Source organism: Flavimobilis rhizosphaerae (assembly GCF_014852685.1).
Classification (GTDB): Bacteria; Actinomycetota; Actinomycetes; order Actinomycetales; family Cellulomonadaceae; genus Flavimobilis; species Flavimobilis rhizosphaerae.
On the sequence record NZ_JACZDF010000001.1, the window covers coordinates 400,683 to 631,368 of the forward strand.

General features: G+C 72.7%; 196 protein-coding genes, 3 tRNA genes and 2 pseudogenes (2 of these 201 only partly in view). 127 read left to right on the forward strand and 74 right to left on the reverse strand.

Annotated features, from left to right (window positions below):
• The 10 genes and pseudogenes from IGS67_RS01730 to IGS67_RS01775 all read left to right on the forward strand — a co-directional run.
• A protein-coding gene (locus tag IGS67_RS01730; protein ID WP_192277220.1) for a hypothetical protein crosses the window boundary here: on the forward strand, positions 1-1,107 show its 3' portion. It extends 249 nt beyond the left edge of the window; 1,107 of the gene's 1,356 nt are visible here — the last part of the coding sequence; its start codon lies beyond the left edge, outside the window; its stop codon occupies positions 1,105-1,107.
• A gap of 68 nt (positions 1,108-1,175) precedes the next feature.
• The gene (locus IGS67_RS01735; protein ID WP_192277222.1) at positions 1,176-1,643 is read left to right on the forward strand and encodes a hypothetical protein; all 468 of its coding nucleotides are present in this window, start codon (positions 1,176-1,178) and stop codon (positions 1,641-1,643) included.
• Positions 1,644-1,659: 16 nt separating this feature from the next.
• Complete coding sequence (locus tag IGS67_RS01740) at positions 1,660-2,862, forward strand: PQQ-dependent sugar dehydrogenase (protein WP_328741360.1); 1,203 nt, start codon at positions 1,660-1,662, stop codon at positions 2,860-2,862.
• 95 nt (positions 2,863-2,957) lie between these two features.
• Positions 2,958-4,565: a methionine--tRNA ligase gene (metG, locus tag IGS67_RS01745; protein WP_192277224.1), complete on the forward strand. Its 1,608-nt coding sequence runs from the start codon at positions 2,958-2,960 to the stop codon at positions 4,563-4,565.
• A 1-nt stretch (position 4,566) separates the two neighbouring features.
• Positions 4,567-5,475, forward strand: coding sequence for a TatD family hydrolase (locus IGS67_RS01750; RefSeq protein ID WP_192277226.1), 909 nt, complete (start codon positions 4,567-4,569; stop codon positions 5,473-5,475).
• A gap of 115 nt (positions 5,476-5,590) precedes the next feature.
• Positions 5,591-6,541 (forward strand): aggregation-promoting factor C-terminal-like domain-containing protein, encoded by a 951-nt coding sequence (locus IGS67_RS01755; RefSeq protein ID WP_328741361.1) that lies wholly within the window; start codon positions 5,591-5,593, stop codon positions 6,539-6,541.
• A 4-nt stretch (positions 6,542-6,545) separates the two neighbouring features.
• The gene (locus IGS67_RS01760; RefSeq protein WP_192277228.1) at positions 6,546-7,712 is read left to right on the forward strand and encodes an aggregation-promoting factor C-terminal-like domain-containing protein; all 1,167 of its coding nucleotides are present in this window, start codon (positions 6,546-6,548) and stop codon (positions 7,710-7,712) included.
• Positions 7,713-8,142: 430 nt separating this feature from the next.
• Positions 8,143-9,381, forward strand: coding sequence for a resuscitation-promoting factor (locus tag IGS67_RS01765; protein WP_192277230.1), 1,239 nt, complete (start codon positions 8,143-8,145; stop codon positions 9,379-9,381).
• A 93-nt stretch (positions 9,382-9,474) separates the two neighbouring features.
• Positions 9,475-10,326, forward strand: a pseudogene (gene rsmA, locus IGS67_RS01770) (16S rRNA (adenine(1518)-N(6)/adenine(1519)-N(6))-dimethyltransferase RsmA); the annotation flags it as partial.
• A 251-nt stretch (positions 10,327-10,577) separates the two neighbouring features.
• A complete protein-coding gene (locus IGS67_RS01775; protein WP_192277234.1) occupies positions 10,578-11,546 on the forward strand; it encodes a 4-(cytidine 5'-diphospho)-2-C-methyl-D-erythritol kinase in 969 nt (322 codons plus the stop codon).
• Between the two features lie 576 nt (positions 11,547-12,122).
• Here the strand turns inward: IGS67_RS01775 and IGS67_RS01780 are convergent.
• From IGS67_RS01780 to IGS67_RS01795, 4 genes are all read right to left on the reverse strand, one after another.
• Positions 12,123-13,925 carry an ABC-F family ATP-binding cassette domain-containing protein gene (locus IGS67_RS01780; protein WP_192277236.1) on the reverse strand — a complete coding sequence of 601 codons (1,803 nt, stop codon included), beginning with the start codon at positions 13,923-13,925 and terminating at the stop codon, positions 12,123-12,125.
• A 41-nt stretch (positions 13,926-13,966) separates the two neighbouring features.
• Entirely contained in the window at positions 13,967-14,494 is a 528-nt protein-coding gene (locus IGS67_RS01785; RefSeq protein WP_192277238.1) for a MarR family winged helix-turn-helix transcriptional regulator, read from the reverse strand.
• Between the two features lie 138 nt (positions 14,495-14,632).
• Positions 14,633-15,814 (reverse strand): ABC transporter permease, encoded by a 1,182-nt coding sequence (locus IGS67_RS01790; RefSeq protein WP_192277240.1) that lies wholly within the window; start codon positions 15,812-15,814, stop codon positions 14,633-14,635.
• On the reverse strand, positions 15,811-16,731 hold the full coding sequence (locus IGS67_RS01795; protein WP_192277242.1) for an ABC transporter ATP-binding protein: 921 nt from the start codon (positions 16,729-16,731) through the stop codon (positions 15,811-15,813). Before IGS67_RS01795 ends, IGS67_RS01790 begins: the two co-directional genes overlap by 4 nt.
• Positions 16,732-17,050: 319 nt before the next feature.
• Here IGS67_RS01795 and IGS67_RS01800 point away from each other — a divergent pair, with 319 nt between their 5' ends.
• Positions 17,051-18,949 (forward strand): DUF4914 family protein, encoded by a 1,899-nt coding sequence (locus IGS67_RS01800; protein WP_192277244.1) that lies wholly within the window; start codon positions 17,051-17,053, stop codon positions 18,947-18,949.
• 511 nt (positions 18,950-19,460) lie between these two features.
• On the opposite strand, the pseudogene IGS67_RS13720 reads toward IGS67_RS01800, so the two are convergent.
• Positions 19,461-20,045, reverse strand: a pseudogene (locus IGS67_RS13720) (TetR family transcriptional regulator); the annotation flags it as partial.
• A gap of 137 nt (positions 20,046-20,182) precedes the next feature.
• Between IGS67_RS13720 and IGS67_RS01810 the strand changes: the two are divergent.
• From IGS67_RS01810 to IGS67_RS01850, 9 genes are all read left to right on the forward strand, one after another.
• A tRNA-Gln gene (locus IGS67_RS01810) sits at positions 20,183-20,257 on the forward strand.
• A gap of 91 nt (positions 20,258-20,348) precedes the next feature.
• Positions 20,349-21,956: a bifunctional UDP-N-acetylglucosamine diphosphorylase/glucosamine-1-phosphate N-acetyltransferase GlmU gene (gene glmU / locus IGS67_RS01815; RefSeq protein WP_192277246.1), complete on the forward strand. Its 1,608-nt coding sequence runs from the start codon at positions 20,349-20,351 to the stop codon at positions 21,954-21,956.
• Complete coding sequence (locus IGS67_RS01820; RefSeq protein WP_102510240.1) at positions 21,953-22,936, forward strand: ribose-phosphate diphosphokinase; 984 nt, start codon at positions 21,953-21,955, stop codon at positions 22,934-22,936. The genes glmU and IGS67_RS01820 overlap by 4 nt, the downstream gene beginning before the upstream one ends.
• Before the next feature lies 1 nt (position 22,937).
• A complete protein-coding gene (locus IGS67_RS01825; protein ID WP_192277248.1) occupies positions 22,938-23,552 on the forward strand; it encodes an SIMPL domain-containing protein in 615 nt (204 codons plus the stop codon).
• 281 nt (positions 23,553-23,833) lie between these two features.
• Entirely contained in the window at positions 23,834-24,418 is a 585-nt protein-coding gene (locus IGS67_RS01830) for a 50S ribosomal protein L25/general stress protein Ctc (protein WP_192277249.1), read from the forward strand.
• Positions 24,419-24,533: 115 nt separating this feature from the next.
• Complete coding sequence (gene pth / locus IGS67_RS01835) at positions 24,534-25,133, forward strand: aminoacyl-tRNA hydrolase (RefSeq protein WP_192277251.1); 600 nt, start codon at positions 24,534-24,536, stop codon at positions 25,131-25,133.
• A 210-nt stretch (positions 25,134-25,343) separates the two neighbouring features.
• The gene (locus tag IGS67_RS01840) at positions 25,344-26,495 is read left to right on the forward strand and encodes a DUF1972 domain-containing protein (protein ID WP_192277253.1); all 1,152 of its coding nucleotides are present in this window, start codon (positions 25,344-25,346) and stop codon (positions 26,493-26,495) included.
• Entirely contained in the window at positions 26,492-27,280 is a 789-nt protein-coding gene (locus IGS67_RS01845) for a CDP-alcohol phosphatidyltransferase family protein (RefSeq protein ID WP_328741362.1), read from the forward strand. Before IGS67_RS01840 ends, IGS67_RS01845 begins: the two co-directional genes overlap by 4 nt.
• Before the next feature lie 496 nt (positions 27,281-27,776).
• Entirely contained in the window at positions 27,777-29,300 is a 1,524-nt protein-coding gene (locus IGS67_RS01850) for a hypothetical protein (RefSeq protein ID WP_192277256.1), read from the forward strand.
• Here IGS67_RS01850 and IGS67_RS01855 read toward each other — a convergent pair.
• A complete protein-coding gene (locus IGS67_RS01855) occupies positions 29,287-31,650 on the reverse strand; it encodes a glycosyltransferase (RefSeq protein ID WP_192277258.1) in 2,364 nt (787 codons plus the stop codon). The genes IGS67_RS01850 and IGS67_RS01855 overlap by 14 nt on opposite strands.
• A gap of 198 nt (positions 31,651-31,848) precedes the next feature.
• Here IGS67_RS01855 and IGS67_RS01860 point away from each other — a divergent pair, with 198 nt between their 5' ends.
• Positions 31,849-33,300: a lipopolysaccharide biosynthesis protein gene (locus tag IGS67_RS01860; protein ID WP_192277260.1), complete on the forward strand. Its 1,452-nt coding sequence runs from the start codon at positions 31,849-31,851 to the stop codon at positions 33,298-33,300.
• Positions 33,301-33,505: 205 nt separating this feature from the next.
• On the opposite strand, the gene IGS67_RS01865 is transcribed toward IGS67_RS01860, so the two are convergent.
• On the reverse strand, positions 33,506-35,044 hold the full coding sequence (locus tag IGS67_RS01865) for a polysaccharide biosynthesis tyrosine autokinase (protein WP_235977555.1): 1,539 nt from the start codon (positions 35,042-35,044) through the stop codon (positions 33,506-33,508).
• Positions 35,045-35,229: 185 nt separating this feature from the next.
• Positions 35,230-36,120: a glycosyltransferase family 2 protein gene (locus IGS67_RS01870; protein ID WP_192277264.1), complete on the reverse strand. Its 891-nt coding sequence runs from the start codon at positions 36,118-36,120 to the stop codon at positions 35,230-35,232.
• 206 nt (positions 36,121-36,326) lie between these two features.
• On the opposite strand from IGS67_RS01870, the gene IGS67_RS01875 reads away from it, so the two are divergent.
• From IGS67_RS01875 to IGS67_RS01890, 4 genes are all read left to right on the forward strand, one after another.
• Complete coding sequence (locus IGS67_RS01875; RefSeq protein ID WP_192277266.1) at positions 36,327-37,043, forward strand: hypothetical protein; 717 nt, start codon at positions 36,327-36,329, stop codon at positions 37,041-37,043.
• Positions 37,044-37,183: 140 nt separating this feature from the next.
• Complete coding sequence (locus IGS67_RS13725; protein WP_192277268.1) at positions 37,184-42,322, forward strand: PKD domain-containing protein; 5,139 nt, start codon at positions 37,184-37,186, stop codon at positions 42,320-42,322.
• Positions 42,319-43,239, forward strand: a complete 921-nt coding sequence (locus IGS67_RS01885) for a glycosyltransferase family 2 protein (RefSeq protein ID WP_192277270.1) — start codon at positions 42,319-42,321, stop codon at positions 43,237-43,239. Before IGS67_RS13725 ends, IGS67_RS01885 begins: the two co-directional genes overlap by 4 nt.
• A gap of 146 nt (positions 43,240-43,385) precedes the next feature.
• The gene (locus IGS67_RS01890) at positions 43,386-44,612 is read left to right on the forward strand and encodes a hypothetical protein (RefSeq protein WP_192277272.1); all 1,227 of its coding nucleotides are present in this window, start codon (positions 43,386-43,388) and stop codon (positions 44,610-44,612) included.
• A 129-nt stretch (positions 44,613-44,741) separates the two neighbouring features.
• Here IGS67_RS01890 and IGS67_RS01895 read toward each other — a convergent pair whose 3' ends face one another.
• Positions 44,742-44,975, reverse strand: a complete 234-nt coding sequence (locus IGS67_RS01895) for a hypothetical protein (protein WP_192277274.1) — start codon at positions 44,973-44,975, stop codon at positions 44,742-44,744.
• 198 nt (positions 44,976-45,173) lie between these two features.
• Here IGS67_RS01895 and mfd point away from each other — a divergent pair, with 198 nt between their 5' ends.
• From mfd to IGS67_RS01960, 13 genes are all read left to right on the forward strand, one after another.
• Entirely contained in the window at positions 45,174-48,815 is a 3,642-nt protein-coding gene (mfd, locus tag IGS67_RS01900) for a transcription-repair coupling factor (protein WP_192277275.1), read from the forward strand.
• A 217-nt stretch (positions 48,816-49,032) separates the two neighbouring features.
• Positions 49,033-49,518, forward strand: coding sequence for an adenylyltransferase/cytidyltransferase family protein (locus tag IGS67_RS01905; protein ID WP_192277277.1), 486 nt, complete (start codon positions 49,033-49,035; stop codon positions 49,516-49,518).
• A 13-nt stretch (positions 49,519-49,531) separates the two neighbouring features.
• Positions 49,532-51,151: a sugar transferase gene (locus tag IGS67_RS01910; protein WP_210767053.1), complete on the forward strand. Its 1,620-nt coding sequence runs from the start codon at positions 49,532-49,534 to the stop codon at positions 51,149-51,151.
• A 146-nt stretch (positions 51,152-51,297) separates the two neighbouring features.
• A complete protein-coding gene (locus tag IGS67_RS01915) occupies positions 51,298-51,984 on the forward strand; it encodes a MazG family protein (protein ID WP_192277279.1) in 687 nt (228 codons plus the stop codon).
• A gap of 478 nt (positions 51,985-52,462) precedes the next feature.
• Positions 52,463-54,577, forward strand: coding sequence for a carbohydrate-binding module family 20 domain-containing protein (locus tag IGS67_RS01920; RefSeq protein ID WP_192277281.1), 2,115 nt, complete (start codon positions 52,463-52,465; stop codon positions 54,575-54,577).
• Positions 54,578-54,750: 173 nt separating this feature from the next.
• Positions 54,751-55,065, forward strand: a complete 315-nt coding sequence (locus tag IGS67_RS01925; protein ID WP_192277283.1) for a hypothetical protein — start codon at positions 54,751-54,753, stop codon at positions 55,063-55,065.
• Positions 55,066-55,179: 114 nt separating this feature from the next.
• Positions 55,180-55,701, forward strand: a complete 522-nt coding sequence (locus tag IGS67_RS01930) for a glycerophosphodiester phosphodiesterase (protein ID WP_192277285.1) — start codon at positions 55,180-55,182, stop codon at positions 55,699-55,701.
• Between the two features lie 33 nt (positions 55,702-55,734).
• A complete protein-coding gene (locus tag IGS67_RS01935; RefSeq protein WP_192277287.1) occupies positions 55,735-55,872 on the forward strand; it encodes a hypothetical protein in 138 nt (45 codons plus the stop codon).
• A gap of 424 nt (positions 55,873-56,296) precedes the next feature.
• A complete protein-coding gene (gene eno / locus IGS67_RS01940; RefSeq protein ID WP_192277289.1) occupies positions 56,297-57,577 on the forward strand; it encodes a phosphopyruvate hydratase in 1,281 nt (426 codons plus the stop codon).
• 418 nt (positions 57,578-57,995) lie between these two features.
• The gene (locus IGS67_RS14255) at positions 57,996-58,727 is read left to right on the forward strand and encodes an FtsB family cell division protein (protein WP_328741363.1); all 732 of its coding nucleotides are present in this window, start codon (positions 57,996-57,998) and stop codon (positions 58,725-58,727) included.
• 139 nt (positions 58,728-58,866) lie between these two features.
• Positions 58,867-59,376 (forward strand): DUF501 domain-containing protein, encoded by a 510-nt coding sequence (locus tag IGS67_RS01950; protein ID WP_192277847.1) that lies wholly within the window; start codon positions 58,867-58,869, stop codon positions 59,374-59,376.
• A gap of 196 nt (positions 59,377-59,572) precedes the next feature.
• Positions 59,573-60,532 carry a Ppx/GppA phosphatase family protein gene (locus IGS67_RS01955; protein WP_210766954.1) on the forward strand — a complete coding sequence of 320 codons (960 nt, stop codon included), beginning with the start codon at positions 59,573-59,575 and terminating at the stop codon, positions 60,530-60,532.
• Between the two features lie 147 nt (positions 60,533-60,679).
• A complete protein-coding gene (locus IGS67_RS01960; protein ID WP_192277293.1) occupies positions 60,680-62,137 on the forward strand; it encodes an NAD(P)/FAD-dependent oxidoreductase in 1,458 nt (485 codons plus the stop codon).
• Positions 62,138-62,288: 151 nt separating this feature from the next.
• Here the strand turns inward: IGS67_RS01960 and IGS67_RS01965 are convergent, their stop codons facing one another.
• From IGS67_RS01965 to IGS67_RS01980, 4 genes are read right to left on the reverse strand one after another with little or no spacing between them, the layout of a single operon-like run.
• Positions 62,289-62,753: a PTS sugar transporter subunit IIA gene (locus IGS67_RS01965; protein ID WP_328741364.1), complete on the reverse strand. Its 465-nt coding sequence runs from the start codon at positions 62,751-62,753 to the stop codon at positions 62,289-62,291.
• Positions 62,750-63,079: a glucose PTS transporter subunit EIIB gene (locus tag IGS67_RS01970; RefSeq protein WP_328741391.1), complete on the reverse strand. Its 330-nt coding sequence runs from the start codon at positions 63,077-63,079 to the stop codon at positions 62,750-62,752. Before IGS67_RS01970 ends, IGS67_RS01965 begins: the two co-directional genes overlap by 4 nt.
• 17 nt (positions 63,080-63,096) lie before the next feature.
• Positions 63,097-63,342, reverse strand: coding sequence for a glucose PTS transporter subunit EIIB (locus IGS67_RS01975; protein WP_192277297.1), 246 nt, complete (start codon positions 63,340-63,342; stop codon positions 63,097-63,099).
• Complete coding sequence (locus tag IGS67_RS01980; protein ID WP_192277300.1) at positions 63,339-64,136, reverse strand: GntR family transcriptional regulator; 798 nt, start codon at positions 64,134-64,136, stop codon at positions 63,339-63,341. Before IGS67_RS01980 ends, IGS67_RS01975 begins: the two co-directional genes overlap by 4 nt.
• Positions 64,137-64,391: 255 nt before the next feature.
• Between IGS67_RS01980 and IGS67_RS01985 the strand changes: the two genes are divergently transcribed.
• Together IGS67_RS01985 and ptsP are read left to right on the forward strand one after the other, a co-directional pair.
• On the forward strand, positions 64,392-65,840 hold the full coding sequence (locus tag IGS67_RS01985; RefSeq protein ID WP_192277302.1) for a PTS transporter subunit EIIC: 1,449 nt from the start codon (positions 64,392-64,394) through the stop codon (positions 65,838-65,840).
• A complete protein-coding gene (gene ptsP, locus IGS67_RS01990; protein ID WP_192277303.1) occupies positions 65,837-67,510 on the forward strand; it encodes a phosphoenolpyruvate--protein phosphotransferase in 1,674 nt (557 codons plus the stop codon). Before IGS67_RS01985 ends, ptsP begins: the two co-directional genes overlap by 4 nt.
• Before the next feature lie 185 nt (positions 67,511-67,695).
• On the opposite strand, the gene IGS67_RS01995 is transcribed toward ptsP, so the two are convergent.
• Positions 67,696-67,962, reverse strand: coding sequence for an HPr family phosphocarrier protein (locus IGS67_RS01995; protein ID WP_192277305.1), 267 nt, complete (start codon positions 67,960-67,962; stop codon positions 67,696-67,698).
• A gap of 127 nt (positions 67,963-68,089) precedes the next feature.
• On the opposite strand from IGS67_RS01995, the gene IGS67_RS02000 reads away from it, so the two are divergent.
• The 3 genes from IGS67_RS02000 (at position 68,090) to IGS67_RS02010 (ending at position 70,029) form a co-directional block, all read left to right on the forward strand.
• A tRNA-Leu gene (locus IGS67_RS02000) sits at positions 68,090-68,163 on the forward strand.
• Positions 68,164-68,341: 178 nt separating this feature from the next.
• Positions 68,342-69,172, forward strand: a complete 831-nt coding sequence (locus IGS67_RS02005) for a Bax inhibitor-1/YccA family protein (RefSeq protein WP_192277307.1) — start codon at positions 68,342-68,344, stop codon at positions 69,170-69,172.
• 455 nt (positions 69,173-69,627) lie between these two features.
• Positions 69,628-70,029, forward strand: a complete 402-nt coding sequence (locus IGS67_RS02010) for an FKBP-type peptidyl-prolyl cis-trans isomerase (protein ID WP_192277308.1) — start codon at positions 69,628-69,630, stop codon at positions 70,027-70,029.
• Between the two features lie 252 nt (positions 70,030-70,281).
• On the opposite strand, the gene IGS67_RS02015 is transcribed toward IGS67_RS02010, so the two are convergent.
• Positions 70,282-72,252 carry an HNH endonuclease signature motif containing protein gene (locus IGS67_RS02015; RefSeq protein ID WP_192277310.1) on the reverse strand — a complete coding sequence of 657 codons (1,971 nt, stop codon included), beginning with the start codon at positions 72,250-72,252 and terminating at the stop codon, positions 70,282-70,284.
• A gap of 322 nt (positions 72,253-72,574) precedes the next feature.
• Between IGS67_RS02015 and IGS67_RS02020 the strand changes: the two genes are divergently transcribed.
• Positions 72,575-73,444 (forward strand): LLM class flavin-dependent oxidoreductase, encoded by an 870-nt coding sequence (locus tag IGS67_RS02020; RefSeq protein ID WP_192277312.1) that lies wholly within the window; start codon positions 72,575-72,577, stop codon positions 73,442-73,444.
• Positions 73,445-73,696: 252 nt separating this feature from the next.
• On the opposite strand, the gene IGS67_RS02025 is transcribed toward IGS67_RS02020, so the two are convergent.
• From IGS67_RS02025 to IGS67_RS13730, 4 genes are all read right to left on the reverse strand, one after another.
• On the reverse strand, positions 73,697-74,989 hold the full coding sequence (locus IGS67_RS02025; protein ID WP_192277313.1) for a class I SAM-dependent methyltransferase: 1,293 nt from the start codon (positions 74,987-74,989) through the stop codon (positions 73,697-73,699).
• Between the two features lie 118 nt (positions 74,990-75,107).
• A complete protein-coding gene (locus tag IGS67_RS02030; RefSeq protein ID WP_210767016.1) occupies positions 75,108-75,515 on the reverse strand; it encodes a DUF5997 family protein in 408 nt (135 codons plus the stop codon).
• Between the two features lie 179 nt (positions 75,516-75,694).
• A complete protein-coding gene (locus tag IGS67_RS02035) occupies positions 75,695-76,363 on the reverse strand; it encodes a response regulator (protein ID WP_192277315.1) in 669 nt (222 codons plus the stop codon).
• A gap of 29 nt (positions 76,364-76,392) precedes the next feature.
• Positions 76,393-77,661: a sensor histidine kinase gene (locus tag IGS67_RS13730; RefSeq protein ID WP_192277316.1), complete on the reverse strand. Its 1,269-nt coding sequence runs from the start codon at positions 77,659-77,661 to the stop codon at positions 76,393-76,395.
• Positions 77,662-77,865: 204 nt separating this feature from the next.
• Between IGS67_RS13730 and IGS67_RS02045 the strand changes: the two genes are divergently transcribed.
• The 3 genes from IGS67_RS02045 (at position 77,866) to IGS67_RS02055 (ending at position 80,411) form a co-directional block, all read left to right on the forward strand.
• Entirely contained in the window at positions 77,866-78,588 is a 723-nt protein-coding gene (locus IGS67_RS02045; RefSeq protein WP_192277317.1) for an ABC transporter ATP-binding protein, read from the forward strand.
• A gap of 52 nt (positions 78,589-78,640) precedes the next feature.
• Entirely contained in the window at positions 78,641-79,402 is a 762-nt protein-coding gene (locus IGS67_RS02050) for an ABC transporter permease (RefSeq protein WP_192277327.1), read from the forward strand.
• Positions 79,403-79,484: 82 nt separating this feature from the next.
• Complete coding sequence (locus IGS67_RS02055) at positions 79,485-80,411, forward strand: LysR substrate-binding domain-containing protein (RefSeq protein ID WP_328741365.1); 927 nt, start codon at positions 79,485-79,487, stop codon at positions 80,409-80,411.
• A 198-nt stretch (positions 80,412-80,609) separates the two neighbouring features.
• On the opposite strand, the gene IGS67_RS02060 is transcribed toward IGS67_RS02055, so the two are convergent.
• Together IGS67_RS02060 and msrA are read right to left on the reverse strand one after the other, a co-directional pair.
• Entirely contained in the window at positions 80,610-81,827 is a 1,218-nt protein-coding gene (locus tag IGS67_RS02060; RefSeq protein WP_192277329.1) for a pyridoxal phosphate-dependent aminotransferase, read from the reverse strand.
• A 90-nt stretch (positions 81,828-81,917) separates the two neighbouring features.
• Complete coding sequence (gene msrA / locus IGS67_RS02065; RefSeq protein WP_192277331.1) at positions 81,918-82,586, reverse strand: peptide-methionine (S)-S-oxide reductase MsrA; 669 nt, start codon at positions 82,584-82,586, stop codon at positions 81,918-81,920.
• Positions 82,587-82,784: 198 nt separating this feature from the next.
• On the opposite strand from msrA, the gene IGS67_RS02070 reads away from it, so the two are divergent.
• The gene (locus IGS67_RS02070) at positions 82,785-84,188 is read left to right on the forward strand and encodes an AI-2E family transporter (protein WP_192277333.1); all 1,404 of its coding nucleotides are present in this window, start codon (positions 82,785-82,787) and stop codon (positions 84,186-84,188) included.
• Positions 84,185-85,402, forward strand: coding sequence for a threonine ammonia-lyase (ilvA, locus tag IGS67_RS02075; protein WP_192277335.1), 1,218 nt, complete (start codon positions 84,185-84,187; stop codon positions 85,400-85,402). The genes IGS67_RS02070 and ilvA overlap by 4 nt, the downstream gene beginning before the upstream one ends.
• A 145-nt stretch (positions 85,403-85,547) precedes the next feature.
• Here ilvA and greA read toward each other — a convergent pair whose 3' ends face one another.
• Complete coding sequence (gene greA / locus IGS67_RS02080; protein ID WP_192277337.1) at positions 85,548-86,027, reverse strand: transcription elongation factor GreA; 480 nt, start codon at positions 86,025-86,027, stop codon at positions 85,548-85,550.
• Between the two features lie 277 nt (positions 86,028-86,304).
• Entirely contained in the window at positions 86,305-86,802 is a 498-nt protein-coding gene (locus IGS67_RS02085) for a DUF4307 domain-containing protein (RefSeq protein WP_192277339.1), read from the reverse strand.
• 186 nt (positions 86,803-86,988) lie between these two features.
• Between IGS67_RS02085 and mca the strand changes: the two genes are divergently transcribed.
• From mca to IGS67_RS02100, 3 genes are read left to right on the forward strand one after another with little or no spacing between them, the layout of a single operon-like run.
• Entirely contained in the window at positions 86,989-87,846 is an 858-nt protein-coding gene (mca, locus tag IGS67_RS02090) for a mycothiol conjugate amidase Mca (protein WP_192277853.1), read from the forward strand.
• A complete protein-coding gene (locus IGS67_RS02095) occupies positions 87,843-88,409 on the forward strand; it encodes a hypothetical protein (RefSeq protein WP_192277341.1) in 567 nt (188 codons plus the stop codon). The genes mca and IGS67_RS02095 overlap by 4 nt, the downstream gene beginning before the upstream one ends.
• Before the next feature lie 2 nt (positions 88,410-88,411).
• Complete coding sequence (locus IGS67_RS02100) at positions 88,412-89,203, forward strand: nitrilase-related carbon-nitrogen hydrolase (RefSeq protein WP_328741366.1); 792 nt, start codon at positions 88,412-88,414, stop codon at positions 89,201-89,203.
• Positions 89,204-89,227: 24 nt separating this feature from the next.
• Here IGS67_RS02100 and trhA read toward each other — a convergent pair whose 3' ends face one another.
• Positions 89,228-89,932, reverse strand: coding sequence for a PAQR family membrane homeostasis protein TrhA (gene trhA, locus IGS67_RS02105; protein WP_192277343.1), 705 nt, complete (start codon positions 89,930-89,932; stop codon positions 89,228-89,230).
• Positions 89,933-90,159: 227 nt separating this feature from the next.
• On the opposite strand from trhA, the gene IGS67_RS02110 reads away from it, so the two are divergent.
• Positions 90,160-90,921, forward strand: coding sequence for an isoprenyl transferase (locus tag IGS67_RS02110; protein WP_192277345.1), 762 nt, complete (start codon positions 90,160-90,162; stop codon positions 90,919-90,921).
• A gap of 182 nt (positions 90,922-91,103) precedes the next feature.
• On the opposite strand, the gene IGS67_RS02115 is transcribed toward IGS67_RS02110, so the two are convergent.
• Genes IGS67_RS02115 through IGS67_RS02125 form a run of 3 tightly spaced genes read right to left on the reverse strand, consistent with a single transcriptional unit; the run spans position 91,104 to position 95,745 of the window.
• A complete protein-coding gene (locus IGS67_RS02115) occupies positions 91,104-93,866 on the reverse strand; it encodes a multicopper oxidase domain-containing protein (RefSeq protein WP_192277355.1) in 2,763 nt (920 codons plus the stop codon).
• A complete protein-coding gene (locus tag IGS67_RS02120) occupies positions 93,863-95,044 on the reverse strand; it encodes a hypothetical protein (RefSeq protein ID WP_192277357.1) in 1,182 nt (393 codons plus the stop codon). The genes IGS67_RS02115 and IGS67_RS02120 overlap by 4 nt, the downstream gene beginning before the upstream one ends.
• Positions 95,045-95,046: 2 nt before the next feature.
• Complete coding sequence (locus IGS67_RS02125; protein ID WP_210766957.1) at positions 95,047-95,745, reverse strand: helix-turn-helix transcriptional regulator; 699 nt, start codon at positions 95,743-95,745, stop codon at positions 95,047-95,049.
• 69 nt (positions 95,746-95,814) lie between these two features.
• Here IGS67_RS02125 and IGS67_RS02130 point away from each other — a divergent pair, with 69 nt between their 5' ends.
• Together IGS67_RS02130 and IGS67_RS02135 are read left to right on the forward strand one after the other, a co-directional pair.
• Positions 95,815-96,684, forward strand: coding sequence for a DUF2249 domain-containing protein (locus IGS67_RS02130; RefSeq protein ID WP_192277359.1), 870 nt, complete (start codon positions 95,815-95,817; stop codon positions 96,682-96,684).
• A gap of 111 nt (positions 96,685-96,795) precedes the next feature.
• On the forward strand, positions 96,796-97,929 hold the full coding sequence (locus tag IGS67_RS02135; protein ID WP_192277361.1) for an AAA family ATPase: 1,134 nt from the start codon (positions 96,796-96,798) through the stop codon (positions 97,927-97,929).
• Between the two features lie 9 nt (positions 97,930-97,938).
• Here the strand turns inward: IGS67_RS02135 and IGS67_RS02140 are convergent, their stop codons facing one another.
• The 5 genes from IGS67_RS02140 to IGS67_RS02160 all read right to left on the reverse strand — a co-directional run bounded on the left by IGS67_RS02140 (position 97,939) and on the right by IGS67_RS02160 (position 103,408).
• Complete coding sequence (locus IGS67_RS02140; protein ID WP_192277363.1) at positions 97,939-98,976, reverse strand: LacI family DNA-binding transcriptional regulator; 1,038 nt, start codon at positions 98,974-98,976, stop codon at positions 97,939-97,941.
• 261 nt (positions 98,977-99,237) lie between these two features.
• Positions 99,238-100,155, reverse strand: a complete 918-nt coding sequence (locus IGS67_RS02145; RefSeq protein WP_192277364.1) for a carbohydrate ABC transporter permease — start codon at positions 100,153-100,155, stop codon at positions 99,238-99,240.
• A complete protein-coding gene (locus IGS67_RS02150) occupies positions 100,152-101,159 on the reverse strand; it encodes a carbohydrate ABC transporter permease (protein ID WP_192277365.1) in 1,008 nt (335 codons plus the stop codon). Before IGS67_RS02150 ends, IGS67_RS02145 begins: the two co-directional genes overlap by 4 nt.
• 108 nt (positions 101,160-101,267) lie before the next feature.
• Positions 101,268-102,578, reverse strand: a complete 1,311-nt coding sequence (locus IGS67_RS02155) for an ABC transporter substrate-binding protein (RefSeq protein ID WP_192277366.1) — start codon at positions 102,576-102,578, stop codon at positions 101,268-101,270.
• A 323-nt stretch (positions 102,579-102,901) separates the two neighbouring features.
• A complete protein-coding gene (locus tag IGS67_RS02160) occupies positions 102,902-103,408 on the reverse strand; it encodes a DUF2505 domain-containing protein (protein ID WP_192277367.1) in 507 nt (168 codons plus the stop codon).
• Positions 103,409-103,558: 150 nt separating this feature from the next.
• Between IGS67_RS02160 and IGS67_RS02165 the strand changes: the two genes are divergently transcribed.
• Entirely contained in the window at positions 103,559-105,031 is a 1,473-nt protein-coding gene (locus IGS67_RS02165) for a sensor histidine kinase (RefSeq protein WP_192277859.1), read from the forward strand.
• A gap of 97 nt (positions 105,032-105,128) precedes the next feature.
• Here the strand turns inward: IGS67_RS02165 and IGS67_RS02170 are convergent, their stop codons facing one another.
• The gene (locus tag IGS67_RS02170) at positions 105,129-105,377 is read right to left on the reverse strand and encodes a WhiB family transcriptional regulator (RefSeq protein ID WP_102510284.1); all 249 of its coding nucleotides are present in this window, start codon (positions 105,375-105,377) and stop codon (positions 105,129-105,131) included.
• 234 nt (positions 105,378-105,611) lie between these two features.
• On the opposite strand from IGS67_RS02170, the gene IGS67_RS02175 reads away from it, so the two are divergent.
• Positions 105,612-106,037: a hypothetical protein gene (locus IGS67_RS02175; protein WP_210766958.1), complete on the forward strand. Its 426-nt coding sequence runs from the start codon at positions 105,612-105,614 to the stop codon at positions 106,035-106,037.
• Between the two features lie 36 nt (positions 106,038-106,073).
• Here the strand turns inward: IGS67_RS02175 and IGS67_RS02180 are convergent, their stop codons facing one another.
• From IGS67_RS02180 to IGS67_RS02200, 5 genes are all read right to left on the reverse strand, one after another.
• A complete protein-coding gene (locus IGS67_RS02180; protein ID WP_192277368.1) occupies positions 106,074-110,072 on the reverse strand; it encodes an FtsK/SpoIIIE domain-containing protein in 3,999 nt (1,332 codons plus the stop codon).
• Positions 110,073-110,176: 104 nt separating this feature from the next.
• Positions 110,177-112,762, reverse strand: coding sequence for an ABC transporter permease (locus IGS67_RS02185; protein ID WP_192277369.1), 2,586 nt, complete (start codon positions 112,760-112,762; stop codon positions 110,177-110,179).
• Entirely contained in the window at positions 112,762-113,556 is a 795-nt protein-coding gene (locus tag IGS67_RS02190; RefSeq protein WP_192277370.1) for an ABC transporter ATP-binding protein, read from the reverse strand. Before IGS67_RS02190 ends, IGS67_RS02185 begins: the two co-directional genes overlap by 1 nt.
• A 143-nt stretch (positions 113,557-113,699) precedes the next feature.
• Entirely contained in the window at positions 113,700-114,413 is a 714-nt protein-coding gene (locus IGS67_RS02195; RefSeq protein WP_192277372.1) for a response regulator, read from the reverse strand.
• Complete coding sequence (locus tag IGS67_RS02200) at positions 114,410-115,729, reverse strand: sensor histidine kinase (protein WP_328741367.1); 1,320 nt, start codon at positions 115,727-115,729, stop codon at positions 114,410-114,412. The genes IGS67_RS02195 and IGS67_RS02200 overlap by 4 nt, the downstream gene beginning before the upstream one ends.
• A gap of 177 nt (positions 115,730-115,906) precedes the next feature.
• On the opposite strand from IGS67_RS02200, the gene IGS67_RS02205 reads away from it, so the two are divergent.
• From IGS67_RS02205 to IGS67_RS02245, 9 genes are all read left to right on the forward strand, one after another.
• A complete protein-coding gene (locus IGS67_RS02205; protein WP_192277376.1) occupies positions 115,907-116,590 on the forward strand; it encodes a response regulator transcription factor in 684 nt (227 codons plus the stop codon).
• Positions 116,591-116,630: 40 nt separating this feature from the next.
• Positions 116,631-117,962 (forward strand): sensor histidine kinase, encoded by a 1,332-nt coding sequence (locus IGS67_RS02210; RefSeq protein ID WP_192277378.1) that lies wholly within the window; start codon positions 116,631-116,633, stop codon positions 117,960-117,962.
• 64 nt (positions 117,963-118,026) lie between these two features.
• Complete coding sequence (locus IGS67_RS02215; protein ID WP_192277380.1) at positions 118,027-118,584, forward strand: GtrA family protein; 558 nt, start codon at positions 118,027-118,029, stop codon at positions 118,582-118,584.
• Positions 118,585-118,605: 21 nt separating this feature from the next.
• Complete coding sequence (locus IGS67_RS02220) at positions 118,606-119,796, forward strand: 5-(carboxyamino)imidazole ribonucleotide synthase (RefSeq protein ID WP_192277382.1); 1,191 nt, start codon at positions 118,606-118,608, stop codon at positions 119,794-119,796.
• A gap of 34 nt (positions 119,797-119,830) precedes the next feature.
• The gene (purE, locus tag IGS67_RS02225) at positions 119,831-120,358 is read left to right on the forward strand and encodes a 5-(carboxyamino)imidazole ribonucleotide mutase (RefSeq protein ID WP_192277384.1); all 528 of its coding nucleotides are present in this window, start codon (positions 119,831-119,833) and stop codon (positions 120,356-120,358) included.
• 614 nt (positions 120,359-120,972) lie between these two features.
• A complete protein-coding gene (locus tag IGS67_RS02230; protein WP_192277386.1) occupies positions 120,973-121,884 on the forward strand; it encodes a cysteine ABC transporter substrate-binding protein in 912 nt (303 codons plus the stop codon).
• A 76-nt stretch (positions 121,885-121,960) separates the two neighbouring features.
• Positions 121,961-122,620: an amino acid ABC transporter permease gene (locus IGS67_RS02235; RefSeq protein ID WP_192277388.1), complete on the forward strand. Its 660-nt coding sequence runs from the start codon at positions 121,961-121,963 to the stop codon at positions 122,618-122,620.
• Positions 122,601-123,281: an amino acid ABC transporter permease gene (locus IGS67_RS02240; protein ID WP_192277390.1), complete on the forward strand. Its 681-nt coding sequence runs from the start codon at positions 122,601-122,603 to the stop codon at positions 123,279-123,281. The genes IGS67_RS02235 and IGS67_RS02240 overlap by 20 nt, the downstream gene beginning before the upstream one ends.
• Entirely contained in the window at positions 123,278-124,087 is an 810-nt protein-coding gene (locus tag IGS67_RS02245) for an amino acid ABC transporter ATP-binding protein (protein WP_192277392.1), read from the forward strand. Before IGS67_RS02240 ends, IGS67_RS02245 begins: the two co-directional genes overlap by 4 nt.
• Before the next feature lie 66 nt (positions 124,088-124,153).
• On the opposite strand, the gene IGS67_RS02250 is transcribed toward IGS67_RS02245, so the two are convergent.
• The 3 genes from IGS67_RS02250 to IGS67_RS02260 all read right to left on the reverse strand — a co-directional run bounded on the left by IGS67_RS02250 (position 124,154) and on the right by IGS67_RS02260 (position 126,911).
• Positions 124,154-125,659: an LCP family protein gene (locus IGS67_RS02250; RefSeq protein ID WP_192277394.1), complete on the reverse strand. Its 1,506-nt coding sequence runs from the start codon at positions 125,657-125,659 to the stop codon at positions 124,154-124,156.
• 148 nt (positions 125,660-125,807) lie between these two features.
• Positions 125,808-126,224, reverse strand: a complete 417-nt coding sequence (locus IGS67_RS02255; protein ID WP_192277396.1) for a DUF2304 domain-containing protein — start codon at positions 126,222-126,224, stop codon at positions 125,808-125,810.
• Positions 126,225-126,233: 9 nt separating this feature from the next.
• Positions 126,234-126,911 (reverse strand): glycosyltransferase family 2 protein, encoded by a 678-nt coding sequence (locus IGS67_RS02260; protein ID WP_235977480.1) that lies wholly within the window; start codon positions 126,909-126,911, stop codon positions 126,234-126,236.
• A 140-nt stretch (positions 126,912-127,051) separates the two neighbouring features.
• Between IGS67_RS02260 and IGS67_RS02265 the strand changes: the two genes are divergently transcribed.
• The 14 genes from IGS67_RS02265 (at position 127,052) to IGS67_RS02330 (ending at position 142,930) form a co-directional block, all read left to right on the forward strand.
• Positions 127,052-127,648: an acyltransferase gene (locus tag IGS67_RS02265; protein ID WP_192277398.1), complete on the forward strand. Its 597-nt coding sequence runs from the start codon at positions 127,052-127,054 to the stop codon at positions 127,646-127,648.
• Positions 127,645-128,769: a DegT/DnrJ/EryC1/StrS family aminotransferase gene (locus IGS67_RS02270; RefSeq protein WP_192277400.1), complete on the forward strand. Its 1,125-nt coding sequence runs from the start codon at positions 127,645-127,647 to the stop codon at positions 128,767-128,769. The genes IGS67_RS02265 and IGS67_RS02270 overlap by 4 nt, the downstream gene beginning before the upstream one ends.
• On the forward strand, positions 128,769-129,755 hold the full coding sequence (locus IGS67_RS02275; RefSeq protein ID WP_192277402.1) for a Gfo/Idh/MocA family protein: 987 nt from the start codon (positions 128,769-128,771) through the stop codon (positions 129,753-129,755). Before IGS67_RS02270 ends, IGS67_RS02275 begins: the two co-directional genes overlap by 1 nt.
• Complete coding sequence (locus IGS67_RS14260) at positions 129,752-131,131, forward strand: glycosyltransferase (protein WP_328741368.1); 1,380 nt, start codon at positions 129,752-129,754, stop codon at positions 131,129-131,131. Before IGS67_RS02275 ends, IGS67_RS14260 begins: the two co-directional genes overlap by 4 nt.
• A complete protein-coding gene (locus IGS67_RS02285; RefSeq protein ID WP_192277404.1) occupies positions 131,128-133,080 on the forward strand; it encodes an ABC transporter ATP-binding protein in 1,953 nt (650 codons plus the stop codon). The genes IGS67_RS14260 and IGS67_RS02285 overlap by 4 nt, the downstream gene beginning before the upstream one ends.
• A gap of 1 nt (position 133,081) precedes the next feature.
• Positions 133,082-134,251 carry a glycosyltransferase gene (locus IGS67_RS02290; RefSeq protein WP_192277406.1) on the forward strand — a complete coding sequence of 390 codons (1,170 nt, stop codon included), beginning with the start codon at positions 133,082-133,084 and terminating at the stop codon, positions 134,249-134,251.
• Entirely contained in the window at positions 134,248-135,474 is a 1,227-nt protein-coding gene (locus IGS67_RS02295) for a glycosyltransferase family protein (protein WP_192277408.1), read from the forward strand. The genes IGS67_RS02290 and IGS67_RS02295 overlap by 4 nt, the downstream gene beginning before the upstream one ends.
• Before the next feature lie 93 nt (positions 135,475-135,567).
• Positions 135,568-136,743: a glycosyltransferase family protein gene (locus IGS67_RS02300; protein WP_192277410.1), complete on the forward strand. Its 1,176-nt coding sequence runs from the start codon at positions 135,568-135,570 to the stop codon at positions 136,741-136,743.
• The gene (locus IGS67_RS02305) at positions 136,740-137,885 is read left to right on the forward strand and encodes a glycosyltransferase (protein WP_192277412.1); all 1,146 of its coding nucleotides are present in this window, start codon (positions 136,740-136,742) and stop codon (positions 137,883-137,885) included. Before IGS67_RS02300 ends, IGS67_RS02305 begins: the two co-directional genes overlap by 4 nt.
• Positions 137,886-137,998: 113 nt before the next feature.
• Positions 137,999-139,261, forward strand: coding sequence for an OmpA family protein (locus IGS67_RS02310; RefSeq protein ID WP_235977482.1), 1,263 nt, complete (start codon positions 137,999-138,001; stop codon positions 139,259-139,261).
• Between the two features lie 50 nt (positions 139,262-139,311).
• Positions 139,312-139,944: a DUF3060 domain-containing protein gene (locus IGS67_RS02315; protein WP_192277414.1), complete on the forward strand. Its 633-nt coding sequence runs from the start codon at positions 139,312-139,314 to the stop codon at positions 139,942-139,944.
• Positions 139,945-139,946: 2 nt separating this feature from the next.
• Positions 139,947-140,654, forward strand: coding sequence for a response regulator transcription factor (locus IGS67_RS02320; protein ID WP_192277416.1), 708 nt, complete (start codon positions 139,947-139,949; stop codon positions 140,652-140,654).
• Complete coding sequence (locus IGS67_RS02325; protein WP_192277418.1) at positions 140,651-141,754, forward strand: sensor histidine kinase; 1,104 nt, start codon at positions 140,651-140,653, stop codon at positions 141,752-141,754. The genes IGS67_RS02320 and IGS67_RS02325 overlap by 4 nt, the downstream gene beginning before the upstream one ends.
• A 249-nt stretch (positions 141,755-142,003) precedes the next feature.
• Complete coding sequence (locus IGS67_RS02330) at positions 142,004-142,930, forward strand: NAD(P)-dependent oxidoreductase (RefSeq protein WP_192277420.1); 927 nt, start codon at positions 142,004-142,006, stop codon at positions 142,928-142,930.
• 104 nt (positions 142,931-143,034) lie between these two features.
• Here IGS67_RS02330 and IGS67_RS02335 read toward each other — a convergent pair whose 3' ends face one another.
• The 3 genes from IGS67_RS02335 to IGS67_RS02345 all read right to left on the reverse strand — a co-directional run bounded on the left by IGS67_RS02335 (position 143,035) and on the right by IGS67_RS02345 (position 146,041).
• Positions 143,035-144,165, reverse strand: a complete 1,131-nt coding sequence (locus IGS67_RS02335; RefSeq protein WP_192277422.1) for an Mrp/NBP35 family ATP-binding protein — start codon at positions 144,163-144,165, stop codon at positions 143,035-143,037.
• 72 nt (positions 144,166-144,237) lie between these two features.
• A complete protein-coding gene (locus IGS67_RS02340) occupies positions 144,238-144,765 on the reverse strand; it encodes a DUF1003 domain-containing protein (protein ID WP_192277424.1) in 528 nt (175 codons plus the stop codon).
• On the reverse strand, positions 144,758-146,041 hold the full coding sequence (locus IGS67_RS02345; RefSeq protein ID WP_192277426.1) for a magnesium transporter MgtE N-terminal domain-containing protein: 1,284 nt from the start codon (positions 146,039-146,041) through the stop codon (positions 144,758-144,760). Before IGS67_RS02345 ends, IGS67_RS02340 begins: the two co-directional genes overlap by 8 nt.
• A 70-nt stretch (positions 146,042-146,111) precedes the next feature.
• Here IGS67_RS02345 and IGS67_RS02350 point away from each other — a divergent pair, with 70 nt between their 5' ends.
• A complete protein-coding gene (locus IGS67_RS02350; RefSeq protein ID WP_235977483.1) occupies positions 146,112-147,005 on the forward strand; it encodes a general stress protein in 894 nt (297 codons plus the stop codon).
• A gap of 140 nt (positions 147,006-147,145) precedes the next feature.
• Here the strand turns inward: IGS67_RS02350 and IGS67_RS02355 are convergent, their stop codons facing one another.
• Positions 147,146-148,690 (reverse strand): aminopeptidase P family protein, encoded by a 1,545-nt coding sequence (locus IGS67_RS02355; protein WP_192277428.1) that lies wholly within the window; start codon positions 148,688-148,690, stop codon positions 147,146-147,148.
• 35 nt (positions 148,691-148,725) lie between these two features.
• On the opposite strand from IGS67_RS02355, the gene IGS67_RS02360 reads away from it, so the two are divergent.
• Together IGS67_RS02360 and IGS67_RS02365 are read left to right on the forward strand one after the other, a co-directional pair.
• Complete coding sequence (locus IGS67_RS02360; RefSeq protein ID WP_407925799.1) at positions 148,726-149,649, forward strand: PHP domain-containing protein; 924 nt, start codon at positions 148,726-148,728, stop codon at positions 149,647-149,649.
• A gap of 56 nt (positions 149,650-149,705) precedes the next feature.
• Positions 149,706-150,266: a MarC family protein gene (locus tag IGS67_RS02365; protein WP_210767024.1), complete on the forward strand. Its 561-nt coding sequence runs from the start codon at positions 149,706-149,708 to the stop codon at positions 150,264-150,266.
• 370 nt (positions 150,267-150,636) lie between these two features.
• On the opposite strand, the gene IGS67_RS02370 is transcribed toward IGS67_RS02365, so the two are convergent.
• Entirely contained in the window at positions 150,637-152,286 is a 1,650-nt protein-coding gene (locus tag IGS67_RS02370; RefSeq protein ID WP_328741369.1) for a DEAD/DEAH box helicase, read from the reverse strand.
• 318 nt (positions 152,287-152,604) lie between these two features.
• Between IGS67_RS02370 and IGS67_RS02375 the strand changes: the two genes are divergently transcribed.
• A complete protein-coding gene (locus IGS67_RS02375; RefSeq protein ID WP_192277432.1) occupies positions 152,605-153,333 on the forward strand; it encodes a ferritin-like fold-containing protein in 729 nt (242 codons plus the stop codon).
• 74 nt (positions 153,334-153,407) lie between these two features.
• On the opposite strand, the gene IGS67_RS02380 is transcribed toward IGS67_RS02375, so the two are convergent.
• The gene (locus IGS67_RS02380; RefSeq protein WP_102510697.1) at positions 153,408-153,632 is read right to left on the reverse strand and encodes a DUF3107 domain-containing protein; all 225 of its coding nucleotides are present in this window, start codon (positions 153,630-153,632) and stop codon (positions 153,408-153,410) included.
• 193 nt (positions 153,633-153,825) lie between these two features.
• On the opposite strand from IGS67_RS02380, the gene IGS67_RS02385 reads away from it, so the two are divergent.
• Both IGS67_RS02385 and IGS67_RS02390 read left to right on the forward strand, forming a co-directional pair.
• Positions 153,826-157,083 carry an ATP-dependent helicase gene (locus IGS67_RS02385; RefSeq protein WP_192277434.1) on the forward strand — a complete coding sequence of 1,086 codons (3,258 nt, stop codon included), beginning with the start codon at positions 153,826-153,828 and terminating at the stop codon, positions 157,081-157,083.
• Entirely contained in the window at positions 157,080-160,526 is a 3,447-nt protein-coding gene (locus IGS67_RS02390) for an ATP-dependent DNA helicase (protein WP_192277436.1), read from the forward strand. Before IGS67_RS02385 ends, IGS67_RS02390 begins: the two co-directional genes overlap by 4 nt.
• 10 nt (positions 160,527-160,536) lie before the next feature.
• On the opposite strand, the gene IGS67_RS13610 is transcribed toward IGS67_RS02390, so the two are convergent.
• Positions 160,537-162,039 carry a phosphotransferase gene (locus IGS67_RS13610; RefSeq protein WP_210766962.1) on the reverse strand — a complete coding sequence of 501 codons (1,503 nt, stop codon included), beginning with the start codon at positions 162,037-162,039 and terminating at the stop codon, positions 160,537-160,539.
• Positions 162,040-162,124: 85 nt separating this feature from the next.
• Here IGS67_RS13610 and nudC point away from each other — a divergent pair, with 85 nt between their 5' ends.
• The 7 genes from nudC to IGS67_RS02430 all read left to right on the forward strand — a co-directional run bounded on the left by nudC (position 162,125) and on the right by IGS67_RS02430 (position 169,348).
• Complete coding sequence (gene nudC / locus IGS67_RS02400; protein WP_192277871.1) at positions 162,125-163,093, forward strand: NAD(+) diphosphatase; 969 nt, start codon at positions 162,125-162,127, stop codon at positions 163,091-163,093.
• A gap of 354 nt (positions 163,094-163,447) precedes the next feature.
• Positions 163,448-165,622 carry a DEAD/DEAH box helicase gene (locus IGS67_RS02405; RefSeq protein ID WP_407925800.1) on the forward strand — a complete coding sequence of 725 codons (2,175 nt, stop codon included), beginning with the start codon at positions 163,448-163,450 and terminating at the stop codon, positions 165,620-165,622.
• A gap of 179 nt (positions 165,623-165,801) precedes the next feature.
• Positions 165,802-166,023: a mycoredoxin gene (locus tag IGS67_RS02410; protein WP_235977599.1), complete on the forward strand. Its 222-nt coding sequence runs from the start codon at positions 165,802-165,804 to the stop codon at positions 166,021-166,023.
• Between the two features lie 63 nt (positions 166,024-166,086).
• Positions 166,087-166,389: a hypothetical protein gene (locus IGS67_RS02415; protein ID WP_192277440.1), complete on the forward strand. Its 303-nt coding sequence runs from the start codon at positions 166,087-166,089 to the stop codon at positions 166,387-166,389.
• Between the two features lie 112 nt (positions 166,390-166,501).
• Positions 166,502-168,478 (forward strand): ATP-dependent DNA helicase UvrD2, encoded by a 1,977-nt coding sequence (locus tag IGS67_RS02420; protein WP_192277442.1) that lies wholly within the window; start codon positions 166,502-166,504, stop codon positions 168,476-168,478.
• Between the two features lie 141 nt (positions 168,479-168,619).
• Positions 168,620-168,775, forward strand: a complete 156-nt coding sequence (locus IGS67_RS02425) for a hypothetical protein (RefSeq protein WP_165375507.1) — start codon at positions 168,620-168,622, stop codon at positions 168,773-168,775.
• Between the two features lie 174 nt (positions 168,776-168,949).
• Positions 168,950-169,348 carry a WhiB family transcriptional regulator gene (locus IGS67_RS02430; RefSeq protein ID WP_192277444.1) on the forward strand — a complete coding sequence of 133 codons (399 nt, stop codon included), beginning with the start codon at positions 168,950-168,952 and terminating at the stop codon, positions 169,346-169,348.
• A gap of 134 nt (positions 169,349-169,482) precedes the next feature.
• Here the strand turns inward: IGS67_RS02430 and IGS67_RS02435 are convergent, their stop codons facing one another.
• Positions 169,483-170,151: a hypothetical protein gene (locus IGS67_RS02435; RefSeq protein WP_192277446.1), complete on the reverse strand. Its 669-nt coding sequence runs from the start codon at positions 170,149-170,151 to the stop codon at positions 169,483-169,485.
• Between the two features lie 162 nt (positions 170,152-170,313).
• Between IGS67_RS02435 and IGS67_RS02440 the strand changes: the two genes are divergently transcribed.
• Entirely contained in the window at positions 170,314-170,856 is a 543-nt protein-coding gene (locus IGS67_RS02440) for a M48 metallopeptidase family protein (RefSeq protein WP_192277448.1), read from the forward strand.
• A gap of 103 nt (positions 170,857-170,959) precedes the next feature.
• Here IGS67_RS02440 and IGS67_RS02445 read toward each other — a convergent pair whose 3' ends face one another.
• The gene (locus IGS67_RS02445; protein WP_192277450.1) at positions 170,960-172,384 is read right to left on the reverse strand and encodes a zinc-dependent metalloprotease; all 1,425 of its coding nucleotides are present in this window, start codon (positions 172,382-172,384) and stop codon (positions 170,960-170,962) included.
• A gap of 96 nt (positions 172,385-172,480) precedes the next feature.
• On the opposite strand from IGS67_RS02445, the gene IGS67_RS02450 reads away from it, so the two are divergent.
• Together IGS67_RS02450 and IGS67_RS14265 are read left to right on the forward strand one after the other, a co-directional pair.
• Entirely contained in the window at positions 172,481-173,452 is a 972-nt protein-coding gene (locus tag IGS67_RS02450) for an NAD-dependent epimerase/dehydratase family protein (protein ID WP_192277452.1), read from the forward strand.
• Positions 173,453-173,510: 58 nt separating this feature from the next.
• The gene (locus IGS67_RS14265) at positions 173,511-174,653 is read left to right on the forward strand and encodes a YlbL family protein (protein ID WP_192277454.1); all 1,143 of its coding nucleotides are present in this window, start codon (positions 173,511-173,513) and stop codon (positions 174,651-174,653) included.
• 57 nt (positions 174,654-174,710) lie between these two features.
• On the opposite strand, the gene IGS67_RS02460 is transcribed toward IGS67_RS14265, so the two are convergent.
• Positions 174,711-175,271: a PPA1309 family protein gene (locus IGS67_RS02460; protein ID WP_192277456.1), complete on the reverse strand. Its 561-nt coding sequence runs from the start codon at positions 175,269-175,271 to the stop codon at positions 174,711-174,713.
• A 109-nt stretch (positions 175,272-175,380) separates the two neighbouring features.
• Between IGS67_RS02460 and IGS67_RS02465 the strand changes: the two genes are divergently transcribed.
• The 9 genes from IGS67_RS02465 (at position 175,381) to IGS67_RS02505 (ending at position 185,354) form a co-directional block, all read left to right on the forward strand.
• Positions 175,381-178,383, forward strand: coding sequence for a UPF0182 family membrane protein (locus IGS67_RS02465; protein ID WP_328741370.1), 3,003 nt, complete (start codon positions 175,381-175,383; stop codon positions 178,381-178,383).
• Between the two features lie 121 nt (positions 178,384-178,504).
• Positions 178,505-179,587: a LacI family DNA-binding transcriptional regulator gene (locus IGS67_RS02470; protein ID WP_192277460.1), complete on the forward strand. Its 1,083-nt coding sequence runs from the start codon at positions 178,505-178,507 to the stop codon at positions 179,585-179,587.
• Complete coding sequence (locus IGS67_RS02475) at positions 179,587-180,444, forward strand: arylamine N-acetyltransferase family protein (RefSeq protein ID WP_192277462.1); 858 nt, start codon at positions 179,587-179,589, stop codon at positions 180,442-180,444. Before IGS67_RS02470 ends, IGS67_RS02475 begins: the two co-directional genes overlap by 1 nt.
• The gene (locus tag IGS67_RS02480; RefSeq protein ID WP_192277464.1) at positions 180,441-180,983 is read left to right on the forward strand and encodes an NADPH-dependent FMN reductase; all 543 of its coding nucleotides are present in this window, start codon (positions 180,441-180,443) and stop codon (positions 180,981-180,983) included. Before IGS67_RS02475 ends, IGS67_RS02480 begins: the two co-directional genes overlap by 4 nt.
• Positions 180,984-181,095: 112 nt before the next feature.
• A tRNA-Met gene (locus IGS67_RS02485) sits at positions 181,096-181,169 on the forward strand.
• Positions 181,170-181,466: 297 nt separating this feature from the next.
• A complete protein-coding gene (locus IGS67_RS02490) occupies positions 181,467-182,867 on the forward strand; it encodes an MATE family efflux transporter (RefSeq protein WP_192277466.1) in 1,401 nt (466 codons plus the stop codon).
• A gap of 101 nt (positions 182,868-182,968) precedes the next feature.
• Positions 182,969-183,862, forward strand: coding sequence for a TIGR01777 family oxidoreductase (locus IGS67_RS02495; RefSeq protein WP_192277468.1), 894 nt, complete (start codon positions 182,969-182,971; stop codon positions 183,860-183,862).
• A gap of 140 nt (positions 183,863-184,002) precedes the next feature.
• Positions 184,003-184,686, forward strand: coding sequence for a TetR/AcrR family transcriptional regulator (locus IGS67_RS02500; RefSeq protein ID WP_192277470.1), 684 nt, complete (start codon positions 184,003-184,005; stop codon positions 184,684-184,686).
• Between the two features lie 44 nt (positions 184,687-184,730).
• Positions 184,731-185,354 carry an L-threonylcarbamoyladenylate synthase gene (locus IGS67_RS02505; RefSeq protein WP_192277472.1) on the forward strand — a complete coding sequence of 208 codons (624 nt, stop codon included), beginning with the start codon at positions 184,731-184,733 and terminating at the stop codon, positions 185,352-185,354.
• 61 nt (positions 185,355-185,415) lie between these two features.
• Here the strand turns inward: IGS67_RS02505 and IGS67_RS02510 are convergent, their stop codons facing one another.
• Together IGS67_RS02510 and IGS67_RS02515 are read right to left on the reverse strand one after the other, a co-directional pair.
• Complete coding sequence (locus IGS67_RS02510; protein ID WP_235977484.1) at positions 185,416-186,420, reverse strand: NAD-dependent epimerase/dehydratase family protein; 1,005 nt, start codon at positions 186,418-186,420, stop codon at positions 185,416-185,418.
• Between the two features lie 187 nt (positions 186,421-186,607).
• Positions 186,608-187,000: a cupredoxin domain-containing protein gene (locus tag IGS67_RS02515; protein ID WP_192277474.1), complete on the reverse strand. Its 393-nt coding sequence runs from the start codon at positions 186,998-187,000 to the stop codon at positions 186,608-186,610.
• A 96-nt stretch (positions 187,001-187,096) separates the two neighbouring features.
• On the opposite strand from IGS67_RS02515, the gene IGS67_RS02520 reads away from it, so the two are divergent.
• Entirely contained in the window at positions 187,097-188,182 is a 1,086-nt protein-coding gene (locus tag IGS67_RS02520; RefSeq protein WP_192277476.1) for a Gfo/Idh/MocA family protein, read from the forward strand.
• Between the two features lie 15 nt (positions 188,183-188,197).
• Here IGS67_RS02520 and IGS67_RS02525 read toward each other — a convergent pair whose 3' ends face one another.
• The 3 genes from IGS67_RS02525 to IGS67_RS02535 form a co-directional block, all read right to left on the reverse strand.
• Positions 188,198-189,574: an MFS transporter gene (locus IGS67_RS02525; protein WP_192277478.1), complete on the reverse strand. Its 1,377-nt coding sequence runs from the start codon at positions 189,572-189,574 to the stop codon at positions 188,198-188,200.
• Positions 189,575-189,793: 219 nt separating this feature from the next.
• Positions 189,794-192,418 (reverse strand): phosphoenolpyruvate carboxylase, encoded by a 2,625-nt coding sequence (locus IGS67_RS02530; RefSeq protein ID WP_192277877.1) that lies wholly within the window; start codon positions 192,416-192,418, stop codon positions 189,794-189,796.
• Positions 192,419-192,559: 141 nt separating this feature from the next.
• Positions 192,560-193,003 carry an HIT family protein gene (locus IGS67_RS02535; RefSeq protein WP_192277480.1) on the reverse strand — a complete coding sequence of 148 codons (444 nt, stop codon included), beginning with the start codon at positions 193,001-193,003 and terminating at the stop codon, positions 192,560-192,562.
• A 73-nt stretch (positions 193,004-193,076) separates the two neighbouring features.
• Here IGS67_RS02535 and IGS67_RS02540 point away from each other — a divergent pair, with 73 nt between their 5' ends.
• The 3 genes from IGS67_RS02540 (at position 193,077) to IGS67_RS02550 (ending at position 196,207) form a co-directional block, all read left to right on the forward strand.
• Complete coding sequence (locus tag IGS67_RS02540) at positions 193,077-194,717, forward strand: AAA family ATPase (RefSeq protein ID WP_192277481.1); 1,641 nt, start codon at positions 193,077-193,079, stop codon at positions 194,715-194,717.
• Positions 194,717-195,502: a hypothetical protein gene (locus IGS67_RS02545; RefSeq protein ID WP_192277483.1), complete on the forward strand. Its 786-nt coding sequence runs from the start codon at positions 194,717-194,719 to the stop codon at positions 195,500-195,502. The genes IGS67_RS02540 and IGS67_RS02545 overlap by 1 nt, the downstream gene beginning before the upstream one ends.
• A 195-nt stretch (positions 195,503-195,697) precedes the next feature.
• The gene (locus IGS67_RS02550) at positions 195,698-196,207 is read left to right on the forward strand and encodes a flavodoxin domain-containing protein (protein WP_192277486.1); all 510 of its coding nucleotides are present in this window, start codon (positions 195,698-195,700) and stop codon (positions 196,205-196,207) included.
• 214 nt (positions 196,208-196,421) lie between these two features.
• Here the strand turns inward: IGS67_RS02550 and IGS67_RS02555 are convergent, their stop codons facing one another.
• Positions 196,422-197,855, reverse strand: coding sequence for an amidase (locus IGS67_RS02555; protein ID WP_192277488.1), 1,434 nt, complete (start codon positions 197,853-197,855; stop codon positions 196,422-196,424).
• Between the two features lie 168 nt (positions 197,856-198,023).
• On the opposite strand from IGS67_RS02555, the gene IGS67_RS02560 reads away from it, so the two are divergent.
• The 3 genes from IGS67_RS02560 (at position 198,024) to IGS67_RS02570 (ending at position 201,665) form a co-directional block, all read left to right on the forward strand.
• A complete protein-coding gene (locus tag IGS67_RS02560; protein WP_192277490.1) occupies positions 198,024-199,403 on the forward strand; it encodes a PhoH family protein in 1,380 nt (459 codons plus the stop codon).
• Positions 199,404-199,549: 146 nt separating this feature from the next.
• The gene (locus IGS67_RS13740) at positions 199,550-199,933 is read left to right on the forward strand and encodes a TM2 domain-containing protein (RefSeq protein ID WP_192277492.1); all 384 of its coding nucleotides are present in this window, start codon (positions 199,550-199,552) and stop codon (positions 199,931-199,933) included.
• Between the two features lie 106 nt (positions 199,934-200,039).
• Entirely contained in the window at positions 200,040-201,665 is a 1,626-nt protein-coding gene (locus IGS67_RS02570; RefSeq protein WP_192277494.1) for a DHA2 family efflux MFS transporter permease subunit, read from the forward strand.
• 133 nt (positions 201,666-201,798) lie between these two features.
• Here IGS67_RS02570 and IGS67_RS02575 read toward each other — a convergent pair whose 3' ends face one another.
• The 4 genes from IGS67_RS02575 to IGS67_RS02590 all read right to left on the reverse strand — a co-directional run bounded on the left by IGS67_RS02575 (position 201,799) and on the right by IGS67_RS02590 (position 205,312).
• On the reverse strand, positions 201,799-203,235 hold the full coding sequence (locus tag IGS67_RS02575) for a class II fumarate hydratase (RefSeq protein ID WP_192277496.1): 1,437 nt from the start codon (positions 203,233-203,235) through the stop codon (positions 201,799-201,801).
• An 88-nt stretch (positions 203,236-203,323) separates the two neighbouring features.
• On the reverse strand, positions 203,324-203,995 hold the full coding sequence (locus IGS67_RS02580) for a carbonic anhydrase (RefSeq protein ID WP_192277498.1): 672 nt from the start codon (positions 203,993-203,995) through the stop codon (positions 203,324-203,326).
• A gap of 100 nt (positions 203,996-204,095) precedes the next feature.
• The gene (locus IGS67_RS02585) at positions 204,096-205,079 is read right to left on the reverse strand and encodes a PfkB family carbohydrate kinase (protein ID WP_328741372.1); all 984 of its coding nucleotides are present in this window, start codon (positions 205,077-205,079) and stop codon (positions 204,096-204,098) included.
• Positions 205,076-205,312, reverse strand: a complete 237-nt coding sequence (locus IGS67_RS02590; protein ID WP_192277500.1) for an exodeoxyribonuclease VII small subunit — start codon at positions 205,310-205,312, stop codon at positions 205,076-205,078. Before IGS67_RS02590 ends, IGS67_RS02585 begins: the two co-directional genes overlap by 4 nt.
• Before the next feature lie 78 nt (positions 205,313-205,390).
• Here IGS67_RS02590 and IGS67_RS02595 point away from each other — a divergent pair, with 78 nt between their 5' ends.
• Positions 205,391-206,449, forward strand: a complete 1,059-nt coding sequence (locus IGS67_RS02595; protein ID WP_192277502.1) for a serine hydrolase domain-containing protein — start codon at positions 205,391-205,393, stop codon at positions 206,447-206,449.
• 80 nt (positions 206,450-206,529) lie between these two features.
• On the opposite strand, the gene xseA is transcribed toward IGS67_RS02595, so the two are convergent.
• Both xseA and IGS67_RS02605 read right to left on the reverse strand, forming a co-directional pair.
• Positions 206,530-207,783, reverse strand: coding sequence for an exodeoxyribonuclease VII large subunit (gene xseA, locus IGS67_RS02600; protein ID WP_192277504.1), 1,254 nt, complete (start codon positions 207,781-207,783; stop codon positions 206,530-206,532).
• Positions 207,780-207,944: a hypothetical protein gene (locus tag IGS67_RS02605; RefSeq protein WP_192277506.1), complete on the reverse strand. Its 165-nt coding sequence runs from the start codon at positions 207,942-207,944 to the stop codon at positions 207,780-207,782. The genes xseA and IGS67_RS02605 overlap by 4 nt, the downstream gene beginning before the upstream one ends.
• Before the next feature lie 126 nt (positions 207,945-208,070).
• Between IGS67_RS02605 and IGS67_RS02610 the strand changes: the two genes are divergently transcribed.
• Positions 208,071-209,123 carry a 4-hydroxy-3-methylbut-2-enyl diphosphate reductase gene (locus tag IGS67_RS02610; protein WP_192277508.1) on the forward strand — a complete coding sequence of 351 codons (1,053 nt, stop codon included), beginning with the start codon at positions 208,071-208,073 and terminating at the stop codon, positions 209,121-209,123.
• Between the two features lie 71 nt (positions 209,124-209,194).
• Here the strand turns inward: IGS67_RS02610 and cysM are convergent, their stop codons facing one another.
• Positions 209,195-210,100: a cysteine synthase CysM gene (gene cysM, locus IGS67_RS02615; protein WP_192277510.1), complete on the reverse strand. Its 906-nt coding sequence runs from the start codon at positions 210,098-210,100 to the stop codon at positions 209,195-209,197.
• A 23-nt stretch (positions 210,101-210,123) separates the two neighbouring features.
• Positions 210,124-211,425: a DNA recombination protein RmuC gene (locus tag IGS67_RS02620; protein WP_192277512.1), complete on the reverse strand. Its 1,302-nt coding sequence runs from the start codon at positions 211,423-211,425 to the stop codon at positions 210,124-210,126.
• Positions 211,426-211,479: 54 nt separating this feature from the next.
• On the opposite strand from IGS67_RS02620, the gene IGS67_RS02625 reads away from it, so the two are divergent.
• Together IGS67_RS02625 and IGS67_RS02630 are read left to right on the forward strand one after the other, a co-directional pair.
• Positions 211,480-212,253 carry an ABC transporter ATP-binding protein gene (locus tag IGS67_RS02625; RefSeq protein ID WP_192277515.1) on the forward strand — a complete coding sequence of 258 codons (774 nt, stop codon included), beginning with the start codon at positions 211,480-211,482 and terminating at the stop codon, positions 212,251-212,253.
• Positions 212,235-213,797 carry a hypothetical protein gene (locus IGS67_RS02630; RefSeq protein WP_192277517.1) on the forward strand — a complete coding sequence of 521 codons (1,563 nt, stop codon included), beginning with the start codon at positions 212,235-212,237 and terminating at the stop codon, positions 213,795-213,797. Before IGS67_RS02625 ends, IGS67_RS02630 begins: the two co-directional genes overlap by 19 nt.
• A gap of 60 nt (positions 213,798-213,857) precedes the next feature.
• Here the strand turns inward: IGS67_RS02630 and IGS67_RS02635 are convergent, their stop codons facing one another.
• Positions 213,858-215,234, reverse strand: a complete 1,377-nt coding sequence (locus IGS67_RS02635; protein WP_192277519.1) for an MFS transporter — start codon at positions 215,232-215,234, stop codon at positions 213,858-213,860.
• Positions 215,235-215,267: 33 nt separating this feature from the next.
• On the opposite strand from IGS67_RS02635, the gene ychF reads away from it, so the two are divergent.
• The 4 genes from ychF to IGS67_RS02655 all read left to right on the forward strand — a co-directional run bounded on the left by ychF (position 215,268) and on the right by IGS67_RS02655 (position 217,787).
• Entirely contained in the window at positions 215,268-216,353 is a 1,086-nt protein-coding gene (gene ychF, locus IGS67_RS02640; protein ID WP_192277521.1) for a redox-regulated ATPase YchF, read from the forward strand.
• A 227-nt stretch (positions 216,354-216,580) separates the two neighbouring features.
• Entirely contained in the window at positions 216,581-216,973 is a 393-nt protein-coding gene (locus IGS67_RS02645; RefSeq protein ID WP_192277523.1) for a DMP19 family protein, read from the forward strand.
• A 125-nt stretch (positions 216,974-217,098) separates the two neighbouring features.
• Positions 217,099-217,449: a zinc ribbon domain-containing protein YjdM gene (locus IGS67_RS02650; protein WP_192277525.1), complete on the forward strand. Its 351-nt coding sequence runs from the start codon at positions 217,099-217,101 to the stop codon at positions 217,447-217,449.
• A gap of 146 nt (positions 217,450-217,595) precedes the next feature.
• Positions 217,596-217,787: a VOC family protein gene (locus IGS67_RS02655; protein ID WP_192277913.1), complete on the forward strand. Its 192-nt coding sequence runs from the start codon at positions 217,596-217,598 to the stop codon at positions 217,785-217,787.
• A gap of 4 nt (positions 217,788-217,791) precedes the next feature.
• Here IGS67_RS02655 and IGS67_RS02660 read toward each other — a convergent pair whose 3' ends face one another.
• Complete coding sequence (locus IGS67_RS02660) at positions 217,792-218,262, reverse strand: FABP family protein (RefSeq protein ID WP_192277527.1); 471 nt, start codon at positions 218,260-218,262, stop codon at positions 217,792-217,794.
• Positions 218,263-218,406: 144 nt separating this feature from the next.
• Between IGS67_RS02660 and cmtR the strand changes: the two genes are divergently transcribed.
• Positions 218,407-218,766: a Cd(II)/Pb(II)-sensing metalloregulatory transcriptional regulator CmtR gene (cmtR, locus tag IGS67_RS02665; RefSeq protein ID WP_192277529.1), complete on the forward strand. Its 360-nt coding sequence runs from the start codon at positions 218,407-218,409 to the stop codon at positions 218,764-218,766.
• Positions 218,763-219,440 carry a cation transporter gene (locus IGS67_RS02670; RefSeq protein WP_192277531.1) on the forward strand — a complete coding sequence of 226 codons (678 nt, stop codon included), beginning with the start codon at positions 218,763-218,765 and terminating at the stop codon, positions 219,438-219,440. The genes cmtR and IGS67_RS02670 overlap by 4 nt, the downstream gene beginning before the upstream one ends.
• Before the next feature lie 355 nt (positions 219,441-219,795).
• Here the strand turns inward: IGS67_RS02670 and IGS67_RS02675 are convergent, their stop codons facing one another.
• The 3 genes from IGS67_RS02675 to IGS67_RS02685 all read right to left on the reverse strand — a co-directional run bounded on the left by IGS67_RS02675 (position 219,796) and on the right by IGS67_RS02685 (position 221,569).
• Entirely contained in the window at positions 219,796-220,032 is a 237-nt protein-coding gene (locus IGS67_RS02675; protein WP_192277533.1) for a DUF2249 domain-containing protein, read from the reverse strand.
• Positions 220,029-220,277 carry a hypothetical protein gene (locus tag IGS67_RS02680; RefSeq protein WP_192277535.1) on the reverse strand — a complete coding sequence of 83 codons (249 nt, stop codon included), beginning with the start codon at positions 220,275-220,277 and terminating at the stop codon, positions 220,029-220,031. Before IGS67_RS02680 ends, IGS67_RS02675 begins: the two co-directional genes overlap by 4 nt.
• 146 nt (positions 220,278-220,423) lie before the next feature.
• Positions 220,424-221,569 (reverse strand): cytochrome P450, encoded by a 1,146-nt coding sequence (locus tag IGS67_RS02685; RefSeq protein WP_192277537.1) that lies wholly within the window; start codon positions 221,567-221,569, stop codon positions 220,424-220,426.
• Between the two features lie 119 nt (positions 221,570-221,688).
• On the opposite strand from IGS67_RS02685, the gene IGS67_RS13745 reads away from it, so the two are divergent.
• The 3 genes from IGS67_RS13745 (at position 221,689) to IGS67_RS02695 (ending at position 222,834) form a co-directional block, all read left to right on the forward strand.
• Entirely contained in the window at positions 221,689-221,823 is a 135-nt protein-coding gene (locus IGS67_RS13745) for a Mab-21 family protein (RefSeq protein ID WP_235977486.1), read from the forward strand.
• 2 nt (positions 221,824-221,825) lie between these two features.
• A complete protein-coding gene (locus tag IGS67_RS02690) occupies positions 221,826-222,272 on the forward strand; it encodes a methyltransferase family protein (protein WP_210766963.1) in 447 nt (148 codons plus the stop codon).
• Positions 222,273-222,351: 79 nt separating this feature from the next.
• On the forward strand, positions 222,352-222,834 hold the full coding sequence (locus IGS67_RS02695; protein ID WP_192277541.1) for an HIT family protein: 483 nt from the start codon (positions 222,352-222,354) through the stop codon (positions 222,832-222,834).
• Positions 222,835-222,996: 162 nt separating this feature from the next.
• On the opposite strand, the gene arfB is transcribed toward IGS67_RS02695, so the two are convergent.
• From arfB to IGS67_RS02715, 4 genes are all read right to left on the reverse strand, one after another.
• Positions 222,997-223,437, reverse strand: a complete 441-nt coding sequence (gene arfB / locus IGS67_RS02700) for an alternative ribosome rescue aminoacyl-tRNA hydrolase ArfB (RefSeq protein ID WP_192277543.1) — start codon at positions 223,435-223,437, stop codon at positions 222,997-222,999.
• Between the two features lie 3 nt (positions 223,438-223,440).
• Entirely contained in the window at positions 223,441-223,911 is a 471-nt protein-coding gene (locus IGS67_RS02705; protein ID WP_192277545.1) for an HNH endonuclease, read from the reverse strand.
• Between the two features lie 76 nt (positions 223,912-223,987).
• On the reverse strand, positions 223,988-226,741 hold the full coding sequence (locus IGS67_RS14270) for a right-handed parallel beta-helix repeat-containing protein (protein ID WP_192277547.1): 2,754 nt from the start codon (positions 226,739-226,741) through the stop codon (positions 223,988-223,990).
• A gap of 182 nt (positions 226,742-226,923) precedes the next feature.
• The gene (locus tag IGS67_RS02715) at positions 226,924-227,559 is read right to left on the reverse strand and encodes a pyroglutamyl-peptidase I family protein (protein ID WP_192277549.1); all 636 of its coding nucleotides are present in this window, start codon (positions 227,557-227,559) and stop codon (positions 226,924-226,926) included.
• 466 nt (positions 227,560-228,025) lie between these two features.
• Here IGS67_RS02715 and IGS67_RS02720 point away from each other — a divergent pair, with 466 nt between their 5' ends.
• On the forward strand, positions 228,026-229,834 hold the full coding sequence (locus IGS67_RS02720; protein ID WP_192277551.1) for an ABC transporter family substrate-binding protein: 1,809 nt from the start codon (positions 228,026-228,028) through the stop codon (positions 229,832-229,834).
• Positions 229,835-230,041: 207 nt separating this feature from the next.
• On the forward strand, positions 230,042-230,686 hold the beginning of the coding sequence (locus IGS67_RS02725) for an ABC transporter permease (protein ID WP_192277553.1). It continues 873 nt past the right edge of the window; 645 of the gene's 1,518 nt are visible here — the first part of the coding sequence; it begins with the start codon at positions 230,042-230,044; its stop codon lies off the right edge, out of view.

Sequence of the window (230,686 nt, forward strand, 5' to 3'; positions counted from 1 at the left end):
CAGATCCTCGACGTCACGGGAGACCCGTGGCTCGTGCGGGTGGCTGACGACGACGGCCCGTCGACCTTCGTCGAGCTCGACGCCGCGACGGGCGCGGTCGTCGCCGAGCACCGGCTTGCGGAGGGTCTGCGGAGCGACGAGTGCGCGGCCGGACCGACGAGCTTCGTGTGCTTCGACCGCGAGGCGCGCGTGGTGCGCGCCTTCGACCGATCGTCGTACGAGGTCACCGGCACGGTCGAGGGCGTGGAGCGTGTCGACGCCATCGCCGACCGGCAGCGCCCCGGCATGCGCGCCCAGCCGGTCCAGCTCGCCGCGACGACGGCCGACGGCTGGCAGGCACTCGATGCCAGCGGCCAGGTGCTCGGCTCGTGGAAGGGCAGTGCCGAGGGCCTCGACGTCGTCCTGTGGAACGGGACGTGGTCGCGCGACGGCCGCTTCTACGAGGCGGGCCGCACGTCCGAGACGCCGCTCGACACGCTCGCCCCGCGCACGCTCCACTCGCCGACGCGCGCGACGACCCTCGGCAAGGACCGCGAGAGCTGGGACCTGCTCGACGAGAAGCTCGAGCGGCTGGGCAACGTGAAGAACGTCAACCTGCGCGTCGACGGGCCGGTCGACCCGGGCGAGGGCTGCCCGATGATCGGCTGGCGGCCCGTCACGAAGGGCAAGCTCGTGGGCGAGGCATTCCTCCTCGACCGTGACACGTTCGAGGTGACAGAGCTCTCGGAGCCGATCGTCCTCGGTCTCGAAGGTGCGGCGTGCATCGACGGGACGATCTACACGACGGGGAACCCCGTGACCGCTGGTCGCGACACGAAGCTCTGGTCGGTGACGTCCGACGGAACAGCCACCGCGCTCGAGGACGACTACCGGGACGTGCTCGGCAAGCTCTCGGAGCAGCACCTGCTGCTGCGCGCGTCCGAGACTGCCTGGGTGTTCGATGTGACGACCGGCGAGACCGTCGAGAAGCTGCCGGACCTCAGGCTCAACAACAACCTCGGGCCGCGCGTCGACATGCTTGAGGACGGTGGCTTCCTCTTCGCGCAGACGACCTCGTCGATGACCGTCCTCGACTACGACCCGACGGCGACGCCGCGCTCCGACTGACGACCCACCCTCGCGCGGGGCGCCGACCTGCGCGAGGATGGACGACAACGGACCGGGGGAGGGGCAGCATGGCGTCGACAGGTGCGTTCGCAGGTCCGGGGGGTGCACGCAGCCTCGGCTACTGGCTCGAGCTCGTCGACGGGCTCGCAGCCGACGCGCTTGCGCGCGTCTACGACGACGCGGGGCTCACGCGTCGTCACTGGCAGGTGCTCGCGGTCGTGCGTGACGGGGCGAGCAGCCCTGCGCAGGTCGACGCGCTCCTCGGCGCGTCGGGTGCCGCGACGACGGTGCCGCAGCTCGAGGATCTCCGGGCGCGGGGCTGGGTCGCCGGCCCCGCCTACCTCGAAGGTGCACCCGCGGACGTCGGCGGGCTCGCGGTGACGGTCGCGGGCGAGGAGGCGTACGCGGAGCTCCAGGCGGGGCTCGGCGAGGTGCGGACGTCGATGACGCGGGGCGTCGCGGCGCGCGACCACGAGGTCACGGTCCTCACTCTCCAGCAGGTCGCCCGCAACCTCGGCTGGGTGGGCGAGGCGTGAGCCGCGGGGCGGAGCGGTGACCGCTCGGGTGCGGCTCGCACGGCGTATGCGCGTCCTCGTCGCCGTGCTCGCGCTGCTCGCGGCGGCCGCGGTCATCGTCGTGGGGCTGGCGCTCGACCGTCGGCCCGGGCCCGGGCCGACACCCGTGACCCCGACGCCGTCGGCGGGCGCGACAACCTCGACGCCGACGCCCGAGCCGACGCCGACGGCGCCTCCCGAGCCGGTGACCGTGACCGTGACGGACCGGACCGTCGTCGCCCGCGACCTCGACGCGCCCTGGGGTCTTGCCCTCCTGCCGGGCGGTGACGTGCTCGTCACGCTGCGGGACACGGGCACGCTCGTGCGTGTCGCGGCCGACGGCACTGCGACGCCCGTGACGGGCCCGGGCGCCGACGAGCTTGCCCGCGACACCGTCCACGCGTCCGAGTCGGGCCTCCTCGGGGTCGCGCTCGTGCCCGGCACGTCGGACGTCGTCGTCCAGCGCACGGGCGCGGACGGCAACGCCGTCCTCCGCGGGACGCTCACCGGCACGACGCTCGGGGAGCTGACGACGCTGCTCGACGGCATCGCGTCGGCGCCGTTCCACGACGGCGGGGCCGTGGCCTTCGGGCCCGACGGCATGCTCTACGTCGCGACCGGCGACGCGACCCAGCCAGACGCCGCGCAGGACCCGGACTCCCTCGGCGGCAAGATCCTGCGGCTCACGCCCGAGGGCGAGCCCGCGCCGGGCAACCCCGTGCCCGGATCGCCCGTGTGGAGCCTCGGTCACCGCAACGTCCAGGGGATCGGCTGGGACGCCGCAGGCCGCATGTTCGCCTCAGAGCTCGGGCAGGACACGTTCGACGAGCTCAACCAGATCCTTCCCGGCCGCAACTACGGCTGGCCCCTCGTCGAGGGCCGCGGGGGCGAGTCCGACGGCTTTGAGGACCCGCTCGTCACGTGGACGACCGACGAGGCCTCGCCGTCGGGTCTTGCCGTCACTGACGAGGGTGTCTACGTCGCCGCGCTGCGCGGCGAACGCCTGTGGCGGGTCGACCTTGTCGAGCTCGCGCGCGGCACGGCGACGCCGAGTGTCGTCCTCGATGGCGTCGGCAGGCTGCGCGGCGTCGTCGCCGAGCCGGGCGGGAGCCTCCTCGTCTCCTCGAGCGCGACCGACGGGCGCGGCGAGCCGCGCGACGGCGACGACCGCGTGTGGCGCCTCACTCTCGCGCGGTCCTGAACGCCGTGCGCCCCTGAGCGGTGCGCGCCCCGTGCCGGTGACCGCGCGCGGGACGACGGCGCGGACGGTCCCCGTACCGCCCTAGGATTGTCCCCATGGCCCAGAACTCGTCCTTCTACATCACGACGCCGATCTACTACGTCAACGACGCCCCGCACATCGGGCACGCGTACACGACGGTCGCGGCGGACGTCCTCGCGCGCTGGCACCGCCAGCGCGGCGACGACACGTGGCTCCTCACCGGCACGGACGAGCACGGCCAGAAGGTCATGAACACCGCGGCGTCGCACGGCGTGTCCCCGCAGGAGTGGGCGGACCGCCTCGTCACCGAGGAGTGGCAGCCGGTCCTCGCGACGCTCGACGCGACGAACGACGACTTCATCCGGACGACGCAGCCCCGGCACACCGAGCGCGTCCAGCGGTTCCTCCAGGCGCTCTTCGACGCGGGCCACATCTACCAGGGCAAGTACGAGGGCTACTACTGCGTCGGCTGCGAGGAGTACAAGCTCGACGGCGACCTCGTCGACGGCACGGGCGAGCACGAGGGCGTCAAGGTGTGCCCCATCCACTCCCGCCCCGTCGACTGGCTCTCCGAGGACAACTACTTCTTCCGGCTCTCCGCCTACGCGGACCGGCTCGTCGAGCTCTACGAGTCCCACCCCGAGTTCGTGCAGCCCGCTTCGGCGCGCAACGAGGTCATGGCGTTCGTCAAGGGCGGCATGAAGGACCTCTCGATCTCCCGCAACACGTTCGACTGGGGCATCCCCCTGCCGTGGGACTCCTCGCACGTCCTCTACGTGTGGTTCGACGCGCTGCTCAACTACGCGACGGCCGTGGGCCTCGGCGACACCGAGGGTGCGGGCGCGGAGCAGTTCGCGCGCCGCTGGCCCGCCGCCGTGCACCTCGTCGGCAAGGACATCCTGCGGTTCCACGCGGTCATCTGGCCGGCCATGCTCATGGCCGCGGGCCTGCCACTGCCGGGCACGGTCTTCGCGCACGGCTGGCTGCTCGTCGGCGGCGAGAAGATGAGCAAGTCGAAGCTCACGGGCATCGCCCCGTCGCAGGTCGTCGACCACTTCGGCTCGGACGCGTTCCGCTACTACTTCATGCGCGCGATCTCGTTCGGCTCGGACGGCTCGTTCTCGTGGGAGGACATGTCGGCGCGCTACGCGGGGGACCTTGCCAACGGTCTCGGCAACCTCGCCTCGCGCGTCGCCGCGATGGTCGGCAAGTACTTCGGTGGCGTCCTGCCCGCGGCCGGGGAGGCCCAGGAGATCGACCTCGCGCTCGCGGCGGTCGCCGCGCGCGCGACGGCCGACGCGGAGGCCGCGATCGACCGCATCGCGCCGCACGACGCGCTCGCGGCGATCTGGACGCTCGTCGACGCCGCGAACCACTACGTCACCGACACGGAGCCGTGGAAGGTCGCGAAGGAGGCGAGCGCGCTCGGCGACGGCGGCCGTCTCGCGACGATCCTCGTGACGCTCGCCGAGTCGCTGCGGTCGCTTGCGGTGCTCCTCCACCCGGTCATGCCGAAGGCGACGTCGTCCCTGTGGGCGCAGCTCGGCGCGGAGGCCGCGCTCGGTGCGCTCGCGGAGCAGCCCCCCGCGAGCGCCGCGACGTTCGGCATCCTGCCCGCGGGCACCGTCGTCACGAAGGGGGACGCGCTCTTCCCGCGTCTCGAGGACCCGGCCGAGGCCTGACGTGGGACGTCGCCGCGAGCGGGGCTGGGCTCCTGACCCGAACCCGCTCGAGGTGCCGGCCGTCGACGGCCACACACACCTCGACTCGATCCACCACGTCCTCGGCCCCGAGGACCCGCACCCGACCGTCCGCGAGACGATCGACCGGGCCGTCGGCGTCGGCGTCACCCGCATGGTGCAGATCGGCTGCGACCTCGAGGCCGCGCGCACGACCGTCCGGCTCGTCGAGGAGCATCCGGAGCTGCTCGGCGGTGTCGCGATCCATCCCAACGAGGCGCCCTTGCACGCGGGGATCCGCGAGGTCGCGCCCGACGGGCTCGAGCCCGCCCCGCTGCCGCGGCACGACGTGAGCCTCGACGACGCCCTCGCGGAGATCGCGTCGCTTGCGCGGCACCCGCGCGTGCGGACGGTAGGGGAGACGGGGCTCGACTTCTTCCGCGGCGGCGAGCGCGCTCGCGAGGTGCAGCGTGAGTCGTTCCGTGCGCACCTCGCGCTCGCGCGCGAGACGGGCCTGCCCGTGCAGATCCACGACCGGGACGCGCACGCGGACGTCCTCGACGTCCTCGCGCGCGACGGCGCGCCGGACGCGGTCGTCTTCCACTGCTTCTCGGGCGATGCCGCGATGGCGTCGTTCTGCGCCTCGCAGGGCTGGTACCTCTCGTTCGCGGGCCCCGTGACGTACAAGGCCAACGAGGGCCTGCGGGCCGCGCTGCGGGTGACGCCGCCGGGCCGGCTGCTCGTCGAGACCGACGCGCCCTACCTCACGCCCGTGCCCGCACGGGGGCGCCCCAACGCGCCCTACCTCCTGCCGCACACGGTGCGGTTCGTCGCGGAGACGCTCGGCCGCACGGAGGCCGAGGTCGCGGCGCTGACGAGCGCGAACGCGGAGCGGCTCTACGGCCCATGGTGACGGCCCTCGCGCATGGTGAGAACTGTCACCGCGTGTTGCCACGGGCGGTCCGGACGGGGTTGAATCGGGGGCGTCCGTGACCATGGACGACGACCCACCCCAGGGAGACAGCACCGTGGAGACCCGCCGCGCGCGCCGAGAGCAGCGCTCTCGCCGCTCGCCGCTCCGGCTGTCCGCGCAGGTCGCTGTCCTCGCAGTCCTCCTCGGCGGCACCGCCGCCTACGCCGGGTCCGACGACGCGACGGACCCGATGGTCGTCGCCGCCGACACCGCCGAGCTCGACCTCGCCGAGAGGTCCCGCTCCGTCGCGTCCCGCGGCGACGTCCGTGCGACGGCGGTGACGCTCGTCGTCGACGGCGTCGAGCGGGCCGTGACGACGACGCACCCGACGGTGCGCGCGACCCTCCATGCGGAGGGCGTGACGCTCGACGACGCCTCGGTCGTCCTCACGGACCTCGACGCGCTCGTCACCGACGGCATGCGCATCGAGGTCGCCGCGGTCACCGAGACGACGACGACGGTGACGGAGAAGGTCGAGCACGGGTCGTCCGAGGTCGACGACGCGAACCTCGTCAAGGGCACGCGCATCGTCGAGACCCGCGGGATCGACGGCGAGTCGACGACCACCTACCTCGTGCGCTCCGCGAACGGTGAGGAGATCGAGCGGACGGCGCTCACGAGCGTCGTCGTCTCCGAGGTGCGCGACGAGGTCGTGCGCGTCGGCACGATGTCCGTCCCGGACTCGACCGCGAAGGTCCTCTCGCCCAACCAGGCGCGGGCGCTCGCGAAGTCCCTCGTTGCCGAGCGCGGCTGGGAGGCGAGCGAGTTCACGTGCCTCGACAAGCTGTGGACCCGCGAGTCGAACTGGCGCGTCACGGCGCACAACGCGAGCTCGGGCGCGTACGGCATCCCGCAGTCCCTCCCGGGCTCGAAGATGGGCTCGGTCGCGTCCGACTGGCGCACGAACGCCCGCACGCAGATCACGTGGGGTCTCGGTTACATCAAGAACCGTTACGGCACGCCGTGCGGTGCGCTCTCGCACTCCTACGCGCGGGGCTGGTACTGAGCCTGTGACGTCCCGCCGGACCGCGCGCGCCGCGGTCGCTTCCGCCGTCGTCCTCGTCGTCGCCGCGGCCACGACGCTCACGCTCACGGTCCTGGCGCCCACGGGCACGCCGTGGACGGGAGCGCCCGCGATCGGCGCGACGGCAGCCCCCACGGAGCGTCCGACGCCGGCGTCGCGCAGCACCGAGCGCGCCCACGCGCTCCCCGTCGCGCTCGTCGTCGACGGGGTCGAACGGGCCGTCGTCACGAGCGCGCAGGACGTCACGGCGCTTCTCGTCGAGCAGGACGTCATCGTCGGTGACCGCGCCGTCTCCCACGACCTCGACGCCCCGGTCGTCTCCGGCATGCGCGTCGAGATCGTCGACGTCACGTGGACGCACGAGACGCTTGAGGTCGACGTCGAGCCCGAGCTCGAGGAGATCGAGGATCCGACGCTCGCCGCGGGCACGACGCGTGTCGTCTCCGCCGGCACGGCAGGACGGTCCGTGACGACGTACCTTGTCGCCTCGGTCGACGGCGTCGAGTCGTCACGCTCCGAGGTCGTCTCCGTCGTTCTGCGCGAGCCCGTCGCGGGCCGCGTCCGTGTCGGCACGGACGACGCGCCGAGCGCGTCCCCGACGCCCTCGGCACGGCCGAGCGCGGGTCCGTCGGCCGAGCCGACGTCGCCGGTGACCTCGGCGCCCGCGCCCGACGACGGTGCCGGTCCCGACGACGACACCGCCGCACCCGAGCCGACGCCCACGGCGACTCCGTCCCCGAAGCCCTCCACGAAGCCTGAGCCGAAGCCCTCCACGAAGCCTGAGCCGAAGCCCGAGCCGACGACCGCGCCGCCCGGCACCGACGGCACGACACCCGCGTCCGCGAAGGCGATCGCCAAGCGGAAGGTCGCCGCACGCGGCTGGAGCTCGAGCGAGTACAGGTGCCTCGTGACGCTGTGGGAGCGCGAGAGCAACTGGAGCTACAAGGCCGCCAACCCGTCGTCGACCGCCCGGGGGATCCCGCAGGCGCTCATGAGCGTGCACTTCGGAGCCGACTGGCGCACGAGCGAGGCCGGTACGCGCTACCTCACGACGCCAAGCGTCCAGATCGACTGGGGTCTTCGGTACATCGCCGGCCGCTACGACGGCCCGTGCGGGGCGCTCGCACACTCCGACAAGCGCGGCTGGTACTAGGCGTCGCAGGCGCCTCGGGCCGTGCCACGACGGCCTGACCACAGGTGCGGCGGTTCGTGTCCTGGCTCCCAGGGCACGGCGTCGCGTGGGTGATCTGTCCCACGAAGACTTGGTGCGAAGGTCACGCCCCGGTTACGGTAAACCGTTCGTCCGCCGTCCCGGCGGCCCTGACGGCGGTCCCACAAGGACCTCCCGACCGGACCGTGGGACGTCGGCGGACGGCCGTCACGGTCGCCCCGCCCCGGTGAGGGGAGGAGCGCCACCCCTGCCGGGGGACGGTCTCTCAACCGGATCCGGTCTCGACCCCACGCCGCGTGCGCTGAGCGCACCACGGACCTCAGGCAGCGCCGCAGGGCGCGCACCAGGGCCGTGCCCCGCGGGCGCGTGGAACGTCGATCTCGGTGCCGGGAAGGTCGACGTCTGGACACTGATGCACAACCCCCTGAGCCGCGCCGCGCGTGCGGAGAGCACCGACTCCACCCTCGGGACGACGGAGGAGGTGCACGCACGCAGGCCGCTCAGGCGCCGACCGTGGATCGTCGGCACCACCGCCGTCGCGCTCGCGCTCGGCGGTGTGGGGATCGCGGTCGCCGCAGACGCCCACAAGACCGTGAGCCTCGACGTCGACGGCAAGATCGTCGAGGTCGACACGTGGGCCGGGTCGGTCGGCAACCTGCTCGACGAGCTGAGCATCGACACCGGTGAGCGCGACGTCGTCGCCCCCGGCACGGCGTCCTCCCTCGGTGACGGCGACACGATCGTCGTCCGCTACGGGCGCGAGGTGACGGTCTTCGACGGCGAGGAGAACGAGTCCGTGTGGACGACGGCCCTCGACGCCGCTGAGGTCCTCGACTCGCTCGAGCAGCGTGAGGCGGGCGTCCACCTCGTCGCGTCCCGCTCCTCGGCCCGCACCGAGATCGGCGTGCGCCTCCCGCTCGACGAGGCCGTCCAGGTGCTCGTCGAGGGTGAGGTCCACCCGGTGGCTGCAGGTGTCGCCGACGTCGACGCGGCGCTCGCCGCCGTGGACGTCGAGCTCGGCGAGCTCGACGAGGTGCTCGTCGCCGAGCGTTCCTCCGACGGCCACGAGGTCGCCGCGGGTGAGGCGGGCATCGTCACCGTCGTCGTGCGCCGGGTCGAGGTCACCGAGAAGACCTCGACGAAGAAGATCGCGCACGAGACCGAGACGCGCAAGGACTCCGCGCGCTACACGGATCAGCCGACGATCGTCCGCACCGCCGGCAAGGACGGTGTCCGCACGACCGTCCACCGCATCCGCACGGTCGACGGCGACGTCGTCGAGAAGGAGAAGATCTCCGAGAAGGTGACGACGAAGCCGGTCACCGAGATCAAGGTCGTCGGCACGAAGAAGCGGCCGGTGGAGACCCCCTCGCGTTCCACGTCGTCGAAGGACCAGGGCACGGCCCCGTCCGGCACCGTGTGGCAGCGGCTTGCGCAGTGCGAGTCAGGCGGGCGTGCGAACGCCGTCTCGGCGAGCGGCACCTACCACGGCCTCTACCAGTTCTCCGTCGCGACGTGGCGCTCGGTCGGCGGCAAGGGCCTGCCGTCGCAGGCGTCGGCCGCGGAGCAGACGAAGCGCGCGAAGATCCTCCAGGCGCGGTCGGGCTGGGGCCAGTGGCCGCACTGCTCGGCGAAGCTCGGTCTGCGCTGACCTCACCGTCCCCAAGAATCCGAGCATCTGGTCGCTGTCAGTGACCAGATGCTCGGATTCTTGCGTGAGGGGCGGGCCGCGTAGGCTCGGGGCATGACTTCTGCCGCCACCCTTCTCGGCCCCGTCCAGGTGCGGGAGCTCGCCGAGCGGCTCGGCGTCCGGCCGACGAAGACGCTCGGCCAGAACTTCGTCATCGACGCCGGCACGGTGCGCAAGATCGTCCGCACCGCAGGCGTCGAGGCGGGCGAGCACGTCGTCGAGATCGGCCCCGGGCTCGGCTCGCTCACGCTCGGGATCCTCGAGACGGGCGCGAGCGTCGTCGCAGTCGAGATCGACCCGGTCCTCGCGGCCGAGCTGCCGACGACCGTCGCCACCTTCCAGCCGGGCGCGGCGGAGCGTTTCTCGCTCATCGGTCAGGACGCACTCACCGTCACCGAGCTGCCCGGGCCGCCGCCCGTCGCGCTCGTCGCGAACCTGCCCTACAACGTCTCGGTGCCCGTGCTGCTCCACTTCCTCGAGCGCTTCGACTCGCTCGAGCGTGTGCTCGTCATGGTGCAGCTCGAGGTCGCCGACCGGCTCGCGGCGCCCCCCGGGTCGAAGACGTACGGCGTGCCGTCCGCGAAGGCCGCGTGGTACTGCCGGACGTCGCGCGCCGCGACGATCGGCCGCAACGTCTTCTGGCCCGCCCCCAACGTCGACTCGGCGCTCGTCGCGATGGAGCGGCGCGACCCGCCGTCGACCACGGCGTCGCGCGAGGACGTCTTCACGGTCGTCGACGCCGCGTTCGCGCAGCGCCGCAAGACGCTGCGCGCGACGCTTGCCGGGCTCGCGGGCTCGGGCGCGGCCGCCGCGGAGGCGCTCGAGGCCGCGGGCGTCGACCCGTCGGCGCGCGGCGAGGTGTGCGACATCGACACGTTCGCGCGCATCACCGAGGAGATCCTCGCCCGCGGCGAGTTCCACGCGCCGGCGCCGCGCGCGTCACGACGCGAGCGCGAACGTCGTGCAGGTGACGACGCTGCGGCTGCTGCACCTGGCGACGGGGCTGCTGCTCCCGCCGACGGCGCGGTCGCTCGCGCCAACGGTGCGGCTGCACCCACCGACGGCGCGGCCGGGCGGCCGGCGACGTTTGCCGACGGCCTGTCCGGACGGCACGCGGCGCCCGCCGACGAGACCTCGGCAACGGACGGACCCGCCGCATGACGGGCGCGACCCGCACGGGCGACCTGCCCGCCCGTGTCGTCGTCCGTGCTCCCGGCAAGGTCAACCTTGCGCTCCAGGTGAGCCCTGTCGGTGACGACGGCTATCACCGCGTCGTCTCCGTGTTCCAAGCGGTGTCGCTCTACGAGGACGTCACGGCGCACCGGTCCGACGGCCTGTCGATCACGGCGTCAGGCCCGCAGTCGGAGCTCGTGCCGCTCGACGCGTCGAACATCGCGTGGCGTGCGGCGGAGCTGCTCGCCGCCGAGGTGGGGATCGAGCCCGACGTCCACCTGCACCTCGCCAAGGGCGTGCCGGTCGCTGGCGGGATGGCTGGCGGGTCGGCGGACGGCGCCGCGGCGCTCCTCGCGTGCGACGCGCTCTGGGGGACGGGTGTGCCGCGTCCGCGCCTGCTCGAGCTTGCGGGCGAGCTCGGCGCGGACGTCGCGTTCCCGCTCGTCGGGCACACGGCCGTCGGCACGGGCCGGGGTGAGCTGCTCACGCCTGCGCTCGTGCGTGGTGAGCTGCACTGGGCGTTCGGCCTGCGGCACACGGGGATCTCGACCGCGGCGTCGTACGGGCGCTTCGACGAGCGGCTTGCGGCCGCGGCGGAGCGCGGCGAGGACGTGCCGACCGCGGAGCAGTGGGACGACGAGCCGGGGGTCGAGCTCATGGCAGCGTTGCGCGCTGGTGACGCCGAGGGCGTCGGCGCGCACCTGAGGAACGATCTCGAGGCGGCGTCGTGCGAGCTCGAGCCGGCACTCCTCGAGGTGCTCGACGTCGCGCGTGCGGCGGGCGCGCTCGGCGTCGTCGTCTCGGGCTCCGGGCCGACGGTCGCGGCGCTCGGCCGATCGCCGCGGCACGCTCTCGCGCTCGCGGCGGCGATGACGGCGGCGGGCGTCGTCGACGATGTGGTGACGGCGACGGGCAACGTCCCGGGCGCGCGCGTCCTCACGCTGCCTACCTGACTCCTCCATCGACGGATAGACGCGGGCCCCCGTTCGATGGGCGAGCGCCGTCAATCCGTCACAACCCCGAGCGCGAGGTGGCTCGATAGCCGATCGGACCACTGGACGCGTCCGGATCGGCTATCGACGGCTGTCGCGAGCGGGAGGGGCATGCTTGATAGCCGATCCGCACGCGGGACACGTACGGATCGCCTATCCGGCGCTTCTCTGCCCTGGTGGGCTGAGATCTTCCGCGCCGCGCCGACCCTCCCAGGTCCACCGGACGGCTCGACGGAGCTGCCCGTCGAACGGTCGGAACCCGTCAACCCGTCGATGGCCAGCGGATCGATAGCTGATCGAGGCATATGAGACGTACGGATCGGCTATCGACGGCTGTCGCCAGCAGGAGGGGCATGCTCGATAGCCGATCCTCACACCTCCAGGGTGTGGATCGGCTATCGGAACACTGTGGGTGGGCTCGTGGACGGATTGACGGACGACCCCCATTGAATGGTCGGAAGGCGTCGAGCCGTCGGGAAGAACGGGGGCGGGGGCGGGGGAGGGACGCGGGGGAGGGGGAGAGAGCGCGGTGCAGCGTCAGCCGAGGAGCTCCGTGAGCTCGAGCCAGCGCTCCTCCGCCTCGGCGAGCTCGGCCTCGGCCGCCGTGATCTTCGCTTGCAGCCCTGCCAGGCCGCTGAAGTCCGACTGGTCGTGCGCCGCCATGTCGGCGTGAACCTTGGCGACCTGGTTCTCGAGCTTCGTCATGCGCCGTTCGATCGCCCCGACCTCCTTCGTGAGCTCGCGACGCTCCGCGCCGGAGAGCCCGTCGGTCGCCGCCGAGGCGGCACCGCCGTCGCCCCTCGCTGCACCACGCGCCGCCGCGTCCTCAGCCCTGCGCTGCGCCGCGCGGATCGCAAGGTACTCGTCAACACCGCCGGGCAGGTGCCGCAGCGTCCCGTCGGTCACCGCGTACTGCTGGTCGGTGACCCGCTCGAGCAGGTACCGGTCGTGCGAGACGACGAGCAGGCAGCCCGGCCACGTGTCGAGGAGGTCCTCGATCGCGGCGAGCATGTCGGTGTCCATGTCGTTCGTCGGCTCGTCGAGGACGAGGACGTTGGGCTCGTCGAGGAGGATGAGCAGCAGCTGCAGCCGGCGACGCTGACCACCGGAGAGGTCCTTGACCTGCGTGGACAGGTGGGCGTTCGTGAAGCCGAGGCGCTCGAGCAGCTGGCCCGGCGTCATCTCCTTGCCGCCCGAGACGTACGTCGTCCGGTAGGACGCGACGACGTCGGAGACGCGGTCCTCCCAGACGTCGGCGAGCTCGGCGAGCTCCTGGGTGAGCGTCGCGACCTTGATGGTCTTGCCGTGCTTGACGCGCCCCGCGGTGGGCGTCAGCTCGCCTGTGACGAGCTTGAGGAGCGTTGACTTGCCCGCGCCGTTGACACCGAGCAGACCCGTGCGCTCGCCGGGCGCGATGCGCCACGTGACGTCGCGGAGCACGGGCATGTCGCCGTACGCGAAGCCCGCGCCCTCGAGGTCGACGACCTGCTTGCCGAGGCGGGCGGTCGCGACCCGTGCGAGCTCAACGGTGTCGCGCACGGGCGGGACGTCGGCGATGAGCTGGTTGGCAGCCTCGATGCGGAAGCGGGGCTTCGACGTGCGCGCCGGCGCGCCGCGGCGCAGCCACGCAAGCTCCTTGCGCATGAGGTTCTGTCGCTTCTGCTCGACGACGGCCGCCTGCCGGTCGCGCTCGACGCGCTGCAGGACGTAGGCCGCGTACCCGCCCTCGAAGGGCTCGACGATGCCGTCGTGCACCTCCCACGTCGCGGTGCAGACCTCGTCGAGGAACCAGCGGTCGTGCGTGACGACGAGGAGGGCGCCCGCATTCGCGGCCCAGCGCGTGCGCAGGTGCGTGGCGAGCCACGCGACGCCCTCGACGTCGAGGTGGTTGGTGGGCTCGTCGAGGAAGAGGACGTCGTGGTCCTGGGTGAGGAGCGCGGCGAGCGCGACGCGGCGCCGCTGGCCGCCCGAGAGGTCGCCGACGCGCGCGTCCCACGGCAGGTCGCGCACGAGTCCGTCGAGCACGTCGCGCACACGTGCGTCCCCAGCCCACTCGTGCTCGGGGCGGTCGCCGACGATCGCGAACCCGACGGTGAGGTCGGGGTCGAGCGTGTCGGTCTGGTCGAGCATCGCGACGGTGACGCCGCCGCGCACGGTGACGCGGCCGTCGTCGGGCGTCGCGCGGCCCGCGAGGAGGCGCATGAGGGTCGACTTGCCGTCGCCGTTGCGTCCGACGATGCCGACGCGGTCCCCCTCGTCGAGGCCGAGGCTCACGGAGTCGAGGACGATCTTGTGCGGGAAGGCGATACGGAGATTCTCCGCGCCGAGGAGATGGGCCACCGCGCGAGTTTATCGGTCTGGGCTCACGGGCCCGGCCGCGATCAGGCGTCGAACTGCCCGAGCACCGTGCGCAGGAGGCCCGCGAGCTCGTCGCGGTCGTCGGCGCCGAGGGCTCCGAGGATCGTGTGCTCCTCCGCGACGAGGTCGGCCATCGCGGCGTCGACCTTCGCGAGGCCTGCGGTCGTGAGGCGGACGATGACACCGCGTCGGTCGCCGGGGGAGGGGTGGCGCGAGACGAGGCCGTGGTCCTCGAGGCGGTCGATGCGGTTCGTCATGGTGCCGGACGTCACGAGCGTCTGAGTGAGGAGCGCACCGGGGGAGAGCTCGTACGGCACGCCTGCGCGGCGCAGGGCGGAGAGGACGTCGAACTCCCACGTCTCGAGGTCGTGGCGCGCGAATGCGCTACGCCGTGCGCGGTCGAGGTGCCGGGCGAGGCGGGTGACGCGGGAGAGGACCTCGAGAGGGCCGACGTCGAGGTCGGGGCGCTCACGGCGCCACGCGGCGACGATGCGGTCGACCTCGTCGGGGGTCGCGGCCGTGCCTGCGTGCGCTGTGCCGTCGAGGTCCATCGCACCAGATTACTTGACGTCGAGATACCTGCGGGAGCCCCGGCCCGCCGGGGCACCGCAGCGTGCCCGACACGCCCGACGGATCGACGCGTTCCCCCGTCGGACGGGGGAACGCGTCGATCCGTCGAGAAGGCGCGCTCAGCGAGCCCGCAGCACCTCTCGCAGCGGCACGCGCGCCCCCGTGAGGAGCACGGCGCGGCCGTAGATGCGACCCGCGACCCACACGAGGAGCGCGACGAGCGCGGCGCACACGACGATCATGAGGACGATCTCCCACGGCGCCGCGACGCCGAGCGCCGACCGCATCGGCATGATGAGCGGCGTGAAGAACGGCACGTACGACAGGACGGTGACGAGCGTGTTCGTCGGGTCCCACGGCGCGACGGAGATGCCGACGGCGTACGGGATCATGAGCATCATGAGGATCGGCGTCGTCACGGACGCGACGTCCTCCTGGCGGGAGACGAGCGCGCCCGCCGCGGCGAAGAGCAGCGCATAGATGGCGTAACCGAGCAGGAACCACACGAGGGTCGAGCCCGCGGCCGACCACAGGTCGACGTCGACGCCGTCGAGCAACCCGAAGGCGTTCGCCGAGCCTGCCCCGACCGCGACGTACGCCGCGACCTGCGCGAGGCCGAGGGCGCCGATGCCGAGGACCTTGCCCGCGATGAGCTCGGCGGGCCGGATCGTCGCGAGGAGGATCTCGACGACGCGGCTCGACTTCTCCTCGACGACGCCCTGCGCGACCATCTGCCCGGTCGTCATGATGGCGACGAAGATGAGGATGCCGACGACCTGCCCGAGGATCGACGCCCCGAGGTCGGGGCCCTTCGTCGGTTCCTCGAGCGTCGTGACGGCGGGCTGCGCGCTGAGGACGGCGGCGTCGACCGCTGCGGGGTCGCCTCCGAGCGAGGTGATCGCGGCGCCGAGGGCCTGCTGCTGCGCCATGACGGTGAGCGTGGGGCCGAGGTCGCTCGGAACTTCGGTGTTCACGGTGACGTGCACCGTGCCGTCCGGTGCGAGTCCGACGAGCACGTCGTCGTCGCTGAGGTTCGGGGCCCCGGCCAGGGGGCCGAGGACGTCGGTCTCGACGAGCGTTCCCGTGGCGGTGGCCGCGCGTTCGAGCGCGGTTGCGGTGATGTCGTCGGTGACGAGGACGTGCAGCGGCTCGGGCTCCTTGCCGCCGAGGAACCCGATGAGCGCGGAGCCCGCGACGATGAGGACGAGGACGACGGCGGTCGTCCACACGAAAGCCTTCGAGCGGGCGCGGGTCGAGATCTCGCGTGCGGCGACGAGCCGCACGGTCCGGGCGGGGCTCATGCCTGGGCCTCCTGGGTGTGCGGGGTGCCCGCGACGGCGTCGCGGAAGAGGTCGGTGAGGCTCGGGCGCACGCGTGCGAGCTCGTGGACGGGCCCGGTCGCGAGGGCGGCCGCGAGGACCTGCTGCTCGACGCCGTCGTGCGTGACCTCGACGACGGTGGCGTCGGGCCCCTCGGAGACGACGTGGGCGCCCGGGACGGCGGCAGCCCAGCCGGCAGGCGCCTGCGGCGCGACGACGCGCCATCGTGGCGCGCCGCCGGACCGCAGCGCCTCGACCGTGTCGAGCGCGACCATGCTGCCCGCGCGGATGATGCCGACGCGGTCGCACAGCCGCTCGACGAGGTCGAGCTGGTGGGACGAGAAGACGACGGGGACGCCCGCGGCGGCGCGCTCGCGGAGCACCGAGCTCATGACGTCGACGGCGACGGGGTCGAGGCCTGAGAACGGCTCGTCGAGGACGAGGATCTCGGGGGAGTGGACGAGCGCGGCGGCGAGCTGGACGCGCTGCTGGTTGCCGAGCGAGAGCTTCTGCACCTCGTCGCCGAGGCGCTCGGCGACGCCGAGCCGCTCAGTCCACTCGCGCGTCGCGGCGCGTGCGGCGGCTGCGTCGAGCCCGTGGAGACGCGCGAGGTAGTCGAGCTGCTCGCCGACCTTCATCTTCGGGTAGAGGCCGCGCTCCTCCGGCATGTAGCCGATGCTGCGGCGCTGCGCGGCGTCGAGGGGATGGCCGTCGCGGAGCACCTCGCCGCCGTCGGGGACGAGGACTCCGAGGACGATGCGCATCGTCGTCGTCTTGCCGGCGCCGTTGGCGCCGACGAATCCGAGGATCTCACCGCCGTCGACGGTGAACGAGACGTCGTCGAGGACTCGGCGTGAGCCGTAGGACTTCGTGAGGGAGCGGAGCTCGAGGCGTGTCACGTGGTCTCCGTGGTGGGGGCGGTGGAGCTCCACCTTCCCATCGCTGGGATGAGGTGCGCCACACGGCGACGTCCGGAGCCGACGGACCGCACGGGCCTCCCGGTGACGGGGCGCAGGTGCTCGGTGCCGCGGGCCGTCGTCGTGGGCCGTCCGAACCGTGGACACGAGGTGTGGTCCAAGGTCCCACGGTTGAGGCTTAGGGCCACGGCTAACGTGGAAGTCAACGGCAGGTCAAGACCCGTCCCGGGGCGACGACCGGCCGCGTCGCGACGTCGCCCCCCGGCGACTTCCGCGCGCTCGCACCCGTGAGGAGAAACCCGTGGAAGAACTGCTCGCCAAGGTCTCGCTGCCGCCGGCGGTCAAGGCCGCGATCGAGGCCGCGCCGTCCGTTGTCGTCCCCCGGACGCGCGCCGAACTCTTCGAGCTCTCGCTCGGTCCGGACGGCGGTGACACGTTCGACGTCGTCTACCCGCTGCCCGACGGCACGTCGATCGTCGAGGCCGAGATCGTCCGAGGCCGCAACGGCATCGCCGTCAACTACCCCGAGGACTACATGCGCCGTCGGGACCCCGACTGCATGCGCATCGCCGACGACCGTCCCACCGACAAGCCTCGGTACGAGGACGTGTACGGCGCCCCCTTCGCGCCCGTCAAGCAGGAGACGCTCGACTGGCTCGGGACCCAGGACCTCATCGTCGTCCCGTTCAAGGCCGGTGGCCTCACGTATGGGTCGCCGTCGCTCGCGATCGTCCCCGCGAACACGGCGTTCTTCGCGACGGCGCTCGTCGACCTCCAGGGCTTCGTGACGCTCGACGAGCTCGAGCCCTTCGCACCGCGCTCGATCCTCTACGCCGCACCGCCGTTCCGGCACACGCACTACAAGGGCCGTCAGGTCGTCGTCCACGACCGCACCGAGACGCTCCACGAGATCTACGCGTACAACCTCTACCCGGGGCCGTCCGCGAAGAAGGGCGTGTTCTCGGCGCTGCTCGACATCGGCGAGCAGGAGGGCTGGCTCACCGCCCACGCCTCGTCGGTGCGCGTGACGACGCCGTACGAGAACGAGACGATCATCATGCACGAGGGCGCCTCGGGCGGCGGTAAGTCGGAGATGTGCCAGGACATCCGCCGCCAGGACGACGGCCGCATCCTCCTCGGCACGAACGTCGTCACCGACGAGCCGTACTTCATCAACCTCTCCGAGGCCTCGCGGCTCGCGCCCGTCACGGACGACATGACGCTGTGCCACAAGGACATCCAGACGGTCGACGGTCAGCTCGTCGTCGCCGACGCCGAGGACGGCTGGTTCGTCCGTGTCGACGGCATGCAGCACTACGGCGACGACCCGCACTTCGAGCGTGCCTGCATCGAGCCGGACGCCCCGCTCGTGTTCTTCTCGATCCAGGGCACGCCCGGCGCGACGATCCTCCCGTGGGAGCACTCGCTCGACTCGAACGGCAAGCGCTGCCCCAACCCGCGCGTCGTCATCCCGCGTCGGATGATCAAGGACGTCGTCAACGAGCCCCAGGCGGTCGACGTGCGGACGTTCGGCGTGCGCATGCCGGCGTGCACGCGCGAGAAGCCGTCGTACGGCGTCATGGGCATGATGCACGTCGTGCCCGCGTCCCTCGCGTGGCTGTGGCGGCTTATCGCGCCGCGCGGCGACAAAAACCCGTCGATCGGCGAGTCGAAGGACGACGTGAAGAAGCTCAAGCACGGCGGGCTCGTCTCCGAGGGCGTCGGCTCCTACTGGCCGTTCTCGACGGGCACGAAGGTCGCTGCGGCCAACCTCCTGCTGCGCCAGCTCGTCGCGGCAGACCGCACGCGGTACGTCCTCACGCCCAACCAGCACATCGGGGCGTACAAGGTCGGCTTCGCGGCCGAGTGGCTCACCCGTGAGTACCTCGCCCGCCGTGGCGGAGGCAAGTTCCCCAAGGACCGCCTCACGCCGGCCCGTTGCGCCCTGTTCGGCTACACGCCGACCGAGGTGAAGCTCGACGGGCAGCTCGTGCGCCCGACGTTCCTCCAGCCGCAGAACCAGTCGCAGGTGGGCCTCGAGGCGTACGACGCCGGCGCGCAGACGCTCGTCGCGTTCTTCAAGGAGGAGCTGCAGCAGTACCTCACGGACGAGCTCGACCCGCTGGGCCGCGAGATCATCGAGACGTGCCTGCGTGACGGCACGGTCGAGGACTACGCGAAGCTCACGCCCATGCCGTGACGGCCTGAGCGCACGACGACGCCCGGCCTCTCCTGCGCGGAGAGGCCGGGCGCTGTCGTCGTGCGGAACGTTGCGTGAGGGCACCTCGTGGGGGCGCCTGGGCGCAACCGCGTGCGGGTCAGTCGGTCGCCGTCGCAGTGCCGGGCTCGTCGGCCGTGGCGCGCGTGCGGCCCGCGTCCTTCGCGAGACGTGCGGCTTCCTTGGCAGCGTCCTTCTCGGCCTTCTCGCGCTCACGGGCAGCGTCCTTCTCGGCGCGCTCCTGCTCCTTGGCGCGGCGCGCCGCCTCCCGCGCCGCGTCCTTCTCGGCGCGGGCGCGCTCCTTCGCGGCGTCGCGCTGCTGACGCTCGGCGTCCTTCGCCGCGCCGCCCGCAGTCCCGGACGCGCCTCCCGCCGTCCGGGACGCGCCGCCGGAAGCCCCAGGCTCGTCGGCGAGGCCGGTGCCGCCGCCCCCAGCCGTACCGTCCGGCGCCCCGCCGTCAGCGAGCGCGGTCGCCGCGGCCGTGCTCGTCGGCAGCACGGGCGAGCGTTCCATGCCTGCGAGCCCGTTCCAGGCAAGGTTGACGAGGTGCGCTGCGACCTCCTCCTTTGACGCGGTGCGCTGGTCGAGCCAGTGCTGCCCCGTGAGGGCGACCATGCCGACGAGCATCTGCGCGTAGATGGGGGAGTAGCGCGGGTCGAGGCCGCGGCGGGTGAACTGCGCGCCGAGGAGGTGCTCGACCTGCATCGCGACGTCGCCGATGAGGCTCGAGAACGTGCCCGACGACTGCGTGACGGGCGAGTCGCGCACGAGAACGCGGAAGCCGTCCTCGTTCGCCTCGATGTAGTCGAAGAGTGCCATCGCGGTGCGCTCGACGAGGATCTTCGGGTGCCCTCCCGCCTCGAGCGCGCGCGTGAGGGCGTGCGTGAGGGCCTCGACCTCGCGGTCGACGACGACCGCGTAGATGCCCTCCTTGCCGCCGAAGTGCTCGTAGACGACGGGCTTGGAGACCTGCGCGCGTGCGGCGATCTCCTCGATGCTCGTCCCGTCGAACCCCTTGGCGCCGAAGAGCTCGCGGCTCACCGCGAGCAGCTGCTCGCGGCGTTCCTTGGCAGACATGCGAGCGCGGGGGACCCTCTTGTTCTCGGCGGACACGCCCCCATCATGCCGTGCCTGCGCGGGCCGCGACAGGAGCGCGGGCCGTGGCACCCCGCGCGGGCTGGCAGAATCGGGGGTGGTGCGCCGAGGCGCACCGGTCCGCCCTGGTGTAATGGCAGCACGCCGGCCTTTGGAGCCGTGCAGTCTGGGTTCGAGTCCCGGGGGCGGAGCCAGACGTCCCGACCGGCGGCGCCGCGTGCGGCGGTAGACTGTCGGGCGGGCCTCCTGAGGCCAGTCCCGACCCCCCGAGCGACCGGAGTCCATGTGACCACCGCACGCCCCGCCGCCGTCGTCGTCCTCGCCGCAGGTCAGGGGACCCGCATGCGGTCTGCGACATCGAAGATGCTCCACGCGATCGGCGGGCGCACCGTCCTCGGTCACGTGCTCGCCGCGTCGCAGGGGCTCGACCCCGAGCGTCTCGTCGTGGTCGTGCGCCACGCCCGTGAGGAGGTCGCGGCGGAGGCCGTCGCGCGCGTCCCGTCGGTCGTCATCGCCGACCAGGACGACGTGCCGGGCACGGGCCGTGCCGTGCAGTGCGCGCTCGAGCGGCTCGACGCCGCCGCGCACGCGGTCGCGGCAGGTGCGGGCACGGTGAGCGCGGGCGACGAGGTCGGTCTCGAGGGCACGGTCGTCGTCGTCGCGGGCGACGTGCCGCTCATCGACCCGGAGACGCTCGCCGAGCTCCACACGCAGCACGTCGCAGGCGGGCACGCAGCGACGGTCCTCACGGCCGTCGTGCCGGACGCGACCGGCTACGGCCGTATCGTCCGCGACGAGCACGGGCGGGTCGCGGGCATCGTCGAGCACCGGGACGCGACGCACGAGCAGCTTGGCATCCGCGAGATCAACTCCTCGATCTACGTCTTCGACGCGGCCGTCCTCCGCGGCGCCCTCGGGCGCCTCGGGCAGGACAACGCGCAGGGCGAGGTGTACCTCACCGACGTCCTCGCGATCGCGCGCGCCGATGGCGGCGTCGTCGGCGCTGTCCAGGCGGCGTCCGCGCTCACGGTCGAGGGGGTCAACGACCGGGCTCAGCTCGCGCAGCTCGGCGCCGAGCTCAACCGCCGCACCCTCACGCGCCACATGCTCGCGGGCGTGACGATCGTCGACCCGGGCACGACGTGGATCGACGTCGACGTCGAGCTCGCACAGGACGTGACGATCCTCCCGGGCACGCAGCTCCACGGCGCGACGACGATCGGCACGGGCTCGACGATCGGTCCGGACACGACGCTCACGGACGTCGAGGTCGGCGAGGGCGTCACGGTCGTCCGGACGCACGGCTCGCTCGCTGTCCTCGACGACGGCGCGAGCGTCGGGCCCTTCGCCTACCTGCGGCCCGGCACGCACCTCGGGGCGCGCGGCAAGATCGGCACGTTCGTCGAGACGAAGAACGTCGAGATCGGCGAGGGCTCGAAGGTCCCGCACCTCACGTACGTGGGCGACGCGACGATCGGCGAGGGCACGAACATCGGCGCCGGCTCGATCTTCGTCAACTACGACGGTGTCCGCAAGCACCGCACGTCCGTCGGCTCGCACGCACGGACGGGCGCGAACAACAAGTTCGTCGCCCCCGTCTCCGTCGGGGACGGCGCCTACACGGGCGCTGGCGCTGTCATCCTCGAGGACGTCCCTGCGGGCGCCCTAGCCGTCTCGAACGCGCCGCAGCGGACGATCGACGGCTGGGTCGAGCGTCGCCGGCCCGGGACCGACTCGGCGCGAGCTGCGGCCCGCGCGGCCTCGACCGCCGTGCCGCAGGGCCTCGGCGCGCAGGCGCGCGCCGAGCGCGAGCGCGCGGAGAGCGCCACCCCCACGCTCCCGGGGCAGTCCGCCCCGGGTGACGCCGCACCCGAAGGAGACAGCGCACGATGACCGGGATCATCTCCCACGCCGACGAGAAGAGGCTCGTCCTCGTCTCGGGCCGAGCCCACCCCGAGCTCGCGCGCGAGGTCGCGGCGTCCCTCGGCATCGAGATGGTGCACACGACGGCGTACGACTTCGCGAACGGCGAGATCTACGTGCGCTACGCGGAGTCCGTGCGCGGCGCGGACGTCTTCGTCCTGCAGTCGCACACCGCTCCGATCAACCAGTGGATCATGGAGCACCTCATCATGGTCGACGCGCTCAAGCGCGCCTCGGCCAAGACGATCACCGTCGTCGTACCGTTCTACGGCTACGCGCGTCAGGACAAGAAGCACAAGGGGCGCGAGCCGATCTCGGCGCGCCTCATGGCGGACCTCTTCAAGACGGCCGGCGCCGACCGTCTCATGAGCGTGGACCTTCACACGTCGCAGATCCAGGGCTACTTCGACGGCCCTGTCGACCACCTGTGGGCGCAGCCGATTCTCATCGACTACGTGCGCACCCGCGTCGACATCTCGAACGTCACGGTCGTCTCCCCGGACGCGGGTCGCATCCGTGTCGCGGAGCAGTGGGCTGCGAAGCTCGGTGGCGGGCCGCTCGCGTTCGTCCACAAGACGCGTGACACGTCGCGCCCCAACCAGGCGGTCGCCAACCGTGTCGTCGGTGACGTCGAGGGCAAGAGCTGCATCCTCGTCGACGACCTCATCGACACGGGTGGCACGATCGCGGGGGCCGTCCGCGTCGTCCTCGAGGCGGGCGCGAAGGAGGTCATCGTCGCGGCGACCCACGGCGTGCTCTCCGACCCGGCCGCGCAGCGGCTCTCGGAGTCGGGCGCGCGGGAGGTCGTCGTCACCGACACCCTGCCGATCGCGGCGGACAAGCGCTTCCCGCAGCTGACGGTCCTCTCGATCGCGCCGCTGCTCGCACGTGCGATCCGCGAGGTCTTCGACGACGGGTCCGTCACCAACCTCTTCGACGGTAACGCCTGACGTGGCCCGTACCGGTGTGACGACCGCGGGGCGCGGCGTCGCCGTCGCGCGTCCGGATGTCACCCGGTGCGAGCTCGGCGTCGAGGCCTCGGCGCCGAGCGTCGGTGAGGCGCTCGCCGAGGCGCAGCGGGCTCTCGTCGCGCTGCGCTCGGCGCTGCTCGACGCAGGTGTGCTCGCTGACGACCTGCGGACGACGGCGACGTCGACGTGGACGTCGGGGGAAGGCGAGTCACGTGCTGAGGTCGCGCACGCCCAGCTCGGTCTGCGGGCGCTCGTCCGTTCGGTCGACGGCGCGGGCGACGTCGTCTCGGCGGCACTGGGTGCCGCGGGTGACCGTGCTCGGCTCCACGGCCTCCAGGTGCTCGTGAGCGACCCGCAGACCGCGGCGCGGGACGCTCGTGCGGCGGCGTTCGCCGACGCGCGTGACCGGGCTGAGCAGTTCGCGGCACTGGCGGGTCGCGGGCTGGGAGAGCTGCTCGAGCTCACGGAGACCTCCGGCCGGGGCACCCCTGTGGGCCGGGCGTTCAAGACCATGGCTGCGGAGGCCGCGATGCCTGTCGACGCTGGCACGGACGAGATCGAGGCGCACGTGACGACGACGTGGGCGTGGGCCTGAGCCCGCGGCGCGTCCCCGCACGGGCTCGCTGAGACCACGAGCACACCGGCCGAGCCCCCAGGGCGCGGCCGGTCTCGTGTATCCTGGGCAGGTTGCCTCGGCGAGGGATGTCTGACGGGCCGCGTAGTGCGTGCCCCGGAGGGCGGGAGAGCCGCCCCACCGACGATCCGTGATCGACTGGGCGGTCCGCTCGCGCGCGTCCGTCATGCGCCCCGCGCCGAGGCACCGCCCACCGGGTCCCGCTACCGTTCCCGGTCTCCCGAACTCCCGCAGGAGCCCCCATGTCTGACGTCAAGCTCTCCGCCGTCCTCCGCACCGACTTCGGCAAGGGTGCGGCGCGCCGCACCCGCCGCGAGGGCCGCGTGCCCGCCGTCCTCTACGGGCACGGCTCGGACCCGCTCCACGTGTCGCTCCCGACGCACGAGACGTACCTCGCGCTCGTCCGCCACAAGAACGCGCTCTTCGAGATCGACGTCGAGGGTGACGTCAAGCTCGCGATCGTCCGCGACGTGCAGGTCGAGCCCGTGCGCCGCGAGATCGAGCACATCGACCTCCTCCTCGTGAAGAAGGGCGAGAAGGTCGTCGTCGAGGTCCCCGTGACGATCGTCGGCGAGCCGGCCCCCGCGACGATGCACGTCATCGAGCAGCTCTCGGTCCAGGTCGAGGCCGAGGCGACGAACCTCCCCGACTCGATCGAGGTCGACATCACGGGCCTCACCGCCGGCACCGTCGTCTACGGCAAGGACCTCGTCCTCACCGAGGGTGCTGCCCTCGTCACCGAGGGTGACACGGACATCGTCATCATCTCCGAGGTGCGCGGCCCGGTCGAGTCCGCGGACTCCGCCGAGGAGCCGGCCGAGGCCTGAGCCTCACCGCTCCACCGTGCCTGAACGCCCGGCGCCCCTGCGGGGTGCCGGGCGTTCTGCATCCCACCCGCCAACTTCCATCGCACGGACGCGCGAGCGCCCGAGGAGGACTTCCATGACCGACGGACCCTGGGCGATCGTCGGGCTGGGCAACCCCGGCCCGAAGTACGCGGGCAACCGCCACAACGCCGGGCAGATGGTGCTCGACGAGCTCGCCGCGCGCTGCGGCGTGCGGTTCGCGACGCACCGCTCGCAGACGGTCGCGGCCGAGGCGCGGCTCGGGCTCGGCCCAGGCGGCGTCCCCGGGCCGCGCGTCGTTCTCGCGAAGCCGCAGTCGTACATGAACACGTCGGGCGGACCCGTCAAGGCCCTCGCCGGCTACTTCGGCGTGCCACCCGAGCGGCTCGTCGTCGTCCACGACGAGCTCGACATCCCCTTCGGCGACGTACGGCTCAAGCTCGGCGGCGGCGAGGGCGGCCACAACGGGCTGCGCGACATCACGCGTGCCCTCGGCACGAAGGACTACCTGCGGGTGCGCGTCGGCGTCGGGAGGCCTCCGGGGCGTATGGACACGGCCGACTACGTCCTCAAGGACTTTGCGTCGACCGAGCGCAAGGAACTGCCGTTCCTCCTCGACGCCGCGGCGGACGCGGCCGAGATGCTCGTCACCCAGGGGCTGCTCGCGGCCCAGGGGAAGTTCCACGCGCCTGCGTGAGCGCACGGAGTCGCGTGACGGCGTCCGCGGGGTGAGAAGCCACCACCACGGGGTGGACCTCGGGTGACGTCCGCCTGCCTCGGGCGTGTCACGTCCCTGGGCGCAGCATGCTGGGTTCGGGCCTGCGTCAGCGGGTCCGGCGCTGCGGGCAGCGTCCGATACCCGGGGGGTCGGGACGTGGGGCACGAGCGTGCTGGACTGAGCATCGCCATGGTCGGGACGCGCGGCGCGCCCGCGCGGTACGGCGGGTTCGAGACCGCGGTCGAGGAGATCGGGACGCGCCTCGCGGCGCGTGGGCACGACGTCCGGGTCTACTGTCGGCGGGGCAACGGCGGCGACGAGGGTGACCTCGACGCGTTCGGAGGCATGTCGCTCGTCCATCTGCCGGCGCTGCGCCGCCGCAGCCTCGAGACCCTCAGCCACACGGCGCTCTCCGCGGCGCACCTCGTCGCGCGCCGCACGGACGTCGCCTTCGTCTTCAACGCTGCCAACGCGCCGTTCCTGCCCCTGCTTCGTGCCCGGCGCATCCCCGTCGCGACGCACGTCGACGGCCTCGAGTGGCGCCGAGCCAAGTGGTCCGGGACCGGCCGCCGCTACTACCGCTGGGCCGAGCAGGTCGCCGTGCGATGGTCCGACGCGCTCGTCGCGGACGCGCAGGGCATCGCCGACTACTACCGGGACGAGTTCGCTGCCGAGACGCAGCTCATCGCGTACGGCGCCCCGCACGTCGAGGCGAACCTCGCGCGGCTCGCCGACGTCGGGCTCTCTCCCGACGGCTACCACCTCGTCGTCGCGCGCTTCGAGCCCGAGAACCACGTTGAGCTCGCGGTCGAGGGCTACGTGCGGTCGGGAGCCCGACGCCCGCTCGTCGTCGTGGGCTCTGCGCCGTACGACGACACGTACACGCGCCGCGTCACGGCGGCCGCGGCCGCCGACCCGCGCGTCCGGTTCCTCGGCGGAGTGTGGGACGCGGAGCTGCTCGACGCGCTCTACGCGGGCGCGACGACGTACGTCCACGGCCACTCGGTCGGTGGCACGAACCCGTCGCTGCTGCGTGCGATCGGCGCGGGCACCGCGACGCTCGCGTTCGACGTCGTCTTCAACCGGGAGGTCCTGCGCGACGCCGGTCGGTTCTTCGGCGACGCGGCGGCGCTCGCGGCTCTGCTCGAGGGTGCGGAGGCTGACGCCGCGGACGTCGCGGCCCGTGGCCGCGCGCTCGCGGAGCGCTCGCGCGACTACGACTGGGACGACGTCGCGTCGCGGTACGAGCACCTCGCGACGTGCCTCGTCGAGCGACGGGTTCCCGGGCCGCAGCATGCCCGCAGGCTCGCCGCACCGCAATGGGCGGTGGGCACACCGTGACGGGACGCCGGTCGAGCTCGACGACGGGCAGCGCCGCGCGCACCGCCCCGGCGCGGCGGACGTTCCGCGGGGCGTACCGCGAGCTCGCCGCTGCGCAGAAGGGCGTTGCGCGCTCGGCGCCCGCCTACTCGCGCTACGTCAACCGTCGGCTCGGCAGGGTTCTCGCGGCGTGGGCCGCGAGCCTCGGGCTCACGCCCAACCAGGTGACGGGCGTGAGTGCTCTCTTCACGTTCGCGGGGATCGCCCTGCTCGCGCTCGGGTCACCGTCGTGGGCGCTCGGCGTCGCGGTGTGCCTGTGCCTCGTGCTCGGCTACGCGTTCGACTCGGCCGACGGGCAGGTCGCGCGGCTCACCGGGACGGGCAGCGCCGCAGGGGAGTGGCTCGACCACGTCGTCGACGCAACGAAGATCTCGGCGCTCCCGCTCGCACTCGTCGTCGGGCTCTACCGCACCGAGGCGGTGCCCGACGCCTGGCTGCTCGTGCCGATCGCCCATGCAGTGGTCGGCGCGGTCCTCTTCTTCGCGATGATCCTCACCGAGCAGCTGCGCCGCGCGGTCGGCGTGAGGTCGCAGGCGGTCGCGGGAGGGACCGGCCCCGACCTGCGGGCGCTCCTTGTCGTCCCGACCGACTACGGCGTGCTGTGCCTCGCGTTCGTCATGCTCGGCTCGTTGCCGTGGTTCCTCGGCGTCTACACGGTGATCGTCGTGGCGACGGCCTTCTTCACCGCGGCAGCGTGCGTGAAGTGGTACCGGGACGTCCGAGGGCTCGGCGCTCCCCAGACCTGAGACGCCTGCGCGTGCTCGACAGCGTGCCGTGACCCCGCCGGGATCTCGGCGCGCTGTTCGTCGTCCGGTTGCTGCGCTGCCGCGGCGCTGTCGAAACGTTCGCTCTGCGACGTGGTACGTCCCACTGGCTGGACGCCTGCCGTGGCGTGACATTCCTCACCAGAACGCGCTGGAGAGCCCTCGAGGGTGATCTCAAGCAGTCAGCGGGGTGAGATGTGGAGTGAGGACCGTGTGATCTTTGCAGGTCGCGGTGTCGCCCCCGTCCAAAGGTCTCCGTAGTCACGGTTTTCCCAGCTTGGCAACCCCCCCTCCGCAGCCGAGGAGACCGCCATCACAACCGGTCGTGGGTCACAGATTTCCAGTTCTGCCCCTTCTTAGTCTCAATTTCGCCCAGGTAACCACCGATATCCATGACAGGCGCACCCTGGTGCGTCGCGGACACAGCACCCGCCATGGATGGGGTGGGGCCGATGACCCCGAGCGAATGAGACCGAACGTGAACAGCTTCAGCCCGCTACGCCGACGAGGCGCTGCCGCACTCCTTGCGGCCGTGCTCGCGGTGCCGATGGTCGCGGTGACGACCGCGAGTGCCGTAGGGACGACAATTCCCGTCGCGGCAGCGACCTCCGCGGTGAAGAACGCGACCGACGCGGACCAGCGTGCCGCAGCGAGCGTCAAGCGCGCCCAGAAGTCCGAGAAGAGTGCGGCCGCCAAGGTCACCGCGAAGCGCAAGGCAGCGAAGAAGGCTGCAGCCAAGCGCGCCACCGCCGCCAAGAACTACACGATCGCCAAGAAGAAGTACGTCGCCGCCAAGAAGAACGCCTCCCGTCGCGGGGGCGGCGGTGCGAACATCTCGCGGGCCAAACTCACGAAGACGTCCAAGGCGCTGAAGTCCGCGACCGCCCAGTCGCGCCGCGCGAAGAAGGCCAGGTCGAAAGCACTGTCCGAGTACACGCGCGCGAAGACCAGGGTGGCCGACGCGCTCGCTGCCAAGACCAAGACGGCCAAGGCGCTGACGAAGGCCAAGAGCGACCTCGCCGCCGCGATGCGACGCCCGAAGCCCACGCCCACGCCTACTGCCGCGCCGAAGCCCACGCCCACGCCTACTGCCGCGCCGAAGCCCACGTCCACGCCTACTGCCGCGCCGGAGCCCACGTCCACGCCTACTGCCGCGCCGAAGCCCACGTCCACGCCTACTGCCGCGCCGAAGCCGACGTCCACGCCTACTGCCGCGCCGGAGCCGACGACCCCGCCGTCGCTTCCGACCGCTGTCGTGCCGACTCGCACCGCCTACACCGGCCCCATGACGGTCTGGACGGCCGGCGCCGTCATCGAGAACAAGGTCATCACCGGTGAGCTGAAGATCCGAGCGAACAATGTGACGATCCGGAACTCCCTGTTCGTCGGACCCACGACCGTACCGACCCGCAACTACTTCATGCTGTGGAACACGGAGGGAACCACGGGCCTCAAGGTCATCGACTCGGAGTTCCGCCCGACGATCGCGTCTTCGTGGATGAACGGTGTCATCGGCGCAGGCTTCACCCTCGAGCGCGTGAAGATCACCAACGTCATCGATCAGGTGACCATCAAGGGCGACGACGTGACGATCAAGGACTCGGTCTTCGAGGGCAACCTCTACTACAAGAACGACCCGAACCACGGTGGCAAGGAGTCGCACGCGGACAACGTCCAGATCCAGTCGGGCAAGCGGATCACGATCACCGGCTCGACGATGCGCTCCGCGAACAACGCCACCGTCCAGGTGACGCAGGCGCTCGGCGCAGTGGCTGACCTCAACATCTCGCGCAACTTCCTCGACCACGGCGGGTGCACGATCAACATCACCGAAGGATCCAGGGGCTACGGTCCGCTCGCCGGGGTGAAGATCACCGACAACGAGTTCGGGACGAACCAGCGCATCGCGTCGTGCGCGGTCATCCGCCCGAAGACGACGGTCATCACCGCGACGGGGAACACGTTCACCGACGGCCGGACGTTCGCCATCAAGAACGGCTGACGCGCGCCCTCGGCCTGCGCCGGGTGTCGAAGCTCGCGGCACCTGCCACGGTCCCGTCCGTGGCAGGTGCCGTCGTGCTGAGCGGGTTCTCGTCGCGTCGGTAGGCCTCGTGATGCACGCCCCACGCGCCGGCGACGAGACCTGCGCCGCGAGCCAGGTCGCGCCGCGCTCGTACGTCCTTCGTATCCCTCCCCCGTGCTGCCACGAGCCTGAGCGCGCCGCGCACCGTGACCATGGCTCCGCGGCCCGCTGAGGCAGCGCGGACGCGCGTGCGGGCCACAGCCCCGGTCGCGAGCTGGACCTCGACGTCGACAGAGGTCGCGGCGTGGCTACGGACCCGCGCGAGCAGCCAGCGGCGTTCAGACCGTTCCACAGGGACACGGTCGATGACGACGGACTCCGCGCACGCGACGAGGGACCCGCCCGACGACGTGACCTCACGGGTGAAGAGCGTGTCCTCGCCGCCTCGGAGACCGCGGTCCGCCCGGAAGGTGAGGCCGAGCGACCGCACGCCGGCAACATCGACGAGGAGATTGCCCGTCGGTGCGCTCCGGCGCGGCGTCCCAGTCGGGAGCATGGGGCGTCGGAAGAACGCCCCGGCCTCGGTCCACGGGTCCGGGCCGACCTCCCACCTCGCGATGATCGCGCCTGAGACGAGCGTCGCCCCGGTCCGCGCCCACGTGGCGACGAGCGGCTCGAGCCAGGTCTCGCCCGGCTCGTCGTCGTCGTCGAGGAAGACGAGCAGGTCGGTCGTCACCTCGGCGAGCGCACGTGCACGCGCCGCGCCGATCCCGGGCCGCGGCTCGTGCACGTAACGCACGTGGGGACCGCCGGCCCTGCGCGACGCCGCCGCGAGCTCGGCGACCGTCGCGCCGGCACCGCCCGCAGGGTCGTTGTCGACGACGAGAACCTCGGTGCGTGGCAGGAAATCGGGGAGCGCGCGCACGTGCGCGGTCGCCGCGGTGAGTGATCGGCGGAGCTCGGCGTCTCGCCGGTAGGTGAGGATGACGACAGTGAGCGTCGCGTGTGCGCCTCGCCGGACATGCGGTGCTGCGTGCGGGTCGGTGACGTTCGCGGACCGCGGCACGGCGTCCAGGTCTCCGGGGCCGGACTGCCTGTCGGCAGCGGGGAGGTCCGGCAGCAGCACCTCGGCCCGGACTGCAGGGTCGGCCGCCCGCCCCGTGAGTGCTGCGGAGCCGTCGGCAGGGTTCAGTCCTGAGGCCAAGGTGGCGAGGGACTCTCGGACGGTCGTGCGGTAGCGTTCGACACCGAAGCGGCGGACTGCCTCCGCACGGCCAGCCGTGGCGATTCGGGCGGCGTGCTCGGGGTCGTCGAGCAGTGTCGCGACGGCCTGTGCGAGCGCGCGTGCCTCGCCTGGCGGGACGAGCAGCCCGGTGCGTCCTGGCGTGACGATCTCCGTGAGGCCCTGCGTCGCGCTCGCGACGAGCGGACGCCCCGCGAGGAGCGCCTCCACGGCGGTGTTGCCGAACGGCTCCTGCCGTGAGGGCACGAGCACGATATCGGCGTCGTCGAGCGTCGGACGGGTCGGAGACTTGTAACCGAGCAGGCGGACCGCTCCCGCGAGGTCCGGCTGCGCGGCCCGAGCGCGGAGCTCTGCCTCGAACGGTTCGTAGCCGCGGAACGGCGTGCCGCAGACGTCGAGCGTCACGTCGCGTCCCTCCGCCCTCAGCAGGGCGACCGCTTCGAGCGCGACATCGACACCCTTCCGGGGGGAGATGCGCGCGACGAGCGCGAGGCGAGCGGGATCGCCCGCCCGTCGTGCGCGCAGCGGGGCGGGGGGGCCGGCGTCCGGGACCCCGTTGTGGACGACGGTGATGCGGTCGCCGAGCCGGGTGTCGACAGCCGTGAGCACGTCGGCGGACGCACGCGAGTTGACGAGAAGCGTCGATGCGAGGCGCAGCGGCGCGACGAGCGCGCGCTGGAGGAGCCACGGCACCCCGTCCTCGGCCTCGTGGACGTGGCACACCGCCGGGACGCGTGCGAGTCGCGCCGCGACCAGCCACGTGGGGATCGTCACGGTATTGACGAGCACCACCTCGGGGCGCATCCGACGCAGCGTCGCACGACCCGTGACAGCTGCGCGCAGCGCGATCGCACCGAGGCGGACAAGACCGTGCGGCGTGAGAGCGGACTTCCTCAGGACGGGTGTCCCGGGATCGACGACGACCGCCGCTCCCACGTCCTCGAGCCGTGAGACGAGAGGTCCCGGGCCGGGCAGCGTCACCGTCACCGCCCACCCGACCTCACGCACGGCCTCGACCGTCTCGAGCAGCTGGAGGTCGCTCCCGTAGACGTCGGCGGACGGGTGGGCGACGAGCAGGTGCGGCACGGCTGAGCCTCCAGGCGTCGCGGAACGGTCACGTCCACCGTAGGTCCGGGGGTGTGCGGAAGCCGGTGGTCTCACCCAGCCCCCGCCCCGCGCGACGCAAGGATCGCCTGGCACTCACCCCCGATCCCGCAGGTCCTGACCGTGGCACGGTCCTAGACTCGCGGCAGGTCGCAGAACGACGCGGGGGACGGGGAGCACGTGGAGGAGCTGGGACGTCGCGCCGCGCGCGGTGCAGGGGTGACGGTTGCCGGCCAGGTGGCGCGTGTCGTGGTGCAGATGCTCTCGGTCGTCGTGCTCGCCCGGCTCCTCACTCCTTCCGACTACGGGGTCATCGCGATGGTGCTCGTCGTCGTCGGGGTTGGGGAGGTCGTGCGCGATCTCGGGCTCTCGACCGCTGCGGTCCGGACGCGGACCCTCACGGAGGCGCAGCGTTCCATCCTCTTCTGGGCGAACGCGCTCATCGGTGCAACGCTCATGACCGCGCTGGTCGTCGGTGCGCCTCTCGTCGGCGCGATCTTCGGCCGGGACGACGTCGTCCCGGTCGCTCGCCTGGTCGCTGTCGTCTTCCTCCTCAACGGGCTCGCGGCGCAGCTGCGGGCGGACCTCCAGCGGCGGCTCCGCTTCGGCTCGCTCGCTGCGGTCGACGTGGGCTCCCAGGTCACGGGCGCGGTCGTCGCGATCGTGCTCGCGGTCGGGGGCGCAGGCGTCGGGGCGCTGGCCGCGCAGCAGGTCACGCAGTCGTTCGTCGTCCTCGTCGCTTGCGCCGCGCTGTGCCGGTGGGTGCCGTCGAGGCCTCGCCGCGGCGTGCCTATGGGCGAGCTGTGGCGGTTCGGCGGGAGCCTCGCGGCCTCCCAGATCGCCGTCTACATCGGTAACAACGTCGACGCGCTCGTCATCGGCACGCGTCTGGGGCCGACCGCGCTCGGTCTGTACGACCGCGCCTACAGGCTCGTCATGACGCCGGTCTCGCAGGTGAGGTCGCCGACGACGACGATCGCGCTGCCCGTGCTGTCCCGGCTCGTCGAGGAGCCTGAGCGGCTCCGGCGCTATCTGGTGCGTGCCCAGCTCGCGCTCGCATACCCGGTGATGATCGGGGCGGCGATGCTCGTCGGGACGGCTGGCTCGGCGACGGAGGTGCTTCTCGGTGACGGGTGGGACGGTGCTGCTCCGCTCGTCCGGTTCATGGCGACGTCGGCGCTCCTGCAGACGCTCGCGTACGTCTGCTACTGGGTCTATCTCGTGTTCGGTCTCTCCTCGTTGCTGCTTCGCTACACGCTCGTCACGGTCGCGCTCAAGGTCGTGCTCGTCGTTGTGGGCAGCACGTGGGGTGTCGTCGGTGTCGCGGCGGCCTACACCCTCGCGCACACGCTCGAGTGGCCGCTGTCGCTGGTGTGGCTGTCTCGCCACGCCCCGATCCCAGGGCGGCGGCTCGCGGTCGGGGCGCTGCACATCCTCGGGGTCGGCGCCGTCGTGGCGCTCGGGGCGCACGTCGGGACGTTGCTCGTCGACGGTCCTGCGTGGCTCGCGCTGCTCGTCGGCCTTGCTGCCGGAACGGTTCTGCTCGTGGCGGCCCTCGTGCTGGCGCCGATCCGGCGGGACGCCGCTGACGTCGTTGACGTCGTCCGTGCTGCTCTCGTCCGCCGTCGCTAGGCGACGGCGGACGACGACGCGGGGAGCGCGACGAGGCTGGTGCGACAGTGGTCGGTCCCGTCCGCAGCATGGCGGGCTCGTCCCCGTCAGGCGCTGCGGTGCACGACGCTCTCCGTGGCGCCCCGAGCTCGGCGGGCCGCAACGGTCTGGCGCTGGAAGGCGGAGCGTCGCGCGGGACGGGTCGGTGCCACGGGGCGTGGCGGCGTCACGTGACGGGTGCGAGTTCGGGACCACCGCCGCCCCGAGAGTCGGCCGGGGTACGACTGTCGACCGTGGCCGCGCGGCGTCCGTGACCCCCTGTGCGGCCAGCGGCCGAGGTCGTGGCAGGCCCGGGCGCTGGCTGCGTGTCGGGGCGTGCCGCACGGCGGGATGGGCGAGGCCCGGCCGACGAGGTCGGACGCGAACGGGCGACACGGGCCGCGGTGGCACGGTGCCATGTGCCCGACTCGAGCACCGTTGCGCCGTTGAGGACGATGCCGAGGCACGTCGCGTCGATCGTGTCGAGCATCGACATTGCGGTCGCGACCTGGGTACGGCGTACGCGCGTCGCCCCGACGACCATGAGGAGGCCGTCGGTGTGCCGTGCGAGCACCGCCGCGTCCGTGAACGGCAGCAGGGGAGGAGCGTCGAGGACCACCGCGTCGTACGACGCGAGCGCCTCGTCGAGGAACGCCTGCATCGCGGACGAGTCGATGAGCTGTGCCGGGTTCGGGGGGAGCTCTCCTGCGACGACGACGTCGAGCCCCTCGGGACCCCACGCATGCGAGACGTCCTGCAGCTCCGTGGCGCCGACGAGGATGGTCGTGAGTCCGTCGTGGGGGTCGAGGCCCATGTGCTCGGAGAGGGACGGGCTCCGCAGGTCGGCGTCGACGAGGAGGACTCGTGCACCCTTCTCGGCGAGGGCCGAGGCGAGGTTGATCGCGACGGTCGAGCGTCCCTCGCCGGCGACCGACGAGGAGACGACGAACGAACGGACCTTGTTCGCAGCGCTGATGAACTGGAGGTTCGTCTGAACGCGCCGGTAGGACTCGGCGACGTGGCCGTCAGGCTCGGTGACGAGCGCGGGCCGCCACCGACGGGCGTCGCGGTCGCGCGGGACGAGGCCGAGGACGACGGCGTCGGGGCGCTGAGGGAGGTCGGAGGTACGGCGTACCCGGGTGTCGAAGAGCGACAGGGCGAGCACTCCGAGGACACCGACCGCGAGACCGCCCACGCCGCCGAGCACGACCATGCGCTTGGTGTTGGGAGTGAACGGGACGCTCGGCCGTGCGGCGGGAGCGACGACGGTGAGACGCACGATCGGTTCCTCCGCGGAGCCGGGCGTGATCTCGGTGACCTGCCGGGCGAGGCTCGCCGCGACCGCGTCCGCGGTCGCGGCCGCGACGTCAGGGTCGGGTGAGACCGCGGTGATCTCGATAAACATGGTGTCGAGCGGCGTCGTGGCCGTGACTGTCCGGGCCAGGGAGCGGGCCGACAGGGTGAGATCGAGGTCCTCGATGACGGGGTCGAGGACCGCCGGCATCGTGGCGAGCCCGGTGAACGACTGCACGAGGTTCTGCGTGTACGTCGTCCCTTGGACGAGCTCAGCGACCGACGATCCCTGCGTGAGGGACACGAACGACGACGTCGTCGACCGGTAGAGCGGCTGTGTCGAGCGGGCGACCCCGAAGCCTGTGGCCGCGCCGACGACTGCCACGATCGTGATGACGAGCCACCGCCTACGTAGCATCGTCACGAAGTCCATGAGTTCCACGTGTCCACCCCCCGGTGTTCGCGCACCCGGTCACACCTCGGACGAGGCACAGACCGGCGTGCCCTGTCGAGGGCACCTGCTGATCGAACCACGCGGACGGGGTGAGCGCGCCTGCCCGGCCAACATCCCACCCCGTCGCCACCCCGACCTCGGTCGGCGAGAGTCCGGGCACAGGGTCAGTCGCGTACTGCGGGCCTCAAAGGTGTGACGAGAGCGACGAGGCCAGCGCAGGTTCCCCTCATGACGGGCCACAGGCTCGTCATGGGATGCCGGAGCTGTCGTCGACCTCCGCGGAGCAGGCAGGCCCAGGCGTAGGCGGGCGCGTGCAACGCCCAGCGAGCGCGGTCGCGCGCGGCGAGGTGCCGCCGCGCGAAGACGAGACGGTTGCGCGTGTCGTAGTAGTAGTAGGTCGACGACTTCGCGCGGGACGCGACAGCGCCGCGCTGCGTCCCACCGGGGTCGTGGACGCAGCGGAGGTCCTCCGCGATCTCGGACCTGCCGCCGAGTGCGTTCCAGCGCCAGCCCAGGTCGACGTCCTCCCAGTAGAGGAAGTAGTCGGGCATGATCCCGTCGAGCCTGTGCCACGCGTCCGCGGCCATGGCGAGGCACGCTCCGGTGAGCCACGGGACGCCCCCAGACGCGCTCCAGCCGCGCGAGCGCCCGTCCCGGACGTCGAGCCGCGCGCCGCTGAACCCGGGGCGTCCCGCGCTGTCGTGGACGCGCGGGGCGACCATGAGCCCTGGGTCGGCCTCGACACGGTCGGCGAGCGCATCGGCCGTCGCACGGTCGACCTGCGCGTCAGGGTTGAGGAGAAGGATGCTCGTGACGTCGCCCGCGGCCGCGACCCCGGCGGCGCAGCCGCCGCCGAAGCCGAGGTTGACGTCCGGCGAGACGAGCGTCCAGCCGTGCGTCGCGGCGAGCTCGGTGATCCGGGCACGCTCGTCGTGCGTCGTCGCGTTGTCGACGACGACGACGTGCCAGCCGGAGTCCGCGGCGTCCCTCCACACGGCGAGGTTCGTCGCGACGAGGGCGGACGAGCCATAGCTGACGACGACGAGCGCTCTCATGGTTCCTCTCCCGGCACGGGGCGGTCCTGCCCGGCCCTCGCCAACCTACCGACGGCCGAGAGCATGCGCTGGGTTGTGCCAGGTGAGTCTCGGGTGAGCGGCGGGTGACTCACGGGCCTATCGCTGGCACTCGCCCCGGTGTGGCCGCAGAGGATCAGGTGACGCTGCGGCAGGTGGTGTCTCAGGGTGAGCAAGGGGTGCGCAGGATGGAACGACGGAGGCGACCCGACGAGGGAACGGGACCGAGGTGGTCGCACGGACGCCGTGCGCTCGCAGCGGCGCTTCTCAGCGTCCCGCTCGTCCTCGTCACGGCCGCGTGCGACCCGGATGCTCCCGAGCCCGGCACGGGCGTCCCGTCGGCCTCGACCCCCGCTGGCACCGTCGTCGACGGCACGCCTACGGCGGTGCCGTCGGACGCGACCTCGTCGGAAGGCAGCACGGGAGCCCCGGCAACGGACGGCACACCGACGAAGAAGCCGCCGACGAAGAAGCCGTCGGAGGGCCTGGCGACGGTCGCCCCGGTCGAGCGCCCCAGGGCCGCCCCCGTCGACCTCGGTGACGACGCCGCCGCAGCCCCCGGGCTCTCCGCACGGCTCGTCGAGGTCGAGGACGTCGACGGCACGGCCGAGGGACCCGGGGAGGTCGCAGGAGCGGCCCTGCGCGTCACCGTCGAGCTCACGAACGGTACGGGACGCGTCGTCGACCTCCGCGGAGCGGTCGTCAACCTCTACACCGGCAAGGACCGTCTCCCGACCTCGCTGCTCTCGGGTCCTGGAACGGTCGCACTGCCCGCAAGCCTGGGGCGTGACGGCACGGCCCGGGCCACGTACGTCTTCCGCACGGACCATCGTGACGGCCTCCTCGAGGTCGAGGTGGACATCGCCGACGCGCCGAGCGTCGTCGTCTTCGAGGGCACCCGGTGATCCGGCGGGCTCGCGGGACCGGCTCCCCGGCGCGGAGACGACATCCATCGGACGCGGTCCCGTCCTCCCGATCCGACATCGCCGGACGGTCGCCGGCACACCCAGACCTGCACCACCACTCCTCAGACTCCGAGGTCCTCATGAGCACGAACCACCGCACCAGAGCACGACGGGGAGCCGCGGTGCTCGCCGTCGTCGCGACGACTCTCCTCGGGGCGCTCGTCCCCGTGACGAGTGCCGTTGCGTCCCCGACAGTCGACTCAGGGACCGTCGCGGGACCTGCCCGCTCGGTGAAGCCCGAGGTGGTGGGTTCGACGGGTCTCCCGACTGCTCAGATCGACGGCGTCGCCTGGTCTCAGGTCGTTGTCGGCACGACCGTCTTCGTCGGTGGTGAGTTCACGACGGCGCGCCCGCCCGGCGCCGCGGCCGGCACGCAGACCCAGCCGCGCGGCAACCTCCTGGCGTACGACGTGCGCACAGGTGCTCTCCTGCCCTGGGCGCCGGCCGCGAACGGAGCCGTCCGAGGACTCGCGGTGTCGCCCGACGGGAAGACCCTCTACGTCGCTGGTGCGTTCACGGCGATCGGAGGCGAAACGCGCTACCGCGTGGCTGCGTTCGACGTCGCCTCGGGGGCGCTGCTCCCGTTCCGCCCCGTCGTCAACGCGACGGTGCTCGACGTCACCGTGTCGTCGAGCGCCGTCTATGTCGGCGGCATCTTCACGACCGTCAACGGCGTCCTGCGGCAGAAGGTCGCGGCGGTCCACCCTGTCGGCGGCGGCACGCTGCCGTTCACCGTCGCGGTCGACGACGGTCGTGTCCAGGCGCTCGAGGTCTCGCCCGATGGCAGCTCCGTCGTCATCGGCGGGAGCTTCACGACGGTCGGTGGCTCGTCGAACCCCGGCTACGGGCTTGTCAGAGTCTCGGGGACGACGGGCGCGACGATCGCCACGCCGATCAATACCGAGATCCGCAACGGCGGCGCTTCCTCGTCGATCTACTCACTCGCCTCGGACGGTGACAACTTCTACGGCACCGGCTACCACTTCGGAGCCGGCGGCAACACGGAGGGCACCTTCGCGGGCCGCTGGTCCGACGGCTCTCTCAGCTGGGTCGAGGACTGCCACGGCGACTCGTACTCGACCGCTCCGCTCGACGACGCCGTCTACACCGTGAGCCACAAGCACTACTGCGCCAACTCCGGCGGTTTTCCCCAGACGAACCCCTGGCGCATGCGCTACGGGACCGCGGTGTCCAAGGCCGCGGTGAACGACACTAACGTCGCGGACATCTACGGCTACGGCGACCACGACGGCCAGCCGCGGCCCGACATGCTCGACTGGTTCCCGGAGTTCAACACGGGTTCCTTCACGGGGCAGGGGCAGGGTCCCTGGTCGCTCGCCGCGGGTGCAGGCTATCTCGTCGCAGGCGGCGAGTTCACCCGCGTCAACAACGTCCCGCAGCAGGGTCTCGTGCGTTTTGCGAAGCGGACCGTCGCACCGGACACCGACGGGCCGAGGAACGGTGGCGCGAACGCCGGGCTCGTCGTCACGTCGCCCGCGTCGGGCACGGCGCTCGTGCGCTGGCCCGCGAACTTCGACCGGGGCGACGAGGAGCTCACGTACCGGCTCTACCGCGACGACCAGTCGACGATCGCCCAGGAGCGCACGGTGACGGCGTCGTTCTGGAAGCTGCCGACCCTGACGTTCGTGGACCGCGGGCTCGCTCCCGGGTCGTCGCACCGCTACCGCTTACGTGCGACCGACGCCGCGGGCAACGCCGCCTGGTCGGACTGGGTGAGCGTGACGATCGCTGGTGCGGGCAGCCTGGGAACATACGCGCGCACGGTCCTCGAGGACGGACCCTCCTCCTACTGGCGGATGGACGACGCGAGCGGGACGACGGTGACCGATCTCGTCGGCACCCGCAACCTCACGGCTCGTGCGGGAGTCGGGGCGGGCGCGGCCACTGCGCTCACCGGTCAGGAAGGTTCCGCGCGGACGCTGTCGGGCACGAGCACGTCATGGGCGGCGGCATCGACCGCTGAACCTGCCCCGATCGAGTTCTCCGTCGAGGCGTGGTTCCGCTCGTCCTCGACCCGTGGCGGACGCATCGTCGGCTTCGGCTCGTCGTCGACCGGGAGCTCCGGGACGAACGACCGTCACGTCTACGTCGACTCGCAGGGACGCGTCGCCTTCGGCGTCGCGACGTACGGCCGCTCGACGGTCGTCTCGCCGTCGAGCTACAACGACGGCCAGTGGCACCACGTCGCCGCGACGATGGACCAGGCGGGCGGGCTCTCGCTCTACGTCGACGGTCGCCTCGTCGGTGCGCGTGACGACATCCGCACGGCCGACGCGTACAACGGCGTGTGGCGGGTCGGCGGCGACTCGATCGGGTCCTGGCCGTCCGCGCCGTCGTCGGCGAGCCTCACGGGCGACGTCGACGAGGTCGCGCTCTACGACGGTCGGGTCCTCACCCCGACGCAGGTGCGCGAGCACTACGAGGCCGCCGGGCGCGCCGTGACGGCGCCCGCCGCACCCGCCGACGCCTACGGCGCGGCCGTATACGGTGACCAGCCTGCCCTCTTCTGGCGGCTCGCGGAGACGTCGGGCACGTCGGTCGCTGACGCCTCGCGGTCGGGCCAGCCGGGCACGCTCTCGGGCACCGTGACGTACGGCGTCCCCGGCGCGCTCAGCGGCGTCGCGAACACCGCGTTCCGTCTTGCGTCGCCGGCCCGCATCGTCGGGTCGCGTCAGGTCTCGAACCCGACGCGCTTCACGACGGAGGCCTGGATCCGGACGACATCGACCCAGGGCGGTCGCATCGTCGGGTTCGGGAACTCTGCGTCGACGACCTCGACGAACTACGACCGTCACACCTACATGCAGGACGACGGCCGCATCGTCTTCGGCGTCTACCGTGGCGCGGAGTACCGTGCGACGTCGACCGCTGCGTACAACGACGGAACGTGGCACCACGTCGTCTCGAGCCTCGGCGCGGACGGCATGCGGCTCTACGTCGACGGCGAGCTCGTCGGCACCAACCCGCAGACCCGCGCGGAGAGCTACACCGGCTGGTGGCGCGTCGGCGGCGACAACACGTGGGGGTCGTCCGCGCAGACGCTCGCGGGTGACATCGACGAGGTCGCGATCTATGCGCAGCAGCTGAGCGACGCGACGGTCGCGTCCCACTACGCGCTCGGCTCGGGCGTCGTGCCGAACGAGTCGCCGACGGCCGCCTTCAGCGCGGACGTCACCGAGCTCGCGGTCGCGCTCGACGCGTCCGGCTCGGACGACCCCGACGGGACGATCGCGTCGTACGCGTGGAGCTACGGCGACGGCAGCACGGGGACGGGGAAGACGTCGTCCCACACGTACGCGGCCGACGGCACGTACACCGTGACGCTCACCGTGACCGACGACCGCGGCGCGACCGACACCGCGACCCGGCAGGTCGAGGTCGCTGCCCCGCCGGCGAACGTGGAGCCGACGGCATCCTTCACAACGACGACTTCCGGGTTGGACGTCACGGTCGACGCGTCGGCGTCGGACGACCCCGACGGGACGATCGCGTCGTACGCGTGGACGTTCGGCGACGGGCAGGGAGCGACCGGCCGGAACCCGGCCGCGCACACCTACGCGGCAGCCGGCTCGTACACGGTCACCCTCACGGTGACGGACGACGACGGCGCGACCGGAGTCATGACGAAGGAGGTCACCGTCGCAGAGCCGAGCGGCGCGGCCGTCGAGGACGGGTTCGGCCGGGCGGTGTCGAACGGCTGGGGCACGGCCCCGACGGGCGGCGACTGGGCCGTCGGTGCGCCAGCGTCGGCCTTCTCGGTGGCTTCCGGCACAGGGCGCATGGCGCTTCCGGCGGGGGCGACGCGGGTCGCGCGTCTCTCGTCGGTATCGGCGCAGGACGTCGAGGTCCAGGCGACCGTGTCGCTCGACCGGCTCCCGGCGGGCACCGGCTTCATCAGCCTTGCCTCGCGGACGACCGGCACGACGGGCTACGTCGGTCGGCTGCGCGTCGGGACGGACGGATCGATCCAGCTCCACGTCGGCCGGGGTGTCGCGTCGATCACGGCGCTCGCGGGCGGTGTGGTCTCAGGCCTGACGTTCGAGCCGGGCACGAGGTACCGCGTCCGGCTCCAGACGACGGGCACGAGCCCGACGACGGTGCGCGCGAAGGTCTGGGTCGACGGCACTGCGGAGCCGGCGGACTGGCGTGCGACCGTGACGGACTCGACCGCCGAGCTCCAGCAGGCGGGCGGGATCGGCGTGCAGGTCTACGTCGGCGGTGCTACGGGCGCGCCCGTGGTGACGGCGGCGTGGGACGACCTCTGGGCCGGTGAGCCCGGGACGGCGCCGGGTGGGGGCACCCCGCCCGCGAACGTGGCCCCCACGGCAGCGTTCACGTCGAGCTCGGCGGGCCTCGTGGCCGAGCTCGACGGCCGGGGCTCGGACGACTCGGACGGGACGATCGCCTCGTACACGTGGGACCTCGGTGACGGGTCGACGGCGACGGGTGCGACGCCGTCGCACACGTACGGTGCGTCCGGCACGTACACGGTGCGGCTCACTGTGACCGACGACGACGGCGCGACGGACTCGGTGACGCACGACGTCACGGTCACTGCTCCGGCGGCCGGCACCCTCGCCGAGGACGCGTTCGCGCGGACCGTGGCGAACGGGTGGGGGAGCGCCGTGACGGGCGGTGCCTGGACGGCCTCGAACCCGCAGTCGTCCTACTCGGTCGGTGGGGGTGAGGGTCGCATGGCCCTCACTCCGGGCGCGACGCGCGTCGCACGGCTCGGGGCGCTCAGCGCCCGTGACGTCGACGCCGAGGTCGTCGTCGGTGCCGACGTCCGTGCTGCCGGGACGGGATTCTGGACCCTCGCGGCCCGGACGTCCGGGACCACGGGCTACGTCGCCCGCCTCCGGGTGGGCACGGACGACTCTCTCCAGCTCCACGTCGGAAGAGGCGTCGCGACGATCGCACCGCTTGCGGGCGGCGTGGTCCCGGGTCTGACGTTCGACCCCGCGGTCCGGTACCGGATCCGGCTCCAGGTGACGGGCGCGAGCCCGACGACGGTGCGAGCGAAAGTCTGGGTCAACGGCACCGCCGAGCCCGGCGCCTGGTTCGCCTCGACGACCGACTCCACGGCGGACCTCCAGTCGGCAGGGGGGATCGGGCTCCAGGCATACGTCGGTGGCGCCGCCGGCTCGCCGACGGTCACGGTCGGGTGGGACGACCTCGTGGTCGAGGAGGTGCCGTGACGGACGCCCAGATCACGGTCGGCATCCTCACGTTCCGGCGGCCTGAGGGGCTGGCCAGCACCCTCCCTCGCGTCCTCGAGCAGGTCGTGGACGTGCCAGGTGCCGAGGTGCTCGTCGTCGACAACGACTCCGTGCCGAGCGCACGACCCGTCGTCGACGCCTTGAGAGCACAAGGCTCCCCGGTTCGCTACGTGCACGAGCCCGAGCCCGGCATCGTCGCCGGGCGCAACCGGGCGCTCGACGAGGCACCGGGCGACGTGCTCGTCTTTCTCGACGACGACGAGCTGCCCGCACCGGGGTGGCTGAGGACGATGCTCGACGCGCACGAGCGCTTCGGCGGCGCGGGGGTCGTCGGTCCGGTGCTCGGCAAGATCGAGGGCGAGCTCGACCCGTGGATCGCGGCCGGTCGGTTCTTCGAGCGCAAGCGTTACCCGACGGGGACCGTCCTGCCCCTCGCCGGAACCGGCAACCTGCTGCTCGATCTTCCGTCGGTGCGGCGGCACGGAACACGCTTCGATGACGCGTTCCGGGTCTCGGGCGGCTCGGACACGGCCTTCACGCGTGAACTGACGGCAGCGGGCGGACAGCTGTTCTGGTGCGACGAGGCGCCCGTGCTCGACGTCGTCCCGACCGAGCGGGCGACGCGACGCTGGGTGGTGCGCCGAGCGTTCCGCAGCGGGAACTCGCGGGTCCGGGTCGCGGTGCATCAAGCGACGTCGGTGCCCGCCCAGCTCCGGCACCGGGTTCGCGGAGCGTCAGCGGGTGCCGTGCGGATCGGGGGTGGCGCGCTGCGCGCGACGCTCGGCACGGTGGCGCGCAGGCCGGACCACCAGGCGCGTGGCGTGCGGACCGTCGCGCGCGGTGCTGGGATGGTGGCGGCGGCGTTCGGCGGGGTCTACGAGGAGTATCGCCGCTGAGGCGTCGCGACGATGACGAGAGGGGCGGAGCGGTGGGCACGACCGGTTCTGGGAGCAGCAGGTCCGTCCTGCACGACCTTGCCGAGCCTGCGCACGCTCCGGGCATCACGCCTGGTCCAGAGGTGACCGAGGCGGACCGGACGAGGATGATCGAGAAGCTTCTCGCGGCCGCGCTCGTCGTCATCGCCGGCGCGTGGTACCCCGTCGTCGGAGGTCTCACCGTCGCGACGGTCCTCGCGGTCGCGCTCGCCCCGGTCCTGCTGTCGTCGCTCCGACGGTTCCGCGGCGCATCCGGCCTCTTCCTCCTGTGGCTCGCGGCGATCGGTGCGGGCCTGCTCCTCGCCAACCTCGCCCACCCGGAGTCGACGGTCCTGCCGAACGTCACGCGCGACGGCGCCTTCCACCTGCTCGGTGTGACGTTCGGGGTGCCCGTCGTCCTCTGGGCGCGCGAGCGCTGGAGCGATCCGGCGGTGGGCCTGTTCTTCGGTCTCGGGATGCTCGCGACGGCGATGACGGACCTCTCGCCGATCAACCCGTGGAAGTTCACGCTGTCGGTGCCCGTGGCGGTCGTCGTGCTGTCGATCGCCTGGCTGCGTCGCTCGCGACGGCTCGAGATCGCTGCGCTGCTCGCCGTGGCCGGTCTGTGCGCGGTCAACGACTCGCGCTCGATGTTCGGTCTCGTCCTGATGACGGCGGCGATCGTCGCGGGGCAGGAGTGGCGCGAGCGCTCGCGGCTGCGCCGGGGGCGGGGCCGGGCGAAGCGTCGTGGAAGCGTGCTCGGGCTCTTCCTGCTCGTCGCGGTCCTCGGTGGCGGTGCCTACCAGCTCGGGCAGGCTCTTGCGCTCGAGGGGGCGCTCGGCACCGCTGCCGCGGAACGCTCGGCGCGGCAGATCGAGCAGTCCGGCTCGATGCTCGTCGGTTCGCGTCCTGAGATGGGGGCGACGATCGCGCTTGTGCGGGAGCGCCCCCTCGGCTTCGGCCTCGGGGTCCTGCCCGACGGTACCGAGCTGCGTGCCGCGAAGATCGGGATGTCCGGTCTCGGCTACGACCCGAACAACGGCTACGTCGAGAGGTATATGTTCGGTCGTGGTGTCGAGGTCCACTCGGTCGTCGGTGATCTGTGGGCCTGGTCCGGGCTCGTGGGCCTCCTCCTCGGCGTGGTGCTGCTCGTCGTCGTCGGTCGGGGTCTGCTCGGGCGTCTCGTCGACGGGACGGCGTCAGCGCTGATCGTGCTGCTGAGCCTGCGGGTCCTCTGGGATCTGCTCTTCGCGCCGTTCGCGAGCACGATGGTGTTCCTCACCCTGCTTCTGGGCCTTCTGCTCGTCCGGCGAGAGGCGACGGACCCATCCTCCGAGGCGTCCTTGCGGGCGTGACCGTCGTTCGGGGCCCACGCTGCTCCTTCGCCGGGGTGGTGCGCCTCGCGCAGCACGTCGCTCGTCACGCGACGATGCCCGGCCCCTTCCGGGCGCCGGGCATCGTCGTGCGCGAGGATCGACGGGGTGTCAGCGGGCATCTCCCCAGACGTCGTTCCAGATCTCGGACCATGTGCCGTCTGCGTGGCGGCGCGGGAGCGTGAACGACGTGTCGAGGTGGGCCGCGGGTGTCCACGTCACGGGTGGGGTGACGGGGAGCGAGGGCGCGTCGACGTGGCGCCGTGCGCGTCGGATGACGAGCATGACGATGAGCAGCGACAGCACGATGACGGCGGCTGCGGGTGCATGGAGCTCGGCGAGCATCGGTCCTCCTCGGGTCGGCGCCGGGGTGACCGGCCTGGATCGATCGTCGCGAGCCCTCGGGGTCATCCGACAGGGGAGGGCGGGGTGAGCACCGGGGTGATTGGTGGCGGTGACGCTCATGTGGCCGGGGGAGAGCGCGGGCGTAGACTCGGGGCCGAAAATCCGTCGTCCGGGGTGCTTGCCCCACCTTGGAGAACCATGTCCCTCACCGGTGTGCTCGCCCTCCTGCGCCAGGATGCGGCGGTCGCCGACGCGGCCGGCCGCGTGAGTGCGCGCGGTGCTCTCGACGTCGTCGCGCCCGCGGGTGTGCGGCCGGGCCTGCTCGCGCTGCTCGCGGGCGCGGACCCGGACGCCGCGGCCGCGGCGGGCGCGGAGGTCGCGGACGTCGTCTACCGGACGGGCCGTCCGCTCGTCGTCGTCACCGCGACGGGGCGCGAGGCCGACGAGACCGCGGCGGCGCTGTCGTGCTACCTGCCGGCGGACGACGTCGCGGTGCTCCCGGCGTGGGAGACGCTCCCGCACGAGCGGCTCTCGCCGCGAGCGGACACGGTCGCGAACCGTCTCGGCGTCATGCGTCGGCTCGCGCACCCCTCGGGGGAGCGGGGCGTCGACGGTCCCGTCCGTGTGCTCGTCGTGCCGGTGCGTTCGCTGCTGCAGCCGGTCGTCGCGGGACTCGGGGACCTCGAGCCGGTCCAGCTGCGGGCGGGCGACCGCGTCGACCTCACGGACGTCGCGCAGCGGCTCACGGACGCGGCGTACACGCGCGTCGACATGGTCGAGCGGCGCGGCGAGTTCGCGGTGCGCGGCGGGATCCTCGACGTCTTCCCGCCGACGGAGGACCACCCGGTGCGCGTCGAGCTGTGGGGCGAGGACGTCGAGGAGGTCCGCTGGTTCGCGGTCGCCGACCAGCGCAGCCTCGAGATCGCGGAGCACGGTCTGTGGGCGCCACCGTGCCGCGAGCTGTTGCTCACGCCGAAGGTGCGCGAGCGGGCCGCTGCGCTCGTCGAGCGTCTGCCGGGGGCGACGGAGATGCTCGACCGCATGGCCCAGGGCATCGCGGTCGAGGGCATGGAGTCGCTCACGCCTGCGCTTGTCGACGAGATGGTGCCCGTGCTCGATCTCGTGCCGGACGACGCGCTGCTCGTCGTCGCGGATCCCGAGCGCGTTCGCCGCAGGGCGCACGACCTCGTCGCGACGACAGAGGAGTTCCTCGCGGCGGCGTGGACGTCGGCCGCGGCGGGCGCCGCGACGCCGCTCGACCTCTCGGCGGCCTCGTTCCTCACGATCGCGGACGTCCGCGACCTCGCGGCCGTGCGCGGGCTGGGGTGGTGGACCCTCACGCCGTTCGCGCACGGACCGGAGGGGGAGGACGTCACGGTCGTCGATGAGGACGCCCCGGTGCTGCGTGTCGGTGCTCGCGACGTCGAGACGTACCGCGGTGACGTGCAGCGGGCGCTCGACGACGTGCGCGGGCTGCAGCTCGCGGGATGGCACCTCGTGCTCTCGACCGAGGGGCACGGCCCGGCGCGCCGCATGACCGAGCAGCTCTCCGCGGAGGGCACGGCCGCGCGTCTCGTGAGCGATGTGCCGCTCGCTCCCGAGGGCGGGGTCGTCCACGTGCTCGCGGCGCCCGTCGGTCAGGGCTTCGTCCACCCGGAGCTGCGGCTCGCCGTGTTCTCGGAGGCCGATCTCACGGGCCGGGCCGGCAGCTCGACGCGCGACATGCGGCGCATGCCGTCGAAGCGCCGCAACGTCGTCGACCCGCTCGCGCTGCGGCCGGGGGACTTCGTCGTCCACGAGCAGCACGGTGTCGGGCGGTTCGTCGAGCTCGTGCAGCGGACGACGGGCGCGGGCGCGAAGAAGGCGGTCCGGGAGTACCTCGTCGTCGAGTACGCGTCGTCGAAGCGGGGGCAGCCGGGCGACCGGCTGTTCGTCCCGACGGACCAGCTCGACCAGGTGACGAAGTACACGGGTGGGGAGTCGCCGACGCTCAACCGCATGGGTGGCGCGGACTGGCAGAAGACGAAGGCGAAGGCACGCAAGCACGTCAAGCAGATCGCGGGCGAGCTCGTGCGGCTGTACTCGGCGCGCATGGCGACGCAGGGCCACGCGTTCGGGCCGGACACCCCGTGGCAGCGTGAGCTCGAGGACGCGTTCGCGTACGTCGAGACGCCGGACCAGCTCGCGACGATCGAGGAGGTCAAGGCGGACATGGAGAAGCCGGTCCCGATGGACCGGCTCGTGTGCGGCGACGTCGGGTACGGCAAGACGGAGATCGCGGTGCGGGCGGCGTTCAAGGCCGTGCAGGACGGCAAGCAGGTCGCCGTCCTCGTCCCGACGACGCTGCTCGTCAACCAGCACCTGGAGACGTTCACGGAGCGTTACGCGGCGTTCCCGGTGACGGTCAAGGCGCTCTCGCGCTTCCAGACGGACGCCGAGGCCGAGGCGGTGCTCGCGGGGCTCAAGGATGGTTCGGTCGACGTCGTCATCGGCACGCACCGGCTCCTCACGGGGCTCATGCGGTTCAAGGACCTCGGGCTCGTCATCATCGACGAGGAGCAGCGGTTCGGCGTCGAGCACAAGGAGACGCTCAAGCAGCTGCGCACGAATGTCGACGTGCTCGCGATGTCGGCGACGCCGATCCCGCGGACGCTCGAGATGGCGGTGACGGGCATCCGTGAGATGTCGACGCTGCAGACGCCCCCGGAGGAGCGTCACCCGGTGCTCACGTACGTCGGCGCGTACGACGACAAGCAGATCACGGCGGCCGTGCGGCGCGAGCTGCTGCGCGAGGGGCAGGTCTTCTACGTCCACAACAAGGTCGACACGATCTCGAAGGCTGCGGCCCGGCTCCAGGAGCTCGTGCCGGAGGCCCGGATCGCGACGGCGCACGGCAAGATGAACGAGAACCAGCTCGAGCAGGTGATCCAGGACTTCTGGGACAAGAAGTTCGACGTCCTCGTGTCGACGACGATCATCGAGACGGGCCTCGACATCTCGAACGCCAACACGCTCATCCTCGAGCGGGCCGACGTCCTCGGCCTCTCGCAGCTCCACCAGCTGCGCGGGCGCGTGGGTCGTGGCCGCGACCGCGCGTACGCGTACTTCCTCTACCCGCCGGAGAAGCCGCTCACGGAGACGGCGCACGACCGCCTCGCGACGATGGCGGCCCACACCGACCTTGGTGCGGGTATGCAGATCGCCATGAAGGACCTCGAGATCCGTGGTGCGGGCAACCTCCTCGGCGGTGAGCAGTCGGGGCATATCGCGGGTGTCGGCTTCGACCTCTACGTGCGCATGGTCGGTGAGGCCGTCGCGGCCTACCGGGGTGACGCGGAGGAGGAGGCTCCCGAGGTCTCGATCGAGCTCCCGGTCGACGCGCACGTGCCGCACGACTACATCGCGCACGAGCGGCTGCGGCTCGAGGCGTACCAGAAGATCGCGGCCGCGCAGACGGACGAGGTCCTCGCGGAGGTGCGGGCCGAGCTCGTCGACCGCTACGGGCCTGTGCCCGAGGCCGTTGCGGCACTCTTCGAGGTCGCGTCGTTCCGGAACTTCGTGCGGGCCGCGGGTCTGCGCGACGTCACGGCGCAGGGCAAGCACATCCGCTTCGCACCGCTCGAGCTGCCCGAGTCGGCGACGCTGCGCCTCCAGCGGCTCTACCCGGGCAGCATGCTCAAGCCCGCGATCCGGGCGGTGCTCGTCCCGTTCCCGACGACGGCGCGCATCGGCGGTCGGCCGCTGCACGGGGCGGAGGTCCTCGCCTGGGCGCGGCAGTTCGTCGAGGCGATCGTTCTCGGGAACGTCGCCTCGGCGGCGGCGCGTGGGACGTCGGGGTAGTCGGCAAGGATGCTCCCACCCGGCTGATACCTCTGCTCGCCCGCGCCTCACCCCGCGCCTTGAGTCTCACCCGCGCAGGTCACCCGACCCCCACCCCGCACAGGGGTGCCGGTTGATCCCGACTCGCTCCTAGGTTGGGTCCAGCGGGGCCGGGGGCGCCGCGCTTGGCGCGGGCCGGAATGCCGCGCCGGCGGTCGACGGATGGGGAGCAGAGCACATGGGTGCAGGGCAGGTGCGTGCCGCAGGGGCGGCGCGCAAGGTGGTCGGGTACGCACCGGGCGCGTGGGACCTCTTTCACGTCGGTCACCTCAACGTCCTGCGGCACGCAGCCGCGCGCTGCGACTACCTCATCGCCGGCGTCGTCGACGACGACATGCTCGAGCTCGCGAAGGGTCGCCGTCCCGTCGTGCCTGCGCTCGAGCGTGCGGAGATCGTCCGCAGCGTGCGGTTCGTCGACGAGGTCGTCGTCGAGACCCAGCCCGACAAGCTCCAGACGTGGCGCGAGCACCCCTTCGACCTCTTCTTCAAGGGTGACGACTGGCGCGGCACTGCCGCGGGCGAGGACCTCGAGCGCCGCTTCGGCGACGTCGGGGTCGAGGTCGTCTACTTCCCCTACACGATGCACACCTCGAGCACGCAGCTGCGGCGTGCGCTCTCCCTCCTCGACCCTCTCGCGACGCTCGCGGGCGTCGCGACCGAGTGACGTAGACGTTGACGTGGCCCACCCGATTGGTGCACCTCTCCCCGGCAGGCTCCCCGTCGGGCTCCCGGCCGGGGCGGACTCGGCGGTGGGTTCGGGCGTCCGCCGGTTCTTCGCGACCGTCCACGCGCCGCGACTCGGCGGCGCTCCTGGAGCGCGGACGACGCCGGACGGCAGCGCCGTCACGACGCCGGACGGCAGCGTCGTCACGCCGCGGGTCGCCGGCAGGCGCCGCATCCTCGACAGCGTCCCGTGGACGGGACGGTACTCGTCGCTCGTGACGCTTCTCGACGCTGCGGCGATCCTCGCCGCCGCGACCGTCGCCGTGCGCCCGTGGTCGGGCGGCGACGTCGCGGGCCGGGCGGTCGTCGCGGCGCTCGTCGTCGTCCTGTGGCTCGGCGGGCTCGTCGTCGAGAAGACGCGAGACCGGCGGATCGTCGGGATCGGGCTCGAGGAGTACTCGCGGGTGTGGCGGGCCAGCTGGCACGTCGTCGCGGCCGTCGGGCTCGCCGCGTTCCTCGTGGGCGCGGGAGTCGACCGCGCGGTCGTCGTCGTGCTCTTCGTTGCCGGGCTGCCCCTCGTGCTCCTCGCGCGCTTCGGCGCGCGCACCTACCTCAAGAGCCTCCGGGACGAGGGACGCGCACTGTCGCGCCTCATCGTCACGGGCTCGCGGACCTGCGTCGCGGAGCTCGTCGCGGACCTCAACAGCAACCCGCGGGCCGGCTACCTCGTCGTGGGCGCGTGCATCCCCGGGGGCGACCCGCTCGCGGGCGAGACTATCGCCGGGATCCCCGTGCTCGGCGACGTCGCGGACGTCCCCCACCAGGTGCGGGTCGTGCAGGCGCACGCGGTCGCGGTCGTCGGGGCCGACAGTCTGACGGCGGGCGTCGTGCGAGACCTCGGCTACCGGCTCGAGTCGACGGGCACGGACCTCATCGTCGCTCCCGGGCTCGTCGACGTCGCCGGACCGCGGGTCGTCCTCAGCCCGGCCGAGGGCCTCTCCCTCGTGCACGTCGATGCGCCGCAGTTCTCGGGCGCGCGCTACGTCGCGAAGTCGGCGCTCGACCGGGGTCTCGCGCTCGCAGCGCTGCTCGTCCTCGCGCTGCCGATGCTCGTCATCGCAGTGTGCGTGCGCGCGACGAGCTCAGGCCCCGTGCTCTACCGGCAGCGGCGGGTCGGGCGCGACGGCAGGCCCTTCCAGATGCTCAAGTTCCGTTCGATGCGCGTCGGCGCCGACGCGGAGCTCGCGACCCTCGCCGCCGCGAACGAGGGCGCCGGTCCGCTCTTCAAGATGCGTGACGACCCGCGGGTCACGCGGGTCGGCGCGGTCCTGCGTCGGTACTCGCTCGACGAGCTTCCGCAGTTGCTCAACGTGCTGCGCGGCGACATGAGCCTCGTCGGACCGCGGCCCCCGCTGCCGACGGAGGTCGCACAGTACGACGGCCACGCGCCACGTCGGATGCTCGTCAAGCCCGGCCTCACCGGGCTGTGGCAGGTCTCGGGGCGGTCCGACCTCTCGTGGGAAGAGGGCCTGCGCAAGGACCTCTACTACGTCGAGAACTGGTCGCTCGTCGGTGACGTGCTCATCCTCGCGCGCACGTTCCGTGCGGTGCTCGCGCACGAGGGCGCGTACTGACGTCCACGCTCCGGGTCGGACCCACCCCCTGCCGCCGCACCGCGGCGGTCGTCCGCCCCGGCCCCGCGTCCGGGTCGTTGCTGACGAGTGGCGGCGACGCCCCGGGCGCCTCCTGCACGCGGGGCCGGCTGGGTCATGATGGCTCCATGAGCGATGCCTGGGACGACCTCGTCAGCACGATGGACCGCCTGCGGTCCCCGGGTGGTTGCCCGTGGGACGCCGAGCAGACGCACGAGAGCCTGGTGCGGTACCTGCTCGAGGAATCGGCCGAGCTTGCGGAGGCCATCGAGACAGGTGACCGCGAGGGCCTGCGTGAGGAGCTCGGCGACGTCCTGCTCCAGGTGGTCTTCCACGCCCGGGTCGCGCAGGAGGACGCGGACGACCCGTTCGACGTCGAGGACGTCGTGCGGGACCTCACGACAAAGCTCGTCCACCGGCACCCCCACGTCTTTGCGGGCACGCCGTTGGGTGACCTCGACGCGCAGTGGGACGCGCTCAAGGCGCGCGAGAAGCGGCGGGAGTCGGTGCTCGACGGTATTCCGGCGGGGCTCGGAGCGCTCGCGGCCGCGCAGAAGGTGCGAGGACGGCTACGGCGGGCTGGGCTCCTCGAGGCAGCGCTCGGCGACCTGCACGGCGGGGATCCGGCGTCCGGTGAGGTCGGGGCGCGCACGGCGGGTGGCGAGCTCGGCGAGCGGCTGGTCGAGCTCGTCGCGGAGGCGGACGCGGCCGGGGTCGATCTCGAGAGCGAGCTGCGGGTCCGGACGGCGCGGCTCACAGCCGTGGCGCGGAGGGTTGAGCGTGAGGGGGCTGTGGCTGAGGAGGCCCGCGACTGAGAGGGTCCGCGACCAAGAGGTCCGCGACCGAGGGTGAGGGCCCGCGACCAAGAGGTCCGCGACCGAGGGTGGGGGCCCGCGACCAATGGGGCCTGTGACCGAGGTACGGAGGGGCGCGGCTCGACGGTTGTGGCCGCGGTCGTGTCCGCGGGGCGGGCGGGACCGCTGGAGTGGGGCGTGCGGGGCTGGGGCCGGGGGGCTGGCGTGGCTGGTGGGGGTGGGGTCGTGCGGGACGTGCAGAACCGCGAGGTCTCGCCATGCGGACCGCCGGAGAACATCCCATCTTGTACGACCCGCTCGGTTCTGCGCGCCGATGGGTGCAGTCGCCGACCCCGGGGCGCCTCGGGTTGTGGCCCTCGCAACTTTCCGTAAGGTTTCATTCGCGGGCCGGAGTCTTGCGGGAGGCGACCGGCGCGGGCGCGGCGATGTCGCAGCGCCAGGAACGGGTCATCGACGATCCTGAGCAAGGAGCCATTCAATGCACTACCCCGTCCATCCCCCCGTCTCGTCGCGTGAGCGGCGCGGCAGGCGACTTCTTGCGGCTGCGGCCGCGGTCGCCGTCGCCGGGTCGGGCCTCGCGGCCCTCCCCCTCCCGGCGCAGGGCGCGACGCCCCAGCCCCCCACCTCCGTCTCGTCGCCGAACGGGCGCGGCGACGTCATCCTCAACATGTTCCAATGGTCGTGGAACGCGATCGCGCAGGAGTGCACGACGACGATCGGGCCTGCGGGCTACGGGTACGTCCAGACCTCGCCGCCGCAGGAGCACATCCAGGGCACCGAGTGGTGGACCTCCTACCAGCCGGTGTCGTACAAGATCGAGTCCAAGCTCGGCACGCGTGCTGAGTACCAGAACATGATCGACACGTGCAAGAACGCGGGTGTGGGCATCATTGCCGACGCCGTCGTCAACCACATGGCGGGCGCCGACAAGGGCGGCGGCACCGGGACGGGCGGCTCGTCCTACTCGGTCGAGAACTACCCTGGCCTCTACGGCCCGAACGACTTCAACGACTGCAAGTCGAACATCAACAACTACGGCGACCGGTACAACGTCCAGAACTGCCGGCTCGTGTCGCTCCAGGACCTGCGCACGTCGTCGGACTACGTGCGCACGAAGATCGCCGGGTACTTCAACGACCTCATCTCCATGGGCGTTGCGGGCTTCCGTGTCGACGCTGCCAAGCACATCCCGGCGGCGGACCTCGAGGCCATCAAGGCGAAGCTGTCGAAGCCGGACGTCTTCTGGGTCCACGAGGTCATCGGCGCGCACGGTGAGCCGATCCAGCCGTCGGAGTACCTGGGCTCGGGCGACTCCCACGAGTTCCACTACGCCCGTGAACTCAAGACGCACTTCGACGGGCAGATCAAGAACCTGCGCTCGATCGGCGACGGCAAGCTGCCGTCCGACCGCGCTGGGGTGTTCGTCGACAACCACGACACCGAGCGCAACGGCGAGACCATGAACTACAAGTGGGGAGCGAAGTACACGCTCGCCAACGCGTTCATGCTCGCTTGGCCCTACGGTTCGCCGTCCGTCTACACGGGCTACACGTGGACGGACAAGGACGCAGGCGCACCCGGTGCGACGGGGAACAAGGTCCCGGACGCCTCGTGCTCGAGCAGCTCATGGACGTGCATCCAGCGCAAGCCTGAGATCACGGGCATGGTGAAGTTCCACAACCTCGTCGCGGGTACCTCCGTGACGAACTGGTGGGACAACGGCAACAACCAGATCGCCTTCGGACGCGGCGACAAGGGCTTCCTCGTCCTCAACAACGAGGCCTCGCCCTCGACGCGCACCTACAAGACGTCGCTCCCTGCGGGCACGTACACCGACGTCGTCTCGGCCACGGGCAAGACCTACACGGTCAACGGCTCCGGCGAGTTCACGGCGACGGTCCCGCAGTATGGTGCGCTCGCGCTCGTCAGGGCCGGCACGCCCCAGCCGACCGACCCGCCCACGACGACCGAGCCGCCCGCCTCCGGTGACCTCAAGGTGTACTACTCGACGTCGAAGGGCTGGAGCGCGTACAAGGTCCACTACAAGGTCGGCTCCGGCGCGTGGACGACCGCACCCGGCGCGGACCTCGTCGCCGCCTGCACCGGCTGGGTGAGCCGCACGATCACGGGCGGCGCCTCGGGCGCCACGGCCGCGTTCAACAACGGCTCGGGCACGTGGGACAACAACAGTTCCAAGGACTACAGTCTCTCGGGCTCCGTCGTCGCCGTGAACAACGGCTCCGTGACGAGCACCGACCCGTGCGGCACCACGACGCCGACGGACCCGCCGACGACCCCTGCGACGACCGCCGCGACCTTCTCCGTCAACGCGCCGACGGTGTGGGGCCAGAACGTCTACGTCGTCGGGTCGATCGCGGCCCTGGGTTCGTGGAACGCGGCGAACGCCAAGCCGCTGTCGGCCGCGACCTACCCGGTCTGGACCGGCACGGTCGACATCCCTGCCGGCACGTCCTTCGAGTACAAGTTCATCAAGAAGGACGGCAACGGCAACGTCGTCTGGGAATCCGGTGCCAACCGCACCGGCTCGACGTCCTCGAGCGGCAGCTTCACCGCCTCCGTCTCCTGGAAGTGACACCCGAGCCCCGCGGGTGACACACGGTGCCCCCGACGCGCGACGCGCGCCGGGGGCACCGTCGCGTCCGTGGCGCCCGTCGCGTCCGTCGCGTCCGTGGCGCCCGCGGCGTCCGTGGCGGACGGACCGTCCGACGTGGGAGGATCGCGGCATACGGCGACGAAGGGGACTCCATGACGACGCCACCGGACCGCACGCGCACCATCGGCCCCGCGCACGGGCAGTGGCTCGAGACGACCGTCGCGGCGCTCGCGCCCGACGACCACGCGACGACCCCCTCGTGGAAGCCGGTGACGGTCCTCGTCGCGGTCGCCCTCACGACCGGCGTGCTCGGTTTCGGCATCGGTGCGTCCCTCGGCGCGGACGACAAGAGTGCCGCACTCGAGGTCGTCGACCTCAGGACGGAGCTCGTCGAGACCCAGCGGCAGCGCTCGATCCTCGAGAAGCGGGTCGCCGAGCTCGAGGCAGTCGTCGAGCAGGCAGGCTGAGCGTCCGTCCCTCGCGGGACGCGCGTCGAGGCGCCGTGCGGCCTGTGCGAGAGGTCGGGGACGTGACGCGGGCCGGCAGCGGCCTGGACGCCTCGGGGCGGTAGCGTCGCACGCGTGACCCAGTTCATCGCCCATCGCGGTGCCTCCGCGACCTATCCGGAGCACACGCGCGCCGCCTACGTCGAGGCGCTCGCGCAGGGCGCCGACGGCCTCGAGTGCGACGTGCAGCTCACCGCGGACGGCGAGGTCGTCCTCTGGCACGACGCGATTCTCGACCGCACCTCGGACGCGTCCGGCCCGCTCCATGCGCTGTCGCTCGCCGAGCTCCGCGCACTCGACGTGTGGTCGTGGCGCAGCACCGCCGCAGCGCCTGCGTCCCACGGCGCGCAGGACGCCCAGGTGCTCACGCTCGCCGAGCCCGTGGCGCTCGCGGTCGGCGCAGGACGCCCCGTGACGCTCGTCGTCGAGCTCAAGCATCCGAGCCCTGCGGGTCACGGCCTCGAGGACGCGGTGCTCGCGATGTTCTCCGCGAAGCCGGGTGTCGGCCAACCGTCGATCTTCTCGCTCAACGCGAGCGGCGCGTTCGACGACAAGCCCGCCAACGTGCTCGGCTTCACCGCCGGTGGCGTGAAGTAGAAGGCCGGTGACGGCTTCACGGGCTCGACCCTCATGGGCATCAAGAAGAACGGCTACGAGGGCTACACGCCCGCGGACCTCACGGACGCGAGCAAATACTCGGACCTCCTCAAGGCCGGGCACAGCAAGGCCCAGGACACGTTCTACGAGATGTCGATCCCGCTCGCGTAGCCCGGGCTCACGGCGGCGAAGCTCGAGTCGCAGGGACTGGGTGTCCAGCTCATCAGCACGTTCGGTCAGTCGGGGATCAACTCGCTGTCGCACGACCCCACCGTCCTCGACAATGCCACGAAGGCGTACTCGGCGGACGAGTCGACGTCGATGGAGAAGGAGGACTGGGACACGTTCTCGGTCTCGCTCGCGCGCATCGGCAAGTAAGCGTCACGGGCTGAGCCCGTGCCACCGCGACCCCGGCAGTCCACCGCTGCCGGGGTCGCGGCACGTCCGGGGCGCGAACGACGTGCCGCACGGAGGAGGGCGCGGCACGTCGGGCCGGTGACGCACGGCGTCCGTAGGACGAAAGACGGGTCCCGCGCGCGGGCGGGGGCGACTACCCTGGGAGCGACCACCACACAGTCATCTGAAGGAGTTCTCTGTGGCCATCATCGAAGGCGTGTACGCACGCGAGATCCTCGACTCGCGCGGCAACCCGACCGTCGAGGTCGAGGTCGCCCTCGACTCCGGCGTGACCGCCCGCGCGGGCGTCCCCTCTGGCGCGTCGACCGGTGCGTTCGAGGCCGTCGAGCGTCGTGACGGCGACAAGGGCCGCTACCTCGGCAAGGGCGTCCAGGGTGCTGTTGACGCTGTCAACGAGGAGATCGCCCCGGAGATCCTCGGTTTCGACGTCGAGGACCAGCGTGCGATCGACCAGACGCTCATCGAGCTCGACGGCACACCCAACAAGGGCAAGCTCGGCGCCAACGCGATCCTCGGTGTCTCGCTCGCCGTGGCCCGTGCCGCGTCGGACGAGGCCGGTCTCGACCTCTACCGTTACGTCGGCGGCCCGAACGCCCACGTCCTGCCCGTCCCGATGATGAACATCCTCAACGGCGGCTCGCACGCGGACTCGAACGTCGACATCCAGGAGTTCATGGTCGCCCCCATCGGCGCGTCCTCCTTCAAGGAGGCCCTGCGCACGGGTGCCGAGGTCTACCACTCGCTCAAGTCGGTCCTCAAGTCCGAGGGTCTCGCGACGGGTCTCGGTGACGAGGGCGGCTTCGCGCCGAACCTCTCGTCGAACCGTGCCGCTCTCGACCTCATCCTCGTCGCGATCGAGAAGGCTGGCTTCAAGCCGGGCGAGGACGTCGCGCTCGCGCTTGACGTCGCTGCGACCGAGTTCTTCAAGGACGGCGCCTACCAGTTCGAGGGCGGCACGAAGTCGGGCGACGAGATGATCGCCTACTACGAGCAGCTCGTCACGGACTACCCGCTCGTCTCGATCGAGGACCCGCTGTCCGAGGACGAGTGGAGCGACTGGGCCAAGCTCGTCGCGAAGGTCGGCGACAAGGTGCAGATCGTCGGCGACGACCTCTTCGTCACGAACCCCGAGCGTCTTGCGCGCGGCATCGCGGAGAAGTCGGCGAACTCGCTCCTCGTCAAGCTCAACCAGATCGGCACGCTCACCGAGACCCTCGAGGCCGTCCAGCTCGCGCAGCGTGCCGGCTTCACGGCGATGGTGTCGCACCGCTCGGGTGAGACCGAGGACACGACGATCGCTGACCTCTCGGTCGCGGTCAACGCTGGCCAGATCAAGACGGGTGCTCCTGCCCGTGGCGAGCGCATCAACAAGTACAACCAGCTCCTCCGCATCGAGGACGCGCTCGGCGAGGCCGCGGTGTACGCGGGCCGCTCGGCGTTCCCGCGCTGGGGCAAGTGAGTTCTCGCGTCCCCGGGCTGAGGCCCTGGGACGCGTGAGCTCGGGGCGGCGCTGACCGTCTGACGAGGCCGGATCCCTGCGGGGGTCCGGCCTTCGTCGTCAGCGTCGGATCACTCCCCGCCTGAGCCTCCCCCGCCTGAGCCACCCCCGCCTGAGCCACCCCCGCCTGAGCCACCCCCGCCTGAGCCACCCCCGCCCGAGCCACCCCGCCCGAGCGGTCCCGCCCTGAAACGTCCATCCCCGCTCCTTCGCCGACTCGTAGGCCTCGAACACTGTTCGATGGTGCTGCGGCCCTACGAGTCGCTCGGGGTGGTGAGCCGGGGTGAGGAGAGAGCGCGGCGCGCCTGTGGTGGTGAAGACAGTGCGTGGATGCGGGTCGCTGGTCCCGGACGGGCCGTGCAGCGGGCAGGATGGTGCCGTGAGCTCTCGTCGTCCCGCGTCCCCGGGCGGCCCGTCGCGGTCGTCGGGCACACGTGCGCGCCCGAGCGCGCCTCGGACGCCGTCGAAGGGCGCTGCCGGAAGGCCGGGCAGCGGCCGGACGGGGGCGGGGCGTCCCGCGAGCACGCGGCCTGCGGGCCGCGAGCCGCGCGTGGCGCCGGGTGTCGAGCGGCCGGTCACGACCGCGTCGGCGTGGCCGCGCATCCTTACGGTGCGGTCGATCGTGCTGTTCGTCGTGGCGATGCTCGCGTTCGTCCTGCTGTTCCCGACGGTGCGCGCGTACTTCGCGCAGGCCGCGGAGCTCCAGTCGATGCGTCAGCAGGTCGAGGACGCGAAGGCGCGCAATGAGGAGCTGCGGTACGAGCTCGGGCGGTGGAACGACGACGCGTTCGTCGCGGCGCAGGCGCGCGAGCGGCTCGCGTACGTGTACCCGGGCGAGGTTGCGCTGCGGGTGCTCGACCCGGAGTCGGTCGTCGAGAATGTCAACCCGGAGACGGGCAAGGGGGTGACGGAGGGCCCGGTCGACGTCGGCTTCGCCGACGCTCCCTGGTACGCGACGATGTGGAACTCGTTCGAGGTCGCCGGCACGGTCGAGGTGACGGAGGACGGTGCGGCTGTGACGAAGGTGCCGGCCGCCGACGCCGACGACGACGACCCCAACACCGACACCGACACCGACAGCGGCGACGGCGCGGGCGACGCGACCCCCTGACCCGCTGTCCGGCGGTGCGGTCGCTGCGCTCTGTGCCTCGTGCAGTGAGGGACAATGGCGGGGTCCCCGCAGCCGCCCCGATGGGAGTCCCGTGACCGAGCAGATCGACCCGACCGTGCCGCAGCCGTCCGAGGATGGCGTGGCTTCTGCCGTCGACGAGACGGTGACGGCAGCGGACCTTGTCGCGCTGCACGAGCAGCTGGGGCGTGAGGCACGCGGAGTCGTGGGGATCGCAGCACGGTGCGTGTGCGGTCGTCCGCTCGTCGTGCGAACTGCTCCGCGGCTCGAGAACGGCACGCCGTTCCCGACGACGTTCTACCTCACGCACCCGGCGCTCGTCGCAGGCGCGAGCACGCTCGAGGCGAACGGTGTGATGAAGGAGATGTCCGCGAGGCTCCTCGAGGACGAGGACCTGGCGGCGCGTTACCGCAAGGCGCACGAGCACTATCTCGCGGAGCGTGAAGCGCTCGGGCACGTCGAGGAGATCGACGGGATCTCGGCGGGCGGCATGCCGACCAGGGTGAAGTGCCTCCATGTGCTCGTCGGGCACGCGCTCGCGGCCGGGCCGGGCGTGCAGCCGCTCGGTGACGAGGCGCTCGCGCTCATCGCAGCGGCCGGGACGTGGTCCCGGGACCGCTGCTACTGCTGACCTCCGCCCGCGCCGACGCCGACCACCGTCGCGGTCGACGGAGCTCTCGCCGTGTGCGCAGGTCGCAGCAAGGCCGAAGGGAACGGCCGGAGCCGACGCGGGTCGTGCGCGCAGGTCGCTGTGCCTCGGGGCGGCGGCGCTCTCCGCGCCTCGGGACGTGGTTCGGGTTCCGGCACTGTCCGACGGTGGTGGGAGGATGTCCGACGTGACTCGCGTAGCTGCCATCGACTGTGGAACCAACTCGATCCGTCTTCTCGTTGCGGACGTCGCGTCCGACGGGACGCTCACGGACCTCGTGCGGCGCATGGAGGTCGTGCGCCTCGGGGCGGGTGTCGACCGGACGGGCGTGCTCGACCCGGTGGCGCTCGCGCGGACGCTTGAGATGACGCGCGACTATGCGGCGACGATCGCCAGGCTAGGCGCGGAGCGGGTGCGGTTCGTCGCGACGTCGGCGACGCGGGACGCGCGCAACCGGCAGGAGTTCGTCGACGGGGTGCGGGAGATCCTCGGCGTCGAGCCGGAGGTCGTCGCGGGCGCCGAGGAGGCGCGCCTGTCGTTCTCTGGTGCGACGAGCGTCATCGGCGACGGGCACGAGGCTCCGTACGTCGTCGTCGACCTCGGCGGCGGCTCGACGGAGCTCGTGCTCGGCACGGAGGTGCCAGCCGGGGAGTTCTCGATGGACGTCGGTTGCGTGCGCATGACGGAGCGGCACCTCGTGTCGGATCCGCCGACCGCTGAGCAGGTCGCGGCGGCGCGCGCGGACGTCCGTGCGGCGCTCGACGTCGCGGAGGCGCACGTCGACCTCGGGGCGGCACGCACGCTCGTCGGGTTGGCCGGGACGGTGACGACGGTGACGGCGCACGCGCTGCGCCTGCCGGCGTACGACCGTGACGCGATCAACGGCGCTGTCCTGCCCGTCGACGTCGTTCTCGCGGCGTGTGAGGACCTCCTCACGATGCCGCGCGAGGAGCGTGCGGCGCTCGGCTTCATGCACCCGGGGCGGGTCGACGTCATCGCGGCGGGCGCGCTCGTGTGGTCGGAGGTCGTCGCGCGCGTCGCGCAGCGTGTCGCCGAGCGCGGGGGCGTGCTCGCGGACGTCCTCACGAGCGAGCACGACATCCTCGACGGCATCGCGCTCTCGGCCGCGCGCGCCTGACGGCTCTGGCTGGCCGTGTGCGCTCGCTACCACCGAGTGTCCACCGTCCTCCTACCGTTCTCGGGTCCGACGCCCCCCGTGTGACGCAACCACCCGTGTGACGAAACCACCCGGGCCTGCGGCTCCGTGCGGATATACGATGGGGGCATGCCCCAGGATGAACTGACCGAGGTTGCGCGCGCCCAAAAGTCGGCCGCGACCACGTCCCGTAAGGTGCCCCGCATCGTCGTGCTCGGTGGCGGATCCGTCGGCCTCTACTCGGCCCGGCGCATCCGCAAGCGGCTCGGCGGGCGGGAGGCGGCGATCGTCGTCGTCGATCCGCGCCCCTACATGACCTACCAGCCGTTCCTGCCCGAGGCGGCGGCCGGATCGATCGACGGCCGTCATGTCGTCGCCCCGCTGCGTCGCGCCGTCAAGGGCGTCGACCTGCTCCAGGGTCTCGTCACGCACATCGATCACGCGGGACGCCGCGTGACGATCCAGCCCGAGTCGGGCGACGCGTACACGATCCGTTACGACCACCTCGTCGTCGGCCTCGGCGCCGTGTCGCGCACGCTGCCCATCCCGGGCCTGGCGGAGACGGCGATCGGCTTCAAGACGGTCGAGGAGGCGATCGCGGTCCGCAACCAGGTGCTCAACCGCATCGACGTCGCGAGCTCGACGTGGGATCCAGAGACGCGCCGGCGCATGCTGACGTTCGTTTTCGTCGGCGGCGGATTCGCGGGCGTCGAGGCGATCGGTGAGGTCGAGTCGATGGCGCGCGCCGCGGTGAAGTACTACCCGGAGATCGACGCGTCCGACCTGCGGTTCGTGCTCGTCGAGGGCTCGCCGCGGATCCTCCCGGAGGTGTCGGCCGAGCTCGGTGGGTACACGCTCGACCAGCTGCGCAAGCGCGACATGGAGATCTATCTCTCGACGTTCCTCAGCTCGTGCGTCGACGGTCATATCGTCCTGTCGAACGGGCAGGAGTTCGACGCGGACACGGTCGTCTGGACCGCGGGCGTCAAGGCGAACCCCGTCCTCAAGGACTCGGACCTGCCGCTCGACAAGCTCGGCCGCGTGACGACGAACGCGTTCCTCCAGGTGGTCGACGCCGACGGCACGGTCGTGCCGGACGCGTGGGCGGCCGGCGACTGTGCCGCGGTCCCTGACCTCGTCGCGGGCGGCACCTGCCCGCCCAACGCGCAGCACGCGATCCGTCAGGCGAACCGCCTCGGCGAGAACCTCGCGAAGGCGCTGCGCTCGGTCGAGCCGACCGAGTACCGGCACAAGAACGTCGGCGCGGTCGCGTCGCTCGGGATGTACCAGGGCGTCGCGCAGATGTTCGGCAGGATCAAGGTGCGTGGCTGGTTCGCGTGGGTGCTCCACCGCACGTACCACGTCATGGCGATGCCGACGTGGAACCGCAAGATCCGCATCATGGCAGGGTGGACGGGCGCGCTGTTCCTCCGTCGCGAGGTCATCTCGCTCGGCTCGATCCACGACCCGCGCGCGGCGTTCCGTGCGGCGTCGCAGCCGCCCGCGCCGACGCAGGCGGCGGGTGCGGCGACGACGCCTGATGACGCTGCGCTCGCCGCGGATCCGAAGGCCGACGACAAGGCCTGACAGCTCCTCGCCGGGCTACTCAGGGAACCACGCTGTCCCGGGGACCGCGTTGCTCGTGGGACCGCACTGTTCCGGGAACCACGGAGGGCCAGGACGTTGAACGCTCGACGTCCTGGCCCTTCGTCGTGCCGTGCTGGGGGTGCTGCGCCGGTCAGCCCCAGACGAACAGGGTGTCGGTCACGGTGACGTCGGTGCCGTCGGCGGGGGCGCCGGTGAGTGCGTCGGCCGGGGCGTCGAGGGCGACGACGGGGCAGACGGCGGAGCGGCCGCCTGCCTCGACGGCGGCGGGGTCCCACGAGATGAGGACGTCGCCGCGCTGCACGGTGTCGCCCTGCTGGTGGTGGACGGTGAAGCCGTCGCCGTCGAGCTGGACGGTGTTGATGCCGAGGTGGACGAGGACGCCGCGGCCGTCGGTGCCCGCGATGACGAACGCGTGGGGGTGGACCTTGACGATCGTCCCGTCGATGGGGGCGACGGCATCGCGTCCGGCCTCGGGGTCGGGGACGATGGCGACGCCGGGGCCGACGTAGCCCGCGGAGAACACGGGGTCGTCGACGTCGGCCATCGCCATGGTGCGTCCGGCGACGGGCGCGAGGATGTCGAGGGGTGCGGTCACCGCAGGTCCTCGATGTCGGAGGCGAGGGTGTCGGCCTCGGGTCCGACGATGACCTGGACGGCATCGCCGCCCATGACGACGGCGATCGCGCCGGCGGCCTTGAGGGCGGCCTCGTCGACGAGCGCGGGGTCCTCGACCTCGACGCGCAGGCGGGTGATGCAGGGCTCGAGATCGATGATGTTCGAGTCGCCGCCGAGGGCCGCGAGGATCTGGGAGGCCTTGCTCATGGTGTGCTCCTTGGGTGCTGTGGTGCGGGTGTCAACGTGCGGCGGGCGTCGGTGGTGCCCGGTCGGCCTCGTGCGGCGCGTGGTTGCGGTGCGTGCGATGTCGGGTACTGGGCCTGCTACATGAGGTCGTCGAGCGCGGAGGCGATCGTGTCGACCTCGGGGCCGACGACGACCTGGACGACGCGACCGTGGCTCGTGACGCCGTAGGCGCCGGCCGCCTTGAGGGCGGCGGCGTCGACGACCGCGGGGTCGGTGACGAGTGCGCGGAGGCGGGTGGTGCACGGGTCGATCTCGACGATGTTGTCGACGCCGCCGAGCGCGGCGAGGATCGCAGCAGCGCGCTCCTGGTCGGACGTGCTCATGAGGCTCCTTCCGGGGTGGGAGTGAGGACTTCGGGGACGGGGGGTGCGGTGCGTGCGGGGCGGGGGACGAGCATGGGCCGTGCCTCGCGGAGGGGGACGAAGACGCTGTAGCGGTCTCCGCGGAACGTCGACTGCGTGTACATCACGGCGGTCTGGCCTGCGTAGGAGCGGCGCTGGGTGCGCATGACGGCTCGCTGCGTCGTCATGCCGAGGAGCCTGGCTTCGTCGGGGGTCGCGTCGGCCGCCTGGAGCGTGTCCTCGCCCCACGTGGGGGCGAGGTCGAGCGCGCGGAGGACGGCGTAGAGGCTGTCGGGGACGCCGTCGGTGAGGAGGCCGGGGGCGAGGTGGGCGGGGATCCACGAGGACTCGATGCTCATGGGTGTGTCGTCGGCGGTGCGGAGCCGGGCGACGTGGTGGACGGGCGCGCCGACGTCGAGGTCGAGGCCGCGGGCGACGCGTGGGCTCGCGGGTCCGGTCGTGGCCTCGAGCACCTCGGCGCCCGGTTCGAGGCCGCGGCGGCGGGCTTCCTCGCCGAACGTCGTGAGGCGCATCTCGAAGTCGGCGTGGCGCGGTGCGACGAAGGTGCCGCGGCCTTGCTCGCGGACGAGGGTGCCCTCGGCGACGAGGGCGTCGAGGGCCTGACGGACGGTCATGCGGGAGACGTCGAAGCGTTCGGTGAGGGCGCGTTCCGAGGGCACGGCATCGCCGACCTCGAGCTCGGTGGCGATGAGCTCGGCGAGGTAGTCCCGCACGACGAGGTGCTTGTGGCGGCGCGCAGCCTGCTGCGGCGTCATGGCGCTGGTCCCCCTCCCTGGGTCGTCCCGTCGTCGGGACGTGGTCTCCGTCGCCGGAGCGCTTGACACATCATCATGTCTAGACCACTGTGGTGGCAAGTGGTCCAGACAACTTGTCCCACGACTGTACGCCAGGACCCGGGGGACGACCGACGACGGTCGCCGCCGATGCACCACCGGCTCCACGACATCACCTCACGACCACCGTCCGACGACGCACCGAAGCCTCGCCGTGACGTGACCCGAAGGAGTGCCATGACCACGGTCGACCAGACCGCACCACGCGCGAAGCGGACCATCCCAGGGTTCGCCCAGCTCCAGCGCGTGGGCCGTTCCCTCATGCTTCCCATCGCCTCGCTCCCCGCCGCGGCGCTGCTGCTGCGCCTGGGGCAGCCCGACATGCTCGGTGCCGACGGCCTCGGCAAGAACGCTGACTGGCTCGTCCCCGTCGCGCAGGTCCTCGCGGCCGCCGGTGGCGCACTCCTCGACAACCTGCCGATCCTCTTCGCGATCGGCGTCGCCATCGGGTATGCGCGCAAGTCCGACGGCTCGACCGGCCTCGCCGCGATCATCGGCTACCTCGTCTTCACGGGCGTCACGAAGGCGATGTCGCCCTACATCCTGGGCAAGCCTGATGCTGTCGTCCCCGCGGACGTGCTCACCGGCGTGGATCCGGCGGCGCTCGCCGCGGCCCAGGACGGCGACTACACGGCGCTCGTCCAGGCAGGAGTGGCAGCAGGGGCAGGAGCGCCCACCCAGGTGCTCATCAACTACGGCGTCCTCGGGGGCATCGTCATCGGCCTCACCGCTGCGCTGCTCTATCAGAAGTACTACCGCATCAAGCTGCCGGCGTACCTCGCGTTCTTCGGAGGTCGCCGCTTCGTGCCGATCATCACGGCGGGCGTCTCCGTCCTCATCGCCGTCGTCGCGTCGTTCGTCTACCCGGCCTTCGACGCCGCGTTCACCGCGGTCGGCGACTGGGTCACCGGCTCGGCCGTCGTGGGTGGTTTCGTCTTCGGCACGCTCAACCGCCTGCTCGTGCCCTTCGGTCTCCACCACCTGCTCAACTCGATGCCGTGGTTCCAGTTCGGTGACTTCACGAACGCAGCCGGCAACGTCGTCCACGGTGACATTCCGCGCTTCCTCGCTGGCGACCCGACCGCAGGCATGTTCCAGGCGGGCTTCTTCCCGATCATGATGTTCGCGCTCCCTGCCGCGGCCCTCGCGTTCGTCCACACCGCCAAGCCGCAGAACCGCAAGGTCATCGCGGGCATCATGGGCTCTGCTGCGCTCGTCGCGTTCGTCACGGGTGTGACCGAGCCGCTCGAGTTCGCGTTCGTCTACGTCGCTTACCCGCTCTACGCGATCCACGCCGTGCTCACGGGTGCGTCGCTCGCGATCGTCAACGCGCTCGAGATGCGCTCCGGCTTCGGCTTCTCGGCCGGCGCGATCGACTTCCTGCTCAACTGGAACATTGCCGAGAACCCCGTCGGCATCATCGCCGTCGGTCTCGTGTTCGCGGTCATCTACTACTTCCTCTTCCGCTTCGTCATCACGAAGTGGAACCTCAAGACCCCCGGTCGCGAGGACGACGGCGTCGACACGGCGGCGCTCGTCGCCGACGACGCGTCGGGCGGCGCGGCGTCGGGTGGCGCAGCGACCCGCGGTGCCGGCCGGACGACGTCCGGAGGTGACACTGCATGACCTCGCTGCTGACCGGGGTGCCTGTGAGCCCCGGGCGGGCCGTCGGCGTCGTCCATGCGATGCCGGCCTCCGTCCCTGAGCCCTCGCCGGCACCCAGGTCGGCCGGGACAGACGCCGAGACGGCGGTCGCGCAGGTCGCGGCCGCCGTCGCGGCGGTCCAGACCGACCTCTTCGACCGGGCCGGTCGCGCTCAGGGCGTGGCGGCCGAGGTCCTCACGGTGACGGCCGCGATGGCCGGTGACCCGACGCTCGCCAAGGGCGCCGCGCAGCGCATCACGGACGACGGCGCGACGCCCGAGCGCGCCGTGTGGGACGCGGCCGAGGCGATCGCCGTCCAGCTCGAGGGGCTCGGCGGCATGATGGCCGAGCGAGCGCGGGACGCACGCGACGTGCGCGACCGCATCGTCGCGGTGCTGCGCGGCCTGCCCGCGCCGGGCGTGCCCGACCCGGGCACGCCGTTCGTCCTCACGGCGTCCGACCTCGCGCCGGCCGACACGGCGACGCTCGACCCCGCGAAGGTCCTCGCGATCGTCACGGCCGGTGGCGGTCCGACGTCGCACACGGCGATCCTCGCGCGGTCGCTCGGTATTCCGGCGATCGTCGCGTGCGCCGGTGCGACGGCCATCCCGGACGGGACGACGGTGCTCGTCGACGGCGGCGAGGGCACGGTCGACACTGCGCCGTCGGACGCAGACGTCGCGGCGGCCGCGGCGCTCGCGGGCGTCGTGCGGACCTTCGACGGCCACGGTCGGACCTCCGACGGACACCCGGTCGCGCTGCTCGCGAACGTCGCGGACGCGCAGGGGGCGGATGCTGCGGTCGCTGCGGGCGCGGAGGGCGTCGGGCTGTTCCGCACCGAGTTCTGCTTCCTCGGGCGGGCCGACGAGCCGAACGTCGACGAGCAGGTTGCCGCGTACCGCACGGTGCTCTCGAGGTTCCCGGGCCGCAAGGTCGTCGTGCGGACCCTCGACGCGGGAGCCGACAAGCCCCTCGCCTACGTGACGGCCGACGACGAGCCCAACCCGGCGCTCGGCGTGCGCGGCCTGCGGACGGCCGTCGAGCACCCTGACGTGCTCGAGCGGCAGCTCGAGGCGATCGCCGCGGCAGCGGCAGCCGAGGAGGCGGACGTGTGGGTCATGGCGCCGATGGTCGCGACGGTTGCCGAGACCGAGGAGTTCGTCGAGCGGTGTGCCGCGCACGGGCTCGGCACGGCGGGCGTCATGGTCGAGGTGCCCGCCGCCGCGCTGCAGTCGGAGCACATCCTCGCCCACGCGGCCTTCGCATCGATCGGCACGAACGACCTCACGCAGTACTGCATGGCCGCCGACCGTGAGACGGCGGCGCTCGCCGGGCTCTCGACGGGCTGGCAGCCTGCTGTCCTGCAGCTCGTCGCGGCGACGTGCCGTGGGGGAGCGGCTCGCTCGGCCCCGGTCGGCGTGTGCGGGGAGGCCGCAGGCGACCCGGCGCTCGCCGTCGTGCTCGTCGGGCTCGGCGTCTCGTCGCTCTCGATGACGCCCCGAGCGCTCGCGGACGTCGCGGCCGTGCTCGCGTCGGTCGACAGGGCGACGTGCGAGCGGCTGGCGTACGAGGCGCTCGCACAGCCCGACGCCGTCGCGGCGCGGTCGGTCGTGCGGGCCGGGATCCCGGCACTCGCGGAGCTCGGGCTCTAGCAGACGAGTCGCACGGACGATGACGGGCCGGTGAGGAGCGATCCTCACCGGCCCGTCATGCTGGGTCATGTGCTCCCGCGCTGTGCCGCGTGGACGTGTGTCATGTGCACGCGGGGCTCCTGACGCTCAGGCGCCTCGTTGCGCAGAGGTCCTGGTGCGCAGGCGGTGCGCCGTGTCGGCGTGCCTCAGATGGTCTCCTGGCTGAGGAACGCCTCGAGGGCGTCGAGCGCGGTGACGTCGTCGGGACTGTCGCCCTCGGTGCGGAGCGTGACGACCTCGCCAGCGGCTGCGCCGAGCGTCATGACGCCGAGGATCGAGGCGGCGTCGACGGGCGCGTCCTCGCCGCGCGAGATCGTCACGGCGACGGGCTGCTTGCTGGCCTCCTGCACGAACATCGCGGCCGGGCGGGCGTGGAGCCCCTCGAGAATCGCGACGGTGACAGTACGTTCCATGGTCGAGCTCCTTCGCTCCGGGTGTGTATCGGGTTGATCCTAGGCGACGACGACCTGTCTGGTCTAGACCACTCGCCGGGGTGTGTTCCGTGGGACGATCGTGCCTGCCGCGCGTCGCCGCGCGCAGGCCCCCGTAGCCCAACCGGCAGAGGCAGTCGGCTTAAACCCGACGCAGTGTGGGTTCGAGTCCCACCGGGGGCACCGACTCTCGGCAGCAGTGCCGAGATGTCCGTCGGTGCTGGCATGCTTGGACCAGTTCCGCACGCGTCGGGACGAGCGGGAACGATGTGGGGCCCGCGCGCGTTCCACCACACAGAACACGCAACAACGCGAGCAGCCCGGACGACCGCCCGGCCTGTGACGACTGCCAGGAGGAACAGTGAGCAACCCCGTCTTCACGTCGAGCCGGGCCTTCCAGGACCCCGTGCAGCAGCGCGGGAACCAGGCTCAGGGCTACGACTACGGCACCGCGGCGTCCGCCGCGACGCTCGAGAACATGTACGCGCAGCCGTCGGCCACGCCCGTGCAGACGAACCGCCTCACGTACGACGACGTCATCGTCAAGACCGGCGGGCTTCTCGCGCTCGTCGTCATCGCGGCAGCCGTCTCCTGGCAGCTGTCGCCCGCGATGCCCGGCCTGTACATCGCCGGCGCGATCATCGGCTTCGTCCTCGCGCTCATCAACATCTTCAAGAAGTCGCCGAGCCCCGCGCTCATCATGGGCTACGCCGTCGCCGAGGGTGTCTTCCTCGGTGGCCTCTCCGTGTTCATGGACGCGTTCTACCCGGGCGTCGCCATGCAGGCGCTCATCGCGACCGTCGTGACCTTCGCCGTCGTGCTCGTCGGCTTCAAGAGCGGCAAGCTCCGCACGTCGCCCAAGCTCACGAAGATGTTCTTCATCGCGATGATCTCCTACGCGGCGTTCTCGCTCGTCAACCTCGGCATCATGCTCTTCGGCGCATCCGACAACGCCTGGGGCCTGCGTGGTGGCGAGATCGCCGGGTTCCCGCTCGGCGTCATCATCGGCGCGGTGGCGGTGCTCCTCGCGTCGTACTCGCTCGTCATGGACTTCGAGCAGATCAAGCACGGCGTCGAGGTCGGTGTTCCGCGCAACCTCGCCTGGACCTTCGCGTTCGGGCTCGTCGTCACGCTCGTCTGGCTGTACGTCGAGTTCCTGCGTATCTTCGCGATCCTTTCCGGTCGCGACTGACGACAGCACAAGGCGCGACGGCTCACTGGCCGGCGCAGCTGCACGCTTCACGACGCGGCTGTCCCTCTTCCGGGGCAGCCGCGTCGTCGTATGCACTGCAGCGCACGGTCCCTCAAGGTGACCGTGGCAGCCGTCAGTCTGGCCACGGTGGCACTCGGACTCCCCGTAGCGGCCGGCGGCTTGTCCGTGGTGTCTGTGGCCGTCGGGTCGTCCGCAGTGGACGGCGGCTTGTCCGGTTGTGTCAGTTGCTTGTCCGTGGTGTCGGCGTCCGGCGGCTTGCCAGCGGTGGCCGTCGAGGGGGATCCGCGGGGACCCTTGAGCTGCCCGCGGTCGCTCTCACAGGCGGTCCGCGGTGGGTCACAGGACTGCCCCACGTGTGGCCCCGCGCCCGGCCCACTACCCTTGACCGAGGTCTCGCGACCGCGAGGCGCTACCACGACGAGAGGTTCGACACCGTGGCAACCCTTCCCCAGGCATCCGGCGGCTTCGGCGACAAGCCGGTGCTGACCTTCCCCGACACCGAGGCTCCGGCAGAGCTCGAGGTCCAGGTCCTCGTCCAGGGCACGGGCGACACCGTCGAGGCCGGCGACAACATCGTCGTCAACTACCTCGGCCAGACGTGGGGCGGGCACGTCTTCGACAACTCCTACGACCGTGGCTCCGCGATCGATTTCCCGATCGGCATCGGCCGGGTCATCGGTGGCTGGGACGTGGGACTCGTCGGCAAGCAGGTGGGCTCGCGCGTCCTCCTCTCGGTTCCGCCGCACCACGGCTACGGCTCGCGCGGCGTCCCGCAGGCGGGCATCGGAGGCGACGACGTCCTCGTCTTCGTCGTCGACATCCTCGGCACCAACTGAGCGCAGCAGCACGATCATCCTCAGGGGCGGCCCTCGTGGCCGCCCCTGAGGCGTACCTGGGCGACTTCGTGCCATGGCGTGGGCCGGCGACTCGGGTTGGCCTGGTCCTCATGCGTTTCCAGCGCTCGGGATGGCACGCTCCTTGTCGTGGTAGCGGGCGGCCTGCACTCAGTCGATGCGCCGTGCTTCTCTCGCGGGAGCGCCCCTGCGGTTGCAGTGCCCGAGTGCCAGTCAGAAGGGCCCGAAGGACTGTCAGAAGGGGACGGGGTCACCGGGGATCTCTCGGGCATCGCTCGGAGGGCTGGACGGAGTGCTGCCCTCGGTCTGGTTCTCGCCTTCGTTGTTGTTCTCGTTCTCGCCATCGTTCTCGTTCTCGCCATCGTTGTCGTGTTCGTCTTCGTTCCGGTTCCGGTTCTGGTTGTCGTTCTGGCTGTTGTTCTCGTTCTCGTTCTTGGCCGAGGCGTGAGGCGGAGCGCCTGAGGCGTTCGCGCGGGGATCGGCGGCCACTCCCGTGGTTGCCATCGCGTGTGATGGCGTCGTCGGATCCGCGGGCGAGGTGCCGCGCGAGGTGACATTGCTCCCGCCGATCGCGGCGCGCGTCGTGCTGGCGCGTCCTGTGGGCGAGGTCCAGATGAGCGTCGAGGGGTGGAGCCGTCCGGTGCCCGGTTCGTCGGCCACCTGGACCGACCAGGATCCCGCGTGCTTGAGCCGGTGGTGCATCCGGCAGAGGTGAGCGAGGTTCGACGCGGACGTGGACCCGCCCTCCTCCCAAGCCTTGACGTGGTCGAGGTCGCACGCCTCGGCACGGCGACGACACAGCGGGAACCGGCACGTCTCGTCGCGGAGCTGGGTGAACACGCGCAGGTGCGACGGGACGCGGTACGTCGACCTCGACATGTCGAGCGGTGCTCCCGTGTGCGGGTCGGTGAGGATCCGCCGCAACGACGGACTCTGTGCGGCAAGCGCTCTGGCCGTGGCTCGGTCGATCACGCCCGCCCCGACGAGCTCGCCGTGCACCGCTTCCTGACGCTCGGCCTCAGGGTCTGGACCGTCCGCGCCGTCGTGGAGCAGCGGGTCCTCGGCGAGCCAGTCGACGGGGACGAGAACGGCAACTGTCGGCACGATGCCGTAGATGTCGATGTCGCAGGCCGTCGATGCAGCGTGTGCGTCGTCGTCTCCGAGGGCCTCCGCATGAGCGGCCTCGAGCATGCGCTGCTGGCTGCCGGTGAGACCGCCGGACGTCTGCCCGATCGGTGTCTGAGTGCCGGGTGTCTGGCCGGTGGGCGCCTGACCGACTGCGGACTCTCCCGTGGGCGCCTGACCGGGCGACGGCTGACCGGGCGACGGCTGACCGGGCTTGGACGCACCGGCTGCAGTCCGGCCCTGTGTCCTCTCGTGCATCCGCGCCGATGGCGTCTTGTGTCCAGCGTCGTGCTCCGGAACGAGCAGCGCGCTGTCGGTGAGCGCGTATGCCATGAGTGCGTCGGCGCGGAGCTGGGAGAGCGTCCGCGGGTCCTCAGGGGAGCGGGCCGACATCGCGGCATCCGTGCACCGGTTGTAGATCGCGTGCGCGGCGACAGCCGGCAGGTGGGCGGTGAGGGTCGACATGCCGTCGCGTGGCGGCGAGAGGAGCACGTGACGACCTGCGCGTGCGCGACGGTGCCGCACGTCGACCGACTCCGGGTGGTGCAGCTCGCGACGGCGCCGAGCGAACGACTGGAGGCCGGCAGCAGTGACAGTCGGGGCCTTCTCGAGGATCTCGGACTCGAGCGTCGGGCGTGCCTCCGGCGGGAGCGTCGTGAGCTCCTCGAGCGCGACCGTGACATGACGTTCCGAGACCTGGCCCTCGAGGAGCGCCTTCCAGAGCCGAGGGTGCTCCTCGGCCGTCGTCCGAGCGTCCTCCCAGGCGCGCCTCACCGAGCCTTCCGGCATGCGGAGCGTCGTCGCGACCTCCGCGATGCCTGAGCGATGCGCGGCCTCGATCGCTCGTGAGGACGCGAGCACAACATCGGGGACGCGCTCCGCGTGCGCAGCCTCCTGGTCGGCGAGCACGCCCAGGTGCGCGAGGGCCCGCGCCTTCATCGCGGCGGCCGTCCGGATGGTGCGCTCGGCCTGCTCGACGGCGCGCAGGACGAGGTCCTGCAGCTCGCGCAGACGGATGCCCTCCTCCACCCAGGCCTCGTGGCTGTCGAGTGGAGGAGTCTCGCTGTGATCGCGGTGCACGCGATCCGCCTTGTCCACCATGCGACAAATTCTATCGAACGCTTGTTCGATTCGCTGGTGGCGAGTCGCCTCCCTTGGGGTGAGATCCGGGGTTCGCGCGGGTGAGGAGGGGGTGGGAAGTGCGTGGTGTTCTGGACGAGAGCGGAGATGCGGACCGTCAACAGGGAGACCTGCCTGCGCCCCGCGCCCCGCCCGCACACGTGCCCCGTGCCCCCGTGCCCCGCGCCCCGCGCACCGTGCCCCGCGCGCCGTACCCCGCGTCCCGCACGCCGCGCTCCGTACCCCGCGCTCCACACCCCGCACCCCGGGCTACCCTCGACCCATGCGAGTCGGCCTGTGCATCCTTCCCCAGTTCCGCTGGAGCGAGGCCGCGCCCCTGTGGCGCGCCGCTGAGGACCTGGGCTTTGCGCACGCCTGGACGTACGACCACCTTGCGTGGCGCTCGCTCGCCGACGAGCCCTGGTTCGCCACGGTCCCGACGCTCACCGCTGCGGCGCTCGCCACGACGACGATCCCGCTCGGCACCTTCGTCGCGACCCCCAACTACCGCCACCCAGTGACGTTCGCGAAGGACGTCCTCACGCTCGACGACATCTCCGGTGGCCGCATGCTCCTCGGCCTCGGCGCGGGCGGCGGCGGCTTCGACGCGGCGGTGCTCGGGCAGGAGCCGCTCACCCCGGGGCAGAAGGTCCGTCGCCTCGACGAGTTCCTCGGCCTGCTCACGACGATGCTCACGCAGCCCTTCACCGACCACGACGGCGAGTTCTACACGGCCGTCGGCGCCCGCACCCACCCCGGCCTGCTCGCCGCCCCGCCGCCGATGCTCATCGCCGGCAACGGTCCGCGCGCCCTCGACGTCGTCGTCCGCCGCGGCCAGGGCTGGGTGACGACGGGTATCGAGCAGGTCGACGACGTCGACGCGTGGTGGCAGAGCCTCGCAACCCTCAGCGGCCGACTCGACGACGCGCTCGAGCGCGCCGGCCGCAGCGACGCCGTCGCCGACCACGAGATCTTCCCGCGCTACCTCAGCCTCGACACGTTCACGTACTCGCTCGAGTCCGTCGGCAAGTTCGACGACATGGTCGGGCGCGCCGCAGAGCTCGGGTTCACCGACGTTGTCGTCCACCGCCCCCGCACGGACGGCATCTACGCGGGCGACCCCGCGATCCTCGAACGGCTCACGCTGGACTGAGCCGGCGGAGCGTCCCGCGTGAGCACGCCGGTCTGTCGGACCGGGACGTGCGAGGCGCTCGGGTCTCGGGGCCGGGGCGCCCTGCTGAGCTGCCGGAGCTGGGCGAGGCGCTCGCTCTCAGTTGCCCGACGCTCTGTTGCCCGTCGCTCTGTTGCGCGTCGCTCTGTTGCGCGTCGCTCTGTTGCGCGTCGCTCAGTTGCCCGAGGCTCAGCTGCCCGACGCTCAGCTGCCCAACGCCCATCTGCCCGACCCTCAGCGGCGCACCGACCGCGTCACCGTGAACTTCGGTGTCCGCGCGACCTGCGTCGTCGGGCCGACGACTCGCTCGAGCGACGGCCGGTACCGCAGGTGGGAGTTCCACACGACCCATAGCTCGCCACCGGGCCGCAGCACGCGTGCGGCCGCGCGGAACATCGCCTCGGCGATGTCCGTGCTCACGACGGTGCCCGCGTGGAACGGCGGGTTGCAGACGACAACGTCGACGGACGCGTCGGGCACCGACGCCGCCGCGTCGTCGTGCAGCGTCGTCACGCGGTCGCCGACGCCGTTCGCCGCAGCCGTCGCCGCCGCCGACAGTACGGCGGCCGCGGAGCGGTCCGTCGCGACGACGGTCGCGTGCGGCACGCGCAGCGCGACGACCGTCGCGAGCACGCCCGTCCCGCAGCCGAGGTCAAGGACCTGCACCGGCGAGAGCCCCGACGCGGCGCCCGACGCGGCGCCCGACCCGACGAGCTCGTCGAAGACCTCGACCAAGGCACGCGTGCCGATGTCGAGGTTCGGCCCCGCGAAGGCAGCGCCGTGCGCGACGACATCGAGATCCCCGTCAAGTCCCGCCCCGGCGGGAACCTCGACGCGCGCCCGTCGAGGGAACCGCACGTGCCCCGGCGGCGCCGCGACAGGGCGACGTGCGACGAGCGCCCGCGCCTTGCCGTGCGCGAGCGTCGCCGACACCTCCGCGAAGCGCACCGCGAGCACGTCGTTCATGCTGCGGCTCATGTGCTTGAGCCGACCCGTCGCGAGCAGAACGACGTCCGGCGCAGCATGATCGGCGACGAGGTCCGTGAGCTCGGCGAGCGCGTCGAGCGACCGGGGAAGACGCGCGAGGACGACCCGGGCGCCGGCGACCGACGCCGGGTCGAGGGGAGCGGTCACGTGCACGCACGAGGGGTCGACCGGCAGCCCGAGACTCGAGACCGACGCCGGGTCGAGGGCAGTGACCGGGTGCACGCGCGAGGGGTCGTTCGCCAGCCCACAACTCGCGACCGCCGCCGCATTGAGGCGGATCGCCCGTTCGCTCGTCACCGTGTCCGTCGCGACGCGGACGTCCGGAGCTCCGAGGGCGAGCGCGCCGAGGGCGAGCGCCCCGTAGCCGTCGTCGAGCACCGCAACCTCACCCGGACCTGACGACGCGAGGAGCTCGCGCGCCTCGGCGAGGACAAGTCGGTCGGCGGCGTCTGCCGCGACGAGCTCGGGTGCCTCGACGTCGGGGCGGCGCCGGAGGACGTCGAGCATCGCGAGGACGTCGGCAGGCAGGGCGTGAGGCATACGTCGATTCTCCTGTACCCCGGCGGTGCCCGGAGTGGGGCCTCTCAGCAGCCGAGTGTCGCGGGAGCAGAGAGGCGCGTGCGCGGAGACTCCGACGTGCAGAGAGGCAGGCGGACGCTCAGCGGGCGTCGCGAGCGCCCTTCCCCTGCGCACCGCGCGCAGGGTCACCCTTGGCGGCACGCTGCGCGTCGCGCTCGCGGACACGCTCCTCCTCGGCCCGGACCTCGGCCTGGATCTTGCGCTCGCGGACGAGCCACTCGGGGTTCTTCTCGCGGAGCTCGGTGATCTGCTCGGTCGTCAGGGCGTCAGAGATGCCTCCGCGCGCGAGGCCCGAGATCGAGACCCCGAGGCGTGCCGCGACGACCGGACGCGGGTGCGGTCCGTTCTGACGCAGCTCGACGAGCCACTGCGGAGGGTCTGTCTGCCACGCGTCGAGCTCGTCGCGCGTGATGAAACGCTGCTGGAACTCCTCCGGCGTCGCGGGCAGGTAGACGCCCAGCTTCTTCGCCGCGGTCGCGGCCTTCATCGCCTGAGGGTGCTTGCTCACGGGGACCATCCTACCGAGCGGGAGCAGGCTCTCCCCACCACTGGACGAGAAGGCCGGTGGCGGTGCTCGTCAGGGACGCTGGGCGAGGACCGTCCCGCCGCAGGGACGGGTCGCGCCCGCGCAGCGGCGCAGGTCGTGTGGCTTGACCGCGGGGACTCTCAGCCGAGCCCCGCGTCCCGCACGCAGTTGGCGATCTGCACGCGATTGTCGACGTCGAGCTTCGTGAAGATGCGCCCGACGTGCGACTTCACGGTCGGCACGCTCATGAAGAGCTCGGCCGCGACCTCGGTGTTGGACAGTCCGCGCGCGACGGCGAGCGCGACCTCGTGCTCCCGCTCCGTGAGCCGCGCGAGCCGTTCGAGAGCGTCGGCCGAGCGCGAGGGCGCGTCCCCCGTCGCAGCGGCGATGAGGCGGCTCGTCACGGTCGGGGAGAGGATCGGCTCGCCCGCGGCGGTGCGCAGGACGGCGTCGACGAGACGGTCCGGCGGCGTGTCCTTGAGGAGGAACCCGTCGGCCCCGTGCCGCAGGGCCTCGAGCACCGTGTCGTCGGTGTCGAACGTCGTGAGGACGAGGACACGCAGGGAGGGCCACCGCGTGCGCAGGGCTCGGGCGGTCGCGAGCCCGTCACGGCGCGGCATGCGCACGTCGAGCAGCACGAGGTCGGGGGAGGTGGCCGCGACGACGTCCTCGGCCTCGAGCCCGTCGGCCGCCTCGCCGACGATCTCGATCTCGCGGGCGCCCCCGAGGATCATGCGCAGGCCGGAGCGCACGAGGGCGTCGTCGTCGACGACGACGACGTGGACGCGGGACGTGACGTGGTCGCTCATGGTGCTGAGGATCTCATGGACGGTCGCGCTCACCGCGACCAGGGCAGGGTCGCGCGGACGACGAAGCCTCCGGTTGCGTCGTCGCCCGCGTCGAACGTGCCGCCGAGGAGCGTCACGCGTTCGTGGAGGCCGCGCAGGCCGTGCCCGGACGACGGCAGCCGCGTCTCGACGGCCGTCCCGAGGACCGACGCCGCGTCGACGCGGGCCGGCCGTCCCGGGACGCCGTGCGTGCCGGGCGTGCGGACCATGACGGTGAGCCCGTCGTCCGGCGACCCGACGACCCGCACGACGACGGGGGAGGCGGGAGCGTGCTTGCGCGCGTTCGTGAGGCCCTCCTGGACGACGCGGTACGCGGTGCGTGCCGTCGATCCTGCAAGCGTCGCGGCGGCATCCGTCACGGCCGGCGTCATCCCGAAGTCGACGTGCGCGCCGAGCGCCCGCGCGTCCGCGACGAGGTCGTCGATCCGCTCGAGCGTCGGCTGCGGGGCGTCGGTCGCGCTGGCCTCCGTGCCGACGCGCAGGACGCCGAGGACCTCCCGGAGCTCCTCGAGCGCGCGGTGCGCGTTGTCGCGGACGATCCCCGCGGACTCACGCACCTCCTCGGGCGAGAGGTCCGTGCGGTACGCGAGCGCGCCCGCGTGCATCGCGACGAGCGACACACGGTGCGCGAGGACGTCGTGCATCTCGTGGGCGATCGTCGCACGCTCCTGGGCGCGGGCCCGCTCCGCGTCGGTCGCACGCGCCTGCTCCGCTGCCTCGGCACGCGACTGGAGGGTCCACACGAGCTCGCGCCGCGCCCCGATGTAGAGGCCGATGCCGACGACGAGGACCGTCGAGACGACCTGGGTGAGCACGACGACCCACCACGGCATGTCCGGCAGCCCGTCGACCAGGTAGAACGACGTGAACGACGCCACGCAGTACGTCACCGTCACCGGGACGACCTCGATCGTGCGGCGGCGCGCGCACACCGAGACGACGGCGAGCGTCGCGGCGAACGCCGCCGTCGCGGAGAACGTCGTCATGAGGGTGAGCACGAGAGCGATCGTCAACGGCCACCGTCGGCGGAACCAGATGAGCACCCACGACAGGACGCCCAGGGCGAGATCGAGGGCCTCGCGCGGCGTCGCCGTGTACTCGATGCTCGTGCCCGCAGCCTCCGGCAGCGTGACGCCGAACGTCACGAACGCGCCGACGACGACGAGGACGAACCGCCAGGTGCGGCCCCACACGGTGAGCGGCGGCGCCGGGACCGGAGGCTTGGCCGCGAGCCGGGTGAGGACGGGGGGAAGACGCACCCCACGAGCCTACTGAGCGCACGGCGCGGCGTGGAGCGACCGCAGGAGGGGGTGCGCGCCGCGACCTCCGACCAGGGTCGGACGCTCGCGACCATGGGAGGGGGTGTCCGTGACCGGAGGGGAGGTCGGCGCGCGACCGTCGTCGTCACGCACGTCGACGGCGGACCGATGCCCCGCGGGCCCCGCCGGCGGGAACGTGGAGCCATGATCACAGTCACGCACCTCACCAAGCGCTTCGGCCGCGTCACCGCGGTCGACGACGCCTCGTTCTCGGCCCTCCCGGGCCGTGTCACGGGCCTGCTCGGTCCGAACGGCTCCGGCAAGACGACGACGCTGCGCACCCTCGTCGGGCTCGTCCGCCCAACGTCGGGGAGCGCGACGATCGCCGGCCGTCCCTACGCCTCGCTGCCCAACCCTGCGCGCAACGTCGGCACGATGCTCGACGCCGACGCCCTTCACGCGGGCCGCACGGGCCGCGAGGAGCTGCGGCTCGCCGCCGGCATCCTCGGCCTGCCCGCGAGCCGCGTCGACGACGTCCTCGAGATCGTCGGCCTCACCCCGGCCGAAGCGAAGCGCCGCACCCGCACGTACTCGCTCGGCATGCGCCAGCGGCTCGGCCTCGGCCTCGCCCTCCTCGGCGACCCCGAGGTCGTCGTCCTCGACGAGCCCGCCAACGGCCTCGACCCCATGGGGATCCGCTGGATGCGCACCCTCCTGCGCGACTTCGCGTCCGAAGGACGCACCGTCCTCCTCTCGAGCCACCTCCTCACCGAGATGCAGACCGTGTGCGACGACGTCGTCGTCGTCGGCCACGGACGCGTCCTCGCGCAGGGCACGACCGCAAGCTTCGTCGAGTCCGACGGCAACCTCGAGGAGGCGTTCGTGCGCCTCACCGCGGGCACCGACCGCGAGCGGGTCCAGCAGTGAACGCCCGCGTCACCCTGCCCGTCCCCGCACCGTCCAGCAAGGAGAACCTCCGATGAGCGCCCTGCTCGCCCACGCACCCGTCCCGTTCCTGCGCATCTGGAACGCGGAGAACCGCAAGGTCGTCAACACCCGCGCCGGCGCCGTCTTCCTCGGCCTCATCGCCCTCGCCGTCGTCGGCATGTCCGTCGTCATGGCGATCTGGCCCGGAGACACGGGGCCGACGTTCGGGCTCCTCCTCAACGGCTCGGCGAGCATGGGGCTCGCGATGTTCATGCCGATCCTCGCGATCCTCGCCGTGACGTCCGAGTTCTCGCAGCGCACCCTCGCCGTGACGTTCGCGCTCGAGCCGCGGCGTGGCCGCGTCGTCGCTGGCAAGGTCGCGGCGGCCCTCACGACGACGGCCGTCCTCCTCGTCGTCGCCGTCGCGGTCGCCGCCGTCGTCCTCCTCGGCGCCGCTGTCGTCCGCGGGGAAACCGCCGTGTGGGACGTCGACGGCGGGGTCCTCGTCGGGACGCTCCTCACGCTCGTCCTCGTCGTCCTCCAGGGCACCGCTTTCGGCCTGCTGCTGCGCTCGACGCCGCTCGCGATCATCACGTATCTCCTCCTGCCGTCCGTGTTCGCGTTCGTGACGATGTTCATCTCGCCGATCCGGGACGCACTGCCCTGGTTCGAGCTCAGCAACGCGACCGTGCCGCTCATGGAGGGCCTCGCCCTCACCGGGACGCAGTGGGCGCAGCTCGCGTCCGCGTCGTTCCTCTGGATCGTGGTCCCCGGCGGGATCGGCGTGTGGCGCCTCCTCCGGGGCGACCTCTGACGGAGGCCCGCAGGGGCTGTGACGGCCGGGGTCCGTGCGCGGGCCCCGGCCTCACGTGTCCGTCGCCCGTTACGCTGCATGGGTGAACGACGCCCCGGACGACACCCCGCAGGAGGACCTGCAGACCACGGACCCCCAGCATGACGGCGTCGCAGCGTTCCGCCTCGGCTTCGTGCCCGGGGTCAACCCCGCGAAGTGGGTGCGGACGTGGCGTGCGCGCCTCACCGTCCCGCTCGAGCTCGTGCCGCTCACGACCGACGACGCCGGCGCCGCCGTCCGCGCGGGCGACGTCGAGGCCGCGCTCGTGCGCCGGCCCGTCGCGACGCACGACGGCCACGAGCGCTTCCTCCACGCGATCCCGCTCTACGACGAGGTGCCCGTCGTCGTCGTGAGCAAGGAGCACCTGCTCTCGCTCGCAGACGACGTGACGCTCGACGACCTCGCGGACGAGACCGTGTGGCACCCCCTCGACGACCGCTTCGACTGGAACGCCCTCGCGTCAGGCGACGAGCCGTCCGCCGTCACCGGGACGCCGCCGGGCGTGCCCGGGTACGTGCGGCCGGGGCACGCCAAGGAGGCCGTCGAGATCGTCGCGTCGGGCGTCGGCGTCGTCATCCTGCCGATGTCGCTCGCGCGACTGCACCACCGGCGCGACGTCGTCGCCGTGCCCCTCACCGACGGGCCGACGTCCGGCGTGAGCCTCGCATGGCCCGCGCACGACGGCGACCCGCTGTGCGAGGAGCTCGTCGGCATCGTCCGCGGCCGCTCCGTCAACAGCTCGCGCGGCGCCGCCGCGCAGGACCAGGCCGCGCAGGACCAGGCGGCTCAGGGGTCGTCAGGGCGTGACGGCGGCAGGACGACGGGCGCGACGGCCCTCACCCGGACGGGCGAGGCCCGACGCAAGAAGAGCGCCGCCGCCCGCGCCCAGGCTGACCGCACCGCCGCGCAGCAGCGCAAGCGCAGCGACCAGAGCCGCGCCCGCGGCAAAGGCAAGAAGCGCGGCAAGTAGCCCCGCGCCCGCCCCCGCACGCGCAGCCCTGCACGCGCAGCCCCGCCCCCGCCCCGCATACGAAGGAATCCGCGCAGATGGCTGCTCCCAGTAGCCATTTGCGCGGATTCCTCGGCGTGCGAGGCACGGCCGGGTGCGGCCGGGGCACGGCCGGAGGGGTGGGGACGGGCCGGAGGGGGAGCGCGCGCGGGCGTCGGGTCAGCGACGAATCTCGTCGAGATGCTCTGCGATGCGGCCGATCGCCTCCGTGAGGACGTCCTCGTCGGGCAGGCACACGAGCCGGAAGTGGTCCGGCTCGAACCAGTTGAAGCCCGTGCCGTGGGTCACGAGGATGTGCTTGCGGCGCAGCAGGTCGAGGACGAACTCCTGGTCGTCCGTGATCCCGAACATCTCCGTGTCGAGCTTCGGGAAGCAGTAGAGCGCACCCTGCGGACGCACGTTCGTCACGCCGTCGATCTCGTTGAGCAGCGTGTCCGCGAGCATCATCTGGTCGTAGAAGCGCCCGCCAGGGACGATGAGCTCGTTGATCGACTGGTAGCCACCGAGCGCCGTCTGGATCGCGTGCTGCGCCGGCACGTTCGCGCACATGCGCATGTTCGCCATGAGGGTGAGACCCTCGAGGAAGTCCGTCGCGAGGTGCGTCGGGCCCGAGATCATGAGCCATCCCGCCCGGTACCCGCACACGCGGTACGCCTTCGACAGCCCCGAGAACGTCAGGCACAGGACGTCGTCGCCCGCGAACGTCGCCGCATGGTGGTGCTTCGCCTCGTCGAAGAGGATCTTCTCGTAGATCTCGTCGGAAAAGATCACGAGGTCGTGCCGTCGTGCGATGTCGACGATGCCCTTGACGATCTCCTCCGAGTACACCGCACCCGTCGGGTTGTTCGGGTTGATGAGGACGATCGCGTGCGTGTTCGCCGTGATCTTCGACTCGATGTCCTCGAGGTCCGGGTTCCAGGCGTTCGACTCATCGCAGCGGTAGTGCACGGGCGTGCCGCCCGAGAGCGTCACCGCGCCCGTCCACAGCGGGTAGTCGGGCGCAGGCACGAGGATCTCGTTGCCGTCGTCGACGAACGTCTGGAGCACCATCGTGATGAGCTCGGAGACGCCGTTGCCGATGAAGATGTCCTCGACGTGCGTGTCGACGAGCCCGCGCGACTGGTAGTACTGCGCGACGGCCGTGCGCGCCGAGTAGATGCCGCGCGAGTCCGAGTACCCCTGGGCCTCGGGCAGGTGCTGGATCATGTCCGCGAGGATCGTCGGCGGCGCCTCGAAGCCGAACGGCGCGGTGTTGCCGATGTTGAGCTTGAGGATCTTGTGGCCGAGCGACTCGAGGCGCTGCGCCTCGACGAGGATCGGTCCCCGCACGTCGTAGCGGACGTTCTTGAGCTTCTTGGACTGCGTGATCTGGCGCACCCCGCCATGGTGGCACAACGACGGCACGTCGTGGCAGGTCGCAGCGTCAGGTGCTGTGGACGTCCGTGCGGATCGCGTGGAGGTGAGACCTCAGCCGTCGAGCGGCTCGCAGCGCACGCCCGTCGCATGGACGGGGCAGTAGCCGTGAGGCACCTTGTGGAGGTACTGCTGGTGGTCCGCCTCCGCGAGGTAGAACGGCCCCGCGTCCGCGGCCGTCCGCACCTCCGTCGTGATCTCCTCGAAGCCCCGCTCCGCGAGGCTCGCCCCGAACGCCGCGCGCGTCCGCTCGGCGAGGTCCGCCTGCGCGGGCGTCGTCGTGAAGATCGCCGAGCGGTACTGGGTGCCGACGTCGTTGCCCTGACGGAAACCCTGCGTCGGGTCGTGGTTCTCCCAGAACGTCCGCAGCACGTCCTCGTCACTCACGACCGTCGGGTCGAACACTACCCGCACCGTCTCGGTGTGCCCGGTCATGCCCGTGCACGTTTCTTCGTACGTCGGGTGCGGCGTCGTCCCGCCCATGTACCCGACCGACGTCGAGATGACGCCCGGCAGCTGCCAGAAGAGCTTCTCCGCGCCCCAGAAGCAGCCGAGGCCGAGGAAGATCTCGTGCGCACCGTCGGGCAGCGGACCCTCGAGCGGGGTTCCGAGGACCGCGTGCGTCGGAGGCACGTGGAACGCGCGGGCGGGCCGCCCCGGGAGGGCATCGGCGGGGCTGACGACGGTCGTCGGGACGCGACGGCCGAAGAGGTTCTCGAGCACGGTGACCTCCGGTGGGGGCAGGAACGCCGGAGCAGTCGTGAACGCTCCGTGAAAAGGTGCAACGTCGCGCGTCCACCGCGTGTTCCCGCGGCGCGCGCGAGCGCGAGCCGGTGCCGGTCGTCGTAGTCTGGCACGCGGGGCCTACCGCCCCGACACGGGCGTCCGACCTGCGCGGACGTGGGGGCTGGAAGGACGACGATGACGAGCGACGACACCACCCGGGACGACGCCGGGACCGCGACGACCGAGGCCGTGGGCGCTGACGCGCTCCACGGCGACTACGTCGCCTCCCGCTCCATCCCACCGTCCGTCCAAGCCGCCGCAGCCTGGTCGTGGCGCCTGCTCATCATCGGCATCTGCGCAGGAGCCGTCATCTGGGTGCTGCGGCCCCTCGGCGAGCTCTTCGTCGCCGTCGCCGCCGCGCTGCTCTTCACCGTCCTCCTCGCGCCCCTCCACGGCTGGCTCGTCCGCACCCTGCGGTTCCCGCGCGCGCTCGCCGCCGTGACGTCGGTGCTCCTCCTGCTCGCCGCCGCGATCGGCCTCATCGCCATCGCCGGGCAGCAGATCGTCACCGGCATCGCCTCGCTCTCGACGCAGGCCCGCGAGGGCCTCGACCAAATGATCGAGTGGCTCGCGACAGGGCCTCTCGGCATCGACACCGAGCGGCTCGAGGGCATGCTCAGCGACATCTCGACGACGGTCGAGCAGAACCTCGGCACCGTGGTCTCCGGGGCCATGTCCGTCGGCTCGACCGTGACGAGCCTGGCGGCAGGCTTCGTCATCGCGCTGTTCTGCACGATCTTCTTCCTCTACGACGGCCGCACGATCTGGACGTGGATCGTCGGGCTCCTGCCGCGCGCCGCCCGCGACGACGTGCACCAGGCCGGGCGCCGCGGGCTCGTGACCCTCGCCGCCTACACGCGCACGCAGATCCTCGTCGCCGCGATCGACGCGACCGGCATCGCGATCGGCGCCGCAGCCCTCCAGCTGCCGCTCGTCGTGCCGCTCGGCATCCTCGTCTTCATCGGATCGTTCATCCCGTTCGTCGGCGCGATCGTCACGGGCGCGATCGCCGTGCTCGTCGCCCTCGTCGTCAAGGGCTGGGTGTGGGCGCTCGTCATGCTCGGCATCGTCCTGCTCGTCCAGCAGATCGAGGGGCACCTCCTCCAGCCGTTCCTCATGGGCCACGCCGTGTCGATGCATCCCGTCGCCGTCCTCCTCACCGTCTCGGGGGGCACGATGGTCGCCGGGATCGTCGGAGCCCTCTTCGCCGTGCCCATCGCGTCGGTCATCAACACCGTCGTCCTCTACCTCTCCGGTCACGACAAGTTCCCCGACCTCGGCATCGGCGACCGACTCACCTTCCGGCCCGAGGCGGAGGCCGAGGTGCGGCGCCGCGCCGTGGCGCTGCGCCGCGGCGCGCAGGATGCCGACACGGACGTCGTCGTCGTCGAGGTCGGTGAGGGAGCGGTCCTCGTGGCCCCCTCCGACAGCCCCGCTGTCAAGAGCGCTGTCAAGGGCGCGGCCGAGACCGCAGCCGACGAGCCACCGCACGACGCTTCCGGCACGCAGCGTCGCACGCAGCCCGGCGACGACGCGTGACCGGCCTGCCTCTCGACCCCGTGGACCTCGCCGACGCCCGACGCCTCCTCGAGGGCGTCGCCGTGACGACGCCCGTCGAGCACTCGCGCGCGCTCGCCGAGCTCACCGCCACCGAGGTCCACCTCAAGTGCGAGAACCTCCAGCGCACCGGATCCTTCAAGCTGCGCGGCGCGTACGTGCGCCTCGCCCGACTCACCGCCGACGAGCGCGCCTCCGGGGTCGTCGCGGCGAGCGCCGGCAACCACGCGCAGGGTGTCGCCCTCGCGGCCCGTGAGCTCGACATCCATGCGGTCGTCTACATGCCGTCCGACGCTGCTCTGCCGAAGATCGCCGCGACCCGCGCCTACGGCGCCGAGGTGCGGCTCGTCGGGCACAGCGTCGAGGACGCGCTCGCGGCCGCGTACGAGCACGCGCGCGTCACGGGCGCCGTGCTCATCCACCCGTTCGACCACGCCGACGTCGTCGCCGGGCAGGCGACGATCGCCCTCGAGATCCTCGAGCAGGTCCCCGACGTCCGCACGGTCGTCGTCCCCGTCGGCGGAGGCGGCCTGGCCGCCGGGATGGTCGCCGCATTCTCGCAGTTCGCACCGCACGTCCACGTCGTCGGCGTGCAGGCCGAACGCATGGCCGCCTACCCCGGATCGCTCCGCACCGGGACGGCCGAGACCGTGCCCGTGCGCTCGACGATGGCCGACGGTATCGCCGTCGCGCGCCCCGGCGAGGTTCCGCTCGAGCTCCTCCGCCACGGCAACGCCGAGGTCGTCACCGTGAGCGAGGACGAGATCTCCCGCGCGCTCCTCCTCGTCGCCGAGCGCGCCAAGCTTCTCGTCGAACCCGCTGGCGCGACCGGTGTCGCCGCGCTCATGGCCGAGCCCGACGGCTTCGACGGACCCATCGTCGTCGTCCTCTCGGGAGGCAACGTCGATCCCGTCGTCCTCCTGCGCGTCGTCCGCCACGGCCTCGCGTCCGCCGGCCGCTACCTCCAGGTGCGAGCCCTGCTCACCGACCGGCCCGGGATGCTCGCCGACCTCCTTCTCGCGATCGCGCGCGAGGGCGGCAACGTCATGCACATCGAGCACGTCCGCACCGGGCCGCACCTCGCGATCGACGAGGTCGAGGTCGTCCTCCAGGTCGAGACCAAGGGCGCCGAGCACCAGGACGCGCTCCTCACGCACCTGAGGGGCGAGGGCTACCGGCTCGCCCCCGGCGCCTGAACACCAGGCGCCCGAGCCGGCGAGCGACGCAGCCGGTGAACGCCCGAGCGCAGCGAGCCCGACCGCGCGGTGCCGGGGCTCGCAGGAACGACGAAGCGGGCCACCCCGATGGGGTGGCCCGCTCCTCAGCATGTCGTGCGCGCGCTCAGCCGTCGTAGGGCACGGCCTTGAGGACCTTGACGAGACGCTCAGCACCGGTCGGCGTCGTGAACGTCACCTCGTCGCCCACCGAGCGACCGAGGATCGACGCGCCGAGGGGCGACGCCTCCGAGAAGACGTCGAGCTCCGTCGTGCCCACGATCTCGCGCGAACCCAGGAGGAACGTCATCTCCTCGCCCGCGAAGTCGAGCGTGACGATCATGCCCGGCTCGACGAGGCCGTCGTCCGGAGGCGTGCCGACCTGCGCGTTCTCGAGCTTCGCCTTGAGCTCGCGGACACGGGCCTCCTGCTTCGCGTGCTCCTCACGGGCCGCGTGGTAGCCGGAGTTCTCCTTGAGATCGCCCTCGTCACGCGCCTGCGCGACCCTCGCGACGATCTCGTCCCGGCCGGCGCCGGTGAGGTACTCGTACTCGGCCTTGAGCCTGTCGTACGCCTCCTGCGTCAGCCACGTGGTGGTCCCGGTCATTGTCGCTCCTTTCGGTCCACGTAGGACAGCGGCGCACGGTGGGAACCGTGCGCCGAGATGTGATGAAGAAGATGTGCCCCTGCTCGCCGGTGCGACGCCCCCTCGCGTGCCACACCGTCGACCACCCGTCTGAGGGGCCCGGCCGGGAGCGTGAACGAGAACGCGCTGCACGGTCGCCGAGCAGTGGTCGAAACACCCAGTATAGCCGCACGGGCCGCAAGGACGCGGACCCGTGATCTGCGACGCGCCGCCCGACCCGTCGTCGTGCGCGCCGACCTCAGTCGTCGAGGCGCTCGCAGGACTCGACCATGCCCGTTGTCGCCAGCTCCGACGTCCGCACCTCGACCGTGAACGACTCCCGCTCACCCGAGCTCGCCGGGATGATGACGTCGCGGTAGCCGACCTGGGCGTAGTTCTCGGCGAGCGCGACGACCTTGCAGCGCAGCGCGAGGTCTGCGCGCTTCGTCACGTGGAATGTCACCTCGGTGAGCTCGGGGCCCTTGACCGAGTAGCCGACGGGCTTCGTCGTCCACGGCTCGCCGGCGACCATGCTCCAGCCCGCCCAGCCGGCGCCGACCGTCCCGAGCACGATCGCCGCGGCCGCGGCCACCTTGAACCGGCGCGAGCGGCGGGCATCAGGTGTGAGCCGGCCGTACCTGTCGTCGAGGTCAGTCCGCGCGGCGGGGGTGGCGAGCGGCGACGACGCCCCGGGGGCGACGGGCGAGCCAGGGGCGGCGGGCGCCTCGGGAGTCTCGGGAGTCTCGGAGGAGGACATGGCCCCAGTGTCCCAGGCTCGTGCGGTCGCGGGAACCGGGGCGTGCGCGTCGTCGAACCTCCGCCGCCCGCGCCTGGGGTCCTCACGTCCCGTGCGGCACCCCACGGGAGATACGGTGAGGGGTGGAGCCCAGACCTGGGCCCGTGCACCGAGAGGACCACCGACGTGACGACGCCCCTGCGCCTCATGGCCGTCCACGCCCACCCCGACGACGAGTCGAGCAAGGGCGCCGCCACGACCGCCCGCTACGCCGCCGCCGGCGTCGAGGTCCTTGTCGTCACGTGCACCGGAGGCGAGCGCGGCTCCGTCCTCAACCCCAGCTACGGCCGAGAGCTCGCCGAGGGCGACGAGATCGCCGCCGTCCGCCGCGAAGAGATGGCCGCCGCGGCCGCCGCGCTCGGCGTGCGCCAGCACTGGCTCGGGTTCGTCGACTCGGGACTGCCCGAGGGAGACCCGCTGCCGCCGCTCCCCGAGGGCTGCTTCGCGCTCGTCCCGCTCGAGGAGTCCGCCGAGGCCCTCGTCCGCGTCGTGCGCGAGTTCCGGCCCCACGTCATCACGACGTACGACCCGTCGGGCGGGTACCCGCACCCCGACCACATCCGCACGCACGAGGTGACGGCCGCGGCCTGGGAGGCCGCGGGCGACCCGGGTCGGTTCCCCGGCGCGGGTACACCGTGGACCCCGCTCAAGCTCTACTACAACCACGACTTCTCGATGCGCCGCATCCGCACGGTCCACGAGGCGATGGTCGACGCAGGTCTCGAGTCGCCCTTCGGCGAGTGGGTCGAGACCCGCGCCGCGCGCGAGATCGTCGAGCGACCCGTGACGACACGCATCGAGGTCGCCGACCACTTCGATGCCCGCGACGCCGCGCTGCGCGCGCACGCGACCCAGATCGACCCCGACGGCTTCTTCTTCGGCACCCCGCGCGACCTCGAGACCGAGGTCTGGCCGTGGGAGGAGTACGAGCTCGCCGATGCCCGCATCGCCACCACGCTGCCCGAGGACGACCTGTTCGCGGGACTCACCGAGGAGCACCTGTGACTCTCTCCCTCGCCGCGCTCGCGGCGCTGCTGCCCGCCGAGACGCCCACGCCATCGCCGTCGCCGTCGGACGTGCTGCGACCCGGCCTCGACCCCTACGACGTGTCACCCGGGCTCCTCGGCTTCCTCGCGATCTTCGCGGTCGCATCCGTGTGCGTGCTCGGCTGGATGTCGCTCAACCGCAAGGTCCGGCGCATGCGGTTCGCCGAGCGGGCCGAGGGTGCGGAGACGGACGGCGCTGAGCCAGGTGGTGAGCCGGACACGACCGCATCGGGCGGGACGGCGTCGGGCGTGGCCGAGCCGGGCACGTCCGAGCCGGGCGCGGCCGAGCCGGGTGGCGAGGCTGGACCTGCGGGGTCCGGCGCGACCAAGCCTGGCGTGACGGAGTCGGGCGCGAGCCAGCCGGGCGTGACCGAGCCGGGTGGCGAGGCTGGTTCTGCGGGGTCCGGCGCGACCGGGCCTGGCGGGACGGCGTCGGGCGTGGCCGAGCTGGGCGTGACCGAGCCGGGTGGCGAGGCTGGTTCTGCGGGGTCCGGCGCCGCAGGCGACGACGCCCAGGGCTGACCGTGCGCGTCGGGCTCGCGCAGGTCGCCACACCTCGTGACGCGGCGGCCGCCGCGCGCGTCGCGACCGACGCCGTCGAGGCGTGCGCCGACGACGGCGCGCACCTCGTCGTCCTGCCCGAGTACGCGAGCGCGTTCGACCCGCGCGGCACCGGCCCCGGCGACGCGCAGGAGCTCGACGGGCCCTTCCTCACCGGGCTGCGGCGGGTGGCGCGCGACCGCAGCGTCGACGTCTTCGCGGGGGTGACGCTCACGCTCCCGGGCGAGCAGCGGGCGAGCAACGCGGTCGTCCACGTCCGCGCCGACGGCACTCTCGGCGGCGACTACCGCAAGGTCCACCTCTTCGACGCGTTCGGGCAGCGCGAGTCGGACAGGCTCGCCCCCGGCGACCCGGCCGCGCCGCCGCTCGTCGTCGACGTCGGCGGGCTGCGCCTCGGCGTGCTCACGTGCTTCGACCTGCGCTTCCCTGAGTCCGCGCGACGCCTCGTCGACGCGGGCGCCGAGGCGATCGTCGTGCCCGCCGCATGGGCGGCCGGGCCGGGCAAGGTCGAGCAGTGGACCGTCCTCGCCCGCGCCCGCGCGCTCGAGAACGTCGCGTGGCTCGTCGCCGTCGGCATGGCCGGGCGCGGCGTGTGCGGGACGAGCCTCGTCGTCGACCCCGTGGGGGCCGTCGTCGAGCGTCTCGGACTCGGGCCCGCGCACGTCGTCGTCGACCTCGATCCGGCGCGCGTCGCCGACGCGCGGCGCCGCAACCCTGCGCTCGAGCTCCGGCGCTACGAGGTCCGGCCCCGCTGACTGCGCGGCTCGGCCGCGCCCGGGTCAGGAGATCTGCGCGACCGCGACCGCGACGGCCGCGAAGTGGCACCAGAAGCCGATGACGGTGCCGACGTGGAAGATCTCGTGGAAGCCGAACCAGCGTGGGCTGGGGTTGGGACGCTTGAGGGCGTAGACGACGGCGCCGCCCGTGTAGGCGAGCCCGCCGAGCGCGACGAGCCAGACGACGGCGGGACCGCCCGTGTCCCAGAACTGCTTCATGAAGCCGACCGCGACCCAGCCGAGCGCGATGTAGACGGGCGTGTAGACCCAGCGTGGCGCGCCGAGCCAGAGCATGCGTGCGGCGAGCCCGAGGAGGGCGCCGCTCCACACGATGACGAGGAGGATCGTCGCGGTGCGCGCGTCAAGGAGGAGGACCGACAGGGGCGTGTACGTGCCCGCGATGATGAGGAAGATGTTGGCGTGGTCCGCGCGCCGAAGTGCCGCCTGGGTGGTCGGACCCCACGTGCCGCGGTGGTAGACGGCGCTCGTGCCGAAGAGGAGCACGGCGGTGATCGCGAAGATGAGGACGGCGACGCGCGGAGCGGTCGGCGGGGCGAGCGCTGTGAGGATCGTGCCGCCGATGACGGCGAGGGGTGCGGTGCCCGCGTGGATCCAGCCTCGGAGCCGTGGCTTGACGGCCTCGACGACGGCCTCCGTGGCAGCGTCGGCGGTCTCTGCGACGCTGCGGGGGTGAGTGGTGCGCGACATGTGTCGCTCCTCCGGGACGTTGTCGTGCGTGGCGGGGCGCGGCTGCGCCCGTCGTGTCCGACCAGCGTAACCTACGGGACCGTAGGTTACGGAACCGTAGGTTGTGGAGATCGGGTGTTGGCCGCGGAGATGACGGGACAGCTCACGCTCCGACCCCCCCGCAGCGTCCCACGCGTCCGGTAGGTTGGCGACGTCGACGAAGCCCAGGTCACCCGAACGAGGTCGCAGTGCGCATCCCCACCCCCTTTTACGGGCTCTACGAACGCCAGCTCGCGCGCTCCCTCCCCGCCGACGCCCTGCCCCGCCACATCGGCGTCATCCTCGACGGCAACCGCCGCTGGGCCCGCTCCTTCGGCGAGTCGACCGCCGCCGGCCACCAGCGCGGCGCCGAGAAGATCCTCGAGTTCCTCGGCTGGACCGAGGATCTCGGCATCGAGGTCGTCACGTTGTGGATGCTCTCGACCGACAACCTCTCGCGGCCCACCGCCGAGCTCGAGCCGCTCCTCGCGATCATCGTCCGCGCCGTCGAGGACCTCGCCGCCGCACGCCGGTGGCGCCTGCGAGTCATGGGTCGCCTCGACCTCCTGCCCGACGCCTCCGCAGCCGCGCTCCGCGCCGCCGAGGAGTCGACCGCCGACGTCGACGGGCTCTCCGTCAACGTCGCCATCGGCTACGGCGGACGCCACGAGATCGCCGACGCCGTCCGCGCCTACCTGCGCGAGCAGGACGCCCAGGGTCGCACGCTCGCCGAGGTCGCCGAGTGCATCGACGTCGACGAGATCGGTGAGCACCTCTACACGCGCGGCCAGCCCGACCCCGACCTCGTCATCCGCACCTCGGGCGAGCAGCGGCTCTCCGGTTTCCTCCTGTGGCAGTCCGCGCAGGCCGAGTACTACTTCTGCGAGGCCTACTGGCCGAGCTTCCGTCGCGTCGACTACCTCCGCGCCCTGCGCTCGTTCGCGACACGCGACCGGCGTCTGGGGCGGTAACGCCACGCGGGGACCCTGCCGCACGGCCACGGCCACGGCCACGGCCACGGCCACGGCCACGGCCACGGCGACGGCGACGGCGACGGACGACCTTCCACCCGTGCGACCGGGGACCGTGGGCGAGACGAAGGTCGCTGTCCGTCATCTCGTCCACTGACCCCCGGCGCGCCGGTGGTCCCGCGTCAGTCCGTCACGTGGATGCGGCCCGTCGCGCCCTTCTCCGCGTCGCTCATGACGTGCGAGACGAACGGGTACGTGCCGGCCTCCGGCATGACGAGCTCGACGAACCCGCCCTGCGCGACGCTCAGCCCGAGGGCCTGCGACCCGCCGCGGGCCGCGTTGCCCGGACGCAGCCGGTACGTGCCCTCGTGGAACACCGTGTCGAACTGGCCGCCGACGACGTGGAACGACGTCCCGACGTTCGGCCCCGCCGCGAGCACCCAGATCCGCAGCCGGTCGCCCGTGCGCGCCTCGATCGGGTCGTACGCGTACTGGTGCGCATAGCCGTTGAACGTCACGAGGTCGGGCAGCTGCGTCGCGATCTTGTCGACGTCGACCTCGCCGCCCTGCGCACCGAGGTAGAACTCGCTCTGGACGAGCACGTAGCTCGCGTCGACCTCCGGCAGGTCCGGCGGCTCGATGACGACCGCGCCGAACATGCCGTTCGCGATGTGCGCGCTCATCGGCATCGTCGAGCAGTGGTACATCCAGATGCCGCTCATCGTCGCCGTGAACCGGTACGTGAGGGTCTCCCCGGGTGCGATCGTCCGCATCGGCTGGTCCGGGGCGAGCATGCCCGCGTGGAAGTCGATCGAGTGGCCGATCGTCCCGTCGTTGACGAGCGTCACGACGAACGTGTCGCCCACCCGTCCGTGGAGGGTGGGGCCGGGCGCCGAGCCGCCGAACGTCCACAACTTCTGGCTCACGCCCGGCGCGACGTCCGCCGTGAGCTCGGAGACCGTGAGCGTCACCTCGCGCACCGTGCGGTCGTCGAGCGGGGGCAGGGAGGCGTCGCGTGCCTCGAAGCCCGCGGGCGGAGCTTGGTGGAGGTCGATGTCGTCCGCTGCCGACGGGCCGGACGCGCTGCCGTGGTCCATTCGGCTGTGGTTCATACCTCCATCGTCCGTGCCGCCCGACGGTGCGTCGGTCGCGCCAGGGGCGGCGTCGCCCGCCGCGGCGAGCCCCGTCGGCACGATGTCGAGCGTCATGCCCGACTGCCGGTGCCCGACGATCGTGCACCAGCCCTCGATCGTGCGGCCGACGACGCCGACGTCGAGCGTCGCCGACGCCCCGACCGCGAGACGACCCGTGAACGCACCCGTGTCGAGCGCGAGGTCGTGGACCGTCGTCGGGTCCGTGTTCCGCACGACGAGCACGAGACGGTCGCCCGCGGGCACCTCGATGCGTGACGGCGTGAACCGCATGTCGCGCGCCTCGACCTCGACGGTCGTCGTGCGGCCCGTCGGCGTGACGGACGCGCCCGCGGCGCCTCCCGCAACGCCGCCGCCGGGCATCGCCGCGAGGCGGAGGCCCGACGGGTCGAGCGCAGCAGCGCCCGCGACGACGAGCGCGAGCACCGCGACGCCCGCCGCGAGCTGCGTCGCCCGCGCCGGGCCCCGCACGGCCTCGACCTGCGGTCCCTGCGGCGTGCCGGGCACGGGCGGCTCGGGCGCCTCGACCGTTGCCATGCGCCCCAGCCGTGCGCGTCGGTGGTCCCGCAGCGCGAGCGCGAGCAGCACGAGGAACGACGCCCCCGCGCCGAGCGCTGCGATCGACGAGAGCGCGCGCAGCGCGCTCGAGCCCGGCAGGACGAAGACGAGGAGGCCACCGTTCGCGACGACGATGCGCGTGAGGGCACCACGCTCGAGCCGCGCCGCCGTCGTCCGCACGACCGCCGGACCGCCGCCGAGCACGACCGGCACGAGGTACGTGAGCGCACCGAGCAGCACCTGCGCGGCAAAGCCGCCGACGAGCGGCACCGTGAGCGCGCCCAGGCGCGCCTCGAGAGCCGTCCACGACGGCGTGACGACGAGCAGCACGACGGCCGTGGCGAGCGTCCCGAGCCACCACACGACCGCCGACGCGGCCGAGAGCGTCGCGAACGACGCGGGCGGCCGGCGCCGCGCCGCGCCCACCATTGGCACGAGCGCACAGACGACCCCCACGACGTACGCGACGACGCCCGCCGCCGCGAGCAGCCGCACGCCCGTGAGTGCGCCCACGACGCCGACCCCGAGCCCGCCGAGGGTCCACGCGAGCGTCGGCGTCACCGCGCGCACCGCACGCGGGTCCATCGTCGTGCGCAGCATCGTCGGCCACAGCGTCACGAGCGTTCCGAGCACCGTGAGCCCCACAAAACCCAGGACGTTGAGCCCCGTGTGCGCAAGGACGAGCCGCGCGTGCCAGCCCGGCCCCGCGCCGCGCGCGAGCAGGACACCCACCGCCGCGCCGAACGGCAGCAGCCACGCCGCCGCGACATAGAACCGCACGCACACCGCGAGCGGACCCGTGAGCGCCCCGCGCGTCGAGCGCGCGAGCGCAGCCCCGTGCCACGCGACCGCGAGCCCCACGACGGCAGCGCCCACGAGGGTGACGGGCCAGCGCGACGTCACCATGCCGACGACCGTCGTGAGCACCCCGACGTTGAGCACGACGAGCCGCACCGCCTGCCCGCGCCGCGCACGACCGTCCGTGCGGCGGCGCAGCAGCGCGTCCGCGAAGTGCGCCGACCACACGAGGATCGCGTTCGTCACCGCACCGAGCAGCGTGAGGTGGACGAGCAGCCACGCCGACACCGCGACCTCGCGGTGGACGAGCGAGACGCCGAACGTTGCGAGCAGCCAGACGACGACCGGTGCGTTCGCGGCGAGGTGCCACGACGAGCGGGCGGACAGCGGCCGTGGCGCGCCCGAGGGCTGCGTCGGGCGCGGGGAGAGCGAGGTCATCGGGCGGAGGCTTCCTGGACGGGGGAGGGGAGTGCAGGCTCGGGGTCGCGCGTGCCGCGTGCGGCTCGCGCCGTCGGGGCCCTCCGCGACGCGACGACGCCGACGATGACGTTCGTCACGACGAACCCGAGCAGCGCGACGACGTTGCCGATGCCGCCGATCGTCACGAGCGCCGGGACGTCGCGCGCGTCACCGACGGCGACGCGCAGGACGAGCGTCACGTGGAGGAGTGCTGCCGGGCCATACATCGCCGGGTGGTAGGGGAGCGGGACCCGGAGCACCGCGGGCAGGATGATCGGGGCGTGGGCCATGATCATCGAGATCGTGAAGCCGAAGAACACGCTGTGGAGCACGGCGTCGTACCCGCGGCCCGCCAGCTGCGGGCCGCCGAGCAGCCAGATCCCGCCGGCGACCGCGAGCCACGCGTACGCCGCGAGAAGGCACGCGGCCGTGAAGCGCGGCAGGCCGCGCGAACGCACCGTGCGTCGGGCGACGTCGTTGCCGGCCAGCCACGCGCACAGCGCGAGCAGCGCCGCACCGAGGACCGCGTGCCCGGGTCCCGGCCACGCCGTCGCGGCGGCCGCACCGAGTACGGTCGCGACGCACACGGCGAGGATCGCCGAGTCCGCGCGCGTGCGGTCGCCGGGCCGCAAGCCCGACATCGCGACGCGCGCAAGCTCGAGCCGTTCGCCCGCGATCGTCGTGACGACGAACGCGGTGAGCCACGGGATCGTCGCGGGCATCGGTGCCCCCGCCCACCACAGGAGCGCGCCGCACGCGGCGGCGACCGCACCGAGCTGCTGGACGAGCACCGCGGTGTCGCGCGAGCGCCGGAAGAGCGGCACGTAGACGACGACGAGCACGACGGCGCCCGCCGTCAGCAGACCCCGCCCGACGGTGAGGGGCAGCGGCGAGAGCAGCGCGAGCGCGCCGAGGCCGAGGAGGACTGGTGCGCCGAATCCCCACCACCGGCGCAGCGCGACCGCGCGTTCGAGCGCGATGAGTGTGCCGACGAAGCCGAGGACCATGAGCATGCCGTGGACGTCGGGCAGCCGGTCCGTCGTCACGGGTGCGGGCAGGCCGAGCAGGAGGAGCGCGGCGTCGAGGCCCGCGAGGAGGCTGAGGCCGGCGAGCAGGAGGAGGGGGAGGCGGCGCAGCGCGCTCGCGGGGGCGGGCACGTTCAGGCCTCCGGCGCGTCGAGGTGGAGGAGGCACGCGCCGGGCAGCGCGAAGGCCTCGAGCGCCGTGCGGTCCGTCGGGGCGCCGAGCGCGTCGAGGGCACCGCGGGCGAGTCCGAGGTGGACCGCGCACACGACCTCGGGCGTGCGCAGTGCGGCGTCGAGGAGGGGGCAGCGGCGCAACTCGACCGCGCTGTCCGTCGCGTCCGCGCTCGGGCCGAAGCCGAGGCGGTCGAGGAGGCGCACGACGGTGCGGCGTGCGTGCGGCGCGCCGGCGGACGGTTCGTGCGCGACGAGGTCGCGGCCCCAGCGGTCGCCCGCGGCGAGCGCGTCGGCGCGTGGGTCGGGGCTCGTCCGGGCGATCTGGTCGGCGAGGACCGAGGCGAGTGCCGCGTACTCGCGGGCGCCGGGGTCGGTCGTGCTCGTGGGCCGCGCCTCGTAGAGCGTCCCGGGGCGGCCGCGCCCGGCGGGGCGGGCGGTCGAGCGGTCGGCGAGCCCGGCGTCCGCGAGGCCTTCGAGGTGCTCGCGGACCGTGTTCGTGTGCTGCCCGAGCTCGGCGGCGACGGTCGCGACGCTCGTCGGGACACCGCGGACGACGAGGAGGTCGAGGACCTGGCGGCGGGCGCGCGAGAGGTCCGCGGCGGGCGAGGGGCGCGGGACGACGGCGGCGGGGCCGTAGCCGGGACGCGGAGTTATTTCCACGGACCCGAGTGTACTATTCTCGGGCGCAGCCGGACCGGACCTCGGTCCCGACCACGACCGGAGAACCCGATGGACGACCTGCTCCTCGCCTCGAACCTCGACGACGCCCGCGCGGCTGAGGACCTCGCCGGCGACCACACCGCGATGCGCGGCACGCTCCACGTGCTCGTCGACCAGCTCTCCCGCGCCGTCACCGGAGCCGACGCCCAGCTCGCAGGCGTCGCCCGCGAACGCCTCGCCCTGTGGGCGACCGAACGTCTCGTCCCGCACCTCGAGGCCGAGGAGGCGCACCTCCTCCCCGCCGTCCGCACCGTCACCGACGGCGGGCCTGCGTCTGCCGTCGTCGTCCGCCTCCACACCGCCGTCCGCACGGCCGCGTCCGACCTCGCAACGACGACCCACCCCCTCGAGGCCGTCGGCGCCGCCCACGTTCTCGCGGCGCTCCTCGCCGTCCACGCCGACACCCTCGACCACGACCTCGTGCCGCTCGTCGCCCGCGACGCGCGCACCCCGCTCACCGGTCCGGCCGAGGAGGTCCGGGAGGTCCTCCGTGCCCCGGCCCCCACGGGGCACGCGTGCGGCTGCGGTGGCGGAGGTTGCGGCGGGAGCGGCGCAGCCCCCGAGGCCACGCCGACGGAGGCCGCTCCAGCGTCGGCCGCTCCCGCAGCGGACGCTGCGTCGGACGCGCGGGCCGACACCACGGCCGACGACCGCGCTGACCTGCCTGTCCTCGACGCGACCGTCATCCCGCACGCCGTGCGCCACGCGACGATCTTCGGCGCGCTCGACGCCGTCGAGGAGGGCGGCGGCCTCGTCCTCGTCGCCCCGCACGACCCGCTGCCCCTCCTCACCCAGATCGAGGGCCGCCACCCAGGCCGCTTCACCGTCGAGTACCTCCAGCGCGGCCCCGAGACCTGGCACCTCGCGTTCACGCGCTGAGCGCGGGGCCGCGCAGGGCCCGACCCTCGGGTGGACGTCGGTGGCCGACCCTGACGTCCCGGGGACGCACCGCGACCCCGGGACGTCGGTGGCCGTCGCTAGGCTCGCGGCATGATCCGCACGCTCGCCGTCTCGGGCTACCGCAGCCTCGTCGACCTCACGCTCGAGCTCGACCGGCTCACGGTCGTCACGGGCCCCAACGGGTCCGGCAAGTCCTCTCTCTACCGCGCGCTGCGGCTCCTCGCGGCGTGCGGGTCCGGGCAGGTCGTCGGAGCGCTCGCGCGCGAGGGCGGGCTCGGCTCCGCGCTCTGGGCCGGCACGTCGCAGGCTCCCGGCCCGCAGGGCCGCGTCGCTCTGAGGCTCGGCTTCGAGGGCGACGGCCTCGGCTACGCGGTCGACCTGGGCCTGCCCCAGCTGCCCGGCTCCTCACCGTTCGCGCTCGACCCCGAGATCAAGTCGGAGACCGTGTGGAGCGGCGGACCGCTCCGCGCCGGCTCGGTCCAGGCGCAGCGCAAGGGACCGCACCTGCGCGTGCGCGACGCGTCCGGCGCGTGGCGTGACGACCCCCGCGTGCTCGCGACGTACGAGTCGATCGTCGACGAGGTCGCCGACCCCGAGGGCGCCCCCGAGGTCGGGCTCGTCCGGCGCACGCTGCGCGGCTGGCGCTTCCACGACGACGTCCGCACCGACGCGGGCGCGCCCGCACGTACCCCGCACGTCGGCACGCGTACCCAGGTGCTCGGGCACGACGGCGCCGACCTCGCAGCGGCGCTCGCGACGATCATCGACGCGGGTGGCGCGGACCTGCTCGATGCTGCGGTCGACGACGCGTTCCCCGGGTCCCGCATCCGCATCGACGCAGCGGCGGGGCTCTTCACGCTCCTTCTCGAGCAGCCCGGCCTGCGCCGACCCGTCACCGCCGCCGAGCTCTCCGACGGGACGCTGCGCTACCTCGTCCACGTCGCCGCGCTGCTCAGCGTGCGACCAGCAGGGCTCCTCGTGCTCGACGAGCCGGAGACGGGCCTCCACCCGGACCTTGCCAGTCCGCTCGGACGCCTCGTCCGGCGCGCGTCGGAGCGTGGACAGGTGCTCGTCGTCACCCATTCCCGTCCCCTCGCGGAGGGGCTCGCCGACGACGGCGCTGCGCACGTCCGGCTCACGGGCGGCGGCGGCAGAGAGACCCGCGTCCTCGACGGGCGCGAGGGCGCGCTCGACGGACCCGCGTGGGCGTGGCCGGGGCGGTGAGGGAGCCTCTCAGGTGGTGCCGCGGACGACGAGCCGCGGCGGGAAGACGATCGACGTCACGCGCTCGTCGCCCGGTTCGGAGTCGATGAGCCGCAGGAGCTGCTCGACGGCCGTCGCAGCGAGCTCGACGACCGGGTTGTGGAGCGTCGTGAGCGGGGGAGTCGAGGCCTGGGCGGCGTCGAGGTCGTCGTAGCCCACGATCGCGACGTCACCGGGGACGGAACGCCCGGCCGCCGCGAGTGCGCGCAGGGCTCCGACGGCGATCGTGTCCGACGCCGCGAAGATCCCGTCGACGTCCGGGTGCGCGGCAAGGAGCTCGGCCGCAGCGGTCTCGCCCGACGCCGTCGTGAACTGGGCGTGGACGAGCGCGTCCGCGGGCAGGCCGTGGTCGCTCAGCGCGTCACGCCATCCTTTGACACGGTCGACGCCCGCGGTCATATCCTGCGGGCCGGCGATGTGCGCGATGCGCGTGCGGCCGCGTGCGACGAGATGCTCGACGGCGAGCCGGGCGCCGGCAACGTTGTCGACGTCCGTGTAGATGAGCTCCCGCGGTGCGTCGAACGGCCGGCCGACGAACACCGCCGGGATCGACGACGCGGCGACCACGCGCTCGAGCTCGTCACCCTCGTGGTGGGACGTGATGACGGCGCCGTCGACGTGCCCGCCGCGCAGGTAGCGCGCGATCCGGTCCGCGGTCTCGTTCTTGCGCGAGAGCAGCAGGACGAGCTGGAGGTCCGTGCGCGCGAGCGCGTCCCCGACACCCCGCAGCGTGCCGCCGATGAACGCGTCCGAGAGCAGCCGCTCGTCGGGCTCAGGGATGATGAGCGCGATCGAGTCGGTCCGTCGCGTGACGAGGGAACGGGCGGCACGGTTCGGCACGTAGCCCAGGCGGAGCGCCGCCTCGTCGACCGCAGCCTGGGCCGACGGCGATACGCGCAGGCCGCCGTTGAGGGCTCGGGAGGCCGTCGAGCGCGAGACTCCGGCGGCCGCAGCCACCTCGTCGAGCGTCGGGGCCGCGGCATCGTTGCGCGGGGTGGTCTCGGGCATCGTCGGTCGTCTTTCGTCAGGGCAGCGGTCGGTGGCGGACCGCTCGTGAGATGAGAGTAGGCGAGTCCGACACGCGGCGTGCGTTCCGGCACGCGGCACGCCCCGGGGACGCCGTGGGCCCCGCCCTCGCCGGACGGGGCCCACGGGTGGCCGTGCGGGCGTCTGCACGCCCGCACGGCCGCCGCCGTCGACCTCGGGCCTCGACCTCCCGGGGTCCTGCGGCCCTCCGTGGAAGACCCTCCGGCGGCAGCCTGGGTCGGGTCAGCCCTTGACGGCGCCCGCCATGATGCCGGCGACGAGCTGCTTGCCGGCGACGACGAAGAGGATGAGCAGCGGTACGACGGACAGCAGCGCACCGGTGAGGATGAGCGGGTAGTCCGTGTAGTACTGCGACTGGAGGCCCTGGAGGGCGACCGGCAGGGTGCCGCTCGCACGGTCGAGGATGACGTACGGCCACATGAAGTTCGTCCACGACCCGACGAACGTGAAGAGGAAGAGCATCGCGGCGGCCGGGCGCGCGGCCGGCATGGCTACGTGCCAGAACGTGCGGATGAGGTTGCAGCCGTCGACGCGTGCGGCGTCGATGAGCTCGTCGGGCAGGGCGTCCTGGAGGTACTGCGTCATCCAGAACACCCCGAACGCGGTGACGAGCCCGGGCAGGATGATCGCGAGGAGGTTGCCCTGGAGGTTGAGCTTCGTCATGACGAGGTAGAGCGGCACGATGCCGAGCTGCGTCGGGACCGCCATCGTCGCGATGACCGAGACGAGCAGGCCCCGGCGACCCTTGAACCGCAGCTTGGCGAACGAGAAGCCCGCGAGCGTCGAGAGGAGGACGACGGAGACGGACGTCGACGTCGCCGCGACGAGCGAGTTGAGGGTCGCGCCCCAGAAGTTGATGTCGGACTCGAGGACCCGCCTGACGTTGTCGAGGAAGTTCGGGCCCGGCACAAGGTTGAGCGATCCCGAGAAGACGAAGTCGTTGTCCTTCGAGCCGATGAGGAAAGACCAGTAGAACGGGAACGCGGAGAGCAGGACGAAGATCGCGAGGATCGTGTACGTGACCTTTCCGGCCCTGCGCTCGCCGCCGGCGAAGGAACCGTGCCTGCGGGAGCTTCGGCGCCCCGCGGCGCGTGCGGCACCGGGGCCTGCGGTCTGGGCGATGACGGGGATCGAGCTCATCGGTCGCCTCCCTGCGACGAGATGCGACGCGTGAGGAGGAAGTTCACGACGCCGACGAGGAGGATGAGGAGGAAGAGCAGCCACGCGATCGCCGCGGCCCGGCCGAAGTTCGCGGAGTTCCAGCCGACCTCCCACAGGTAGAGGGTGATCGTCTTCCACTGTCCGTCCGGCCCGCCGCGGCCCGAGCCGGAGCCGCCGGGCCCGAACATGCGGGCCTCGTCGAAGATCTGCAGCCCGCCGATCGTCGAGGTGATGACGACGAACGTGATGGTGGCCTTGAGCATCGGGACCGTGATGGAGAAGAACTGGCGCACGCGCCCCGCACCGTCGATCGTCGCGGCTTCGTAGAGGTCGCGGGGGACGGCCTGCATCGCGGCGAGGAGGATGAGCGTGTTGTAGCCGGTCCAGCGGAAGTTCACCATTGTCGCGATCGCGATGTGCGACGGGACGACGTCCGACGTCCAGGGGATCGGGTCGATGCCGACGTACCCGAGCAGGGTGTTGATGATGCCGAACTGCTCGGCGAAGAGGTTCGAGAAGATGAGCGCGACCGACACGGGGGCGACGATGTAGGGCAGCAGGACGCCCATGCGCCAGAACGTCCCGGCACGGAGGTTGGAGTCGAGCACTGCCGCGATGAAGACGGCGACGACGAGCTGGGGGATGGTCGAGAGCAGGAAGATCGAGAACGTGTTGCCGACGGCGTTCCAGAACTGGTCCTGCTGGAGGACGGCCGTGAAATTGTCGAGGCCGACGAAATCGCCCTTGCCGCCGATGGGGTGCCACTGGTGGAGCGCGACGTAGGCCGTGTAGAGGAGGGGCGCGAGACCGAAGATGCCGAAGAGGAGGAAGAACGGCGAGATGTAGAGGTACGGCGAGACCTTGAGGTCGAACCGGCTCATGCGCTGACCCCAACCGATGCGCCGTGGTTGCGGCTGCGGGGCGGGAGCGGGAGCCGGCCCGCCCGTGCCCGTGCGACGGGTCGAGGACGTGCTGACGGTCATGGGGGATCCTTCGTGAGCGCCCGCGGCGGCGGGCTGAGAGAGCTGAGTCGCGCGTTGCCGCGCCGAGGCCGACGGCCGGGGTGCGGAGCACCCCGGCCGTCGGTGCGATCAGTTGAGGTTCTTGAGCTCCTGGAGCACCTGCGCCCAGGACTCGTCGATCGACTGCTTCTCGCCCTTGACGCCGACGTCGACGCGGTCGAGGCCGTTGTTGACGACGTCCGAGACCTTCTTGTAGAGCGGGCCCTTGTGGACCTGGACGATGCCGTTGGCGCGGTTGGAGAGGATCTTGCCCGTGGGGGCGTTGTTGAACCACTCGAACGTGGCGTTCTGGACGTCCTCAGACTTGAGCGCGTCGACGGTCGACGGGAACGCGCCCTGGTCGACGAAGAGCTTCGCCTGGACCTCGGGGGAGGTGAGGTAGGCCGCGAGCTTCTTGGCCTCCTCGGGGTGCTTCGACTGCGTGGGGACCGCGAGGAACGAGCCGCCCCAGTTGCCGGCGCCGTTGGGGAAGACGTCGGCGACGTCCCAGCCCTTGAAGTCGTCGCCTGCACGCTCCTTGATGATGTTGAGCATCCAGCCCGGCGCGAGGATCGTCGCGAAGCCCTGGTCGCCCTTGAAGCGCGCATCCCAGTCGGCGTTCCACTGACCGGAGTGGCCCGACTGGTTGTCGACCGACGCGGCCGTGAGGACCTGGCGGAAGAGCGTCTCGACGTCCGAGCCCGCGAGGTCGCGGACGGTGCCGTCCTCGTTCTCGTACGCCCGCTCGACCTGGTTGATCATGCCGAAGAACGTGCCGCGCGCGCTGTCGAACCACGGCTGGCCCGTCTTCTCCGTGTACTCCTTGCCGACCTTGAAGTAGTGCTCCCAGTCACCGGTGAGGAGCTTGGCGACCTCCTCGCGGTCCGACGGCAGGCCTGCCTTCTCGAAGAGGTCGGCGCGGTACGCGATCGCGTTGGGGCCCGAGTCCGTGCCGTACATGATGAGCCGGCCCTTGGCGTCGGTGCCCTGCGCGGCCTTCCAGTCCAGCCAGCGGTCGGCGAGCGCCGGGTCGGTGAGGTCCGCGAACCTGTCGGCGAACTGCATGAGCTCGGGGACCCAGTCGCCCTCGATGGCCTCGACGTCGCCGAGGCCCGAGGACTGGCCGAGGAAGTTGAGGATGTTCTCGCGGGACTCGTCGGAGCCTCCGGTGATCTTCTCCTCGACGATGATGTCGGGGTTGTCCTTCATGAACTGCTCGATGTGCGGCTTGTAGCCGAAGTCGTTGAACGTCGAGAGGACGAGCTTGACCTTCTCGCCCGGGGCCTTGCTGCCGCCGCCGCTGCCGGGGGCGTCCGTGTCGCCGCCGCATGCGGTGACGACGAGCGCGAGCGACGCGATGCCGGCGACGGCCGCCCACGTCCTGGTGGTGTTCCTGCGCACTGTTGACTCCTTCGTCGTGGCTCGGCGTCATCGCCGTGCCTCCCTGCCGCGCACCCGACGGGTGGGCGTCGAAGCTCGGCGCGCCCCCAGAGGGGAGCGCTCCCACCTTCATCGTGGGAGCGTTTCCACGCCGCTGACAACGATGGTGGCCAAGGGGTGGGAGCGCTGTCAACCGTCCAGGGCGAGTTTTGCCATGGAAGCGATCCCATGACTTCAAAACCGCAGGTCAGAGGCTTAGGCGGGCGCGGCCTGTTGCCGAATCGTTATGGGCTCTCATGGCGCGTTCGGGACGCACCCGAGTGGGCCCGGGCCCGCCGACGCACTCAGGCAGGCGTGCCGTGCACGTCGACCCAGGCCTGCACGCGCAGCTCCTCCGCGCCGAGCGTCGCCCGGACAGCCTCGGCCGCCGAGCGCTCGACCGCCGGGCCGAACAGCGGGATCGACGCCCGCACGTCACCGTCGTACCGGAGGATCGCGCCGTCGCCCGACGGCACGAGCTCGACAGTGCCGGTCATGCGCACCGGTGTCCCCGTGATCTCGAGCGCAACCGTCCCGTGCCACGCACCGCCGCGCTCGCCCTCCCACGCCTCGACCTGGCGGATCTCGAGCTCCGACCCCACGAACGACCGCACCTGCGGGGGGATCTGCGCAGCCGAGACAGACCGCCGCACCGTCACCGTGAACGACTCGCCGTCCGCGGGCGTCACGATGACGTCGTCGACCCGCGCGCCCGGCACGGCTGTGCGGAAGCGCACGAACGACTCGTCGCGCACGAGCGTCGCGTACGCAGCGGCAGAGAGCGGGACGGGGACGTCGATCGTCACGTGCATGCCCTGAGCCTAGCCGCGCAGCCGCGCGACGTCCCGGCCCGACGCACCCCGGGCCGTGGGCCAGATGTCCCACACGCGGCGCAGCGGCCGCGCCGCCCGTGCGGTGCGGGCGCGGCCGGTGCGGCCACGTACCCTAGAGGCGTGTCCGTCATGAGCGAGCTCATCTCCCGCCACTCGAACCTCGACGCCGTCGACGCCGACTGGCTCCACCTCCTCGCAGGCGACTGGCAGGTGATCTCCGATCTCGCGTTCGCCGACCTCGTCCTCTGGCTCCCGACGGACGACGGCGAGCTCATCGCGATCGCCCACTGCCGCCCGTCGACCGGTGCGACCGTCCACTACGACGACATCGTCGGCACCGTCGCGCCCTCGGGACGACGTGCACAGCTGCTCCAGGCCTTCGACGACCGCCGCGTCCACCGTGAGCGCGAACCTCGCTGGCTCGGCGCCTACGCCGTGCGCGAGGAGTTCGTCCCCGTCGTCCGCGCAGGCCGGGCGATCGCCGTCCTCGTCCGCCAGACGTACCTCGGCTCGGGCCGCACCCCGAGCCGCCTCGAGCTCAACTACGTCGAGGCGGCCGAGGGCCTGCTCGGCATGATCTCGCGCGGCGAGTTCCCCCAGCCCGACTCGGCGACCGGGCCGCGGCGCGGCGCGCCCCGCGTCGGCGACGGCCTCCTGCGGCTCAACGCCGAGGGCGAGGTCCTCTACGCGAGCCCCAACGCCCTCTCGTGCTTCCACCGGCTCGGTGTCTACGGCCCGCTCGTCGGAGAGTCGCTCGTCGAGATCACCGCGGACCTCCTCGTCCAGCAGGCGCCCGTCGACGAGTCCCTGCCGGTCGTCATGATGGGCCGCGCCCCGTGGCGCACCGAGCTCGAGTCCGACCGCGTCTCGCTGTCGGTGCGCTCGCTGCCCATCACCGAGGACGGCCGACGCATGGGTGCGGTGCTCCTGTGCCGCGACGTCACCGAGGTGCGCAGGCGCGAGCGCGAGCTCATCACCAAGGACGCGACGATCCGCGAGATCCACCACCGGGTGAAGAACAACCTCCAGACCGTCGCCGCGCTCCTGCGGCTCCAGGCCCGGCGCATGCAGATCCCCGAGGCGCGCGGCGCACTCGAGGAAGCCATGCGTCGCGTCGACACGATCGCGCTCGTCCACCAGGCGCTCTCGCAGACCCTCGAGGAGGAGGTCGAGTTCGACGACATGGTCGGCCGCGTCCTGCGGCTCGCCGCCGACATCGCGTCGGCCGACACGAGCGTCCGGACGATCTCCGAGGGCTCCTTCGGCCTCGTCCACGCCGAGGACGCGACACCGCTCGCGCTCGTCCTCACGGAGCTCGTGACGAACGCGGTCGAGCACGGCTTCCCCGACCGCGCGACGGGCACCGTCCGCATCACGACGACGCGGGACGGGCACGACCTCACCGTCCACATCGTGGACGACGGCATCGGTCTGGCACCCGACGCCGGCCCAGGCGCGGGCCTCGGCACGCAGATCGTCCGCACGCTCGTTGAGAACGAACTCCACGGTTCGATCGACTGGGGCACGTCCGCCGACGGCGGGACCGACGTCACCGTCCGCGTCGTGCTGCGCGACGCCCGCGGGCACCGCGCGGCGAGCTGACCGCGGCCGGACACGACGGGCCGGACACGACGGGCCGGATGCGACGAGGGCCGGCACCCGTGACGGGTGCCGGCCCTCGGCCGTACGTGATGGTGCGTCAGCCGGCGCGACGCGCCCGAGCCGTGCGGCGCTTGAGCGCGCGACGCTCGTCCTCGGACATGCCCCCCCAGACGCCCGCGTCCTGGCCGGACTCGAGCGCCCACTTGAGGCACGTGTCGACGACGTCGCAGCGACGGCACACAGCCTTGGCGTCCTCGATCTGCAGGATCGCCGGGCCGGTGTTCCCGATGGGGAAGAACAGCTCGGGGTCCTCGGTGAGGCATGCGGCGCGGTGACGCCAGTCCATGGAAGTGCTCCTCGGTGGTCGAACATGACGGTTCCGCGCGCAGCGCGACGCGGCCGTTCAAGAAGGGGGGACTGTCCCTGAGGGACCACACAAGGTTCACACCTCACGGCCGGTTCCACAAGAGGTCACGAGAAGGTTTCGACGAGGTGGCCCTGAGGTGATGGTCACAAGGGTGCAACCTTGACATCGCACGGCCGCCCGGAGGTCCTGCCGCAGGTCCCGTAGTCTCGGTGCGTGCCTCTCGATCTTCTCCGCCGCCCCGGCGTCGCGGCCCCGGGCCCCGGTCGCACCGTGCTTCTCGTCGTGTGCGGGCTCCTCGCGCTCGAGGCCCTCGGCCTCGTCGTCGCCGGCGGGTTCGTGCTCGCCGACGTCGTCCGCGGCGACGGCTCGGGAGCTGCGGGCGTCCTCGCCACGTTCGCCTGGGGTCTCGCTGCGCTGCTCGTCGGTGCGGCGCGCGGCCTCCTCGACGGCCGGCGCTGGGCGCGCTCGCCCGTCGTCACGTGGCAGCTGTTCCAGGTCGTCATCGCGGTGACGTGGCTCCAGGAGGGTGCGCACCCCGTGCCCGTGGTGCTCCTCGTCGTCGCGGTGCTCGTCGTCGCAGGCGTCGTCTCACCGGCCGTCGTCGCCCGCACGACCGCAGGCCGCCCCACGGGGGACTGACACCCCTGGCCACGGCTGCTCACGCCTCGGCACCGTTCACGTCGCTCCGCCGTGTGAGTCGGGCGGACGGCACTGAATGAGCTCGGCCCGCCCGTCGACGACGAGGGCCCCGCGGCCCGGCGCGCACGGCCCGGGTTCGACGACGTGAGCGACCTCGGTCGCGAGGACGTCCGCCGCACCCGGCCTGCCCGGGTCGAGCACGACACCGTGACGCGCCGCGCGCACCCGCGCCAGGAGGCCGCGGGACGCGAGCGTCGCCGAGGCGGTCGTCGCGGCGACGAGGCACCTCGCGACGCCCGGGAGCGTCGCGAGCCGGTCGTGCTCGACGGGCAGCAGCCGAGCGAGCACGTCGGCGTCGTCGACGACGAGCGTCCACCCGCCGCCGGCGACGAGGTCGGGGACGCGGGCGAGTCCCTCGGGCGTCATCGGCACGACGAGGGTGGCGTCGTCGGTGCCGCCGCCCCTGAGGGCGTCGCCGTCGTCGTCCGCGGCCTGCCGACCAGCGGTGGGTGGAAGGCAGCTCCCGACGACGAGCAGGGGACCGAGCTGTGCCGCGTGGCGCGCGAGGATCCCGAGAACGGTCGACCGACCCGACCCCGGCGGCCCGACGACGAGCGTGTCGCGTGCGACGTCGATCAGCCGAGGCCCCGCATCGTCACCGCCGTGGCCGAGCGGGGCGAGCCACGCGTGAGGAGCCTCGCGGGCCGCACTGTCGAGCTCCCGCAGCGCACGGTCGTCCGGAACCGTCGGCAGGGGCACGAGCTGCGGCGACGCCTCCGGACCGACCGGCACCTCGGAGGGCCGGGCATGCGTCGGAAGGAACGCCTGCGCGAGCCGCGCGGGACCGGCCCCCGTCCAGACGCCGCGGCCCGGCGGTCCCCCCAGTCCCGCGAGCTCCGAGGGGACGCCCCGGCCGAGGTCGGACGCGCGGTCGGTGCCCGTGAGGACGAGCCGCGGGCCGACCGTCGACGCGAGCGGGCCCGTGAGCGAGCGGGCGCTCGCGAGCGCGAGCGCGACCCCGTGGGCCGCGGACTGCCGGGCGAGCGCGACGAGCGTGTCGACGCCTCCGCCGCGTGCGACGCGTCCGAGCGCCGCGAGAACCTCCTCGACGCCGTCGACGAGGACGAGCGTTGGCGACGGCGGGGGCACGGCGAGGAGCTGTGACAGCAGCTCGTGGACGCGGCGTGGATCCGTCGCCGGGGCGTGCGTCCCGAGCCAGCGGGGGACGGGCCTGCGCCCCGCGCCGCGCCCCGCAGCCGCGCCGAGCCCGTCGTGCTCGACCAACGGGACGTGCGGGTCGCGCGCGCCGTGCTCGACCAGAGGGTCGTCCGCGTCGTGCACGACGAGCGGGTCGGGGCCGAGCACGTGGACGTGCCAGCCGCGTCGGGCCGCCTCGAGGGCGACCGCGTGGAGGACGGTCGACCGGCCCGACCCCGGAGCGCCCTCGACGTGAAGGTGCCCGCGTGCGGGATCCCACGCGGCGATCGAGCGTCGCCGCTCGTCGGGCTCGTCGAGGAGCGCGACCGGGAGCGCGTCGGCCGCCGAGCGCTCCGGCACGCGCCCTGGCACGGGCTCTGCGACGTCAGCCGTCGAGCACCGCAGCGGGAGCGGAGGCGCCCAGAGAGGGTGGGCACCCGCGGCACCCGCGGCCGCGTCGGCCGCCGCGACGAGACGTGCCGCGACGTCCTCGCCCCATACGGGCGCGGGCGTGCGTGCCGGTCCGGGCGTCCGCGGGACGCGCCGGACGCGTGCCGTCGCGGGCGTCGCCGGGGCGGACGCGAGCGCGCACCGCACCGTCCGGTGCGACGAACCGCTCGTGAGGACGACCGCGAGCCCGGGGGACGACGCGGGCAGGGCGGCCGCGTCCGGGACGTCGACGACGTCGCGCGACTCGGCGTCCGACGCGACGCGGAGCGCGACCCGCAGCCCGACGTTCGCGCGCACGTCCGCGCTCACGGCACCCGCTGGGCGCTGCGTCGCGAGGACGAGGTGGAGCCCGAGCGACCTGCCCTGCGCGGCGATCCGCAGGAACGACGGCACGAGATCAGGGTCGTCGTCCGCGAGCGCCCGCAGCTCGTCGACGACGACGACGAGGCGTGGCGGGCACACCTCCGGGTCCCGGGCGAGGAGCGCACCGACGTCGGGGACGCTGTGGTGGGCGAGCAGCTCCTCGCGCGAGCGCAGCTCGGCGCGGAGCGCGGCGAGCGCTCGCCGGGCGGAGCCGGGCTCGAGGTCCGTCGCGACGCCCGCGACGTGCGGGAGGGTGAGGCACGGCCCGAAGCCCGCACCGCCCTTGTGGTCGAGCAGGACGAACGTCAGGTGCGCGGGCGGGTGCGTGAGGGCGAGGGAGAGGACAAGGGTCTGGAGGAGCTCGGACTTGCCGGCGCCCGTCGTGCCGGCGACGAGGCCATGAGGTCCGTCGCGCACGAGGTCGAGGACGAACGGCTCCCCCGAGCCGTCGGCAAGCCTGCCGACGGGTGCGAGCGGACGCGTCGGCGCGGCGGCCCACCGTGCCGTCACCGCGTCCGCGACGGACGCTGGCGAGAGGGCCGGGTCGAGGCCGAGCAGATCGGCGAGCGGCACGGTCGCAGCATGGGTGAGGCCCGTGCTGCGCGCGACGGCCGGGGCGAGGGCACGCGCGAGCGACTCCGCGAGCCGGGGGTCGACGCCTGGCCCGTCGACGTCCGCCTCGCACCAGGCGGGTGCGTCGGCCAGGGGCGGGACGAGGAGCACGTGGGTGCCCGCGGGGGCGTGAGCCCACCACTCGCTCGTGCGACGCAGGGCGTCGGCGTCGTCGGGCGTGACGACGGCGAGGCGCGGGGCGTCGTCCCCGGAGGTGGGGAGCGGGCCGGGACGGGCACCGAGCCACCGGGCCCACTCCCACGCGCGAACGTCACCGCCGACGAGCGTCACGGGCGCGCCCGGGCGGAGCGCCGCGAACGCGAGGACCGTCGCGCGCGCCCGGGCGTCGGCGGAGGGCCCCGCCGCGACGAGGGCGCGAGGGCCGACGTCGCCACGGCCGTCGGTGGCCCCGTCCGCGGCCGTGCCTACGGGACCGGGCGCGGCCGTGCTCGCGGGCGTGAGGTCGAACCTGGACGGTCCCGCGAGGCCCGTCGCGACCCGTGTCATGAGCTCGACGGGCGACCGGGCGAGGCCGTGCCACGTCGTCGGAGCCCCGACCTGGGCGGGCGGCGTGCGGCGCAGGCGCCGGATGAGCGCGGTCACCCCGAGCACGACGGGCCCGACGAGCCCGACGAGCGCGAACGCGGGACGGTTCGTCACGAGCGCGAGGGTCGCCGCGGAGACGAGCGGGACGACGAGCGTCGTCGCCGAGAGCCCCGGCCCGAGGCCGCGCGCCCGGGAGGGGGCGCGGGTGGCGTCGGCGGCGATCGTGGCGCGCTCGTCCACGACCCCGACGACGACGCGGCGCAGGGTCATCGGCCCGACGTGGAGGACGTCGCCGTCGCGGACCCGGCGGCCGCGCAGCCCGAGCCTCACGGGACGCCGTCGCGCGTGGTCACGGGCGAGCCGCACCCGCACGCGCGGCGCACGGTCGTCGGTACGCCGCTGCCGGACACGCCGGACGCGGACCACCCGCGGGCCGTCCGCGTCGCTCGCCGACGCGCGACGGGGACGCACCTCGGCGACTCGCCCGCGCGTCGCACGTCCGAGATCGACCTCGACCCGGCCGGCTCCCGGACCTGCGACGACCTCCCAGCGTGCGGCCGCGCCGAACGCGTCACGTGCGCGTCCGACGGGGTCGTCGGGGAGGTCCGGGGCGCGGCGTCGCGGCACGTGCACGCGCACGTCCGCGCCCGGGACGAGCGGGCCGAAGCCCACGAGCGCGTCGTCGTCGAGGACGCGCGGGCCGACCGCGAGCGGCACCGCGAGCAGCTCGCTGCGGCCGAGAACCTCGGCGAGCCGGGGGCGCAGCGCGCCGAGCCGGGCCCCTCGCTCGATCTCGACGTCCTCGCCCGCGAGCGTGAGCCGGACGTGGCCGCCCGACGGGGCCGAGGAGGGGGTCGTGGGACGCATGCCCCGACGTTGCCGCGTCATCGGCCCGCACGCGCGGGACGGCCCTGCGGTCGGGGAGGGGATCCCCGTCCACAGGGCCGTCCGTCAGGTGGGCGCCGAGGGCGTCAGTCGACCGCGAGCGCCTCGACGGGCGAGGTACGCACCGCGCGCCGCGCCGGCAGGACCGACGCGAGCAGGCCCGCGACGACCGAGACGACGAGCGCGAGCGCGATGTCACGCCACGGCACCGCGTACGACACGTCGCCGAACGATCCGAGCACCGTCGCCGCGCCGGACCAGCCGTAGACGAGCCCGAGCACGACGCCGAGGAGCGTGCCGACGATCGCGATGAGCAGACCCTCGATCGCGAGAGTGCTGCGCAGCTGCTTCCGCGACAGTCCGATCGCGCGCAGGGTCGCGTTCTCCCGCTGCCGCTCGAGGACCGAGAGCGAGAGCGTGTTCGTCACGCCGATGAGGGCGATGACGACCGCGACCGCGAGCAGACCCACGACGACCGCGAGGAGGACGTTGATGACCTGCTCGAACATCGCGCGCTCCGCGACGGCGCCCGTGACCCACGCACCGAGGTCCTGGACCTGCGTCCGGATGTCGTCGACCGTGCGGACGGGGTTGTCGGAGTCGAGCCGCACGAAGAGCGTCGACGCGGTCGCGTCGGGCGCGATCTGCTTCATCGTCGTCGCCGTCACCATGTGCGTGCCGAGGCCGCCGGTGATGACCTTGACGCGCAGGTCGAGCGTCGTACCGTCGGCACGCGTGACGACCGCGCCCGTCGCAGCGAGGTGGAGCTCTCGCGACGAGTCGACGAGGAGGACGCCGTCCTCGAGCCCGTCGATCTTGCGGGGGTCGTGGAGGACCGTGCGTGCTGCGGTCGGGTCGATGCCGCTCACCTCGGTGCTCCCGAGCGGGACCGGACCGTCGGGGAGCGTGAGCTCGATCTTGTCGACGTACGTCGAGGTCACGGGCACGGTCGCGGCGACGCCGGGCACGGCGGCGACCTTCTCGCGCACCGTGTCGAGATTGCCGCTGCCGTCGCTCGAGCCGCTGGCCTCGACGAGGACGTCGACCGCGAAGTGCGAGTCGAGCTGGTCGTTGAACGTGGCGCGCGCGCTCGCGGCACCGGTCGACATCATCGCGACGAGCGTCACACCGATGAGCAGCGCCGTGCTCGTCGCGGCCGTGCGGCGCGGGTTGCGCAGCGTGTTGGCCGACGCGAGGCGCGCCGAGGCTCCCGTGCGGGACAGGAGTGCGCCGATGCCGGCCGCGACCGCGGGGATCCAGAACACGGACCCGACGATGAGCCCGACGAACGACAGCGCACCGCCCGGGATGCCGAGGAGGAGACCGATCTCGGGCCGCGGCTCCTCACCGGCGTTCGCGACGGCGATCCCGCCCGCGAGCATCGCCCCACCGACGACGGTGAGGACGACCGCGAGGAGGAGCCGTGCCTTCGAGCCGCCGCGCACGGAGGGTGCGTCGGCGGGTCGGAGCGCTGCGAGCGGCGCGACGCGCGTCGCTCCGCGGGCCGGTGCGAACGCCGCGAGGACCGTGACGACGACGCCTGCGATGAGCGGCACGAGGACGACAGCCGGCGTCACCTCGATCGTCTGGGGGAGCGGCACACCGAGGTCGCGCGTGCCGAGGACCGCGAGGAGCGCCTGGACGCCGATCGCGCCGACGAGGATGCCGGTGAGCGATGCGAGCGTCCCGAGCACGCCCGCCTCGAGGAGGACGGACGCGCGCAGCTGCTTCTTCGTCGCGCCGACGCAGCGCAGGAGCGCGAGCGTGCGGGTGCGCTGCGCGACGAGCACCTGGAACGTGTTGGCGATGACGAGCCCCGCGACGACGAGCGCGAGGGCGCCGAAGGCGAGGACGACGTACATGACGGTGTTGGTGTCGCCGCTCAGCTGGGCGATGCGCTCGTCGGCGTACTGCTGCTTCGTGAGCGCCCGGACCTGCGCGGCGTCCTCGTCCGACGTGCCTGCGGCGACGAGCTCCGCGCGTGCCGCGTCGGCGAGCGCCGGGAGGACCGTCGCCGGGTCGGCGCCGGCGTCGAGCGTGACGAGCGCGCTCGTGACGAGCGAGCCGCCGTTCCACGCGAGCACGTCGTCGACCTGACCGACGAGAGCGCCGTCGAACGAGACGTACGCGCCGGACGGGTCGTCGAGGAGACCCGTGACGGTGACCGTCGTCGTCGTCTCCTCGCTCTCGCCCTTCGCCTCGTCGAAGGTGTACCCGACGATGTCGACGGTCCCGCTGACGGTCGCGCCGAGCCTCTCGGCGACGGCCGCGGGGAGGGCGACCTCGTTCGTCGCGGCGGGCCAGGCACCGCTCGTGAGCTTCTGGGCCTCGAGGCGAGGTTCGGCGGCGGCGGAGACGGCGAGCGTCCCCACCTCGCGCTCACCGCGACGGACGTTGATGTAGGTCTGCACCTGCGGACTCACGACGGCGACACCGGCGGTCGCGTCGAGCGAGGTGATCGCCTCCGGGGCGAGCCCCACCGTCCCGCCCAGGTCGAGGTGGGCGTCCGCGTCGGCGAGGGTCGCTGCGACCGAGTCGGTCGACGTCGACGTCATGATGTTGCCCGCGAGGAGCGTCGCGGCGACGAACGCCGTGCCGATCGCGATGGCGATGCCGGCCGAGACGAGCTTCCCGACCGACTTGCGCATCTGCGCGAAGGTGAGCCGGAACATCAGGCCTGCCCCCCGCCCGGCGTCGCCGCGACGGGCGTCGTCTCGAGGGTGCGCAGGGCGTCGAGGCCCGCGAGAACCGACTCGGGCGTCGGGTCGGAGATGTCGCCCGCGATGCGGCCGTCGGCGATGAGCACGACCCGGTCCGCGTACGCGGCGGCCGCGGGGTCGTGCGTCACCATGATGATCGTGCGGCCGAGCTCGCGCACGGAGCGGCGCAGGAAGCTCAGCACCTCGGCGCCCGAGCGCGAGTCGAGGTTGCCCGTGGGCTCGTCCGCGAAGACGACGTCGGGCTTCGTGATGAGGGCGCGTGCGATCGCGACGCGCTGCTGCTGACCGCCGGAGAGCTCCGCGGGGCGGTGCGTGAGGCGCTCGCCGAGACCGAGGGTCTGCACGAGCGTCGCGAACCACTCCTTGTCGACCTTGTTCCCGCCGAGGTCGAGCGGAAGGAGGATGTTCTGCTCGGCCGTGAACATCGGCAGGAGGTTGAACGACTGGAAGACGAAGCCGATGCGCGTGCGGCGCAGCTCGGTGAGGGCGTCGTCGCCGAGCGCCGTGATCTCGGTGTCCCCGATGCGCGACGAGCCGCTCGTCGCGGAGTCGAGGCCCGCGAGCAGGTGCATGAGCGTCGACTTGCCCGAGCCCGAGGGGCCCATGATCGCGGTGAATCGGCCGGGTGCGAAGTCGACGTCGACGTGGTCGAGCGCGACGACCTGGCCGGCGCCCTTGCCGTAGACCTTCGTGAGGCCGCGGGCGCTGACCGTGCCCGTCGAACCGGGGACGACGGTGGTGTTCATGGAGGTGCTCCTCGTACGTTCCGGGGGAGAGGCGGGCGGGGGCCCGCCGGCTCCTCCGACGCTACCGACGGCACCTCGTGCGGGTCGTCGTGCCCCGGTGGGGTCCGTGGGCGACACGAGGTCATCCCACGGTCGTACGCGCGTCAGCTCCCGGGGGTGACGAGACCCGTCTCGTACGACGTGACGACCGCCTGGACGCGGTCGCGGGCACCGAGCTTCGCGAGGATCCGGCCGACGTGCGTCTTCACGGTCGCCTCGGCGACGAAGAGGTCCGCGCCGATCTCCGTGTTCGAGCGGCCCCGGGCCATGAGGACGAGGACCTCGCGCTCACGCTCCGTGAGCGACGCGATGCGCGGGTCGGCGCCCGGGTCAGAGGCAGCGGGGGCGGGCAGCGCGCCCGCCATGTGCTCGATGAGACGACGGGTGCTCGACGGCGCGATGACCGCGTCCCCGCGGTGGACGGTGCGGATCGCGGCGAGCATCTCCTCGGGCGGGGCGTCCTTGAGGAGGAAACCGCTCGCGCCTGCGCGGATGGCCTCCATGACGTACTCGTCGAGGTCGAACGTCGTGAGGACGATGATGCGGGGCTGCCGGTCCGCGGGCAGCCGCGCATGCCACGCCTCGGTGAGCCGCGCGGTCGCCGAGAGCCCGTCGAGCTCGGGCATGCGGACGTCCATGAGGACGACGTCGACAGGGTGGTCGACGAGAAGGCGGACCGCCTGCGCGCCGTCACCTGCCTCGAGCGTCACCGTGAGGTCCGGCTGGGAGTCGATGACCATGCGGAAGCCCGCCCGGACGAGCTGCTGGTCGTCGACGAGAGCGACGCGGATCGCGTCGGGTGCGGGCTCGAGGGTCACGTGGGCTCCTGGGTCGGTGCGGCTGCGGGTGCCGGTGCAGCGGGTGGCAGGGGCGTCGCGCCCCCGCCCGGCAGGGGGACCTCGAGGTGGACGCGGAACCCGCCGCCGGGACGCGGGCCCGCCGTGAGGCTCCCGCCGAACATCGTGGCACGTTCCGTCATGCCGAGAAGACCCTGGCCCGCGCCGTCGCTCCCGGCAGACGCGCCGCGCCCGTCGTCGGAGACGTCGAGCGTGAGCGTCGTCGTCCCCCACGTCACGAGGACCGTGACCCGCGGGCCGGGGCCCGCATGCTTGAGGACGTTCGTGAGGGACTCCTGGCACACGCGGTACACCGCGAGCCCGACCCCCGGAGGGAGGGGACGGGGCGAGCCCATGCGGACGAACGACACGTCGAGACCGGTCGCGCGCACCTGCGCGACGAGCTGCTCGAGGTCGCCCGCGGCGGGCTGCGGGGCGGTGTCGGCGCTCGCGGCGGTCGGCGTGACGCCGACCGAACCGCCCGGAAGCGGGGCCGTGGGGCGCGCGGAGTCCGGCTCGCGCAGTACCCCGAGCAAGCGGCGCATGTCGGCGAGCGCGTCACGACCCGTCTCCGCGATCGTGCCGAGCACGCGCTCGCCCGCCGCAGGGTCCTGTCGCACGACGTACCGGCCGCCGTCGGCCTGCGCGATGATGACGGAGAGCGAGTGCGCGACGATGTCGTGCATCTCGCGCGCGATGCGCGTGCGCTCTGCGGCGGTCGCGATGCGTGCCTGCTGGTCGCGCTCGCGCTCGAGCCGCTCGGCGCGGTCGATGAGGGTCGCGACCATGTCCTTGCGGGCGCGGCGGGTGAGCGCGAATCCCCACACCGCGAGCTCGGCGAGCACCATGAGCGTGACCGTGATGAACGCGCCGGAGAGCCTGTCGGGGCCGTAGCCGGTGTAGTTCGCCCACATGACCGCCGACCAGAGCGCGGCTCCCGCCGCTCCCGCGACCATCGCGGTGCGGTAGGCCCAACGTGGCCCGTGGACGGTCACCGAGTACAGGGCGGCGAGGACGGCGACCATCCCGGGGTTGCCGGTGTCCGTCCCGGCGCTCAACGTGTAGACGAGCCCCACCGAGTAGACCGCGACGACGGACGTGACGGGGAAGCGGCGACGCACCGCGAGTGGTGCGATGAAGAGGGTCGCCCAGAAGCCGTACTCGGAGCTTGCGCCGCTGGCCACCCACATGAGGACGAGGGCGAGCACGGTCCACGCGACGTCGATCTTCAGCGCGTTGCGCTCCCACGACTGCTGGAGGCGCTGCCACCAGGAGGTGGGGGGATCGAGGTCGGACACCCCGCAAGCGTAGGGCGTGGTATTCGCGGGCCGCGTCATCCTGCGGGACGAGCGGACGGGTGCCGGGTCCGCCGGACGACTGACGTCATGACGCGGCGACGTGACGCTCATGACACTCGACGGGTGGAAACCGCGAGTGGGCACGAACTTGGCAAGCCCATGACCTAGCATGGGGGAATGACGAACGTGCTTCTTGCCGAGGACGATCCGGCGATCAGCGAGCCGCTGGCCCGCGCGCTCACCCGAGAGGGCTACCACGTCATCGTGCAGGGGACGGGGCAGGGGGCGCTGCAGAGCGCGACGGACGTCGACCTCGTCGTCCTCGACCTCGGGCTCCCCGACATGGACGGTCTCGACGTCGCCCGCGCCATCCGCGCCCAGGGCCTCACGACGCCGGTCCTCGTGCTCACCGCCCGCGCCGACGAGGTCGATCTCGTCGTGGGCCTCGACGCGGGCGCCGACGACTACGTGACGAAGCCGTTCCGCCTCGCCGAGCTCCTCGCCCGCGTCCGGGCGCTCCTGCGCCGCACGCACGGCGAGGTCGAGGCCGAGGACGAGATCCGCGCGCAAGACGTCCGGGTCGACGTCGCGGCGCACCGTGCATTCCAGGCGGACCGCGAGCTGCACCTCACGACGAAGGAGTTCGACCTCCTGCGCGTGCTCGTCGCGAACGTCGGCACCGTCGTCGTGCGGGACACGCTCATGCGTGAGGTCTGGGGCTCCGAGCTCGTCGGCTCGACGAAGACCCTCGACATGCACGTCTCGTGGCTGCGCCGCAAGCTCGGCGACGACGCGAACTCCCCGCGCTACATCTCGACCGTGCGCGGCATGGGGTTCCGGTTCGAGACCGGCGCCCGCTGACGCGTCCTCGCTGACCGCCACCTGCTGAGAGAACCTCCGGATGCGCCGCCGCCTCATCCTCGCGACCCTCTCCGCGGTCGCGGTCGCGGTGCTGCTCCTCGGCTTCCCGCTCGCGTTCCTCGGCGCCCAGCTCGTCAAGGACAACGAGGTGCGCGAGCTGCAGATCCGCGCACAGAACATCGCGCGCGCCATCGACGGGCGCGTCGCGCGTGACGCCGAGCTCGCCGCGGACATGCTCGACGGCTACGTCGGCGGCAACGGCCGGCTCTCGGCCTACATCCACGTCATCGGCCCGGCGGGCGAGATCATCGACGCGGGCGAGCCCGTCACCGGCCGCGTGACGAAGACGCTCGCACTGTCCGACGCCAAGGCCATCGTCGAGGTCCGCGTCTCGTCGTGGGACCTCTACGTGCGCTCCGCGCAGATCATCGTCCTCGTCGGCGTCGCCGCCGTCGTCGCTGTCGGCGCGGGGATCGTCGTCGCGATCTGGCAGGCCAACCGGCTCGCCGCGCCTCTGCTCTACCTCTCCGCGTCCGCCGAGCAGATCGGCTCCGGGCAGACGCGCCCGCGCCTCGAACCGTCGGGCATCGAGGAGATCGACCTCGTCGCCGCCGAGCTCGCCCGCTCGTCGGACCGGCTCGCGAAACGGCTCGCCGTCGAGCGACAGTTCGCGTCCGACGCCTCCCACCAGCTACGCACGCCGCTCACCGCCCTGACGATGCGCATCGAGGAGATGGCGCTCTCCGCGCCGGACAACGACGTCGTCCAGGAGGAGGCGCGTGTCTCGCTCGAGCAGATCGAACGCCTCGTCACCGTCGTCGACGACCTGCTCTCCCGGTCGCGCCGCTCGCTCGGAGGCAACAACGAGGCTGTCGTCCTCGCGGACGTCGTCGCCCAGCAGGTCGAGGAGTGGAGCCCCACGTACACGGCGCTCGGGCGTCGGCTCGTCGTCGACGTCGACGCCGCGACGACCGTCCTCGCGACGCCGGGGAGCCTCGCGCAGATCATCGCGACCCTCGTCGAGAACTCGATCAAGCACGGCGGCGGGACGACGACCGTGCGGGCGCGTCCCGGCACGAGCGGCGCCGTCGTCGTCGAGGTGAGCGACGAGGGCCCGGGTGTGCCCGACGATCTTGCGCCCCACGTCTTCGAGCGCGAGGTGACCTCGGGCGCCGGCACGGGACTCGGGCTCGCGCTCGCACGCGACCTCGCGGCGGCCGACGGTGCACGGCTCGAGCTCTCCCAGCGGCGCCCGCCCGTCTTCTCGCTCTTCCTCGTCGGCGTGCCCAAGTCGCTCGACCCCGAGGTCGTCCTGCCCGTCGGGTCGGTCGTCTCCTCGGGCTGGAGCAGGCGGCGCAGACCACCGACGTGAGATGCGGGTTGACATGAGGGATCTCCCGCACTCCTCGCCCCACGCACGACGATAGGCTCACCGCATGCCAACGACCGTCACGTCCGTTTTCAGGACCCTGCGCGAGTTCGTCGTCTCCCGGTTCTGGGAGCTCTTGCGCTTTGGGTCGGTCGGGGGCGTGGCGTTCTTCGTCGACATGGGCGTCTTCAACCTGCTCGTCCACGGGCCCGGCGAGATCCTCGGGCACAAGCCGCTCGTCTCGCGCGGCATCGCGGTCGGGGTCGCGACCGTCGTCGCCTGGATCGGCAACCGGTACTGGACGTTCACGGCGCGCAAGACGTCGAACCGGGTGCGGGAGTTCGCCGGGTTCGCCGTCGTCAACGTCGGCGGCCTGCTCATCTCGGTCGGCTGCCTCGGGTTCTCGCGGTACGTCCTCGGGCTCTCGACCGTCGTCGCCGACAACGTGGCCAACCTTGTCGGCCTCGTTCTCGGTATGATCTTCCGGTACTTCGCGTACCGCACGTTCGTCTTCACAGAGTCCCAGGACGCCGAGGCCGACATCGCGGAGACCGCCGGGGCGTCCGTGACCGGCACCGAGGCCCTCGCGTCCCGTGAGACGGTCACGCCCGGAACACCTTCCTAGCCTCGCGTACCCTTGGGGACCGTGAGCGCACCGGTAGTCGCAGTCGTGGGTGGGGGCCAGCTGGCCCGGATGATGGCTCCGGCCGCAGGCGAGCTGGGGGTGCACCTGCGCGTCCTCGTCGAGGCCCCGGACGGCTCGGCGGCGCAGGTCCTCGCTGACGCCCCTGTGGGGGCCGCCTCGGACGCCGACGCCGTGCGCGCGCTCGTCGCCGGCACGTCAGGGGCGCTCGCGACCGACGCTGGGCGGGCCCGCGCCGCCGTCCTCACGTTCGAGCACGAGCACGTGCCGTTCTCCCTCCTCGACGAGATCGCCGCGGACGGTGTGCCCGTCCACCCCGGCCCCGCGGCGCTCGTCCACGCGCAGGACAAGATCGTCATGCGCGAGCGTCTCACCGAGCTCGGTGTCCCGTGCCCCCGCTGGGCGCCGCTGCCGACCGAGCCCGCAGCGGGCCGCTCCGCGCTCGCCACGTTCCTCGCCGACGGCGACGGCACCGCCGTCGTCAAGACGAGCCGCGGCGGCTACGACGGCAAGGGCGTGCGCGTCGTCCGCTCCGCCGACGAGGTCGACGACTGGTTCTCGGCCGTCGCCGCCGGCGGCCCCGCCCTCCTCGTCGAGGAGCGCGTGCCCTTCACGCGCGAGCTCGCCGCGCTTGTCGCACGACGCCCGTCGGGCGACGTCGCGACGTACCCCGTCGTCGAGTCCGTCCAGCGTGACGGCGTGTGCTCCGAGGTCATCGCCCCAGCACCCGGGCTCTCCGCCGAGCTCGAGGCCGAGGCTCGCCGCATCGCCGAGACCGTCGTCACGGGTCTCGGCGTCACGGGCGTCCTCGCCGTCGAGATGTTCGAGGTCGACGGTCGCGTGCTCGTCAACGAGCTTGCGATGCGCCCCCACAACTCGGGCCACTGGACGATCGACGGCGCCGTGACGAGCCAGTTCGAGCAGCACCTGCGGGCCGTCCTCGACCTGCCGCTCGGCGACACCTCGCCGCGAGCCCCGTGGACCGTCATGGCGAACGTCCTCGGCTCGACGCTCGGCGAGCTCACCGACGCCCTGCCCGCGATCCTCGCGGCCGACCCCGGCGCGCGCGTCAACCTCTACGGCAAGGCCGTGCGCCCCGGCCGCAAGCTCGGCCACGTCAACGTCTCGGGCGACGACCTCGACGACGTCCGTCGTCGCGCCGTCGTCGCCGCCGCGCGCCTGCGCGGCGAGTGAACCCACCAGCCCCGTCGCGCCTCAGGAGATCCGCATGAGCACCACGCCCGCCCCCGTCGTCGGCATCGTCATGGGGTCCGACTCCGACTGGCCCGTCATGCGCCTCGCCGCCGAGGCCCTCGCCGAGTTCGACGTGCCCGTCGAGGTCGACGTCGTCTCCGCGCACCGCATGCCCACCGAGATGATCGACTACGGGCGCGAAGCCTCGGCGCGCGGCCTGCGGGTCATCATCGCGGGCGCCGGGGGAGCGGCCCACCTGCCCGGCATGCTCGCCGCCGTCACCGAGCTCCCTGTCATCGGCGTGCCGGTGCCGCTCAAGCACCTCGACGGCATGGACTCGCTGCTCTCGATCGTCCAGATGCCCGCGGGCGTGCCCGTCGCGACCGTCTCCGTCGGCGGGGCCCGCAACGCGGGCCTCCTCGCAGCGCGGATCCTCGGTGCTGGCACCGACGAGGCCTCTGAGGTCCTGCGTGCCCGCATGCGCGGTTTCCAGGAGGACCTCCGCGACGTCGCCCAGGCCAAGGGCGCCGTGCTCCGCGAGGCGTTCGCGCGCGGGGAGTAGGGGCGCGGAGAGCAGGCTCTCGCGAGCTGTCTGCCGCGACCGGTCCGCGCGGCGCTTGCGCGTCGCCCGGGTTCGGGTCCGCGGCGTCGCCCGCTCACAGCGCAGGATGGTGACGGCCCGATCTCAAAGGTCGGACGAATGTGTGCGGGTCGTGACGTGCGCCGCCGGGGAGTCGTATGGTCTCGCCATGTTCCTCGACACCCAGCACCGAATGTGCGACCTCGGCCGGCACGTGCGCCTCGCCGTGGAGTGTCGACGTCCCGGGCGCTGCTGTCGTAGCACCCGCTGACGCCCCCGGCGTCTGAGCCCCGCAGGACACCGCCGACCCGTCGAGGGTCCAGCGAGCCTGATGTCCTGCGCCGCGTCCAGTGACGAGCTCTCGCGACGGGCCGCGCCCTGCGGACCCGCCCGGCCGCTTCCCCTGGCGAGCAGCGACCTGTGACGCGCGGTGCACGCCCGCGTCCCCAGACATCCCCGTGGACCGACCGTTGTGGACCCCTCGCACAGCTCGGTCCCCGAGGGCGTCGGGTGACGTCGGGCGGCGCACCGCACCCCCCGTCAAGCCACCACGCCCCGTCATCAACCGGCCTTCGTGCCTCCTCTGAGGAGAGATCATGTCCACCACCCCCGGCACCACCCCCGACGCGACCGGCGAGGTCGCTGCCGCGCCGAAGCGCCGCACGACCCTCGTCGCCGCGATCGTCGTCGCCGCCCTTGCACTCGCAGGCGTCGTCACCTGGCTCGCGTTCGGCCGCTCCCAGGGCGCGGCCACCGGCCCACGCACCGTCGCCCAGATCCAGGAGGCCGGCAAGGTCCGCATCGGCGTGTTCTCCGACAAGGCACCGTTCGGCTCGGTCGACTCCTCCGGCGCCTACGTCGGCTACGACATCGAGTACGCCGAGCGCGTCGCGAAGGATCTCGGCGTCACGCTCGAGCTCGTCCCCGTCGAGGCCGCCGCCCGCGTCGAGTACCTCACGAGCGGGAAGGTCGACATCATCCTCGCGAACTTCACGGTCACCGAGGAGCGCGCCGAGAAGGTCGACTTCGCCAAGCCCTACCTCAAGGTCTCGCTCGGGGTCGTGAGCCCCGACGGTGCGCCGATCACCGACGTCGCGCAGCTCGACGGCAAGGATGTCCTCGTCGTGCGTGGCACGACCGCCGAGACCTACCTCGAGGCACACCACCCCGAGGTGAAGATCCAGAAGTACGAGCAGTACACGGAGGTCACCAACGCCCTCCTCGACGGCCGCGGTGCGGCCTGGGTGACCGACAACACCGAGGCGCTCGCCTGGGCGAAGAACAACGACGGGTTCTCGACGACGATCGCGTCGCTCGGCCCGCAGGACTCGATCGCCGCCGCCGTCCAGAAGGGCAACGCCGACCTTCTGCGCTGGCTCGACGACGAGCTCGTGACGCTCGGCAAGGAGAACTTCTTCCACGCCGCGTACACGAAGACGCTCGAACCGGTCTACGGCACGGATGTCTCCGCCGACGAGCTCGTCGTCGAGGGTGGCGTCGTCAGGTGACCCGAAGCCCTGTCGTTGGCGCGGCCCGCACCTGCGGGCCGCGCCATCGGCGCCTCCGTGCCCGGGAGCCGCGCCCGTGAGCCCCGACGTCCTGCTCGAGCACGCGCCGCTGTTCGCGCGCGCGGCGGTCGTCACCGTCCGCATCGCGGCCCTCGGGATCCTCGGGGCTCTCACTGTCGGTCTCGTGTGCGCGGCCGTCGAGCACTTCCGGGTGCCCGTCGGGCGACAGGCCGTGCGCGCCTACGTCGAGCTCGCACGCAACACCCCGCTCGTCGTGCAGCTGTTCTTCCTCTACTTCGCGCTGCCCAAGGTCGGCGTCGTGTGGTCGGGGGAGGCGTGCGCGATCATCGGGCTCACCTTCCTCGGCGGCGGCTACATGGCCGAGGCGCTGCGCTCGGGCCTCGACGCCGTCGACGCGAGCCAGGTCGACGGAGCGCTGAGCCTCGGCATGTCTCGCGGCGCCGCCCTGCGGCACGTCGTCCTGCCGCAGGGCGTCGCTGTCGCCGTCCCCGCTCTCACCGCGAACGTCATCTTCCTCGTCAAGGAGACCTCGGTCGTCTCTGTCGTCGCGCTGCCCGACCTCATGTACGTCGCTAAGGACATCATCGGTTCGAGCTACGACACCCGCGAGGCGCTCACCCTTCTCGTCGTCGCCTATCTCGTGATCCTCCTGCCCGTCGCGCTCGGTGCCCGGGCCCTCGAGGGGAGGTGGCGTCGTGCCGGTCTCGGGTCTTGAGGTCCTCCTTGAAGGGCGCAACCTCGTGCGACTGCTCGAAGGTCTCGGCACGACCGTCGGCATCGCGCTCGCCTCCCTCGCGGTCGCGCTCGTCTGCGGCGTCCCGCTCGGCCTCGCGATGACGCGCCGCGGCGCGCTCGTCCAGGTGCTCACGCGCGGCTACGTCGAGACGATGCGGATCGTCCCGCAGCTCGTCCTGCTCTTCGTCGTCTACTTCGACCTCGCGCGCGAGGGCATCGTCTCGCTCTCGGGCACCGCCACGTCGGTCCTCGTCCTGGGACTGTGGGGCGCCGCCGAGATGGGCGACCTCGTCCGTGGCGCCGTGACGTCGATCCCCGAGCACCAGGTCGACAGCGCCCGCGCGCTCGGGCTCGCTCCGGGACAGGTGCAGCGGCTCGTCGTGCTGCCGCAGACGGTGCGGCGCCTCGCGCCGCTGACCGTCAACCTCACGACGCGGCTCGTCAAGACGACGTCGCTCGTCGTGCTCATCGGCGTCGTCGAGGTCCTCAAGGTCGCCCAGCAGATCATCGACGCCAACCGCTTCGAGCACCCCGAGGCCGCCTTCTGGGTCTACGGCCTTGTGCTCGGCCTCTACTTCGTCGTGTGCTACCCGGTCTCGGTGCTCGCACGACGCCTCGAGACCCGATGGGAGTCACGATGACCACCACGACCGACGCGCCAGTGCTCGAGCTGCGCGACGTCCGCAAGACCTACCCCGGGGGCGTCACAGCGCTCGACGGCGTCGACCTCACCGTCCGACGCGGGGAGGTCGTCGTGATCGTCGGCCCCTCGGGTTGCGGCAAGTCGACGCTGCTTCGCACCGTCAACGGCCTCGAACCGCTCACCGGCGGCGCGATCGCGCTCGACGGCAGCCAGATCACCGGCAGCGGCACCCGGTGGGAGACGGTGCGCCAGCGCGTCGGCATGGTGTTCCAGAGCTATGAACTCTTCAACCACCTCACGGTTCTCGGGAACCTCACTCTCGCGCCCGTGAGGGTTGCGGGGACGCCCCGCGCCAAGGCCGAGCGGCGCGGTCTCGAGCTGCTCGCGCGCGTCGGCCTCGCCGACAAGGCGGGCTCCTACCCCCGCGAGCTCTCGGGCGGCCAGCGTCAGCGCGTCGCGATCGTCCGGGCGCTCGCCATGCAGCCCGAGGTCCTCCTGCTCGACGAGATCACCGCGAGCCTCGATCCCGAGATGGTGCGCGAGGTCCTCGACGTCGTCGTCGAGCTTGCCGACAACGGTATGACGATGCTCGTCGTCACCCACGAGATGGGCTTCGCGCGTGCCGTCGCCGACAGGGTCGTTCTCATGGACCGCGGTCGCGTCGTCGAGGAGGCCGAGCCCGAGGAGTTCTTCACGAACCCGCGCAGCGACCGGGCTCGGGCGTTCCTGCAGACCTTCACGTATACCCGCTCGACCCGCAGGGCCGGGCCGGACGTCAGTGCCGAGCCGGCAGCGGAGGGCTGACCGCGCGGCGCGTCGGGCCTCGACGCGCGGGGCTGGAAGCGACGTGGGGGGAGCCGGGGCCTGGCTCTACTCGTCCTCGACCCGACCATCGCCGTCGTAGCGGCCCGGCTCGAGCGTCCCGTCGCGCACCGCGTCCCAGAACGCCGGAGCCTTCTCCGGGTCCAGAAGGACCGTCGAGCCCGCGCCTCCGCCCGGGCGGTAGTCGACGTTCGCGACCGGCGGCGTCCCTGTGACGCCGCCCTCGCCCGTCGCGGCACGGAACGCAAGTGCGAGCCGGCCCAGGTCCGTGATGCCTGTGCCGTCGTCGGCCGCGATCGCACCGAGGCCCGCGTCGATGAGGTCGACCTGCTTGCCCGGGTTGATGACCGTGCCGAAGTTCGCGGCCTTCTTCGTCACCGCGCCGATGAGCTGCCGCTGACGCTCGGCGCGCCCGAGGTCGCCCTTCGGGTCCGCATAGCGCATGCGGACGAATGCGAGCGCCTTCTTCCCGTCGACGTCGTGGCAGCCGGGGTTCCACTTGAGGCCCGACCTCTTGTCCCGCACCTTGTAGTCGAGGCACAGGTTGACGCCGCCGACCGCGTCGACAAGCTCCTTGACGCCGCCGAGACCGATCTCGACGTAGTGGTCGACCGTGAGGCCCGTGAGACCCTCGACGGTCGAGACGAGGAGCTCGGGCCCTCCGTACGCGTACGACGCGTTGAGCTTGCGGCCGCCGTGGCCTGCGATCTCGACGAACGTGTCGCGCGGCAGGCTGATGAGCGCGTTCGGGCCGTCGTCAGGCACGTGGAGCAGCATGATCGTGTCCGTGCGGGCGCCCGCCGTGCCGTCGTCGTGGATCGCACCGTCCTCGCGCGAGTCCGAGCCCGCGAGCAGGTACGTCGTGCCGTCCGTCGTGGCCGCGCCCGAGAGCGCGGCGACGTGCGTGATCTTGCCGTTCGCCCACAGTCCCAGCCCGACGGGCCACGCGATGAGCCCCGCGAGGGCGAGGACCGCGACGACCGCCGCGATCCTCCCCGGGCGCAGCCGGAAGCTGCGCGACGGGCTGCCGTCCTCCCCGGGACCGTCTGCGTCGAGGTCGAGCGGGCCGGCCGCGGCAGTCCGCGCAGGCGAGGGACGTGACGCGACGGGCCGGACCGACGCGGGTCGCGCCTCAGCCGGGCGAGCAGCAGCCGGACGGCTCGCAGGCCGTGCCGCTCCGGGCGTCGACGACACCGTGCGGCGGGGCCCTGACGTGCCCCCCGCAGCCGTGCTGGACGGCGCAGCACCGCGCGGGCCCGCACCGGGCTGCGGCGTGCCCGCCGGACGAGCACCCTCGGCGGACGGGCGCCCCGACGACGTCGTGCGCGGCGGGACGGACGCCGGCCGGCCCGCGGGCTCGCCCGAGCGCGTGGCACGCGGGGTGCCACCCGTCGTCGGCCGGCGCGTCGGGCGTGCAGGGACGTGCGTGACGGGCCCGTTCGCACCGCCGACGGGGACCGCGCCGTCGTCCGAGGACGGACGCGACGCGCCCGCACCCTGCGGCGAGAAGCTGGGAGGCGGCGAGCCCTGCGGGCGGCCGGACCGGTCCGTCATGCGTGCACCGCCGACGGGCCGGCGGCGTCGCGCGAAGCGGGGCTGGGGGCACGGAACGGGCAGGTCACCCGTCGATCCTAGGACGGACCCCGGAGCCGCGACGGGCGGGTCCGCAACCGGCGGGTGAGAGAACTGTGGAGATGGCCGTTCAGTCGTCGCGCGGGTCGTCCGACGACACCGCGGGGCCGCCCGGGGTCGGAGCGTCGGGCCCCGCCACGTCCGGGACCACGCCCCTGTCGACGAGCGCAGCCCGCGCGAGCGTGAGCTCGCGCGCGAGAGCCGTGAGCTGCGACTGCATGCGGCTCATGCGCCGGAACGACGTCGCGATGAAGCTGAGGAACGCGATGACGAGGCCGTAGAGCAGGAGGTCCGCGCCACGCCCCACTCCGATGACGTTCGCGATCCGCGAGAGGATCGACGGGAAGAGCACCGATGCCGCCGCCGCGACGATGAACGCCGCGAGCAGCAGCCGACGGATCGCCTGGTGACGCGCATCCGCCGTCGACCGGTTGAGGACGACCGCGACCCAGCCGATCGCGACGAGAAGGATGACCTGGATGAGCACGACGCCGCCTTACCGGAACACGAGGTCGACGAGGATGTTCACCGAGTTCCACAGCGACTGGCCCTTGCCGCGCGAGTAGTCGGTGTAGAGGACGTGCACCGGGTGCTCACGCCACGGCAGGCGCGTGCGCCCCAGCTGGAGGACGATCTCGCTCGCGTGCGCCATACGGTCCTGCCGCAGCCGCACGCCCCGCGCCGCGTCCGCCCGCATGACACGCAGACCGTTGTGGGCGTCCGTGAGACGCAGACCCGTCGACTGGTTCGTGAACCACACCGCGACCTTGAGGACGATCCGCTTGAGCAGGCCCGCGTCCGTGCGGTCGTCGAGGAAGCGCGAGCCGAAGACGATCGCGACGTCCTCCCGACGCGCGAGGTCGACCATGTCGGCAGCGTCCTCGACCCGGTGCTGGCCGTCCGCGTCGAACGTCACGACGTACCGCGCGCCGCGCGAGAGCGCGTACGTGATGCCCGTCTGCAGGGCCGCACCCTGACCGAGGTTCACGGGGTGCTCGAGCACCCGCGCGCCCGCAGCGCGCGCGACCGCGGCCGAGCCGTCCGACGAGCCGTCGTCGACGCACACGACGTGCGGGAACGTCGGCAGGACGCCGCGCACGACGTCACCCACGACCGCCGCCTCGTTGAAGAGGGGGACGACGAGCCACGCATCGTCGACGGGAGGGCGGCTCATGCCCGTCATTGTGGCATCCCGCGGGGTCCCGGCGGACGATCGTCCTCCGGAAGAGGCCCCCGCGGCGGTAGTCTGACCGAGGTCGGCACCTCGACCGGCGCGCGAGCGCGCCCCCACGTCACCCCCTGGACGGAGCTGGAATGGCAGTGCGCATCGCGCCGAGCGCGGACGTGTCGGACGAGGCCACGATCGGGGAGGGCAGCTCGGTGTGGCACCTCGCGCAGGTGCGCGAGCAGGCCGTCCTCGGCGAGGGCTGCATCGTCGGCCGCGGCGCCTACATCGGCACCGGCGTCCGCCTCGGTGACCACTGCAAGGTCCAGAACTACGCGCTCGTCTACGAGCCCGCCGAGCTCGCCGACGGCGTCTTCGTCGGCCCCGCCGCGGTCCTCACGAACGACCAGTACCCGCGCGCCATCAACCCCGACGGGTCCCTCAAGGACGCGTCCGACTGGCACGCCGTCGGCGTCACCGTCGGGCGCGGCGCCTCGATCGGCGCGCGCGCCGTCTGCATCGCCCCCGTGAGCATCGGCGACTGGGCGACCGTCGCCGCAGGCGCCGTCGTCTCCCGCGACGTCCCCGCGCACGCGATCGTCCGCGGCGTGCCCGCGCGCCAGGTCGGCTGGGTCGGCCACGCCGGACACCCCCTGGTCGCCGAGGGCGACCGTTTCCGCTGCCCCGCGACCGGCCGGCTGTACGAGCCCGCCGGCGACACCATCAGAGAGGTCGAGAACGCATGAGCGAGCTGGAGTTCATCCCCCCGGCGAAGCCGATCATCGGCGACGACGAGCGGGCCGCGGTCGACCGCGTCATGCGGTCCGGCATGGTCGCGCAGGGCCCCGAGGTCGCTGCGTTCGAGCAGGAGTTCGGCGCCCACATGGTCGCCGGCCGCGAGTGCGTCGCCGTGTCCTCGGGCACCGCGGGCCTCCACCTCGGCCTCCTCGCCGCGGGCATCGGCCCCGGCGACGAGGTCCTCGTGCCGTCGTTCACGTTCGCCGCGACCGGCAACTCCGTCGCCCTCACCGGCGCGACGCCCGTCTTCGTCGACATCGAGCCCGACACGTTCGCCATGGACCCGGCCGCCGCCGCGGCCGCCATCACCGAGCGCACCGCCGGCATCATGCCCGTCCACCTCTACGGCCACCCCTTTGACGCCCCCGCGTTCCAGAAGCTCGCCGCCGACCGCGGTGTCCAGCTCTTCGAGGACGCCGCGCAGGCCCACGGGGCGAGCCTCGACGGCGCAAAGGTCGGCACGTTCGGCTCGTTCGCGATGTTCAGCCTCTACCCGACGAAGAACATGACGTCCGGCGAGGGCGGCATGGTCTCGTGCGCCGACGCGGACGTCGCCCGCAACGTGCGTCTCCTGCGCAACCAGGGCATGGAGAAGCAGTACGCGAACGAGGTCGTCGGCTTCAACAACCGCATGACCGACATCCACGCCGCGATCGGCCGCGTCCAGCTCGGCAAGGTCGACGCGTGGACCGCCCAGCGCCAGGCCAACGCCGCGTTCCTCGACGCCGGCCTCGCCGGTGTCGCCGGCGTCGTCGTGCCGCCCGTCCGCGAGGGCGCCGTGCACGTCTACCACCAGTACACGATCCGCCTCGACGGCGCGACGGGCGCCGAGCGCGACGCCGTCGTCGCCGCGCTCAAGGCCGAGCACCAGGTGGGCTCGGGCGTCTACTACCCGATCCCCAACCACCGCCTCGCCTCCCTCGAGCACTTCGCGCCGGGGCTCGAGCTGCCCGAGACCGAGCGCGCCGCGCGCGAGGTCATCTCGCTGCCCGTGCACCCCTCGCTCACCCCCGAGCACCTCGACCGCATCGTCGCAGCCGTCGCGGCCGTCGTCGGGGCAGGTGCGTGATGGCGAACCTCCGCGCAGGCGTCATCGGCATCGGCGCCATGGGGCGCCACCACGTGCGTGTCTTCCGCGAGATGGACGGCGTCGACCTCGTCGCCGTCGCCGACCCGGGCGGCGACCCGTTCCGGGTCGCCGGCAAGCTCGAGGTCCTGCCCGACGCGGCCGCGCTCGCGGACGCGGGCATCGACCTCGCCGTCGTCGCCGTGCCCACCCGCTTCCACGAGGAGACCGCGCTCACGCTCGCCGCTGCGGGTGTCCACACGCTCGTCGAGAAGCCCGTCGCGGTCGACTCCGCCGCGGGCGAGCGCATGGCGAAGGCCTTCGACGACGCCGTGCTCGTCGGCGCCGTCGGGCACATCGAGCGGTACAACCCCGCGATCCAGGAGGTGCGTCGCCGCATCGCCGACGGACAGCTCGGCGAGGTCTACCAGATCTCCACCCGCCGCCAGGGCCCCTTCCCCGCACGCATCGCGGACGTCGGCGTCATCCTCGACCTCGCCTCCCACGACATCGACCTCACCGCGTGGGCCGCGCAGTCGACGTACACGACCGTCTCGGCGCAGACGTCGTTCCGCTCGGGCCGCGAGCACGAGGACATGGTCCTCATCACCGGCCGCCTCGCGAACGGCGTCAATGTTAACCACACGGTCAACTGGCTCTCGCCCATGAAGGAGCGCCTCACGGTCGTCGCGGGCGAGCGGGGCACGCTCATCGCCGACACCGCGACCGCCGACGTGACGTTCTACGAGAACGGGCGCGTGCAGACGGAGTGGGACGCCGTTGCGGCGTTCCGCGGCGTCGCCGAGGGCGACGTCACGCGCTACGCGATCGCCAAGCGTGAGCCTCTGCGCACCGAGCTCGAGGCGTTCCGCGACGCCGTGCTCGGCGGCGAGAACCGCACGGTGTCGATGGCCGAGGGGCTCGCGACGCTCCGCGTCGCCGAGGCCGCCAAGCGCTCCGCGCAGACGCAGGAGACCGTCCGCCTGTGACGGTTCCCGCGCACGACGACGGCACGTACGCCGACGGCACGGGCGCCGCACCCTCGGGTGCGGCGCCCGTCGGCGCCCCCGCCTCGGGCGGTGCGCGTCGCCGCGAGGTCCGGCGGCACGCGGTCCTCGCGACGCGGATCTTCGCGCCCGAGCCCGCCGCCGCGTCCTTCCGGCTCGAGGCGCTCGCACGCGCGCTCGGCTCCCCGGACCCGGCCGCGCCCGACGAGCGCCACGCCGTCACGGTGCTGACGACGTGGGCGCGGCGCTCCGAGCGCGAGCGTGCGCGCGACGCCGACGAGGACCTGCGCGGCGCGCGCGTGCGCGTCGAACGCGCCCCCGTGCTGCGCGACCGCACGGGCTACGTGCGCGGCTACCTGCCGTACCTCTCGTTCGACGTGCCGCTGCTCGTGCGGCTGCTCGCCGTGCCACGCCCCGACGTCGTCGTCGCCGAGCCCCCGCCCACGACCGGTGCGATGGTCCGCGTCGCGTGCGCCGTCCGACGCCTGCCGTACGTCTACTACGCGGCCGACGTGTGGTCCGACGCGACCGCGGGCGACGGGTCCGTCCCCGGGCTCGTCACGCGGCTGCTCGCGGCCGTCGAGGGCTGGGCGATGCGCGGGGCGCGCGGAGTCGTCGCCGTATCACCCGACGTCGCCGAGCGCGTCGAGGCGCTCGTCGCGGGCGGTGCGACGCGTCGTCGAGCGCGGCGTCCCGAGGTCCTCGTCGTCCGCAACGGCGTCGACACGGACGTCTTCCGGCCCGGGCTGCCGCGCCCGCAGGGCGCCCCCGGACGCTACCTCGTCTACGCGGGCACGACGTCCGCATGGCAGGGCGCCGACGTCTTCGTGCGCGCCCTCGCGCACGTCCGCGAGACCGTGCCCGACGCTGAGCTCGTCATCCTCGGCCAGGGCTCCGACTTCGAGACGCTGCGCGCCCTCGCCGACGAGCTCGTGCCCGGCGCGGTCCACCTGCATCCCGTCGTTCCCGCACCCCAGGCCGCCGCATGGATCGGCAACGCCGCCGCCGCGCTCGTCTCCGTGCGTCCCGGCGTCGGCTACGACCTCGCGCTGCCGACGAAGACGTTCGCCGCCGCGGCGTGCGGCACGCCCGTCGTCTTCGCCGGACCCGGACCCGCCGTCCCCCTCGTCCGCGAGCACGAGCTCGGGCAGGCCGTCGCGTACGACGTCGAGGAGGTCGCGGCCGCGATGATCGCCGCGCTCGGGGCCCCCGCCGGCGCCGAGCGCGCCGCGGGCCTCGCCGCGTGGGCCCGCGAGCACGCGAGCGTCGCGCACGTCGGGGCGACCGTCGCCGCCCACGTGCGACGATGGCGCGACCGCCGCGCAGCTGGCGCGGCCCCCGAGGACGGACGTTCGTGAAGCTCATCTGGCGCACCTGGCGGCGGCTCGTGCCGCTCCTGCCCGGCCGGGCGCAGCGGTTCCTGCGCACCTACATGGTCGCCAACGCGTGCCTCTCGCTGCTCGACGTCGCGGCCCTCGCGCTCCTCGCAGTCTCGCTCGCGCCTATGCTCGCGGGCGACGACGCGTCGCTGCCGCTCGTCGGGGCGATCGGGAACGTCGCCGTCATTGGCATCGTCTCCGGGCTCATCCTCCTCAAGGGCGTACTCTCCGTGACCCTCCAGTGGATCGTCACGCGGCGCTTCGCCGCCTACGAGCTCGAGATCGGCGACCGCCTCTTCGACGCCTACATCCGCGCGCCGTGGACCGACCGGCTCTCACGCTCGACGTCGCAGCTCGTGCGGCTCGCCGACGTCGGCATCGCCAACGCGACCGCGGGCTTCCTCCTGCCTGTCGCGGGACTGCCCGCGCTCGCCGCGACGTTCGCGTCCGTGCTCCTCGTCCTCGTCGTCACCGAGCCCGTGACGGCCGCGATCACGCTCGTGTACCTCGGGCTCGTCGGGCTCCTGCTCTACCGCGTCGTCTCGCGGCGCTCCGTGCAGGCCGGACGCGTCAACCGCGACTACTCCTTCCGCGTCGCGCGACTCATGACGGAGATGGTCGGCGCGCTCAAGGAGATCACGCTGCGCGACAAGGCCGGCGAGGTCGCCGACGTCGTCCGCGCCAACCGCGCCCACACCGTCCGTGCCCGCGCGAACCTCTCGTTCCTCGCGGCCGTGCCGCGCTACGTCGTCGAGACCGCGATCGTCGGCGGCTTCCTCCTCGTCGGCGGCGCTGCGTACCTCATGGACGGGCCCGGCGGTGCGTTCGGGGCGCTCGCGATGTTCGGCGTCGCCGGCTTCCGCATGGTCCCCGCGATCACGGGATTCCAGGCCGTCGTCGCGACGACCGCCGCGAACATCCCCAACGTCACCGCCGTCATCGGCGACATCGAGGCGGCCGAGGGCTACCTCCGCGCCGCCGAGACCGGCGGGCGCGAGCCGCTCGCTGGCGAGCCAACACGCCTCACGCTGCGCGGCGTCGGCTTTACCTACCCCGGTTCGCACACCGAGGCGATCCGCGACGTCGACCTCGACCTGCCGCTCGGCTCGTCGCTCGCTCTCGTCGGGTCCTCGGGCGCCGGCAAGTCGACCCTCGTCGACGTGCTCCTCGGCCTGCTCGTGCCGCAGAGCGGCACGATGCGCGTCGACGACCAGGACCTCGCCGACGTCCTCGCGGCGTGGCGGGCGCGCGTCGGCTACGTGCCGCAGGACGTCGCGCTGTTCGACGGCTCGGTCGCGCAGAACGTCGCGCTCACGTGGACCGACGACCTCGACCGCGACAAGGTGCGCGCATGCCTCGCGAGCGCGCAGCTGCTCGACGTCGTCGAGGCTCGCGAGGGCGGGCTCGACGCTCGCATCGGCGACCGCGGCATGGCGCTCTCCGGCGGGCAGCGGCAGCGGCTCGGCATCGCGCGCGCCCTGTACTCCGACCCTCTCGTCCTCGTGCTCGACGAGGCGACGAGCGCCCTCGACACGCAGACCGAGGCGTCCGTCGCGGCCGCGATCGCCGGGCTGCGGGGCAAGGTCACGCTCATCGCGGTCGCGCACAGGCTCTCGACCATCCGCCACTCCGACCAGGTGTGCTTCATGGCCGACGGCTCGATCGCGGCGCGCGGGACGTTCGACGAGCTCGTCGCGGCGGTGCCCGACTTCCAGGAGCAGGCGGCGCTCGCAGGCCTTGCGACCCTCCCCGGGACTGCGCCCCTCGCGGCTGAGCCCCTCGCCACGGGCCTCCAGCTTCACGACGGATTGACGGCTTCCGACCATTCAAAGGGGGTCACGCGTCAATCCGTCGAGATGGGCGACGACGGACCAGGCGGCGCCGAGTCTGCCGGAGACGACGCTGGCGGCGTCCGGCAGGATGGGTGACGTGCACGCGTCCACCTCCGTTCCCGCGGTCGACCTCGTCATCGCCGTCCACGACGCCCGGCGACCCGTCGGGCGTGCCGTGCGCAGCGTCCTCGACGGCTCCGAGGGGCTCGTCCGCGTCACCGTCGTCGCGCACGACCTCGGCATCGGCACGGTCGAGGACGCCCTCGCGCTCACGCCCGACGAGCGCCCGCACGTGCGTGTCCTCGGGTACTCCGACCACGTGCGCAGCCCCGCGGGCCCCTTCAACCACGGCCTCGCGCACGCGCGCGCCGAGTTCGTCGCAGTCATGGGCTCGGACGACACGCTCGAGCCCGGCGCGGTACGCGCCTGGCTCGACGTCGCGCGCGTGCGCGGCTCCGACGTCGTCCTCGCGCCGCTGCGCCAGGGCGGCCAGGTGCTCCGCAACCCGCTCGTGCGGAGCGGGACGGGCCGCCCCGGCCCGCGCGCGACGACGCCGCTCGACGCGGTTGCGGACCGGCTCCTCTACCGCTCGGCGCCGCTCGGGCTGCTGCGGCGCTCGACGCTGCGAAGGCTCGGCCTGACGTTCACCGAGGGCCTCGCGACGGGGGAGGACCTCGAGCTCTCGGCGCGTCTGTGGTGCTCGGACGCGCGCATCGACATGCTGCCGTCGGCTCCCGCGTACGTCGTCGGTGCGGACGCCGCCGACCGTGTCACGGGTGCCCGGCGGTCCGTCGCCGACGAGCTCGCCGCGGTGACGCGGCTGCGGACCGTCGGTCTGCCCGGCGAGCTGCGTCCCTCGCAGCGGCGCGCGCTCGCGATCAAGGTGCTGCGCGTCCACGTGCTCGGTGCGCTCGGGCGTCGGCAGTCAGCTGACGCCTGGGACGACGACGGCCCCGCCGCGCTGCGCGCCGAGGCACGCGCGTGGCTCGAGGCCGCGCCGACCGCGCTCCACGCCCTCGCGCGCGCCGACCTCGCCGCACTGCGCGTCGTCGCGGGGCGCACCTGGGTCGCCCGGACCGGGGACGACGAGCGCCTGCCCGTCGGCAGCGACGACGGCGGCCCCGCAACCGCGGGCCGGTTCGCGGCCGCAGCCGCCGTGCGCGCCCGCGCCGGCCGCCTCACGACGCTCGTGCCCCGCGACCTGCCCGACCTCCTCGACCCCGAGTCGACCGCGACCCGCTACGTGAGGTACCGACTGCCGTGGTGAACCTCCCTCCCGCCGTGTCGCGCGTGGCTGCGGCCGTCGTGCGCCGTGCGCCCGACGGGCTCGTCCGTGCCGTCGCGCCGTCGCTGCGGCCGTGGGCACCGGGCGACGTCCCCGTGAACCCGCCCGTCCCCGGCGCGCCCGTGCGGCTCTATGTCGGCCCCGCGAACTACGCCGGGCAGGGCACCGCGTGGGCCCGAGCGGCCGAGCTCCTCCCCGGCGTCGGCGCCGTCGCCATGACCGCCGAGCCCCCTGCGGGCTTCAGCTTCCCCACCGACGTCCGCGTGCCCCAGGCCGTCTACACGGGCTCGCACCGCTGGCAGAGCGCGCAGCGGCGCTACGTCGGACGCTTCAGCCACGTCCTCGTCGAGGCGTGCCGGCCGCTCTTCGGCACGCTCGACGCGACCGCGCACGAGCCCAACGGCGTGTGGCGCGAGATCACCGACCTGCGGGCGTCGGGCGTCGTCGTCGGGAACGTCGCTCACGGCAGCGACGTGCGCGACCCAGCACGGCACCTCGAGGCGACCGCATGGTCACCGTTCCGCGACACCGCGTGGGAGACCGGTCGTCTGCTGGCGATCTCCGCGCCCGAGCACAACCGACGTCTCGACGAGCTCGAGGCGAGCGGCGTCCCGACGTTCGTCTCCACGCCTGACCTCCTGCGCGACCGCCCCGCCGCGACGTGGCTGCCGCTCGTCGTCGACCCGGACCGCTGGGCGACCGACGCCCCGCCGCTCGCACGCCCCGTCCCCGTCGTCGTCCACGCGCCGACGAACGGACCCGTCAAGGGCACCGCCGCGATCGAGCCCGTGCTCGAGCGGCTCGCCGCGCGCGGCACGATCGACTACCGGCGGGTCACGGGCGTGCCCGCCGCACGCATGCGCGACGTCTACCGGGACGCGGACGTCGTCCTCGACCAGTTCGCGCTCGGCTCCTACGGCGTCGCGACGTGCGAGGCGATGGCCGCCGGCCGCGTCGTCGTCGCCCACGTCACCGACCAGGTCCGCACGGCCGTCGCCGAGCGAGCCGGACGCGAGCTGCCCGTCCTCGAAGCGACCCCCGACACGCTCGAGGACGTGCTCACGCACGTGCTCGACGAGCGCGCCACGGTCGCGGAGCGAGCGTGGGCCGAGGGGCCCGCGTTCGTCAGGGCGCTCCACGACGGACGCGCGAGCGCCGAGGCGCTCGCCGGGTTCTGCGGCGTCGCGGCGGCCGCGGACGCGTGAGCGCGCCGACGTCCCCCGGGGGCGTGGGGTCCCGCCGAGGTGCGTCACCCGGTCGTCACCCGTCCCGCGCGCTGTGCTGAGAGACTAGGTCCCGTGCCCCGCACCTCCCTTCTCATCCTTTCGTTCTCGCCCATCGCGTCAGACGCGCGCGTCCTCAAGCAGGTGCGTCTCTTCGCGGAGCGGTACGACGTGACGACGTGCGGCTTCGGCCCCGCCCCGACGGGACCGGGTCTCGACGGCGTCCGGCACGTCGAGATCCCCGCCGAGCACGCGAGCCTCGCGCTCGACGGGCGCCTCATCACGCTGCGCGCGTACCCGCTCGTCGAACGACGCACGCCCGCCGTCGTCGGTGCGACCCGCGCGCTCGCGGACGCAGGGCTCGGGCGCGGCACGTTCGACGTGATCCTCGCGAACGACGTCGAGTCCGTGCCGCTCGCGCTACGGCTGCGGCCGCGCCTCGGGGTGCATGCGGACCTCCACGAGCTTTCGACCCGCCTGCACGACGAGAGCCCTGCGTGGACGCGCCGGATCGCGCCCTACCAGCGGTGGCTCGCCCGGCGCTTCGTCTCCCGCGCGCGCTCCGTGACGACCGTGAGCGAGGGCCTCGTCCGCGGCTACGCCGAGGACGCGCGTCTCAAGGCGAGCGTCGTCGTCAACGCGACGCCCTTCGCGGACCTCGAGCCGACGACGGTGGCCGACGACGCCCCGCTGCGGCTCGTCCACTCGGGCGCGGGCCTCGCCAACCGGCACCTCGAGATCCTCGTCGAGGCAGTCGCCCTCACCCGCAACCGCGTGACGCTCGACCTCTTCCTCACCGCCAACGACCCGGCGTACCTCGCGCGCCTGCGCATGCTCGCGGCTGACATCCCGGGCGTCACGCTGCGCGACCCCGTGCCCTACGAGGACCTCGTCGCGACGCTCGCGGGCTTCGACGTCGGCGTGTTCGTCCTGCCGCCCGTCAACGCGTCCTACGCGCGCGCCCTGCCGAACAAGCTCTTCGACTTCGTCCAGGCACGACTCGGGATCGTCGTCTCGCCGAACGACGAGATGGCGGCGCTCGTGCGCCAGCACGGGCTCGGAGCCGTCACCGCCGGGTACACCGCGCGCGACCTCGCCGACACTCTCGACGCGCTCACCGCCGCGGACGTCCGGGAATGGAAGCAGGCCGCGCACGCCGCGGCCGGGCCGCTGTCCGCCGAGCAGCAGACCGCGGGCTGGGTGCGTGCCGTCGACGCGATCGCGGCGCGTGCCGCAGGAGGTGCCCGATGACCCGCCCGTCGCTCCTCATCCTCTCGTTCTCACCCATCGCGTCCGACGCGCGCGTCCTCAAGCAGGTCCGCCTGTTCGCGGACCGCTACGACGTGACGACGTGCGGGTACGGTCCGGCGCCCGAGGGCGTCGTCCGGCACCTCCAGGTGCCCGACGAGGCCGTGTACTGGCGCAAGGACCCCCTCGCGCTCCTCACCTTCCGGCACCGGACCGTGCTCGCCCGCAACGCCGCGATCGCGGCCGCGCGGCACCTGCTCGCGGGGCTGAGCTTCGACGTCGTCCTCGCCGACGACGTCGACGCGGTGCCGCTCGCCCTCGAGGTCGCCCCGCGCCTTGCGTCCGGCCGCGCCGCCGTGCACGCCGACCTCCACGAGTACGCGCCCGCGCAGAACGAGGAGGTGCTGCGGTGGCGGATCTTCGTCGCGCCCTACGTGCGCTGGCTGCTGCGCCGCTTCGTCACGCAGGCCGCGTCCGTGACGACCGTCGCCCCCGGGATCGCCGAGGCCTACCGGCGGGAGCACGACCTCGACGCGAGCGTCGTCGTCAACGCAGCCCCGTACGTCGAGCGCGAGCCCGGTCCGGTCGGGGACCCGCTGCGTCTCGTCCACACCGGTGCCGGCCTGCGCGGACGTCGGCTCGAGATCATGATCGACGCAGTGCGGCTCACGCGCGCCGACGTCACCCTCGACCTCGTCCTCACGCCGAACGATCCCGAGTACGTCGCCGAGCTGCGTACCCAGGCCGCGTCGGTGCCCGGCGTCACGGTCCACGACCCGGTCCCGTACGCGGAGGTCAACCGCATTCTCGCCCGGCACGACGTCGGCGTCTTCGTCCTACCGCCAGTCAACCGCAACTACGCGAACGCGCTGCCCAACAAGCTCTTCGACTTCGTCCAGGCGCGACTCGGCATCATCGTCGGTCCGGGACCGGAGATGGCGCGGCTCGTGCGTGAGCACGGTCTCGGCGCGGTTGCGTCCGCGAACACCGCGGAGGCGCTCGCGGCAGCGCTCGACGCCGTGACGCCCGACGACGTCGCCCGCTGGAAGGCCGCCTCGCACGCGGCCGCCCGCGCGCTGTCCGCCGAGGAGCAGTCGGGCGCGTGGGCGCGCGCGGTCGACGCGATCGCGGCAGCGCCTCGCTGAGAAGGGCCGTGCCGAGCAACGCCTGCCGAGCATCGTCTGACCTGCGCGGTCGTGTCGCGAGACTGCGACACGCTCGCCACGCGCGTGCGACATCTCCTTCCTAGGATCGAGACATGACGAAGCGCCCCGCCCTCGCACTCTCCCCGTTCCTCGCGTTCGCGCTCGCCGGGTGCGCGTCGGGCGCATCCGTGCCGGAGCCGGGCACGTCGTCGGGCACGATGCCGACGGTCCCGGTCGCGGCGTCGGCGGCCCCTTCGACCGCGACGCCGGACGCACCGACGCCGGTCGCGACGTCCACGACCGCCCAGCCGGGCGCGAACGTGCCCGCCGTGCCCGGCTACGCGGCCGGTGAGATCCCGCCCGTGCCGCTCTTCGTCCTCCCGGACCTCTCGCTGCTCGACACGTCCGTCCCGGACGTCACGGCCGAGCTCGCACGCGCAGTCGCCGAGATCCCTGGCGTCACCGCCGAGGCCGCACGGTGCGACGCCGCGGGCGACGTCGTCGTCGGGGACCGGACAGCTCGCCTCTACGGTGACGGGTCCGGGAACTACGTCGGCCCCGACGGAGCGGTGCGCAACTACGGCGACGGCTCCGGAACCGTCACCGACGGGGGCCGCCGCCTGCGGTCCTACGGCGACGGCGCAGGGGAGTACACCGACGGCGAGGTCACCGTGCGCGCGTACGGTGACGGGACCGGCGAGTATACGGACGCTCGCGTCAACGTGCGGATCCTCGCCGACGGCGCCGGGTCGTGGACCGACGGCAGCACGAGCATCCGCAACTACGGCGACGGTGCGGGCCTCCTCGAGGACGGCACCGTGACGATCCGCAACTACGGTGACGGCTCGGGGGAGTACCGCGACGCGCACCTGAGCATCAGCAACGACGGCGACGGCGAGGCCGTCGTGACGACCGCCGACGGCGGCCCCGTCACCGTGCCGGCCGAGCCGCTGCCCCCGGTCGCACCGCTCGGTGCGTTCCCGCCGCTCGGGGTGCTCGCCCCCATCGAGTCGTGCGGCGTGACGCTGACGTTCGACGCGGCCGTCCTCTTCGACTTCGACCGCAGCGACGTCCGCGCCGACGCCGCGGACGCACTCGACGCCGTCGCGACGGCGCTCACGACGGCGAAGGTGCCCGGTGCGGTCGTCGCGGGGCACACCGACGCGATCGCATCGGAGGACTACAACCAGCGGCTCTCGGAGGCCCGCGCCGACGCGGTCGTCGCCGCGCTCACCGGCCGCGGCGTCACCGCAGACCTCACCGCGACCGGCTACGGCGAGACCCGCCCCGTCGCGCCCAACACGCTCGACGGTGCCGACAACCCCGCCGGACGCCAGCTCAACCGGCGCGTCGAGATCTTCGTGCCGTCGTCGTGAGCAGGCTGCGCCCCCCGCCCGTCAACGTTCCCTCGACCGGAGGACCCACCATGCACCGCCACCTCATCGACCGCCGCGCCACGCGCACCGCCGCCCGCGCGCTGCCTCTCGCTCTCGCAGGACTCCTCCTCCTCGCCGGGTGCGGCGTCGAGGTCACCGACGGCGCCGCGCCCGGCCCGTCATCGACGGTGCCGGCAGCCGGGACGGCGACGTCCGGGCCGACGGAGCCCGACGCGCCGAGCGCGTCGACCGCGACCCCCGACCCGGCGACCCCCGACCCGGCGACCCCCGACCCGGCGACCCCTGACCCGGCGACCTCCGACGACCCGACAGGGCGGGGTGAGGCCCCCGCCGTCACCGACCCGGACCTCACGGCCGAGCGTGACGACATCCTCAGCAAGGTGACGACGACCGTCGCGTGTGACGGGACGCGCGTTCTCGACACCGACGGCGCGTACGTTCGCGTCGAGGGGCCGTGCGACCTGCTCACCGTCCAGATGGACGCGGGCGCTGTCGTCGCCGACGACGTCACCGAGCTCCGCGTCCTCGGCACAGGCGTCACCGTCTTCACGGACGCGCTCACGACCCTCAGCGTCTCGGGCGACATCAACTGGGTGTACTGGGCCGGGACGACGCCCGACGTCACCGACGTCGGCACCTCGAACGTCGTCGCACGCTGGTGAGCATGGACCGCCCCCGCATCCTCCTCGTCGACGACGACGCCGCGATCACCGACGCGCTCGGCCCCTACCTCGAGCGCTCGGGCTTCGCAGTGCGCGTCGCGGCCGATGGCCAGGGGGCTCTCGACGAGGTCTCGCACGCCGTTCCCGACCTCATGGTCGCCGACGTCATGATGCCGCGGCTCGACGGTCGCGAGCTCGTCCGGCGCGTGCGCGCCCGCCGGCTCACGCTGCCGATCATCCTCCTCACGCAGGTCGGGGAGTCCTCCGAGCGGTCCGCGGCGCTCGACGAAGGTGCCGACGACTACCTCAACAAGCCCTTCGACCCGCACGAGCTCGTCGCCCGCATCCGTGCCGTCCTGCGCCGCTCGGCGGCGACACCCGGACTCGCGGGTGCGCGCACGCTCACGGCGCACGACCTCGTGCTCGACCGCACCGCGCGACGCGTCCACCTCGCCGGCCGTGAGGTCGTCCTCACACCCAAAGCGCTCACCCTGCTCGAGCACCTCATGCTCAGGCCCGGGGAGGTCCACACGCGCGAGCGGCTGCTCGCGACGCTCTGGGGCCTCGACTTCGCGACGCCGAGCCGCGCCGTCGACCACCGCGTCGCCGAGCTCCGCCGCGAGCTGCACGACGACGCCTCCGCGCCGCGGTTCCTCGAGACCGTGCCGTCCGTCGGGTACCGGTTCGTCGCGCCCGTGGGGTCGGCATGAGCGGGGCGACGGCGTCCCAGCACGACGGGCCTTCGGGTGGCCCGGCGGCCGGTGCCGGTCCGCAGCCCACCGCCCCGCAGCCCACCGCCCCGCGTCCTGCTGCCGCGGCCGACGGGCCCGCCCGGCCCCGTGCCGTCACCGTCGCGTGGGCGCTCGCGGGCGTCGCGCTGCTCGCGGCCGCCGTCGTCGGCCTCGCGCTGCGTGGCGACACGCGCGTCGTGCGCCTCACCGTCGCCCTGCCCTGTGCCCTCGCTGCCTGCGCACTCACGGTCGGCCTGGTCGCCGTCGTCGTCGCGCTCACGGTGCGTGCGCGCAGCCGTCGTCGGGCACGCGACCGTGCGCGCGACGGCGCGCACGCGCGCGAGCTCGCAGCCGCGTACGACGCCGCCCGCACCGCGGGCCGCGACGAGCAGCGTGACCAGCACCGGCGCTTTCTCGCGCGGCTCGACCACGAGCTCAAGAACCCCGTCACCGCGATCCGCGCCGTCGCAGCGTCAGGGGCCGCGGGCGCACCGACGCCCGACGCCTGGGCGAGCATCGACGCCCAGTCGCGCCGCCTCGCGACGCTCGTCCGTGACCTGCGCAAGCTCGCCGAGCTCGAGACACGACCCCTCGAGCTCGAGAGCGTCGACCTGCCCGCGCTCGTGCGCGAGGCTGTCGACGCGCTCGCCGCGACCGATCCGGGGCTCGCCGCACGCCTCAGCCTCACCGTGACGACCGTGCCGTGGCCCGTGCCCGACGTCGCCGTCGACCGGGACCTTCTCGCCGTCGCGGTCGACAACGTCCTCGCCAACGCCGCAAAGTTCTCGACCGACGGCGCGATCGAGGTGCGGCTGCGCGAGCACGACGGCCGCGCCGAGATCGAGGTCGCCGACGCCGGACGCGGGATCCCGGCCGCCGAGCTGCCGCACGTGTGCGACGAGCTCGCGCGCGCCGCCAACGCGCGCGACGTCCCGGGCTCGGGCCTCGGGCTCGCCCTCGTCGCAACCGTCCTGCGGCGGCACGGCGGGACGGTCGTCGTGAGGTCCGTCGAAGGGACCGGGACGTCGGTGACGCTCGCGCTGCCGACGGCGACGGAGACGTCGGGCCCCGGCACCTGAGCGCGGCCGGCGCCTGAGCGTGGCGGGCGCCTGAGCGTGGCGGGCGCCTGAGCGCGGACGGCACCTGAGCGTGGAGGGCGCCGAGGCACGCTGCGCGCTGGACGGGGGCCGCGGCCGCGCCTCGGACCTGAGACGATGGGACCGTACCCATAGCCCCGGCGCGAGCCCGCGCGGCATGGGACCACGCGCCCGGGCCGGCCGTCCACGCCGGTCCCTGATCGCGGCACCGCAGCCGCACCGGAGGTTCGCATGACCAGCACCACCCACGCACCCCGCGTCACCGTGACGGGCGACGTCCCCGCCTGGCGCGACGCCGTCGTCCGCGGCGGCGGAGAGCTCACCGAGCTCGGTCCTGACACCGAGGTCCTCGTCTGGCACGGCGGACCTGCGACCGAGCTCGTCCCCGTGCTCGCTGCCGCCCCGAACCTGCGGTGGGTCCAGCTGCCGTCCGCGGGCGTCGAGGCGTACGTCGCCGCCGGCATCTTCGAGCGCGAGGTCGAGTTCACGTCCGCCAAGGGCGCGTTCGCGGAGCCCGTCGCGGAGCACGCGCTGCTCCTCACGCTCGCCGCGCTCCGGCACGTCACGCGCCGGGCGCGTGCGACGTCGTGGGGCACGCCCGCGGGCATCAGCCTCTACGGCCTCACCGTCGGGATCCTTGGCGGCGGTGGTATCACGACCGAGCTGCTGCGACTTCTCGCGCCGTTCGGTGTCCGGACGATCGTCGCGCGCCGCTCGACGTCGCCGCTCGAGGGCGCGGACGTCACGACCGACCTCGACGGGTTCCGGGAGCACCTCGGCGAGATCGACGTGCTCATCGGCGCGATCGCGCTCACGGACGCGACGCGTGGCTGGGTCTCCGCGGAGGTGCTCGCGGCGCTGCCGTCGTCGGCCGTCGTCGTCAACGTCGCGCGCGGTGGTCTCATCGACACCGCCGCGCTCGTCGCGGCGCTCGACGCGGGCGAGATCGCCGGTGCAGGCCTCGACGTCACCGACCCCGAGCCGCTGCCGGACGGGCACGCGCTGTGGGGCCGGGACGACGTGCTCGTCACGCCGCACACCGCCGACACCCCGGAGATGGTCGAGGCGATGATGGCCCGCCGCATCGAGCACAACGTCCGCGCGTGGCACGCGGGCACGCCCCTCACGGGCGGCGTCGACCGCGCAGCGGGCTACTGACACCTCGCACACGCCTCTGATCGCGAGATAGCGCTCCTGGGTCGAGATAGCGCGCGTTGCGTGCTATCTCGACGCGGGAGCGCTATCTCGCGGGACGGGGAGCCTCAGCTCACCGTGAGGGGGAGCTTCTTGCCCGCGAGCCCGCGGCCTCGCGTCGCGAGGGTGCGGGCGACCGCGCGGAGCGCCTGGGCCGCGGGCGAGGTCGGGTCCGTGAGGACGACGGGCGTGCCGCCGTCGCCCGCCTCGCGCAGCGCGACGTCGAGCGGGACCTGCCCCAGGAGCGGCACGCTGACACCGAGCGCCTCCGAGAGCGATGCCGAGACGCGCTCGCCGCCGCCCGAGCCAAAGATCTCCAGCCGTGAACCGTCGGGCTGCTCGAGCCACGACATGTTCTCGACGACGCCCACGACGCCCTGGTTCGTCTGGCGCGCGATCGAGCCCGCGCGCTCCGCGACCTCCGCGGCCGCCGACTGCGGCGTCGTCACGACGACGATCTCCGAGCCCGGAAGCAGCTGCGCGACCGAGATCGCGATGTCACCCGTGCCGGGCGGAAGGTCGAGCAGCAGGACGTCGAGGTCGCCCCAGAAGACGTCGCCGAGAAACTGCTGCAGCGCCCGGTGGAGCATCGGTCCGCGCCACACGACCGGCTGGCCCGGCGGCACGAACATGCCGATCGAGACCACCTTGACGTCGTGCGCGATCGGCGGGAGAAGCATGTCGTCGACCTTCGTCGGCATCTCGCGCGCGCCGAGCATGCCCGGGATCGAGAAGCCGTAGATGTCGGCGTCGACGACGCCGACGCGCAGACCGTCGGCCGCCATCGCGACCGCGAGGTTCGCGGTGAGCGACGACTTGCCGACACCGCCCTTGCCCGACGCAATCGCGTACACCTTCGTGAGCGAGCCCGGCTGCGAGAACGGAATGACGGGCTCGCCGTCGCCGCCACGCAGCTGCTTCTTGAGCCGCACCCGCTGCTCGGGACTCATGACGCCCATCTCGACGGACACCGACGCGACGCCCTCGACCGCCGACGCGGCCGCCGTGACGTCCTCGACGATCTTCGCCTTGAGCGGGCAGCCCGCCGTCGTGAGGTCGATCGCGACCGTCACCTCGCCGGCACCCACCACCTCGACCTCCCGCACCATGCCGAGCTCGGTGATGGGACGGCGGATCTCGGGATCGATGACGGTGGCGAGCGCTGCGCGCACGGCCTCGACGAGGGACGGCTGAGTCATGGGACCATCCTAGGTCGCCCCGGCCGGGAGACGACCAGGACCGTGGGACGTGTCACCGACCGGACGTGCGGATCAGCGCGCCGGCTCGTCCGGCTCGGACGCGTCACGCCCCGCAGCCTCACGCCCCGCCTCGATCTCCTCGAGCAGGTTCCTCAGCTCCGAGCGCACGAAGTCACGCGTCGCGACCTCGCCGAGCGCGATGCGCAGCGCAGCCATCTCCCGGGCGAGGAACTCCGTGTCCGCGAGGTTCCGCTCCGCACGCTGCCGGTCCTGCTCCGCCGAGACACGGTCCCGGTCGTCCTGCCGGTTCTGCGCGAGGAGGATGAGCGGCGCCGAGTACGACGCCTGCAGCGACAGCATGAGCGTCAGCAGCGTAAAACCGATCGCGACCGAGTCGAACCGCAGGTGCTCCGGCCCCCACGTGTTCCACGCGAGCCACACGACGCAGAAGATCGTCATGTAGACGAGGAACCGCGGCGTCCCCATGAACCGCGCGATCCCCTCCGACGCCCGCCCGAAGGCGTCGTCGTTGCGCCGCGGCAGGAACCGCTCGCGGAGGGAAGTCCGCTTGCCCTTGGGCTGGTCGAGACGCTCAGCCACGGCTCTCACCACCCACGGGGGCGTCGGGGACGTGGTCGTCCTCACGCCAGTCCTCAGGGAGCATGTGGTCGAGCACGTCGTCGACCGACACCGCGCCGAGCAGACGACGGTCCGGGTCGAGGACCGGCAGCGCGAGAAGGTTGTACGTCGCGAGCAGGCGCGTCACCTGCGCGAGTGGCGCCGACGGGCCGACGTGGTCGACCGCGTCGAGGACGTCGCCGAGCGACTGGTGCGGAGGCTCGCGCAGCATCCGCTGGAAGTGCACGACGCCGAGGAAGCGTCCCGTCGGCGTCTCGAGCGGGGGCCGCACGACGAACACCATCGACGCGAGTGCAGGCGGAAGGTCCGCCCGACGGATGTGCGCCATCGCCGCCGCGATCGACGTCTCCGGGGCGAGGACGACGGGCTCGGTCGTCATGAGACCGCCGGCCGTGTAGTCGTCGTACGCGAGCAGCCGCTGGACGTCGCGCGCGTCCTCGGGCTCCATGAGGCCGAGGAGCTGGGACGCGCGCGCGTCCGGCATCTCGTGGAGCAGGTCGGCGGCGTCGTCCGGCTGCATCGCCTCGAGGACGTCGGCCGCGCGCCCCGGCTCGAGCGCGGTCATGATCTCGACCTGCGTGTCCTCGGGGAGCTCCTCGATGACGTCCGCGAGCCGCTCGTCGTCGAGCGCTCGCGCCACCTCGATGCGTCGCTCCTGCGAGAGGTCGTGCAACGCCTCGGCGAGGTCAGCAGGCTTGAGGTCCTCGTACGCGGCGAGAAGCAGGGCCGCGCCCTGGTTCTGCTCGGTCGACGCGAGCGACAGCACCTCGGTGATGTCGACGACCTCGCTCTGCCCGCGCCGGCGCAGCCCGAGCGTGCTCTTCGACGGCTGCATGCGCCGCACGAAGAGCCGGTCGACCATCCAGTCGCCGTTGCGCTGCTTCTCGATCGAGACGTCCTCGATTCGAGCGGACCCCGACCCGTCCGCGAACGCGACGACACGGTCGAAGAGCTCGCCGACGACGAGCGACTCCATGCGCCGCTGCTCGAAGCGCCGCATGTTGACGAGACCTGTCGAGATGACCTGGCCCGCGTCGATGCTCGTGATGCGGGTCATCGGCAGGAAGACGCGGCGTCGGCCGGGGACCTCGACGACGAGCCCCACGGCGCGCGGCGCCCCCTTGGGGCGCATGAGCACGACGACGTCCCGCACCCGCCCGACGCGGTCCCCGAGCGGGTCGAAGACAGCGGTCTCGGCGAGCCGGGCGACGAAGACTCGGGTTCCGACAGCGCTCACGGGCACAGCCTATGCGCGCAGCTCGGCTCGCGGGCGACCGTCCGCGCCCGCGGTGCGGCATGATCGTCGTATGAGCAACCCGATGCTTCCTGCCGCCGGGCGTGGACCGGTCCCCGCGGTGCCGACGCTGCCCGAGGGGACGTCCGTCGCGTCCTTCCGCACGTACCTCGAGGCGCAGAAGGCCGTCGACCACCTGTCCGACGAGGCGTTCCCCGTCCAGTCGCTGACGATCGTCGGTGACGACCTGCGCATGGTCGAGCGCGTGACGGGCCGCCTCACGTACGGCCGCGTCGCGGCGGGCGGGCTCATGTCGGGCGCGTGGTTCGGACTCTTCATCGGTCTGCTGCTCTCGATGTTCTCGAACGACGGCACGGGGTTCCCGATCCTCGCGGCGGTGCTCATGGGCGCCGCGTTCACGACGATGTTCTCGCTCATCTCCTACGCACTGACGCGCGGCAAGCGTGACTTCACGTCGCAGAGCCAGATCGTCGCGACGCGCTACACGGTGCTGTGCCGCACCGAGCACGCCTCGCGTGCGCGCGAGATGCTCGCCGCGGCGGGTATCCGCTCGACCGCAGGCGGCCCGACGGTCCCCGCGGGGCCGGACGTCGTCCACGGCTTCCCGGCGCCGGCGGTGCCGCCGCGCGGCGCTGCCCTTCCGGGGGTGCCCGACGCCCCTGCAACACCGGACGTGCCGACGGGCCAGCCGCGTCCGTCGTCGATCTCGTCGCAGTACGTGACCCCCGACGGCCGCCCGCGCTACGGCGTGCGGCACGAGGACCTCCAGCCCGACGGCACACCGAAGCCGGAGGCGATCGCCCCGGAGCCGGACGCCTCGTCTCCGTCGGACCCCGCGTCGCAGTCGGGCCCCACGGCGTCGTCAGCCCCGTCGTCGGGCACCCTGTCCGACCCGACCGCCCCGGCATCGGACCCGTACCGCACCCCGACGCCCCCGAGCGAGTAGCACCCCCAAGCCACTCGGAGGTCTGGAGCACCATCGAATGGTGCAGGGGACCTACGAGTCGATCGGGTGACGAGCGAGGGCCCCTGCACCGGATCGGTGCAGGGGCCCTCGGCCTTGGGGCAAGCCCCGGACGACGTGTGTCAGCGCAGGCTCGCCATCCACGCCTCGACCTCGTCGGCCGTGCGCGGGAGCGCTGCCGTGAGGTTCTCGTTGCCGTCGGCCGTGACGAGCACGTCGTCCTCGATGCGTACGCCGATGCCTCGGTACTCGGCGGGCACGAGCATGTCGTCCGCTTTGAAGTAGAGGCCCGGCTCGATCGTGAAGATCATGCCCGGCGTGATCTTCCCGCCGACGTACATGTCACGACGCGCCTGCGCGCAGTCGTGGACGTCGATGCCGAGGTGGTGGCTCGTGCCGTGGACCATCCAGCGGCGGTGGTGCTGACCCTCGGGCGACAGCGCGACCTCGGCGGTGACGCCCTCGGGCAGCAGGCCCCACTCGGCGACCTTGCGGGCGATGACCTCCATCGCGGCCGCGTGCACGTCGGAGAAGACGTTGCCTGGCACGGCGGCCTCGAACGCGGCGTCCGCCGCCTCGCGCACAGCCTCGTACACCTTGCGCTGCACGTCCGTGAACGTCCCCGAGACGGGCAGGGTGCGCGTGACGTCGGCCGTGTAGAGGGAGTCGACCTCGACGCCCGCGTCGACGAGGATGAGCTCGCCCTCGCGGACCTTGCCGTCGTTGCGGATCCAGTGGAGGGTCGTCGCGTGGTCGCCCGCTGCCGCAATCGTGTCGTAGCCGACCGCGTTGCCCTCGATGCGGGCGTTGCCGTCGAACACGGCCTCGACGACGCGCTCGCCGCGCTCGTGCGCGACGGCGCGCGGCAGGGCGCGCACGATCTCCTCGAAGCCCGTGACCGACGCGGCGACGGCTGCGCGCATCTGCTCGATCTCCCACGCGTCCTTGACGAGCCGCAGCTCCGAGGCCGCCTCGGCAAGACGAGCGTCGTCGGCCTCCTCGACCCCGGCCGCGGCGCGCACGGCCTCGACGAGCGCCGTGACGTGCTCGTCGGCCTCCGTGACGACGAGCAGCTCCGTGCCCGCACCGACGTCCTTGGAGATCGCGTCCTCGAGCGCGTCGAGGTGCTGCGTCTCGATGCCCAGGACGACGGCGAGGTCCTCGAGCGTCGGACGCGGCCCCACCCAGAACTCGCCGTACCGCGAGCTCGAGAAGAACTCGTCCGTGTCGCGGCCCGATGCCGGACGGAAGTAGAGGACCGCGTCGTGACCGCCGTCGGCGCGCGGGTGCAGCACGAGCACGGCGTCGGGCTCCTGGTCCGTGCCGAGCCCCGTGAGGTGCGCGAACGCGCTGTGCGGGCGGAAGCGGTAGTCGGTGTCGTTCGAGCGGACCTTGAGCGGCCCGGCGGGCACGACGAGGCGCGCGCCCGGGAACTGAGCGGAGAGCGCATCGCGACGGGCCTGCGCGTAGTCGGCGACCTCGGCGCGCTCGGGCGCGGGTCCGGTGCGCGGGCCCCAGCCGGACATGACGAAGTCGCGGAACGCCGAGGAGTCCGGGCGCTGCGAGCGCTGCTCGCCACGAGCCGCGAGCGACTGGTCGGGGGTGTCGGTGCCCGTCGCGTCGGGCGTCGGGTCCTGGTTGCCGGGGGTGAGGGCGTCGGTGCTCATACCTCCATCGTCCCACCCTCCGCGGGCGAGCGTGGGTGACCGTCGTCTCCGCAGGTCCCGGGGCGCTGAGCCTAGAGTGGGGTGTGCTCATCGACCTCCACACCCACTCGCACGTCTCGGACGGGACAGACGCGCCCGCGGCGCTCGTCGCGGCGGCGGCCGGCCGAGGTCCCGCGGGAGCGCTCGCGGACGGCGTCCGGCGCCTCGACGTCGTCGCGCTCACGGATCACGACACGGTGGGGGGCTGGGACGAGGCCGCGGCTGCGGCGCGCGAGCACGGCATCGACCTCGTCCTCGGCACGGAGGTCTCCGCGCGTGCCGAGGGCATCTCGGTGCACCTCCTCAGCTACCTCCACGACCCGCACGACGCCGCTCTGCTCGCGCTGTTCGACGCGGTGCGGGTGTCGCGCGACGGGCGTGCTCGCGTGATGGTCGAACGGCTCGGGGCCGACTTCCCCGTGACGTGGGAGGACGTCGTCGACCAGACGCAGCCCGGTACGACGATCGGCCGACCCCACATCGCGGACGCGCTTGTCGCGGCGGGCGTGTGCGCCTCGCGGGATGTTGCGTTCGCCGACCTGCTCCACACCGACTCCCCGTACTACGTGCGGCACGCGGTGCCCGACGCTCCCGACGCGGTGCGCGCGATCGTCGCCGCGGGTGGAGTCGCCGTCATGGCGCACCCCGGTGCCCACATGCGGGGACGGATCGTCTCGGATGCCGTCATCGAGGAGCTCGCGGCCGCCGGGCTGGCAGGCTTGGAGGTCGCCCACCGGGACAACGATGACGCGCAGCGTGTCCGTCTCGACCGGCTCGCGCAGCGCCTCGGACTGCTGACGACGGGCTCGAGCGACTTCCACGGTGACGGTAAGCCCAACCGCCTTGGGGAGAACCTCACTTCCAGCGAGGCGCTCGCAGAGATCGAGCGCCGTGGCACGACAAGAATGGTCCGCGCGTGAGCGACATCGTCAACCTGCGCCTCCTCACCGAGGTCTTCATCACGCTCTTCGTCATCATGGACCCGCCCGGGATCGTCCCGATCTTCCTCGGGCTCACGGGCGCCATGACGGCCAAGGAGCGGCACCGTGCTGCGCGCCAGGCTGTGCTCGTCGCTGCGGGTGTCATCGTCGCGTTCGCACTCTTCGGGCAGCGACTGCTCGACTACATGCACATCTCGCTGCCCGCGCTGCAGGCGTCGGGCGGTCTGCTGCTGCTGCTCATCGCGCTCGACCTGCTCACGGGCAAGATGGAGGACCCCGAGGCGCCCAAGGGCAACGTCAACATCGCGATGGTGCCGCTCGGAACGCCGCTGCTCGCGGGACCGGGCGCGATCGTCGCGGCGATGCTCTTCGTGCAGCGGGTCGACGGGTCGGTCGCGGACTGGCTCGCGATCGTCGTGGGCTTCGCGGGGGTCGTGCTGTGCATGTGGGTCGCGATGCGCTTCGCGGGCGTCATCATGCGGATCCTGGGGGAGTCGGGGACGATCCTCGTCACGCGGATCGCGGGTCTGCTGCTCGCGGCGATCGCGGTCCAGCTCGTCGCGGACGCGGTCACGGCGTTCATCCAGGCGGCGTAGCGCGGCCTGCCGCTGGTGAGGTGGCTCGATAGCCCATCCGTGCGCTTCCCGCGTACGGATTCGCTATCGAGCAAGCTTCGGAGGCTGGGCTGACGACGACGTCGGCCGTGAGGTGGCTCGATAGCCGATCCGTGCACGCGTGGCGCACGAATCGGCTATCGGGGAGAGGCCGCCCTCGGTCGATAGTGGATCGTTACGTGGATGGTGCATCGATCGGCTATCGAGCCACGAGGGTGGTGCACCACGAGGGTGGTGCACCACGACGGGAATGCTCCGTCTCTCCGTCGGGAAGCCGGTCGACGCGGGAAGGCCCCGTCACGCTCGTCGGGACGAGCGTGACGGGGCCTTCCGTCATCGATGCTGCCGAGGCTCAGGCCTCGGTCGCGGGCGCCTGGCCCTCGACGGGCGAGCCGCCGCGGGTCCGGCGACGTCCGCCACGCGACCGGCGCCGCTGACCGCCCTCGGCCTTCTCGCCGTCCTCACGCGGGGCACGGTTCTCGTCAGAGGCGCGGCTGGCAGCTGCGCCGTCAGCGCGCTCCGCACGGCCCTCGCCGCGGCTCCGGCCGCCACCACGACGCTCGCCGTCACGACGCTCGCCGCGACCGTCGCCACGCCCACGGCCGCCGTCACGACGCTCGCCGCGACCACCGTCACGACCCGCGCCCGCAGGCTTGCCGCCGCGCTTGCCGGTTTCACCGAGGTCCTCGAGCACCTCGCCCGCGAGGCCCTCGAGCACCTGCTTCGACTTCGGCAGGCGGCCCTTCGTGCCCTCGGGGATGTTGAGGTCGGTGTAGAGGTGCGGGCTCGACGAGTAGGTCTCGACGGGCTCCGGCACGCCGAGGCCGAGGGCCTTGTCGATGAGCGACCAGCGGGGCACGTCGTCCCAGTCGACGAACGTCACCGCGGTGCCCTTGTTGCCCGCGCGACCCGTGCGGCCCGTGCGGTGGAGGTAGGTCTTCTCGTCCTCGGGGCACTGGTAGTTGACGACGTGCGTGACGTCGTCGACGTCGATGCCGCGCGCCGCGACGTCGGTCGCGACGAGCACGTCGACCTTGTTGTTGCGGAAGGCGCGCAGCGCCTGCTCGCGCGCGCCCTGGCCGAGGTCGCCGTGGAGCGAGCCGGCCGCGAAGCCGCGGTCGACGAGCTCGTCGGCCACCTTGGCAGCGGTGCGCTTGGTGCGCGCGAAGACGATCGTGCGGCCGCGGCCCTCCGACTGGAGGATGCGCGCGAGGACCTCGACCTTGTCGAGCGCGTGCGCGCGGTAGACGACCTGCTTGATGTCCTTCTTCGTGAGGCCCTCGTCGTCCGGGTCCGCGGCGCGAATGTGCGTCGGGTGCGACATGTAGCGGCGGGCCATCGCGACGACGGCGCCGGGCATGGTCGCCGAAAAGAGCATGGTGTGGCGGTTCGCCGGGGTGCGCGAGAGGAGCGTCTCGACGTCGGGCAGGAAGCCGAGGTCGAGCATCTCGTCGGCCTCGTCGAGCACGACGCACTTGACGTGCGAGAGCACGAGGTGACCCTGCTTGAGGAGGTCGATCATGCGTCCGGGCGTGCCGACGACGACGTCGACGCCGTTGTTGAGGGCCTCGATCTGCGGCTCGTACGCGCGGCCGCCGTAGACCTGGACGATGCGGACGGAGCGCTTGCGCGACGCGGTCGCGAGGTCGTTCGCGACCTGGACGGCGAGCTCACGCGTCGGCAGGACGACGAGCGCCTGCGGCTTGCCCGCGAACGGGAGCGTGTCGTAGCCCTCCTCGCCAGGGGCGACGACGCGGTGGAGCAGCGGGACGCCGAACCCGAGCGTCTTGCCCGTACCGGTCTTGGCCTGGCCGATGATGTCGTGGCCCTGCATGGCGACGGGAAGCGTCATCGCCTGGATGGGGAAGGGGCGGGTGATGCCGGAGTCGGCGAGGGCCTCGACGATCTCCGGACGGACGCCGAAGTCACCGAAGGTGACGTCGGCGGAAGACTGGACGCTCGCGGCGACGGCCGCGGGCTCGGTGGTGGACTCGGTGGTCACGGTGCCTCGTTCTGTGTGCGAGGTGCGGACGGCGCTCACCAGCGGGGGTCCGCGCGGCGCGGAGGCGGGCTGGGCCCGTGCCCGCGGCGAGACGCTCTCGGCGGCCGGCGCGTCCGCGCCGGATGTGGCCGGAAGCCGATCGCGCAGTTCTTCCGGTCGCACGCCTCCGCCGGGGCGAGCGGTGCGGCCGGGAGTCGTCATGATTCACAAGGTGTCGAGACGACCGGGCATCCGATGTACCGGGCCAGGATATCCGACGCGGTCAAGGACCGGCGGGACGCGGCCGCCCGCGCGGGGCATGAGTCCTACGATGGGGGGATGCCAACCTCGTCCGAGACCCCTGACCTCACGCCTGCGCCCTCGACCGACGCCGCGCACGACGCGGGCGACGTGCTCGCGCTCGTCGCCCAGATGGAGACGGTCGCGTTCCTGCGGTTCGCGGGCGCGGCCGCGGAGACGACGGACCCTGAGCGTCGGCTGCAGCTCGTCCGCCTTGCGGGGGCGTCGCTCGCCCGGCAGGAGCGGGTGCTTGACCGGTCGGCGGAGGTCCTCGGGACGCCCGAGGCGGCGCTTGCGCTGTACGTCGCGTTCGAGGGCGCGTTCGACGAGTTCAACGCCCGGACGCGTGCGAGCGGCTGGTGGGAGGAGCTCGTCAAGGGCTATGTCGGCCATGGGGTCGCGTACGACTTCTGCCGGATCGTCGCCGAGGCGCTCGACCCCGCGTCGCGGGACATCGTCGTCGACGTCATCGACGGGGAGCTGACGTCGGAGTCGGCGATCACGCTCGTCGACGAGGCGACGAACGACGACGAGCAGCTCGCGTCGCGGCTCGCGCTGTGGGGCCGTCGGATCGTCGGTGAGGCGCTGAGCGTCGTCCAGGTCCTGCTCACGGACAACGCGTCGCTCCAGCGGCTTCTCGCGCGCGCGGTCGCGCTGCGCTTCGAGGGGACCGACGACGAGGTGCCGGCGGCGCCGTCCGCGTGGCTCTTCGGTCAGCTGACCGCCGAGCATGCGCGGCGCATGTCGCGCGTCGGGCTCGCAGCCTGACGGGCGTCCGCAGGGACGACGACGCCCTCCTCGCCGTGGCGGGGAGGGCGTCGTGCTGCGCGGGCGCGTGTGTGTCAGATGGTGCCGAAGCCGACGCGTCGCTGCTCCTCGGCGCCGATCTCGACGTAGCCGATCGTCGCGGTCGGCACGAGGACACGACGGCCGCGGTGGTCGGTGAGGTCGAGGACGGTGCCGCCGTCGAGGGCCTTGGCGACGGCCGCGGCGACCTCCTCGGCGCTCGCGTCGGTCTCGACGACGATCTCGCGGGTGAGGTTCTGCACGCCGATCGTGATCTCCACGTCGACCTCCTTGGGTTCGGACGGATGAGTTCTCGGTGCCAGCATCCCACCTCGTGCGGGGCGTCGTGGGCGTGTTCGCCCAGCGCGCACAGGGCGGCTGCGGCGCGCGGTTCGCGTCGGCCCGGGGAATGTCGGTGGCTCGTGATGGGATGCGAGGCATGAGCAACGGACCGGTGGACTGCGGGGTGGAGGCATGAGGGCGCGGCTCGCCCCGGCGGACGCGCCGCTCGTCCTTGTGCCGGACGCGGCGCAGGACGCGGCGGTCACGCGTGCGCGCACGGAGCGCGCGCTGCTCGTCACGGGAGCTCCGGGTACGGGCCGCACGACGACGACGCTGCGGATCGCCGCCGACCACCTCGCCCCGGCCGACGGCCGTGCGCCGCTCGATCCGGCGAGCGTGCTCGTCGTCGCGGCGACCCGGCGTGGCGCGGGGCAGATCCGTGACCGGCTCGCGGCGCTCACGGGCCGGACGGTCGGGGCGCCCCTCGTGCGGACGGCGCCGTCGGTCGCGCACGCGATCCTGCGTCGACGCGCGGCGGCGCTCGAGCTGCCGGCGCCGACGCTCATCTCGGGCCCCGAGCAGGACCTCGTGCTCGCCGAGCTCCTCGAGGGGCACCTCGACGGTGAGGGGACGGACCTCGTCCTGCCGCCCGGGGTGCCGCCGGAGGCCCTGCGCACGCGCGGGTTCCGGGACGAGCTGCGTGACGTCCTCATGCGGGCGGCGGAGCGCGGGCTCGACCCGGTCGAGCTCGACGAGCTCGGCGTCGCGCGCGAGCGGCCCGCGTGGCGGCTCGCCGCTCGGCTCATGGAGGAGTACCGCGACGTCATGGCGCTGCGGACCCTCACCCCGGACCTCGGCGAGCGTGTCGATCCGGCGTCGGTGGTCCACGAGGCCGTCGAGGCACTGCTCGCGTGGGACGACGAGGTGCCGCGGGCGACGCGGCCGCGCTGGGACCTCGTCGTCGTCGACGACTACCAGGAGGCGACGCAGGCCCTCGCGCGGCTGTGCGACCTGCTGCTCGACGACGGGGCGCGGCTCGTGCTGCTCGGTGACCCCGATCTCGCGGTCCAGGGGTTCCGCGGGGCTGTGCCGGGGCTCGTCGCGCAGGCCGCAGCACCGCGGGCGTCCGGCACGGCAGCGTTCGGCGCCGAGCACGTCGTCCTCGGCACGGTGCACCGGCACGGGCCGGCGCTGCGTGAGGTGACGACGCGCGTCGCGTCTCTCGTCGGGGCGGTGGGGACGGTGGCGCACCGCAAGGCCGAGGCCGCTGACACCGCGACGCCTGGCACGGTCCGTACCGCGATCCTCGACGGTGCCGCGCAGGAGCACGCGTACGTCGCGCACGCGCTGCGCTCGTGGCACCTGCGCGAGGGGTTGCCGTGGTCGGAGATGGTCGTCCTTGCGCGCTCGGGAGGGCAGGTGGCCGCGCTGCGGCGCGCGCTCACCGCGGCGTCCGTGCCGGTGACGGTGCTCGGGTCCGAGGGGCCGCTGCGGGACGAGCCCGCGGTGCGTCCGCTGCTCGACGCGGTCGAGGTCGCCTCGGGCGCGGAGCTCGATGCCGACCGGGCTGTCGCGCTCCTGCTCTCGCCGATCGGTGGGCTCGATGTCGTCGGGCTGCGCCGGCTCCGGCGCGCGCTGCGCGCCGACGAGCTCTCGAGCGGCGGCACGCGGACGTCGGACGCGCTGCTCGTCGAGGTGCTTGCGGACCCGGTGCGGTCGGAGGTTCTGCCGTCGGCCGTCCGACGAGCTCCCGCCCGGGTCGCGCGTGTCCTCGCACGTGGCAGGGAGGCAGCCGCGCTCTCCGGCGCCGATGCGCAGACCGTCCTCTGGGCCGTGTGGGACGCGACCGGGCTTGCACCGCTGTGGCGGGACGCGGCGCTCGGCGGCGGCGCCGCGGGCGCCCGGGCGGACCGTGACCTCGACGCCGTGCTCGCCCTCTTCAAGGCAGCGGAGTGGTTCGTCGAGCGCAATGCGCGCCGCACCCCGGGGATGTTCGTCGACCACGTGCGCTCGCAGGAGCTGCCCGCGGACTCGCTCGCGCAGCGTGGCGGCGTGACGGACGCGGTGAGCGTCCTCACGCCCGCAGGCGCGGCCGGCCGGGAGTGGCGCGCGGTCGTCGTCGCAGGCGTCCAGGAAGGGGTGTGGCCTGACCTCCGGCTGCGGGACACGCTGCTCGGGGCGCAGGCTCTCGTCGACGCGGTCGCGGGTCAGGACGTCGCCGACGGCGACCCGGAGCGGCTCGCCCGTGCACGTCGCGCGGTGCTCTCCGACGAGGTCCGCGCGTTCCTCGTCGCCGTCTCGCGGGCGCGTGAGCACCTGCTCGTCACGGCGGTGAGCGACACCGAACAGCTGCCGTCCGTCCTCCTCGACCTCGTCGAACCACCCGGTCCGGACGTCGACGAGGACGCGCCCGACCCGCGTCGCCGTGAGGCGCCCGTCGCGCTCGACCTGCGGGGCCTCGTCCTTCGGGCGCGGCTGCTCCTCCAGGTGGGGAGCACGGACGGACTGGTCGGCGGTGAGCGCTTCGCCACGAGCCCCGGAGGAGCCGCGCACGAGGCCGCCCGGGCCGAAGCAGCCGACGTCCTCGCACTCCTTGCCGACATGGGCGTGGGCGTCGCCGACCCGGCCGGCTGGTACGGCACGCACGACGTCTCGAGCACTGCGCCCGCGTGGGGCCCGGACGACCGCGTGCGCGTCTCGCCGTCGAAGGTCGAGCAGGTGCACCGCTGCGCGCTGCGCTGGGCGCTCGAGGCCTCCGGGGGGCGTGCGGCGGACGCCGTGCAGCAGAGCCTCGGCACGCTCGTCCACGCGATCGCAGAGACGTACCCGTCGGGCAGCTTCTCGGAGCTCGTCGGCGAGCTCGAACGGCGCTGGCCCGAGCTCGGGCTGCGGCCCGGCTGGCCCGAGACGGTCGCCCGGACGAGGGCCCGCACGATGATCGACCGCCTCGCGCAGCACATGGCCGCGAGCGGTGAGGTTCTCGCGACCGAGGCCCGCTTCGCCGCGGAGATCGGGCGGGCGGACCTCGTCGGGAGCGTCGACCGCCTCGTGCGGCAGCCCGACGGCTCGATTGTGGTCGAGGACCTCAAGACCGGCGCGGCAGGCAACGCCAAGGACGCCGAGGTCAACCCGCAGCTCGGCGCGTACCAGGTCGCTCTCGAGGCCGGGGCGTTCGCCGACGTCCCCGGCGTCGGGGAGGCCCCGGTGAGCGGCGGGGCACGACTCGTCCACGTCGGCGGGACATCGAAGGGTCCCTCGCTGCGCGAGCAGCCCCCGCTCGCGGACGCCGAGGATCCCGGGTGGGCTCGCGAGCTCGTCGAGGGCGCCGCCACGGCGATGGCCGCGGCGACCTTCACCGCGACACGCAACTCGATGTGCGACTTCTGCCCGGTGCGGCGCTCCTGCCCGCTCCAGGAGGAGGGACGCACCATGGGAGGGACCACCGCATGAGCACCACCAGCACGACGGTGAGGTTCTCCGCGGCGGACATCGCCGACCGGCTCGGCCAGTTCCGTCCGACGGACGAGCAGACGGCCGTCATCGAGGCGCCGCTCGAGCCCGTGCTCGTCGTCGCGGGAGCCGGGTCGGGCAAGACCGAGACGATGTCCGCGCGCGTCGTCTACCTCGTCGCCAACGGCCTCGTCGCCCCCGACGAGGTCCTCGGCCTCACGTTCACGCGCAAGGCCGCGGGCGAGCTCGCGGAGCGCATCCGGCGGCGCCTGCGGACGCTCGCCGCGGCCTCCCGTGCCGACGGTGAGGCCGTGCCGTGGGCCGCGGCAGCCGGCGACGACGCGGGTGCCGCGCTGCTCGGTGCGCTCGCTCGCCCGGTCGTCGCGACGTACAACTCCTACGCGTCGGGGCTCGTGCGGGAGCACGGGCTGCGGCTCGGCATCGAGCCAGGGGCGCGGCTGCTCGGTGAGGCGAGCCAGTGGCAGCTCGCGCACGACATCGTCGAACGCTGGACGGGAGATCTCACGCTCACGTCCGCGACGAGCACCGTCGTCGACGCGGTCCGCAGCATGTCGCAGGCGCTCGCCGAGCACCTCGTGCCGACCGACGAGGCCCGCGTCCGCATGCAGGGCATCATCGACGCGCTGCTCGGTGCCCCCGAGGTCGCCAAGGGACGCAAGGGCGTCCGTGCCCCCGTCCGGGATCTCACGATGCTGCTCGGGCACCGCATCGAGCTGCTCGACCTCGTCGACGAGTACCGCCGTCGCAAGGCCGCGACCGACTCGCTCGACTTCTCCGACCAGGTCGCGCTCGGCGCACGCCTCGCCGAGGACTTCGACGAGGTCGGCGCGGGCGAGCGGGCCCGCTACAAGGTGGTGCTGCTCGACGAGTACCAGGACACGTCGTACGCGCAGGCGCGCATGCTCGGCGCGCTCTTCGGCGACGGGCACGCCGTCACGGCCGTCGGTGACCCGCACCAGTCGATCTACGGCTGGCGCGGTGCGAGCGCGTCCGGCCTCGCACGCTTCGGCGAGATCTTCCGCGCTGGCACAGGGCTCCACCACCTGTCGCTCTCGACGTCGTGGCGCAACGACCGCGCCGTGCTCGATGCCGCGAACACCATCGCTGCGCCCCTGCGCCGCGCGCAGGAGGGGACCGGCCTCGAGGTGCGCACGCTCGGCACGCGTCCGGGCGCCGGGGCGGGCACCGTGACGAGCCTCTTCACCGTGACGGAGGAGGACGAGGCGGCCGCGGTCGCCGAGGAGATCGCCGCACGCTGGCGCCCCCGCTCGCACCCCGACGGCGCGCGGAGCGCGGCCGTGCTGTGCCGCGCACGCAGGCATTTCGGCCCGATCGAGGCCGCGCTGCGCCGGCTCGGCGTGCCCGTCGAGGTCGTCGGGCTCGGCGGCCTGCTCGACGCGCCAGAGGTCGTCGACCTCCGGGCGCTGCTCGAGGTCGTCCACGACCCCTCGCGCGGCGACTCACTCATGCGTCTGCTCACCGGACCGTGGGTCGACCTCGGCGTCGCCGACCTGCTCGCGCTCGCCGACCGCGCGCGGGACCTCGCGCACCGCCAGCGGCTCGCGCGCCGTCCGTCGCCGGGGGAGACCGAGGAGCACGGGGGTGCGAGGACGGACGAGCCGACGACGCCCGGCGAGGTCGTCCCGGAGTCCGACGCGAGCGACGAGACGACGATCGTCGACGTCCTCGACGAGCTGCCTCCGGCAGCCTGGACGAGCCACGACGGGCGCGCTCTCACGCCCGAGGGGCACGCGCGGCTCGTCCGGCTCGCGGGCGTCGTCGAAAGGCTCCGCTCGCGGACGTACCTCTCCGTGCCGGAGCTCGTCGTCGAGTGCGAGCGCACCATGGGCCTCGACATCGAGGCCGGGCTGCTCGGCCCCGGCCACGCGGGCCGCGCCCGCGCGAACCTCGACGCCTTCCGGGACCTCGCGCTCACCTTCGTCGACGGCTCCGACCTGCCGACCCTCGGGGCGTTCCTCACGTGGCTCGACGCGACGGCGAGCGCGAACGAGCGGATCGACGGTGCGCTCACCGACCCCGACCCGGACGCCGTCCAGATCGTCACGGTCCACGCGGCCAAGGGCCTCGAGTGGGACGTCGTCGCCGTCGCAGGGCTCACCGACGGCAAGTTCCCGTCGACCGCGACGCAGGTCCTCGACAAGGAGGGCGAGCCTCAGGCCCCGACGGACTCAGCGTGGCTCACCGGCCTCGGCACGCTGCCGTACCCGCTGCGCGGCGACGCTCCCGACCTGCCTCGACTCGCGTACGAGTCCGCGGAGGACCACGCCGACATGGTCGAACGCCTCAAGCTCTTCAAGGAGGACGCGGGCGAGCACCAGGTCGCCGAGGAACGTCGCCTTGCGTACGTCGCCTACACCCGGGCGCGCGAGCACCTGCTGCTCACGGGCTCGTGGTTCCGCGGCGAGGCTCAGAGGCCGAGCCCGCCGAGCACGTTCCTCGTCGAGCTCGCCGAGGCCGGCCTTCTCACGACGACGGGCTGGGCGGAGCCGCCCGAGGGGGAAAACCCGACGCTTGCCGCCGAGCACACGGCCGTGTGGCCGCGCAGCGAGGCCGTGCCCGAGGCGCTCGCCGAGGCGGCACGGCGCGTCGAGGAGGCGCGCGCCGCGCGCCGGGCACGCGAAGGCGTCCGCCCGGTCGCGGACGACGAGTCCGCCCGACTGCACGCGGACGATGGAGGCACTTCGACCACGGACGGGCCCGGCACAGACCAGGACACCGCCCCCGTCACCGATCTCGCCGCGACCGCCGCGATGCTCCTCGCGGAGCGCGAGCTCCGCAGCCGGCCCGTCACCGAGGTCGACGTGCCGACGCACGTCTCGGCGTCCGCGATGGTGCGCATGGCGACGGACCGTGCCGAGTACGCGCTCGCGCTGCGCCGCCCGGTGCCGTCGGCGCCGTCCGTGCACGCGCGACGGGGCACGACGTTCCACGCGTGGGTCGAGCAGCACTTCGCGGCGCCCGCGCTCATCGACGTTCTCGACCTCGACGACGCGGACGACGAGGCGCCGGACGGCGAGCTCGACGCGCTCAAGGCGACGTTCCTCGCGACGCCGTGGGCCGATCTCGTGCCGGTCGCGATCGAGGTCGACGTCGAGACTCCGCTCGCCGGTGTCATGACGCGCTCGCGCATCGACGCGGTGTTCCCTGACCCCGAGCATCCCGGCACGGACCGGGTGGTCGTCGTCGACTGGAAGACCGGACGTGAGCCCCGCGACGCGGACGCAGCGGCGGCGCGCGAGGTCCAGCTCGCGGTCTACCGGCTTGCATGGGCGAGGTGGACGGGGCTACCTCTCGAGAAGGTCGACGCGGCGTTCTGCTACGTCGGCTCGGGCACGACTGTCCGCCCCGGGCGGCTGCGCGACGAGGCCGAGCTCGAGGCGCTCCTGCGCGGAGAGGGCTGACGCGTCGGCGTCAGCCGCGGCCCGGACCACCCGGGCCGTCGTCGACCGTTTCCGCGGAGTCGTCACTCGGCGAGTCGTCGCTCAGCGTGTCGTTGTGAAGTGCGTCGGCGCTCAGTGCGTCGGCGCTGAGCACGTCCGCCGCGTCAGCCGCGGGCGCCGGCTCGTCGTCAGCCGCTGATGCGGGCGACACGACCCAGTCGGAGCCGCCGGACCCGGGCACCGCGATGACGTCGTCGGGGTCGACGTCCTCGTACGAGGCCCAGACGGCACGGGCGTCCGCGATGTCGATCGCCTCGGTCGCGGCTGTCGGGACGAGCGGTGCCGAGACCTGGGGGGCGGCGCCGTCGACGGTCTCGACCGCGCCCGTGACGGCGCTCCCGGCGCTGAGCGCGCTCGCCACGCTCACCCCGGACGCGGCGCTCACCCCGGACGCGGCGCTCACCCCGGACGCGGCGCTCACTCCCGACGCCGCGCTCCTGCTGCTGACGATCGCCGTGCCGTCGGCCACCTCGGTCGCCTCGACCGGCACTGCGTCGGCGAGCGTGACGCCTGCGGCGACGCCCGCGCCCACGCGGACGCTGCCGGTCGCAGGCGACTCTCCGGCGGGGTGAAGGGCGTCGTCGAGGTCGAGCATCATCTCGACGGCATCGGCCTGGATCTGCTCGTCACCCTGGTGGACGCCGTGGAGGAGCCAGCGGACGAGCGCAAGCTCGCTCACGAGGTGCGCGCGGTCGACGAGGTGGGTGTCGGACAGCTCCGTGCGAGCCTGACGGTAGGCCTCGAGCACGGACTCGGCGGCGTCCTCGGGGGCAGCGACGAGGAGCCACGCGAGGTCATCGGCAGGGTCTGCGACCTGGCAGGACGACCAGTCGACGATCCCGTTGACGGTCTGCTGCGCGACGAGCACGTGGTCGGCACCGAGGTCACCGTGGGTGACGACGGGCCGGTAGCGCCACACGGCGACGTCCTCGAGCGAGGCCTCCCAGCGGCGCAGGAGCCGCACGGGCACGCGTCCGGTCGCGGCGGCCTCGTCGAGCTCGGCGAGGCGCCGGCGACGGTAGTCGTCGGCCGTGTACGAGGGCAGGCCTGCGTCCTCGACGAGCGAGCTCGGAAGCTCGTGGAGCGCGGCGATCGCCTGGCCCACGGCCCGCGCGAGGCCGGGGCCGGGCCGGAGCTGCTCGAGGGGCAGGGGGTGGCCGGGGATCTCGGGGTAGACGACGGCACGGCCGCCCTCGTCGAGCTGGGCGAAGCCTGCGGGTGCGGGGACGGCGAACGGCAGCCGGCCCGTGCCGACGTACGCGTCGAACGAGCGCAGGAGCGCCATCTCGGCCTCGAGGCTCGCTCCGGCGACGGTGTCGCGCGGCGAGCGGACCATCCAGCGGCGCCGCTCGTCGTCGACGACGAGCGCGACGTCGTCGTCGCCGTCGGACACGACCGCGGCCACCTCGACGGCGCGCAGGCCGGGAACGGCGGCGGTCGCGAGGGCGGCGAGGGCGAGGTCGGAGCGCTGCATCGCTCCACGGTACGGCGCGCGGGCCCGCGAGGTGGTGAGGGCACGCCCTGCGTCGTGCGAGACGCGTACCGTGAACGTCGTGACGATGCCGACCGACTGGTCCTCCCTGCCGCTGTCCCGCACGGGCACCGATCGTGCCGCGGCGCGGCGCGACTCGCCTGACAACCTTGCGCGTCTGCTCGCGGCAGCGACGACGCGCGTGCTGCTCGTGCGTGGTGGCGAGCTTGCGCTCGAGCCGGGGGAGGGGCACCGGCTTGCGTTCGTCCCGGCTGCGGACGTCGTGACGGCGGCCGAGCTCGGGCTCGTGTGCGACCTGGGGCGGTCGCCGCGTGACGGCGGCACGGACGTGCTCGCGCTCGTGCTGCCGACGACGCGGCCCGCGGTCGACATCGAGGGTGTCGAGGCGCCGACCCCCGCCGAGGAGCTGGCCTCCGGCAGGCGCTGGGGGGCGCTGCGTGACGTCGGGCACCTGCTCGACGGGCACGACGCGGGCCTTGCGACGGCGGCGGTGGCGCTCGCGGCGTGGCACGCGCGGGCGCCGCGCTGCCCGTCGTGCGGGGAGCCGACGGTCGCGGTGAGCTCGGGCTGGGCGCGGCGCTGCGAGGACGAGGGGGTCGACCACTACCCGCGGACGGACCCTGCGGTCATCATGGCGGTCGTCGACGCGGACGAGCGGCTGCTGCTTGGGCACGCGGCGCACTGGCCGGAGCGTCGGTTCTCGACGCTCGCGGGGTTCGTCGAGGCGGGCGAGGCCGCCGAGGCGGCCGTGCGGCGGGAGGTGCTCGAGGAGACGGGCGTCGTCGTGGGGCGTGTCGAGTTCCGGGCGACGCAGCCGTGGCCGTTCCCGGCCTCGCTCATGCTCGGGTTCGTCGGGCACGCGGAGACGACGACGGTGACGACGGACGACGTCGAGGTGACCGACGCCCGCTGGTTCACGCGGGACGGCCTTGCGGCCGACGTCGCTGCGGGGCGCGTGCTGCTGCCGATGCGGTCGTCGATCGCGCGGGCGCTCATCGAGGAGTGGTTCGGCGGAGAGATCGTCGAACCGGCGTGACGCTGTGCGTCGGGCGGCGTGACGCCGTGCGTCGAACCGGCGTGGCGGAACGGTTGAGGGGTCCCGGTGGTGGCCTGCGGGGCGTAGGATCTGTTCGTCCGTGCGCGCTGCGGACGATGACCGTGCCGCGGCCTGCGGACGGAGCAGGTCGTGCCTGGCGGTGCGAGGACCCGTGGCGGGAGACGCCCCGGGCGGACGCGTGAGCGGCCGCGCACGTGGGGCCGTGCCACCGGGCCACCGGTCCGTGCCGTGCTGACGGCCGGGTCTGCGGTGGCGACCGGCCGCCGCTCGGTGCTGTGCGTCGAGCGCGGCGACGTCGAGCGCGTAACTGTGGTGACGAACGAAGGAAGTGCTGTGGCACGAGCAGGCACCGGCCGGTCCGGACACTCGCGCGGAGGCTCGGGCGGCTCGGGTGGTTCCGGCGGGCAGCGTCGGCGTGACCGGGACGAGGGTCTTGCCGGGGTGCTCGCGGGGATCGCGCGCGAGATCGACGCCGCGGTCCGCAAGTCCCCGTCGCGCCCTGCTGTGCGCACGAAGTTCCAGGTCGTCGCGCTCCTCGTGCGCGAGGAGCGGGCACGCGTCCAGGGCGACGAGTCGCTCACGGCCGCGAAGCGCACGCACGAGCTCAAACGTCTTGACGGCGTCGCGACGTCGCTCGCGAGGATCGCGGCGCGTGACACGTCTCTCCTCACGCTCCTCGGTGAGGACGCGCGGGTCTCCGGCGCCGCACGTACCTATCGGGCGACGGTGCTGCGTGCTGCGGGCGTCGAGGTGCCCGACGACGTCGTTGAGGAGGTCGAGCCCGAGCCTGTCGTCGAGCGGACCGCCCCGCACCGCGTGGTGCCGCGGTCCGCCGTCTCGCGCCGCATGGCGAACCCCTTTCTCGCCCCGAACTTCGAGGCTGCGGCCGAGCGTCAGGCCGCGCGTCCGCGACGGCTCGCGGGTTGGGAGCTTCTCGAGCCGCTCTTCCGTTCCTTCGAGGTGGCGGGGACGGGCGAGGTCGCGTGCATGCCGCTGCCGGACGGGTCGATCGCGTCGGCCCCGCCTGGCCGCCAGCTCATGCACCACCAGGCGCAGGTCGTCCACGCGGCGGCGCGCGGGCACCGCACGTTCCTCCTCGCGGACGAGCCGGGGCTCGGGAAGACCGCGCAGGCGCTCCTCGCCGCGCAGGCCGGAGGCGCGTTCCCGCTTCTCGTGGTCGCGCCGAACGTCGTCAAGACGAACTGGGCGCACGAGGCGCGGCTCTGGGTCCCTCACCGGCGGGTCACGGTCATCCACGGCGACGGCGACGGCAGCGGTGACGGCGACCAGGTCGATGCGTTCGCCGACGTCATCATCGTCAACTACGAGATCCTCGATCGTCACGTCGACTGGCTCGGCGAGCACGGCTTCCGCGGGATGGTCGTCGACGAGGCGCACTTCATCAAGAACAGGTCGTCGCAGCGTTCGCGCAACGTCCTCACCCTCTCCGAGCGGATCCGGGAACGTACGGCGAAGCCGCTGCTCGTCGCGCTCACGGGAACACCTCTCATCAACTCTGTCGAGGACTTCCGCGCGATCTGGCAGTTCCTCGGGTGGATCGACGAGAAGCTGCCTGTCGGTGGTCTCATGACGGCGCTCGAGGAGACGGGGCTCAGCCCGGGGGAGCCGGGGTTCTACGCGGCAGCGCGCCGCGCCGTCGTCGACATGGGCATCGTGAGGCGTCGCAAGGTCGAGGTCGTCGCGGACTTCCCGGCGCGCCGCGTGGCGGACCTCCCGGTCGAGATCGACGGTGCGCTGGGCCGTTCGATCCGCGCCTCGGAGAAGGCGCTCGCGCGACGCATGGTCGAGCATTACCGGTCTGCGCTCGCGCACCGGTCGGGCGACGTCGTCGAGGGTGTGGACCTCGCCCTCGCGCGCCGTGTCGCGGCGTCCGAGCTCAAGGACTCGACGTCGAAGGCTCAGGGCGAGAACATCTTCACGATGGTGCGCCGCCTCGGGCAGGCCAAGGCGGGGCTCGCGGCCGACTACACGGCGCAGCTCGCGCGCAACGTCGGCAAGGTCGTGTTCTTCGCCAAGCACGTCGACGTCATGGACGAGGCCGAGCGGGTCTTCGCCGACCGTGGCATCGGGTACGTCTCGATCCGTGGCGACCAGACCGCCCGTGCCCGGGCGCACGCGGTCAAGGCTTTCACGGAGGACGACGACGTGCAGGTCGTCGTGTGCTCGCTCATGGCGGCGGGTGTCGGCCTCAACCTCCAGGTGGCGTCGAACCTCGTGCTCGCCGAGCTGCCGTGGACGGACGCGGAGCAGACGCAGGCGATCGACCGTGTCCATCGCATCGGTCAGGACGAGCCGGTCACGGCGTGGCGGGTGATCGCGGCGCAGACGATCGACGCGAAGATTGCCGAGCTCATCGACGCGAAGTCGGGGCTTGCCGCGCGTGCTCTCGACGGTGCTGACATCGATGACGAGGTGTCGTCGACGGACGTCCAGCTCGAGGCTCTCGTCGCGCTGCTCGTCGACGCGCTCGGTGGTGCGGCGTCCTGACGCGGCGCCGCGACGTGCGGTCCCGTGCCGGTCGGCGGAATGCCGGACGGTGCGGGATCGTTATGCTGCGGCAGGGCCATGTGGCCCGTTGCCCGTACCGACGCCTGCGCGTCCGACGTTCCCGGAGGAGACCCGTGACCCTTGCTGCACCGCACGTCCCCGAGGCCGGTTCCGTCGTCATGTACTCGACGACGTGGTGCGGCTACTGCACGCGCCTCAAGGCTCAGCTCGACTCGGCCGGCATCGGCTACACCGAGGTGAACATCGAGGAGGTGCCGGGGACGACCGACTATGTCGCGTCGGTCAATGGCGGCGACTGGGTCGTGCCGACCGTCGTGTTCCCGGACGGTACGTCCGCGACGAACCCGTCGCTCGCGCAGGTCAAGGCTCGCCTGGCCTGAGCCGGGCGTCGCCCGACGACCGCCGCGCGAGCGCGCGGCGACCGATCCGAGAAGGGGACGACCATGTGGACCGTCGTGCACTGGGCCGCGCTCGTGTGGGCCGTGGGGAGCGCGATCTACGTCGGGGTGGCGTGGTCCCGCAAGGCCGGGGCGCGCCGGGTGCCCGACGCCGCTGCGCAGCCGAGCACGTTCCTCCTCGCGCGGATTGGCATGATCGCGGTGCTTCTCGCGCTCATGGTCGACGAGGATCCCTCGGTCGGCCCGTGGTGGCTCCGGGTGGGCGGGCTCGTCGTCGCGCCGATGGCGCTCGCGTGTGGCGCCACGTGGACGCGCGAGCGCGCGCGGAGCAGCGCCGACCCGGCCTGAGCCCCGCGTGCCGAGGCCCGCGCCGTCCCCAGGGATGGTGCGGGCCTTCGCCGTCCCCAGGTGAGGGGGCCGGTTCCGTGGATGTCGGTGGCGCCTGGGATGATCGACGACGATGACTCCCGACGAGATCCTTGACGCCCTCGACCCTGACCAGCGTGCTGTTGCTGAGGTGGTCCACGGGCCCGTCGTCGTGCTCGCGGGCGCAGGCACGGGCAAGACACGCGCGATCACGCACCGCATCGCGTACGGCGTGCGGGCCGGCTACTACCCGGCGACGTCGGTGCTCGCGGTGACGTTCACGGCGCGTGCGGCGGGGGAGATGCGCGGGCGGCTGCGGGCGCTCGGCGTCGGCGGGGTCCAGGCGCGCACGTTCCACGCGGCGGCCCTGCGGCAGGTCGGGTACTTCTGGCCGAAGATCGTCGGCGGGGCACCGCCGCGCATCGTCGAGCAGAAGGCGCAGATCGTTGCGCACGCCGCGACCGGGCTCGGGATCTCGGTCGACAGGCTCGCGGTGCGGGACATCTCCTCGGAGATCGAGTGGGCGAAGGTCTCGCTCATCCCGGCCGACGGCTACGCGGAGGCGGTCGCGGCACTGCGGCGCGAGCCTCCTGCCGGGCTCGAGGCCCAGACGGTCGCGCGCCTGCTGCGGGCGTACGAGGACACGAAGAACAACCGCGCGCTCATGGACTTCGAGGACGTCCTCCTCTACCTCGCGGACATGATCGGCTCGCACACGTCGGTCGCGAACGAGATCCGGCAGCAGTACCGGCGTTTCGTCGTCGACGAGTACCAGGACGTCTCGCCGCTGCAGCAGCTCGTCCTCGACCAGTGGATGGGCCCGCGCCGCGACCTGTGCGTCGTCGGCGACCCCTCCCAGACCATCTACTCGTTCACGGGTGCGACCCCGCGCCACCTGCTCGAGTTTCGCAAGCGCTTCCCGGACGCGACCGAGGTGAGGCTCGTGCGCGACTACCGCTCGACGCCGCAGGTCGTGGGGGTTGCCAACGCGCTGCTCGCCGACCCGCGCGCACGGACGTACGCGGGTCTCGAGCTCAAGGCGCAGCGTCCTGCAGGGCCGCCCGTCGGGCGTTCCGTGCACGACGACGACGAGGCCGAGGCCGCGTTCGTCGCAGGGCGTGCCGCGCGGCTCATCGCCTCGGGGGTCCGCGCGAGCGAGATCGCTGTGCTCTTCCGCACGAACGCGCAGTCGGCGGTCCTCGAGAACGCGTTCGCGGATGCGGGGGTGCCGTACCTCGTGCGCGGCGGCGAGCGCTTCTTCCAGCGCAAGGACGTCCGGGACGCGCTCGTCCTCCTGCGCGGCGCGGCCCGCGCCGTCGAGCCGGGCGTCGCGCTCGGCGAAGCGGTGCGCGACGTCCTGCTCAACGCCGGCTGGGCACCCGAGCCGCCCACCGCTCGCGGTGCGGTGCGCGAACGCTGGGAGGCCATGCAGGCGCTCGTCGCGCTCGCGGACGACCTCGCGAGCCGCGAGGGCGCTGACATCCGGATGCTCGTCGCCGAGCTCGACGAGCGTGCCGCGGTGCAGCACGCGCCGACGGTCGAGGGTGTGACGCTCGCGTCCCTCCACGCCGCGAAGGGCCTCGAGTGGGACGCGGTGTTCCTCGTCGGGCTGAGCGAGGGCCTCATGCCGATCTCGCTCGCGACGGACCCGGCCGCGATCGCTGAGGAGAAGCGGCTCCTCTACGTCGGCATCACGCGTGCCCGCGAGCACCTGCACCTGTCGTGGGCGCGCTCGCGCGGCGGCTCGGGCCGAGCCTCGCGCACCCGCTCGCGCTTCCTCGAGCACCTCGGCGCCGACGCCACGAAGGGTCGGCGGAGCGCCGTCGTCCACGATCGCAGCGAGGGTCCTGACCCCGTGCTCCTCGACTCCCTGCGCCGGTGGCGCGACCTGCGCGCCGAGGACATCGGCCGGCCCGTGCACGTCGTCGTCACCGACGTGACGCTCGAGGAGATCGCGACGCTCCGGCCGACGACCCTCGCCGAGCTCGCCGACGTCCGCGGGCTCGGCGCAGACCGACTCGACCGCTACGCGGATGACCTGCTGAGGCTCCTCGAGCAGCACCGCAACTGAACCGAAGATCACGAACAGGTCACGATCGCGACGGGTTCACGATAAAGAGTTGGCCACCGCGCGAGACCCCGGTCTACGGTGGTCGAGTTCCTGACGGCAGTGCCCACGACGCGATGCGTCGCAGGCCGAGAAGAGAGAGGGGTGAGCAGCATGAAGAACTTCCAGACCATGACGACGTCGATCGTCGATACGGGCACGGCCCGCGGTCGCACCATGCGCGCTCACCTCGCCGGAGCACACCGTCTGCTCCCCAGCAAGGCGCATGCAGCGCCACTGACGTCGTCGTCCGGCATCTGACGCCACCCGCGTCCACCCGACGATCGTCACACCCGCCCGCAGGGCGGAACACCTCGCAGAACGCGCCCTCGCGCAGCCGGTATCGCAGCCGGACACGCGAGGCGGACCGCAGCGAGGCGCACCCTCTCTCTTGCACCAACTCGGAACACCCCGGAGGCCACCGTGCGGCCCAGCATGCTTCTTGCCCCGTCCATCCAGCGTGACGACCTCGTCGTCGCCCCGATCTCCCGCCCCGCGACGGTCACCCCGACGCCGTCCCCCGCGCAGCGGACCACCACGCCCTCGACCCGGGAGGAGCGCGCCGAGTTCGACGCGCTCCTCGCCGCGGTCGTCCCGTGCCGCACCGAGGACCCCGAGCTCTGGTTCGCGGAGCGCACCGCGGACGTTGAGCGCGCTAAGGCCCTGTGCCGCGAGTGCCCGCTCGCCGTCGGATGCCTCGCTGGCGCGATCGAGCGCAACGAGCCCTGGGGTGTCTGGGGCGGCGAGGTCTTCGTCGACGGGCAGGTCGTCGCCATGAAGCGCGGCCGCGGCCGCCCTCGCAAGGTGCGGCCCGAGGACGCGCAGGTCGCATGAGGCACAGCGACCGTCCCCGGGACGCGCAGGTCACGACGTGACCGCCGTCCGCCCGGCACCAGTCCGGGCCGCAGCACCGCAGGCCGGTGCACCCGCCGCGCGGGTGCGCCGGCCTTCGGCGTTCCTGGGCGCGGTCAGGCGCAGCCGCACGCCGGATGGACCGGCCAGTACTCGACCGTCGGTGTGAGGTCCGGCAGCGTGAGCACCGTCGTGCGCGCGAGGCCCCGCGTCGACGGTCCCGGCGCGAGGAGCGCGAGGGTGCGCGCCGCAGCGAGCCCCGCGCCCGCGACGGCGAGCACAGGATCCTCAACGCCGTTGCCCACGTGCCTGCCCCGCGCAGGAGGCACGTGGTCGTCGGCACGGTGCAGATCGACGCAGCGCAGACACGCGGTGCGACCAGGGGCGACCCCGGGCCCGACCTCGAGCCAGCCGTTCCCCCACGTGACGACGAGGTGCGGGACGCCCTGCGCGACGAGCCGCCACGTGCACGCTGGGTCGATGCGCTCGTGCGTGACGATGACCGCCGCAGCGAGCGTGCCCGGGTCGTGCCCGTCGAGCACCCCCGGCGACACCGCCGTCGAGGTGAGGAGCGCATCGGCGAGCACCCGCGCGGCGGACACGGGCCGGGGACGTCCGACGTCCCCGAGGCGATAACCGCCGATCCCGACGTCGTCGTGCGCGACGGACGCCGCGTCGTCGAGGACGAGGCGGTGCGCGCCGAGCGACGCGAGCGTCCTGGCGAGATGCAGCCCGAGCGGACCGAGGCCGAGCACGCCGACGGTGCTGCTCCGGAGGGCTGCCACAGCGGCACCGTGAGCCGCCACGGCAGGTGCCTGGCGGTCGGGTCGCGGAAGCGTCTGGGTGGTCACCGACCGAGGATGGCAGCGGACAGCGACTCGTGCGACTTGTCCACAGGGTCGGCGCGTGCGGTCCCGTCCGCACGCGGGCCACGATACGGTCGAGCCATGAGCGAGGGGGCTGACACGACCGGGGGCGCTGTCGAGGTGCGCCGCAGCCGGCGCCGCACCCGTACGGTGAGCGCCTACCGCGAGGGTGGACGCACGATCGTCGCGATCCCCGCACGCTTCACCAAGGCACAGGAGCGCGAGTGGGTCGAGCGCATGCTCGAGCGTCTCGCCGCGAAGGAAGCCCGGCGCAGGCCGTCGGACGCACAACTCCTCGAGCGCGCGATGGAGCTTTCGGCCCGCTACCTCGACGGTCTCGCGGTCCCCGCGAGCGTCACGTGGTCCGCTCACCAGGAGCGGCGCTGGGGGTCGTGCACGGTCGACGACCGCACGATCCGCATCTCGACACGCGTGCGCGGCCTGCCGTCGTGGGTGCTCGACTACGTGCTCGTCCACGAGCTCGCGCACCTGCTCCAGGCGGGTCACGGCCCCGGCTTCTGGGAGCTCGTCGAGCGCTACCCGCGCACCGAGCGTGCCCGTGGGTTCCTCGAGGGGGTCGCGTTCACGCACGACCACGGCGACACAGGCGACCACGTCGACTGACGCGCCCGCTGCCGTGCCGCGCCCGCTGCCGTGCCGCACCCGCAGCCGCGATGTACTCGCTGGGTCGACGCGGCCGCTCAGGCTCTCGGCTCAGGCTCTCGGCTCAGGCCTTCGGCTGTGTGCCGTCGTCGCCCTCGGCTTCCGCGAGGAACGCCTCGATCGCACGGTCGACGTCCGCGAGCTCGGCGTCCGTCGTCGCGCGGCGCCCCGCGAACCCCGCCGGATCGTCGAGGTCCTCACCCGTCGGCAGGAGGTCCGGGTGGTCCCACACCGCGTCCCGGACGGCCAGCCCTGACTGCTCGGCGATGAGGCGCCACAGCGCAGCGGCCTCGCGGGACCTGCGCGGACGCAGCTCGAGCCCGACGAGCGTCGCGAACGTCTGCTCGGCCGGTCCGCCTGCGGCGCGCCGGCGGCGCATCATCTCGCGCAGCGGCATGGCGTGCGGCAGGTGGGGGAGCGCGGCGGTCGTCGCGACCTCGTCGACCCAGCCCTCGACGAGCGCGAGCGCGGTCTCGAGGCGTTCGAGCGTCGCCCGCTGCTCGGCTGTCTGACCGATGCCGAAGAACCCGCCGCCCGCGAGAGCCGAGCGGAGCTGGTCGGGGTCCGACGGGTCGACGTCCCGCACCGCGTCGTCGAGTGCGTCGACGTCGATCGTGATGCCGCGCGCGTACGCGTCGAGCAGGCCGAGCAGGTGGCCGCGGAGCCACGGGACGTGCGTGAAGAGGCGTGCGTGCGCGGACTCGCGCAGCGCGAGGTAGAGGCGGACCTCGTCGAGCGGCGCGTCGAGGCCCTCGGCGAACTCCTCGACGTTCGCGGGCAGGAGCGCGGTCATGGGCTCGGCGACGAGTGGCACGCCGATGTCGGTGAGTCCGAAGACCTCGCGCGAGAGCGTGCCGGCCGCCTGGCCGATCTGCATACCGAACATCGCGGAGCCGAGCCGCTCGAGCAGGGCCGATGGGTCCGCGAGCGAGCCCGGGGGCAGGACCGCGGCCATGCCGGGCGGCAGCATGCCCTCCATGTCCTCGGGGAGACGCTCGCCGAGGACTCCTCCGAGCGCGGCGACGAGGTTCGTCGCGACCGGCGCCGCGAGCTGCGACCAGGCTGGCAGCGTGCGCTCGACCCATTCCGAGCGGCTCCACACGACGCGTGACCCGCCCGCGGGGGCGAGCTCGGTCGCGGTGTCGAGCCAGAGGTCGGCGACGCCGAACGCGTCGAGCGCAGCGCGACGCTGCGCGTCGCCGACGCTCGGGTCGCCGCCCGCGGCAGCAGCTTGACGTGCGACGTCGTGCGCGACGTCGCGGTTGACGGGGCCCGAACCGGTCGACAGCAGCGACCTCACCTGGGCGAGCACCTGGTCGATGAGCCGCGGGTCGTCGGCGATGCCGGCCGCGGCGTTGAGCGCGTCGACGTCCATGCCGCGTGCCCTGAGCTGCGCGATCGCCTCGTCGGCGTCGGGGCCGAAGACCGAGCGCAGCAGGCGCTCCCAGGGCTCCTCCGGGGTGTTCCCGCCGGGGAAGTTCTCCGTCATGGGTGTCTCCTGGTGCCGTGGTGGGTGCGACCGGGCGGCCGGACGTGGGAACATCCACGGTAACCGTCACGACGACCGGGGGAAGGGGCTGCAGCCATGTCGGAGGGTGAGGTTCGCTCACGGCGCACCGTGCTGCGCGGCCGCGGCCCCGTCGTCGACACGCTCGCACGGCTTCTCGACGCGGAGCCGGACGCACCCGTGCTCGGGGGCGTCGACGTGGTCGTCGTCGTCGACGGCGGCGCGTTCGACCCCATGCCGCCGTCCCGGGTCGGGGCCTGGCTCGCGGAGCACGACGCCGAGATCGCACGCGAGGTCGCCGAGTTCCGGCCGGGTTCTGTCCACCGGGTCGTCGTCGTCTCGTCGGCCTCGGTCCTCGGCGCGCTGCCCGGGGGCGGCGTCCACGGCGACGACGCGGTCCCGCTCACGGAGCCCGAGGGCACCGCGGCGCTCACCGCCGCGCTCGAGACGCACGTCGTCGAGGCCGCGAGGGAGCTCGGGGTTCCCGTGACCGTCGTCCGGACGGCGCCCGTCGTCGGCCCGGGAGTCGACACGATGATCACGCGTCACTTCGAGATGCCGTGGCTGCTCACGCTGCGTGGCGTGGACCGCGAGTGGCAGCTCCTCCACGCCGAGGACCTCGCGACCGCGGTGCGCACCGTGCTCGACCACGACGTCGACGGCTCCGTCGTCGTCGGGACCCCGGACCCCCTCTCGACCGACGCGGTCGTCGCAGCGTCCGGGATGCGTCGTGTTGACCTGCCCGCGCCGACGGCCTTCGGCATCGCGGAGCGCCTGCACCGAGCCGGGCTGCTGCCCGCGTCGGCCGCCGACCTCGCGCTCGTCGTCCACCCGTGGACGGTCGCTCCCGAGCGCCTTCTCGCGCTCGGCTGGGAGCCGACCCGGTCGAACGAGGAGTGCTTGCGCGAGCTGCTCGCGGGCGTCGAGGGGCGGACCGCGCTCGTGGGGCGTCGCGTCCACGGTCGCGACGCAGCCGCGTTCGGCGCGGTCGGCGCCGCCGTCGCGTTCCTCGGCACGGCCGCCGTCATGCGGCAGGTCCGCCGCCGCTGAGCGGCGACGGGATGAGACCTGTGACCCGCTCCCAGCGACGTCGGGGATGATGGACGGCGTGCGCCACGACACCCCGCTCGACGAGCTCCCCGAGGACGACCGATCCGGTGCCGAGCCGCCGCAGCCGCCGCAGCCTCCGCTCCTCACCCGACGCGTCCTCACGCAGACGATCGCGCTCGTGACGGCCGCGCTCGCGATCGCGGCGATGGTCGCGCTGCCGACTGGATACGTCGTGCGGATGCCGGGGCCGACGTTCGACACGCTCGACACGACGGGCACGCCCGTCATCGAGGTGACGGGCGCGGAGACATTCCCGTCGGCGGGGCAGCTGCGCTTCACGACGGTCTCCGCGCTCGGCAACAGGGACGCGCACGTCCCCGTGCTGCGGCTCGTGCGCGCGTGGATCGACCCCGACGAGGGCGTCTACCCGGTCGAGGCGCTCTTCCCCGCGGGAACGACGACCGAGGAGACGACGCAGCAGAGCCAGGCCGAGATGGTGACGAGCCAGGAGTCGGCGACCGTCGCGGCACTGCGTGCGCTCGGCCGGACGGTCAACGAGACGCTCACGGCCGTCGCGACGGACCCGGAGATGAAGGCGCAGGGTGTCGTCGAGGTCGGCGACGTGCTCCTCGCGCTCGACGGCACGCCCATCACGTCCTTCGAGCACCTCGGCGAGATGCTCGACGCCGTCGTGCCCGGGTCAGCCGTGACGCTGCGCGTCGAGCGCGCCGGGACGCCGACGGACCTCGAGGTCGTCACCTCGCCCGCGCCCGCGGGCTCGCAGGTCGGCGCCGACAGGTCGTACCTCGGCGTGTCCGTGGACCGCTCGTTCGAGACGGACCCCGTCGTGACGATGCACATCGACGACGTCGGCGGTCCGAGCGCGGGCATGATGTTCGCGCTCGCGATCATGGACATGCTCACGCCCGTCGACGAGACGGGCGGTCAGATCATCGCGGGCACGGGGACGATGAGCACTGACGGCAACGTCGGCCCGATCGGCGGCATCACGTACAAGATGCGGGGCGCGTCCGACGACGGCGCGGACTGGTTCCTCGTTCCGTCGGGCAACTGCGTCGAGGCCGCGGGCCACGTGCCCGACGGCATGACGGCGGTCGAGGTCCGTACCCTCGAGGGCGCATACGACGCGGTCGTCGCGATCGGCGAGGGCCGCGGCGAGTCGCTCCCGACCTGCTCCTGATGGCGCTCGACCGGTCAGTCCGGGCGGGGAGACCTCGCCCGGACCGACCGGGGCGCGTCAGTCCTCGAACGTCGCGGTGAGCGCTGCGACGAGCCCCGGCACGAGGTCGGGGCCGAGCGCGACCTGCGTGGGGTCGTCGTTGCGTCGCGTGCGGATCGCGCACCACGACGGGCCGTCGCGCAGGACCGCGACCGCGAGGCGGACGTCCTCTCGCTCGGGGTGCTCCGCGAGGTAGGAGAGCGCCTCGTCGGGGTTCGACGGCATCCCGACCTCGGCCTCGGGCGGGACGATGACCCGCTCGACGACGAGCGCCGCTCCGTGGACGGTCGGGGGCCAGGCGAGCGAGCCGAGCAGCTCCTCGAGCGTGTCCGCGGGGGGCAGGTCCTCCTGCTCGATCGAGAGCATCGCGAACTCGTTGGCCTCGACCTGCGCCGGCAGCTCGGGCATCTGCTGCGCGAGCTCGGGGGACGACTCAAGCGCCTCCTTCGTGCGGATGATCGCGAAGACGCGTGGCGGACCGTCCCAGCCGCCGCGTGCGACGTGCTGCTCGATCTCGCGGATGGTCTCGGACAGCGTCAGCTCCTCGAGCGTGTGCTCGCGTGCTCCCTCGGTGGTCATCGCTCCAGTCTGCCGGACGCGTCGGGAGCCTGCCGAACCGAGCGGGAACCTCCGCGCGTCCCGGGGCGTTGGGCGAGGGAGAACGTCTCTCGTCAAGAAGGTAGAAACTGTGGCATTCACACGTCCACCTGCTGATCGTCGTCCCTCCTCGCCGGGCGAGCGTCGCAAGGTCAGCCCGCTCGGCGTCACCGTCGGCGTCATCGCCGCGATCGTCGCGGTCGTCGTCCTCGCAGCCCGCTTCTGGACCGAGGTCCTCTGGTTCAACCAGCTGGGCTTCGAGCGTGTCCTGCTCACGGAGTGGGGCATGCGCGTCGGGCTCTTCGTTGTCGGCTTCCTCCTCATGGCGGTGACTGTCGGGCTCAACCTCCACCTCGCGTGGCGCAACCGTCCCGTGTACGCGCCGTCGACGCCCGAGCAGGCGACGCTCGACCAGTACCGCGAGGCGGTCGAGCCGCTGCGGCGGCTCGTGACGTTCGGCGGTCCCGCGCTCCTCGGGCTCTTCGCGGGCGGCGCGCTGTCGTCCCGCTGGGAGACCGTGCTGCTGTGGTTCAACGGCCAGTCGTTCGGCGTCAAGGACCCTGAGTACGGGCTCGACGTCTCCTTCTACACGTTCACGCTCCCGGGCCTGCGCATGGTCACCTCGACGCTCCTCGCGATCGTCGTCGTGAGCCTCCTCGGCGCGGCCGCGATGCACTACCTCTACGGGGGCATCCGCCTCGGTTCCGTCGGAGGCGACTCCCGAACGACGCGCGCGGCGCGCGTGCACCTCTCGGTGCTCGCCGCGATCGGGATGCTCCTGCTCGCCGCGAACTACTGGCTCGACCGCTACTCGATCCTCCTGAGCTCGAGCAAGAGCATCACGGGTGCGACGTACGCGGACGTCAACGCGGTCATCCCGGCGCGTGCGATTCTCGCGGGCGTCGCGGTGCTCGTCGCGATCCTCTTCGTCGTCACGGCGGTGCGGGGCAACTGGAAGCTGCCCGCGATCGGCGTGGGGCTCATGATCGTCTCCGCCGTCGCGATCGGCGCGATCTATCCGGCGATCGTCGAGCGGTTCCAGGTGCGACCCAACGCGCAGGAGCTCGAGTCCGAGTACATCCAGCGGAACATCGACGCGACGCGGAAGGCCTTCGGCATCGACAAGGTCGAGGTGACGGACTACGACGCGAAGACGACGGCGACAGCCGGCGCGCTGCGCGCGGACTCCGAGACCACGGCGTCGATCCGTCTCCTCGACCCGGCGATCGTCTCGCCGACGTTTACGCAGCTTCAGCAGAACCGTCAGTACTATTCGTTCTCCAGGTCGCTCCAGGTCGACCGCTACGAGATCGCGGGCGAGAAGCGCGACACCGTCATCGCGGTGCGCGAGCTCAACCAGGCGGGCCTTGGCGAGGCGCAGCGCAACTGGGTCAACGACCACACCGTCTTCACGCACGGCTTCGGGGTCGTCGCGGCGTACGGCAACGCGGTCAACAAGGATGGGCAGCCCTCGTTCTTCGAGGGCGGCATCCCGTCGGTCGGCGAGCTCGGCGAGTACGAGCCGCGCATCTACTTCGGCCAGAACTCACCCACGTACTCGATCGTCGGGGCGCCCGAGGGCACCGGGAACTGGGAGGTCGACTATCCGGACAACGAGGCCGGACAGGTGATGACGACGTTCCCGACCGACAAGGTCAAGGCGGGCCCGTCGATCGGCAACCCGATCAACAAGCTCCTCTACGCGGTGCGCTTCGGTGACGAGCAGCTGCTCTTCTCGGACCGTGTGACGTCGGAGTCGCAGATCCTCTACGACCGGGACCCGCGTGAGCGCGTCCAGAAGGTCGCCCCGTACCTCACGCTCGACTCGCGCGTGTACCCGGCGGTCGTCGACGGCCGGGTCAAGTGGATCGTCGACGGGTACACGACGAGCTCGCAGTACCCGTACGCGACCCAGCAGTCGCTCGAGGATGCGACGGACGACACGCTGGCGCGCAACAACCTCGTCGCCGAGGTCGTGCCGCAGACCGTCAACTACATCCGCAACTCCGTCAAGGCGACGGTCGACGCGTACGACGGCTCCGTGACGCTCTACGCGTGGGACACCGAGGACCCGGTGCTCAAGACGTGGCAGAAGATCTTCCCGGCGTCGTTCACGCCGGTGAGCGAGATCTCGGGCGACCTCATGAGCCACATCCGTTACCCGGAGGACTTCTTCAAGGTCCAGCGTGCGCTCCTCGCGAAGTACCACGTCACGGACTCCACGGCGTTCTTCTCGAGCGCCGACTTCTGGCAGACGCCCAACGAGCCGACGTCGAAGGCGGAGACCAACGCGCCGCTGCAGCCGCCGTACTACCTGACGATGCAGATGCCGGGCCAGGACACCCCGTCGTTCTCGCTCATGTCGACGTTCATCCCGGGCGGCACGACGACTGGGCAGCGGCAGGTGCTCACGGGCTACCTGTCTGCCGATGCCGAGGCCGGTGACCAGGCCGGCGTCATCGGCGAGGGCTACGGGACGCTGCGTCTGCTCAACCTGCCGAAGGACAACGCGGTGCCCGCACCGGGCAACGTGCAGAACAACTTCGACACGGACGCGCGGATCGCCGACGCGATCACGGGTCTGCGGGTCGGTAACGCGACGGTCGTCTCGGGCAACCTGCTGACGCTGCCGGTCGGCGGCGGTCTGCTCTACGTCCAGCCGATCTACGTGCAGTCGTCGTCGGGCACGAAGATCCCCCTCATGCGCAAGGTTCTCGTGTCGTTCGGTGACGAGGTCGGGATCGGTGACACGCTCGCGCAGGCGCTCGACGACGTGTTCGGCGGCAACTCCGGCGCGGAGACCGACGAGGAGGACCCGGGTCCGACGGCTCCGCCGACGGACGTGCCGACCGACGCGCCGACGGACGAGCCGACGGACGCGCCGACCGACGAGCCCACGGGCGAGCCGACGACCGCGCCCGCTCCGGGAACGCCCGCGGAGCAGCTCGCGACGGCGCTGTCGGACGCTGAGAAGGCCATCACGGACGCCGACGCGGCGCTCAAGGGCGGCGACTTCGCGGCGTACGGCGAGGCGCAGAAGCGGCTCGAGGATGCGATCTCGCGAGCGATCGCGGCGCAGAAGGCCGGCGCCTGACTGGCGCTCGTGCACGACGGCGAGGGCCGGTCGTCCCGTACGGGGCGGCCGGCCCTCGTGCTTGACGCGGCGGAGGCCCGTCGCTATCGTCGCCGTGTTAATCGAATAACACGGAGGGTGAGTGGCACACACGCTGAAGTCCGTCGCCGAGGCCGCCGGGGTCTCCGCCGCGGCTGTCTCCTACGCCTTCAACCGTCCCGACCGGATCTCCGCGCACGCGAGGGCGCACATCCTCGACGTCGCGCAGCGGCTCGGCTACGCGGGGCCCGACCCCGCCGCGCGCTCGCTCAAGACACGCCGTGCCGGCTCGATCGGGGTTGTCGTCCCCGTCGGGATGTCCTACGTGTTCCGCGACCACTACTTCGCTGAGCTGCTCACAGGAGTTGCCGAGATCGCCGAGCGACGCGGCGCCGGGATGACGCTCGTACCGTTCGACCTCGACGCCGCCGAACGTGCCCGCACGCATGACGAGGACGGCTTGCGTGACACCCTCGACGCGATCCGCCACGCGCTCGTCGACGGCGTCATCGTCGACGGCCTGGCAGGCGACCACCCCGCAGTCCGTGTGCTCATCGACCGTGGACTGCCCGTCGTCGGCTCGACCGCGGACCCAGCGTTCAGCTCGAGCGTCGCGATCGACGACGTCGCAGGCGCGCGCGCCATCGGCGCGCACCTCGCCGCACTCGGGCACCGTGACGTCGTCGTCGTCCTCGCGACCCCGGGGCCGTCCGGCGTGGCGCGCGACGTCACCGACGAAGATGCGCTTCTCCCGTACTCCAGCCACAGGCTCGCGGGCTTCCGCGAGGGCCTCGGTCCGGGGGCGCGCGTCCGTGTCGTCACGGGTGGCTTCAACGACACCGGGTCCGGGCGTGCGGCCGCCGCGCTCGCGCTCAGCGACGATCCTTCCTTCGCCGACCCCACCGCCCTCCTCGCGGACAGCGACGCGCTCGCAGGCGGGATCGTCGACGAGCTGCGGACGCGTGGGATCGTGCCTGGACGCGACCTCTCCGTCACGGGGTTCGACGACGGCGCTCTCGCCACCGACCTCGACCTCACGACCGTGCGGCAACCTGTCCGGGACCGAGGTCGGCTCATGGCACGCATGCTCCTCGAGCCGGATGTCGACGAGCGCCACGTGCTGCTTCCGACAGAGCTTGTCGTCCGGGGGAGCACCGGGCATGCCCGTGCCACGGGAGGGCGATGATGACTGACACCACGCCTGACGCGCCCGCGGCCGACGGGTGGACCGTCGGCCGGCTCGACCTCGACGCCTACCTCGACCGGATCGGCTGCGTCCGTCCGCGCACCGCGAGCGTCGATGCGCTCCGGGAGATCCACCGTGCGCACGTCGCGTCGATCCCGTTCGAGAACCTCGACGTCGTCCTCGGGCGACGGGTGTCGCTCGACCTCGACGCGATCGAGGCCAAGCTCGTCGGCGCCCGCCGGGGCGGCTACTGCTACGAGCACGCGCTGCTCCTCGGTGCAGCGCTCACGCGGCTCGGGTACGTCGTCGAACGGCTCCTGGTGCGCACGGGCGAACCTCTCGAGCATCCCCGACCCCGTGCGCACGCGGCCCTGCGGGTGACGATCAACGGTGCCCCGTGGTTCGCCGACGTGGGGTACGGGTCCGGGTTGCTTGAACCGATCCCCTTCGCCGAGGCCGGGTCGCACCGGCAGGGTGTCTGGGGCTTCGAGATGCTGCGTGGCGGCGACGGCTACCTACGGTTCCGGCGTGACGCAGGGGCGGGCTGGCGAACCGAGCAGACGCTCACCGACGAACCGATCTACCCCGTCGATCTCGCGGTCGCCAACGAGGGTACGTCGACGTCGCCGACCTCGCCGTTCGTCCAGACGTTGCACGTCGTGCGGGTCGACGAGGACTGCGAGCGTTCGCTGCACGGGCGTGAGCACCGCGTCGTCGTGCCCGGGCGGCCCGTCGAGTCGCGGACGGTCGCGGACGACGAGATGGGTGAGACGCTGCGGGGCCTCGGTCTCGAGCTCACGGGCGACGAGATCGACGCCCTGCTGGCGTTCCTCCATGCACGGGAGGTTGCAGCGTGACCGCGATTCGGCTCGCGGTCGTCGTGGCGAGCGTCCGACCGGAACGTGTCGGCGAGGCTGTTGCGCGCTGGTTCTGCGCGCAGGTCGGTGAGGGGTTCGACATCGACGTCGTCGATCTCGCAACCCTTGTCCTCCCCGACGCGCTCGACGGAGGTGGTGACACGGACGTCCTCGCGAAACGCATCGACGTCGCCGACGCGATCGTCCTCGTGACCCCGGAGTACAACCGCGGCTATCCCGGCGTGCTCAAGACGGCGATCGACTCGCTCACGACGCCCTGGCACGCCAAGCCCGTCGGTTTCGTCGCCTACGGCGGCGTGTCCGGCGGACTGCGGGCGGTCGAACAGCTGCGCCCCGTGCTTGCCGAGCTGCACGCGGTGACGTTGCAGGCGACGGTGAGCCTGCCGTACGCGTGGGACCTGCCCGTCGTCGACGGGGCCGTCGTCCCGACGCGGGGCGCGGCGGCGGTGCGCGAGCTCGCGCGGCAGCTCACATGGTGGGGCAGTGTGCTGCGGGACGCGCGGCCCTACGATCCGTGACGTTCCCAGGGCTCCGACAGACGTGGACGCCTCGTGCCCGCCGTGGGGTGCGCGTCGTCACATGCTCTCGATTTGGCCCTCCGTCGACCGTGACGTAGAGTAGAGATACCGACGCGGGGTGGAGCAGCTCGGTAGCTCGCCGGGCTCATAACCCGGAGGTCGCAGGTTCAAATCCTGTCCCCGCTACGAAAGAAGGGCCCTTGGCCTGGGAGAATATCCCAGCCAGGGGCCCTTCGGCTTGCCCGGACCGAGGTCGGTCCGTCTCGCGGCGCGACCGACGTCACACGTCTTCGCCGCAGGTCGGGAGGCGAAAGGGCTGGACGGGCAGGGGAGGGTCGGGCATAGAATCGAAACGTTACGACCCGCAGTGCCGCCAGCCCTCGACCAGCCCGGCAGCTCGTCGGAACGGCGCAGCCGCCGACCGACGGACCGGAACCGTACCGCTCCTCGCCCCCGCATACCCCGTTCCACCGGAGTTCCGTCATGTCCAAGGCACTCACCGCCGGCACCCCCTGGCGCGTCATCCTGCTCTTCGCGCTCCCGCTGCTCGTCGGCAACGTCGTCCAGCAGCTCTACCAGGTTGCCGACGCCTGGGTTGTCGGACGCGAGCTCGGCGTCGACGCTCTCGCCGCCGTCGGCTCGACCGGCGCGTTGACCTTTCTCCTCCTCGGCTTTGCGTGGGGCATGACGTCCGGGTTCGCGATCCCCACGGCACAGGCCTTCGGCGCAGGCGACGCGGCCGCCGTCCGTCGCTCCGTCGGCGCAGGCGTCGTCCTCACGGGCGCCGCGACCGTCGTCGTCATGATCATCGGCGCCTCCCTCTCGCGCCCCCTCCTCACGCTCATGCAGACGCCCGCCGAGCTGCTCGACGACGCCACCACGTTCGCCGTCATCAGCTTCCTCGGCGGCTTCGCGACGATGTACTTCAACTACCTCGCCGCGATCATCCGCGCGCTCGGCGACTCCCGCACGCCCCTCGTCTTCCTCTCGATCGCGTGCGTCCTCAACATCGGGCTCGTCTACGTCTTCGTCGCCCTCCTCGACGGCGGCGTCGCCGGCGCAGCCCTCGCGACCGTCGCCGCCCAGACGTTCTCCGTCGCACTGTGCCTCGACCACGTGCGCCGCCGCATCCCCGCGCTCCACATCAGGCGCGCTGACCTGCGTGCGTCGCGTGCCGACCTCCTCGAGCACCTGCGCATCGGCCTGCCCATGGGCTTCAACGCGTCGATCATCGCGATCGGCGCGCTCGCCGTGCAGGTGCGGCTCAACACCATGGGCGCCGACGCCGTCGCCGCCTGGACGACCGCCGCCCGCGTCGACGGGCTCGCCGTCGCGTTCCTCGCCTCGATCGGCCTCGCCGTCTCGACGTTCGCCGCCCAGAACTACGGGGCCGGGCTCCCCGACCGCATCCGCCAGGGCGTCCGCGAGGGCACTCTCATGTCGATCGGCGTCTCGATCGTCCTCGCCGGCATCCTCATCACCGCTGGCGCACCGATCATCCGGTCGTTCGTCGGCGACGGCGAGGAGCAGGTCGTCGCGCTCGCCCACCAGTTCCTCGTCATCAACGGCGCGTTCTACTGGGCGCTCGGTGTCCTCTTCACGCTCCGCGGTGCGCTCCAGGGCATGGGGCGCACTCTCGTGCCGACCGCGACGGGCGTTATCGAGCTCGTCATGCGCGTCGCCGCAGCGATCGCACTCGGCGGGATGTTCGGCTTCGCGGGCGTCGCCTGGGGCAACCCGCTCGCGTGGTTCGGCTCTGTCGCTCTTCTCGTACCCGCCTGGTTCGCGCTGCTCCGGGCGCTGCGCGGCGACGAGCTGCCGCCGTCGCGCCCGATCTACGCGCCCGACGCCGACACGCGCTGCGACGAACCCGTGAGCGCCTGAGAATCCGCGCTCGGAAGTCCGACGCCCCGTACCCGTGGTGCGGGGCGTCGTGCGTGAGGCAGGGTGGTGGGACGGTCGCGCCGCGACCAGGAGGAGGGACGATGCAGATCCTTGTCGCCGGAGCGTCCGGCATGATCGGTGCGCGGCTCGTCGCGCGCCTCCGGGCCGAGGGCCACGACGTCCGGACGCTCGTCCGACGGGAGCCGCGGGCCGCGGACGAACGGCGCTGGGACCCAGATGCGGGCCACGTGCCCGACGACGAGATCGCCGCGTGCGACGCTCTCGTCAACCTCGGGGGCGCGCCGCTCGCGCAGCTGCCGTGGACCGACGCCCGACGGACCGCGATCCTTGAGTCGCGCGTCCTCACGACGACGCTCCTCGCCGACGCGGTCGCCGAGAGCCCGAGCCCGCCGACCGTGTGGCTCAACGCGTCGGCCGTCGGGATCTACGGCGACCGGCCGGGGGAGCGGCTCGTCGAGGACTCCCCACGCGGTGCGGGCTTCCTCGCGGACGTCGTCGACGCGTGGGAGGCCGCGACCGCCGGAGCCGCCGGGACGACGCGGGTCGTCCTCGCACGCACGGGGCTCGTCCTCGGCCCGGGCGGGGCGCTCGCACCGCTGCGGCTCGCGACGCGGCTCGGCGCGGGGGCGCGCATCGGCGGAGGTCAGCAGCGGTGGCCCTGGATCTCGCTCGACGACGAGGTTGGAGCGATGATCCACCTCCTCACGTCGTCGACGCTCGCCGGGCCCGTCAACCTCGTCGCCCCCGCAACCTCGACGAGCGAGGACGTCACGCGTGCCGTCGCCCGCGTGCTCCACCGCCCGCACCTTCTCGTGCTGCCGCGGCCCGTGCTGCGGCTCGCGCTGCGCGACGCGGCCGACGACCTCCTCCTCGCCGACCAGGACGTCGCCCCGGACCGGCTTCTCGCGGACGGCTTCGTCCCCACGCACCGCGACCTCGACCGCGCGGTCATGGCGGCGTTCGCGCGGGGGTGAGCGCCCACCCCCCTCACCCACCGGGTCGCACGCCGTGGCGGGACCCCGATACCGTGCGGGAACGGCACCGCCACGCGTACCATCGGCGACGACAGGGCGCGCTCGCCGCGCCGCAGGGGGCGACACAGGGTTGGACGGACATGGCAGAAGCACGTCGACGGACAGGCATGCGGGCCGAGACGCGAGAGAAGCGCGTGCGCATCCTCGACGCAGCGCTGCGCACGTTCGGGGCGAAGGGCTACACCAACGCCTCCCTCGCCGACATCGCCGAGCAGGTTGACATGACGCACGCGGGCGTCCTCCACCACTTCGGCTCGAAGCACGCCCTGCTCCTCGAGGTCCTCCAGCACCGGGACACCGACGACGTCGTCGACCTGCCGGACCAGCACATGCCCGACGGCATCGAGCTCTTCCGTCACCTCGTCCGCACCGCGTTCGTCAATGCCCGCCGCGCCGGGATCGTCCAGGCGTACGCCGTGCTCTCCGCGGAGTCCGTCACGGAGGGCAACCCTGGCCGACCCTACTTCACGGGCCGGTTCCGCACCCTGCGCGACGAGACCGTGCGCGCCTTCACGACGATGTGCGCCGAGCAGGGCACCGCGGTCCCCGAGGACGTCGAGCTCGCGGCCGCCGCGATCCTCGCCGTCATGGACGGGCTCCAGGTGCAGTGGCTTCTCGACCCCGACCGCATCGACCTCGGCCGGGCGAGCGCACGGGCGATCGAGGCGATCGTCGCGTCGGTTCTCGGTCCCCGCACGGACGTCCTCGGCCCGTGGGAGAGCTGGGCGCCCGATCTCCTCGAGCTCGTGGCCGAGCTCCGCTGAGGGCGTTCCTCCCGCAAGAGGGCCGCTCGACGTAGGCTCGGGTCATGGCACGCTACGTCGAGGTCCACCCGCACGATCCCCAGCCGCGCGCGATCGCCCAGACCGTCGCACTCCTGCGTGACGGCGGCATCGTCGCCTACCCGACCGACTCGGGCTACGCGCTCGGCGCCGCGATCGGCAACCACGAGGGCGCCGACCGCATCCGGCGCATCCGCCACCTCGGTGAGGGGCATCACTTCACGCTCGTGTGCTCCGACTTCGCCCAGCTCGGCCAGCTCGTCCACCTCGACAACGCGGCTTTCCGTGCCGTCAAGCATGCGACGCCCGGCCCGTACACGTTCATCCTCCCCGCGACGAAGGAGGTGCCGCGCCGCCTCGCGCACCCGCGCAAGAAGACCGTCGGAGTGCGCATCCCCGAGCACCCCGTCGTCCGCGCGCTCCTGCGCGAGCTCGGCGAGCCGCTCCTCTCGTCGACCCTCCTCCTGCCCGACCACGACGAGCCGCTCACGCAGGGCTGGGTCATCAAGGACGAGCTCGACCACGAGCTCGACGCCGTCCTCGACGACGGCGAGGAGACCGAGGCCCGTCCCACGACGGTCGTCGACCTCTCCGACGGCGCGCCGGTCGTCGTCCGCGTCGGTTCGGGCGACCCGACGCCCTTCGAGTAGCGCGTGCGCACACCGACGGCGCCGTCCCCACCCTGCCGGGGACGGCGCCGTCGGCGCGTGCTCAGGATTTCTGGAGCGCGATGATCGTGCGGATCGTCGCGACGATCTCCGCGCGCACGTCCTCGTGGACGATCCCGAGCACATCCTGCGTGACCGCGGGATCCGTCACCGCGGCACGGTCCTGGAAGACCGCGGCGTCGACGAGGCGGATGCCGTGCTCCTTGCCTGCGGCCGCCGTCGCGGCGTCGTACTGCTCCATCGCCGGAAGGACTGCCTCGAGCGGCACCGTGACGACGTCGGACACGTCGCGACCGAGCTCGGCGCAGATGATCTCGTTGAGCTCGCGGTAGGAGAGGTTGTAGTCGTTGATCGCGTAGCGACCGCCGTGCTCGCCCTGCTCCATCGCGCCGACCGCGGCCTGCGCGACCTGGCGGACCGTCACGGCTGACGTCGAGCCTCGCTGGACGTGGACCGCGCCCTCGGTCGCCGCGACCCGGTTGACGAACATCTCCCACAGCGGCATGCGGCCGGGCATCTGGCCGAAGATGTACGGCAGACGCAGCGTCATGACAGCCATGGCACCGTCGCCCTCGAGGTACGCGACCTCCTCCTGCGCGAGGCGCGTCCGCGGGTAGCCGTTGCGGGTGCGGTAGCCGAGATCGGGCCACAGCTCGCCGAACTCGGCGGTGTAGGAGCCGTAGAGCACGAAGCGCTCGACGCCGACCCGGCGGGCGGCGCGGGCCACGCGCTGCGTGGGGCGCACGTTCGCGTTGTAGAAGTAGTGGGCCGACGGGGCGTCGGGCACGACGCGCTCGTCGGCGCCAGCCGCATAGAAGACCGCGTGCTTGCCGGCGAGGAGGTTCGCGAGCTCGCCGTCCGACATCTCGGTGATGTCGCCGAGCAGCTCGACGACGGGCTCACCGCCGAGGTCGTCGAAGAGGCCGTCCGCCGGCACCGGCGGGAGCGACAGCGAGGTGACGCGGTAGCCGCGACGCACGAGCTCCCGGGTGGTGTGGTAGCCGAGGAGGCCCGTGCCTCCGACGACGAGGACGTCCAGCATCGTCATGCCCTTCTCTGAGTCCTGCGGTGCTCTCACCTTCAGTTATCCCACCCCGCTCGCGGGGAGAGCGGGCCGATGGTCCCCGCGCTCCCAGGCCGTTGGTCCTCGATTCGTGCGGGTGACGCGTGTCCCCGGGGGTGCGGCAGCGTGTGCGGACGTCTTGGTGTCAAGAGAGTCGACGTCGACGGGTGCGTCAGCCGGTGATCGTCATGACCATGCCGGCCTCGCGGTGCCCCGTGACGGCGCACCACGCGTCGAGCGTGCCGTCGACGACCCCGACGACGAGGGTCGCCGTCTCCCCCCGGGGCAGCAGCGGCGTCTGCATCCCGCTCGCCGTCACGAGGTCGTGCGGCATGCCGTCGACGTTCTTGAGCTCGATGACGAGGCTGCGACCGTCGGGCACCGCGATCTCCTGCGGGTGGAACCGCATGTCGCGCGCGAGCACGGGCACGTGGTAGCTGCCGTCGTCCGCGACGTACGGGGCGGCCGGCTCCTCGGGCGCCTGCGGGCCGCACGCGGCGAGGGCGAGGACGGCGGTGAGGACGACGGCGGTGCGCCGCAGGGCAGGACGGCGAAGGCTCTTCACCCGTCGACCCTAGCCCCGCACACGCTGGAGCGGCCCGCCGGTGCAGGCCGGGTGCGAGGATGGCCTCGCACGTCCACGACGATGAGGAGGCAGCGCATGGCAGCGGTCAAGGTCGGGATCCTCGGCTACGGGCTCGGTGGGGCCGCGTTCCACGCGCCGTTCGTCGCGTCGACCCCAGGGCTCGAGCTCACAGCGGTCGTCACGGGCCGCGCCGCGGCCGCCGAGGAGATCCGCTGCCGTTACCCCGGGGCGCGCGTCCTGCCCGACACCGACGCCCTGTGGCGGGCGGGCGTCGACGTCGTCATCGTCACGACCCCCAACCGCACGCACGTACCGCTCGCGCGTGCCGCGCTCGAGCGAGGCCTCGGCGTCGTCGTCGACAAGCCGGCGGCGCCCGACGGGGCGACGCTGCGACGCCTCGGTGAGCTCGCCGACGCGCGCGGCGCCCTCCTCACCGTGTTCCACAACCGTCGGTGGGACGACGACCACCTCACGCTGCGCCGCCTCCTCGGCGAGGGAGCGCTCGGGGAGGTCCTCCGCTACGAGGCCCGGTGGGAGTCGTGGCGGCCCGTGCCGCGCGGCGGCTGGCGCGAGTCCGCCGACCCGGCGGACCTGCCGGGGCTGCTCCACGATCTCGGCACACACCTCGTCGACCAGGCGCTCGACGTGCTCGGTCCGGTCGCGACGGTCTACGCGGAGACCGACGTGCGCCGTGCGGGCGTCGGCGCGGACGACGACGCGTTCGTCGCGCTCACGCACGTCGGCGGGGCGCGCTCGCACCTCGCCGTGAGCGCGCTCGTGCCGGTGCCCGGGCCGCGCCTGCGTGTCGTCGGCGCCCACGGCCAGGTCGAGACGTGGGGCCTCGACCCGCAGGAGGTCGCGCTGCGGGCCGGTCGCCGCCCCGTGGGCGACGGCCTCACGGACGACGGCACGTTGTGGGGCGTGCGCACCCCCGCGGGCACGATGACGCTCACGACGGGTGGTCCCGAGGGGACCACGACGAGCGACGTGCCGCTCGTCCCCGGCGACCACGGCGCGTTCTACGCGCAGCTCGCCGAGGCCGCCGCGGGACGCGGGCCCGTCCCGGTGAGCGTCGAGAGCGCGGCGGTGACGCTCGACGTCGTCGCGGCCGCGCACCGTGCGGCCGCGACGGGGCAGGCCGTCACGCTCGGCGCGCGCTGAGCCTCGTGCGGGACGTCAGGCGCGGGGGAGCGTCTCGAGGTGCCGGCGGAGCCGCCCGTCCTCGAACACCGCAATGACCACCCCGACGACGAGGATCGGCGCGAGCGAGAGCCATGCGAGCGTGAAGCCGCGGTCGGAGAACAGCGCGGGGCTCGTCTCTCCCACGAGGTCGAGGACGACGCCGAGGACACCCATCGCGAGAAGGTTTGCGACGAACGCGCCCGCGTTGACCATGCCGGTCGCGACGCCCTGCGAGCGCAGCGGTACGGTCGCGCGCGCCTGGTCGAGTCCGATGAGCGACGCGGGCCCCGAGACGCCCATGACGACGACGAGCATGACGAGAACGCCGGCCGGCACGGGCCCGGGCCAGCCGAGCACGACGGCCCAGGCCGCGACCTGCACACTGACGGCGCCGAGGACGAGGCGCAGGCGCCGTTCGGCCCAGCGGGCGGAGAGGAAGCCGACGAGCGGGCTCACGACGACGAACGAGGCGACGTACACGGAGAGGATGCTGAGCGCGGTCTCGTCCGAGAGTCCCTCGGCGCGTGTCATGTAGGGGAAGCCCCAGAGGAGCACGAACGTGTACGCGGGCATCGCGGAGACGAAGTGGAGCCAGAACCCCGCGCGGGTCCCGGGGTCGAGAAGCGTGCGGCGCAGCGACGGGGCGTCGGGCGTCGGTGCGACGACCGCGTCACGCAGCACGGGCGGGGCCTCGTCCGTCGTCCGGTCCGTGCCGGACCCCGGATCTCGGTCCGTGAGGTCGATGTCAATCGAGACGGGCCGTGCGTCGCGCACGACGAGGACGACGAGGACCGCGGCGAGGAGGGTCACGGACCCGGCCGACGCGAACGCGGCCGTCCACCCGTGGAGGGCGACGAGCGCGACGAACGGACCGAGCGAGAGCAGCTGGCCGAGCTGGCCGACGAGCCCCGTCACCTGCGTGGCGACGGGGACGGTGCGCGCGGGGAACCAGGCGGGCAGGAGGCGCACGGCCGGGATGAAGACGAACGCGTCGCCCGAGCCGACGAGCACGCGGGCGGCGACGGCGCCGGGCACGGAGTCGGCGAGGCCGAGGAGGATCTGGCCGACGCCGATGAGCGCGCAGCCGACCGTGAGCGAGAGGCGGGGACCGAAGCGGTCGAGGAACGAGCCGACGGGCACCTGGAGGCCGGCGTAGACGACGAGCTGGAGCACCGCGAACGACGACAGCGCGGACGAGGTCGTGCCGAAGCGGACGGCGGCCTCGACGCCGGTCGCGGACAGCGACGAGCGGGCCGCGACGGCGAGGACGTAGGCGAGGAGCGCGACACCCCAGACGACGAGAGCGCGCCTCGTGATCCGGTCGATCGGGCGAGGGGTGTCGTGGTGGCCTGCCGGGCCGTGTTGCGGCACTGGGGGTTCCTTCCGCGAAGGCCCGGCCTTCCGGGCCGGGGAGGGTGGGTGCTGAAACATCCTACCTTTAGGGTGCCCCTGTGGTCCGAGCGTCTCACCGCGCGCGTATCCGGCGCTCGCCCGGCCCACGTGGAACGGCGCCCGCACCGTCCCTTCCCGAGACGACAACGCCGGGCCGCGCATGTGCGCGACCCGGCGTCAATGTGCCGCGCAGGAGGCTCAGCCCGTGTTCTGGAGACCGGCAGCAACACCGTTGAGCGTGATGAGCAGGAGCCGCTTGATCCGTGCGATCTCCTCCTCCGGCCGGTTGTCGTCGAGACGCAGCGACCGCAGCGCGCGCACCTGGATGAGTGAGAGCGCGTCGACGTAGGGGCTGCGCATCTGCACCGCTCGGCCAAGCACGCGCATGTTCGCGAGCATCCGGTCCTTGCCCGTCGTGCGCAGCACCCACTCCTTGGTGAGCGCCATCTCCTCGAGCACGAGCGCCGCGAGGTCCTCACGGTCGCCGAGCGCGAGGTAGCGGGCCGCGATGCGCTCGTCCGTCTTCGCGAGCGACATCTCGACGTTGTCGATCATCGTCGAGAACAACGGCCAGCTCTCGTACGCGCGGCGCAGCTCGTTGACGTCGCCCACGGCTGCGAGGGCCGTCCCGAGGCCGAACCAGCCCGTGAGGTTGATGCGCGCCTGCGACCACGCGAAGACCCACGGGATCGCACGGAGGTCGTCGAGCGAGTTGATCGACAGACCACGCTTCGCAGGGCGCGAGCCGAGCGGCAGCAGCCCGACCTCCTCCTGAGGCGTCACCTGCGCGAACCACGCGGGGAAGCCGGGGGAGTGGACGAGCTCGAAGAACCGCTTGCGCGATGCCGTGTCCATGACTGCGGCGATGCCCGCGAAGGCCTCCGCAGCCTCGGAGTTGCGCTGCTCGTTGCTCGGCGCGGACGCGAGCAGCGTCGCGGCTGCGACCTGGTCGATGTGCCGGGCCGCGATCGCCGGGTCGCCGTACCGCGCCGCGATGACCTCGCCCTGCTCCGTGAGCTTGAAACGGCCGTCGACCGAGTGGGGCGGCTGCGCGAGGATCGCGCGGTTCGCCGGGCCGCCACCACGGCCGAGCGCGCCGCCACGGCCGTGGAACAGCGTGAGCGTGATGTTGTTGCGCTGTGCCCAGTCGGCGATGCGCTGCTGCGCGTCGTAGAGCGCGAGCGTCGCCGACACCGGACCGACGTCCTTCGAGGAGTCGGAGTAGCCGAGCATGACCTCGAGGCGGCGCTCCGTCGCCGCGAGCCGCTCGACGACCTCGGGCTGAGTGATGTACTCCTCGAGCACGCCGACCGACGCCTCGAGGTCCGCGAACGTCTCGAAGAGCGGGATGACGTCGAGCACGGGCAGGTCTGCGTCCTCGCCGAGCGCGTGACGTGCGAGCTCGTAGACGTTGCCGAGGTCCTCCGCCGACGTCGTGAACGACACGATGTAGCGCCGCGCGGCCGGAACGCCGTAGCGGTCCTGGACGAACGCGATCGCCCGGAACGTGTCGAGCACCTCGACCGCACGCTCCGAGAGCGGACCGTCGACCCCGTGCTCCGCGATCTCCGCGAGCGTCTCGCGGTGCACCTGCGAGTGCTGGCGCACCTCGTGCTCCGCGAGGTGGAAGCCGAACGTCTGCACCTGCCAGATGACCTGCTGGAGCTCGCCGTACGCGACACGCGTCGCACGCGCCTCGACGAGCGAGCGCTGGACGACGAGAAGGTCCTCGAGCAGTTCGTCCGACGTGCGATAGGCGAGGTCCGCGTCACGACGACGCGTCGCGCTCACACGCTCCGCGACGACGAGGAGCACCCGACGGTGCGGCTCGTTGGGCGACCGCACCGCGATCTCCCGCGTGAGCTCTTCAGCCATGCGCGTCTGCGTGCGCCACAGCGCCGTGAGCTCGGCCGAGCCGGGCGTCGAGTCACCGTCGTGCGTGAGGCTGCGGCCCAGCTCCGCGACGACGCTCTCGAGCGCGACGAGCACATGCTCGTTCGCGATCGCCGCCGCCTGCTTCGTGATCGCCGCCGTGACATTCGGGTTGCCGTCGCGGTCTGCGCCGATCCACGTGCCGAGCCGCACGAAGGGGGCGACCCGCGGCTCGACGAGCCCCGCGTCCTCACCATTGAGCAGGTCGTCGAAGCGACGGTAGACGACGGGGAAGGTCTCGAAGAGCGTCTGGTCGAAGACGTTCATTGCGGTGCGGACCTCGTCGAGCGGCGACGGCTTCGACGAGCGCAGCGGCGCCGTGCGCCACAGCGTGTCGATCTGGCCGAGCAGACGACGGTGGTTGTCCGCGAGCGTGATGCCGCCGATCGCCTGGACGTCGCGCTCCGCGAGGAGCTCCGTGATCCTGCGGATCGCCGCGGCCACCGCACGGCGACGGGCCTCGGTCGGGTGTGCCGTGAGCACCGGACGGAACTCGAGCGCACGGATACGCCGCGCAGTTTCCTCCGCGCCGACCTCGTCGCGCAGCCGCGCGACCGCCGACTGCACGTCGTCGTTGAGGGCCGACACCGCGCCCGTGTCGGCCTCGCGACGCCGCAGGATGCGCACGCGGTGGTGCTCCTCAGCGAGGTTGACGAGGTGGAAGTAGCACGTGAACGCCCGGGCGACCTGCTCGGCACGCTCGAGCGAGAACGACTCGATGAGAGCCTCGGCCGCCTCGATCGACGCCGAGCCGTCCTCGTCGTACGCCGCGATCGTCAGCGAACGCAGACGCTCGACGTCGTCGAGGAGGTCCTCGCCGACTGACTCCGTGAGGATCTGACCGAGCATGCCGCCGAGCAGACGGACGTCCGCGCGCAGCTCGTCCGGCATCTCGTGCCGTGCCGTCCCGCGCTCGTCCGGCTGTGTGGGGGTGGGTTCCAGATGGGTCACGTCCCCGACCATAGGACCTTCACCGCGCCCGGCGCGCGTCTGTTCGTCATGCGGTCCCGCGCGCGGACCATGAAGGGCATCTCAGTCGGGCGCGCCGAGCGTCGGCGGGACGTGCGCTCCCTCGCCGCCCGCACGCAGCGCGGCGCGCACCCGCTCCATCGCGTCGTCGAGCTCGTCGGCCGGCACGTCCGACCTCGCGTGCGCGAACGACAGCTCCGCCTCGCCCCACGCAGGCAGCACGTGAAGATGCAGGTGAGGGACCTCGAAGCCGGCGACGAGGAGCGCCGCGCGCGGCGCCTCGAACGCCACCTCCTGCGCCCGACCGATCGCGGCAGCGACCCGGGACAGGTGCGCGAGCAGACCGTCGTCCGCCTGCGTGAATGACGCCACCTCCGCACGGGGGACGACGAGCACGTGCCCAGGAGTGATCGGAGCGATGGTCGCGAACGCCACAGCGACCGGGTCCGACCACACGAACCGTCCAGGGATCTCGCCGTCGATGATGCGTGTGAAGAGCGTCGCCATGCGAGCAATCTACTGCGCTATCTTGACCGGGGCAGGCACGCGCGCGGACCGCGCGCACGAGGGAGGGGCCGTCATGAACCCGCAAGGAGCTCCGAGCACGTCGCAGAAGTTCCGGGAGTCGCTCCTCGATCTGCTGCGCGCACGCCACCCCGTCGTCCTCGTCGAGACGCACGAGACCGAGCGCGTCATGGCGGCCGTCGTCTCGATCGCGCAGGACCCCACCGCGTTGCGCACTCAGCGCCAGGTCCTCGCCTACTCCCTCTCCCGCGGCCTCCACCACCCCGGCGACCCCGGCCGCGCCCAGGTCCCCGAGGACGCGCTCACCGCCGCGATGTCGACGCCCGTGCCGACGATCTTCGTCTTCAACGACCTCCACCACTTCCTCGGTGGCAACGGTCGTGAGGTTGACCCGATCCTCGTGCGCGCACTCCTCGACGTCGCAGCCGCGTTCAAGGCGGGCGACGTCGCCCACACCCTCGTCATCGTCTCGCCGTCGCTCCAGCTGCCCACGGACCTCGAGAAGGTCGTCTCCGTCGTCGACCTGCCGCTGCCCGACACCGACGAGCTCGGCGAGGTGCTCGACGCGATCTGCGACGCGAACGCGGGCGGCATCCGCGTCGAGCTCACGCCGACGGATCGCGAGAACCTCCTCCAGGCCGCGCGCGGCCTCACCCGCTGGGAGGCCGAGAACGCGTTCGCCCGGGCGATCGCCGGCGACCGGGTCCTCTCGCGCGACGACATCGCGCGCGTCGTCGAGGAGAAGCGTCAGACGATCCGCAAGTCCGCACTGCTCGAGTTCGTGCCGCCGTCCGGCACGATCGAGGACGTCGGGGGGCTCGACAACCTCAAGCGGTGGCTCGTCACACGCCAGGGGTCGTGGCTGCCGCAGGCCGCCGCCTGGGGCGTGCCCGCGCCCAAGGGAATCCTCATCACGGGCGTGCCGGGCTGCGGCAAGTCGCTCACCGCGAAGTGCTCGTCGACGCTCTGGGGCCTGCCGCTCCTGCGCCTCGACGTCGGCAAGGTCTTCGCCGGCTTCGTCGGGTCGTCCGAGCAGAACATGCGCGAGGCGCTCCGCCTCGCCGAGGCGGTCGCGCCGTCGATCCTCTGGATCGACGAGATCGAGAAGGGCTTCGGCTCCGCCGGACAGTCGCAGTCGGGGGACTCGGGGACGAGCCAGCGCGTCTTCGGCACGTTCCTCACGTGGCTCCAGGAGAAGACCGCGCCCGTCTTCGTCATCGCGACCGCCAACAAGATCGACGCCCTGCCGCCCGAGTTCCTCCGCAAGGGACGCTTCGACGAGATCTTCTTCGTCGACCTGCCCACGCCCACGGAGCGCGAGGAGATCTGGCGGCTCCACCTCGACCGTCGGCTCGCCGCAGGTCATGAGCTCGGCACCGCGGCCGCTCCGACGCCCGGTCTGCTCCGCGACCTCGTCGCCGGCTCCGAAGGGTTCTCGGGGGCCGAGATCGAGCAGGCCGTCGTCTCCGCATGCTTCGACGCGTACGCGGGACGACGCGCGCTCACGGTCGACGACGTGCGTCGCGCCGTCGCCAACACCGTCCCGCTGTCCGTCACGCAGGCCGAGCAGATCGCGCGCACGCGCGAGTGGGCGGCCTCGCGGGCCGTCGCCGCGAGCCTTGTCGACGAGCCCGGGGTTCCCCTGCACCCCGAGCTCGCACCCGACGACGTCCGTGGGCGGAGGGTGGCCTACTGATGGCATTCGACCGCGTCCGCAGCGCCGAGGACCGGCTCGCGGACAGCACGTGGCACCGGGGCGAGCGCGTGGGCTTCTGGCTCACGGTCGCGACCCTCGGCTGCTTCACCTTCGCGTGGTTCGGCATCCACGCGCTGCGCCAGTTCCACACCGCGCGCCGCTCGGTCGACGAGTCGTGGGCCGTCGTCTGGGGCATCGTCGCCGGTGTGTCGATGAGCTTCGGCGGCGGGCTCGACTTCTCGACCGACGCGGCCGCGGCGATCTCCGTGCTCGTGTGGGCCGTGCGGCTCGGCTCGTTGTTCCACGTCTACGTCGATCACACGGCGCGCATGCGCGACCTCGCCGACGGCGAGGTCGCGCGCGAGCGCTCGATGATCGCGAGCGTCCTCGGCGGTCCCGGTGGTCGCGGTGGTCCGACGGCGCAGGGCCGGCCCGGCCCCGCGGTCGGCGGTCGCTTCGAGGTCCCGGCGAGCGACCCGTTCGCCGCGGGCCGGCCCACCACGCCGACACCGCCCCCTGCCACACCGAGGTCGCCCGTGCGCGGACGCTCATGGGGGCGTCTCGGTCACGGGGCTCCCGACCCGGACAGCGGTCGACGGCTCGAGTCGCCTGCACCACCACCCGGACCCCGAGCCACGGCCGGTGCGCCCGCCGACGGCACGCCGGACGCCCCCGTGTGGGTCCCCGGGCTCGAGCCGATCGACCCGCGCGACGCCGTCCGCGGCCGGCGCGACGGGCGCGGCGACCCTGCGGCGCCGCCGAGCGGACGCGTCCTCGACCTCTGAGTGTCGGCCCCTCGCGGCACCGGTCGCAGGCCCGGGCCGTCGTGCGAGCAGCCTCGACGACGGCGGCGGCCGCTGTGATGTGCACCGCCGTGCGTGGGGGACCTCAGGCCCAGCCTCAGGCGGACGACGTGGGAAACACTGGACGGACGGAGTGCGAGGGGTCGTATCCATCCGGCAGTCTGCAAGGAGACTCACATGTTGGTTCTGGTCGCGGTGGCGTCACGCCATGGCAGCACGCTCGAGATCGGCGAGCAGATCGGTGACGTCCTGCGTGGCGCAGGCCTCGGCTGCGACGTCCGCCCGGCGGGCGAGGTCGCGTCGCTCGACGGCTACGACGCGGTCGTCGTGGGCTCGGCGGTCTACACGGGCCGGTGGCTCGCGGACGCCCGGGACCTCGTCGACAAGCACGTCGCTGAGCTGGCTGCGATGCCCGTGTGGCTGTTCTCCTCGGGGCTCGCGGACTCGCCTGCCAAGGCGTCGAACCGCCCGGCCGAGACCGTCGACCGGATGAACGTCACCGGGGCCGTCGCGCACCGGCACTTCCCCGGCAAGCTCGACCTGAGCGTCCTCAACTTCTCCGAGCGCGCGATCATCGCGGCGGCTCGCGGCAAGCAGGGTGACCGCCGCGACATGGCGGCGGTGCGTGAGTGGGCAGGCACGATCGCGGCGCACCTCGTCGCGTCGCCGGAGCACGCGGACGCCTGACCCGCCTCCGCCCCGCCCCCAGCGGCTCGATAGCCGATCGGACCACGTGATGTGGGCGGATCAGCTATCCACCCAGGGGCGCGTGCGCTCGATAGCGGATCCGTACGCAGGACGCGTACCGATCCGCTATCGACTGCGCCAACCGCTACGGAGGGCAGAGCCCGTGAGGGGCAGGCCAGTGTCCGGCCAGGGTCAGGCCCGTGTCAGTCCAAGGTCAGGCCAGCGGCGGGCGGCGGTCCTGCCAACGGTGGATCTCCTCGAGCTGCAGCGCAAGAGTGAGCAGCTCCGCGTCATGACCGAGGCGACCGCCGAGCTGCACGCCGATCGGCAGCGTCGTCCCGTCGACGTCGAGCTCCGCGACCGGGAGCGACACCGCCGGACGCCCCGTGAGGTTCCACACGCTCGTCCACGGCGTGAAGCGCGTCTGCGCCGCGAAGTCCGCGGCAGGGTCCGCGTCGTCGCGTAGCGCGTCGGGACGGACGGGCGGTTGCGCGAGCGTCGGCGTGAGGACGACGTCGAGGTCCTCCCACGCCTGCCCGACGGCCCGCACGAGCCGTTGGTGAGCGACGACCGCGTCGGCGTGCTCGACGCCCGTGACGCGCCTGCCGTTCTCCCGCAACCAGCGCGTCAGGGGTCGGAGCATGCCCTCGGCCTGGGGCGGCACGGGGACCTGCAGGGCCATGACCGACCACAGCGCGGCGAAGGCGTCCCACGCCTCGGCGGCGAACGGCACGGGCGCCTCGACGACGTCGTGGCCGAGCGAGGCGAGGTCGTCAGCAGTCCGCAAGGCCGCCGCGACGCACGCCGGGTGGACGTCGGCGTCGGAGGTGATGAGCGGTGTCGTCAGCAGCCCGACGCGCAGCCGACGCGGGCGCGCGTCGAGCGCCGCGAGGAAGCCGCCCGCGGGACGACGCGCCTCGACCATGTCTCCCGGCCACGGGTGCGCGAGGACGTCGAGGAGCGCAGCCGTGTCCCGGACGTCGCGCGTGAGGACCCCGTGGCTCGCGAGACCCGCCCCGTCCGTGCCCCACGGACCCGGGCTCACGAGCCCGCGGCTCGGCTTGAGCCCGACGAGCCCGCATGCGCTCGCGGGGATGCGGATCGACCCGCCGCCGTCGTTGCCGTGGGCGACCGGGACGATGCGAGCCGCGACCGCGGCGGCCGCTCCGCCGCTCGAGCCGCCGGCCGTGCGCGTCGTGTCCCACGGCGTGCGGGCCGGGGGAGTGCCGTCGGGCTCGGTGTAGCAGGGCAGGCCGAGCTCGGGGGTCGTCGTCTTGCCGAGCATCACCGTGCCCGCGCGGGCGAGGAGCGTGACGACGCCGTCGTCGACGTCCGCGACGTTGTCCGCGAGGAGCGCGGACCCCGCCGTGAAGCGCACGCCCGCGACCATCGTGAGGTCCTTGACGGGGCACGGGACGCCGAGCAGCGGTGGGAGGCTGCGCGGGTCGTCAGCGGCCGCGAGGACCCTCTCGGCCTCCGCGGCCTCGGCGAGCGCCCGCTCGGGCGTGAGCGTGACGAACGCGCCGACCTGCGGGCCGAGACGCTCGGCGCGGTCGAGCGCATGGCGCACGACCTCCGTCGGGGAGGTCTCGCGGAGGCGGATCGCCTCCGCCGTCTCGAGGGCTGTGAGGTCGTGGAGCTCGCTCATGCTCCGAGCCTAGGCCCGGTGTGCGCCCGGATTTCGGCGCGTGTTCGCCCGCACCTCTCTTCCCCGACGAACGACACCGCTGTAGTTTGGCTGTGACGGACGACACACCCGTTGTCCGGCGCCCCCGGGCCGACCACCCAGGCCGGCCCCCAGCGCAGGGAGCCTCGCATGAACCCCACGAGCACGACGGTCACCCGGACCACGCGCACGGAGGGAGGTGAGGGTCCCGTGCGGACGTTCGTCGTCGACACCTCCGTCCTCCTCGCCGACCCCGCCGCTCTGCGACGCTTCGCCGAGCACGACGTCGTCCTGCCCCTCACCGTCGTCACCGAGCTCGAGGCCAAACGCCACCACGCCGAGCTCGGCTACTTTGCCCGCGCCGCCCTGCGCGCGCTCGACGACCTCCGGGTCCGCCACGGCGGCCTCGACCGCCCCCTGCCGCTCGGCGCAGGCCTCGGGACCCTGCGCGTCGAGCTCAACCACATCGACCCGGCCGTCCTCCCCGCGGGCTTCCGGCTCGGCGACAACGACTCCCGCATCCTCGCTGTCGCCGCGGGTCTCGCCGCCGAGGGCGCCGACGTCACCGTCGTCTCCAAGGACCTGCCGATGCGCATCAAGGCGTCCGCGTGCGGCCTCACCGCCGAGGAGTATCGCGCCGAGCAGGCCACCGAACCCGGCCACACCGGGATCGCCGAGCTCGACGTCCCCGAGGCGACGATGGCCACGCTCTGGGAGCACGAGTCCTTCCCGCTGAGCGACCTGCCGCCCGCAACCCTCACCGCGTTCCAGGAGACGACGACGCCGCACGTCCACACGGGCCTCGTCCTCCACTCCCCACGAGGCTCCGCCCTCGGCCGCATCACCGCCGACAAGCACGTCCAGCTCGTCCGCGGCGACCAGGAAGTCTTCGGGCTGCGCGGCCGCAGCGCGGAGCAGCGCATCGCGATCGACCTCCTCGCCGACCCGTCGATCGGCATCGTCTCCCTCGGCGGACGCGCCGGCACCGGGAAGTCCGCCCTCGCACTCTGCGCCGCCCTCGAGGCCGTCCTCGAGAAGCGCCAGCACCGTCGCATCATGGTGTTCCGGCCGCTCTACGCGGTCGGCGGCCAGGAGCTCGGCTACCTGCCCGGCACCGAGGCCGAGAAGATGAACCCGTGGGCGGACGCCGTCTACGACACCCTCGGCGCCGTCGTCGCCAAGGAGGTTGTCGAGGAGGTCCTCGCCCGCGACCTCCTCGAGGTCCTGCCGCTCACACACATCCGCGGCCGCTCCCTCCACGACGCGTTCGTCATCGTCGACGAGGCCCAGTCCCTCGAGCGCGGCGTCCTCCTCACCGTCCTGTCGCGCATCGGCCAGAACTCGCGCGTCGTCCTCACGCACGACGTCGCGCAGCGCGACAATCTGCGCGTCGGACGGCACGACGGCGTCGCGGCGGTCGTCGAACAGCTCGCCGGCCACCCCCTCTTCGCGCACGTCACCCTCACCCGCTCCGAGCGTTCGCCCGTCGCGGCGCTCGTCACCCAGCTCCTCGAGGACGTCACCGCGTAGGCCGGCCGGGCACGGCCCGTGGCCCACGCCGCCGACCTCGGCTGCGCCGGGGCGCGGCACGGCGCGGCACGAAGCGGGCTGTGCGGCGTCGCGCTAACGTTCTCGCATGTCCCAGGGGGGACACGACCATCGACGAGAGGGACCTCGTGACCGACCCGAACCAGCAGCCGTACCAGCACGACCCCTACGGGCAGCAGCCCTCCGGTGAGCAGCAGCCGTACGGCCAGCAGGCGTACCCGCAGCAGCCGTACGGCCAGCAGCAGTACGCGCCCCAGGGCGGCCCTGTCCGCCAGGCCTACGCGCCCGACGGCACGCCCGCGAGCGACAAGACGATCCTCATCGCCTTCCTCCTTGGCTTCCTCCTCGCCGGCCTCGGCATCCACCGGTTCTACGTCGGCAAGGTCGGCACAGGGATCCTCTTCCTCCTCACGGCGGGAGGCCTCGGCGTGTGGTGGCTCATCGACATGATCATGCTCGTCATGGGCAGCTTCACGGACGCCCAGGGCCGCAAGCTCATCAACTGGACCTGACCCGTCCTGCACCACGCACGGCGCCGCACCCGCACCCGCGGGTGCGGCGCCGTCGTCGTCCGCGGACACCGTTGTCCGTGCTGACACGACGTGGTTAACCTGCACCGTGAGCCACGACCCCCACGCCCCCGCGCCGACCCCGACCCCGGCGACAGCGCCGCTCGTCGACCTCGGCGGACGCAGCCCGTGGAGCATCCTCCCGGCGCTCTGCCTCGGCTTCTTCGTCATCATGGTCGACACGACCATCGTCAACATCGCGGTCCCGACCCTCCAGACGGCGTTCAGCGCGACCCTCACGACCGTCGGCTGGGTCAACAGCGCGTACCTCCTGAGCTTCGCGGCGCTCCTCCTCGTCACGGGCCGCCTTGGTGACCGCTTCGGGCCGCGCCCCGTCTTCGTGTGGGGGCTCGTCGTCTTCACGCTCTCGTCGCTCGCGTGCGGCCTCTCCGGCCTCGCCGGGTCCATCGAGCTGCTCGTCGCCGCGCGCGCCGTCCAGGGCGTCGGCGCAGCCCTCATGACGCCGCAGACGATGTCGATGATCACGCGCGTCTTCCCGCGCGAGCGTCGCGGCGCCGCCATGGGCGTGTGGGGCTCGGTCGCGGGCCTCGCGACGATCGCCGGGCCGCTCCTCGGCGGGCTCTTCGTCGAGACGATCGGCTGGGAGTGGATCTTCTACGTCAACATCCCTGTCGGCATCGTCGCGCTCGTCCTCGCCGTCCGCACCCTGCCGACGCTTCCGACGCACTCGCGGTCGTTCGACATGGTCGGCGTCGTCCTGTCCGTCGTCGGCCTCTTCCTCCTCGTCTTCGGGATCCAGGAGGGGCAGAGCTTCGGGTGGGGGCGCGTCATCGGGCCCGTGACGGTCTGGTGGATCCTCGGCGCGGGAGCCGTCGTCACCGCGGCGTTCCTCGCCTGGCAGAAGCGGCGTGGGCCGGACGCGCTCCTTCCGCTCACGCTCTTCACGCACCGGACGTTCGCGCTCGCGAACGTCGGCGGAGCCGTCGCGTCGTTCGCGATGATCGGCATCTTCTTCCCGCTCACCCTGTTCCTCCAGCAGGTGCTCGGTCTCAGCGCGCTCCACGCGGCGCTCGTCAACCTGCCGGGGTCGGTGCTCTCCGGCATCGTCGCGCCGTTCGCGGGACGGCTCGCGGACAGGGTCCCCGGCAAGTGGGTCGTCGCGGCAGGTTTCGGTCTCCTCGTGACGTCCGTCGCGTGGGTCGCGCTCGTCGTCGAGCCCGGCATCTCGGTGTGGCACGTCTACCCGCCGATGGCTCTTTTCGGCGTCGGCACGGGCATGCTGTTCTCCCCGCTCGCGGCGCTCGCGACGTCGGGCTTGGCGCCAGCGACGGCAGGAGCCGGCGCGGGCGCGTTCAACATGAACCGGCAGGTGGGCGGCGTCATCGGCTCGGCCGTCATCGTCGCGACGCTCACGTCGCGCATCGCCGTCGAGATCCCCGCGGCGCTCGCCCGTGCGTCGGAGAGGCTTCCCGACGACGTGCGCGAGGTCGTCGGGAGCCTCGCGCCGTCGCTCAGCAGCGGGCTCGGTGCGGCGGGTGCGTTCGACGTCCCCGCGGGCGTTCCCGCCGACATCGCCGCGCAGGTGCGGGAGGTCGTGCTCGGTGCGGTGCACGCGGGCTTCGCGACGGCCGTCGGCCAGACGATGCTGCTCGCGGCGGGAGTGCTCACGTTCGGCCTCGTCGCGGCCCTCGCGATGGAGAAGAACCCGCACTGAGAACCGCGTGGAGGTCGGAAGAGCATCCGGACCCAGCCCCGGACTCAGCCCCGGACGCGGCCTCCGGCTCGTCCCGGACGCGACGCGGCCCCGGACGCCGTGAGGAGTCCGGGGCCGCGTGCGCACCAGCAGGTCAGGCCTGCGGCGGGCGCGTCATGCTCATGACGTCGAGCGCCTCGTCGAGCTGTGCCTCGGTGACCTCGCCGCGCTCGACGAAGCCGAGGTCGACGACCGCCTGACGGACGGTGACGCCCGCCTTGACGGCGTGCTTGGCGACCTTCGCGGCCGCCTCGTAGCCGATGACGCGGTTGAGGGGCGTGACGATCGACGGCGACGACTCGGCGAGCGCGCGCGCCCGCTCCTCGTTCGCCGTGATACCCGCGACCGTGCGGTCCGCGAGGACGCGCGACGCGTTGGCGAGCAGACGGATCGACTCGAGGATCGACGACGCGATGACGGGGATCTGGACGTTGAGCTCGAACGAGCCCGACGCGCCCGCCCACGCGACCGTCGCGTCGTTGCCGATGACGCGCGCGGCGACCATGAGCACGGCCTCGGGCACGACGGGGTTGACCTTGCCCGGCATGATCGACGAGCCTGGCTGCAGGTCGGGGATGAAGATCTCGCCGAGGCCCGTGTTGGGGCCCGAGCCCATCCAGCGCAGGTCGTTGCAGATCTTCGTGAGGGAGACGGCGATCGTGCGCAGGGCGCCCGAGAGCTCGACGAGGCCGTCGCGCGAGGACTGCGCCTCGAAGTGGTCGCGTGCCTCGGTGAGGGGCAGGCCGGTGTCCTCGACGAGGAGTGCGATGACGCGCTGCGGGAAGCCGGCCGGGGTGTTGATGCCCGTGCCGACGGCGGTGCCACCGAGCGGGACCTCGGCCGCGCGGGGGAGTGCGGCCTCGAGGCGCTCGATGCCGTAGCGGATCGCGGCCGCGTAGCCGCCGAACTCCTGGCCGAGCGTCACGGGCGTCGCGTCCATGAGGTGGGTGCGGCCCGCCTTGACGACCCCGGCGAACTCGGTGGCCTTCGCGCCGAGCGTCTCGGCGAGGTGCTCGAGCGCGGGCACGAGGTCGCCGACGACGCCTGCGGTCGCGGCGACGTGCGCCGACGTCGGGAAGACGTCGTTCGACGACTGCGACGCGTTGACGTGGTCGTTGGGGTGGACCTCGCGGCCGAGGTGGCGGGTCGCGAGGGTCGCGAGCACCTCGTTCGTGTTCATGTTCGACGACGTGCCCGAGCCCGTCTGGTAGACGTCGACGGGGAAGTGCGCGTCGTGCTGGCCGGTCGCGACCTCGTCGGCCGCTGCGACGATCGCGTCGGCGACGTCCTGCGGGAGGACGCCGAGCTCGGCGTTGGCGCGGGCGGCGGCCTTCTTGATGCGCGCGAGCGCCTCGATGTGGCCGCGCTCGAGCACCGAGCCGGAGATCGGGAAGTTCTCGACGGCCCGCTGCGTCTGCGCGCGGTAGAGCGCAGCAGCGGGGACGCGGACCTCTCCCATCGTGTCGTGCTCGATGCGGAAGTCAGCGTCCTGGGCAGGGATCGGCGCGTCGCCGACAGCGTTGTCAGTCATGGGTCCATGGTGCCGCACGACGCGCCCCGGTCTCGACCCGGGAAGCGCCGCCAAAAACGGGACCTGGGTCACACCGCCGCGCGTCTCCTCAGAGGGTGACGGGCTCCTCGCCGACGTCGCCCTTGACGGAGAGCAGCGTCGCGCGGCCGTCCGCGAGGGTGTACTCGACGCCGACGATCGCGACCGTTCCCGCGTCGACCTCGGCCTTGATCGCGGCCGAGTACCCGTAGAGCTGGTCGACGGTGTGGCGCACGTGCTGGCGGCGCAGGGTGTCGGGGTCGGTGAAGTCGCCACCCTCGGCGGTCGCGCCGACGATCGAAGGGATGACGCGGTCGACGACCGCGCGCACGAACCCGTCTGTCTGATCGCCCGTCGACAGGGTGTGCGCCGCTGCGGCGATCGCGCCGCACGAGTCGTGCGCGAGGACGACGATGAGCTGCGCGTCGAGCACGCCGATGCCGTACTCGATGGACCCGATGACGGTCGTGTCGAGGACGTGGCCGGCCGTGCGGACGACGAAGGCGTCGCCGAGGCCCTGGTCGAAGATGATCTCGGCGGCGACACGCGAGTCGGAGCAGCCGAAGATCACCGCGAAGGGGTTCTGGGCGACGGCGAGCTCGGCGCGCCGCGCGGCGCCCTGCGACGGATGGAGCATCGTGTCCGAGACGAAGCGCGCGTTGCCTGCTTTGAGCGCCCGCCATGCAGCGGCGGGGGACTCGGTGGGCTTGGTCGAGGAGGTGGTCGCGTTCACGTTCGTCATTGTGCGCCTGTCCTTCGGTTGCCGCAGGTCCGTCCATGTGACGTCCGACACGCGGGACGGCCGTTCCGGCAGGTGGACCGCCGGTCGGAGGGGCTGCTGGTCAGACGGGCCCGGGCCCGTCGAGCTCCGCGCGTCGCGGCGGGTTCGCGCCCGCACGTGACGTCGTGATCGCTGCGGCCCTCACCGCACGTGCAACGACGTCCCGCAGGAGGTCGGGCTCGATCGCGAGCAGCGCCGCACGGCGCGGCGCGCCGAGCAGGTCGTGGCTCCACAGGCCGTCGATGAGCGTGCCCGTGAACGCGTCGCCCGCGCCGACCGTGTCGGCGATCTCGACGGGTACGCCGGGAACGTCGACGCGACCCGCCGCGGACCACGTGCTCGCACCGTCAGCACCGCGCGTGAGGACGACGATCGCCCCTGACCTCTTGTGCCACAGCGCCGCCGTGACCTCGGGGTCACGGTGCGGGTAGAGCCACGCAAGACCCGCGTGCGAGACCTTGACGACGTCCGCGAGCATGAGGAACCGCTCGACGCCCGGCGCGGCCGTGAGCGGGTGCCCGAGGATCGCGGGCCGCACGTTCGGGTCGAACGTCACCGTCGAGACCCGTCGCTGCACGGCGAGCAGGTCCGCGACCGCGTCGGCACCCGGCGCGAGGGCGGTCGCGAGCGACCCCGTGTGGACGACGAGCGTGTCCGGGGCGACGTCGATGCGGTGCGGCAGCCGCCACTCGATCTCGAAGTCATAGCTCGCGGTGCCTGACGCGTCGAGCGTCGCGGTCGCGATCGACGTCTCCGGTGCGCCCGTCGAGCCGAGGTGCAGCCCGACTCGGGACCCCTCGAGCCAGCGACGCACCATTGCCCCGTACGCGTCCTCGCCGATCCACGTGAGGAGCTCGACGTCGCGCGCGAGACGACCGAGCGTCAGCGCGACGTTCGCGGGGCTGCCGCCCGGGTGCTCGTCGACCGAGCCGTCCGTGCGCCGCACCGTGTCGATGAGAGCTTCGCCGACGACGAGCGCACGACCCGCCGGCCCTGCGGGGACCGGCGTCGAACCCGTCGTCGGCAGGGGCTCGTGAGGGGTCACGCCTCGTCCCCGTCCGCAGCCCGGCCCTCACTGGTCGCGGCGTCAAGACGCTCACGGGCGCCGTCGAGCCACTCCTGGCAGCGCGCGGCCAGCGCCTCGCCGCGTTCCCAGAGCACGAGGCTCGCCTCGAGGGTCTCGCCGCCGGCCTCGAGGCGGGCGACGACCTGGACGAGCTCGTCGCGGGCCTGCTCGTACGAGAGGGCAGCGACGTCGGGAAGCGGGGTTTCGGGCACGGGTCCACCGTAGCGGCAGCCGCCGACATCCGCGGAAAGCAGGCGACCTACGGCCCACCAGCGTGCCACCCTGGGCGCATGAACGAGCACGAGCACGTGGCACCGGGCTGGGACGACGCGGCCGACACCCTGCGCGGCCTCGCCGCACGCGACCGGTTCTCCGGCGTCGTCGTCGTCGAAGGGTCCGACGGGCCGCGGCTGCGTCTCGCGCTCGGCGTCGCAGACCGCGCGGCCGGCCGTCCCGTGACGTTCCACGACCGCTTCGGCACCGCGAGCGTCTCGAAGATGCTCACCGCGGCGGCCGTGCTCGACGCGCACGTCGCAGGCCTGCTCGACCTCGACGCCCCGGTCGTCGACCTCCTGCCCGCCGCGCGTCGGCCCCGAACGCTCGACCCACGCGTCACCGTGCGGCACCTGCTCACGCACACCTCGGGCATCGGCGACTACGCCGAGGAGGACGACACCCAGCCCGGCTACGTCCCCGACTACGCCGCGCTGTGGCGCACGACCCCGTCCGTGACGATGGAACGGCCCGACGACTTCCTCCCGCTCTACACCGACCTCCCGCCCGTCGACGAGCCGGGTGCGGCGTTCCACTACTCCAACAGCGGCTACGTGCTCCTCGCGGCGCTCCTCGAGGAGGTGACGGGCGACGCGTTCGTCGACCGCGTGACCGAACGCGTCCTCGTCCCCACGGGCATGACGTCGAGCGGCTATCTGCGCCTCGACGAGGCGCAGCCCGACGTCGCGACCGGCTACCTGCCGCGACGCCGCGGCGCTCCGTGGCGCTCGAACGTCCTGGCCGTGCCCGTCGTCGGCGGGGGCGACGGCGGCTGCTTCCTCACGGCTGACGACGCGACGCGCTTCGCCCGCGCGCTCGGCGACGGCACGCTGCTCGGAGGCGAGGTCGCGCGCCTCATGCGCACCCCGGGTCCGCGCATCGACGTCGACGCGTCGATGGGGCACGGCGTCTACCTGCTCGAGGACGGTGCGCTCGGGCACGACGGCGGTGACCCCGGCGTCGAGGCCTACGTCCGCTACGACGTCCCGACCGACACGACCGTCGTCATCCTCTGCAACGGTGAGGGGATGCTCGACGGCGCGTGGCGGGCCGTGCGGGAGGTGTTGCGCGGGTAGGCCCGCGCGCCACCGCCGCCTGTGCCGGACGGCGCTCGGCCGCGTGCATCACGAGCGGTCCAGCGTCCTCCACGAGCGGCTCAGCGCGCCTCGGCGGCGACCTCGCCGTCCGCGAGGCGCACCCGCAGCGCGTCGCCGGCCGTCACCTGGCCTGGCTCGCGCAGCACAGTGCCGTCCGCGAGCTGGACGACCGCGTACCCGCGTTCGAGCACCGCCGCGGGGGACAGCGCCCGCACCTGGGCACGCAACGTCGCGATGTCCGCGCCGCCGCGGAGGAGCGCGGCGGCGAACGCCGACCGGCCGCGCTCGCGGACCCGTTCGACGTCGGCCTCGCGCGCATCGACCATCGACGCCGGCCGGGCGAGCGCGGGACGTGAACGGACCTGCTCGAGCCCCCGTGCCTCGCGGTCGAGCAGCGCACGGACCGCGAGCGTCGCGCGCTGGCGGGCCTGGCGCAGCCGCAGTCGCTCCTCCGAGACGTCGGGCACGATGCGCTTGGCCGCGTCCGTGGGCGTCGAGGCCCGGTAGTCGGCGACGAGGTCGAGCAGCGGCGCGTCGGTCTCGTGCCCGATCGCCGAGACGAGCGGCGTGCGGCACGCCGCCGCGGCCCGCACGAGCGCCTCGTTCGAGAACGGCAGGAGGTCCTCGACCGCGCCGCCGCCACGTGCGACGACGACGACCTCGACCTCGGGCAGCGCGTCGAGCTCCGCGATCGCGGCGGTCACCTGGTGCACCGCGTCCTTGCCCTGGACGGCGACCTCGCGGATCTCGAAGCGCACCTGCGGCCAGCGGGCGCGCGCGTTGACGACGACGTCGTGCTCCGCCTTCGACTCGCGTCCGCACACGAGCCCGACGACGCGCGGGAGGAATGGCAGCGGCTTCTTGCGGTCCGCGTCGAAGAGTCCCTCCGCTGCGAGGACCTTCTTGAGGTGCTCGATGCGGGCGAGGAGCTCGCCCGTGCCGACGGGGCGGATCTCGTCGGCCTGCATCTGGAACGAGCCGCGGCCCTTCCAGAACGTCGGCGTCGCGTGGACGACGACGTGCGCGCCCTCGGTGAGGGGCACCTGCTGCTTGGCGAGGACGTTCGCGTACATCGCGACGGGCAGCGAGACGTCGGCGTCCGTGTCCCGCAGGGTGAGGAACGCCATCGACGCGCCCGGGCGGCGGTTGAGCTGGACGACCTGGCCCTCGACCCACGTGGGGCTCATACGCGCCATGTAGTCGGCGATCTTCTGGGAGAGCAGCCGGACGGGCCAGGGGTTCTCCGCGGTCGTGTCGAGGGCACGCGCGGGCAGGGGCGCGCGCCCGGCGGGGCGCTGGTCGTCGGAGGTCACGCGCCCATCATGCCCGCCCCCACCGACATCCGACCGCTCCCAGCGACCTCCGGCCGCTCCCAGCAACCTCCGACCGCCCCACCGGCCTCGACCCGGTGACCCTTCATCTCCACCTCCCTCTTCTCCTCCTCCCTCTTCCGCGACTCGGAGGTCTGGAGCACCGTTCGACGGTGCTCCAGACCTACGAGTCGGTTCGCTCGGGAGCGGGCGGGAAGGCTTCGAGGGGAGAGGGTGCGGAGGTGGGGTGCGTCACGGCCCGTCGGGAGCCCCTCACCTAGACTGGCCGGGTGACCACCACCTCTGCCTCGCCGGCCCCCGCGACCGACGCCCCGACGACCGGACGGGTCCTGCTCGCAGCCCCGCGCGGGTACTGCGCAGGCGTCGACCGCGCCGTCGTCGCCGTCGAGAAGGCCCTCGAGCACTACGGCGCCCCCATCTACGTGCGCAAGGAGATCGTCCACAACAAGTACGTCGTCGAGACGCTCGCCGAGCGCGGCGCGATCTTCGTCGACGAGACCGACGAGGTTCCTGAGGGCGCACGCGTCGTGTTCTCCGCGCACGGCGTGTCCCCGGCGGTCCACGAGGCGGCCGCAGCGCGCTCGCTCGAGACGATCGACGCGACGTGCCCGCTCGTCACGAAGGTCCACAAGGAGGCCGTGCGGTTCGCGGCTGACGACTACGACATCCTCCTCATCGGCCACGAGGGCCACGAGGAGGTCGAGGGCACCGCGGGCGAGGCCCCCGAGCACATCCAGATCGTCAACTCGCCCGACGAGGTCGACAAGGTTGTCGTGCGCGACCCGGACAAGGTCGTGTGGATCTCGCAGACGACGCTCTCGGTTGACGAGACGATGGAGACCGTGCGCCGGCTGCGTGAGCGCTTCCCGACGCTCCAGGACCCGCCGAGCGACGACATCTGCTACGCGACGCAGAACCGTCAGGTCGCCGTGAAGAAGCTCGCGCCGCGCTGCGAGCTTGTCATCGTCGTGGGTTCGCGCAACTCGTCGAACTCGGTGCGGCTCATGGAGGTCGCCAAGGAAGCTGGCGCCGACGACGCGCACCTCGTCGACTACGCCAAGGAGATCGACCCGGCGTGGCTCGAGGGTGTGACGACGGTCGGTGTGACGTCGGGTGCGTCGGTTCCCGAGATCCTCGTCGAGGAGGTTCTGCGGTTCCTCGCGGAGCGCGGCTACGGCGAGGTCGAGGAGGTCCGGACGGCGACGGAGGACCTCATGTTCTCGCTGCCGCGTGAGCTGCGCGGCGCGCTCAAGGCCGCGGGCCAGGGTTCGGGGCGTCCCGAGCGTGAGGGGCGGCGCGCGCTGCGTGTCGAGGCGGTCTGACAAGCACTGCACGACGGCCGGTCATCCTGCGGGGTGGCCGGCCGTTCGCGTGGGCGGAGCCTGCGAGGACGTCAGTCCGGGAAGATACCGGTCGAGAGGTAGCGGTCGCCACGGTCGGGGAGGATGACGACGATCGTCGCGCCCTCGACCTCGCGGGCGAGATGGAGGGCGACGGCCGTCGCGCCGCCGGCCGAGACCCCGGCGAAGATGCCTTCGCGCGCGGCGAGGGCGCGGGTTGTGTCCTCGGCCTCGGTCTGGGTGACGGTGCGGATCGCGTCGATGACCGACGGGTCGTGAATCGCAGGCAGGTACTCGGCGGGCCAGGCGCGGATCCCGGCGATGCGTGCGCCCTCGGCGGGCTGCACGCCGACGATCCGAACGTCCGCGCTGCGCTCCTTGAGGTAGTGACCGGCACCGACGATCGTGCCTGTCGTCCCCATCGAGGAGACGAGGTGCGTGACACGTCCGCGTGTTGCCTCCCAGATCTCGGGGCCGGTCGTGCGGTGGTGGGCGTCGGGGTTGTCGGGGTTGGAGAACTGGTCGAGGACGACGCCCTCGCCGCGGGCAGCCATAGCGGCGACGAGGTCGCGCGCGTGCTCCATACCGAGCGCGGGGTCGGTGAGGACGAGCTCGGCGCCGTACGCGCGCATGGTGCGAGCGCGCTCGACGGAGAGGTCGCCGGGCATGACGAGGACCATGCGGTACCCCTTGATGGCGGCGGCCATGGCGAGCGCGATGCCGGTGTTGCCGCTCGTCGCCTCGACGAGCGTGTCGCCGGGGCGGATGGTGCCGCGTTCCTCGGCGCGCTGGATCATGTTGAGCGCGGGGCGGTCCTTGACGGAGCCGGCGGGGTTGGTGCCCTCGAGCTTGGCAAGGACGACGGTGCCGGTCGCGGCGTCCTCCGCGAGGCGTTGCAGGCGCACGAGGGGGGTGCGGCCGACGGTGTCCTCGAGCGTGGGGTAGTCGGGCCCGGTCATGGGTGTCCTTCCGTCGGCGGTGCTCAGCCCAGGCTACGCACGTCCGCGGTGACGTCACCGCTGGGGTCGTCGTCGTCCCGCGTGGCGAGCACCGAGAGCAGCGGGGTTGCGGGAGGGGGAGCGTCGAGCTCTGCGTCGGTGACGCCGAGGTCGCGGAACCTCCGTGCCGTCACGAGGACACGGGTCTCGAGGGAGCCGACGGCCTGGTTGTAGGCGCCTGCCGCGGACTCGATCGCGCGACCGACCTTGCCGAGGTGCCCGGAGAGCGTGCTGAGCCGCGTGTGGAGCTCGCGGCCGAGCGTGAGGACCTGCTGCGCGTTCTCAGCGAGGGTCTCCTCGCGCCACGCGTGCGCGACGGTCCGCAGGAGCGCGAGCAACGTCATGGGGGTCGCGACGACGACGTTCTTCGAGAACGCGTGCTCGACGAGGCCGCCGTCGGCCTCGAGCGCCGCGTGGAGGAACGGCTCGGCGGGCACGAAGAGCACGACGAACTCGGGCGACGGGGCGAGGTGCTCCCAGTAGCGCTTGCCGCCGAGGTCGTCGATGTGCCGCCGCACGGCGCGGGCGTGCGCCGCGAGCCGCTCGGTGCGCACCGCCGGGTCGTCGGACTCGCACGCCTCGAGATAGGCGTTGAAGGGCACCTTGGCGTCGACGACGACGTTCTTGCCGCCCGCGAGCCGCACGACCATGTCGGGGCGGAGGGCGCCGTCGTCGGTGCGGACATGGACCTGCTCGTCGAAGTCGACGCGGTCGAGGAGCCCCGCGGCCTCGACGACGCGGCGGAGCTGGGTCTCCCCCCAGCGGCCGCGGACATCGCTCGTGCGGAGCGCGGCGACGAGCCGGCCGGTCTCGGCGCGGAGGAGCTCTGACGACTCCCGCATGGCGCGCACCTGCTCGCCGAGGCTCGCGCTGCTCGCGAGGCGCGCACGCTCGGCGGCCGTCACCTCGGTGCGCAGCTGGCCGAGGGTCGTCGCGATGGGGTCGACGAGCGCCCGCACGGACTCCTCGCGCCGCAGCATGTCGGCCTGCCCGGCGACCTGCGTGGCCCGCAGCCGCTGCTCGGCCAGGCCGAGGAACTGTTCCGAGCTCGATGCGAGGGCCTCGGCGGCGAGCACGCGGAAGCGGTCCTCGGCGCGCTTGCCGGCCTCGACCTCCGCGGCGAGACGCTCCGCGCCCGCGCGGCGCTCCGCCTCGAGCTCGGTGCCGAGCCGTTCGGCGCGCAGCGCGTGCTCGCGGTCCGCGCGTGCGCCGCGCACGACGGCACCGAGGTAGCCGAGAGCGGCGCCCACAAGCAGCGCCGCGAGGAGAGCAACAGGGTCGTTCATGTCGCTGAGCCAAGCACGTGCCACCGACATTCGCGCGAACGTTAGGCTCGGCGCATGGATGCATCAGCGGCGCCACCGTTCGCGATCGAGGCGCGCGGCCTCTGGCGCCGCTTCGGGACGACGGTCGCGGTCGCAGGGATCGACCTTCTCGTGCCCACGGGCTCGTTCTACGGCGTCGTCGGTCCCAACGGTGCGGGCAAGACGACGACGCTCTCGATGATCACGGGCCTCCTGCGTCCCGACGCGGGGCACGTGAGCATCCACGGCACCGACCTGTGGGCCGATCCAGATGTCGCGAAGCGACTCCTCGGCGCGCTGCCCGACGGCGTCCGGCTCTTCGACCGCCTCACGGGCGCGCAGCTCATCACGTACGCGGGCCTTCTGCGCGGCCTCGACCGCGACGTCGTCGCCTCCCGCACCGGCGAGCTCCTTGCCGCGCTCGACCTCGAGCAGGCGGGCAGCACGCTCGTCTCCGACTACTCGGCGGGCATGACGAAGAAGGTCGCGCTCGCGACCGCAATCGTCCACGGGCCGCGCGTCATGGTGCTCGACGAGCCGTTCGAAGCCGTCGACCCGGTGTCGGCCGCCAACATCCGTGACATCCTCCGACAGTTCGTCGCGGGCGGCGGCACCGTCGTCGTCTCGTCGCACGTCATGGAGCTCGTCGAGCGCATGTGCGACCACGTCGCGATCGTCGCCACGGGGCGCGTCCTCGCTGCGGGGACGGTCGACGAGGTGCGCGGCACCGCGACGCTCGAGGACCGGTTCGTCGAGCTCGTCGGCGGTCGCCGCACGTCCGAGGGGCTGCAGTGGTTGCACACGTCGTGAGGCTGCGGCTCACGCTGTGGGCCGGAAGCCTGCGCACGAGCCCGTGGCAGATCGTCGGGCTCGCGCTGGGACTGCTCAACGCTGTGCTCGTCTCGCTCGTGCTCGTCGGGTCGATGGCGTACACGCGGACGATCGCCGAGGAGACGTGGGACGTCACGCTCATCGTCGGTGGTGCGCTCGTCGTCGTCGGCTGGTGGGTCGTGCCGCTGCTCGCGTTCGGTGTGGACTCGGCGCTCGACCCGCGCCGGTTCGCGCTGCTCGCTGTGCCGCGCAGGCCGCTGCTCGCGGGGCTCGCGGTCGCGGGCCTCCTCGGCATCCCGGGGCTCACGACGCTCGCGGTCGCGACGGCCGGGCTGCTCGTGTGGGTGCCTGACATCCTCCCGATCATCGTCGGGCTCGTGCTGCTCCCCGTCGTCATGCTCACGTGCATCGCCGGCTCACGGGCGTTCGCGCTGCTCATGGAGCCGTTGCTCGCGGCGCGGCGCTTCCGGGAGGTCGTGGGCGTGCTCGCGCTCGCCCCGATCGTCGTCGTCGCGCCCGCGCTCGGGCAGTCGCTGCGCGCGCTGCGGCGCGGCGCGGACGTCGCGCCCGCGCTCATCGAGATCGTCGGCTGGACGCCGCCCGGCGCGGTGTGGGCCGTGCAGGTCGACGTCGCCCAGGGCCGCTGGGGCCGGGCTGCGGCGCACCTCGCGATCGCGCTGGTCACGGCGGCGCTGCTCGTCAAGCTGTGGGACGCCGGGCTCGAGCGAGCGCTCACGACGCCGCCGCCGCGCCCCAACGTCGTCGCGCAGCACGGCCCGGGCTGGTTCGGTCGCCTGCCTGCAACGCCGACGGGGGCGGTGCTCGCGCGCAGCCTCACGTACTGGGCGCGCGACTCCCGGTACATGTCGAACCTCACGGTGCTGCCCGTGCTCGTCGTCACGCTGCACGTCCTGTCGCAGGGTGCGGTCCCGGTGACGACGATCATCGCCCCGGCGATCGTCGCGTTCACGCTCGGCTGGGCGGTCGTCGCGGACGTCGCGATGGACTCCTCGGCGTTCTGGCTGCACGCGTCGGCGGGGGTGCGGGGGATCGCGGACCGCACGGGGCGGGCGCTCGCCGTGCTCGTCGTCGGCGTGCCGGCGGTCGTCCTCACGTTCGTCGCTGGTGCGTGGCGGGCGGACCGCTGGGACCTTGCGCCCGCGTCGCTCGGACTGTCGGCGGTGCTGCTGGGGGCGTCTCTCGGGATCTCGTCGCTCGTCTCGGCGTGGGTGCTGTTCGCGGTGCCAGCGCCGGGGGACGGGCCGTTCTCGACCCCGCACGGCTCGGCGACCGCGAACCTCTTCGTGCAGTCGCTCGCGTGGATCGTCGTCATGGTGCTCGCGACGCCGTCGATCGTGCTGACGGTGTACGCGTGGCGCGGCTCGGCGGCGGCGGGGTGGGGCGGTCTCGCGCTCGGTCTGACGCTCGGCGTCGGGCTGCTCGTCGCGGGGCTGCGGGCCGGCGCGCGCATCTACGACGCGCGCGTCCCCGAGCTCGTCCACGCGTTGCGCTCGCGCGGCTGAGGTCGCCGGCTCGGCGTCTCGTCCGCGCCGGTCGGTCCGCGACGTCGGGGCTGCTGGTGTTCAGGCTGTGGCGTTGGTGGGTGTGGTTGCGTCGGGCAGCGTCGTGCGCCCTGCGAGCCACAGCGCGACGAGCCCGAGCAGCGTCGTGAGTCCGAACCCGAGGAGGTAGCCGCCGATGCCGAGGGCGTTGACGACGACGTGCACGGCCGCGCCCGTGAGCGCGATCGCGAGGGACATGCCGAGCGCGTCGGAGACCTGGAGCGCGGACGTCGCGGCGCCGTGCTCGGCGGGCGGGGCGACGTCGAGGACGAGCACCGAGAGCGTCGGGTAGACCATGCCGACGCCGAGCCCGGCGAGCGCCCACGCGACCCAGCCGACGGCGAGCGGCGTGCCGGGCAGCGCGATGGTCGCGGACGCGGCGATGCCGACGATGCTCAGCGTCGTGCCGAGCCGCAGGTACGTGAGCGACGACGCGAGGTTGCGGCCACGCAGCTGGGACCCGAGGGCCCACGTGACGGCCGCGACGGTGAGGATCGTGCCGGAGCGTGTGGGGCTGAGGCCGCGCTCGGTCTGGAGGATGAGGGGCAGCATGACCTCGGTCGCGAAGTAGGACGCGGCGATGACGCCACGTAGCCCGACGACGGCGGGCAGGCCGCGCCGGGCACGGAGCGTGCCCGGCGGCAGGAGGAAGTGCGCGGCGACGAGTGCCGCGAGCAGGCCTGCGGCACCGACGACGATGCCCGCGGTCCCGTCGCGCTCGGTTGCGAGGGTGACGACGGTGACGCCGACACCCGCGGCGGCGCCCCAGCCGATGCGCCGGACGCCCGCGCGCGTCGTGGCGGCGTCGGGCAGCGTCTCGGGGCCGGGGACGTGCCATGTCGTCCGCAGGACGACGGCGGCCGCGGGTGCGGCGACGAGCGCGACCGCGCCGAACACCCACCGCCACCCGATCGTGTCGACGACGAGCCCCGCGACGACGGGTCCGACGAGCGAGGGCACGACCCACGCGGCGGCGAACCACGCGAAGACCCGGGCGCGCTGCGCGGGCGCGAACGCACGCGCGACGACCATGTAGAGCGCGACGACGTACGCGCCCTGGCCGAGTCCCTGCAGCGCACGCCCAAGGAGCAGCAGGCTCATCGACGGCGTGAACGCGGCGATGACGAGGCCCGCGGCGAACGTCACGACGCCGAGCAGCATGGGCAGCGCCGGGCGTGCCCGGTCGGCCACGACGCCTGCTGCCACCATGCCGACGACGCTCGTCGCGATCGTCAGCGCGAACGCGGCCGAGTACAGCGCCATGCCGTCGAGCGCCCGCGCGATCGTCGCCATGGCCGTCGCGACGGCGAGCGACTCGAACGCTCCGGCGGTGATGAGGGTGACCATCCCGACGACGAGCATGGTCTGGCGGGGCGCGGAGGACGGCAGGTCGTGCACCGGCCAACCCTAGCCCCCGTAGACTGTGTGCCCGTGGCCCTCACTATCGGAATCGCCGGTCTTCCCAACGTCGGCAAGTCGACCCTCTTCAACGCCCTCACCCGCGCGCAGGTGCTCGCCGCGAACTACCCGTTCGCGACGATCGAGCCCAACGTCGGTGTCGTGCCGCTCCCGGACGAGCGCCTCACGGTGCTCGCGGGGATCTTCGGCTCGGAGCGCATCCTGCCCGCTACCGTGTCGTTCGTCGACATCGCCGGCATCGTGCGCGGCGCGTCCGAGGGTGAGGGGCTCGGCAACAAGTTCCTCGCGAACATCCGTGAGGCCGACGCGATCTGCCAGGTGACCCGCGCGTTCGCGGACCCCGACGTCGTGCACGTCGACGGCAAGGTCTCGCCCAAGGACGACATCGAGACGATCAACACCGAGCTCATCCTCGCGGACCTCCAGACCCTCGAGAAGGCGGTCCCGCGCATGGAGAAGGAGGTGAAGATCAAGAAGGGTGACCCCGTGCTCCTCGCGGCGGCGCTCAAGGCGCAGGCCATCCTCGAGTCCGGTCGCACCCTCTTCTCCGCCGCCGCGTCCGAGAAGCTCGACCTCAGCGAGATCGCGTCGCTCCAGCTCATGACGGCCAAGCCGTTCATCTATGTCTTCAACACCGACGACGCGGGCCTCGCCGACGAGGCCATGCAGGCCGAGCTCCGCGAGCTCGTCGCGCCCGCCGACGCGATCTTCCTTGACGCGAAGTTCGAGTCCGAGCTCGTCGAGCTCGACGAGGACGAGGCCGCCGAGATGCTTGCCGAGAACGGCCAGGACGAGTCCGGCCTCGACCAGCTCGCGAAGGTCGGCTTCCACACGCTCGGCCTGCAGACGTACCTCACGGCCGGCCCCAAGGAATCGCGCGCCTGGACGATCCGTCAGGGCTGGACCGCCCCGCAGGCCGCGGGCGTCATCCACACCGACTTCGAGCGCGGCTTCATCAAGGCCGAGGTCATCGGGTTCGACGACCTCGTCGAGGCCGGGTCCGTCGCTGCCGCGCGCTCCGCGGGCAAGGCACGCATCGAGGGCAAGGACTATGTCATGCAGGACGGGGACGTGGTGGAGTTCCGGTTCAACGTGTGACCCGCGTACCCCGAGCATCGATCTGATCGCGGCCCCGGCTGCCTCGTGATGAGGCGGTCGGGGCGTCGTCGTGTCGGGGGAGTGCACCCTCCGGCAGTCTCGTCGCACGTGACGCTCTCTGGATCGTTCGCGATCGAGGTGAGGTCGTCCGGCAAGATAACGTTCTCCTGGACAGTTTGTCCGGTGGTGCGCACGTACCCACCGCTCGGCGCGATGAACGGAGCACGATGGACATCCACCAAGCAGCGATCGACGCGTACGTCGACGGGGACGCGAGCGCCTCGGAGCGATTCCGGGCCTACGGCGCGGCGCTGAGCTTCGCAGGAGGTGCCGACAACGCGGGACTGGTGGGTGCCGTCGAGAACTACCTCGCCAGCGGATCTGCAGATGACCTTGCCGCGGCCGAAGCGGCGTTCGAGCTCCTGGGGCTCGCGCCTGTCGCCGCTCTCGTCAAGCACGCTCATGCTGAGTACGTGCGCATGCGACCTGATGGTCCGTCGCAGGAGCTCGACGACGCGGACGAGCAGCTCTGGGACGAGCTCGACGCGCAGTGGTTCACGCTCGGCGTCACGGAGCGGCTCGACAGTCTCTCCGGCACCATGCGCGACGGTCTCGCCTGACGGGTCGCCCCGGCGTGACGGACGCGTCGGCGCCACGCCTCAGTGGCGTGGCCTCCACGTGGCGTACGGTGCGGAGGGGCGCGGTGGCGTCGCCCCGTGCCGAACCCGTCAAGGAGCCCGATCCCGTGTCTGACGTCCTTCCCCCGTGCCCCGAGTGTTCCGAGGCCTACACGTACGAGCAGGGCGCGCTGCTCATCTGCCCGATGTGCGGCTACGAGTGGTCCGCCTCGGAGCCGTCGGATGCCCCGGACGCGGCCGTCCGCGACGCCGTCGGCAACGAGCTCGCCGACGGCGACACCGTGACGATCGTCAAGGACCTCAAGGTTTCCGGCGCCGGCGGCGGGTCGATCAAGGTCGGCACGAAGGTCAAGGGCATCCGCCTGCTCGCCGAGCCCGTCAACGGTCATGACATCGACGCGACCGTGCCTGGCTTCGGGCGCATGCAGCTGAAGTCGTCGGTCGTGAAGAAGGCCTGAGCGCCCGGCGGGCCTCTGCTGCAGCCGTGCCTGGCACGGACTCTCGCGCTACCTCAGGGCAGAGAGGGAGCGGGTGGAGATCCGTCTGCCGTGCCCGACGGGGAAACCACCGTTGACGGCGACCTCCACGTCGCAAGCGTGAGGGGATGAGTTTCTTCCTCACCTGCCCCGTCGAGAGCGTCGAGCGCGCGACCGTCTTCGACACGGCCCTCGGCTGGACGCTCAACCCAGAGATGTCCGGCCCCGGCACGGCGTGCTTCGCGAGCGAGTCCGGGCAGCACTTCATGCTCGGCAGCCGTGAGGCGTACGCGAGCGTCGGCGCTGCCGCGGACGCGTGACCGCTCAGACCCTGCGCAGCTCCGAGGTGAGGTGCCCCGTCATCGGCACGCCGACGGCCGCCATCGCGAAGCGGGTCGTGAGGGTGTCGCCGTCGAGCGTGAGGTGCCGCTCGGTCGCGTCGACCTGCTTGGCGCTCGAGGAGTTCATGACGCGCGCCGCGAGCGCGCACGTGAAGCCGTCGTCCGTCACGGTGAGAGGCCCTTCGGCGAGCTCGGTCTGGCCCGTCGGCAGGGCGAGCACGAGCTCGACGGTCGCGCCGCCCACGACGCGCACGTAGCCGGTCTCGGTGTGCATGGGCGCGCCTGCGGGGGACCAGGTGCGCTGCACGTAGTGGAGGAACGGCTTGCCGACGTCCGTGAACGTCAGCTCCTCGGTGTAGGTGAACGGCGTGATCGTCGGGTACTCGCCGGCGCCGTCGCCGCGCCAGGTGCCGAGCAGTCCGGCGACGGGGGCGAGCCCGGGGTGCAGCGGCATGGTGGTTCTTCCGGTGCGCGGTACGAGGCGCGTGTCGTGCGGGTTCCGGTGCTCTCAGGCCCGACGGTACCGGAGTCCGGCGCCCCCGCGGCGGCGCCCTTGGGTTCGACGACCATACTTCAGCCGCGGCTGTATAGTCATCGTGTGCTGACCATTGCCTCGCGTCTCGACGTCATGAACCGGCTCGGCCGGGCCATGGCGGACCCGACGCGCTCCCGGATCCTCCTCACGCTGCTCGACACCCCCGGCTACCCGGCCGAGCTCGCGCGCGAGCTCGGGCTCACTCGCTCGAACGTCTCCAACCACCTCACGTGCCTGCGCGACTGCGGCATCGTCGTCGTCGAGCCCGAGGGGCGCCGGACGCGCTACGAGATCGCCCACCCGCACCTCGCCGCGGCGCTCCTCGCGCTCGTCGACGTCACCCTCGCGGTCGACGAGGACGCGCCGTGCCTCGACGTCGAGTGCGCCGTACCTGGATGCTGCGACGCCGGAGGCGACCGATGACCGTCCTCGCGCTCGACCCCGCGCGCATCGCGGTCCTGCGTCGACGGATCAGGATCGTCGTCGCGATCACCATCACGTGGAACGTCGTCGAGGCGTGCGTCGCCCTGCTCGCAGGGTCCGCCGCGTCGTCGGCCGCGCTCATCGGGTTCGGCCTCGACTCCATCGTCGAGGTGCTCTCGGCCGCGGCGGTCGCCTGGCAGTTCTCCGCGCCGGACCCGCAGAGCCGCGAGAAGGTGACGCTCCGCGTCATCGCGGTCTCGTTCTTCGCGCTCGCCGCGTACGTCACCGTCGACGCCCTCCTGTCGCTCACGGGCCTGCGCGATCCCGAGCGCTCACCGGTCGGCATCGCCGTCGCAGCGCTCAGCCTCGTCGTCATGCCGTTCCTCAGCTGGTTCGAGCGCCGGACGGGCCGCGAGCTCGGCTCGGCATCGGCGATCGCCGACTCCAAGCAGACGCTCATCTGCACCTACCTCTCGGCGGCGCTGCTCGTCGGGCTCCTGCTCAACGCCCTGCTCGGCTGGGCGTGGGCCGACTCCGTCGCGGCCCTTGTCATCGCGGTGCTCGCCGTCCGCGAGGGCCTCGAGGCGTGGAAGGGCGACCCGTGCTGCGCGACGCCCGTCTCCGTGCTTACGGGCGAGCGCGAGGCCCCGGCGTGCGACGACGACTGCCGCTGACGTTCTGCGACGGCAACGTCGCGATGGCTGACATTCTCAAGGCGGCCGTGCCGCTGACGTTCCCCAGTGTGCCCGGCTCGACGACCCGGCAGGCCTCTTCAACGCGCGCCTCGACGGGGAGACGGTCCGTGCGATCGACCTCGCCGAGGGCGACAAGGTCGACGACGACGCGCTCCGCCGGCTCGTGCGCGACGCGGCCCGCGTCAACCGCGGCGGCTGCGGGGCACGCCGGAGGGCCACGTGAGGGGGTACGTCCGGGCTGCGCCCGTCGACGCTGCACCGACGTGTGACGCAGGGAACCAGGGGGGTGCGTGCGTGAGCGCGAGCAGCGCGCCCGGGAAGATCCCGCCGAGGTTCAGGCTGCGGGGCGGCCGATCCGGACGCGCCAGACGTCGGGCCCCTGCTCGAGGTACTCCCAGGTGAACTGGCCGGGGAACTCGGCGTCGAACTGGTACCAGAGGGGCTTGGGGTCGTGGTCGTTGACGAGCTCGAAGGCGGTGCCGGCCTGCAGGTCGTGGTAGGTCTGCAGGATCAGCTCGTGGCGTCGCTGCGGCACGTCGTTGCGGACGTCGAGCTGCGTGTCGTTGCTCATGTTCTCTCCTGGGTTGGGCGTGCCGTGGCCGTGCTGGCGCACGGTTCCGTGGGCTGGCGGGCGAGGTGGTGCATCGTGCCGTTGATGCGTTCGGCCTGGCGCGGGTGCTCGTCCCGGAGCGCGAGCCAGGCGCGGGCTGCGAGCCGGTTGGCGGCGTCGGGGCGACCTGCGCTGCCGAGGGCGCGCAGGGCTCGCAGGAGGACGTCGACCGTCGCGACGAGCGTGGTGTCGTCGGGCGATGCCATGGCGTCTCCTTATTTTCTACAAGCGATTCCGTAGTAACTCAGACCTTACACCGCGCGCACCCTGCCCGCCCCACGCTGGTCAGCCCGTGGCGCTGAGCGGCCCTGGTCCCCGGGCGCGCCCGCCAGCGCTCGCGGGCCACATCGCGTCAGCCGAGCACCACCGGCACGCTCGCCCAGCCGCCGACAGGCGCGACCTCGCGCACCGGTGAGGCGTCGTCGTCGAGCACGAGCGTGCTCGTGCCCGCGAGCAGCGCCCGGACCAGCGTCCGCAGCTCGATCGTCGCGAGCGTCCGGCCTGGGCACGCGTGCTTGCCGATCCCGTAGACGAGGTTGTGCGGGGCGTTGCCCGCGGCGTCGAGCACGTCAGGGTCGCCGAACACGTCCTCGTCACGGTTCGCCGACGTCCAGTGGAGCTTGACCTTCGCACCCGCTGGAATCTGCACGCCGTCGAGGTCGACGGGGCACGTCGTGACACGGCGGTTGCCGATGAACGGCGAGTCGCGGCGCAGGAGCTCGTCGCAGATCGCGTCGAGCTCGGCGTCCGAGACGCCCGAGCGCAGGCGATCCTGAAGGGCAGAAGCGGTCGCGAGGCCGTGCACGAGCACGCCCGTGCACAACGCGATCGACCCGAGATCGCCACCCGTCCAGTTGCGCAGCACCGAGACGACGTCGTCGTGCGCGAGCGGCGCCCCGTCGATCGTCACGGCGAGCAGCTGGTCGGTGACGTCCGCGTCCGGCGACGCATCGGGGCTGCGGCCCGCGAGGACCGTACGGATGATCTCGTCGAAGTCGTTGGCTACCTGGCGCGTGCGAGCGAGGTCGCCCGAGCGGGTCGCCGCGTAGTTCTCACCGATCCACGCGAGGAGGCGGTTCTCGACGGACGCCGGCCAGCCGAGCCATGCGCTCTGCGCGCGGACGGCGAACACCGCGCCGATCTCGCCGACCGCGTCGACCGCCGCGCCCGTCGGCAGCTGGGCGACGAGCTCGGCCGCGACCCGCTCGAACACGGGAACGTGCCGCGCGAGCGCTTCGGTGCTCAGCAGCGGGTCGAGCGCATCCCGGAAGCCCGTGTGCTCGTCGCCGTCGAGCCCGTTGGGCACCTGACGGAAGCGCGAGGCCGTGCTCGAGAACGTCGTCGCGTCGAGTGCTGCGCGCCGCACGAGGTTATGGCTGAGGAGCACCCACTCGTCGCGGTCGTTGCGGACGATGGCGTGCTCCGGTCGCAGCTCGTCGGTGTACGCGCGCAGGTCACGACCTGCCGGGACGAGGCCGTCGGGGACGTGGAAGGACATGCCCCCAGTATGTGCGGGGTCGCCCGCGCCCGCACCGGCGATCCCCGTGAAAAACCGGAACGTGGCTCCGTGCAGGCGCGCGGCGTAGCGTGGACGCATCCCGACGACGGAGGTGGCACATGGGGACGACCGACCAGAGCGGCGCGGACCTCGTCGAACGGCTCAGCATCGAGGCGGACATCGACGTCGATCTCGTCCCAGCGACGCTCGACCTGCGGGTTCCCGGGCAGTGGACGGCCACCACGCCATGGTGACCATGAGCCTCCGCCTGCCACCTCCCGTCATCGCTGCGGCCGCGCTCGCGGCTCAGCGCGCGCTCGCTAGAGGCCGGGAACCGACGCGCGCGTCGACGCTCGCCGCGACGGCCGTCGGCGTCGGCTCAGCCGCGCTCGGCGCAGGTGCGGTCCTGCGCTTCCACGCGCGGGGCACGACGCTCGACCCGGTGCACGTCGGTGCGTCGACGCTCGTCGTCAACGGGCCCAACTACGTGACCCGCAACCCCATGTACCTCGCGCTCGCGGGCGCGCTCACGTCGTACGCGATCTGGCGGAGGACGCCGCTCGCGGCGCTCCCGGTCGCGGCGTTCCTCGTCGCGATCGACCGCCTCCAGGTGCCCGTCGAGGAGGCCGTCCTCCACGAACGCTTCGGCGCCGAGTACGAGAGGTACGTCGCGACGACACCACGGTGGCTCGGCTGGCCCTGAACGGCGCGAGATCGCCGACGATCTGTAGCGTGGGTTCCCGAGGGCCGTGTGGAGCGGCCCGCGGACGACGGGGAGCAGCATGACAGACTGGCGCACCGACAGGGTCCGGGCCGCGCTCGACGGTCGCAACCCGACCGTCCTCGCGGAGCTCGACGCGGCGTTCGCCGTCGTCGGCGACGTGCAGTGGCTGCCCGGCTACAGCCTCGCGCTCACGAAGGTCCCGGGCGTCGACCGCCTGAGCGACCTGCCGCGCGCGGACCGTGTGGCGTTCCTCGCGGACACCGACCTCGTCGCGACGGCGGTCGAAAACGTGTGCGCGCGCCGCGACGCCGGCTACCGGCGGGTCAACGTCGAGATCCTCGGCAACGCCGACGCATTCCTCCACGCGCACGTGTGGCCCCGCTACGACTGGGAGCCGGAGGCGCTCGTCCGCAAGCCCGTGTGGCTCTACACGCCGGACCACTGGCGCGATCCGGCGCACGCGCTCGGCCCCCAGCACGACCCGCTGCGTGCAGAGCTCGCCGCGGAGATCGGCGCGCTGCGCGGGGAGACGCGCGCATGAGTCGGCACTACCCCGAGGTCGAGCGCCTCTCGCCGGGAGCGTGAGATCTGGAGCGTAGAAGCCCTGGAATCTGTAGCGTAGGCGGCCGCCGGAAGGTTGCGGGGCCCAGGAAACCGCGACGACGCGACGCCGAGCGACCTGAGCGCCTCGGTCCGTGCTGCGTCAGTCGGCCGACGGCCGGCGGCGGGCCTGCTTCGTCTCGGCACGTTCGCGCTTCGCCTGGAGGCGGCGTCGCTGGGAGCCAGCGGTCCGGCGGGTCGCGCGGCGGACGACCGGGGGAGCGACGGCCTCACGCAGGAGCGCCGCGAGTCGTTCACGTGCGGCCCGACGGTTGCGGTGTTGCGCGCGGTGCTCGGAGGAGTCGACGGTGAGGACCGTCCCGGCGAGCCGCGGCGCGAGCGCCGCGAGGACGCGGGCGCGCTGCGCGTCGTCGAGCGCGGACGTCGTCGCGAGGTCGAGGCTCAGCTGGACACGCGAGTCCGACGTGTTGACGCCCTGACCGCCCGGCCCCGAGGAGTGGGAAAACTGCTCGACGAGCTCGCTCGCGGGGATGTGCAGCCCGCGGGGCGCGCCGGGCGCGGGCAGCACGACGAGGTCCTCCACGGGCTATGCGTCCGTCAGGGTCGCGGCGCCGGGGAACGCCCCGACCTCGGGCGTGTCACCACCGGCGTCGACGTCACGAGCGTCGTCCCCATGAGCGTCACCTTCGCCAGCGTCGCCGTCACCGGCGTCGGACGCCGCCGCGCGGGCCGCGTGGAGCAGCACCGCCCAGCGCTCGAGGAACGCGCGCTCGTCGAGGCGCTTGCGGCGCATCCACCCGGTGACCTCGTCGTTGCACTTGCTCGCGTTGCACGAGCGGCACGCGGGCACGACGTTGGTCGCCGTGTAGCGGCCGCCGCGGGAGACGGGCAGGACGCAGTCCTTCTGCAGCGGGATGCCGTTCGCGCCGCAGTAGGCGCAGCCGCCCCACGCCGCGGTGAGGGCCGTCCACTCGGCGGGCGTGAGGTCGTTCGTCACGGCGGCGAGGCGACGCTTGCGCCGTCGTGCGTACGTCGTGGCGCGCGTGCGGGGTGGCATGTCCCCGACCTTAGCGCGACGACGTCCCCGCCCCGTGGCGGGGCGGGGACGTCGTCGGCACCCGGTGGGTTGTCGGCTAGACCTCCTGCTCGCGACGCGAGCGCAGGACTGCGCCCGCCGTGAGGAGGACGGCCGCGAGGGCGGCGGCGACGGCCCCACCAGCGACACCCGTGACCGGCAGCTCGCCGTCGGACGGGCCTGCTGCGTCGTCCCTCGGGTCGTCGGTCGCGTCGTCGTCACCCTCGGAGTCGTCGACCCCGTCGTGCGTGGGCGCGCCCGTCGCGTCGTCGGTCGGCGCGCCCGTCGACGGCTCGTCGGTCGGCGTCGTCGTCCCCTCCGTGGGCTCCTGCGTCGGATCGGGTGCGTCGGTCGGCTCGGTCGTCGTGGGCGGCGTCGTAGGCGGCGTCGTCGACGGCGGGTCCGTCGGCTCGACGGACGAGCCGACGGGCGGCATGACGACGAGGCGCGTCGGCGAGGGGTTGGTGCCGAGCACCGCACCCGTCCCAGCGGGCGCGGCCGCGGTCGGCACGAGCAGACCGTGCATGTCGATCGAGCCGTCGGCGGCGATCGTCGGCACGATGCTCGTGTCGACGGACTCGAACCACGTCGCGTCGACGTCCGCGGACGTCGCGAGCGCGGCGCGCGCGAGCGCCCCGGCACCCGTGCGCAGGTCGAGGACGTTGCTCGGGTCGGTCGTGATCGTGTCCGCCTGGTTCTTGAGCGCGACCTGGTCGGCGACCGTGCCGCGCCACGAGAGGAAGCCGGTGACGCGGAAGTCGGTCGTCGCGGCGCTCGTGTAGAGCGAGAGGTTGCGGGAGGCGCTCGTCACCGAGGTCACACGGTCGACGCGGACGTCGGGGCCGGAGTTGCTCGTGACGCCCGAGGCGAGGTTGTCGAAGGCGACGGAGTTGCGCAGGACGTGCTGGCCGGGCATGGACTCGCCGCCGAGCTTGAAGCCGTTGCCCTCGCCGACGCGCGTGTCGGCAGGGTCCGCGACGCGCCCGTTAGCGTAGGCGACGGACTGCTCGACGACGACGTTGCCGATCGGGCCCGTCGTCGACTTGGCGTAGAGGTCCCAGCCGTCGTCGATGTTGTGGTGGGCGATGTTCCAGCGGAAGACGTTGCCGTCGCCGACGGTGAGCTTGGCGGCGAAGCCGTCGGCGTCGTTCGCCGAGGGGTCGGCGTTGTTGTGGGAGACGGAGGAGACGACGAGGTTGTGCGCGGGCCACTGCGCCCGCGGGGTCGACTCGGAGACCGCGGACACCTGGATGCCCGTGCCGAGGTTGTGGTGGGACTCGATGCGCTCGACGACGTTGTGGCTGCCCGAGACGAGCAGTGCCTTGCCGGTCGACGGCGCGTTCTTGAGCTCGAGGTCGAAGAGGTGCCAGTGGTTGCCGCGGAGCAGGATGCCGCCGCGGGCGGATCCGGTGAGGTCGAGGACGGCGCGCTGGCCGGGCGCCGACATGAGGGTGATAGGTGCGTCAACCGTGCCGTCGTTGCCGCGCTCGACGACGACGGCCTCGGTGAGGGCGTACGTGCCGCCGGCGAGGACGATCTGCTGGCCGGGCTGGACGTAGGAGACAGCGGTGTGGACGTCGACGGGGGACGCGGGCGTGCCGGCGCCGTCGGGGGTGCCGTCGGGTGCGACGAAGATCGCCTCGCCGGGCACACCGAGGCGGTCGACGGTGACGGAGACGTCGACGAGCAGCGGGTCGTAGCTCGTGAGCTCCTCCCAGTCCTTGAGCTGCGTCTGCTCGGCGCGCGGAGCGGGCGTGAGCCGGACGTTGCGGGTGTTGCGTCCTGCGACGAGCGGCATCGTGAGGGTCTGCTCGACGCCCGGGGCCACGGTGACCGGGTCACTCACGGGGGTGCCTGCGGCGTCGACGACGACGGCGGTGCCGTGGACGTTCGCGGTGACGGGGACGTCGAGCGTCGTGCGGGAGGTCGTCGCGGGTACGTCGGCGACGAGGCGGGGGATGACGTGCTCGGTGGGCCGCGGCTGCGCGGGGTCGTCGTCGGCCGGGGCGACCGTCGTGTAGCGGATGTCGCTCACGGTCACCTTGATCTTGCGGGCGACGGCGATGCCGACGTAGAGCTGGTCGGCGCTCTGGGTGTCGAGGACGGTGCGGTCGTAGAGGATCTCCTCGTGCGGCGTGCCGTCGAGCGTCGTCGAGAAGTGGTAGCCCGTGTTGGAGCGGCGCAGCGTCATGGTGAACGTGTCACCGGTCTCGAAGCGCGGGGACGAGGGGGTGGCGACGCGGTCGTCGCGCCACGTGAGGTCGAAGGGCCGGGACTGGGTCATGTCGCGGTTCGCGGACGCGACCGTCGGGGCTTCGGTGTAGCCGGTGACGATGCGTGCGCCGGGCATGCCGTTGACGGTCGCGCCGTCGACGCGGTACCGGGCGGCCATGGTGCCGACGGAGTTCATGTAGCGGGCCGACGTGTTGCCGGGGACGAGGTCGTCGACGGCGAGGAGGCCGAACCCGGACTGGCCGTCCTTCTTCGACGCGTCGTCGATGGTGAAGGTGGCGGTGAGGGTGAAGTTCTCCGTGGCGGCGTCGACCGGCGTGTAGTAGTACCAGAAGCCGTCCTCGGAGTCGGCGATCTTGTTGCTCGCGCTCGTCGCGTCGACGACGAGGGTGCCGTCGGCGTCCAGGACGGCGGAGCCGCCGGAGCCGACGCCGATGTGGTCGATCTTCCAGCTTCCCGGGGCGCCGCCGGGAGCGGCGGCGTCCGCGGCGACTGCCGCGGGGGCCAGCGCGCCGGTCGCGAGTACGACGGCGCCGAACGCGGCCCAGGCTCGCCGGGCATGGGTGGGGGTACGTCTCACTGCAGCTCCTCGTCGAGTGGTGAACCCGTGTCGTCCTTGGCACGGGCGGCGAGAAATCGGTTGCTCGCCGGACGCTCGCGAGGCTAGCAGTTCGTGAGAGCGTGCGCATGGGTACGACGGAAACCGGGTTCCGTCTGTTCCGCTGCGATGCCGCAGCGAGTTGCGAGCCGTGCGCGGCGGCGTCAGTGCGTCGGGCCGTCCGCGACGACGAGGTCGTCGGGAACGTCGAGGAAAGCGTCGACGATGGCGCGCAGCCCCGTCGCCGTCGTCACGAGCGGCGTCTGCGGGCTGCCGGCCGGACCGTGCTCGTCCCACGGCACGTGCACGAACGCCGCGCGGCGTCCGGTGCCTCCGCGCGACCAGGAGCCGAGGTGATAGGCGACCGCGTTGCAGACGTAGGCGCCGGCCGTGAGAGACATCGCCGCCGGGGCGCCCGCGGCGGTCGCCGCAGCGGCGGCCGCCTTGACGGGCCCGCGAAGGAGGTAGGCGTCCGGGCCCGTGGGGTCGAGCGGCTCGCCGGCCGGGCGGCGCCCGTCGTCGTCGGGGATGCGTGCGTCGGCGAGGTTGACGGCGACGCGCTCGACGGTGAGGCCCGCGCGCCCGCCCGCGAGGCCCGTCGCGACGACGAGCGCGGGGGCGTACTCGGTGACGAGGCGCGCGAGCTCGTCGCGCGCTCGTGCGAACGCGACGGGGAGGGTCGCGGTGACGAGGCGTTCGGGACGGTCCCACGCGGCGGCGACGAGTGCGACCGCTTCGGCGGACGGGTTGCACGGTGCGTCGTCGAAGGGATTGAAGCCGGTGAGGAGCACGGTGGTCATGAGGACGAGCCTAGGGCGGCGTGCGTATGCCGGGGAGCAGCGGGAAGCGTGCAGGTGGGGGAGCAGCGTCCCAGGCGCCGGACAATTCTGTCCGAGGCTTGATACCGCGGGTACTGAGTAACGAATTGGACTCACCCGACATTCCTGGGATGTGTTCCGGACCACGTGAGAAATGGGTGCATCGTGGTCACATTGCGTCCGCACTGTGAGATCGAGGGGTGTTCTCGCAGGTCACAACGTCGGGCGGAAGTCAGTCTGGCGCAGTCGTCCCGTGTTTCATTCGTGTTCCGTCTTTGTAACGATGCACCATCTACCGCAGAAAGTGGCCCGCGTCACCGGATTTGCTGTGTACGGTTCCGGGGAACCACAGTTGGTTCTTGACGTGGCGCACGACGGCACGGGGGTGGCTGCCCCCGCGTCGGGACCCGACGACCCGGGGTCGTGCGTCGTCCACCGAGGAGGAACATTGAAGATCAGGAAGTTTGCGGCTCCGCTCGCGCTCCTGGCGTCCGGTGCGCTGGTGCTCAGCGCGTGCGGCACGTCCGAGGACCCGAAGCCGGGCGCATCCAACACCACGACGAGCCCGGGTGGCTCCGCCGCTCCCGAGGGTCCCGGCAAGGCCGACCTCGGTGAGATCTCGACGAAGGACGACACCATCTCGTACACCCTCGGTGGCGAGGAGTGGCTCGGGTACAACAACAACACCCCTGAGACGTACTCGACGTACAACTCGGTCATCAACGACCGTCTCATCGGTGGCTTCATCTACTTCGGCACCGACGGTTCCATCCACCAGGACCCGGAGTTCGGCACGTTCAAGCTGACGTCCGAGGAGCCGATGGTCGTCGAGTACACGCTCGCGGACAACGCTACGTGGTCCGACGGCACCCCGATCGCCTACGAGGACTACCTCCTCGACTGGGCTGCCCAGGCCATGGTCGACGGCAAGAACGACGACGGCTCCGACAAGCCTCTGTTCAACCACGTCGGTGGTCTCGACTTCGGTGGCCGTGTCCTCGAGGGCCCCAAGGGCGAGGTCGGCGGCAAGACGTTCTCGTACGAGTACAAGGACCCGTACCCCGACTACCAGCTCCAGGTCGGTGGCGCCTTCCCGTCGCACATCGTGGCCGAGCAGGCTGGCATGACGGTCGAGGAGCTCGTCAAGGCGATCCAGGACAAGGACATCGAGAAGCTCCGCCCCGCGGCCAAGTTCTGGAACGAGGGCTGGCTCTCGAACACGCCGGGCACGCTTCCTGACCCCGCGATCACGCCCGTCTCCGGGCCGTACAAGCTGAAGTCGTGGGAGGCCGGCCAGTCCGTCACCCTCGAGGCCAACGAGAAGTACTTCGGTACTCCGGCCGCGACGAAGACGCTCGTCTACCGCTTCGTCTCGCCCGACGCTCAGGTCCAGGCGCTCGCCAACGGTGACCTCAACATCATCGAGCCGCAGGCAGTCGTCGACACCGTCGCGCAGGTCAAGGCCCTCGGCGACAGCGTGAAGACCGAGGCGGGGCAGTCGCTCACGTGGGAGCACCTCGACTTCAACTTCAACAGCGGAGTCTTCAAGGACTCCCTCGAGCTCCGCGAGGCGTTCGCGATGTGCGTCCCGCGCCAGCAGATCGTCGACAACCTGGTCAAGCCTGTCGACCCTGAGGCTGTCGTCATGAACGCCCGCGAGGTCTTCCCCTTCCAGGACAACTACGCAGACGTCGTCTCCGCCGCCTACAAGGGTCAGTACGACCAGGTCGACATCGAGGGTGCCAAGGCCAAGATCGCCGCCGCCGGCGTCGAGACGCCCGTCAAGGTGCGTATCGGCTACTCGGCCCCGAACCCGCGTCGTACCAACGAGGTTGCGCTCATCAAGTCCTCGTGCGACGAGGCTGGCTTCGAGATCACGGACGTCGGCAACAAGGACTTCTTCGCGAAGACCCTGCCGAACGGTGACTACGAGGTCGCGCTCTTCGCGTGGGCCGGCTCCGGCCAGATCGTCTCGGGCCAGAACATCTACTCCTCCACGGGCCAGCAGAACTACGGCGGCTACAAGAACGAGACCGTCGACAAGGCCTGGGAGACCCTCGGCTCGACGCTCGACACCGCCAAGCAGCAGGAGCAGGTGAAGATCATCGAGAAGGAGCTCTGGGACACGCTGTACGGCATCCCGCTCTTCGCCCACCCGGGCCTCGTCGCGTACGACGCCACCATCTCCAACGTTCGCAAGACGGCGACCCAGTCGACCGTCGCGTGGAACGCGGAGCAGTGGGTCCGCGCATCCTGAATGACGCGTGACGGTCCAGTGACCGTCGCACACGCCTGACCCGCTCTCGCGACGTTAGGCTGGTACAAGCAAGACCGCTGGGGTGAGGTCGTCCGCGACCTCACCCCAGCCGCGCGAGGATGCCACCGGGCACGCCCACGAAGCGTTCCCGGCGACGGTGCCGTGCCGACCATCCCCGCACCACCCAGAGACGTGAAGGAATCGTCCGTGGCCAAGTTCATCCTGCGCAGGCTCGGAGCCTCGTTCCTGGTGCTGCTCGGCGGCTCGATGCTGCTGTTCTTCCTCGTGACCATCTCCGGCGACCCGCTCGCCGACCTGCGCGAGTCGAACGCCGACAACAAGGAACACCTCATCCGCCAGCGAACCGAGTTCATGGGCCTCGATACGCCCTGGTTCCAGCGCTACGGGGTCTGGCTCGGGGGGATCGCCAAGTGCGTGACGCTCAGCTGCGACCTCGGCACCAACATGAACGGGACCGACGTCGGGAGCCTCCTGGGCAACGCTGCCCAGTCGACGCTCCGCCTCGTCGTCCTCGCGACCGTCCTCGCGATCGTCATCGGCGTCATCGTCGGTATCGCGACCGCGATCCGGCAGTACTCCGGTTTCGACTATGTCGTGACGTTCCTCGCCTTCCTCTTCTTCTCGCTGCCCGTCTTCTGGGCCGCCGTCCTCCTCAAGGAGTACGGCGCGATCCGCTTCAACGACTGGATCCGGGAACCGACGTTCACGCTCGCCCAGATCGCCGGGACGGCGATCGTCCTCGCGGTCATCCTCCAGGGCGTGCTCGGCGGGTCCGCCAAGCGCCGCGCCCTCACTGCCGGCGCCACCCTCGTGTTCGTCGTCGCAGCGATG

Excerpts from the sequence above, each read along its gene's own strand:
- IGS67_RS01735 (WP_192277222.1), top strand. The coding sequence starts at position 1,176 with ATGGCGTCGACAGGTGCGTTCGCAGGTCCGGGGGGTGCACGCAGCCTC.
- metG (WP_192277224.1), top strand. The coding sequence starts at position 2,958 with ATGGCCCAGAACTCGTCCTTCTACATCACGACGCCGATCTACTACGTC.
- IGS67_RS01765 (WP_192277230.1), top strand. The coding sequence starts at position 8,143 with ATGCACAACCCCCTGAGCCGCGCCGCGCGTGCGGAGAGCACCGACTCC.
- IGS67_RS01775 (WP_192277234.1), top strand. The coding sequence starts at position 10,578 with ATGACGGGCGCGACCCGCACGGGCGACCTGCCCGCCCGTGTCGTCGTC.
- IGS67_RS01785 (WP_192277238.1), bottom strand. The coding sequence starts at position 14,494 with ATGGACCTCGACGGCACAGCGCACGCAGGCACGGCCGCGACCCCCGAC.
- IGS67_RS01790 (WP_192277240.1), bottom strand. The coding sequence starts at position 15,814 with ATGAGCCCCGCCCGGACCGTGCGGCTCGTCGCCGCACGCGAGATCTCG.
- IGS67_RS01820 (WP_102510240.1), top strand. The coding sequence starts at position 21,953 with ATGACCGGGATCATCTCCCACGCCGACGAGAAGAGGCTCGTCCTCGTC.
- IGS67_RS01830 (WP_192277249.1), top strand. The coding sequence starts at position 23,834 with ATGTCTGACGTCAAGCTCTCCGCCGTCCTCCGCACCGACTTCGGCAAG.
- pth (WP_192277251.1), top strand. The coding sequence starts at position 24,534 with ATGACCGACGGACCCTGGGCGATCGTCGGGCTGGGCAACCCCGGCCCG.
- IGS67_RS01840 (WP_192277253.1), top strand. The coding sequence starts at position 25,344 with ATGGTCGGGACGCGCGGCGCGCCCGCGCGGTACGGCGGGTTCGAGACC.
- IGS67_RS01865 (WP_235977555.1), bottom strand. The coding sequence starts at position 35,044 with ATGGACTTCGTGACGATGCTACGTAGGCGGTGGCTCGTCATCACGATC.
- IGS67_RS01870 (WP_192277264.1), bottom strand. The coding sequence starts at position 36,120 with ATGAGAGCGCTCGTCGTCGTCAGCTATGGCTCGTCCGCCCTCGTCGCG.
- IGS67_RS01875 (WP_192277266.1), top strand. The coding sequence starts at position 36,327 with ATGGAACGACGGAGGCGACCCGACGAGGGAACGGGACCGAGGTGGTCG.
- IGS67_RS13725 (WP_192277268.1), top strand. The coding sequence starts at position 37,184 with ATGAGCACGAACCACCGCACCAGAGCACGACGGGGAGCCGCGGTGCTC.
- IGS67_RS01890 (WP_192277272.1), top strand. The coding sequence starts at position 43,386 with ATGATCGAGAAGCTTCTCGCGGCCGCGCTCGTCGTCATCGCCGGCGCG.
- IGS67_RS01895 (WP_192277274.1), bottom strand. The coding sequence starts at position 44,975 with ATGCTCGCCGAGCTCCATGCACCCGCAGCCGCCGTCATCGTGCTGTCG.
- mfd (WP_192277275.1), top strand. The coding sequence starts at position 45,174 with ATGTCCCTCACCGGTGTGCTCGCCCTCCTGCGCCAGGATGCGGCGGTC.
- IGS67_RS01905 (WP_192277277.1), top strand. The coding sequence starts at position 49,033 with ATGGGTGCAGGGCAGGTGCGTGCCGCAGGGGCGGCGCGCAAGGTGGTC.
- IGS67_RS01915 (WP_192277279.1), top strand. The coding sequence starts at position 51,298 with ATGAGCGATGCCTGGGACGACCTCGTCAGCACGATGGACCGCCTGCGG.
- IGS67_RS01920 (WP_192277281.1), top strand. The coding sequence starts at position 52,463 with ATGCACTACCCCGTCCATCCCCCCGTCTCGTCGCGTGAGCGGCGCGGC.
- IGS67_RS01925 (WP_192277283.1), top strand. The coding sequence starts at position 54,751 with ATGACGACGCCACCGGACCGCACGCGCACCATCGGCCCCGCGCACGGG.
- IGS67_RS01935 (WP_192277287.1), top strand. The coding sequence starts at position 55,735 with ATGGGCATCAAGAAGAACGGCTACGAGGGCTACACGCCCGCGGACCTC.
- IGS67_RS01955 (WP_210766954.1), top strand. The coding sequence starts at position 59,573 with ATGTCCGACGTGACTCGCGTAGCTGCCATCGACTGTGGAACCAACTCG.
- IGS67_RS01960 (WP_192277293.1), top strand. The coding sequence starts at position 60,680 with ATGCCCCAGGATGAACTGACCGAGGTTGCGCGCGCCCAAAAGTCGGCC.
- IGS67_RS01975 (WP_192277297.1), bottom strand. The coding sequence starts at position 63,342 with ATGAGCACGTCCGACCAGGAGCGCGCTGCTGCGATCCTCGCCGCGCTC.
- IGS67_RS01980 (WP_192277300.1), bottom strand. The coding sequence starts at position 64,136 with ATGACGCCGCAGCAGGCTGCGCGCCGCCACAAGCACCTCGTCGTGCGG.
- IGS67_RS01985 (WP_192277302.1), top strand. The coding sequence starts at position 64,392 with ATGACCACGGTCGACCAGACCGCACCACGCGCGAAGCGGACCATCCCA.
- ptsP (WP_192277303.1), top strand. The coding sequence starts at position 65,837 with ATGACCTCGCTGCTGACCGGGGTGCCTGTGAGCCCCGGGCGGGCCGTC.
- IGS67_RS01995 (WP_192277305.1), bottom strand. The coding sequence starts at position 67,962 with ATGGAACGTACTGTCACCGTCGCGATTCTCGAGGGGCTCCACGCCCGC.
- IGS67_RS02020 (WP_192277312.1), top strand. The coding sequence starts at position 72,575 with ATGCGAGTCGGCCTGTGCATCCTTCCCCAGTTCCGCTGGAGCGAGGCC.
- IGS67_RS02025 (WP_192277313.1), bottom strand. The coding sequence starts at position 74,989 with ATGCCTCACGCCCTGCCTGCCGACGTCCTCGCGATGCTCGACGTCCTC.
- IGS67_RS02030 (WP_210767016.1), bottom strand. The coding sequence starts at position 75,515 with ATGAAGGCCGCGACCGCGGCGAAGAAGCTGGGCGTCTACCTGCCCGCG.
- IGS67_RS02035 (WP_192277315.1), bottom strand. The coding sequence starts at position 76,363 with ATGAGCGACCACGTCACGTCCCGCGTCCACGTCGTCGTCGTCGACGAC.
- IGS67_RS02045 (WP_192277317.1), top strand. The coding sequence starts at position 77,866 with ATGATCACAGTCACGCACCTCACCAAGCGCTTCGGCCGCGTCACCGCG.
- IGS67_RS02050 (WP_192277327.1), top strand. The coding sequence starts at position 78,641 with ATGAGCGCCCTGCTCGCCCACGCACCCGTCCCGTTCCTGCGCATCTGG.
- IGS67_RS02070 (WP_192277333.1), top strand. The coding sequence starts at position 82,785 with ATGACGAGCGACGACACCACCCGGGACGACGCCGGGACCGCGACGACC.
- greA (WP_192277337.1), bottom strand. The coding sequence starts at position 86,027 with ATGACCGGGACCACCACGTGGCTGACGCAGGAGGCGTACGACAGGCTC.
- IGS67_RS02085 (WP_192277339.1), bottom strand. The coding sequence starts at position 86,802 with ATGTCCTCCTCCGAGACTCCCGAGACTCCCGAGGCGCCCGCCGCCCCT.
- mca (WP_192277853.1), top strand. The coding sequence starts at position 86,989 with ATGGCCGTCCACGCCCACCCCGACGACGAGTCGAGCAAGGGCGCCGCC.
- trhA (WP_192277343.1), bottom strand. The coding sequence starts at position 89,932 with ATGTCGCGCACCACTCACCCCCGCAGCGTCGCAGAGACCGCCGACGCT.
- IGS67_RS02115 (WP_192277355.1), bottom strand. The coding sequence starts at position 93,866 with ATGACCTCGCTCTCCCCGCGCCCGACGCAGCCCTCGGGCGCGCCACGG.
- IGS67_RS02130 (WP_192277359.1), top strand. The coding sequence starts at position 95,815 with ATGGACGACCTGCTCCTCGCCTCGAACCTCGACGACGCCCGCGCGGCT.
- IGS67_RS02135 (WP_192277361.1), top strand. The coding sequence starts at position 96,796 with ATGATCCGCACGCTCGCCGTCTCGGGCTACCGCAGCCTCGTCGACCTC.
- IGS67_RS02140 (WP_192277363.1), bottom strand. The coding sequence starts at position 98,976 with ATGCCCGAGACCACCCCGCGCAACGATGCCGCGGCCCCGACGCTCGAC.
- IGS67_RS02145 (WP_192277364.1), bottom strand. The coding sequence starts at position 100,155 with ATGAGCTCGATCCCCGTCATCGCCCAGACCGCAGGCCCCGGTGCCGCA.
- IGS67_RS02150 (WP_192277365.1), bottom strand. The coding sequence starts at position 101,159 with ATGACCGTCAGCACGTCCTCGACCCGTCGCACGGGCACGGGCGGGCCG.
- IGS67_RS02160 (WP_192277367.1), bottom strand. The coding sequence starts at position 103,408 with ATGCACGTGACGATCGACGTCCCCGTCCCGCTCTCTGCCGCTGCGTAC.
- IGS67_RS02165 (WP_192277859.1), top strand. The coding sequence starts at position 103,559 with ATGAGCGAGCTCATCTCCCGCCACTCGAACCTCGACGCCGTCGACGCC.
- IGS67_RS02170 (WP_102510284.1), bottom strand. The coding sequence starts at position 105,377 with ATGGACTGGCGTCACCGCGCCGCATGCCTCACCGAGGACCCCGAGCTG.
- IGS67_RS02180 (WP_192277368.1), bottom strand. The coding sequence starts at position 110,072 with ATGCGTCCCACGACCCCCTCCTCGGCCCCGTCGGGCGGCCACGTCCGG.
- IGS67_RS02185 (WP_192277369.1), bottom strand. The coding sequence starts at position 112,762 with ATGTTCCGGCTCACCTTCGCGCAGATGCGCAAGTCGGTCGGGAAGCTC.
- IGS67_RS02190 (WP_192277370.1), bottom strand. The coding sequence starts at position 113,556 with ATGAACACCACCGTCGTCCCCGGTTCGACGGGCACGGTCAGCGCCCGC.
- IGS67_RS02205 (WP_192277376.1), top strand. The coding sequence starts at position 115,907 with ATGACGAACGTGCTTCTTGCCGAGGACGATCCGGCGATCAGCGAGCCG.
- IGS67_RS02210 (WP_192277378.1), top strand. The coding sequence starts at position 116,631 with ATGCGCCGCCGCCTCATCCTCGCGACCCTCTCCGCGGTCGCGGTCGCG.
- IGS67_RS02215 (WP_192277380.1), top strand. The coding sequence starts at position 118,027 with ATGCCAACGACCGTCACGTCCGTTTTCAGGACCCTGCGCGAGTTCGTC.
- purE (WP_192277384.1), top strand. The coding sequence starts at position 119,831 with ATGAGCACCACGCCCGCCCCCGTCGTCGGCATCGTCATGGGGTCCGAC.
- IGS67_RS02230 (WP_192277386.1), top strand. The coding sequence starts at position 120,973 with ATGTCCACCACCCCCGGCACCACCCCCGACGCGACCGGCGAGGTCGCT.
- IGS67_RS02245 (WP_192277392.1), top strand. The coding sequence starts at position 123,278 with ATGACCACCACGACCGACGCGCCAGTGCTCGAGCTGCGCGACGTCCGC.
- IGS67_RS02250 (WP_192277394.1), bottom strand. The coding sequence starts at position 125,659 with ATGACGGACCGGTCCGGCCGCCCGCAGGGCTCGCCGCCTCCCAGCTTC.
- IGS67_RS02260 (WP_235977480.1), bottom strand. The coding sequence starts at position 126,911 with ATGAGCCGCCCTCCCGTCGACGATGCGTGGCTCGTCGTCCCCCTCTTC.
- IGS67_RS02265 (WP_192277398.1), top strand. The coding sequence starts at position 127,052 with ATGGCAGTGCGCATCGCGCCGAGCGCGGACGTGTCGGACGAGGCCACG.
- IGS67_RS02270 (WP_192277400.1), top strand. The coding sequence starts at position 127,645 with ATGAGCGAGCTGGAGTTCATCCCCCCGGCGAAGCCGATCATCGGCGAC.
- IGS67_RS02275 (WP_192277402.1), top strand. The coding sequence starts at position 128,769 with ATGGCGAACCTCCGCGCAGGCGTCATCGGCATCGGCGCCATGGGGCGC.
- IGS67_RS02305 (WP_192277412.1), top strand. The coding sequence starts at position 136,740 with ATGACCCGCCCGTCGCTCCTCATCCTCTCGTTCTCACCCATCGCGTCC.
- IGS67_RS02310 (WP_235977482.1), top strand. The coding sequence starts at position 137,999 with ATGACGAAGCGCCCCGCCCTCGCACTCTCCCCGTTCCTCGCGTTCGCG.
- IGS67_RS02315 (WP_192277414.1), top strand. The coding sequence starts at position 139,312 with ATGCACCGCCACCTCATCGACCGCCGCGCCACGCGCACCGCCGCCCGC.
- IGS67_RS02320 (WP_192277416.1), top strand. The coding sequence starts at position 139,947 with ATGGACCGCCCCCGCATCCTCCTCGTCGACGACGACGCCGCGATCACC.
- IGS67_RS02325 (WP_192277418.1), top strand. The coding sequence starts at position 140,651 with ATGAGCGGGGCGACGGCGTCCCAGCACGACGGGCCTTCGGGTGGCCCG.
- IGS67_RS02330 (WP_192277420.1), top strand. The coding sequence starts at position 142,004 with ATGACCAGCACCACCCACGCACCCCGCGTCACCGTGACGGGCGACGTC.
- IGS67_RS02335 (WP_192277422.1), bottom strand. The coding sequence starts at position 144,165 with ATGACTCAGCCGTCCCTCGTCGAGGCCGTGCGCGCAGCGCTCGCCACC.
- IGS67_RS02350 (WP_235977483.1), top strand. The coding sequence starts at position 146,112 with ATGAGCAACCCGATGCTTCCTGCCGCCGGGCGTGGACCGGTCCCCGCG.
- IGS67_RS02355 (WP_192277428.1), bottom strand. The coding sequence starts at position 148,690 with ATGAGCACCGACGCCCTCACCCCCGGCAACCAGGACCCGACGCCCGAC.
- IGS67_RS02365 (WP_210767024.1), top strand. The coding sequence starts at position 149,706 with ATGGACCCGCCCGGGATCGTCCCGATCTTCCTCGGGCTCACGGGCGCC.
- IGS67_RS02375 (WP_192277432.1), top strand. The coding sequence starts at position 152,605 with ATGCCAACCTCGTCCGAGACCCCTGACCTCACGCCTGCGCCCTCGACC.
- IGS67_RS02385 (WP_192277434.1), top strand. The coding sequence starts at position 153,826 with ATGAGGGCGCGGCTCGCCCCGGCGGACGCGCCGCTCGTCCTTGTGCCG.
- IGS67_RS02390 (WP_192277436.1), top strand. The coding sequence starts at position 157,080 with ATGAGCACCACCAGCACGACGGTGAGGTTCTCCGCGGCGGACATCGCC.
- IGS67_RS13610 (WP_210766962.1), bottom strand. The coding sequence starts at position 162,039 with ATGCAGCGCTCCGACCTCGCCCTCGCCGCCCTCGCGACCGCCGCCGTT.
- nudC (WP_192277871.1), top strand. The coding sequence starts at position 162,125 with ATGCCGACCGACTGGTCCTCCCTGCCGCTGTCCCGCACGGGCACCGAT.
- IGS67_RS02410 (WP_235977599.1), top strand. The coding sequence starts at position 165,802 with ATGTACTCGACGACGTGGTGCGGCTACTGCACGCGCCTCAAGGCTCAG.
- IGS67_RS02415 (WP_192277440.1), top strand. The coding sequence starts at position 166,087 with ATGTGGACCGTCGTGCACTGGGCCGCGCTCGTGTGGGCCGTGGGGAGC.
- IGS67_RS02420 (WP_192277442.1), top strand. The coding sequence starts at position 166,502 with ATGACTCCCGACGAGATCCTTGACGCCCTCGACCCTGACCAGCGTGCT.
- IGS67_RS02430 (WP_192277444.1), top strand. The coding sequence starts at position 168,950 with ATGCTTCTTGCCCCGTCCATCCAGCGTGACGACCTCGTCGTCGCCCCG.
- IGS67_RS02440 (WP_192277448.1), top strand. The coding sequence starts at position 170,314 with ATGAGCGAGGGGGCTGACACGACCGGGGGCGCTGTCGAGGTGCGCCGC.
- IGS67_RS02445 (WP_192277450.1), bottom strand. The coding sequence starts at position 172,384 with ATGACGGAGAACTTCCCCGGCGGGAACACCCCGGAGGAGCCCTGGGAG.
- IGS67_RS02450 (WP_192277452.1), top strand. The coding sequence starts at position 172,481 with ATGTCGGAGGGTGAGGTTCGCTCACGGCGCACCGTGCTGCGCGGCCGC.
- IGS67_RS02460 (WP_192277456.1), bottom strand. The coding sequence starts at position 175,271 with ATGACCACCGAGGGAGCACGCGAGCACACGCTCGAGGAGCTGACGCTG.
- IGS67_RS02475 (WP_192277462.1), top strand. The coding sequence starts at position 179,587 with ATGACTGACACCACGCCTGACGCGCCCGCGGCCGACGGGTGGACCGTC.
- IGS67_RS02490 (WP_192277466.1), top strand. The coding sequence starts at position 181,467 with ATGTCCAAGGCACTCACCGCCGGCACCCCCTGGCGCGTCATCCTGCTC.
- IGS67_RS02495 (WP_192277468.1), top strand. The coding sequence starts at position 182,969 with ATGCAGATCCTTGTCGCCGGAGCGTCCGGCATGATCGGTGCGCGGCTC.
- IGS67_RS02500 (WP_192277470.1), top strand. The coding sequence starts at position 184,003 with ATGGCAGAAGCACGTCGACGGACAGGCATGCGGGCCGAGACGCGAGAG.
- IGS67_RS02505 (WP_192277472.1), top strand. The coding sequence starts at position 184,731 with ATGGCACGCTACGTCGAGGTCCACCCGCACGATCCCCAGCCGCGCGCG.
- IGS67_RS02510 (WP_235977484.1), bottom strand. The coding sequence starts at position 186,420 with ATGACGATGCTGGACGTCCTCGTCGTCGGAGGCACGGGCCTCCTCGGC.
- IGS67_RS02520 (WP_192277476.1), top strand. The coding sequence starts at position 187,097 with ATGGCAGCGGTCAAGGTCGGGATCCTCGGCTACGGGCTCGGTGGGGCC.
- IGS67_RS02530 (WP_192277877.1), bottom strand. The coding sequence starts at position 192,418 with ATGCCGGACGAGCTGCGCGCGGACGTCCGTCTGCTCGGCGGCATGCTC.
- IGS67_RS02535 (WP_192277480.1), bottom strand. The coding sequence starts at position 193,003 with ATGGCGACGCTCTTCACACGCATCATCGACGGCGAGATCCCTGGACGG.
- IGS67_RS02540 (WP_192277481.1), top strand. The coding sequence starts at position 193,077 with ATGAACCCGCAAGGAGCTCCGAGCACGTCGCAGAAGTTCCGGGAGTCG.
- IGS67_RS02545 (WP_192277483.1), top strand. The coding sequence starts at position 194,717 with ATGGCATTCGACCGCGTCCGCAGCGCCGAGGACCGGCTCGCGGACAGC.
- IGS67_RS02550 (WP_192277486.1), top strand. The coding sequence starts at position 195,698 with ATGTTGGTTCTGGTCGCGGTGGCGTCACGCCATGGCAGCACGCTCGAG.
- IGS67_RS02555 (WP_192277488.1), bottom strand. The coding sequence starts at position 197,855 with ATGAGCGAGCTCCACGACCTCACAGCCCTCGAGACGGCGGAGGCGATC.
- IGS67_RS02560 (WP_192277490.1), top strand. The coding sequence starts at position 198,024 with ATGAACCCCACGAGCACGACGGTCACCCGGACCACGCGCACGGAGGGA.
- IGS67_RS02575 (WP_192277496.1), bottom strand. The coding sequence starts at position 203,235 with ATGACTGACAACGCTGTCGGCGACGCGCCGATCCCTGCCCAGGACGCT.
- IGS67_RS02580 (WP_192277498.1), bottom strand. The coding sequence starts at position 203,995 with ATGACGAACGTGAACGCGACCACCTCCTCGACCAAGCCCACCGAGTCC.
- IGS67_RS02595 (WP_192277502.1), top strand. The coding sequence starts at position 205,391 with ATGAACGAGCACGAGCACGTGGCACCGGGCTGGGACGACGCGGCCGAC.
- cysM (WP_192277510.1), bottom strand. The coding sequence starts at position 210,100 with ATGACCGGGCCCGACTACCCCACGCTCGAGGACACCGTCGGCCGCACC.
- IGS67_RS02620 (WP_192277512.1), bottom strand. The coding sequence starts at position 211,425 with ATGAACGACCCTGTTGCTCTCCTCGCGGCGCTGCTTGTGGGCGCCGCT.
- IGS67_RS02625 (WP_192277515.1), top strand. The coding sequence starts at position 211,480 with ATGGATGCATCAGCGGCGCCACCGTTCGCGATCGAGGCGCGCGGCCTC.
- IGS67_RS02645 (WP_192277523.1), top strand. The coding sequence starts at position 216,581 with ATGGACATCCACCAAGCAGCGATCGACGCGTACGTCGACGGGGACGCG.
- IGS67_RS02655 (WP_192277913.1), top strand. The coding sequence starts at position 217,596 with ATGAGTTTCTTCCTCACCTGCCCCGTCGAGAGCGTCGAGCGCGCGACC.
- IGS67_RS02660 (WP_192277527.1), bottom strand. The coding sequence starts at position 218,262 with ATGCCGCTGCACCCCGGGCTCGCCCCCGTCGCCGGACTGCTCGGCACC.
- IGS67_RS02670 (WP_192277531.1), top strand. The coding sequence starts at position 218,763 with ATGACCGTCCTCGCGCTCGACCCCGCGCGCATCGCGGTCCTGCGTCGA.
- IGS67_RS02675 (WP_192277533.1), bottom strand. The coding sequence starts at position 220,032 with ATGAGCAACGACACGCAGCTCGACGTCCGCAACGACGTGCCGCAGCGA.
- IGS67_RS02680 (WP_192277535.1), bottom strand. The coding sequence starts at position 220,277 with ATGGCATCGCCCGACGACACCACGCTCGTCGCGACGGTCGACGTCCTC.
- IGS67_RS02685 (WP_192277537.1), bottom strand. The coding sequence starts at position 221,569 with ATGTCCTTCCACGTCCCCGACGGCCTCGTCCCGGCAGGTCGTGACCTG.
- IGS67_RS13745 (WP_235977486.1), top strand. The coding sequence starts at position 221,689 with ATGGGGACGACCGACCAGAGCGGCGCGGACCTCGTCGAACGGCTCAGC.
- IGS67_RS02690 (WP_210766963.1), top strand. The coding sequence starts at position 221,826 with ATGAGCCTCCGCCTGCCACCTCCCGTCATCGCTGCGGCCGCGCTCGCG.
- IGS67_RS02695 (WP_192277541.1), top strand. The coding sequence starts at position 222,352 with ATGACAGACTGGCGCACCGACAGGGTCCGGGCCGCGCTCGACGGTCGC.
- IGS67_RS02705 (WP_192277545.1), bottom strand. The coding sequence starts at position 223,911 with ATGCCACCCCGCACGCGCGCCACGACGTACGCACGACGGCGCAAGCGT.
- IGS67_RS02715 (WP_192277549.1), bottom strand. The coding sequence starts at position 227,559 with ATGACCACCGTGCTCCTCACCGGCTTCAATCCCTTCGACGACGCACCG.